The organism is Pseudomonas sp. BNK-30 (genome assembly GCF_047456185.1).
Taxonomy (GTDB): Bacteria; Pseudomonadota; Gammaproteobacteria; order Pseudomonadales; family Pseudomonadaceae; genus Aquipseudomonas; species Aquipseudomonas putida_E.
In genome coordinates this window covers 4818767-5049452 of sequence record NZ_CP179904.1, presented here as the reverse complement: position 1 = coordinate 5049452, position 230686 = coordinate 4818767, and the positions used below count along the sequence as shown (strand labels likewise).

The 230686-nt window shown below is 61.3% G+C and carries 192 protein-coding genes, 3 tRNA genes, 7 rRNA genes, 1 other RNA gene and 2 pseudogenes (2 of these 205 cut by a window edge); 95 read left to right on the top strand and 110 right to left on the bottom strand.

All coding sequences use genetic code 11. From position 1 onward, the window contains the following. Both ACMGGN_RS23380 and ACMGGN_RS23375 read left to right on the top strand, forming a co-directional pair. A protein-coding gene (locus ACMGGN_RS23380; protein ID WP_046788295.1) for an ABC transporter permease crosses the window boundary here: on the top strand, window positions 1–89 show its 3' portion. 601 nt of this gene lie to the left of the window's left edge; only the last 89 of its 690 coding nucleotides appear in the window; its start codon lies off the left edge, out of view; it ends in the stop codon at window positions 87–89. 85 nt (window positions 90–174) lie between these two features. Then, window positions 175–1380: a methyltransferase gene (locus ACMGGN_RS23375; protein ID WP_237860319.1), complete on the top strand. Its 1206-nt coding sequence runs from the start codon at window positions 175–177 to the stop codon at window positions 1378–1380. 284 nt (window positions 1381–1664) lie between these two features. Here the strand turns inward: ACMGGN_RS23375 and ACMGGN_RS23370 are convergent, their stop codons facing one another. Next, window positions 1665–1937 carry a DUF3077 domain-containing protein gene (locus ACMGGN_RS23370; RefSeq protein ID WP_046788293.1) on the bottom strand — a complete coding sequence of 91 codons (273 nt, stop codon included), beginning with the start codon at window positions 1935–1937 and terminating at the stop codon, window positions 1665–1667. Beyond that, on the bottom strand, window positions 1934–2092 hold the full coding sequence (locus ACMGGN_RS23365; RefSeq protein ID WP_414156324.1) for a hypothetical protein: 159 nt from the start codon (window positions 2090–2092) through the stop codon (window positions 1934–1936). The genes ACMGGN_RS23370 and ACMGGN_RS23365 overlap by 4 nt, the downstream gene beginning before the upstream one ends. A gap of 661 nt (window positions 2093–2753) precedes the next feature. Here ACMGGN_RS23365 and ACMGGN_RS23360 point away from each other — a divergent pair. Both ACMGGN_RS23360 and ACMGGN_RS23355 read left to right on the top strand, forming a co-directional pair. Further along, window positions 2754–3008, top strand: coding sequence for a hypothetical protein (locus ACMGGN_RS23360; protein WP_039604502.1), 255 nt, complete (start codon window positions 2754–2756; stop codon window positions 3006–3008). Window positions 3009–3106: 98 nt separating this feature from the next. Continuing rightward, window positions 3107–3182 (top strand) — tRNA-Thr (locus ACMGGN_RS23355). A gap of 79 nt (window positions 3183–3261) precedes the next feature. Here the strand turns inward: ACMGGN_RS23355 and ACMGGN_RS23350 are convergent. The 3 genes from ACMGGN_RS23350 to ACMGGN_RS23340 form a co-directional block, all read right to left on the bottom strand. Next, window positions 3262–3714, bottom strand: coding sequence for a DUF2442 domain-containing protein (locus tag ACMGGN_RS23350; protein WP_237860317.1), 453 nt, complete (start codon window positions 3712–3714; stop codon window positions 3262–3264). Continuing rightward, a complete protein-coding gene (locus ACMGGN_RS23345) occupies window positions 3702–3962 on the bottom strand; it encodes a DUF4160 domain-containing protein (RefSeq protein ID WP_237860315.1) in 261 nt (86 codons plus the stop codon). The genes ACMGGN_RS23350 and ACMGGN_RS23345 overlap by 13 nt, the downstream gene beginning before the upstream one ends. Before the next feature lie 222 nt (window positions 3963–4184). Further along, a complete protein-coding gene (locus ACMGGN_RS23340; protein ID WP_237860312.1) occupies window positions 4185–4472 on the bottom strand; it encodes a helix-turn-helix domain-containing protein in 288 nt (95 codons plus the stop codon). Window positions 4473–4826: 354 nt separating this feature from the next. Between ACMGGN_RS23340 and ACMGGN_RS23335 the strand changes: the two genes are divergently transcribed. Further along, the gene (locus ACMGGN_RS23335) at window positions 4827–6494 is read left to right on the top strand and encodes an FMN-binding glutamate synthase family protein (protein WP_414156323.1); all 1668 of its coding nucleotides are present in this window, start codon (window positions 4827–4829) and stop codon (window positions 6492–6494) included. 138 nt (window positions 6495–6632) lie between these two features. Here ACMGGN_RS23335 and ACMGGN_RS23330 read toward each other — a convergent pair whose 3' ends face one another. The 5 genes from ACMGGN_RS23330 to ACMGGN_RS23310 form a co-directional block, all read right to left on the bottom strand. Then, complete coding sequence (locus tag ACMGGN_RS23330; RefSeq protein ID WP_174141972.1) at window positions 6633–6884, bottom strand: helix-turn-helix domain-containing protein; 252 nt, start codon at window positions 6882–6884, stop codon at window positions 6633–6635. A gap of 390 nt (window positions 6885–7274) precedes the next feature. Continuing rightward, window positions 7275–8594 carry an OprD family porin gene (locus ACMGGN_RS23325; protein WP_174141973.1) on the bottom strand — a complete coding sequence of 440 codons (1320 nt, stop codon included), beginning with the start codon at window positions 8592–8594 and terminating at the stop codon, window positions 7275–7277. Window positions 8595–9023: 429 nt separating this feature from the next. Continuing rightward, complete coding sequence (locus tag ACMGGN_RS23320; protein WP_012316698.1) at window positions 9024–9221, bottom strand: hypothetical protein; 198 nt, start codon at window positions 9219–9221, stop codon at window positions 9024–9026. A gap of 180 nt (window positions 9222–9401) precedes the next feature. Beyond that, on the bottom strand, window positions 9402–10508 hold the full coding sequence (aguA, locus tag ACMGGN_RS23315; protein WP_237860306.1) for an agmatine deiminase: 1107 nt from the start codon (window positions 10506–10508) through the stop codon (window positions 9402–9404). A gap of 153 nt (window positions 10509–10661) precedes the next feature. Then, window positions 10662–13562: an aminotransferase gene (locus ACMGGN_RS23310; RefSeq protein ID WP_237860304.1), complete on the bottom strand. Its 2901-nt coding sequence runs from the start codon at window positions 13560–13562 to the stop codon at window positions 10662–10664. A gap of 191 nt (window positions 13563–13753) precedes the next feature. On the opposite strand from ACMGGN_RS23310, the gene rfbC reads away from it, so the two are divergent. Genes rfbC through ACMGGN_RS23285 form a run of 5 tightly spaced genes read left to right on the top strand, consistent with a single transcriptional unit; the run spans window position 13754 to window position 18864 of the window. Next, window positions 13754–14296 (top strand): dTDP-4-dehydrorhamnose 3,5-epimerase, encoded by a 543-nt coding sequence (gene rfbC, locus ACMGGN_RS23305; RefSeq protein WP_115273116.1) that lies wholly within the window; start codon window positions 13754–13756, stop codon window positions 14294–14296. After that, the gene (gene rfbD, locus ACMGGN_RS23300; RefSeq protein WP_414156322.1) at window positions 14293–15153 is read left to right on the top strand and encodes a dTDP-4-dehydrorhamnose reductase; all 861 of its coding nucleotides are present in this window, start codon (window positions 14293–14295) and stop codon (window positions 15151–15153) included. Before rfbC ends, rfbD begins: the two co-directional genes overlap by 4 nt. Window positions 15154–15191: 38 nt before the next feature. After that, window positions 15192–17006 carry a sensor histidine kinase gene (locus ACMGGN_RS23295; RefSeq protein ID WP_414156321.1) on the top strand — a complete coding sequence of 605 codons (1815 nt, stop codon included), beginning with the start codon at window positions 15192–15194 and terminating at the stop codon, window positions 17004–17006. After that, window positions 17003–18412 (top strand): sigma-54-dependent transcriptional regulator, encoded by a 1410-nt coding sequence (locus tag ACMGGN_RS23290; protein WP_125924685.1) that lies wholly within the window; start codon window positions 17003–17005, stop codon window positions 18410–18412. Before ACMGGN_RS23295 ends, ACMGGN_RS23290 begins: the two co-directional genes overlap by 4 nt. Then, window positions 18409–18864, top strand: coding sequence for a YiiD C-terminal domain-containing protein (locus ACMGGN_RS23285; RefSeq protein ID WP_039604210.1), 456 nt, complete (start codon window positions 18409–18411; stop codon window positions 18862–18864). Before ACMGGN_RS23290 ends, ACMGGN_RS23285 begins: the two co-directional genes overlap by 4 nt. Here the strand turns inward: ACMGGN_RS23285 and cysQ are convergent. Beyond that, window positions 18853–19680 carry a 3'(2'),5'-bisphosphate nucleotidase CysQ gene (cysQ, locus tag ACMGGN_RS23280; RefSeq protein WP_119687932.1) on the bottom strand — a complete coding sequence of 276 codons (828 nt, stop codon included), beginning with the start codon at window positions 19678–19680 and terminating at the stop codon, window positions 18853–18855. The two genes, ACMGGN_RS23285 and cysQ, sit on opposite strands and share 12 nt — an antisense overlap. Further along, a complete protein-coding gene (gene nudE / locus ACMGGN_RS23275) occupies window positions 19677–20243 on the bottom strand; it encodes an ADP compounds hydrolase NudE (protein ID WP_046788238.1) in 567 nt (188 codons plus the stop codon). The genes cysQ and nudE overlap by 4 nt, the downstream gene beginning before the upstream one ends. 64 nt (window positions 20244–20307) lie before the next feature. Here nudE and yrfG point away from each other — a divergent pair, with 64 nt between their 5' ends. After that, complete coding sequence (gene yrfG, locus ACMGGN_RS23270; RefSeq protein ID WP_046788237.1) at window positions 20308–20970, top strand: GMP/IMP nucleotidase; 663 nt, start codon at window positions 20308–20310, stop codon at window positions 20968–20970. 114 nt (window positions 20971–21084) lie between these two features. On the opposite strand, the gene lysM is transcribed toward yrfG, so the two are convergent. Next, window positions 21085–21525, bottom strand: coding sequence for a peptidoglycan-binding protein LysM (gene lysM / locus ACMGGN_RS23265; protein ID WP_046788236.1), 441 nt, complete (start codon window positions 21523–21525; stop codon window positions 21085–21087). 192 nt (window positions 21526–21717) lie between these two features. On the opposite strand from lysM, the gene fdhD reads away from it, so the two are divergent. The 3 genes from fdhD (at window position 21718) to ACMGGN_RS23250 (ending at window position 25593) form a co-directional block, all read left to right on the top strand. Next, window positions 21718–22548: a formate dehydrogenase accessory sulfurtransferase FdhD gene (fdhD, locus tag ACMGGN_RS23260; protein ID WP_115273120.1), complete on the top strand. Its 831-nt coding sequence runs from the start codon at window positions 21718–21720 to the stop codon at window positions 22546–22548. Between the two features lie 5 nt (window positions 22549–22553). After that, window positions 22554–24899 carry an FdhF/YdeP family oxidoreductase gene (locus ACMGGN_RS23255; protein WP_414156320.1) on the top strand — a complete coding sequence of 782 codons (2346 nt, stop codon included), beginning with the start codon at window positions 22554–22556 and terminating at the stop codon, window positions 24897–24899. Between the two features lie 214 nt (window positions 24900–25113). Next, on the top strand, window positions 25114–25593 hold the full coding sequence (locus ACMGGN_RS23250) for a glycine zipper domain-containing protein (protein WP_012316712.1): 480 nt from the start codon (window positions 25114–25116) through the stop codon (window positions 25591–25593). A gap of 54 nt (window positions 25594–25647) precedes the next feature. On the opposite strand, the gene ACMGGN_RS23245 is transcribed toward ACMGGN_RS23250, so the two are convergent. Next, the gene (locus ACMGGN_RS23245) at window positions 25648–26088 is read right to left on the bottom strand and encodes an acyl-CoA thioesterase (protein ID WP_039604534.1); all 441 of its coding nucleotides are present in this window, start codon (window positions 26086–26088) and stop codon (window positions 25648–25650) included. Window positions 26089–26189: 101 nt separating this feature from the next. Between ACMGGN_RS23245 and ACMGGN_RS23240 the strand changes: the two genes are divergently transcribed. Both ACMGGN_RS23240 and ACMGGN_RS23235 read left to right on the top strand, forming a co-directional pair. Next, on the top strand, window positions 26190–26654 hold the full coding sequence (locus ACMGGN_RS23240) for a hypothetical protein (RefSeq protein ID WP_223255173.1): 465 nt from the start codon (window positions 26190–26192) through the stop codon (window positions 26652–26654). After that, window positions 26654–26926, top strand: coding sequence for a type II toxin-antitoxin system mRNA interferase toxin, RelE/StbE family (locus tag ACMGGN_RS23235; protein ID WP_012316715.1), 273 nt, complete (start codon window positions 26654–26656; stop codon window positions 26924–26926). Before ACMGGN_RS23240 ends, ACMGGN_RS23235 begins: the two co-directional genes overlap by 1 nt. 51 nt (window positions 26927–26977) lie before the next feature. On the opposite strand, the gene ACMGGN_RS23230 is transcribed toward ACMGGN_RS23235, so the two are convergent. Together ACMGGN_RS23230 and hslO are read right to left on the bottom strand one after the other, a co-directional pair. Next, the gene (locus ACMGGN_RS23230) at window positions 26978–28519 is read right to left on the bottom strand and encodes a phosphoenolpyruvate carboxykinase (protein WP_012316716.1); all 1542 of its coding nucleotides are present in this window, start codon (window positions 28517–28519) and stop codon (window positions 26978–26980) included. Window positions 28520–28698: 179 nt separating this feature from the next. Continuing rightward, window positions 28699–29598, bottom strand: coding sequence for an Hsp33 family molecular chaperone HslO (gene hslO / locus ACMGGN_RS23225; RefSeq protein WP_012316717.1), 900 nt, complete (start codon window positions 29596–29598; stop codon window positions 28699–28701). 119 nt (window positions 29599–29717) lie between these two features. Here hslO and ACMGGN_RS23220 point away from each other — a divergent pair, with 119 nt between their 5' ends. Then, window positions 29718–30512, top strand: a complete 795-nt coding sequence (locus ACMGGN_RS23220) for a phosphatase PAP2 family protein (protein ID WP_119687937.1) — start codon at window positions 29718–29720, stop codon at window positions 30510–30512. Between the two features lie 26 nt (window positions 30513–30538). Here the strand turns inward: ACMGGN_RS23220 and ACMGGN_RS23215 are convergent, their stop codons facing one another. Continuing rightward, window positions 30539–30940, bottom strand: a complete 402-nt coding sequence (locus ACMGGN_RS23215; protein WP_012316719.1) for an RNA-binding S4 domain-containing protein — start codon at window positions 30938–30940, stop codon at window positions 30539–30541. A 109-nt stretch (window positions 30941–31049) separates the two neighbouring features. Here ACMGGN_RS23215 and ACMGGN_RS23210 point away from each other — a divergent pair, with 109 nt between their 5' ends. Together ACMGGN_RS23210 and rimK are read left to right on the top strand one after the other, a co-directional pair. Then, complete coding sequence (locus tag ACMGGN_RS23210) at window positions 31050–31532, top strand: ATP-dependent zinc protease (RefSeq protein WP_039603122.1); 483 nt, start codon at window positions 31050–31052, stop codon at window positions 31530–31532. Next, a complete protein-coding gene (rimK, locus tag ACMGGN_RS23205) occupies window positions 31529–32434 on the top strand; it encodes a 30S ribosomal protein S6--L-glutamate ligase (RefSeq protein WP_012316721.1) in 906 nt (301 codons plus the stop codon). Before ACMGGN_RS23210 ends, rimK begins: the two co-directional genes overlap by 4 nt. Before the next feature lie 118 nt (window positions 32435–32552). On the opposite strand, the gene ACMGGN_RS23200 is transcribed toward rimK, so the two are convergent. Both ACMGGN_RS23200 and ompR read right to left on the bottom strand, forming a co-directional pair. Next, entirely contained in the window at window positions 32553–33866 is a 1314-nt protein-coding gene (locus ACMGGN_RS23200) for an ATP-binding protein (protein ID WP_046788225.1), read from the bottom strand. Window positions 33867–33879: 13 nt separating this feature from the next. After that, complete coding sequence (gene ompR / locus ACMGGN_RS23195) at window positions 33880–34620, bottom strand: two-component system response regulator OmpR (RefSeq protein WP_046788224.1); 741 nt, start codon at window positions 34618–34620, stop codon at window positions 33880–33882. A 227-nt stretch (window positions 34621–34847) separates the two neighbouring features. On the opposite strand from ompR, the gene ACMGGN_RS23190 reads away from it, so the two are divergent. From ACMGGN_RS23190 to ACMGGN_RS23175, 4 genes are all read left to right on the top strand, one after another. Continuing rightward, window positions 34848–37172 carry a Tex family protein gene (locus ACMGGN_RS23190; RefSeq protein WP_119687938.1) on the top strand — a complete coding sequence of 775 codons (2325 nt, stop codon included), beginning with the start codon at window positions 34848–34850 and terminating at the stop codon, window positions 37170–37172. Continuing rightward, a complete protein-coding gene (locus ACMGGN_RS23185; protein WP_012316725.1) occupies window positions 37172–37555 on the top strand; it encodes a PaaI family thioesterase in 384 nt (127 codons plus the stop codon). Before ACMGGN_RS23190 ends, ACMGGN_RS23185 begins: the two co-directional genes overlap by 1 nt. A 154-nt stretch (window positions 37556–37709) precedes the next feature. After that, entirely contained in the window at window positions 37710–39287 is a 1578-nt protein-coding gene (gene gshA / locus ACMGGN_RS23180; protein ID WP_414156319.1) for a glutamate--cysteine ligase, read from the top strand. Further along, complete coding sequence (locus ACMGGN_RS23175; RefSeq protein ID WP_046788222.1) at window positions 39287–39913, top strand: TetR/AcrR family transcriptional regulator; 627 nt, start codon at window positions 39287–39289, stop codon at window positions 39911–39913. Before gshA ends, ACMGGN_RS23175 begins: the two co-directional genes overlap by 1 nt. Window positions 39914–40035: 122 nt before the next feature. Here ACMGGN_RS23175 and ACMGGN_RS23170 read toward each other — a convergent pair whose 3' ends face one another. The 7 genes from ACMGGN_RS23170 to ACMGGN_RS23140 all read right to left on the bottom strand — a co-directional run bounded on the left by ACMGGN_RS23170 (window position 40036) and on the right by ACMGGN_RS23140 (window position 46619). After that, window positions 40036–40251 (bottom strand): TOBE domain-containing protein, encoded by a 216-nt coding sequence (locus tag ACMGGN_RS23170; protein WP_008095172.1) that lies wholly within the window; start codon window positions 40249–40251, stop codon window positions 40036–40038. Between the two features lie 44 nt (window positions 40252–40295). After that, the gene (gene ssuB / locus ACMGGN_RS23165; protein WP_125924691.1) at window positions 40296–41108 is read right to left on the bottom strand and encodes an aliphatic sulfonates ABC transporter ATP-binding protein; all 813 of its coding nucleotides are present in this window, start codon (window positions 41106–41108) and stop codon (window positions 40296–40298) included. Beyond that, window positions 41105–41902: an aliphatic sulfonate ABC transporter permease SsuC gene (ssuC, locus tag ACMGGN_RS23160; RefSeq protein WP_012316729.1), complete on the bottom strand. Its 798-nt coding sequence runs from the start codon at window positions 41900–41902 to the stop codon at window positions 41105–41107. The genes ssuB and ssuC overlap by 4 nt, the downstream gene beginning before the upstream one ends. Window positions 41903–41912: 10 nt before the next feature. After that, window positions 41913–43061 carry an FMNH2-dependent alkanesulfonate monooxygenase gene (ssuD, locus tag ACMGGN_RS23155; protein ID WP_046788219.1) on the bottom strand — a complete coding sequence of 383 codons (1149 nt, stop codon included), beginning with the start codon at window positions 43059–43061 and terminating at the stop codon, window positions 41913–41915. A 60-nt stretch (window positions 43062–43121) separates the two neighbouring features. Then, on the bottom strand, window positions 43122–44087 hold the full coding sequence (locus tag ACMGGN_RS23150; RefSeq protein ID WP_237860288.1) for a sulfonate ABC transporter substrate-binding protein: 966 nt from the start codon (window positions 44085–44087) through the stop codon (window positions 43122–43124). 395 nt (window positions 44088–44482) lie between these two features. Beyond that, the gene (locus tag ACMGGN_RS23145) at window positions 44483–45121 is read right to left on the bottom strand and encodes a peroxiredoxin (RefSeq protein ID WP_012316733.1); all 639 of its coding nucleotides are present in this window, start codon (window positions 45119–45121) and stop codon (window positions 44483–44485) included. Between the two features lie 166 nt (window positions 45122–45287). After that, on the bottom strand, window positions 45288–46619 hold the full coding sequence (locus tag ACMGGN_RS23140) for an OprD family outer membrane porin (RefSeq protein WP_012316734.1): 1332 nt from the start codon (window positions 46617–46619) through the stop codon (window positions 45288–45290). Between the two features lie 500 nt (window positions 46620–47119). Between ACMGGN_RS23140 and tauA the strand changes: the two genes are divergently transcribed. From tauA to tauD, 4 genes are read left to right on the top strand one after another with little or no spacing between them, the layout of a single operon-like run. Continuing rightward, window positions 47120–48091 carry a taurine ABC transporter substrate-binding protein gene (gene tauA, locus ACMGGN_RS23135; protein WP_119687945.1) on the top strand — a complete coding sequence of 324 codons (972 nt, stop codon included), beginning with the start codon at window positions 47120–47122 and terminating at the stop codon, window positions 48089–48091. A 13-nt stretch (window positions 48092–48104) separates the two neighbouring features. After that, on the top strand, window positions 48105–48893 hold the full coding sequence (tauB, locus tag ACMGGN_RS23130; RefSeq protein ID WP_251962612.1) for a taurine ABC transporter ATP-binding subunit: 789 nt from the start codon (window positions 48105–48107) through the stop codon (window positions 48891–48893). Further along, a complete protein-coding gene (gene tauC, locus ACMGGN_RS23125) occupies window positions 48890–49729 on the top strand; it encodes a taurine ABC transporter permease TauC (RefSeq protein ID WP_125924696.1) in 840 nt (279 codons plus the stop codon). The genes tauB and tauC overlap by 4 nt, the downstream gene beginning before the upstream one ends. Before the next feature lie 52 nt (window positions 49730–49781). Further along, a complete protein-coding gene (tauD, locus tag ACMGGN_RS23120; RefSeq protein ID WP_251962611.1) occupies window positions 49782–50615 on the top strand; it encodes a taurine dioxygenase in 834 nt (277 codons plus the stop codon). A 107-nt stretch (window positions 50616–50722) separates the two neighbouring features. Here tauD and betT read toward each other — a convergent pair whose 3' ends face one another. Continuing rightward, the gene (gene betT, locus ACMGGN_RS23115; protein WP_217433396.1) at window positions 50723–52684 is read right to left on the bottom strand and encodes a choline BCCT transporter BetT; all 1962 of its coding nucleotides are present in this window, start codon (window positions 52682–52684) and stop codon (window positions 50723–50725) included. A gap of 245 nt (window positions 52685–52929) precedes the next feature. Beyond that, on the bottom strand, window positions 52930–53862 hold the full coding sequence (epsC, locus tag ACMGGN_RS23110; protein ID WP_046788213.1) for a serine O-acetyltransferase EpsC: 933 nt from the start codon (window positions 53860–53862) through the stop codon (window positions 52930–52932). Between the two features lie 269 nt (window positions 53863–54131). On the opposite strand from epsC, the gene tcyJ reads away from it, so the two are divergent. From tcyJ to tcyN, 3 genes are read left to right on the top strand one after another with little or no spacing between them, the layout of a single operon-like run. After that, the gene (tcyJ, locus tag ACMGGN_RS23105; RefSeq protein ID WP_115273135.1) at window positions 54132–54926 is read left to right on the top strand and encodes a cystine ABC transporter substrate-binding protein; all 795 of its coding nucleotides are present in this window, start codon (window positions 54132–54134) and stop codon (window positions 54924–54926) included. Then, window positions 54923–55591, top strand: coding sequence for a cystine ABC transporter permease (gene tcyL / locus ACMGGN_RS23100; RefSeq protein WP_039603142.1), 669 nt, complete (start codon window positions 54923–54925; stop codon window positions 55589–55591). Before tcyJ ends, tcyL begins: the two co-directional genes overlap by 4 nt. A 2-nt stretch (window positions 55592–55593) precedes the next feature. After that, the gene (tcyN, locus tag ACMGGN_RS23095) at window positions 55594–56352 is read left to right on the top strand and encodes an L-cystine ABC transporter ATP-binding protein TcyN (protein WP_046788212.1); all 759 of its coding nucleotides are present in this window, start codon (window positions 55594–55596) and stop codon (window positions 56350–56352) included. A 62-nt stretch (window positions 56353–56414) separates the two neighbouring features. Here tcyN and dibA read toward each other — a convergent pair whose 3' ends face one another. Beyond that, window positions 56415–58310, bottom strand: a complete 1896-nt coding sequence (gene dibA, locus ACMGGN_RS23090) for a phosphodiesterase DibA (RefSeq protein WP_115273136.1) — start codon at window positions 58308–58310, stop codon at window positions 56415–56417. A 147-nt stretch (window positions 58311–58457) separates the two neighbouring features. On the opposite strand from dibA, the gene desA reads away from it, so the two are divergent. Beyond that, window positions 58458–59642, top strand: a complete 1185-nt coding sequence (gene desA / locus ACMGGN_RS23085) for a delta-9 fatty acid desaturase DesA (RefSeq protein ID WP_046788210.1) — start codon at window positions 58458–58460, stop codon at window positions 59640–59642. A 141-nt stretch (window positions 59643–59783) separates the two neighbouring features. After that, window positions 59784–60770, top strand: coding sequence for a GGDEF domain-containing protein (locus tag ACMGGN_RS23080; RefSeq protein WP_046788209.1), 987 nt, complete (start codon window positions 59784–59786; stop codon window positions 60768–60770). A 33-nt stretch (window positions 60771–60803) separates the two neighbouring features. On the opposite strand, the gene ACMGGN_RS23075 is transcribed toward ACMGGN_RS23080, so the two are convergent. The 3 genes from ACMGGN_RS23075 to gabD all read right to left on the bottom strand — a co-directional run bounded on the left by ACMGGN_RS23075 (window position 60804) and on the right by gabD (window position 65102). After that, the gene (locus ACMGGN_RS23075) at window positions 60804–62066 is read right to left on the bottom strand and encodes a response regulator (protein WP_119687948.1); all 1263 of its coding nucleotides are present in this window, start codon (window positions 62064–62066) and stop codon (window positions 60804–60806) included. A gap of 137 nt (window positions 62067–62203) precedes the next feature. Next, a complete protein-coding gene (gene gabT / locus ACMGGN_RS23070; protein WP_012316754.1) occupies window positions 62204–63481 on the bottom strand; it encodes a 4-aminobutyrate--2-oxoglutarate transaminase in 1278 nt (425 codons plus the stop codon). Window positions 63482–63659: 178 nt separating this feature from the next. Further along, the gene (gene gabD, locus ACMGGN_RS23065) at window positions 63660–65102 is read right to left on the bottom strand and encodes an NADP-dependent succinate-semialdehyde dehydrogenase (RefSeq protein WP_046788207.1); all 1443 of its coding nucleotides are present in this window, start codon (window positions 65100–65102) and stop codon (window positions 63660–63662) included. A 341-nt stretch (window positions 65103–65443) separates the two neighbouring features. Between gabD and ACMGGN_RS23060 the strand changes: the two genes are divergently transcribed. Continuing rightward, the gene (locus ACMGGN_RS23060) at window positions 65444–67129 is read left to right on the top strand and encodes a GspE/PulE family protein (protein WP_196997188.1); all 1686 of its coding nucleotides are present in this window, start codon (window positions 65444–65446) and stop codon (window positions 67127–67129) included. Between the two features lie 89 nt (window positions 67130–67218). Beyond that, window positions 67219–67533, top strand: coding sequence for a DUF2388 domain-containing protein (locus tag ACMGGN_RS23055; RefSeq protein ID WP_046788205.1), 315 nt, complete (start codon window positions 67219–67221; stop codon window positions 67531–67533). Window positions 67534–67568: 35 nt separating this feature from the next. On the opposite strand, the gene gcvP is transcribed toward ACMGGN_RS23055, so the two are convergent. From gcvP to ACMGGN_RS23005, 10 genes are all read right to left on the bottom strand, one after another. Next, window positions 67569–70442: an aminomethyl-transferring glycine dehydrogenase gene (gene gcvP / locus ACMGGN_RS23050; RefSeq protein WP_414156318.1), complete on the bottom strand. Its 2874-nt coding sequence runs from the start codon at window positions 70440–70442 to the stop codon at window positions 67569–67571. A 131-nt stretch (window positions 70443–70573) separates the two neighbouring features. Beyond that, entirely contained in the window at window positions 70574–70957 is a 384-nt protein-coding gene (gene gcvH, locus ACMGGN_RS23045; RefSeq protein ID WP_046788203.1) for a glycine cleavage system protein GcvH, read from the bottom strand. Window positions 70958–71004: 47 nt separating this feature from the next. Beyond that, window positions 71005–72087: a glycine cleavage system aminomethyltransferase GcvT gene (gcvT, locus tag ACMGGN_RS23040; protein WP_046788202.1), complete on the bottom strand. Its 1083-nt coding sequence runs from the start codon at window positions 72085–72087 to the stop codon at window positions 71005–71007. 123 nt (window positions 72088–72210) lie between these two features. Next, window positions 72211–73833, bottom strand: coding sequence for an ABC transporter permease (locus ACMGGN_RS23035; protein ID WP_281868399.1), 1623 nt, complete (start codon window positions 73831–73833; stop codon window positions 72211–72213). A 90-nt stretch (window positions 73834–73923) separates the two neighbouring features. After that, window positions 73924–74925: an extracellular solute-binding protein gene (locus tag ACMGGN_RS23030; protein WP_119687952.1), complete on the bottom strand. Its 1002-nt coding sequence runs from the start codon at window positions 74923–74925 to the stop codon at window positions 73924–73926. Between the two features lie 155 nt (window positions 74926–75080). Then, window positions 75081–76298 (bottom strand): 2-octaprenyl-3-methyl-6-methoxy-1,4-benzoquinol hydroxylase, encoded by a 1218-nt coding sequence (locus ACMGGN_RS23025; protein WP_174142001.1) that lies wholly within the window; start codon window positions 76296–76298, stop codon window positions 75081–75083. Window positions 76299–76307: 9 nt separating this feature from the next. Beyond that, window positions 76308–76790 (bottom strand): DUF4442 domain-containing protein, encoded by a 483-nt coding sequence (locus ACMGGN_RS23020; RefSeq protein ID WP_046788199.1) that lies wholly within the window; start codon window positions 76788–76790, stop codon window positions 76308–76310. Further along, the gene (gene ubiH / locus ACMGGN_RS23015) at window positions 76787–77986 is read right to left on the bottom strand and encodes a 2-octaprenyl-6-methoxyphenyl hydroxylase (protein WP_115273144.1); all 1200 of its coding nucleotides are present in this window, start codon (window positions 77984–77986) and stop codon (window positions 76787–76789) included. The genes ACMGGN_RS23020 and ubiH overlap by 4 nt, the downstream gene beginning before the upstream one ends. After that, window positions 77983–79317 carry a Xaa-Pro aminopeptidase gene (gene pepP, locus ACMGGN_RS23010; RefSeq protein WP_115273145.1) on the bottom strand — a complete coding sequence of 445 codons (1335 nt, stop codon included), beginning with the start codon at window positions 79315–79317 and terminating at the stop codon, window positions 77983–77985. Before pepP ends, ubiH begins: the two co-directional genes overlap by 4 nt. Window positions 79318–79339: 22 nt before the next feature. Further along, window positions 79340–79894, bottom strand: a complete 555-nt coding sequence (locus ACMGGN_RS23005; protein WP_012316781.1) for a YecA family protein — start codon at window positions 79892–79894, stop codon at window positions 79340–79342. Between the two features lie 182 nt (window positions 79895–80076). On the opposite strand from ACMGGN_RS23005, the gene ACMGGN_RS23000 reads away from it, so the two are divergent. From ACMGGN_RS23000 to ACMGGN_RS22985, 4 genes are all read left to right on the top strand, one after another. Continuing rightward, the gene (locus tag ACMGGN_RS23000) at window positions 80077–80259 is read left to right on the top strand and encodes a TIGR02449 family protein (RefSeq protein ID WP_039603542.1); all 183 of its coding nucleotides are present in this window, start codon (window positions 80077–80079) and stop codon (window positions 80257–80259) included. Continuing rightward, complete coding sequence (locus tag ACMGGN_RS22995; protein ID WP_012316783.1) at window positions 80256–80576, top strand: cell division protein ZapA; 321 nt, start codon at window positions 80256–80258, stop codon at window positions 80574–80576. Before ACMGGN_RS23000 ends, ACMGGN_RS22995 begins: the two co-directional genes overlap by 4 nt. Window positions 80577–80593: 17 nt before the next feature. Then, window positions 80594–80773, top strand: a non-coding RNA gene (gene ssrS / locus ACMGGN_RS22990) — 6S RNA. A gap of 71 nt (window positions 80774–80844) precedes the next feature. Then, window positions 80845–81453, top strand: coding sequence for a 5-formyltetrahydrofolate cyclo-ligase (locus tag ACMGGN_RS22985; RefSeq protein ID WP_046788196.1), 609 nt, complete (start codon window positions 80845–80847; stop codon window positions 81451–81453). A 19-nt stretch (window positions 81454–81472) separates the two neighbouring features. Here the strand turns inward: ACMGGN_RS22985 and ACMGGN_RS22980 are convergent, their stop codons facing one another. Further along, a complete protein-coding gene (locus ACMGGN_RS22980; protein ID WP_168216575.1) occupies window positions 81473–81622 on the bottom strand; it encodes a hypothetical protein in 150 nt (49 codons plus the stop codon). Window positions 81623–81800: 178 nt separating this feature from the next. Between ACMGGN_RS22980 and ACMGGN_RS22975 the strand changes: the two genes are divergently transcribed. Beyond that, window positions 81801–82253, top strand: coding sequence for an EVE domain-containing protein (locus ACMGGN_RS22975; protein ID WP_174141992.1), 453 nt, complete (start codon window positions 81801–81803; stop codon window positions 82251–82253). Window positions 82254–82286: 33 nt separating this feature from the next. On the opposite strand, the gene ACMGGN_RS22970 is transcribed toward ACMGGN_RS22975, so the two are convergent. After that, on the bottom strand, window positions 82287–82691 hold the full coding sequence (locus tag ACMGGN_RS22970) for a flagellar basal body-associated protein FliL (protein ID WP_125924702.1): 405 nt from the start codon (window positions 82689–82691) through the stop codon (window positions 82287–82289). Between the two features lie 156 nt (window positions 82692–82847). On the opposite strand from ACMGGN_RS22970, the gene ACMGGN_RS22965 reads away from it, so the two are divergent. Next, the gene (locus ACMGGN_RS22965) at window positions 82848–83825 is read left to right on the top strand and encodes an NADPH:quinone oxidoreductase family protein (protein ID WP_414156317.1); all 978 of its coding nucleotides are present in this window, start codon (window positions 82848–82850) and stop codon (window positions 83823–83825) included. 70 nt (window positions 83826–83895) lie between these two features. On the opposite strand, the gene ACMGGN_RS22960 is transcribed toward ACMGGN_RS22965, so the two are convergent. The 5 genes from ACMGGN_RS22960 to trxA form a co-directional block, all read right to left on the bottom strand. Beyond that, window positions 83896–84546 carry a gamma-glutamylcyclotransferase gene (locus ACMGGN_RS22960; RefSeq protein ID WP_046788192.1) on the bottom strand — a complete coding sequence of 217 codons (651 nt, stop codon included), beginning with the start codon at window positions 84544–84546 and terminating at the stop codon, window positions 83896–83898. A gap of 245 nt (window positions 84547–84791) precedes the next feature. Next, window positions 84792–85760, bottom strand: coding sequence for a CDP-6-deoxy-delta-3,4-glucoseen reductase (locus ACMGGN_RS22955; protein ID WP_046788191.1), 969 nt, complete (start codon window positions 85758–85760; stop codon window positions 84792–84794). After that, window positions 85760–87226, bottom strand: coding sequence for a 4-hydroxy-3-polyprenylbenzoate decarboxylase (gene ubiD, locus ACMGGN_RS22950; protein ID WP_046788190.1), 1467 nt, complete (start codon window positions 87224–87226; stop codon window positions 85760–85762). Before ubiD ends, ACMGGN_RS22955 begins: the two co-directional genes overlap by 1 nt. 200 nt (window positions 87227–87426) lie before the next feature. Then, entirely contained in the window at window positions 87427–88686 is a 1260-nt protein-coding gene (rho, locus tag ACMGGN_RS22945) for a transcription termination factor Rho (RefSeq protein WP_003253661.1), read from the bottom strand. A gap of 228 nt (window positions 88687–88914) precedes the next feature. Continuing rightward, a complete protein-coding gene (gene trxA / locus ACMGGN_RS22940) occupies window positions 88915–89244 on the bottom strand; it encodes a thioredoxin TrxA (protein ID WP_012316792.1) in 330 nt (109 codons plus the stop codon). A 243-nt stretch (window positions 89245–89487) separates the two neighbouring features. On the opposite strand from trxA, the gene ppx reads away from it, so the two are divergent. After that, window positions 89488–90990 (top strand): exopolyphosphatase, encoded by a 1503-nt coding sequence (gene ppx / locus ACMGGN_RS22935; RefSeq protein WP_039604131.1) that lies wholly within the window; start codon window positions 89488–89490, stop codon window positions 90988–90990. On the opposite strand, the gene ppk1 is transcribed toward ppx, so the two are convergent. Beyond that, window positions 90977–93157, bottom strand: coding sequence for a polyphosphate kinase 1 (gene ppk1 / locus ACMGGN_RS22930; protein WP_376778896.1), 2181 nt, complete (start codon window positions 93155–93157; stop codon window positions 90977–90979). The genes ppx and ppk1 overlap by 14 nt on opposite strands. 275 nt (window positions 93158–93432) lie before the next feature. On the opposite strand from ppk1, the gene ACMGGN_RS22925 reads away from it, so the two are divergent. Beyond that, window positions 93433–94077 (top strand): DedA family protein, encoded by a 645-nt coding sequence (locus ACMGGN_RS22925; protein WP_080952215.1) that lies wholly within the window; start codon window positions 93433–93435, stop codon window positions 94075–94077. A gap of 501 nt (window positions 94078–94578) precedes the next feature. Here ACMGGN_RS22925 and ACMGGN_RS22920 read toward each other — a convergent pair. After that, a pseudogene (locus tag ACMGGN_RS22920) lies at window positions 94579–95205 on the bottom strand (sterol desaturase family protein); the annotation flags it as partial. A 113-nt stretch (window positions 95206–95318) separates the two neighbouring features. Between ACMGGN_RS22920 and elbB the strand changes: the two are divergent. After that, complete coding sequence (gene elbB, locus ACMGGN_RS22915) at window positions 95319–95984, top strand: isoprenoid biosynthesis glyoxalase ElbB (RefSeq protein WP_115273149.1); 666 nt, start codon at window positions 95319–95321, stop codon at window positions 95982–95984. Here the strand turns inward: elbB and ACMGGN_RS22910 are convergent, their stop codons facing one another. The 3 genes from ACMGGN_RS22910 to ACMGGN_RS22900 form a co-directional block, all read right to left on the bottom strand. Beyond that, a complete protein-coding gene (locus tag ACMGGN_RS22910) occupies window positions 95985–96437 on the bottom strand; it encodes a YaiI/YqxD family protein (RefSeq protein WP_012316798.1) in 453 nt (150 codons plus the stop codon). 190 nt (window positions 96438–96627) lie between these two features. Next, window positions 96628–96876, bottom strand: a complete 249-nt coding sequence (locus ACMGGN_RS22905; RefSeq protein WP_115273150.1) for a DUF3077 domain-containing protein — start codon at window positions 96874–96876, stop codon at window positions 96628–96630. Continuing rightward, window positions 96873–97136, bottom strand: coding sequence for a hypothetical protein (locus ACMGGN_RS22900; RefSeq protein WP_012316800.1), 264 nt, complete (start codon window positions 97134–97136; stop codon window positions 96873–96875). Before ACMGGN_RS22900 ends, ACMGGN_RS22905 begins: the two co-directional genes overlap by 4 nt. A 517-nt stretch (window positions 97137–97653) precedes the next feature. On the opposite strand from ACMGGN_RS22900, the gene ACMGGN_RS22895 reads away from it, so the two are divergent. Beyond that, complete coding sequence (locus ACMGGN_RS22895) at window positions 97654–98109, top strand: REP-associated tyrosine transposase (protein WP_115273151.1); 456 nt, start codon at window positions 97654–97656, stop codon at window positions 98107–98109. A 6-nt stretch (window positions 98110–98115) separates the two neighbouring features. Here ACMGGN_RS22895 and ACMGGN_RS22890 read toward each other — a convergent pair. The 8 genes and pseudogenes from ACMGGN_RS22890 to ACMGGN_RS22855 form a co-directional block, all read right to left on the bottom strand. Continuing rightward, window positions 98116–98301, bottom strand: a pseudogene (locus tag ACMGGN_RS22890) (hypothetical protein); the annotation flags it as partial. A 276-nt stretch (window positions 98302–98577) separates the two neighbouring features. Then, entirely contained in the window at window positions 98578–99558 is a 981-nt protein-coding gene (locus ACMGGN_RS22885; protein ID WP_115273152.1) for an RHS repeat-associated core domain-containing protein, read from the bottom strand. A gap of 100 nt (window positions 99559–99658) precedes the next feature. Beyond that, entirely contained in the window at window positions 99659–101080 is a 1422-nt protein-coding gene (locus ACMGGN_RS22880) for an efflux transporter outer membrane subunit (protein ID WP_115273153.1), read from the bottom strand. Then, window positions 101077–101952, bottom strand: coding sequence for an HlyD family secretion protein (locus tag ACMGGN_RS22875; protein ID WP_012316803.1), 876 nt, complete (start codon window positions 101950–101952; stop codon window positions 101077–101079). Before ACMGGN_RS22875 ends, ACMGGN_RS22880 begins: the two co-directional genes overlap by 4 nt. Further along, the gene (locus ACMGGN_RS22870) at window positions 101949–102161 is read right to left on the bottom strand and encodes a DUF1656 domain-containing protein (protein ID WP_008096887.1); all 213 of its coding nucleotides are present in this window, start codon (window positions 102159–102161) and stop codon (window positions 101949–101951) included. Before ACMGGN_RS22870 ends, ACMGGN_RS22875 begins: the two co-directional genes overlap by 4 nt. Next, window positions 102158–104245, bottom strand: a complete 2088-nt coding sequence (locus tag ACMGGN_RS22865; RefSeq protein ID WP_414156316.1) for an FUSC family protein — start codon at window positions 104243–104245, stop codon at window positions 102158–102160. Before ACMGGN_RS22865 ends, ACMGGN_RS22870 begins: the two co-directional genes overlap by 4 nt. Then, window positions 104242–104694, bottom strand: a complete 453-nt coding sequence (locus tag ACMGGN_RS22860; RefSeq protein WP_046788346.1) for a MarR family winged helix-turn-helix transcriptional regulator — start codon at window positions 104692–104694, stop codon at window positions 104242–104244. The genes ACMGGN_RS22865 and ACMGGN_RS22860 overlap by 4 nt, the downstream gene beginning before the upstream one ends. A gap of 102 nt (window positions 104695–104796) precedes the next feature. Further along, window positions 104797–105594 carry a tetratricopeptide repeat protein gene (locus ACMGGN_RS22855; protein ID WP_046788345.1) on the bottom strand — a complete coding sequence of 266 codons (798 nt, stop codon included), beginning with the start codon at window positions 105592–105594 and terminating at the stop codon, window positions 104797–104799. Between the two features lie 206 nt (window positions 105595–105800). Here ACMGGN_RS22855 and ACMGGN_RS22850 point away from each other — a divergent pair, with 206 nt between their 5' ends. After that, window positions 105801–106358, top strand: a complete 558-nt coding sequence (locus tag ACMGGN_RS22850) for a WYL domain-containing protein (RefSeq protein ID WP_115273154.1) — start codon at window positions 105801–105803, stop codon at window positions 106356–106358. An 11-nt stretch (window positions 106359–106369) separates the two neighbouring features. On the opposite strand, the gene ACMGGN_RS22845 is transcribed toward ACMGGN_RS22850, so the two are convergent. The 6 genes from ACMGGN_RS22845 to ACMGGN_RS22820 all read right to left on the bottom strand — a co-directional run bounded on the left by ACMGGN_RS22845 (window position 106370) and on the right by ACMGGN_RS22820 (window position 129870). Further along, entirely contained in the window at window positions 106370–107233 is an 864-nt protein-coding gene (locus ACMGGN_RS22845) for an ABC transporter permease (protein ID WP_414156315.1), read from the bottom strand. 14 nt (window positions 107234–107247) lie between these two features. After that, window positions 107248–108111 (bottom strand): ABC transporter ATP-binding protein, encoded by an 864-nt coding sequence (locus ACMGGN_RS22840; RefSeq protein ID WP_115273156.1) that lies wholly within the window; start codon window positions 108109–108111, stop codon window positions 107248–107250. Between the two features lie 6 nt (window positions 108112–108117). Then, window positions 108118–109137 carry an ABC transporter substrate-binding protein gene (locus ACMGGN_RS22835; protein ID WP_414156314.1) on the bottom strand — a complete coding sequence of 340 codons (1020 nt, stop codon included), beginning with the start codon at window positions 109135–109137 and terminating at the stop codon, window positions 108118–108120. A 17-nt stretch (window positions 109138–109154) separates the two neighbouring features. Then, window positions 109155–110054 (bottom strand): TauD/TfdA dioxygenase family protein, encoded by a 900-nt coding sequence (locus tag ACMGGN_RS22830; RefSeq protein WP_174141998.1) that lies wholly within the window; start codon window positions 110052–110054, stop codon window positions 109155–109157. A 217-nt stretch (window positions 110055–110271) separates the two neighbouring features. Next, window positions 110272–110613 (bottom strand): hypothetical protein, encoded by a 342-nt coding sequence (locus tag ACMGGN_RS22825; RefSeq protein WP_039603601.1) that lies wholly within the window; start codon window positions 110611–110613, stop codon window positions 110272–110274. Between the two features lie 156 nt (window positions 110614–110769). Beyond that, complete coding sequence (locus ACMGGN_RS22820; protein WP_414156313.1) at window positions 110770–129870, bottom strand: immunoglobulin-like domain-containing protein; 19101 nt, start codon at window positions 129868–129870, stop codon at window positions 110770–110772. Window positions 129871–130220: 350 nt separating this feature from the next. On the opposite strand from ACMGGN_RS22820, the gene ACMGGN_RS22815 reads away from it, so the two are divergent. The 3 genes from ACMGGN_RS22815 to ACMGGN_RS22805 are packed head-to-tail and all read left to right on the top strand — an operon-like array spanning window position 130221 to window position 135125. Beyond that, window positions 130221–131558: a TolC family outer membrane protein gene (locus ACMGGN_RS22815; protein ID WP_119687964.1), complete on the top strand. Its 1338-nt coding sequence runs from the start codon at window positions 130221–130223 to the stop codon at window positions 131556–131558. A gap of 44 nt (window positions 131559–131602) precedes the next feature. Next, window positions 131603–133759, top strand: a complete 2157-nt coding sequence (locus ACMGGN_RS22810; protein WP_115273161.1) for a type I secretion system permease/ATPase — start codon at window positions 131603–131605, stop codon at window positions 133757–133759. 7 nt (window positions 133760–133766) lie between these two features. Then, window positions 133767–135125, top strand: a complete 1359-nt coding sequence (locus ACMGGN_RS22805; RefSeq protein WP_414156851.1) for an HlyD family type I secretion periplasmic adaptor subunit — start codon at window positions 133767–133769, stop codon at window positions 135123–135125. A gap of 58 nt (window positions 135126–135183) precedes the next feature. Here the strand turns inward: ACMGGN_RS22805 and lapD are convergent, their stop codons facing one another. Next, complete coding sequence (lapD, locus tag ACMGGN_RS22800) at window positions 135184–137130, bottom strand: cyclic di-GMP receptor LapD (protein WP_414156312.1); 1947 nt, start codon at window positions 137128–137130, stop codon at window positions 135184–135186. 10 nt (window positions 137131–137140) lie between these two features. After that, the gene (lapG, locus tag ACMGGN_RS22795; protein ID WP_376778894.1) at window positions 137141–137887 is read right to left on the bottom strand and encodes a cysteine protease LapG; all 747 of its coding nucleotides are present in this window, start codon (window positions 137885–137887) and stop codon (window positions 137141–137143) included. A 219-nt stretch (window positions 137888–138106) separates the two neighbouring features. Between lapG and ACMGGN_RS22790 the strand changes: the two genes are divergently transcribed. After that, a complete protein-coding gene (locus ACMGGN_RS22790; protein WP_119687966.1) occupies window positions 138107–138805 on the top strand; it encodes a GntR family transcriptional regulator in 699 nt (232 codons plus the stop codon). A 54-nt stretch (window positions 138806–138859) separates the two neighbouring features. Here ACMGGN_RS22790 and rrf (ACMGGN_RS22785) read toward each other — a convergent pair. The 11 genes from rrf (ACMGGN_RS22785) to ACMGGN_RS22735 form a co-directional block, all read right to left on the bottom strand. Then, a 5S ribosomal RNA gene (gene rrf / locus ACMGGN_RS22785) occupies window positions 138860–138975 on the bottom strand. Between the two features lie 109 nt (window positions 138976–139084). Then, window positions 139085–139200, bottom strand: a 5S ribosomal RNA gene (rrf, locus tag ACMGGN_RS22780). A gap of 131 nt (window positions 139201–139331) precedes the next feature. Then, window positions 139332–142223, bottom strand: a 23S ribosomal RNA gene (locus tag ACMGGN_RS22775). A 236-nt stretch (window positions 142224–142459) separates the two neighbouring features. After that, window positions 142460–142535, bottom strand: a tRNA-Ala gene (locus ACMGGN_RS22770). A 24-nt stretch (window positions 142536–142559) separates the two neighbouring features. After that, window positions 142560–142636: transfer RNA gene (locus ACMGGN_RS22765), tRNA-Ile, on the bottom strand. Window positions 142637–142722: 86 nt separating this feature from the next. Further along, window positions 142723–144259: ribosomal RNA gene (locus ACMGGN_RS22760) — 16S ribosomal RNA — on the bottom strand. Between the two features lie 447 nt (window positions 144260–144706). Continuing rightward, window positions 144707–144822 (bottom strand): 5S ribosomal RNA (rrf, locus tag ACMGGN_RS22755). 131 nt (window positions 144823–144953) lie between these two features. Next, a 23S ribosomal RNA gene (locus ACMGGN_RS22750) occupies window positions 144954–147845 on the bottom strand. A gap of 318 nt (window positions 147846–148163) precedes the next feature. Next, window positions 148164–149700, bottom strand: a 16S ribosomal RNA gene (locus tag ACMGGN_RS22745). The 16S, 23S and 5S rRNA genes sit together here with 2 tRNA genes alongside, the layout of an rRNA operon. Before the next feature lie 568 nt (window positions 149701–150268). Next, entirely contained in the window at window positions 150269–151489 is a 1221-nt protein-coding gene (locus tag ACMGGN_RS22740) for a CaiB/BaiF CoA transferase family protein (RefSeq protein WP_174142402.1), read from the bottom strand. A gap of 14 nt (window positions 151490–151503) precedes the next feature. After that, a complete protein-coding gene (locus ACMGGN_RS22735) occupies window positions 151504–152685 on the bottom strand; it encodes an acyl-CoA dehydrogenase (RefSeq protein WP_012316821.1) in 1182 nt (393 codons plus the stop codon). Between the two features lie 162 nt (window positions 152686–152847). Here ACMGGN_RS22735 and ACMGGN_RS22730 point away from each other — a divergent pair, with 162 nt between their 5' ends. The 10 genes from ACMGGN_RS22730 (at window position 152848) to ACMGGN_RS22685 (ending at window position 162645) form a co-directional block, all read left to right on the top strand. Next, window positions 152848–153756: a LysR substrate-binding domain-containing protein gene (locus ACMGGN_RS22730; RefSeq protein ID WP_046786714.1), complete on the top strand. Its 909-nt coding sequence runs from the start codon at window positions 152848–152850 to the stop codon at window positions 153754–153756. 410 nt (window positions 153757–154166) lie between these two features. Beyond that, a complete protein-coding gene (locus ACMGGN_RS22725; protein WP_039604735.1) occupies window positions 154167–155288 on the top strand; it encodes a Re/Si-specific NAD(P)(+) transhydrogenase subunit alpha in 1122 nt (373 codons plus the stop codon). 11 nt (window positions 155289–155299) lie between these two features. After that, window positions 155300–155614 (top strand): NAD(P) transhydrogenase subunit alpha, encoded by a 315-nt coding sequence (locus ACMGGN_RS22720; RefSeq protein WP_012316824.1) that lies wholly within the window; start codon window positions 155300–155302, stop codon window positions 155612–155614. 2 nt (window positions 155615–155616) lie between these two features. Then, window positions 155617–157053, top strand: coding sequence for an NAD(P)(+) transhydrogenase (Re/Si-specific) subunit beta (locus ACMGGN_RS22715; protein ID WP_042111833.1), 1437 nt, complete (start codon window positions 155617–155619; stop codon window positions 157051–157053). A 188-nt stretch (window positions 157054–157241) separates the two neighbouring features. Next, window positions 157242–158735 (top strand): acetyl-CoA hydrolase/transferase family protein, encoded by a 1494-nt coding sequence (locus ACMGGN_RS22710; protein WP_039604671.1) that lies wholly within the window; start codon window positions 157242–157244, stop codon window positions 158733–158735. 375 nt (window positions 158736–159110) lie between these two features. Continuing rightward, the gene (locus ACMGGN_RS22705) at window positions 159111–159326 is read left to right on the top strand and encodes a DUF1127 domain-containing protein (protein WP_012316827.1); all 216 of its coding nucleotides are present in this window, start codon (window positions 159111–159113) and stop codon (window positions 159324–159326) included. Between the two features lie 314 nt (window positions 159327–159640). Beyond that, on the top strand, window positions 159641–159958 hold the full coding sequence (locus ACMGGN_RS22700) for a DUF2388 domain-containing protein (protein ID WP_046786715.1): 318 nt from the start codon (window positions 159641–159643) through the stop codon (window positions 159956–159958). A gap of 82 nt (window positions 159959–160040) precedes the next feature. Next, window positions 160041–160385 (top strand): DUF2388 domain-containing protein, encoded by a 345-nt coding sequence (locus ACMGGN_RS22695; RefSeq protein WP_012316829.1) that lies wholly within the window; start codon window positions 160041–160043, stop codon window positions 160383–160385. Continuing rightward, entirely contained in the window at window positions 160370–160690 is a 321-nt protein-coding gene (locus ACMGGN_RS22690) for a DUF2388 domain-containing protein (protein WP_012316830.1), read from the top strand. Before ACMGGN_RS22695 ends, ACMGGN_RS22690 begins: the two co-directional genes overlap by 16 nt. Next, window positions 160687–162645, top strand: a complete 1959-nt coding sequence (locus ACMGGN_RS22685) for a DUF4105 domain-containing protein (protein ID WP_414156311.1) — start codon at window positions 160687–160689, stop codon at window positions 162643–162645. Before ACMGGN_RS22690 ends, ACMGGN_RS22685 begins: the two co-directional genes overlap by 4 nt. Before the next feature lie 60 nt (window positions 162646–162705). Here the strand turns inward: ACMGGN_RS22685 and ACMGGN_RS22680 are convergent, their stop codons facing one another. Continuing rightward, on the bottom strand, window positions 162706–163107 hold the full coding sequence (locus ACMGGN_RS22680) for a GFA family protein (RefSeq protein WP_046786718.1): 402 nt from the start codon (window positions 163105–163107) through the stop codon (window positions 162706–162708). Between the two features lie 266 nt (window positions 163108–163373). Here ACMGGN_RS22680 and ACMGGN_RS22675 point away from each other — a divergent pair, with 266 nt between their 5' ends. The 9 genes from ACMGGN_RS22675 to ACMGGN_RS22635 all read left to right on the top strand — a co-directional run bounded on the left by ACMGGN_RS22675 (window position 163374) and on the right by ACMGGN_RS22635 (window position 173572). Beyond that, the gene (locus tag ACMGGN_RS22675; RefSeq protein WP_012316833.1) at window positions 163374–164681 is read left to right on the top strand and encodes a CitMHS family transporter; all 1308 of its coding nucleotides are present in this window, start codon (window positions 163374–163376) and stop codon (window positions 164679–164681) included. Between the two features lie 73 nt (window positions 164682–164754). Beyond that, complete coding sequence (locus ACMGGN_RS22670; RefSeq protein ID WP_012316834.1) at window positions 164755–165525, top strand: TerC family protein; 771 nt, start codon at window positions 164755–164757, stop codon at window positions 165523–165525. A gap of 228 nt (window positions 165526–165753) precedes the next feature. Continuing rightward, on the top strand, window positions 165754–167412 hold the full coding sequence (locus ACMGGN_RS22665) for a Na/Pi cotransporter family protein (RefSeq protein WP_251962178.1): 1659 nt from the start codon (window positions 165754–165756) through the stop codon (window positions 167410–167412). Window positions 167413–167442: 30 nt separating this feature from the next. Next, the gene (locus ACMGGN_RS22660; RefSeq protein WP_115273167.1) at window positions 167443–168849 is read left to right on the top strand and encodes a M16 family metallopeptidase; all 1407 of its coding nucleotides are present in this window, start codon (window positions 167443–167445) and stop codon (window positions 168847–168849) included. Between the two features lie 90 nt (window positions 168850–168939). Then, window positions 168940–169962 carry a DUF5924 family protein gene (locus tag ACMGGN_RS22655; protein ID WP_046786722.1) on the top strand — a complete coding sequence of 341 codons (1023 nt, stop codon included), beginning with the start codon at window positions 168940–168942 and terminating at the stop codon, window positions 169960–169962. Between the two features lie 126 nt (window positions 169963–170088). Further along, complete coding sequence (locus tag ACMGGN_RS22650) at window positions 170089–171222, top strand: ABC transporter permease (RefSeq protein ID WP_046786723.1); 1134 nt, start codon at window positions 170089–170091, stop codon at window positions 171220–171222. After that, window positions 171219–172010, top strand: coding sequence for an ABC transporter ATP-binding protein (locus ACMGGN_RS22645; RefSeq protein WP_115273168.1), 792 nt, complete (start codon window positions 171219–171221; stop codon window positions 172008–172010). Before ACMGGN_RS22650 ends, ACMGGN_RS22645 begins: the two co-directional genes overlap by 4 nt. Window positions 172011–172013: 3 nt before the next feature. Further along, window positions 172014–172952 carry an MlaD family protein gene (locus tag ACMGGN_RS22640; RefSeq protein WP_046786725.1) on the top strand — a complete coding sequence of 313 codons (939 nt, stop codon included), beginning with the start codon at window positions 172014–172016 and terminating at the stop codon, window positions 172950–172952. After that, window positions 172949–173572 (top strand): ABC-type transport auxiliary lipoprotein family protein, encoded by a 624-nt coding sequence (locus ACMGGN_RS22635; protein ID WP_119687971.1) that lies wholly within the window; start codon window positions 172949–172951, stop codon window positions 173570–173572. The genes ACMGGN_RS22640 and ACMGGN_RS22635 overlap by 4 nt, the downstream gene beginning before the upstream one ends. Here ACMGGN_RS22635 and ACMGGN_RS22630 read toward each other — a convergent pair. The 6 genes from ACMGGN_RS22630 to ACMGGN_RS22605 form a co-directional block, all read right to left on the bottom strand. Next, window positions 173554–174783, bottom strand: a complete 1230-nt coding sequence (locus ACMGGN_RS22630; RefSeq protein WP_012316842.1) for a nucleoside recognition domain-containing protein — start codon at window positions 174781–174783, stop codon at window positions 173554–173556. The two genes, ACMGGN_RS22635 and ACMGGN_RS22630, sit on opposite strands and share 19 nt — an antisense overlap. A 152-nt stretch (window positions 174784–174935) precedes the next feature. Then, window positions 174936–176264, bottom strand: coding sequence for a glutamate/aspartate:proton symporter GltP (gene gltP / locus ACMGGN_RS22625; RefSeq protein WP_046786728.1), 1329 nt, complete (start codon window positions 176262–176264; stop codon window positions 174936–174938). Window positions 176265–176998: 734 nt separating this feature from the next. Continuing rightward, window positions 176999–177469 (bottom strand): inhibitor of vertebrate lysozyme family protein, encoded by a 471-nt coding sequence (locus ACMGGN_RS22620; protein WP_046786729.1) that lies wholly within the window; start codon window positions 177467–177469, stop codon window positions 176999–177001. A 2-nt stretch (window positions 177470–177471) separates the two neighbouring features. Beyond that, window positions 177472–177633 carry a DUF1328 domain-containing protein gene (locus ACMGGN_RS22615; RefSeq protein ID WP_003252966.1) on the bottom strand — a complete coding sequence of 54 codons (162 nt, stop codon included), beginning with the start codon at window positions 177631–177633 and terminating at the stop codon, window positions 177472–177474. Window positions 177634–177689: 56 nt separating this feature from the next. Further along, complete coding sequence (locus ACMGGN_RS22610; RefSeq protein ID WP_046786730.1) at window positions 177690–177974, bottom strand: hypothetical protein; 285 nt, start codon at window positions 177972–177974, stop codon at window positions 177690–177692. A 177-nt stretch (window positions 177975–178151) separates the two neighbouring features. Beyond that, on the bottom strand, window positions 178152–178973 hold the full coding sequence (locus ACMGGN_RS22605; RefSeq protein WP_125924268.1) for a BON domain-containing protein: 822 nt from the start codon (window positions 178971–178973) through the stop codon (window positions 178152–178154). A 210-nt stretch (window positions 178974–179183) separates the two neighbouring features. Here ACMGGN_RS22605 and algB point away from each other — a divergent pair, with 210 nt between their 5' ends. Continuing rightward, window positions 179184–180530 carry a sigma-54-dependent response regulator transcription factor AlgB gene (algB, locus tag ACMGGN_RS22600; RefSeq protein ID WP_046786732.1) on the top strand — a complete coding sequence of 449 codons (1347 nt, stop codon included), beginning with the start codon at window positions 179184–179186 and terminating at the stop codon, window positions 180528–180530. Continuing rightward, complete coding sequence (locus ACMGGN_RS22595; protein ID WP_237860943.1) at window positions 180527–182305, top strand: KinB sensor domain-containing domain; 1779 nt, start codon at window positions 180527–180529, stop codon at window positions 182303–182305. The genes algB and ACMGGN_RS22595 overlap by 4 nt, the downstream gene beginning before the upstream one ends. A 56-nt stretch (window positions 182306–182361) precedes the next feature. Here the strand turns inward: ACMGGN_RS22595 and ACMGGN_RS22590 are convergent, their stop codons facing one another. The 7 genes from ACMGGN_RS22590 to ACMGGN_RS22560 form a co-directional block, all read right to left on the bottom strand. Further along, window positions 182362–183981 carry an EAL domain-containing protein gene (locus ACMGGN_RS22590; RefSeq protein WP_115273173.1) on the bottom strand — a complete coding sequence of 540 codons (1620 nt, stop codon included), beginning with the start codon at window positions 183979–183981 and terminating at the stop codon, window positions 182362–182364. Between the two features lie 87 nt (window positions 183982–184068). Next, the gene (locus tag ACMGGN_RS22585; RefSeq protein WP_218176286.1) at window positions 184069–184845 is read right to left on the bottom strand and encodes an N-acetylmuramoyl-L-alanine amidase; all 777 of its coding nucleotides are present in this window, start codon (window positions 184843–184845) and stop codon (window positions 184069–184071) included. A gap of 64 nt (window positions 184846–184909) precedes the next feature. Continuing rightward, complete coding sequence (locus tag ACMGGN_RS22580) at window positions 184910–186889, bottom strand: GGDEF domain-containing protein (RefSeq protein WP_174142394.1); 1980 nt, start codon at window positions 186887–186889, stop codon at window positions 184910–184912. A gap of 97 nt (window positions 186890–186986) precedes the next feature. Then, window positions 186987–187841, bottom strand: coding sequence for an endonuclease/exonuclease/phosphatase family protein (locus ACMGGN_RS22575; protein ID WP_046786736.1), 855 nt, complete (start codon window positions 187839–187841; stop codon window positions 186987–186989). A gap of 11 nt (window positions 187842–187852) precedes the next feature. Further along, complete coding sequence (gene dsbA / locus ACMGGN_RS22570) at window positions 187853–188488, bottom strand: thiol:disulfide interchange protein DsbA (RefSeq protein ID WP_039602079.1); 636 nt, start codon at window positions 188486–188488, stop codon at window positions 187853–187855. A 169-nt stretch (window positions 188489–188657) separates the two neighbouring features. Further along, window positions 188658–189275, bottom strand: a complete 618-nt coding sequence (locus tag ACMGGN_RS22565) for a c-type cytochrome (protein WP_115273175.1) — start codon at window positions 189273–189275, stop codon at window positions 188658–188660. A 31-nt stretch (window positions 189276–189306) separates the two neighbouring features. Further along, the gene (locus ACMGGN_RS22560) at window positions 189307–189609 is read right to left on the bottom strand and encodes a c-type cytochrome (RefSeq protein ID WP_046786739.1); all 303 of its coding nucleotides are present in this window, start codon (window positions 189607–189609) and stop codon (window positions 189307–189309) included. 193 nt (window positions 189610–189802) lie between these two features. On the opposite strand from ACMGGN_RS22560, the gene yihA reads away from it, so the two are divergent. Then, the gene (gene yihA / locus ACMGGN_RS22555) at window positions 189803–190435 is read left to right on the top strand and encodes a ribosome biogenesis GTP-binding protein YihA/YsxC (RefSeq protein ID WP_012316856.1); all 633 of its coding nucleotides are present in this window, start codon (window positions 189803–189805) and stop codon (window positions 190433–190435) included. Window positions 190436–190804: 369 nt separating this feature from the next. Here yihA and polA read toward each other — a convergent pair whose 3' ends face one another. Beyond that, entirely contained in the window at window positions 190805–193552 is a 2748-nt protein-coding gene (polA, locus tag ACMGGN_RS22550; protein WP_414156310.1) for a DNA polymerase I, read from the bottom strand. A 74-nt stretch (window positions 193553–193626) separates the two neighbouring features. Here polA and ACMGGN_RS22545 point away from each other — a divergent pair, with 74 nt between their 5' ends. Then, a complete protein-coding gene (locus ACMGGN_RS22545; protein ID WP_012316858.1) occupies window positions 193627–193914 on the top strand; it encodes a DUF2782 domain-containing protein in 288 nt (95 codons plus the stop codon). A 69-nt stretch (window positions 193915–193983) separates the two neighbouring features. Next, a complete protein-coding gene (locus ACMGGN_RS22540; RefSeq protein ID WP_012316859.1) occupies window positions 193984–194934 on the top strand; it encodes a homoserine kinase in 951 nt (316 codons plus the stop codon). 151 nt (window positions 194935–195085) lie between these two features. On the opposite strand, the gene ACMGGN_RS22535 is transcribed toward ACMGGN_RS22540, so the two are convergent. Further along, window positions 195086–196042 (bottom strand): zinc ABC transporter substrate-binding protein, encoded by a 957-nt coding sequence (locus ACMGGN_RS22535; protein WP_414156309.1) that lies wholly within the window; start codon window positions 196040–196042, stop codon window positions 195086–195088. An 18-nt stretch (window positions 196043–196060) separates the two neighbouring features. Here ACMGGN_RS22535 and zur point away from each other — a divergent pair, with 18 nt between their 5' ends. The 4 genes from zur (at window position 196061) to ACMGGN_RS22515 (ending at window position 198926) form a co-directional block, all read left to right on the top strand. Next, window positions 196061–196546 carry a zinc uptake transcriptional repressor Zur gene (zur, locus tag ACMGGN_RS22530; RefSeq protein ID WP_046786742.1) on the top strand — a complete coding sequence of 162 codons (486 nt, stop codon included), beginning with the start codon at window positions 196061–196063 and terminating at the stop codon, window positions 196544–196546. Further along, window positions 196543–197316, top strand: coding sequence for a zinc ABC transporter ATP-binding protein ZnuC (gene znuC / locus ACMGGN_RS22525; protein ID WP_046786743.1), 774 nt, complete (start codon window positions 196543–196545; stop codon window positions 197314–197316). Before zur ends, znuC begins: the two co-directional genes overlap by 4 nt. Further along, window positions 197309–198091 carry a zinc ABC transporter permease subunit ZnuB gene (gene znuB, locus ACMGGN_RS22520; RefSeq protein WP_046786744.1) on the top strand — a complete coding sequence of 261 codons (783 nt, stop codon included), beginning with the start codon at window positions 197309–197311 and terminating at the stop codon, window positions 198089–198091. The genes znuC and znuB overlap by 8 nt, the downstream gene beginning before the upstream one ends. Before the next feature lie 127 nt (window positions 198092–198218). Beyond that, the gene (locus tag ACMGGN_RS22515) at window positions 198219–198926 is read left to right on the top strand and encodes a PA5502 family lipoprotein (protein ID WP_177010204.1); all 708 of its coding nucleotides are present in this window, start codon (window positions 198219–198221) and stop codon (window positions 198924–198926) included. Between the two features lie 52 nt (window positions 198927–198978). Here ACMGGN_RS22515 and katE read toward each other — a convergent pair whose 3' ends face one another. Then, a complete protein-coding gene (gene katE, locus ACMGGN_RS22510; protein WP_281869717.1) occupies window positions 198979–201123 on the bottom strand; it encodes a catalase HPII in 2145 nt (714 codons plus the stop codon). 226 nt (window positions 201124–201349) lie between these two features. Here katE and ACMGGN_RS22505 point away from each other — a divergent pair, with 226 nt between their 5' ends. The 3 genes from ACMGGN_RS22505 (at window position 201350) to ACMGGN_RS22495 (ending at window position 203863) form a co-directional block, all read left to right on the top strand. Next, window positions 201350–202357 (top strand): methionine ABC transporter ATP-binding protein, encoded by a 1008-nt coding sequence (locus ACMGGN_RS22505; RefSeq protein WP_046786747.1) that lies wholly within the window; start codon window positions 201350–201352, stop codon window positions 202355–202357. Beyond that, the gene (locus tag ACMGGN_RS22500) at window positions 202357–203028 is read left to right on the top strand and encodes a methionine ABC transporter permease (protein WP_039603885.1); all 672 of its coding nucleotides are present in this window, start codon (window positions 202357–202359) and stop codon (window positions 203026–203028) included. The genes ACMGGN_RS22505 and ACMGGN_RS22500 overlap by 1 nt, the downstream gene beginning before the upstream one ends. 64 nt (window positions 203029–203092) lie before the next feature. After that, entirely contained in the window at window positions 203093–203863 is a 771-nt protein-coding gene (locus ACMGGN_RS22495; RefSeq protein ID WP_012316868.1) for a MetQ/NlpA family ABC transporter substrate-binding protein, read from the top strand. 95 nt (window positions 203864–203958) lie between these two features. Here ACMGGN_RS22495 and ACMGGN_RS22490 read toward each other — a convergent pair whose 3' ends face one another. Beyond that, complete coding sequence (locus tag ACMGGN_RS22490; RefSeq protein ID WP_115273179.1) at window positions 203959–205485, bottom strand: PLP-dependent aminotransferase family protein; 1527 nt, start codon at window positions 205483–205485, stop codon at window positions 203959–203961. A gap of 89 nt (window positions 205486–205574) precedes the next feature. Here ACMGGN_RS22490 and ACMGGN_RS22485 point away from each other — a divergent pair, with 89 nt between their 5' ends. Genes ACMGGN_RS22485 through ACMGGN_RS22475 form a run of 3 tightly spaced genes read left to right on the top strand, consistent with a single transcriptional unit; the run spans window position 205575 to window position 207352 of the window. Then, window positions 205575–206204 carry an FMN-binding negative transcriptional regulator gene (locus tag ACMGGN_RS22485; protein ID WP_414156308.1) on the top strand — a complete coding sequence of 210 codons (630 nt, stop codon included), beginning with the start codon at window positions 205575–205577 and terminating at the stop codon, window positions 206202–206204. Between the two features lie 12 nt (window positions 206205–206216). Then, entirely contained in the window at window positions 206217–206663 is a 447-nt protein-coding gene (locus tag ACMGGN_RS22480) for a GNAT family N-acetyltransferase (protein ID WP_281869714.1), read from the top strand. 14 nt (window positions 206664–206677) lie between these two features. Continuing rightward, window positions 206678–207352, top strand: coding sequence for a GNAT family N-acetyltransferase (locus tag ACMGGN_RS22475; protein WP_174142389.1), 675 nt, complete (start codon window positions 206678–206680; stop codon window positions 207350–207352). Between the two features lie 3 nt (window positions 207353–207355). Here the strand turns inward: ACMGGN_RS22475 and ACMGGN_RS22470 are convergent, their stop codons facing one another. Next, on the bottom strand, window positions 207356–208255 hold the full coding sequence (locus ACMGGN_RS22470; protein WP_046786752.1) for a homocysteine S-methyltransferase family protein: 900 nt from the start codon (window positions 208253–208255) through the stop codon (window positions 207356–207358). A 106-nt stretch (window positions 208256–208361) separates the two neighbouring features. Between ACMGGN_RS22470 and ACMGGN_RS22465 the strand changes: the two genes are divergently transcribed. Beyond that, window positions 208362–209183, top strand: a complete 822-nt coding sequence (locus ACMGGN_RS22465) for an ABC transporter substrate-binding protein (RefSeq protein WP_039604255.1) — start codon at window positions 208362–208364, stop codon at window positions 209181–209183. Beyond that, complete coding sequence (locus tag ACMGGN_RS22460; RefSeq protein WP_237859656.1) at window positions 209180–210001, top strand: amino acid ABC transporter permease; 822 nt, start codon at window positions 209180–209182, stop codon at window positions 209999–210001. Before ACMGGN_RS22465 ends, ACMGGN_RS22460 begins: the two co-directional genes overlap by 4 nt. 124 nt (window positions 210002–210125) lie before the next feature. Here the strand turns inward: ACMGGN_RS22460 and oadA are convergent, their stop codons facing one another. After that, complete coding sequence (gene oadA, locus ACMGGN_RS22455; RefSeq protein WP_046786754.1) at window positions 210126–211934, bottom strand: sodium-extruding oxaloacetate decarboxylase subunit alpha; 1809 nt, start codon at window positions 211932–211934, stop codon at window positions 210126–210128. 98 nt (window positions 211935–212032) lie between these two features. Beyond that, entirely contained in the window at window positions 212033–213448 is a 1416-nt protein-coding gene (locus ACMGGN_RS22450) for an acetyl-CoA carboxylase biotin carboxylase subunit (RefSeq protein ID WP_046786755.1), read from the bottom strand. A gap of 205 nt (window positions 213449–213653) precedes the next feature. On the opposite strand from ACMGGN_RS22450, the gene ACMGGN_RS22445 reads away from it, so the two are divergent. Next, on the top strand, window positions 213654–214601 hold the full coding sequence (locus ACMGGN_RS22445; protein ID WP_187306338.1) for a LysR family transcriptional regulator: 948 nt from the start codon (window positions 213654–213656) through the stop codon (window positions 214599–214601). Here ACMGGN_RS22445 and ACMGGN_RS22440 read toward each other — a convergent pair. Together ACMGGN_RS22440 and hexR are read right to left on the bottom strand one after the other, a co-directional pair. Continuing rightward, a complete protein-coding gene (locus tag ACMGGN_RS22440) occupies window positions 214543–214761 on the bottom strand; it encodes a PA3496 family putative envelope integrity protein (RefSeq protein ID WP_080952139.1) in 219 nt (72 codons plus the stop codon). The genes ACMGGN_RS22445 and ACMGGN_RS22440 overlap by 59 nt on opposite strands. A gap of 113 nt (window positions 214762–214874) precedes the next feature. Continuing rightward, complete coding sequence (hexR, locus tag ACMGGN_RS22435) at window positions 214875–215741, bottom strand: transcriptional regulator HexR (RefSeq protein ID WP_012316879.1); 867 nt, start codon at window positions 215739–215741, stop codon at window positions 214875–214877. Window positions 215742–215844: 103 nt separating this feature from the next. On the opposite strand from hexR, the gene zwf reads away from it, so the two are divergent. The 4 genes from zwf to ACMGGN_RS22415 all read left to right on the top strand — a co-directional run bounded on the left by zwf (window position 215845) and on the right by ACMGGN_RS22415 (window position 221071). After that, window positions 215845–217287: a glucose-6-phosphate dehydrogenase gene (zwf, locus tag ACMGGN_RS22430; protein WP_046786757.1), complete on the top strand. Its 1443-nt coding sequence runs from the start codon at window positions 215845–215847 to the stop codon at window positions 217285–217287. A 97-nt stretch (window positions 217288–217384) separates the two neighbouring features. After that, entirely contained in the window at window positions 217385–219574 is a 2190-nt protein-coding gene (gene uvrD, locus ACMGGN_RS22425) for a DNA helicase II (RefSeq protein WP_115273184.1), read from the top strand. Between the two features lie 120 nt (window positions 219575–219694). Then, window positions 219695–220549, top strand: a complete 855-nt coding sequence (locus ACMGGN_RS22420; protein WP_012316883.1) for a Tim44 domain-containing protein — start codon at window positions 219695–219697, stop codon at window positions 220547–220549. Between the two features lie 114 nt (window positions 220550–220663). Next, window positions 220664–221071 carry an SMI1/KNR4 family protein gene (locus tag ACMGGN_RS22415; protein WP_046786759.1) on the top strand — a complete coding sequence of 136 codons (408 nt, stop codon included), beginning with the start codon at window positions 220664–220666 and terminating at the stop codon, window positions 221069–221071. A gap of 96 nt (window positions 221072–221167) precedes the next feature. On the opposite strand, the gene ACMGGN_RS22410 is transcribed toward ACMGGN_RS22415, so the two are convergent. Beyond that, on the bottom strand, window positions 221168–222928 hold the full coding sequence (locus ACMGGN_RS22410) for a cation:proton antiporter (protein ID WP_046786760.1): 1761 nt from the start codon (window positions 222926–222928) through the stop codon (window positions 221168–221170). Window positions 222929–223249: 321 nt separating this feature from the next. On the opposite strand from ACMGGN_RS22410, the gene ACMGGN_RS22405 reads away from it, so the two are divergent. Continuing rightward, the gene (locus ACMGGN_RS22405; RefSeq protein WP_012316886.1) at window positions 223250–223735 is read left to right on the top strand and encodes an acyl-CoA thioesterase; all 486 of its coding nucleotides are present in this window, start codon (window positions 223250–223252) and stop codon (window positions 223733–223735) included. On the opposite strand, the gene pdxY is transcribed toward ACMGGN_RS22405, so the two are convergent. Beyond that, the gene (gene pdxY / locus ACMGGN_RS22400; protein WP_414156307.1) at window positions 223732–224604 is read right to left on the bottom strand and encodes a pyridoxal kinase PdxY; all 873 of its coding nucleotides are present in this window, start codon (window positions 224602–224604) and stop codon (window positions 223732–223734) included. The two genes, ACMGGN_RS22405 and pdxY, sit on opposite strands and share 4 nt — an antisense overlap. A gap of 120 nt (window positions 224605–224724) precedes the next feature. Between pdxY and ACMGGN_RS22395 the strand changes: the two genes are divergently transcribed. Then, window positions 224725–225117 (top strand): DUF3301 domain-containing protein, encoded by a 393-nt coding sequence (locus tag ACMGGN_RS22395; RefSeq protein WP_012316888.1) that lies wholly within the window; start codon window positions 224725–224727, stop codon window positions 225115–225117. Here the strand turns inward: ACMGGN_RS22395 and ACMGGN_RS22390 are convergent, their stop codons facing one another. From ACMGGN_RS22390 to zigA, 3 genes are read right to left on the bottom strand one after another with little or no spacing between them, the layout of a single operon-like run. Continuing rightward, window positions 225118–226089: a CobW family GTP-binding protein gene (locus tag ACMGGN_RS22390; protein ID WP_414156306.1), complete on the bottom strand. Its 972-nt coding sequence runs from the start codon at window positions 226087–226089 to the stop codon at window positions 225118–225120. It abuts the gene before it with no gap. A gap of 39 nt (window positions 226090–226128) precedes the next feature. Further along, window positions 226129–226755, bottom strand: a complete 627-nt coding sequence (locus tag ACMGGN_RS22385) for a DUF1826 domain-containing protein (RefSeq protein ID WP_115273187.1) — start codon at window positions 226753–226755, stop codon at window positions 226129–226131. Continuing rightward, on the bottom strand, window positions 226752–227960 hold the full coding sequence (gene zigA, locus ACMGGN_RS22380; RefSeq protein WP_174142385.1) for a zinc metallochaperone GTPase ZigA: 1209 nt from the start codon (window positions 227958–227960) through the stop codon (window positions 226752–226754). Before zigA ends, ACMGGN_RS22385 begins: the two co-directional genes overlap by 4 nt. A 111-nt stretch (window positions 227961–228071) precedes the next feature. Between zigA and ACMGGN_RS22375 the strand changes: the two genes are divergently transcribed. Further along, window positions 228072–228452, top strand: coding sequence for a hypothetical protein (locus tag ACMGGN_RS22375; protein ID WP_039602354.1), 381 nt, complete (start codon window positions 228072–228074; stop codon window positions 228450–228452). Between the two features lie 24 nt (window positions 228453–228476). Then, entirely contained in the window at window positions 228477–229364 is an 888-nt protein-coding gene (gene folE2 / locus ACMGGN_RS22370) for a GTP cyclohydrolase FolE2 (protein WP_237859661.1), read from the top strand. Between the two features lie 5 nt (window positions 229365–229369). Here folE2 and ACMGGN_RS22365 read toward each other — a convergent pair whose 3' ends face one another. Then, window positions 229370–229897, bottom strand: coding sequence for a DUF3617 domain-containing protein (locus tag ACMGGN_RS22365; protein WP_237859663.1), 528 nt, complete (start codon window positions 229895–229897; stop codon window positions 229370–229372). A 129-nt stretch (window positions 229898–230026) separates the two neighbouring features. On the opposite strand from ACMGGN_RS22365, the gene cls reads away from it, so the two are divergent. Continuing rightward, on the top strand, window positions 230027–230686 hold the beginning of the coding sequence (gene cls / locus ACMGGN_RS22360) for a cardiolipin synthase (protein WP_046786766.1). The gene runs 780 nt beyond the window's last position; 660 of the gene's 1440 nt are visible here — the first part of the coding sequence; the start codon lies at window positions 230027–230029; its stop codon lies beyond the right edge, outside the window.

The window sequence follows — 230686 nt, the reverse complement described above, 5'->3', positions numbered from 1 at the left end:
TGTTCTACCTGGTGATCTCGTTCGTACTGGTGCAAGGCTTCAAGCTGCTGGAGCGCTGGTTGCGGGTGGATGCCTGCCAAGGGCGTTAAAACCCCACGGGCTGCTCTGCAACCCACCGCCGTCAAGCCGGCTTGATGGCGGTGGGGCCCTTCACCTCAACCAGTGCCAAGCCCCATGCCCCCTTTCCTCCACAGCCACCAACTACGCGAACGCTTCCTGGCCCTCGACCAGTTCCTGACCGAGCACCAGCAGCTGTGGAAACCCAGGCCCTTCACCACCCTGCGCCTGGACTGGGAAGCCGAACACCCCGCACTGTCCGCCCACCTGCGCCAATGCAGCCTGAGCGATGCCGAAGCCGACCTTGACCCGCAGGGCGTGCCCGCACCTTTTCCACACCTTGCCCGGCAAGCCCAACAGCTCAGCGCCCTGGGCGAGCTGCCCGACACCGGCCTGCCCCCCGCCGCACACCGCCTGGACGTCAACGTCCCGGGCCGTAAGTGGCAGCAGATCGAGGCCTTCAGCCGCCGCCTGAACTTTCGCACGCAGACCCACCACTGGCTGGACTGGTGCTCAGGCAAAGGCTACCTCGGCCGCCGCCTGCTGCAGCCCGGCCAGCAGCTGACCTGCCTGGAGTACGACGCCCAACTGGTCAGCGCCGGCCAAGCCCTGAGTGACCACCACCAGTTGCCGGCAACCCACGTGCACCAGGATGTCATGGCAGCGGACAGCCGCCGCCACCTGGGCGGCGACAAGAGCGTGGTGGCCCTGCATGCCTGCGGCGACCTGCATGTGCACTTGCTGCGTGTGGCCAGTGAGCAAGGCTGCCGCCATCTCGCCGTGGCGCCCTGCTGCTACAACCGCATCCAGGGCGAGCAGTACCAGCCGTTATCCACAGCTGCGCAGCGCTCGGCGCTGCAGCTGTCACTTTTGGACCTGGGCCTGCCACTGAGCGAAACCGTGACCGCCGGCGCCCGGGTTCGCCACCAGCGCGACTGCTCCATGGCCAGGCGCCTGGGCTTCGACCTGCTGCAGCGCCGCCAACGCCAGCGTGATGAATACCTGCCCACACCGTCGCTGCCAGTTGCCTGGCTGGCCAAACCTTTCGAGCAGTACTGCCGCGATCTGGCCGAGCTGCGCGAGCTGGAACTGACCATCAACCCCGACTGGGATGCCTTGGAAGCAGAGGGCTGGCAGCGCCTTGCCCAGGTGCGCAACCTGGAACGGGTACGCAACCTGTTCAGAAGGCCACTGGAAATGTGGCTGGTGCTCGACCGCGCACTGTTTCTTGAAGAGCAAGGCTACGCCGTACGCCTGGGCACCTTTTGCGATTATCCACTCACCCCACGCAACCTGCTGCTGCTTGCCGAGCGCGACCGTTAGCCACAGCACAACCTGTGGATAAGTCTGTGAACAAGCTTGTGATGAATGGTTGGATCCAAGCGTTATTTCAAACGTTCGCCTTATTCCCGCTGCAGCTGCAACCCCAGTAAAAACAGGCCTTTGCGCAAAGACCAGCGGTGCGCCGTATCGGCACGCCTTTCGCGCACGGCGCTGATGCCTCTTGTGCATAAACAAAAATTCGATTAGGCAAACAGCGCTGGATTGGTGCAGCCGCTGCCTGATTGTGGGCGCCGGCTGCCCGGCCCCCACAGGTGCGTTCCAACTCAGTGCAGCTTGTTCTTCGCCATCTCGATATCGTTCATCAGTGCCTTGGCCAGCGCACTGAGGTAATCGGCGGCCCCCAGTAGCTTGTGGTCATCCTCCATGTCGCCTTCGCGCACCAGGTGTTTGATGTAGCCCAGCAATATCGAAACCTGCTCATAGGCGTCGTCCACAGGAATGCCGGGTTGTACGCGCAAGAGATCCACGGGCGGGTTGCCGACTTCGAGAAACGTCTCGATACCGGCTGTGGTGAGAGGCTTGGTTTCAAGGCTCATGTGAACGACTCCCCATCCTGCGCATCGTCCAAACGCCGCTTCGCATGCTGGATCAGCACATAGGCCGAATAAGCCGCATGGTTGGCGTTTGCCAGCAGGTTCAGGCCGGGCTCGCCTGCGTGGTCACGGCAGTGGTCGTCGAGGGTTTCGACCACGACACGCAGGAGCTGGCCGGCGTGGGCGATGGCGTCGGGTGGGGAGATATCGCTGTGGATGGTGAAGTAGGGGTGGAGATGAGAGGGCGAGGTGGGTCTGGAACGATTTTCTTCATGGCAGCAGCTCCGTTGAGTTGGAAACCGCCACGCGGATCTTTCTCACAGATCTAGGTGGCAGTCATACGCGGGGTGAGAAAACCGAGGGAGCTACAAAGCTCGGCCAGACCGAAGTCTGCCCGCGTACGACCGCCATAACAGGCTAGCCAAGTAGCTCCACAACGGGTTTCTCACACCCGGTCACCAGGGTATTGGCGACCCAGGAACGGTATCCCTGGGGCACTTCCCCGCCAACAGTGAAGCTTCGGCAAGCTGCGTAGGATAATTCCCAAGTGCTCCGGTACTGAAGCATTTGGTTTCAGATTCAGAAATACCTTACAGCTGCGCTCCGAGCGAAAGAGCACCACCGCAACTTTGGGAGCGGGTTTACCGCGAAGAGGCCTGCGCAGTCATCACAATGCGAAGCAGATCCACCGCGAGCCCGGCCCACGGTGTATGATCCGCCCCCCAAATCATTAAAAAGCTACGTCGCGCGCTGCCCCGCCAGCCACGCGACCGTCTGGCGTTGCGCCAGAACCGACATGGACTAACGGACCTAGACATCGTGCCCCACGCCAAATCCCTTGCCCTGCTGACCCTCTCCCTGGCCCTGACTGCCTGCTCCAACGGCAGCGGCACCACGCCACAGCACACCAGCAACCTGGACTGGAACACCCCCGGCATGCAGCTGGGCGGCGACAACGGCCTGCCCCTTCGCGTAGAAAGCCCCTGCCGCAAGCGTGGTTGCGATAACGACAAGTTGTTCTTCAACCCCGCCAAGACCGAACCAAACGTCAACACCATCCACCGCGGCTGGTAGGAAATTTCTCCTTTTAAGCCGGTGACTTAGGTCATTTTCAAACAATCGCAAGGAAGTGGTTTACAGGCGCCAACCGATCGTTATAATGACGCCCCATTGCCGGTATAGCTCAGATGGTAGAGCAACTGACTTGTAATCAGTAGGTCCCGGGTTCGATTCCTGGTGCCGGCACCATTCGCAGTATCAAAAAAGGCTCACCGTAAGGTGGGCCTTTTTTGTTTTCGCAGTCCAGAACGGGTCTGCCCCGACAAGCTCAGGCAACCTTCTGCCCCAACGTTTCCCAGCCTAAACAAGCCAACGCCAATGTACGCGGCACAGCTTCTCGACCACTGCTATATCGGCTGATGCTACGTGCGCTAACGCCCAGTGCTTCGGCAGCTTGGTCGAGCGTCATCCGATGCCGCAGGCGCCAGCGGATGAAAATCCGCGTGTTGTCATCCGGCGCTGTCTGGGCAAGGGCGTCCAGCAACAAGGTGTCTGCACCGATTTGAATATCCAGTGCAGGCCATTCCACTGACCAGCCCCCGTCACCCAATACAGCACCTTGGAACGCCTCACGCTTGGCAAGAGGTGCCAAGCCTGGATACGCGGCAAGCTCGTCACTCATATCCAAGTCGAATCGCTGACCATTAGTAAAAGTCAGCTCCAGCCGTGCGCCGGGCCGTGCCTGAACAGCCCGCAGGCGGGGACGCTTCATCGATGCCATTTCATCCACTCCTTCAACAGATCGGCCTGATTGGCCGCGACCCACGCTAGGGCCTCTTGCACCACTTTGGCCGGTGCCTTGCCCTGTGTAACGACAACGGATTCAAGGCTGATCACCACGTCTACACCACCACCGGTCAGGTGCACATGCGGCGGTAAGTGGTCCCGCTCTCTTAGCTCGATGCGGTACTTGTCACAAAATCGGTTTAGTAGAGGTGATCTGAAGATATCGCCAAATTGGCGATGCATAAAGTGATGTCTATTCTGTGAAGGTCACGCCGCTCCCTGCGGTGGGTCACTTCCCAAGCTAAACCAGCCTTCTGCCCTGACGTCCCCCAAAAAGTCGCGATGGCTAGATGCCCTGCGAAGCTAGAGGCCAAGCGTGACGTGGCTTTCAGCCTAGTTATGTATTGTTGGAGCGCGGTACTAACTGGAATTGGCGGAGAAGGCTTGAACCTGCCCCCGAAGACGTCAGCTCAATGCTGCAAGTACATGCTCAGGGTCTTTGTGTATTGCACGAAGCAGAGCACGAGCGGGGCCTTCTGGCTCGCGGCGGCCTTGTTCCCAATTCCGTAGGGTCCCTACAGCAACATTGATGCGTTTGGCGAAGGCAGCCTGGGAGAGACCCGTTGCTTGGCGGATTTTTTTGACCTGAACAGCATCAACGTGGAATTCGCGCGAAGGCTGGCGCTCACCGCGATCGATCTCATCCATCTGTGTCATGCTTTCCACCAGACGATCGAAGAGATTATTTTCCAATACTTCCACCCTTTGTTGATTACGCGAAGCTTCGCTTTCTGTTCATCAGTCAAGGTATCCATGATGCCCTTGCGACAGATCAGAATCATTCGTATCTGGTGTGTCGAGGATGGATGGTAATAAGTCACTCGTACGCGACCATTGGCATCCCAGATCGCATAGCCGGCCCCGTCCACGTCCGTTGCCCAGCACTCACCCCGTCACTCTCAACCCACAGTCCATTTAATTCCAGAAATCGTGCACAAAGCCACACCACAGCCCGTCATCAGGTAACAGTGTTTTACCAATTGCCATGGTTTTCCGCGCGCCCAGTTTCCCTATCCTTGCCCCGGTCATCCTGCCTGCGATGGACCCATGAAACACTCTCTACCCAGCCGTTACGCCTGCCTGGCCATCTGCCTGATTTTCACCTGCGCCAGCCTTCCCCTGCTTGCCACGCTCACTTGGCTCTGGCCGCTGACGGTGATCACCGCCCTGCTCAGCCTGGTTGGCCTGAACGACCTGCGCCAGAGCCATCACGCAGTACGGCGCAACTACCCGATCCTGGGCAACATCCGCTACCTGATCGAAACCATCCGCCCGGAGATCCGCCAGTACCTGATAGAAGGCGACGACGACAAGCTGCCCTTCTCCCGTTCGCAACGGTCGCTGGTCTACGCCCGGGCCAAGAACGAAAGCGCCGAGAAAGCCTTCGGCACACTCAACGATGCCTATAAACCCGGCTTCGAATTCATCAGCCATTCGATGGTGCCGGTGGCAACCCCGGACCCTGCCTCGTTCCGTATCGCCATTGGCGGGCCGCAGTGCCGGGTGCCCTACTCGGCGTCGATCTTCAACATTTCGGCCATGAGCTTCGGCGCACTCAGCGCCAACGCCATCGCGGCGCTGAACCGCGGCGCGCGCATGGGCCGCTTTGCCCATGACACCGGTGAAGGCAGCATCAGCCCTTACCACCGTGAGCATGGCGGCGATCTGATTTGGGAAATCGGCAGTGGTTACTTCGGCTGCCGTACCGAGCAAGGCCGCTTCGACCCGCAGCGCTTCGCCGCCCAGGCCTGTGACCCGCAGGTGAAGATGATCGAGATCAAGCTCAGCCAGGGCGCCAAGCCCGGCCACGGCGGCATCCTGCCAGGGCACAAGGTCAGCGCTGAAATCGCCGCCACCCGTGGCGTGCGTGTGGGCGAGGACTGCATCTCACCGGCGGCGCACAGTGCCTTTCGCACGCCGCTGGAGCTGCTGCACTTCGTCGCTCAACTGCGTGAGCTGTCCGGTGGCAAACCCGTGGGCTTCAAGTTCTGCCTGGGCCACCCGTGGGAATTCATGGGCATCGCCAAGGCCATGCTGGCCACCGGCATCACGCCGGACTTCATCGTCGTCGACGGCAAGGAAGGCGGCACCGGCGCGGCGCCGCGCGAGTTCAGCGACAACATGGGCGTGCCCATGCGCGAAGGGCTGATGTTCGTGCACAACACCTTGGTAGGCCTGAACCTGCGCTCGAGCATCCGCATTGGTGCGGCGGGCAAGATCGTCAGCGCCTTCGATATCGCCAGCGTGCTTGCCATCGGCGCCGACTGGGTCAACTCGGCGCGCGGTTTCATGTTCGCCATCGGTTGCATCCAGTCGCAGAGCTGCCATACCAACAAGTGCCCGACCGGTGTGGCCACCCAGGACCCGTTGCGCCAGCGTGCGCTGGTGGTGCCGGACAAGGCCGAGCGGGTCGCCAGCTTCCACCGCAACACCCTCCATGCCCTGGCCGAGATGCTGGCGGCCGCCGGCCTGGAGCACCCCTCGGAGCTCAAGCCCAAGCACCTGGCACGGCGCATCAGCACCAGCGAGATAAGCCTATTTTCGGATTTGCATCAGTTCCTCAAGCCCGGCGAATTGCTCAGCGGCTCGATCGAGAGCGAGTTCTATGCGCGGATGTGGCGGATGGCGCGCAGCGACAGCTTTGCACCGGAGACGGGGGAAACAGCGGTGGCGCCAGCAACACCGGTACGCCGAAAAGAAACAACCGCGGCATAGGCCGTCTGCAGTTACGGTCAAACATTTGAGTCCAATTATTCCGTAGGGCGGGCTTTAAATAGCGGAAAAGGTAGTCGCCATTACTGAACAGAATCGTGCCGCTATCACCCTGGGGAGTGGCAACCTTCAAGAAAGCACTCATTCAAACATCCCCTGAATCTGGTCCAGCGTGGGCATCACGGCGGGTACCACCTGAAGCTCACAATCCAATGCACCGAGCGCCTTGGCGTAGGCTGCTATGGCTACCGAAAGACTGCCCTTTTCCATGGCTATGATTTTTTGCCGGGGAAGGCCTGCACGATGCGCGAGCTGCATTTGGGTAAGCCCCAGGTTCATCCGGCGAGCACGCATTTGGGTCGCCAGGCGCTCGGTGATCAAAACGTGGTCCATGTCCTGTATCCGTAACAAAAAGTGCTTTATGTAACGTATACGAGACCAGAGAGGAAACCAAAGACCCTGATGCCTGAAGGGATAAGCGGTGTTAATGCACCTCCAAGGCAGCGCTGAAGATGCAAGCCTCAGAACGTCGTACTCAGCGTCACCGACAGGTTCCTCGGGCCAGGCAGGTGCAACCGGATAAGTATGTTCGGGTAAAGCGAGCAGGCACTGTAGGCGACGGCGTACATAGCATAAGCCTTGGTAAGCCATAGGGGCGGAGTGGGCTTGAAGGATCGGGGGGCGCGCTGCGCCCCTTTCGCGACACGAGGCCGCTCCTACACGCAGAGCGTAGCGCGGCCATTGTCACGACAGGGCTGCAGGGCAGCCCCGGCGGGGTCAGTATCAGAAGATGCTGATCGGGTACTCGACGAATACGCGGACTTCGTTGCCGTCGTCGTTGTAGCCGTTTTGCTGTACAGCGTTGTTGGTGCGAAGGAACGAGCTGCGCAGCTTGATCGACAGGTCCTTGGCCGGGCCGTCCTGGACGACGTAGCGGATCTGGTTGAAGATCTCGCGCTCTTTGCCTTCGCCGAAACCTTGCGGGTTAGCGTTGTTGCGGGTGTTGATGTTGTCACCCACCACGTAGGCCAACTTGTAGGTCAGGCCCGGGATGCCGTAGGCACCGAAGTCCAAGCCGTAGCCCAGCTGCCAGGAACGCTCGTCTTCGGCGTTGAAGTCGGACCAGTAGGAGTTGGCCAGGTAGATGGTCGAACCACCGTCACCCACGCCACCTTCGTTCTGGTACCAGCCGTAGTTGTAGCCGGTGCTGCCGGTGCTGCGCTGGTGCGCAAGGGTGAACGAGTGTGCACCGTAGGCGTAGGTCGCGGCCAGGCTCCAGATGGTGTTGGAGTCGCCGTTCAGGCCGGCAGCCTGGACGTACTGCTTGTCGATGTCCGACTTGTAGCCGTTGAAGTCCAGGGTCAGGGACTGGTCGTCGGCGATCGGGAAGACGTAGTTCAGGCCCAGGTAGTGCTTCTTCATCACGTCTTCGTTGTCTGCGGTGTACAGCGAAGCGGTGAAGTTGTCGGTGAACTTGTAGCTGCCGCCGAAGACGTTGATCGACTTCAGGCCGCCACCGTCACGACGCTCGGCGCTCTTGCGCGCTTCCTGGGTGAAGCGGCCGGCGTTCAGCTCAAGGCCCTGGATTTCCTTGGAGGTGATCAGGGTACCGGTGAAGCTTTCTGGCAGCAGTCGGCCATCATCGTACTGCAGCACTGGCAGGGACGGCATCTGGTCACCGTACTTGAGCACGGTGTTGGAGATGCGGAACTTCACAGCCGCGCCGGCACGGGCCAGGTCATGCGGGCCGCTGGCGTTGCCGTCGGCGTTCTTGGTGTTTCCTGGCTTGAAGAAGTCAACGCCAGCGCCACCATTGTGGCCCTTGCCGCCGTCCAGGCGTACGGCATACAGGCCGAACGCGTCAACGCCCACGCCCACGGTGCCTTGGGTGAAGCCAGAGGAGAAGTTGGCGATTGCCGCCTGGCCCCATTCGATCTGGTCATCGGTACCGTGTTTCTTGTCACGGTTGATGTAAGCGTTACGCAGAAGAACGTTTGCGTGGCTGTCTTCGATGAAGCCCTTGCTCTCGGCCTGCTCGTTGGCCTGGGCCTGGGTCGCGGCGATCATCGCCAAAGCGACCAGGCTGATCCTGGTTTTCAACATCTTGTTTTCCTTATTTCGTAATCAAAAACGCTCTGCAATATGACGCCAGGAACCAACGCCCCTTCGTAGGTTCGACGCTATGCGGATCCGAACTGAAAGGCCCGCCAATGGTCGTGTGGCGGGCCTTGTGCAGCAGCATGGCCAGGTCATGGCCAGCAGGCGTTGGCCGAATCCTAGCCGCGTGCGATTACAAATGTCAAAAACTCGTGAAATGCAGGTCGATATAACCAAAATAATGCGATCGAACAGGGCATTTCCTTGCATGTTCGCGCTATCAGCGGGCAATTTATCTTGGGCCAGGTAAGTCGCTTTGTCGCGTAGGGCAATTCTGGGATTAAGTGTTACAGGGCCGGCCTTGGCCCCCAGAAATGAAAACGCCACCGCAAGTGCGGTGGCGTTTCTCAAGGGTGGTGCGGGCTCCTGCCCTGTTCAGTGCCACACGCCCAGCAGCGCTTCCAGCTCCGCATCGCTGATCAGGCCCTGCGGGTAGCGGCCATCCAGCAAACGTCGTGGGTCGGTCGTCCTGACCCGATTGCTTCCATGGTGTTTCAACCAATGTGCCAAGGTTTTCAGCGCTTGGTGATTTACTGCCGATGGGCGCAAAGCCGTCTCACTTGCTGTGTTCATGTCTACACGTACTCCTTACCCCGTGAGCGGCTAATCTACGTCTTGATTGTTACAGAACGGAGTGACCGTACTGCTGAGTTAACTCCCTGAAAACAATACAAAACATATGCCATTTCGACATGCCGGACGTCGCGGCCCAAAAAAACCCGTCAGGCGACGGGCTTTTTCTGCAGCGTTGCTTCAGCGCTTGACCGGCGCCGGTTGCTGCTGAGTCAGGCAGTGGATGTTGCCACCCCCCAGCAGCAGCTCACGCCCGGGGATCATCACCACTTCGTGGTCCGGGAAGACCTTGGCCAGAATGGCTCTGGCCTGGGCATCTGCCGGGTCATTGAAGCTTGGCGCGATGATGCCGCCGTTGACGATCAGGAAGTTCACGTAGGACCCGGCCAGGCGTACAGACGGGTCTCGCTCCTGGCTACCGACCACCTGATCGACGCCGGCGCACTCTTCTTCAGTGGCGAACAGCGGGCCAGGAATGGGCATCTTGTGCACCACAAACTCGCGGCCTTTGGCATCACGGCTGTTTTTCAGCACGTCATAGGCGGCATGGCAGCGCGCATAGTTGGGGTCGTTGGAATCATCGGTCCAGGCCAGTAACACTTCGCTTGGGCTGACGTAACAGCAGAAGTTGTCGACGTGGCCGTCGGTTTCGTCGTTGTACAGGCCATCGGGCAGCCAGACGATGGTCTCCACCGCCAGGTGCTCACGCAGGATCTCTTCGATCTGCGCACGGTTCAGGTGCGGGTTGCGGTTGCGGTTGAGCAGGCACTCTTCGGTAGTGATCAGGGTGCCCTCACCGTCCACATGGATCGAGCCGCCCTCAAGCACGAAGCCTTCGGTCTGGTAGCGCTGGCAACGCTCCATCTCCAGCACCTTGGCTGCCAGCTCCTCGTCGCGGTTCCACGGCGCGTACAGGCCGCCGTCGAAGCCGCCCCAGGCGTTGAAGCCCCAATCCACACCGCGCACTTCGCCCGAATCGTTGATGACGAAGGTCGGGCCGGTATCACGTACCCAGGCGTCGTCGTTGCTGATTTCCACCACACGGATGTTGGGCAGGTCGAGCTGACGACGGGCGTTTTCGTACTGGCCGGCAGAAACAGCCACGGTAACCGGCTCGAAGCGGGCGATGGCCTTGGCCAGGGTGACGTGGGCAGCCTGGGCGGGCTTGCCTCCCAGGCGCCAGTTGTCCGAACGCTCAGGCCAGACCATCCACACCTGGCTTTGCGGCGCCCATTCGGCGGGCATGTGGAAACCGTCGGCGCGGGGGGTGGAGTTGAGGGTTTTCATGGGTAACCTCTGCAAAGGCCCTAGGCCGATGGTCAATTTGGATGCCGATTTTATAACCGATATATATCGGCATTAAAAGGATGAAAACGCTGAGCGGCTGATAAAAATGCCGCTCAGGCCGATAACAATCGACATGAGCGGCATCGCTGATGCTTACAACCCTTCGGACAGGATGCGGTCCACACTGTTCACAAAGTAGTCCACGCTGGCGCGCGTGGTGCACATCGGCGGCTTGATCTTGAGGATGTTCAGGTAGTCGCCGGTCGGCTGCATGAAGATCCCCAAGTCACGCAGGCGGTCGCACAGCACCATGGTTTCCTCGGTGGCCGGCTCCAGCGTCTGGCGGTCACGCACCAGCTCCAGGCCCAGGTAGAACCCCGAACCATGCGTGGCACCGGCAAGCGGATGTTTATCGACCAACGCTTGCAGGCGCGCTTTGAAATACCGCCCGGTTTCGCGGGTGTTCTGCCACAACCCCTCCTCGTCCATCACGTCCAGCACCGCCATGCCGATACGGCAACTCACCGGGCTGCCGCCAGCCGAAGAGAAGAAGTAGCCCTGCGCCTCCAGCGCCTCGGCAATCTCGCGCCGGGTAATCACCGCCCCCAGTGGCTGGCCGTTGCCCATACCCTTGGCCATGGTGATGATGTCGGGCACCACCCCCTGCTCCTCGAAGCCCCAGAAGTACTCACCCAGGCGGCCATAGCCCACCTGTACTTCATCGGCGATGCACACACCGCCGCGGGCACGGACCTTGGCATACGCCTCTTTCAGGTAACCCGCAGGCAGCGAGATGCCACCGGCGTTGCCATAAACCGGTTCGCAGATCATGCCGGCCAGCTGACGGCCACGGGCATCGAGGTCGGCGAGCTTGGCATCGACGTCGCGTAGATAGTCACCGGCACTGTCTGCGCCACGGTAGCGGCCACGGAAGGTGTTCGGCGCCTCGACCGGGTGCACCCAGTCGGGTCGGGTTTCCAGGGCTTGCGGGTTGTCGGCAATGGAGGTGGAAATGGCATCGGTCGCCACCGACCAGCCATGGTAGGCCTCCAGCACGCTGAGCAGGTCGCGCCCGCCGCTGTAGGCCCAGGCCAGGCGAATGGCCAGGTCGTTGGCCTCGGTACCACTGTTGACCAAGAACACTCGGTCAAAGCCCGCCGGCGCCAACTTGAGCAGGCGTTCAGAAAACTCGGCAATGGCCGCGTAATGGAACCGCGAGTTGGTATTGAGCAACGACCATTGCCGTGCCGACTCGGCCACCATGCGGGGGTGACCATGGCCGAGTACCGCGACGTTGTTGAGCATGTCGAGGTAGGAGCGGCCTTGCATGTCGATCAGGTAGTTGCGCCAGCCGCGTTCGATGTGCGGTGGCTGTGCATAGTAGTGCTTCTGCGAGCGGGCAAAGCTGGCGTCGCGGCGGGCCAGCAATGCCTGGGGGTCGGCCAGCGGCTCGGCATCGCAGTCGAAACCCAGCAAAGCTGCAGGCGAGGGGCACAGCGCCAGCCAGGCGGCAGCCTGGGAAGGTGCAGCGAACAGCGGAGGCTGGATGCTGGCGTCCAGGCACAGCTGCACACTGAGAAAACCACAGCTGCTGCCCAGCGCCTGCCCCTTGGCCACGGCCTGCCCGTCTGCGGGGGTATCTTCCAGGCCACTGAGCCACAAGGCCCACTGTGCCGTGCGCAAGCAGCCACGGCCATCGCCGTGGCGCTGCCAGGTCCCGGCTTGCGGGGCCTGTACCGCACTGCCGTTGGGCACATGCAATTCGACGCCCAGGGCGCAGGTGGCCGGCTCGTCAGGGCGGTCGATATGGGTTTGCGACAGGCGATACTGGCCATGCAGGCTGCAAGCAGGCGCGGGCTGCGCCGTCAGCTGACGCTGATCGAAGCCGGGCTGCTCCCAGTTACCGGCCTGGCAGTGGGGGCTGAGCACGCCCAGGTCGACGCGCGTTACCGCCTCACGGGCAAGGTCCGGCAGCAACAGGGCGCAATCGGCGAGGTCCGGTCGGCTCGGTTCGATGCCGGCGGCCTGCAGAATGGCCGCTTCCATCAGGGCAAAAGGCACGGCGGTAGCGGTATCGAAGATCTCCCACTCATGGGCGATGTTGTCACGGATGTACTGGTTGCCCGGGTCCACGGCCAGTTGTTGCTCACTGCTGAGCACCAGCACCGCAGCGCGGTTGAGCACAAGCGGCCACAGGGCGCGCAACTCGGTTTCGCTCAGCGGGTTGAGGGCCTGGTAAGCGCGCACGGCCGGCAGGATGCGCAGCGGGTCGCCTTCGGCATGGTGCAGCAAGGCCGCGCAGGTCACCGACAAGTCGGCGATGCGCCAGGTACGCACCAGGTCACCGAAATCGATGATGCCCTGCAGTTGCCACTGGCGCTGCTCATCGCGGGCCCAGACGGCATTGTCATCGGTGATGTCCAGGTGCACGGCCTGGCTCGGCAAGGCGTCCACCAGCGGTGCCAGGTGTGCGGCGGCCAGGCCAGTGGCCTGCTCCAGGCGGGCGCGCTGCCCGGCATCCTGCAGCACTGGCAACAAATGCTCGATCAGCGCCTGGGCGTGTTGCGGGTCCCATTGCAGGGTGCGCACCAGGCCTGGGTGGTCGAAATCGGCCAAGGCTTTGTCGACCCGGGCGCACAGCGCGCCCAGTTCGGCCATCAGGCGAGGCTGCATGTGCTTGAGGCGGGTCAGCGGCTGCCCTTCTATATAATCGAGCAGGCGGGCGCGCAGCGGTTGGCCATCGATGTCCAGTGCCAACAACGACTGGCCGTCGAGTGCCGGGCGTACGGCAGGTACCGGCAACCCTTGCCCGCGCAGGTAAGCCAGCGCCGCATGCTGCGCCTCCAGTTCCATCTGGGCATAATTGCCGTGGCAAACCTTGAGCACAAACCGCTCCTGCCCCGTATCCAGACGCAAGTTCAGGTCTTGCTGGCTGCCCAGCGTAGTCAGGCTGCCGGCCAGGTCGTAATGCGCCTGAAGCAAGGCATGCGCCTGGGCTTCGCTGAGCGAAGGGCTTGGCAGGCTGGAACGCTGGATCAGGGTGCTGAGGGGCATGAAGATGGAACCTCTTTTACTTTTCGCTTATCTCGCCACTGCCAAGGCCGATACACAAGTGGCAATGATGAAATGATGATCGTGCGTCCACGCTCGGTCATGATGGCAATCCGGGCTGCAAAGCGCCAAGGCGGCTACATTGAACGAGGCCGGTACGGTCCACCCCTGAGTACACTGGTCAGAAAATTGCCATGAACATAATCGCAACAGACATACCCGACGTACTGATCATCGAGCCCAAGCTCTTCGGTGACAGCCGCGGCTTTTTCTTCGAAAGCTTCAATGCCCGCGAGTTTGCGCGGCTGACAGGCTTTGACGCCCATTTCGTCCAGGACAACCACTCCCGCTCACAGCGCGGCGTGCTCCGCGGGCTGCACTACCAGATCGATAACCCTCAGGGGAAACTGGTGCGGGTTGTGCAGGGCGAAGTGCTGGATGTGGCCGTGGACATTCGCCGCAGCTCACCGACATTCGGCCGCTGGGTAGCCACCCGCCTGTGCGCCGAAGACCACCGCCAGTTCTGGATCCCGCCAGGGTTCGCCCATGGTTTCCTGGTGTTGAGCGAATCGGCTGACTTCCTGTACAAGACCACCGACTACTACAACCCCGCCGCCGAGCGCTGCATCCGCTGGGATGATCCACAGCTGGCCATCGACTGGGGCGTGGAAGCGCCGCAGCTGTCGGCCAAGGACCAGGCCGGCGCGCTGCTGGCTGACGCGGACCTGTTCCCATGAGGGTGCTCGTGTGTGGCCACAATGGCCAGGTCGCCCAAGCGCTGAAAACACAGTTGGCCGGCCTGGGCGAGATACACCTGCTGGGCCGCGACCAACTGGACCTGGCACAGCCCGAGGCCTTGCGTGAACCGCTGCGCCAGCTTGCCCCCGGGCTGATCATCAATGCTGCCGCCTACACCGCAGTGGACCAGGCCGAAACCGAGCCGGACACCGCCTTTGCGATCAATGCCCAAGCCCCTGGCGTGCTTGCCGAAGAAGCGCTGCGCCTTGGCGCACCGCTGATTCACTACTCCACCGACTACGTGTTCGACGGGGAAAAGGCCACGCCATACAACGAGCAGGACGTACCCAACCCGCTCGGTGTCTACGGGCGCAGCAAGCTTGCCGGTGAGCAGGCCATCGCTGCCGTGGGCGGCACACACCTGATTCTGCGTACCAGCTGGGTGTACTCGCTGCACGGGCGCAACTTCCTGCTGACCATGCAACGCCTGCTGCAGGAAAAACCGCAACTGCGGGTGGTCGACGACCAGATCGGCGCGCCAACCTGGGCCACGACCATCGCCCTCAGCACCCGCGTGCTGATCGAGCGCTGGCAGGCTGGCCGGGCCGGTGCCTGGGGCACCTATCACCTGGCCGCCCAAGGCCAGACCTCGTGGTTCGGCTTTGCCCAGGCCATCGGCGAGCAGCTCAAGGCCCGCGGCCTGCCCTGCGCCGAGCTGCTGCCGATCCCCTCCAGCGAATACCCCACGCCCGCGCGCCGGCCGGCCAACTCGCGCCTGGACTGCTCACGCCTGGCCCGCGAGTGGGGCGTAACGCTACCGCACTGGCAGCAGGCGCTGATCGACTGCCTCAAGTAGCGCATAATTGCGCCAGACCCTTCTGGCGCATTTACGCGATGATTGCAAAACCCACGCACCCACGCCGTCCCCGCTGGCGCAGCCTGGCCCTGTTGGCCCTGTGCCTGGCCCCTTTGCTGTGGCCGCTGCATCACCTTGCCGAACGCTATTATCAGGACGAACTGGCGTCGCAGAATCGCCAGACCCTGGACCTGTATGTCGCCAACCTGCTCGGCACCCTGCACCGCTACGAAACCCTGCCGCAGATTCTTGGCGAATTGCCGGCGCTGCGCGGCGTACTGGCCGACCCGTTCAAGCTCGAAGCGGTGACCAACGCCAACCGCCTGCTCAAAGACATCGCCCACCAGACCGGTGCCGAGGTGATGTACCTGATGGACGTCAGCGGCAATACCCTGGCCGCCTCCAACTGGGACAAGCGCGACAGCTTCGTGGGCCGCAATTTCGCCTTCCGCCCGTACTTCAACGAGGCCATGGCCGGGCAACTTGGGCGCTTCTTCGGCCAAGGCACCACGTCGGCCAAGCGCGGCTACTTTTTTGCCGCTGCCGTGCATGACCGTGAACGCATCGTCGGGGTATTGGTGGTCAAGGTCGACCTGGACCACACCGAGACCCTCTGGGGCAATACGCCCGAGCAATTGCTGCTGACCGACCACAACGGTGTGGTGATCCTCACCTCGCGGCCCGACTGGCGCTTTCGCGCCACGCGCGAGCTGACCGAGGCCGAGCGCCAGGCGATCATCGCCATCCAGCCCTACCCGACCCAGGCGCCACAGCCGCTGGTACTCAACCAGAACGCTTGGCTGGCCCAGACGCGTGACATCAAGGAGACCGGCTGGCAGGTCAGCATCCTCGCACCTCGCATGCTGGTCGACCGTTCGGTGCAAACCGTCATGGCCATTGGTGGCGGCGCACTGCTGGTGCTGATGCTGCTGGCCGGCCTGGTGATGCAACGCCGCCGGCACTATATCGACCGCATCGACTTCGAAGCCCGGGGCCGCCAGGAGCTGGAAAATCGTGTGGCCCAGCGCACGGCCGACCTGGAAGGCCTCAACAACCGCCTGAAAAGCGCGGTACTGGAGCGCGAGAATGCCCAGCAGGAGCTGGTGCGCGCCCAGGACGAGCTGGTGCAGGCGGGCAAGCTGTCGGTGCTCGGCACCATGTCGGCGAGCATCAGCCACGAACTCAACCAGCCCTTGGCAGCCATCCGCAGTTACGCGGAAAACGCCGAGATCCTGCTCGATCACCAGCGCACTGAAGATGCCCGCGGCAACCTCAAGCTGATCGGCGAACTGACCGGGCGCATGGCCTCGATCATCGCTCACCTGCGGGCCTTCGCCCGGCGGGACCGCCACGCACCGGAAAGCGTGGCCCTGCAGCCGGCGCTGGACGACGCCCTGGCGCTTCTGGCCAAACGCCGCCGAGCGATGGCCGTTGAGCTGATCCGTGACCTGCCCGATGCCACCCTGTGGGTACAGGCCGGGGAGACACGCCTGCGCCAGGTGCTCGGCAACCTGCTGGCCAACGCCCTCGATGCCCTGACTGAAAAAGCCAACCCGCGCCGCCTGTGGCTGAGTGCCGAAAAGCGCGATGACTACGTCTACCTGTTCATCCGCGACAATGGCCCGGGCTTCAGCCGGCAGGCCCTCGAGCACGCCAAGGAGCCGTTCTTCACCACCAAGACCCGCACCCAGGGCCTGGGCTTGGGCCTGGCCATCTGCGAAAGCCTGATGCGTGCCCTGGGCGGTGAACTGCTGCTGGCCAACCACCCGGAAGGCGGCGCCCTGCTCACCCTGCGAATGCGTGTGGCAGCGCCCGGCGCCAACCTGCAACCATCGGAGGACCCCTCGGCATGACCCCCGAGATACAGATCGACAGTCAGGCCCAGGTGCTGCTGGTCGACGACGACCCACACCTGCGCCAGGCCTTGAGCCAAACCCTCGACCTGGCGGGGCTGAAGGTGGTTGCCCTGGCCGACGCCCAAGGCCTGGCCGAGCGCCTGGAGCCCGACTGGCCTGGCGTGGTCGTCAGCGACATCCGCATGCCCGGCATCGATGGCTTGCAACTGCTCGAACAATTGCACGGGCGGGACAACGAACTGCCAGTGCTGCTGATCACCGGCCACGGCGATGTGCCCCTGGCGGTGCAGGCCATGCGCGCTGGCGCCTACGACTTCCTTGAAAAACCCTTTGCCAGTGAAGCCCTGCTCGACAGCGTGCGCCGCGCCCTGGCCCTGCGCCGGCTGGTGCTCGATAACCGCAGCCTGCGCCTGGCCTTGAGCGACCGCCAGCAACTGGCCACCCGCCTGGTCGGCCATTCGCCCGCCATGCAGCGCCTGCGCGAACAGATCGGCGCCCTGGCCGGCACCCGCGCCGACGTGCTCATCCTTGGCGAAACCGGCGCTGGCAAGGAGGTGGTGGCCCGCGCCCTGCACGACCTGTCCAGCCGCCGCGATGGGCCATTCGTGGCCATCAATGCCGGCGCCCTGGCCGAGTCGGTGGTCGAAAGCGAGCTGTTCGGCCATGAGCCCGGCGCTTTCACCGGCGCGCAGAAGCGCCGCATCGGCAAGTTCGAGTTCGCCAATGGCGGCACGCTGTTCCTCGACGAAATCGAAAGCATGAGCCTGGACGTGCAGGTGAAGTTGCTGCGCCTGCTGCAGGAACGGGTGGTCGAGCGCCTGGGCGGCAACCAGCTCATCCCGCTGGACATCCGCATCATTGCCGCAACCAAGGAGGACCTGCGCCAGTCTGCCGACCAGGGCCGCTTCCGTGCCGACCTTTACTACCGCTTGAACGTGGCACCGCTGCGCATCCCGCCGCTGCGCGAGCGAGGGGATGACATCCTGGTGCTGTTCCAGCATTTCGCCGATACCGCCAGCCAACGCCACGGCTTGCCACCGCAAACCCTGCAGCCTGCGCACCGGGCCATGCTGCTGCGCCATGCCTGGCCAGGCAATGTGCGCGAACTGCAAAACGCCGCCGAGCGTTTCGCCCTTGGCCTGGAGCTGGCGCTCGATAACCAGGCGCCCGCTGCCGCAGCACCCACAGCCCCGCTTCAGCTGGGCAACCTCAGCGAACAGGTCGAGCAGTTCGAGCGTTCGTTGATTGCCGCCGAACTGGGCCAGCCGCACAGCTCCATGCGCAGCCTGGCCGAGGCACTCGGTATCCCGCGCAAAACCTTGCATGACAAGCTGCGCAAGCACGGCCTCAGTTTTGACGGTGGCCACAGCGGGCCTGACGACCACGAGGACAACCGCCCATGAACAGCGACAGCCAGTACCTGCAGGGCGTCCTGCACAGCGACATTCCCCTGACCCGTGAAATGGGCCTGCAGGTCATCGATTGGCAAGGGCAGAGCCTGCGCCTGCAGCTGCCGCTGGCCGCCAACGTCAACCACAAAAGCACCATGTTCGGCGGCAGCCTGTACTGCGCCGCCGTGCTGGTGGGCTGGGGCTGGTTGCACCTGCGCCTGCGCGAGCTGGGCATCGACGACGGGCATATCGTCATTCAGGAAGGGCAGATCAGCTACCCGCTGCCGGTCACCGGCACGGCAGTGGCGCGCTGCGCCGCACCGGACGAAAAAACCTGGGAGCGCTTCGTTGCGATGTATCAGCGCCGTGGCCGTGCGCGGCTGACGCTGGACACCACGGTTTGCAATGCTGGCAGCGACGAGCCCGCCGTGAGGTTCAGCGGGCAGTATGTGTTACATCGCTGAGGCGAGCTGGATCAGCGCCTGACGCCAGCTGGCAGCCGCGGGAAGGGCCAGGAAGAAGGGGTTGAGCAGGGATTCGCGTGGCGGGTAGCGGAACGGCTGGCCATCCACGCCGATCACTTCGCCGCCTGCCCCTTCCAGCACACCTTGCGCCGCAGCGGTGTCCCACTGCGAGGTCGGCGCCAGGCGCGGGTAGCAGTCGGCGCTGCCTTCGGCCAGCAGGCAGAACTTGAGCGAGCTGCCGATATTGGCCAGCTCCAGCTCACCGACAGCAGCGCCAAGGCCAGACAGCAACGCTTCCTGCTGTGGGCTGGAATGGCGACGGCTGGCCACCACGGTGAAACGACCATCGGCAGGTGGCGCGTTACGGACCTGGACCGGCTGGGGCTCGCCGCCTGCCTCTGCCCGCCAGGCACCCAGGCCTTGGCCACCGAAATAACAGCGCCCGCTGGTGGGCATCGAAACCACGCCAAACACCACTTCGCCGTTTTCGATCAGCGCGATATTGACGGTGAACTCTTCGCTGCCCGCGATGAACTCCTTGGTACCGTCCAAAGGGTCGACCAGCCACCAGCGCTGCCAGCCCTGGCGCTCGGCCAACGGAATATTGCAGTCTTCCTCAGACAGCACAGGGATCTGCGGCGCCAGCGCCTGCAGGCCGTCGGCGATAACCCGGTGTGCGGCCAAGTCGGCGGCGGTCACCGGCGAATCATCCGCCTTGTTGGTCACCGCCACGTCGGCGCGCCAGAACGGCAGGATCGCCTGCCCTGCCAGGGCGGCCAGTTTCACCACTTCATGCATCAGTTGCTGGTCGTTCATACGTCGAGCAGCCCCCGTTGAATCAGCAGGTCACGCGCCAGGTACAACGCCGCCAGCGCCCGCCCCTCGCTGAACTGCGGGTGCATGGCCAGCGCCGAGAGTTCGCGAAGGTTGACCTTGTCGACCCGCATCGGCTCCGGCTCGTCGCCCTCCAGCCGCTCTTCGTAAAGGTCGGTGGCCAGCACCACCTGGATCTTCTGGCTCATGTAGCCGGGGGACAGCGACAGCTCGGTCAGGTGTTCCAGCTGACGCGCGCCAAAGCCGGCTTCTTCCTTGAGTTCCCGGTCAGCCGCTGCCAACACATCCTCGCCCGGTTCGATCAGGCCTTTGGGCAGGGACAGTTCGTATTCATCTGTGCCTCCGCAATACTCCTCCACCAACACCGCGTGTTCGGCATCGAGCATGGCCACGATCATGACGGCGCCGTATCCATTGCCGCGCCCGACCAGGCGCTCGTAGGTACGCTCGTTGCCGTTGCTGAAACGCAACTGCACGGCCTCGACGCGGAACAAGCGGCTGCTGGCGACGATCTCGCGGCTGAGAACGGTGGGTTTCTGGCGCATGGGGCGGCTCCTTGGCGTGAACGGGTTACTATACCGTGGCTTGCCGACTGAACGAGAGTTTCCCATGCCTGTTCTTCCCTGGTCTGCCATCGATACTGTCCTGCTGGACATGGACGGCACGCTGCTCGATTTGCACTACGACAACCGCTTCTGGCTGGAGCACCTGCCCCAGCGCTACGCCCAGGTGCACGGCGTAAGCCGGGCGATGGCCGAAATGGAGCTGCAGCCGCTGTTCGAACGCAATGCCGGCACGCTCAACTGGTACTGCCTGGACTTCTGGAGCCGCGAGCTGAACTTGCCGATCCGCGAACTCAAGCGCGAGATCGCCGACCTGATCGCCCTGCGCCCAGACGCCGATACCTTCCTGGCAGCGATCCGCCAGGCCGGCAAGCGCGTGGTCATGATCACCAATGCGCACCGCGATTCGCTGTCGTTGAAGCTGGAGCGGGTGGAACTGGCGCCGTATTTCGAGCGGCTGATCAGTTCGCATGATTACGGCTACCCGAAAGAAAGCCCGCAGTTCTGGGATGCGTTGCAGGCCGATATCGGGTTCGAGCCTGGGCGCAGCCTGTTCATCGACGACACCTTGGCCATTCTGCGCAGTGCCCAGCGGTTTGGCGTGGGGCATTTGCTGGCCGTGCGCCAGCCCGATAGCCAGGCGGCGCCGCGCGATACCCAGGAGTTTGCGGCAGTCGAGGATTACCGGGAGTTGCTGGTAGGTCTTTAAGGCCAGATCGCCGGCAAGCCGGCTCCCACTGGGTTTGCGCTGAACTTGAGAGCAGCGGAGTACCTGTGGGAGCCGGCTTGCCGGCGATTGGCCGGAGCAAACGATAGAGATCTGTCAGTCCGGAATCCGCAGCACCTGCCCCGGATAGATCTTGTCCGGGTGCTTGAGCATCGGCTTGTTGGCTTCGAAGATCTTGTTGTACTGGCCGGCGTTGCCATACACGACCACGGCAATGGCTGACAGCGTGTCACCCTTTTTCACGGTTACGAACCGCGCAGCCTGAACGACCGGCCCAGTTACAGTGATCTGATCATCAACGCTGGCCACACCACTTATGTTGCCGGCCGCGAGGATGATTTTCTCCTTCTCCTCCTGGCTGGCCACCTCGCCCTTGAGGGTGATCTTGTCACCCTCTACCGTAGCGGTGATGTTCGGGTTGCCCAGGCCGACGCTCTCCACGTGTTTCTTCAACTGCTCCTCGGCATTGGCATTGCCTGGGGTCAGCAGGTCGATCAACTTCTCGCCGGCTTCCTTCACGAAACTGAAAAGGCTCATTGCGTTCTCCATGTTGACGATAACCTCGGAAACACGAGTCTAGGCCAGGATTTCCTCCCCCGCCCCACTGCGACCAATCGACGCGGTCTATCAAGGCATAGACCCTAGCGATTAGACGTGACCGGCCCGCAGGCCTAGGCTGGTGCTATCAAAAAGCCGCCGGTAGTCAGCGCCGATGAACAACCAGCCCCGATGAACAGCAAACCTCCGGTCTGCGCGGCCTCGACGCCTCTGGCCTTGCCTGCCGCCAGCAACACCTACGATTACGTCCAGCTCGACGACGCTGCGCGTGCCAGCACGCCGCTGGCCGAAGAAGTCGCCCTGGCCATCGTCTACAACGGCCTCAACCAGGCCGTGATGCTGGTCAGCCCCACCGACCTTGAAGACTTTGCGGTCGGCTTCAGCGTTGGCAGCGGCATTGTCGATGGCACCGCAGACATCTACGACCTGAAGCTTTCCGGCAGCGGCTCGGCGTTGTACGCCGACCTGGAGATTTCCAGCCGCGCATTCTGGAACCTGAAAAACCAGCGCCGCCAACTGGCCGGCACCAGCGGTTGCGGCCTGTGTGGCGTCGAAGCCCTGGAGCAGGCGCTGCCGGAGCTGGCCGAGCTGCCTGGCGCGCCATTGCCACCGGCGCAGTGGCTGGTGGGCCTGCGTGAGCGCATCGATGCCTTCCAGCCGCTGGGCCAGCACTGTGGCGCCGTGCATGCGGCATTGTTCATGAACGCCCAGGGCGAACTGCTGCTCGGCCGCGAAGACATTGGCCGCCACAACGCCCTGGACAAGCTGATCGGCGCCCTGCTGCGCCAGGGCATCGCCACCGAAGGTGGCCTGGCGATCGTCACCAGCCGCTGCAGCCTGGAACTGATCCAGAAAGTCCTGCGGGCCGGCATCCAGACGCTGGTCAGCCTCTCGGCTCCTACCGGCCTTGCCCTGCAATGGGCGCGCAAGCACAACCTCAACCTCATTCATCTGCCCAAACACAGTGCACCGCGGGTCTATAGCCCAGCGGCGGAGTCGTAATAGCCGTGACCTCGTACCAGCCTCTTCCAGACAACGCCCCAGCCTCCCCACCACGCTACAAGCCCTACTACGGCCCCGCCGGTGGCTGGGGCGCCTTGCGCAGCGTGGCCAAGGCCTGGGTTGGCAGCGACAATGCGCTGAAGAACCTTCGCGCCCTGCTCAAGACCAACCAGAATGGCGGTTTCGACTGCCCCGGTTGCGCCTGGGGCGACTCGCCCGAAAGCGGCATGGTCAAGTTTTGCGAGAACGGCGCCAAGGCGGTCAACTGGGAAGCCACCAAGCGCCGAGTCGATGCGGCCTTCTTCGCCCGCTACAGCGTCAGCGCGCTGCTTGAGCAGAGTGACTACTGGCTGGAATACCAAGGTCGCCTGACCGAACCGATGGTCTACGACCCGGCCAGCGACCGCTATCAGCCGATCGCCTGGGATGCAGCCTTTGCCCTGATCGCCCGAGAGCTGAACAACCTGGCAAGCCCCGATCAGGCCGAGTTCTATACCTCCGGGCGGGCCAGCAACGAAGCGGCGTTCCTGTACCAGCTGTTCGTGCGTGCATACGGCACCAACAACTTCCCCGACTGCTCGAACATGTGCCACGAGGCCAGTGGCGTAGCCTTGGGGCAAAGCATCGGTGTGGGCAAGGGCACTGTCACCTTCGATGATTTCGAACACGCCGATGCGATCTTCGTCTGGGGCCAGAACCCCGGCACCAACCACCCGCGCATGCTCGACCCGCTGCGCGATGCCGTGAAGCGTGGCGCCCAGGTGGTGTGTATCAACCCGCTCAAGGAGCGTGGCCTGGAGCGCTTCCAGCACCCGCAGAACCCGCTGGAAATGCTGACCAACAGCGACCGGCCGACCAACACGGCGTTCTTCCGCCCGGCCCTGGGCGGCGACATGGCGCTGCTGCGTGGCATGGCCAAGTTCCTGCTGCAGTGGGAGCGTGAGGCGCAGGCCAAAGGCGAGCCGGCGGTATTCGATCACGTATTCATCGCCGAGCATGGTCACGGTGTCGATCAGTACCTGGCGGCAGTGGACGCCACCTCGTGGGCGCACATTCAGGAGCAGTCGGGCCTTGAGCTCGCAGACATCGAGCTGGCTGCACGCATGTACTGCCGCGGCAAACGGGTGATCATGTGCTGGGCGATGGGCATCACCCAACACCGCCACTCGGTGCCCACCATCCAGGAAATCGTCAACCTGCAGATGCTGCGCGGCAACATCGGTGTGCCTGGCGCAGGGCTGTGCCCGGTACGCGGCCACAGCAACGTGCAGGGCGACCGCACAATGGGTATCAATGAACGCCCGCCGGTGGCGCTGCTCGATGCCATCGAAAAACGCTTCAATTTCCCGGTACCGCGGCACAATGGCCACAATACCGTCGAAGCGATCCACGCCATGCTTGACGGCCGCGCCAAGGTGTTCATCGGGCTGGGTGGCAACTTCGCCCAGGCCACCCCGGATACCGAGCGTACCGCCCAGGCCCTGCGCAACTGCGCGCTGACCGTGCACATCAGCACCAAGCTCAACCGCAGCCACCTGATCCACGGCAAACAGGCGCTGATCCTGCCGTGCCTGGGCCGCACCGATATCGACCTGCAGGCCGACGGGCCACAGGCGGTCACCGTTGAAGACTCTTTCAGCATGGTCCATGCCTCCAACGGCCAGCTCAAGCCGCTATCGACCCACATGCGCTCGGAGCCGGCAGTGGTTGCCGGCATCGCCGCTGCCACACTTGGCAAAAACCCGGTCGACTGGCACTGGCTTGTGGCCGACTACAACCGTATCCGGGACTTGATCGGCGACACCATTGCAGGCTTTGCCGACTTCAACCAGCGCCTGAGCCACCCAGGCGGCTTCTACCTGGGCAACAGTGCAGCCAGCCGCCAGTGGAAGACCACCAACGGCCGCGCCAACTTCAAGGCCAACCTACTGCCGGACACCCTGCTCGACGAGCGGGTACGCGCCAGCGGCCAGGTACCGGACCTGATCATGCAGTCCATGCGCTCGCACGATCAGTACAACACCACCATCTATGGCCTGGACGACCGCTACCGTGGCGTGCGCGGCCAGCGTGACGTGCTGTTCGTCAACGAGGCCGACATCATCCGCCTGGGCTTCCAGCCGGGGCAGAAGGTCGACATCGTCTCGTTGTGGGGCGATTCGCATGTGCGCCGTGTACAGGGCTTCACCCTGCTGGCTTTCGATATCCCGGCTGGGCAGGCGGCGGCGTACTACCCGGAAGTGAATCCGCTGATCCCGTTGGAAAGCATCGGTGAGGGCAGCCATACACCGACCTCCAAGTTCGTCGCCATCAAGTTGGAGCGGGCGCGCGACGACGGGCGAATCGTGTAATCGAACCGTACGGGTAAAAACGAAAAAAGCCCTGTTCCACAGGGGTTCAGGGCTTTGTCACAATTACCTCAGACACACGAAAATCGATAAAGTTTCATCGATAAAACAGTAACTTAGAGAATTGTGTACAACTCGTGCTACTCGTCGGATTTTCGTTGCCAGCGGCCTCAAGGAACTGCAAATTCGCCCTCGTCATCCTTATGAGGCTCTCTTGATGAAGAAGTACTCCTCGATTCTGTTGTTGTCTTTCAGCTTGCTCAGCGGCGTTGCCATGGCCGGTGGCAATACCGAGGCCGGCATTGGCGGCGCATTGGGTGGGGTACTCGGCTCCGTAGTGGGCAACTCCATCGGTGGTAGCACTGGCGGCGCCATTGGTGCCGGCCTGGGCGGTGCGGCCGGCGGTGCCCTGGGTGCCGACAAGCGCCAGCGTGGTGAGGCCGCTATCGGCGGCGCACTGGGCGCTGCAGGCGGTAACGTGGTCGGTCGCTCGGTCGGCGGTACCACCGGCAGCTACATTGGTGCAGCCGCAGGCGGCGGCGCCGGTGGCGCGCTCGGTAACTACCTGGGCAACAAGGCCGATGATGACGACCGTCACGACGATCGCCGCTACCGTCGCGGCTACGACGACCGCCGTCATTACGACCGTGGCCGCCACTACGGCCACCGCAAGCACAAGCGCCACTGGCGCGACTGATACCTGAGACCATCCTCAGGCAGCAAGAGCCCCGCCCTCACCCGCGGGGCTTTTTCATGCCTGCGAACCGAGCTGCAGGCCCGACAAAATGACTTGCAGCGCCTCCGGCAGCGGTACCGGCCGGCCGCTGGCGCGCTCGATGAACACCTGCACCACGGTCCCTGCCGCACAAGCATCGGCCTCTCCCGGGCGATACAGCGCCAGCCGGTACTCCACCGTGCTGCCTGCAAGGCGAGTGACGCCCAAACCCACCTCTAGCACGTCCGGAAAGCCCGGCAGCGCGAAAAAGTCTGCTGCCGAACTGACCACGAACGCCGCCAGCTCACCTTCACGCAGGTCGAATTCAGCTTGCTCGACCAGAAAGGCCTGGATGGCGGTTTCGAAGAAACCATGCACCGTGGCACCGGCAATGTGGCCGTTATGGTCGTTGTCCTGGGGGCGGGTGAGGATGGGGTGGAAGTGGGAGAACGCGCTGCGCTGGGGGGATTCGGTCATGAGATATCCACAATTGGTTACACCGTGAGGAAGCTTCCCACACCAAGACAGGAAGGACTATAGTCGCAATCAACTATAGATTGCATACCATGGTGTATCTGATGAAACTGAGAAAGACACCGATGCCAACTCATCAATTAGATCATGCCAACTTGAGCCGACTGGTGGAATCGGGCCGAATCAACGCTACGCACATCGTCGGCCAACCGGGTGGCTGGGCCATCCAGGTCGATATCAATCAGCAAGAGCACCTGCTGATTGCCCAACGTAGCGGCAACGTAAGGCTTTTCAAAAAGTTTGAAACCTTGGTCATCTACCTGCGTGAGATGGGCATCGACCATTTCGAGGTGGACACCTCAGCCTTTGATCCTGGCCTGATGAGCACTTACCAACGTCCTGATCGCGCTCAAGCGTTGAAGCGGGCTCATGAAGCAGCCGCTTATGAGGCGTGGTTCGCAGAGCAAGTCGAAGCAAGCCTGAACGATTCGTCGCCCGCGATGGAGGATGAAGAAGCAGAGCTGCTGTTCGCGGCTCGCCGCAGCGAACTCAAAGCCAGAGTCCGCTGATGCGCCTGGCTTGGCGTGAGATGGCCCGCAATGATCGCTTTCGCATTATGGACCATATAGCCCAGGACAATCCCGCTGCCGCCATTTCACTAGACGAAAAATTTGCCGAAAAAGCCAGGCTCGCTGCGCAGACTCCTTCCATGTACAAACCCGGGCGCTATCCGGGGACCCGGGAAATCATCATCCACCCCAACTACGTGATGGTCTATCGGATTACAAGGGAAGCCGTGGAAATCATCCGCATCCTGCATGCAAGGCAGCAATGGCCCTGAAACACAAAAGCCGCCCTTGGGGGCGGCTTTCTCGTTGCAACCGGCGACAGCTTACAGCTGTGGGCCAGCAGCCTTGATTGCGTCGGACACTTCGAACTTCTTGAAGTTTTCAGTGAACAGCTTGGCCAGGCCTTTTGCAGCTTCGTCGTAGGCAGCTTTGTCAGCCCAGGTGTTGCGCGGGTTGAGCAGCTCGGTCTCGACGCCCGGAACGGCCTTCGGCACGTCCAGGTTGATGATGTCCAGGTGCTCGGTCTCGGTACCGACCAGAGCGCCGCTCTGGATGGCAGCAATCACGCCACGGGTGGTCGGGATGCTGAAGCGCTTGCCGACGCCATAGCCACCACCGGTCCAGCCAGTGTTGACCAGGTAGACCTTGGAGCCGAAGGCGTTGATACGCTTGATCAGCAGCTCGGCGTATTCGCCAGCCGGGCGCGGGAAGAACGGTGCGCCGAAGCAGGTGGAGAAGGTCGACTTGATGCCGCCGCCCGAACCCATTTCGGTGGAACCGACCAGCGCGGTGTAGCCGGACAGGAAGTGGTAGGCCGCCTGCTCGTTGTTCAGGATCGAAACCGGAGGCAGAACACCGGTCAGGTCGCAGGTCAGGAAGATGACTGCGTTAGGCTCGCCACCCAGGTTGGCTTCGGCGCGCTTGGCGACGTGCTCCAGCGGGTAGGCGGCGCGGCTGTTCTGGGTCAGGCTGACATCGGCATAGTCGGCGTGCTTGTTGCCGTCCAGGACGACGTTTTCCAGCACGGCGCCATGCTTGATGGCTTTCCAGATGACCGGCTCGTTCTTCTCGGACAGGTCGATGCACTTGGCGTAGCAGCCGCCTTCCATGTTGAAGACAACGCCTTCGCCCCAACCGTGCTCGTCGTCACCGATCAGGTAACGGCTTTCGTCAGCCGACAGGGTGGTCTTGCCGGTGCCGGACAGGCCGAAGAACAGGGTTACGTCGCCTTCTTCACCGATGTTGGCAGCACAGTGCATTGGCAGCACGTCGGCAGCCGGCAGCAGGAAGTTCTGCACCGAGAACATGGCTTTCTTCATTTCGCCGGCATAACGCATGCCCGCGATCAGCACTTTCTTGGCGGCGAAGTTGATGATGACGCAACCGTCGGAGTTGGTGCCGTCACGCTCAGGCACGCACTCGAAGTTGGCAACGTTGAGGACCTGCCACTGGTCGCGGCCAGCCGGGTTGAACTGCTCAGGGTTGATGAACAGGCAACGGCCGAACAGGTTCTGCCAGGCGGTCTGGGTGGTCATCTTCACCGGCAGGTAGTGCTCGGCGGCAGCCCCTACGTGAACGTAGGAAACGAAGTGATCCTGGGCGTTGTTGAACGCCTCGACGCGGTCCCACAGGGCATCGAACTTGTCGGCCGGGAACTTGCGATTGATCGGGCCCCAGGCGATAGCGTCCTGGGTGGAAGGTTCTTCGACGATGAAACGGTCAGCCGGCGAACGGCCAGTACGGTGCCCGGTCTCGACGACCAATGCGCCGGTATCGGCTAGCACGCCTTCACCGCGTTGCAGCGCTTCTTTTACCAGCTCATCGACGCTCAGGTCGGTGTACACGGTGTTGTTGGCTTGCGTCATGAGATACCCCATCCGGCCCGAGGCCGAGTGCTCCAAACGTTTTGTAGTTGTCTGTAAAAAACTACTACAGCGAAAAAAGTGGCCGGATTATGCCAGAAACGCCCAAAAAAAGTAGGCCCCTCCTGTCGTAACTGCCCTTTTGCGCAATTCGACAGGAGATTTCCCTGAAATTAAACGTTTCAGTGGCGAGTTTCTGACGCCGTGTCAGTGCCACCACCGGCAAACAGTTGTGCCACATCGCTGGCATCGAAGAAATAACGCTCGTTGCAGAACTGGCAATCGATCTCGACCTTGCCCCCGCACTCCTCAACCAGCTGCTTGGCATCCTGCTCGCCAAGACTGACCAGCGCATTGCCGGAACGTTCGCGCGAGCAGCTGCATTTGAAGCGCAGCGGCTGGATATCGAACAGGCGTACCGCGTCTTCATGATAGAGGCGGTGCAGCAAGGTTTCGTTGGCCTCGGCCCACTCCTGCGGCTTGAGGGTGTTGGCCAGGGCAATCACATGCTGCCAGCTGTCCTCGCGCTCTTCTTCGTCACGCTGGCGATCCACCGGCAACTGCTGCAGCAACAGGCCGCGAGCCTTGCCGCCTTCGGCGTTGAGCCAGAAGCGCGTGTTGAGCTGCTGAGACTGCACGAAGTAATTGGTGAAGCACTCGGACAGGTTTTTGCCGTCGAGCTCGACAGTACCCTGGTAGCGCTGGCCTTTGACCGGGTCGATGGTCAGGGTCAGATGGCCGTCGGGCATCAGCTGAGCCAGGGTCGCGTCGGCTGCTATCTGGTCCGCTTCGTAACGCGCCATGCCGCGGATGTCGCGCTCGCCCGAGCACTCCACCATCAGCAGGGGGATGGGGCCAGCAGAACGCGCCTGCAGGATCAGCAAGCCGTCGAACTTCAGCGCGCCCACCAACAGCGAGGTAGCGGCCATCAGCTCACCGAGCAATGTGGCAACGGGCTGTGGGTATGCATGACGAGCCAACACCGCGGCGTAGCTGTCATCGAGTGCCACCCACTCGCCGCGAATATCGCGGTCGTCGAAGATGAAACGTTGGGTGAAATCGGTATCCGGCAAATCGCTCATAGGTTTTGGCTATCTAGAAATGATGACAAAATGGTTACACGGGATGTCGAACACTCGCGAGTTCCCGTGACAGAGCGCTCACAAGGCGCTCCGATTCCTGATTGCAATAGAGGTATTTTATGGACAATCGACCACTGTTAAAAGCAAGGTGGTCTTGGGGCCCCTTGGCAGCCTGCACTTTGCTGCCCATCGCTCTACTGTGTTTCTGGTTATGGCCCTTTGGCCAGATCCTGTGCCTGACTTTCGACGAATGGCTGTTCCACAGCCTCAATGCACCGCTGGCCGACAACACCACCTGGCGCTATATCTGGACCATCGGCAGCCTGCGCCCCTTCGACATCGTCGTTGGCCTGGTCCTTCTGGCCGTGCTGATTCGGGGCGACTGGGTGTTCAAGGCCAGCCAGGTGCGTGAAGCCTTCTTCGGCTTTTTGGTTACGCTGATCCTCTTAGTGGTGATTCGCGCGCTGTTTTCCAAGTGGGTAGATGCAATGGGCTGGCAGCATGACAGCCCATCAATGGTATTCACCAACGTTGTGCACCTGAGCGACTACTACCCGAACCTTGAGAAGGCATGGGAGCTGAAAGACCGTTCCAGCAACAGTTTCCCGGGCGACCACGCCTCGGTATTGCTGATCTGGGCCTTGTTCATGAGCCTGTTCAGCCGGCGCCTGGTCCAGCACCTCGTGATCTGGGGCCTGGCGTTGCTGTTCATGCTGCCGCGCCTGGTTGCAGGCGCGCATTGGGGGCAGGATGACTACATCGGTGGCTTGCTGATGGCGGTGCTGGCGTTGGGCTGGAGCTGCCATACGCCGCTGGCGGCCAAAGGTAGCGCGTTGCTGGTGCGGTGGACGGCGCCTTTGTTTGCCCTCGCTGGCAGGCTACCGCTGGTCGGGCGCCTGGCGGTGGTCCGCTAGACGGCTGGGGCGGCTGCCCAGCCCATTCAATCAAAATTGCCGTGCAGCTGGTGAATCTGCCGCCGCTGCTTCTTGTTCGGCCGGCCGTCGGTGGTCACGCCCATCGCCCCGGCCTTGCGCAGCTCGGCTGCCTGCTCGCGGCGGCGCACACTCTCCTCGGTTTCTGCATACAGGGCCTGCGCTTCAGGCGCGCCCCGGCGTACCACCGACAGCGCCTTGACCACCACGGTACGCTCGTCGAAACCGGTACGCAGCACGAACTCGTCACCCACTCGCGGCTCCTTGCCGGGCTTGCAGCGCTCGCCCCGGCAATGCACCTTGCCACTTTCGATGGCGGCCTTGGCCAGCGCCCGGGTCTTGTAGAACCGCGCCGCCCACAACCATTTGTCCAGGCGTACCTTGTCGTCTTCTTCCGCTTTGTGTGCCATCCCGTTGCCTCGAATTCTGTCTTTCATCGAACTGTACTACCGTAACTGACGGATGCAAAAAGTCCCCGCCGTGCTTACAGTTCACCACCTCATTCGCAGGGTGTGCTTCGTGAAGACATTTGACCATCTGACTGTAATCGGCCTGCGCGAGTGGGTCGCCTTGCCCGACCTCGGTGTGGCGGGCCTGCGCGCCAAGATCGATACCGGTGCCAGCACCTCCAGCCTGCATGCCACAGAGGTGGAGCCCTTCGAGCGCGACGGCCAGCCATGGGTGCGCTTTACGGCCCACCTGGGTTCGATAGTGCAATTGCGCCACCGCCGCTGCGAAGCCCCGCTGGTCACCATGAAAACCATCAAGAGCTCCAACGGCCATGCCCAGACCCGTTATGTGATCCGCACCTCGTTGGCGTTGGGCGATGGCGTCTGGGAGGTAGAGTTCACCCTGGCCTGCCGCAAGAACATGCGCTATCGCCTGCTGCTCGGCTCCAAGGCACTCATTCACGGCCAGTTGGTGGTCAACCCCGGGCTCAAGTACGTGCAAGACAAACCGGCCTACCCGGCCACCCTATCTCCTGTCACAGGTGCTGCATGAAGATCGCTGTGCTGTCGCGCAATCCGCGTCTGTATTCCACCCGCCGGCTGGTCGAAGCCGGCACTCAGCGTGGCCACGAAATGGTGGTGATCGATACCCTGCGGGCCTACATGAACATAGCCAGCCACAAGCCGCAGATCCATTACCGCGGCAAGCCGCTGGAGGGTTTCGATGCAGTGATCCCGCGCATCGGCGCCTCAGTGACGTTCTACGGCTGCGCAGTGCTGCGCCAGTTCGAGATGATGGGCGTTTACCCGCTCAACGAGTCGGTGGCCATCGCCCGCTCGCGTGACAAGCTGCGTTCATTGCAGTTGTTGTCCCGGCGCGGCATCGGCCTGCCCATTACCGGGTTCGCCCACTCGCCGGACGACATCCCCGACCTGATCCAGATGGTCAATGGCGCCCCGCTGGTCATCAAGGTGCTGGAAGGCACACAAGGGATCGGCGTGGTGTTGTGCGAGACAACCCAAGCGGCCGAGTCGGTGATCGAAGCGTTCATGGGTCTGAAGCAGAACATCATGGTTCAGGAATACATCAAGGAGGCCGGCGGTGCCGATATCCGCTGCTTCGTGGTGGGCGACAAGGTGATTGCTTCGATGAAGCGCCAGGCCAAGCCAGGCGAGTTTCGCTCCAACCTGCATCGCGGCGGTGTGGCCAGCCTGATCAAGATCACGCCTGAAGAGCGGATAACCGCCATTCGTGCGGCCAAGGTGATGGGCCTGAGCGTGGCAGGGGTGGATATTCTGCGCTCCAACCACGGGCCGCTGGTGATGGAGGTGAACTCCTCACCGGGCCTGGAAGGTATCGAGGTGACAACCGGCAAGAACGTGGCCGGGATGATCATCGAGCATCTGGAGAAAAATGGCGGGCCGAATCAGACCCGGACCAAGGGCAAAGGCTGAGGTTTTGGGGCTGCCGTGCAGCCCCATCGCCGGCAAGCCGGCTCCCACTGCTTTGCGGCTCAGTGATGTACCTGTGGGCCGGCTTGCCGGCGATAGGGCCATCACTGACAGCGAAGGCTCAAACCGCGTTACGCGGTAGCAAAAGCCCCAACGGCAACCTCACCCGCGCCTCGATCCCGCCCCCGGACCGGTTGCGCAACTCGACATTGCCGCCATGCTGGGCGGCGATCCGCTTGACGATCGCCAGCCCCAACCCGGTGCCCTTGCCACCCCGCGCACGGTCCCCACGAATGAACGGGTTAAAGATGGTTTCCAGCTCCGACTCATCGATCCCTGCCCCCCGGTCCAGCACGCTCAGCACCACATAAGGCGCGCTCTCGTCGCCCGACACATAGGCGGCCACCTCGACCCCCTTGCCCGCGTGATGCAGCGCATTACCGATCAGGTTGCCCAGCATGCGCTTGAGGGAAACCCTGCGCAGCGGGAATGGCGGAATAGGCTCCAGGCACAAGCGCACACGCTCTTGCGGCTGGTTGTAGGGCGCCACCACTTCGCGCACCAGGTCGGCCAGGTCGACCTCCTCCAGCGGCTCGTCGCGGCCATCGCGAATGAAGGCCAGGAACTGGTCAAGAATCGCGTCCATGTCCTCGATGTCGCGGACCATGTCGTCGCTCAGTTCGTTGTCGCTGTTCAGCAAGGACAGCGACAGACGCAGGCGCGTCAGTGGCGTGCGCAAATCGTGGGACACCCCCGCCAGCATCAGCTCGCGCTCACGCCCGGCCTGCTCGACATCCTCGGCCATCTGGTTGAACGCGCGATACACCTCGGTCATTTCGCTCGGCGTATCACTGATCGGCAGACGTACACTGCGGCCCTGGCCCAACTGACGGGCAGCGAACACCAGGCGCTTGAGCGGCTGGTTGAGCTGGCGCACGAAGATCCACGCCGAAGCGGTGGACAACAGGCCGATGGCCAGGAACCAGCCAAGTACGTTCCAGATCTTCTGACCACGCAACGGGTGCGGATAAAGCGGCACTTTCAGCCAGCCCGGGCCGAGGCTCGGCGCGTTGACCCACAACGCAGGCGGTGCGTGGATGCGCAAGCGCACTTCGGTGTCTTCGCCCAGCTCGGCCTGCATCTGCCGTTGATAGATTTCGCTGTAGGGCCAGTGCTGCTCGCCCTCCGGCACGCCGGAGCCGGTCACCCGGATCAGGCCTGCGGCTTCGGCAATCTTGTCGCGGTTTTCTTCATCGGCCGCCCAATAGGCGCGCAGCGTCAGCGCCACACCATGGCTGTACTGCCGATCGACCAGCACATCCTCGTTCATCAGCAGGTAGACCAGGGTCAGCGCCTTGGAGAACAGGACAACGATCAGCACCAGCCACAGGGTGCGGGCGAAGAAGCTTTGCGGGAACCAGACCGGAGTTTTCATCGAAGGCCAGGCTTCATTTGCCAGCGTTTCCGTCCGGTACGAAGACGTAACCTACGCCCCACACAGTCTGGATATACCGCGGTTTGGAAGGGTCCGGTTCGATCATGCGGCGCAGGCGCGAAATCTGTACGTCGATAGAGCGCTCCAGGGCATCCCACTCACGGCCACGGGCCAGGTTCATCAGCTTGTCGCGGGTCAACGGCTCACGGGCGTGCATGACCAGGGCCTTGAGCACGGCGAATTCACCGGTGGTGAGCATGTGCACTTCTTCACCACGCTTGAGTTCACGGGTGGCCAGCGACAGCTCGTAATCGCCGAAAGTGACCGACTCGTCCTCGCTGCCCGGGGCGCCCGGTACCGTCGGTGCCTGACGGCGCAGCACGGCCTTGACCCGCGCCATCAGCTCGTCCGGGTTGAACGGCTTGCCCAGGTAATCGTCAGCGCCCAGCTCAAGCCCCTTGATGCGGCTGAGTTCGTCACCCTTGGCGGTGAGCATGATGATCGGGATCTGGTTGTTCGACTGGCGCAGGCGCTTGCACGCGGACAAGCCATCCTCGCCCGGCAGCATCAGGTCGAGCACCACCAGGTTGAATACCTCGCGCTGCAGCAGGCGGTCCATCTGTTCGGTGTTGGGCACCGCGCGGGCACGGTAGCCCTTGCTGGTGAAGAAACGTTCCAGCAGGCTGCTGAGCCCCGGATCGTCGTCGACGATGAGAATCTTGTCACCTTCAGCGTTGTTTGCGGTGCCGGTCATGAATAACTCCTCTGAGATCGCCGCGCATTATGGCGTAGCCATTGCCACGCGTGCCGTGAGCATTGTTAGCAGATTTTTCCCCCGGCGCCACTTCCCGGCCTCCGCAACTGGCCTGGCGCCATCACCGCAAGCCGTCTGCGATGGGTATAATGCGCGGCTTTCTCCAGTGCCGCCGGGCGGAACAAGCGCCTCGCAGCCCCCGTATTCACAATTGTCAGGTGGTTTACATGGACAGCATCAACAGCCGTATCGCCGAGGAACTGGGCGTACGCCCTCAGCAGGTCGAGGCGGCCGTGGGCCTGTTGGACGAAGGCTCTACCGTGCCCTTCATCGCCCGTTACCGCAAGGAAGTGACTGGTAGCCTGGACGACACCCAGTTGCGCCACCTGGAAGAGCGCCTGCGCTACCTGCGCGAGCTGGACGAGCGCCGTGCGAGCATCCTGTCCAGCATCGAGGAACAGGGCAAGCTGACCCCTGAGCTGGCCCGCGAGATCAAGCTGGCCGACACCAAGACCCGCCTCGAAGACCTTTACCTGCCGTACAAGCAAAAGCGCCGCACCAAGGGCCAGATCGCCCTGGAAGCCGGCCTGGGCGAGCTGGCCGACGGCCTGTTCAACGACCCGCAACTGGCGCCGGAAAGCGAAGCCGCGCGCTTCGTCGATGCCGACAAAGGTGTCGCCGACGTCAAGGCCGCCCTCGAGGGCGCCAAGTACATCCTCATGGAGCGTTTCGCCGAAGACGCTGCCCTGCTCGACAAGCTGCGCAACTTCCTCAAGCAGGAAGCGGTGCTCAGCGCCCGTGTGGTGGCTGGCAAGGAAGAGGAAGGCGCCAAGTTCCGCGATTATTTCGCCCATGACGAACTGCTGCGCACTTGCCCGTCGCACCGCGCACTGGCCATTTTCCGCGGCCGCAACGAAGGCGTGCTGAGCGCGTCGCTGAAGGTTGGCGAAGAGCTGCCGGGCACCCTGCACCCGTGCGAAATGATGATTGGCAGCCACTTCGGCGTGGAAAACCGCAACCGGCCGGCTGACAAGTGGCTGGGCGAGGTAGTGCGCTGGACCTGGAAGGTCAAGCTGTACACCCACCTGGAAACCGACCTGTTCGGTGAGTTGCGCGACAATGCCGAAAGCGAGGCGATCAACGTCTTCGCCCATAACCTGCACGACCTGCTGCTGGCCGCCCCGGCCGGCCCGCGCGCTACCCTGGGCTTCGACCCGGGCCTGCGTACCGGCTGCAAGGTCGCGGTGGTCGATGCCACCGGCAAGCTGCTGGACACCGCCACGGTCTATCCGCACGCACCGCGCAACGACTGGGACCGCACGATATCGGTACTGGCCGCACTGTGCGCCAAACACTCGGTGGAGCTGATCGCCATTGGCAACGGCACCGCCAGCCGCGAGAGCGACAAGCTGATCGCCGAGCTGGTTAAAAAATACCCGGCGCTGAAGATCACCAAGATCATGGTCTCCGAAGCCGGTGCGTCGGTGTACTCGGCATCGGAGCTGGCTGCCCGTGAATTTCCTGACCTGGACGTGTCGATCCGTGGCGCCGTGTCGATTGCCCGCCGCCTGCAGGACCCGCTGGCCGAACTGGTGAAGATCGACCCCAAATCCATCGGTGTCGGCCAGTACCAGCACGATGTGTCCCAGGTGAAGCTGGCCCGCGGCCTGGACGCTGTGGTCGAGGACTGTGTGAACGCCGTGGGCGTGGACGTCAACACCGCTTCGGTCGCGCTGCTGACCCGCATCTCCGGCCTCAACGCCACCCTGGCGCAGAACATCGTCGCGCACCGCGACGCCAATGGCCCGTTCGCCACCCGTGCCGCACTCAAGAAGGTCAGCCGTCTGGGTGAGAAAACCTTCGAGCAGGCCGCAGGCTTCCTGCGCGTAATGAACGGCGACAACCCGCTGGATGCCTCCGCCGTGCACCCCGAGGCCTACCCGCTGGTGAAACGCATCGCCGCCGACACCGGCCGTGACATCCGCTCGCTCATCGGCGACAGCGGCTTCCTCAAGCGCCTGGACCCCAAGCAGTTCACCGACGAAACCTTCGGCCTGCCCACCGTCACCGACATCCTCCAGGAACTGGACAAACCCGGCCGTGACCCGCGCCCCGAGTTCAAGACCGCCACCTTCCAGGACGGCGTCGAAGACCTCAAGGACCTGGAGCCCGGCATGATTCTCGAAGGCGTGGTCACCAACGTCACCAACTTCGGCGCGTTCGTCGACATCGGCGTGCACCAGGACGGCCTGGTGCACATCTCGGCGCTGTCCGAGAAGTTCGTCAAGGACCCGCGCGAAGCGGTCAAGGCCGGCGACGTGGTCAAGGTCAAGGTCATGGAAGTGGACATCCCGCGCAAGCGTGTCGGCCTGTCCATGCGCATGAGCGATACCCCGGGCGAAAAAGTCGAAGGCAACCGTGGTGGCAACCGTGGCAATGGCGGCAACCGCCCGCAGCAGGCACCACGCCAGCGCGAAACCGCTAGCGCCGCCCCGGCGAACAACGCCATGGCTGCGCTCTTTGCCAACGCCAAGCAGTTGAAAAAGAAGTGATGGAGATCCCCAAAGAGCTCGTTGAAAGCGCCTACAGCCAGCTACTGGGCTGCCGCCTGCAACGCCTGGACACGGGCGTTGCAGAGGTGGCACTGGCGCTTGAGCCGCACCTGCGCAACCGCGGCCAGAAGCTGCACGGCGGGGCCATCTTCAGCCTGGTGGACATCGCCATGGGCCTGGCCTGCTCGGCCAGCCATGGTTTCGACCAGCAAAGCGTGACCATCGAATGCAAGATCAACTACATGCGTGCGGTCGGTGACGGCGAGGTCCTGTGCACGGCGCGGGTGCTGCACGCCGGGCGCCGTACCCTGGTGGTCGACGCCGACGTAGTCCAAGGCGACAAACTGGTCGCCAAAGCGCAGGGAACCTTCGCGGTTCTCTAGCTCACCAAACGGTATCTGCGGTATTTTGCGGCAGTGCGCTGGCACTGCCGTAACCGCGTAAACCAGGCGACAACGCCAGTTCCTTTCCTCCTACCCTTGTAGACCGTCAACTCTACCCCCATATTGGGGCGACTGATGCGTGAAGGAAACCATCTTGAGCGACCTCCTCAACCGCCGCCTGAGCCTGCTCGGCGCCAATCTCCCCCTGCTCAAGCAGTGCCTGCACGGTATTGAGCGCGAATGCCTGCGCGTCACCGACGAAGGTCGCCTGGCTCAGACCCCGCATCCGGAAAACCTGGGTTCGGCGCTGACCAACGAGCAGATCACCACCGATTATTCCGAGTCGCTGCTGGAGTTCATCACCCCGGCCCTGCCCGACCCGGCCCAAGTGCTGGAAAGCCTCGAGCAAACCCACCGCTTCGTCTACAGCAAGCTTGGCGACGAATTGCTGTGGAGCCCGTCGATGCCGTGCACACTGCCGGCCGAGGAGGACATCCCGATCGCCGAGTACGGGACCTCGAACATCGGCAAGCTCAAGCACGTCTACCGCAAGGGCCTGGCCCTGCGCTACGGCCGCACCATGCAGTGCATCGCCGGCATCCACTACAACTTCTCGTTGCCTGAAGCGCTGTGGCCGCTGCTGCGCGCCGCCGAAGGCAACGACCTGAACGACCGCGACTACCAGTCGGCGGCGTACATTGCGCTGATCCGCAATTTCCGCCGTTACAGCTGGCTGCTGATGTACCTGTTCGGTGCCTCGCCAGCCCTGGACAAAGGCTTCCTGCGTGGCCGCCCGCACCAGCTCGAAGAGCTGGACGCCGAAACCCTGTACCTGCCCTACGCTACCAGCTTGCGCATGAGCGACCTGGGCTACCAGAGCAACGCCCAGGCCGGCCTCACCCCCTGCTACAACAACCTAGCCAGCTATACCGACAGCCTGCGCAAGGCGGTGGGCACGCCCTACCCGCCCTACGTCGAGATCGGCACGCACGTCGACGGCGAATGGGTGCAGTTGAACACCAACGTCCTGCAGATCGAGAACGAGTACTACTCGAACATCCGCCCCAAGCGTGTCACCTACACCGGCGAGCGGCCGATCCAGGCCCTGACCTCACGCGGCGTGCAGTATGTCGAAGTGCGCTGCCTGGACATCAACCCGTTCCTGCCGGTAGGCATCGACCTGACCGAGGCGCGCTTCCTCGATGCGTTTCTGTTGTTCTGTGCCCTGGAAGACAGCCCGCTGCTGGACAATGGCGAATGCGGCCAGTGCACCGACAACTTCCTGAGTGTGGTCAAGGAAGGCCGTCGCCCAGGCCTTGAGCTGCGCCGTGAGGGCCAACCGATCGAGCTGAAAGCCTGGGCCAGCGACTTGCTTGGGCGCATCGGCCAGCTGGCTGAGCTGCTCGATCACGCTCAAGGCGGCGACGAACATGCCAAAGCCCTGGCCGCACAGCAGGCCAAAGTCGACGACGCTTCGCTGACGCCATCGGCCCAGGTGCTCGCGCGCATGAGCGAGCATGAGGAAAGCTTCATCCAGTTCTCGCTGCGCCAGAGCCGCCTGCACGCGCAAACGTTCCGTGAGCAACCGCTGCCCACAGAGCGCCAGCAAGCCTACGAGACCCTCGCCCGCAATTCGCTGGCCGAGCAGTCACGCCTCGAGCAGCAGGAAGTCGGTGACTTCGACCAGTTCGTCGGCGCCTACCAGGCCAGCATCCTGGCGATCAGCAACTGATGACCCGCAGCACCACCCCGCGCAAGCCGCGCGCCAGCAGCCAGGCCAGGATCGAGGCGATCCTGGCGGCGGCGCGCGAGCTGTTAGCCGAGCAAGGGGTGGCAGCATTGTCGATCTACAGCGTGGCCGAACGGGCGCAGATTCCACCCTCGTCGGTGTATCACTTCTTTGCCAGCGTGCCGGCACTGCTCGAAGCGCTGACGGCCGATGTGCACCGGGCATTTCGCGAGGCGTTGAGCGCACCGATAGACAGCAGTGCGCTCGGCACCTGGCATGAGCTTTCACGGTTGATCGAACAGCGCATGCTCGACATCTACAACGAGGATGCTGCAGCGCGTCAGTTGATCCTGGCCCAGCATGGCCTGAGCGAAGTGGTGCAGGCGGACCGGCAGCACGACATGGAGCTGGGTGAGTTGATGCACAAACTGTTCGACCAGCATTTCCGGTTGCCGGTAATGCCAGCGGACGTGGATGTGTTTGCACTGGCCATGGAGTTGAGCGACCGGGTGTATGCGCGCTCGGTACAGTTGCACGAGGCGATCACCCCGCGCATGGCCGAGGAAGGCAAGCGGGTGTTCGAGGCGTACCTGGGCTTGTACCTGCCGCCGTTTCTTGCCAAACGCTGATCTTGCTGGGGCCGCCCTGCGGCCCTTTCGCGACACAAGGCCGCTCCTACAGGAAATCGCGTTCCCCTATAGGAGCGGCCTTGTGTCGCGAAAGGGCTGCAAAGCAGCCCCAAATGCCCACATCACAGCTTGGCGATGGACACTTCAGTCGATTTCACAAAAGCGATCACTTCACTGCCCACCTGCAGTTCCAGCTCCTTCACAGAGCGGGTGGTGATCACCGAGGTGACGATGCCGGAAGCGGTCTGCACATCGATTTCCGACAATACCGGGCCTTCGAGGATTTCTTTCACGGTGCCTTTGAACTGGTTGCGGACGTTGATGGCTTTGATAGTCATGATGTGCTTCCTTCTCTATGGCTTCAGTCTGGTAAGTGAGTCATTCAGTGCGCCCAACGCAGTTGCGTGGGCAAAGGGGCTACAGGGTCCGGCTCGGGCGCAGTGCCCGGGGCCGACAGAACACGGTTGAGCACTTCGCTTTCCAGCGCGGCCAGACGGTGCGAACCACGCACCCTTGGCCGTGCCAGATCGACATTGAGGTCCAGGCCGACTGCCCCGTCCTCGATAAGGATCACCCGGTCGGCCACGGCAACGGCTTCGTTGACGTCATGGGTGACCAGCAGCACGGTGAAGCCGTGCTGACGCCACAGGCGTTCGATCAGTTGCTGCATCTCGATACGGGTCAGGGCATCCAGCGCACCCAGCGGCTCGTCCAGCAGCAGCAGGCGTGGCTGATGAATCAGCGCCCGGGCCAACGCCACGCGCTGCTTCTGACCACCCGAGAGCGCTGCCGGCCATTCATTGGCGCGGTCAGCCAGGCCAACCGCCTCCAGTGCTTCCAGCGCACGGGGGCGCCAGTGGCCGGACAGGCCCAGGCCGACGTTGTCGATCACCTTTTTCCAAGGCAGCAGGCGAGCGTCCTGGAACATCAGGCGGGTATCTTCGCGGGCCTCGGCCAGCGGTGCGGCACCGGCCAGAAGCTCACCGGCGCCGGGCTGGTCGAGCCCGGCCAGCAGGCGCAGCAAGGTGCTCTTGCCACAGCCGCTGCGCCCGACGATGGCAACGAACTGGCCGGCCGGAATGTGCAGGTCGATACCACGCAACACTTCACGCTGGCCAAAGGTCTTGCGCAGGCCATTGGCGGCCAGCGGGATACCCCGCAACAAGCGCGGCGGTTGTTCCTTGAGAATGGTCATGCGCCCTCCTTCCTGGCGACTTGGTAGGCCGGGTGCCAGCGCAACCAGACACGTTCCAGGCCGCGGGCGGCGAGGTCGGCGAGCTTGCCGAGCACGGCATACAGGACGATGGCCAGGACCACCACGTCGGTCTGCAGGAATTCACGGGCATTCATTGCCAGGTAACCGATACCGGCGTTGGCCGAAATGGTTTCGGCAACGATAAGGGTCAGCCACATGAAGCCGAGGGCAAAGCGCACACCGACCAGGATCGAGGGCAACGCGCCCGGCAGGATCACCTGGCGGAACAGGCCGAAGCCGGACAGGCCATAGCTGCGGGCCATTTCCACCAGCGCCGGGTCGACGTTGCGGATACCGTGGTAGGTGTTCAGGTAGATCGGGAACAGCGTGCCCAGCGCGACCAGGAAGATCTTTGCCGACTCGTCGATACCGAACCACAGGATCACCAGCGGGATCAGCGCCAGATGCGGCACGTTGCGGATCATCTGCACCGAGCTGTCGAGCAGGCGTTCGCCCCAGTTCGACAGGCCGGTGATGAAGCCCAGCACCAGCCCTATGCTGCCACCGATCAGAAAGCCCAGGCCGGCACGCCAGCCGCTGATGGCCAGGTGCGTCCAGATTTCACCGCTGCGTACCAGCTCGACACCGGCGCTGACTACGGCGCTTGGTGCAGGCAGGATGCGCGTCGACAACCAGCCAGCACTGACCGCCAGCTGCCAGACAGCCAACAGCAGTACCGGCAGCGCCCACGGCGCCAGGCGCTGGGTCAGGGTGGAGGACGTTGCACGACTCATGGCTGCGCCCTCAGCTCTGCGACACGGACTTGGGCAGGATGTCGTTGGCCACCATCTCGCCGAACGGGCTCACGTAGCCACCTGTCTGCGGTTGCTCCGGGCGCTGCACGTCCAGGTGCGGGAACAGCAGCTCGGCAACGCGGTAGGACTCTTCCAGGTGTGGATAACCTGAGAGGATGAAGGTATCTATCCCCAGTTCGGCGTACTCCTTGACCCGTGCCGCGACAGTCGGGCCATCACCGACCAACGCGGTACCGGCGCCACCGCGTACCAGGCCGACACCGGCCCACAGGTTGGGGCTGACTTCGAGGTTGTCACGGTTGCCGCCATGCAATGCGGCCATGCGCTGCTGACCCACCGAGTCGAAGCGCGCCAGCGAAGCCTGGGCACGGGCGATGGTGTCGTCGTCCAGGTGCGAAATCAGGCGGTCTGCCGCGGCCCAGGCTTCGTCGTTGGTTTCCCGCACGATCACATGCAGACGGATACCAAAGCGTACTTCGCGGCCCTGCGCGGCAGCCTTCTCCCGCACCTGAGCGATTTTCTCGGCAACAGCGGCTGGCGGCTCGCCCCAGGTCAGGTACAGCTCGACCTGCTCGGCAGCAAGATCCTGGGCGGCTTCGGACGAGCCACCGAAATACAGAGGCGGGCGTGGTTGCTGAATGGGCGGATAGAGCAGCTTGGCGCCCTTCACCTGGATGTGCTTGCCTTGGTAGTCGACGTTCTCGCCCTCCAGCACCTTGCGCCAGATACGCGTGAACTCGACCGAGGCTTCGTAGCGCTCCTGGTGGTTCAGGTGCAGGCCATCACCGGCCAGCTCGTCGGGGTCGCCACCGGTGACCAGGTTGAACAGCGCCCGGCCGTTGGACAGGCGGTCCAGGGTTGCCGCCTGGCGCGCCGCGACCGTCGGCGAAATGATGCCTGGACGCAGGGCAACCAGGAATTTCAAATGCTGGGTCACCGGGATCAGCGATGCTGCCACCAACCAGGAATCCTCGCAGGAACGCCCGGTAGGGATCAGCACACCACCAAAGCCGAGACGGTCGGCGGCCTGGGCAATCTGTTGCAGGTAACCGTGATCGACCGCACGGGCACCCTCGGATGTGCCCAGGTACTTGCCGTCACCGTGGGTGGGGAGGAACCAGAAAATGTTAAGGCTCATTGGAGTTGTCTCCTTAAAGATGGCGAGGGCCACAGCGGCGCCCCGGCACAGGCGAATCAATCAAGGCGCGCTGGCGACCTTGGTCGGGGGCGTCCAGATCACGTCCTTGATGCTCAGCGGCTTGGGAATCAGCTTCAGCGCCTGGAAGGTGTCGGCGATTTTCTGTTGTGCGGCCACCACCTCGGGGGTCAGCGGCGCGGCACCGTAGCCTTGGCGCTTGACCGAAGTCAGGGTGATGTCGGCGGGCAGCCCGAGCAGCGCAGCGACCTGGTCGGTCACCTCCTGCGGGTTGGCCTGTGACCATTTGCCCACGGCGCGTACTTCTTCGATGAGGGCGTTGATCACAGCCGGATGCTGGGTCGCGTAGTTGCGGGTAGCCAGGTAGAACTGGTGGTTGTCGACCAGGTCTTTGCCGTCACGCAGGGTGCGTGCCTGCAGCTGCTGTTCGGCGGCGGCCTGGTACGGGTCCCAGATCACCCAGGCATCGACGCTGCCACGCTCGAACGCGGCGCGGGCATCGGCCGGCGGCAGGTAGACGGGCTGTATATCGCTGTACTTGAGGCCGGCCTCTTCCAGGGCGCGGACCAGCAGGTAGTGCACGTTCGAACCTTTGTTGAGCGCAACTTTCTTGCCTTTGAGTTCCTTCACCGACTGGATCGGCGAACCCTTCGGTACAAGGATCGCTTCACTGTGCGGCGCAGGCGGTTCGTAGGCCACATAGAGCAGATCGGCACCGGCGGCCTGAGCGAATACCGGCGGCGTTTCACCAGTTACGCCAAAGTCGATGGAGCCGACATTCAAGCCTTCGAGAAGCTGCGGGCCACCTGGGAATTCGGTCCATTGCACCTGGATGCCCTGATCGGCCAGGCGCTTTTCCAGCGTGCCCTTGGCTTTGAGCAGCACCAGGGTGCCGTATTTCTGATAGCCGATACGCAGGCTTTCAGCCTGGGCTTGGGTAATGACGCCGAAGGACACAGCCGCCGCAAACAGGGCGACCAGACCACGACGCAAGAAGACTGTGCGCATGGCGCTCTCCTGTGCGAGTAGGTTCGGGTTGCACCTGCTTGCCTCGTTGACGGGCGAGTAAGGTGGATGACGCGATAAAGCCGTTGTGCCGGTTCAGATGCTCCAGCGCTGGAAGTGTTGCACCTGAGGGCTGACATTAGCAGCCTTGGTATATTCCTAGAAATCATATTTTTTTATTTGTTTATTCCATAAAGTACTTTGGTGATTCTTTGATATTGGGGCCGCTTTGCGGCCCTTTCGCGACACAAGGCCGCTCCTACGAGGAGCCGCGCCTTGTGTCGCGATGGGCTGCGCAGCAGCCCCACGCCTGAAGCGGTTTGTGCAGGCATAAAAAAGGGCCGTCGAAACGGCCCGAATATCCCTGCTATGGCTAAGAGCAATGCAACGAGAATGCTTCAGCGATTGGGTTGCGGGGTCAGCCGCAGATAGGGTTTTACAGCCCGGTAGCCTTTCGGGAAGCGCTGCTTGATCTCGTCCTCATCCTTCAGCGAAGGCACGATCACCACTTCGTCGCCATCCTGCCAGTTACCTGGGGTGGCCACCTTGTGGTTGTCGGTGAGCTGCAGCGAGTCGATCACCCGCAGTATTTCGTTGAAGTTGCGCCCGGTACTGGCTGGATAGGTAATGGTCAGGCGCACCTTCTTGTTCGGGTCGATGACGAACAGCGAGCGCACGGTCAGGGTGTCGCTGGCGTTCGGGTGGATCAGGTCGTACAGGTCGGAAACCTTGCGGTCGGCGTCGGCGATGATCGGGAAGTTGACCACGGTGTTCTGGGTCTCGTTGATGTCCTCGATCCACTTGTGGTGCGAGTCGACCGGGTCTACGGACAGGGCGATGGCCTTGACCCCACGTTTGGCGAAGTCGTCCTTGAGCTTGGCGGTCAGGCCCAGCTCGGTGGTGCACACCGGGGTGAAGTCGGCCGGGTGAGAGAACAGCACACCCCAGCTGTTACCGAGCCACTCGTGGAAGCGGATCGTACCTTCGCTGGAATCTTGTTCGAAGTCGGGGGCGATGTCGCCGAGTTTGAGGCTCATGGGGTGTGGCTCCTGGGCTATGGGCTGGCCTTGTGAGGTTCAATGTGCCTGCATTTCGATAAAAACAAAAAGAATAAATAACGATTTATTTATAACCATAAGGAATACAAAATGACGAGCACAAAAAAGCCTCGCGCTAGGCGAGGCTCTTTTTCACAACTACGTTTTACATGAAGTTGTAAGTGTAGTTCACGATGAAGCGGGTCTGGTCCTTATCGACAGGAGCCTCGCCTTCGCCGCGGTAAATACCGTGACGCAGGCTTGCACCCAGACCTTTCAAGGTGCCTTCTTGAATCACGTAGTCGACACGAGCGTCGCGTTCCCATTCGTGGTAAGTACCGCTACCAGATTGGTTACGGATATCGGTACCACGCAGGTAGGAGACCGACGCCTTCAGGCCAGGGACGCCAACACGGGCGAAATCATAGCTGTACTGGCCGAACGTAGTGTTGGTACCAGCGCGGGCGAACTGGTTGATCATGCTGTCGGTGAACAGGTAGAAGCTGGCACCACCAGCGCCTTCCAGGTTGCCATTACCATCCTCGACGTTACCTTGGTTCAGCCAGACGAAGCCACCGTCATCGCTGACCTGCTGATGGCCAACCATCAACGCATGGCCACCCAGGGTGTAGGTGAACATGGCCGACCAGGTCTTGTTGTCGATCTCGCCAGCATTTTTAGCGTAACCGCCGTTGTTGTTGAAGAAGTACTCACCACCATCGCCGTTCTTCCCGTCGCTGCTGCTGTCGAAGTAGCGAAGGTCAGTCTTGAACGAGGAATCGTCCGAAAGTTTAAAGACGTGGGTTGCACCCAGGAAGTGCTGTTTGTAGAAGTCCTTCAGGTTCGAGTAGTAGTACTGCAGGGTCAGATCTGGAGTGAGCTTGTAGTCCAGACCGCCGTAGTAGAACTTGTTGCTGTCAACCGCAGAGCCGGCAACAGACAAGCCCGTGCGGTTGCTCGAAGCACGACCCATGGCGTGAGTCAGCTGACCTGCGTTGATGGTCAGGTTGTCGATTTCCTTCGACTGAATGGTACCGCCTTCAAAAGTTTGCGGCAGCAGACGGCCATCGTTGGCAACCAGGATTGGCAGATTCGGCGCCAGCGCGCTACCGAAATGGGCCTCGGTCTTCGAGAAGCGAGCCTTGGCATTACCGCCAATACGAGCCCAATCGTGGACTGCAGAACCATCGGAATCGCTTGGGAAGAAGCTGTTGTTGGCATCTGGACGGCTGCCACGGCCACCATCAAGGTGAATACCCCACAGCGCTTGTACATCAACACCAAAGCCTACGACACCCTGGGTGAAACCAGACAGGTAGTCGAGCTTGAAACCCTGACCACTTTCTTCCTGGTCGGTACCGCCATCACGGTTGTCATCGTTGAAATACATGGTGCGCGAGCTCAAAGACAATTTGCTGTCTTCAACGAAACCGGCAGCGCCTGCTTGTTGGGCGAGAACCCCCAGTGCCACGGCCAGAGCCAGGCTGGACTTGTACATGTTTTGCTCCTCTACGTTCTAATTTTTGTGTATCTCTGGCGGCGGGATCTGATGCCCTGCTCACCGTGGACTGGCGATTTAGTCCCAAAGAGTGACCAGCAAGTCAATCGTTACTGAACATTTCACGACTTTGGTCTAAGACGCCACCTGCGCTACAGGATAATGACAATCCTATAAATCCAAAATGACCGTTTTATGAATTTGTAAGATTTTTAAGGCATATGGTTGAAACCTTTACTGCCAAAAGCTGTATCGGCAGACGCTTGTAATAGCTTTAGGTTATTTGCAAACGTTTGCTCATATCCTTATTTCCAATCGCCCTGTTAAGCGGAAAAAGACCGACCATTTCACTTGGTCTTCGCCCAGAAGCCTGATCAAGCCCTTCAGCTTAAAGCGAATGGCTCCTATGCTAATTCCAAAAAGTTATTTATTTTCTATTTCTTAGATCATCTAGCCTTCTTGCCATTCAGCACACCGATTGCCTGACAAGAGGTTCGACCATGATCCCGCACACGCCACTGCGCTTGCTCGCCGCCCTGACCCTCGCCGGAACCAGCTGGTTCGCCCAGGCCGCCGACCTGACCGTCGCCTACCAGACCACCGTCGACCCGGCCAAGGTGGCCCAGGTCGATGGCGACTACGAAAAAGCCAGCAAGGCCAGCATCGACTGGCGCAAGTTCGATAACGGCGCTGATGTGATCACTGCAGTGGCCAGCGGCGACGTGCAGATCGGCTACCTGGGCTCAAGCCCGCTGGCCGCTGCCGCCACCCGCAAGCTGCCGGTGGAAACCTTCCTGATCGCCACCCAGATCGGCGCCGGCGAAGCGCTGGTGGCCCGCGACAGCATCAAGACCCCACAAGACCTGATCGGCAAGAAAGTCGCCGTGCCCTTTGTTTCCACCGGCCACTACAGCCTGCTGGCCGCACTGAAGAGCTGGAACATCGACCCGTCCAAGGTGCAGATCCTCAACCTCGCCCCACCGGCGATCATCGCTGCCTGGAAGCGCGGCGACATCGACGCCACTTACGTCTGGGACCCGGCCCTGGGCGTGGCCAAGGAAAACGGCAAGGTGCTGATCACCTCCGGGGAACTGGCCGAGAAAGGCGCACCGACCTTCGATGCCTGGATCGTGCGCAAGGACTTCGCCGACAAGCACCCCGAGGTGGTCAAAGCCTTCGCCAAGGTCACCCTCGACGCCTACGCCGACTACCGCAAAGACCCGCAGGCCTGGCTTGCCAACAAGGACAACGTGGCCAAGCTGGTGAAGCTGTCCGGTGCCAAGGCCAGTGATATTCCTGCTCTGTTGCAAGGCAACGTCTACCCGCTGGCCGCCGACCAGGCCAACGCCCTGGGCGCACCGACCACTCAAGCGCTGACCGACACCGCCACCTTCCTCAAGCAGCAAGGCAAGGTCGACGCCGTGTTGCCGGACTATTCGGCCTACGTCAGCGCCAAGTTCTTGCCCAATTGATCCGGAGCCCGTCATGGCCTTGCTAGAACTGGAGCGCATCAGCGCACAGTACCCCGGCGCCAGCACCCCTGTGCTGGCCGACATCAACCTCAGCCTGGGCCCAGGCCAGCTGCTGGTAGCACTGGGCCCCTCCGGCAGCGGCAAGACATCGCTGCTCAACCTGATCGCGGGCTTTGTCGCCCCCAGCGGCGGGCGCATCACCCTTGACGGCGTGCCGGTGCAAGGCCCCGGCGCCGAACGCGGCGTGGTGTTTCAGGACGATGCTCTGCTGCCGTGGCAGAACGTGCTGGGCAACGTCGCCTTCGGTTTGGAGCTGGCTGGTGTAGCCCGCGGCAAGCGAGAGGCCAAGGCACGGGAAATGCTGGCACTGGTCGATCTGGATGGCTTTGGCGAGCGGCGCATCTGGCAACTGTCCGGTGGCCAGAAGCAGCGTGTGGGCCTGGCCCGCGCGCTGGCGGCCGACCCAAGGGTACTGCTGATGGACGAGCCGTTCGGCGCCCTCGATGCGTTCACCCGCGAGCAGATGCAGGAACTGTTGCTGCAGGTCTGGCAGCGCACCGCCAAACCGGTGTTCCTGATCACTCACGACATTGAAGAAGCCGTATTCCTTGCAACCGAACTGGTGCTGTTGGCCCCAGACCCAGGCCGCGTGGTCGAGCGCCTGCAGCTGGACTTCGGCCAACGTTATGCCGCTGGCGAATCGGCCCGGGCCATCAAGTCTGACCCACGCTTCATTGAAACCCGCGAGCATGTGCTGGCGCGGGTTTTCTCTCAACGCCAAAGCCTGCAGGAGCACGCATGAGCAGCCTTGATCTGCCGGTCGCCAGCAAGCGCGACAGCCAAGCCCGGCCCGTTGATAAAGCGCGCCGCCAGCTTTCCACCCGCTGGATCAGCACGCTAACCCTGGCCAGCCTGCTGCTGGTCTGGTGGCTGGTGACCGCCGCCGGCTGGATCGAGCCACTGTTCCTGCCAGCGCCCGGCGACATCCTGGCCAAAGCCTGGAGCTTGCTCACCCAAGGCTACATGGACGCCAGCCTGTGGCAACACCTGGGCGCGAGCCTGGGCCGCATCGGCCTGGCGCTGGTTGCCGCGACCCTGACCGCCATCCCGGCTGGTATCGCCATCGGCTACAACCGTGTGGCCCGCGGCATCCTCGACCCACTGATCGAGTTCTACCGCCCCATACCGCCACTGGCCTACCTGCCACTGATCGTCATCTGGTGCGGTATCGGCGAGTTGTCCAAGGTACTGCTGATCTACCTGGCAATCTTCGCCCCGATCGCCATCGCTACGGCCACCGGCGTGCGCACCGTCGACCCGGCCAGATTGCGCGCTGCGCAATCGCTGGGGGCGACCAAGGTGCAACTGATCCGCCATGTGATCGTGCCCAGCGCCCTGCCCGACATACTCACCGGCATCCGTATCGGCCTGGGTGTGGGCTGGTCGACCCTTGTAGCCGCCGAGCTGATCGCTGCCACCAGCGGCCTGGGCTTCATGGTGCAGTCGGCGGCGCAGTTTCTGGTGACCGACGTGGTGGTGCTGGGCATCCTGCTGATCGCCCTGATCGCCTTCGCCCTGGAGATGGGCCTGCGCGCCCTGCAGCGCAAGCTGGTGCCCTGGCATGGGCAAAGCCACTGACCGATTGCGGACTGACCACGCCGGCTACCCGGCGCCTGGAGTGAGAAAAGACATGAGCCTGACCGTTACCCCCCTCAGCCCGGCCCTCGGCGCCCAGATCAGCGGCGTGGACATCGGCCGCGAGATTAACGTCGAGCAGCGCGACGCCATCGAGCAGGCACTGCTCCAACACCAGGTGTTGTTCTTCCGGGACCAGCCGATCACACCCGAGCAGCAAGCGCGCTTTGCCGCGCGCTTCGGCGACCTGCACATCCACCCGATCTACCCCAACGTACCGCAAACCCCGCAGGTGCTGATACTCGACACTGCGGTCACCGACGTACGCGATAATGCCGTGTGGCACACCGACGTAACCTTCCTGCCGACCCCGGCACTGGGTGCGGTGCTCAGTGCCAAGCAGTTGCCGGCCTATGGCGGCGATACCTTGTGGGCCAGCGGCATTGCCGCCTTCCAAGCCCTGTCGGCCCCGCTGCGCGAGATGCTTGATGGCCTGACTGCAACGCACGATTTCACCAAGTCGTTCCCGCTCGAGCGCTTTGGCACTACGCCTGAGGACCTGGCGCGCTGGGAAGCGACCCGGCGCAACAACCCGCCGCTGTCACACCCGGTTGTTCGTACGCACCCGGTGAGCGGCCGCAAGGCGTTGTTCGTCAATGAAGGGTTCACCACGCGGATCAATGAGCTGAGCGAGTTGGAGAGCGAGGCGCTGCTCAAGCTGCTGTTCGCCCATGCGACGCGGCCGGAGTTCAGCATCCGCTGGCGTTGGCAGGAGAACGACGTGGCGTTCTGGGACAACCGCGTCACTCAGCATTTTGCGGTGGATGATTACCGGCCGAACCGGCGGGTGATGCATCGGGCGACCATCCTGGGGGATGCGCCGTTCTGAAAGAACCTTGGGAGGCCTTTGGCCTCCTTTCGCGACACAAAGCCGCTCCTACAGGCCTGTAGGAGCGGCCTTGTGTCGCGAAAGGGCCGCAAAGCGGCCCCAGCGATCTACCTGACCAGATGCAAGAACTGCATATGCCGCTCGTACTGGTCGAGGATGTCGTTGATGATCTGCTCCTTGCTGTAGCCCACCAGGTCGTAGTTCTGGCTGCCCTCGCTAAGGTGCACCTCCGCCCGGTAATAACGGCGGTTCTTCAAATCCTGCGTCCCCAACCCACCCAGCGCGAACGACGGTGTGAAATACCCGCGCATCTGCACCTGATAGATGAACGGCTGCTCTTCACCATGGCCGACCTTCAGGCTGACGTTGTCGTGGCTAGGGTCATCCTGGGTCACCAGTACCAGGCCTTTCTGCTCGAACACCTCGCGCACATCGGCAATCGCCGGGCGCACCACGTCGTCCATGAAGCGGTACACCTCATCGCGTGACGGGAAGTGCACCGCCTGGCTCAGGCGCTGGCGCCAACCACCACGGCCACGGCGGGACTGCGCGAACGGTGCCAGCGAATGCAACTGGGCGATCTGGCGCTGCGACTCAAGGTAGAACGCCTTATGCAGGCCCCACATCATGCACAGCAGGATCAACGAGAACGGCAGCGAGGTCAGCACCACCGCCGATTTGAGCGAATCGATGCTGCCGGCGAACAGCAGGCTGCTGGTGATCAGCGCGGTCATCGCGCCCCAGAAGATCCGCAACCAGTTCGGGCCGTCTTCATCAGCACCGCCATCCTTGGCGGACAAGGTCGACAGCACCACCGTGCCCGAGTCCGCCGATGTGACGAAGAACACGAAGCTGATGAACACCGTCACCGCGATGACGGTCTTGCTCCACGGGTAGGTCTCCAGCAGCAGGTACAGGCTCATCGACGGGTTATCGATGGCCGACTGGCCGAGCGCGGTCATGCCGTGGTTCAGCACCTGGTCCAGCGCGCTGTTGCCGAAGATCGACATCCACGCCAGGGTGAAGCCCAGCGGGATCAGCAGCACACCGAAGACGAATTCACGGATGGTGCGGCCACGCGAGATACGGGCGATGAACAGCCCCACGAAAGGCGCCCAGGCAATCCACCAGGCCCAGTAGAACACCGTCCAGCCGCCCAGCCAGTCGCGGTTTTCGCCGTAGGCGTAAACGTCGAAGCTCTTGCGTGGCAGGGCGCCGAGGTAATCGCCAAGGTTCTGGATCAGGGTATTGAACAGGTGCTGGGTGGGCCCGGCGAACAGCACGAACAGCAGCAGGGCACAGGCCAGGAACAGGTTGATGTCGCTCATCACCCGCACACCTTTCTCCACCCCCGCGACCGCTACGGCCACCGCAGCGCCCATCATCAGGACGATGAGCGCGATCTGCACCCATTGGCTATGGCTGATGCCGAACAGGTAGTCGAGGCCGGCATTGAGGTGCAGCACCCCGAAGCCCATGTCGGCGCCCAGGCCGAACACCGTGGCGATGATGCCGAAACCGTCTACCGCGTAACCGATCGGCCCGTTGATACGCTTGCCGATCAGCGGGTACAGCGCCGAACGCAAAGCCAGCGGCAGGTTGTGGCGGTAGGCGAAGTAGGCCAGCGCCATGCCGACGAAGGCAAACACGCCCCAGCCATGCAGGCCCCAGTGCAGGAACAGTATCTGCATCGCCTGGCGCCCGGCCTCCGCCGTGCCCGCCTCACCCTGGGGGGGCTGGAGCATGTGGGTCAGGGGTTCGGAAACGCAGAAGAAGAACAGCGTGATGCTGATACCGGCGGCGAACAACATGCCGGCCCACGACAGGTAGCTGAACTCGGGTTCGTCGTGGTCGGCACCGAGCTTGATCTTGCCGTAGCCGGACAAGGCGGTGACCACCACGAAGACCAGGTACAGGGTCATGGCCAGCATGTAGTACCAGCCGACCGTGTTGGCCGCCCAGTTCTGCGCTGCCAAGAGCCAGTCGCCCGCTGCTTGCGGTTGGGCGATGACCACCAGGCCGAAGATGAGGATGAAGCTTGCCGCAAAATAGAACACCGGAGGGTTCATGCGGATCTGGCTGTTGGAAGGGGTCGGTGCACTCATGGGGCATGCACCTCGTCGATTGACGTGAGGTTCGGAATGAACGGGTTCAGCAAAGGAATCCTCCTGTTGAACACCGGCAGCGGACCAGCGTTTTTTCGTTGAACAAGCGTTCAAGTTAAACATGGATCGGGATTCGATGCGACCCGGGCTGCTGATCGGCACATTCCTGCACCGGCGATAGGGCCGGTACAGGCAGTGAAGCATTCAGGTCAATTCTTGCCCTGGCAATCCAACTGTAGATTGGCCTGGGTAATGTTGCTTTCGGCCGGCACACTCCGGGTCAGCCACACATTGCCGCCAATGGTCGAACCTTTACCAATGGTGATCCTTCCCAGGATGGTCGCCCCCGCATAGATCACAACATCGTCCTCGACGATCGGGTGGCGGGCCAGGCCTTTGTGCAACGTACCCGACTCATCGCTCGGGAAGCGCTTGGCGCCAAGGGTCACCGCCTGGTAGATGCGCACACGCTCACCGATGATCGCAGTCTCGCCGATCACCACACCGGTACCGTGGTCGATGAAGAAGCTCGGGCCGATCTGCGCGCCCGGGTGGATATCGATACCCGTGGCCGAATGCGCCAGCTCCGAACAGATGCGCGCCAACAATGGCAAACCGGCCTGGTACAAATGGTGGGCCAGTCGGTGATGGATGATGGCGAGTATGCCCGGATAGCACAGCAGCACTTCGTCGACGCTGCGCGCTGCCGGGTCACCGTGGTAGGCGGCGAGCACATCGGTGTCGAGCAGCACGCGCAGGCCTGGCAGGGCGGCGGCAAAATCCTGGATCAGGCGCAGTGCCTGGGCATCGACGGCGGCCAGGTCGGCATTGCTCTGGCGCGCGGCATAGCGCAGTTCCAGACGTGCCTGGGCCAGCAACGCGGTCAGCGCGGCGTCGAGGGTGTGGCCAACGTAGAAGTCCTCGCTCTCTTCGCGCAGGTCGACCGGGCCCAAACGCATCGGGAACAGCGCACCGCACAACTGCTCGAGGACCTGGCGAATGGCCTCGCGCGAGGGCAATTCGCGCCCGCCCTGCTCGCCAATGCTGCGGCCATTGCGGCTGCGCCACTGCTCACGGGCGCTGCGCAGGCCGCTGACAATATTGTGCAACTGCCAATGCGCGGATGAAGGTTGTTCGCTCACGGTGATCTCCTGCCAGGGCCAATCAGATAGTTTGCAATCCACTTTACGGCAAATCAGCCCCTTGGAAAAAACAACGCTTTATTCCATCCTGCGCTAAGTCGGGCATAAGCCGCGATGACGGACCCGGCATCGTCGCCTACCCTCAAAGCAGCCAAAACCCGGCACAGATCAAAAAGGAAATAACAAAATAAGTTTTTATTATTTCCTGGCCTATGAAGCCAACCCTATAGTCGCCACCCACCACTTCCACAACAAGCGCGGGGCCTGACATGTCGAAATTCGCCAAACCGCTTCTCAATGCCAGCCTGGCCATCCTGCTGGGCACCGGTCTGTTCAGCCAGGCATTCGCCGGCGAGCAACTGAAAACCATCCAGGAAAAAGGCGTGATCAACGTCGGCCTCGAGGGCACCTACCCGCCGTTCAGCTTCCAGGATGAAAACGGCAAGCTCGCCGGCTTCGAGGTCGAGTTTTCAGAACTGCTGGCCAAGGAGCTGGGCGTCAAGGCCAAGATCCAGCCAACTAAATGGGATGGCATCCTTGCAGCGCTGGAATCCAAGCGCCTGGACGTGGTGGTCAACCAAGTGACCATCTCCGAGGAGCGCAAGAAGAAGTACGACTTCTCCGAGCCCTACACCGTCTCCGGCATCCAGGCGCTGATCCTGAAGAAGAAAGCCGAGCAGTTGAACATCAAGACCGCGCAGGACCTGGCCGGCAAGAAGGTCGGCGTGGGCCTGGGCACCAATTACGAACAGTGGGTGAAGCAGGACGTTCCGAACGCTGAAGTGCGCACCTACGAAGATGACCCAAGCAAGTTCGCCGACCTGCGCAACGGCCGTATCGACGCCATCCTGATCGACCGCCTGGCCGCCCTGGAATACGCGCAAAAAGCCAAGGACACCGAGCTTGCCGGCGACGCCTTCTCGCGCCTGGAAAGCGGCGTGGCCCTGCGCAAGGGTGAGCCGGAGCTGCTGGCGGCCATCAACAAGGCCATCGACAAGCTCAAGGCCGATGGCACCCTGGCCAAGCTGTCCGAGAAATACTTCGGTGCCGATGTCACCAAATGATCGCTGAAAGCCTGCAACTCGTTGTCGATTCCGCGCCCTTCCTGCTCAAGGGCGCGGGTTATACAGTGCTGCTGAGTGTCGGCGGCATGTTCTTCGGCCTGGTACTGGGTTTTGCCCTGGCACTGATGCGCCTGTCGAAGATCCTGCCGCTGGACTGGCTGGCACGCATCTATGTGTCGTTCTTCCGGGGCACGCCGCTGCTGGTGCAGCTGTTCGTGATCTACTTCGGCATGCCGCAGATCGGCATCGAACTCGACCCGATCCCGGCCTCGCTGATTGGCCTGTCGCTGAACATGGCAGCGTACATCTGCGAAATCCTGCGTGCGGCGATCTCCTCGATCGACCGTGGCCAGTGGGAAGCAGCCGCCAGCATCGGCATGACCCGCACCCAGGCCATGCGCCGGGCGATCCTGCCGCAAGCACTGCGCACGGCATTGCCACCGCTGGGTAACAGCTTCATCTCGCTGGTCAAGGACACCGCCTTGGCGGCGACCATCCAGGTGCCCGAGCTGTTCCGCCAGGCGCAGCTGATCACTGCGCGCACTTTCGAAGTATTCACCATGTACCTGGCCGTTGCGGTGGTCTACTGGGTCCTCTGCAGCATCCTCGCGCACTTCCAGAACCGCATGGAAGCGCGGGTCAACCAGCACGACCAGGAGCACTGAAGATGATCGTAGTAGAAGGCCTGACCAAGCAGTTCAAAGGCCAGACCGTGCTCAACGGCATCGACCTGACCGTGCAACCGGGCGAAGTGGTGGCCATCATCGGCCCCAGCGGCTCGGGCAAGACCACCTTCCTGCGGTGCCTCAACCTGCTGGAAACGCCAGACGCCGGGCGCATTCAGATCGGTGCCATCAGCATCGATGCCAACCGCCCGCTTGGCAATCAGCAAAGTGCCATTCGCCGCTTGCGCCAGCAGGCCGGCTTCGTGTTCCAGAGCTTCAACCTGTTCCCTCATCGCACAGCGCTGGAAAACGTCATCGAAGGGCCGGTGATCGTCAAGAAGACGCCCCGCGCCCAAGCCATCGAGCTGGGCCGCAAGCTGCTGGCCAAGGTCGGGCTGGCAGGCAAGGAAGACGCCTACCCCAAACGCCTTTCGGGCGGACAGCAACAGCGCGTTGCCATCGCCCGGGCGCTGGCCATGGAACCTGAGGTGATTCTGTTCGATGAACCCACCTCGGCGCTCGACCCTGAGCTGGTCGGCGAGGTGCTGGCGACCATCCGCGGCCTGGCGGAAGAAAAGCGCACCATGATCATCGTCACCCATGAGATGAGCTTTGCGCGTGATGTGGCTAACCGGGTGATCTTCTTCGACAAGGGGGTGATCGTAGAGCAGGGCGAGGCCAAGGCGCTGTTTGCCAATCCCAAGGAAGAGCGGACGCGGCAGTTCTTGCGCAAGTTTCTCGGGACTGCGGCTTCCGAATAATCGGCATTCGTTTCACTGGCCCATCGCCGGCAAACCGGCGATGGGGCGCGAAGCGGCCCTACTCAGTTCCAACGCAAACCCTCAGCCGGCACGGGCCGCCCGAACCAGTAGCCCTGCCCCAGCTGGCACTGCTGCTCCAGCAGGAACCTGGCCTGCTCCGGCTGCTCGATGCCTTCGGCGTGCACCTGCATGCCCATGCTCCGGGCCAGGGCGATGATCACCCGCACGATCGCGACGTCGTCGTCATCCATCGGCAAGCCGGCGACGAAGCCCTGGTCGATCTTCAGCTTCTGCACCGGCAGGCGCTTTAGCCGCAGCAACGACGAGTAGCCGGTGCCAAAGTCATCGATTGCCAGGTTCAAGCCCAGCTCACGCAGCCGGTGCAACTGCTCCAGCGCGACTTCGGGGTCTTCCATGACTGCACTCTCGGTCACCTCCACCTCCAGCAGCGACGGATCCAGACCGGTTTCGTGCAACACCCCGGCCACTTGCCGGTACAGCTCACGCTGGCCGAACAACCGGCTGGAGATGTTGACCGCAACGAACTCGAGCAGGCGCCCGTCAGCCTGCCAACTGACCATCTGCCGGCACGCCTCGCGCAGCACCCAGGCATCGATGTCGGCAATCAGCCCGGTACGCTCGGCGATAGGGATGAATTCGCTTGGCGGCACCAAGCCACGTTGCGGGTGCTGCCAACGCACCAGTGCCTCCACCCCGACCATCTTCGAGGTGAACAGGTCGAACACCGGCTGGTAGAACACCCGCAGTTCGTCTTGCGCCAGCGCACGGCGCAGCTCGCCTGCCGTTTCCACCCGGTGCTGGGCGTGTGCTGTCAGCTCTTCGGTGTACAGCGCGTAACAGGCGCGGCCATTGTGCTTGGCCTTGAACAGCGCCGAGTCGGCGTTGCGCAGTAGCTGTTCGGCGCTCAACGCATCGCTGGGGAACAGGCTGATGCCAACGCTGACGCTGATGAACAGCCGATGCCCGTCGAACTCGAACGGTTCACGCATGCGTTCGATGAGCGCCTGTGCCAGTTTGCCGGCCTGGCCGACCTGCTGGCAGTTCTCTGCCAGCACACCAAACTCGTCACCGCCCAGGCGCGCCAAGGTCACGCCATTGCCCACCACCTCGGCCAGACGCTCGCCTACCAGCTTGAGCAGCTGATCACCGATGGTGTGGCCCAAGCCGTCGTTGATGCTCTGAAAGTGGTCAAGGTCAAGCAGCAACAAAGCACATCCACGCTTGTTGGCCTGTGCCGAAGCCAGTGCCTGCTCGGCCCGGTCGTTGAACAGCAGACGGTTGGGCAAGCCGGTAAGGGGGTCGTGATGGGCCAGGTAGGCCAGTTCCTGCTCGGTATGCTTGATCGCGCTGATGTCGCTGAAAACCGCGACATAATGGGTCATCTCACCGCCATCATCGTGTATGGCGCGGATTGTCTGCCATTGCGGGTAGATTTCACCGCTCTTGCGCCGGTTCCATATCTCCCCGCTCCACTCGCCCTTCTCTGCCAGGGTGGCATAAATCTGCTGATAGAACGGCACGCCGTGCCGGCCCGACTTGAACTTGCTCGGGCGCTGGCCGAGCACTTCGTCCTGCTGGTAACCCGTGATCCGCATGAAGGCACGGTTGACGTGCACGATCAGCCCCTGGCGGTCAGTGACCAGCACGCCCTCCAGGGTACTGTCGAACACGGCTGCGGCCATACGCAGGCGGGCGCGGTCTTCGCTGCGAAGACGTGCGCCGACACCGATGAAATTGAGCAGACGGGCACGGGTAAAGAAAATCAGCCCCGCGCTGGCCAGCACCCATAGAACAACATTGATCTGCCGCCCCACGGCCAAGGCCAGAGGGTCTTCAGACATGCTGCGCAAAACCACCTCTGACAGCACCAGCCAGAGGATCGAGAGCACCAGATACAGCGCGGCCATGCGCAAGGCGTCGCGAACGGAAACAGACATGTCGGCAACAAAAGTCCATGAAAAATGATGGGGCATTATAGAGGCAGAAACATGCCGTGACGTCCTATCTGCAAGGGTGACTGGTTTTATTTCCCTGCCAAGGGATAATCAGAGCCTTCCCCTGTGTCTTCGAGGGTTTTGACACCTATGTGGTATTACGGTCTGCTCGACTTGTCGGCCTGGCAACTGGTTGGCGTTACCCTGCTGATGACTCACGTGACCATCATCAGCGTCACCATTTATCTGCACCGCTACTCCGCCCACCGTGCCCTGGAGCTCAATGGCGCGCTCAAGCACTTTTTCCGCTTCTGGCTGTGGCTGACCACGGCGCAGAACACCCGCGAGTGGACAGCAGTGCACCGCAAGCACCACGCCAAGTGCGAAACCCCGGACGACCCGCACAGCCCAGTGCACAAAGGCCTGGGCACGGTGCTGCGCAAAGGCGCCGAACTCTACAGGGAAGAAGCACTCAACCCCGAAACCCTGCGCATCTACGGCAAAAACTGCCCGGATGACTGGATCGAGCGCAATCTCTACTCACGCTACAAACATGGCGGTATCGCCCTGATGGCGGTGCTCGACCTGCTGCTGTTCGGCACTATCGGCATTACCATCTGGGCGGTGCAGATGATGTGGATTCCGTTCTGGGCAGCGGGTGTGGTCAACGGCTTGGGCCATGCGGTGGGCTACCGCAACTTCGAGTGCCGCGACGCTGCTACCAACCTGGTGCCATGGGGCATCGTCATCGGTGGCGAAGAACTGCACAACAACCACCACACCTACCCCAATTCGGCCAAGCTGTCGGTCAAGCGCTGGGAGTTCGATGCCGGCTGGGCCTGGATACGCCTGTTGTGCCTGCTGCGCCTGGCCAAAGTACAGCGGGTGGCGCCTATCGCGCATCGCGTCGAAGGCAAGGCCAACCTGGACATGGACACCACCATGGCCATCCTCAACAACCGTTTCCAGATCATGGCCCAATACCGCAAGCTGGTGATCGGCCCGTTGGTCAAACAGGAACTGGCCAAGGTCGACGCCTCGGTACGCCATCGCTTCCGCCGGGCCAAACGCCTGCTGTCGCGGGAACCCAGCCTGCTCGAAGAGCGTCACCATGTGCGCATCGAGTCCCTGCTTGAGCAGAGCCAGGCACTCAAGACCATCTATGAGAAACGCTTGGCCTTGCAGCAGATCTGGGCCCGTACCAGCGCCAATGGTCACGACATGCTGGCCGCCATGAAAGACTGGGTGCACGAGGCGGAAGCCAGTGGCATTCACGCCCTGCACGACTTCGCAGCGCAGTTGAAAACCTACTCCCTGCGCCCGAACGGCGCCTGAGCACCGTTGATCGGCACGCCCCGCAACGGGGCGTGCACGCTGGAACTTCCCCCCTGAAAAACCACTCAAAGCCGGCACATCGCCCGCGTGGCGGGCCGGTCTTTGGCCGCACGCTTACCCGTCGAGAGCCGCTCCGTGCACATGGCCAAGAACATCCATTCAACGCTGCCCGGCAATTCAGCTCCCGAGGCAGCCCAAATACTGCTGGCCTTGCTGCATGCCCAAGGCGAAGTGGCTCGCCTGAGCGAACGTGAACAGCTCTACAGCTCGTTGCTCGACAGCGTCAACGCGGTGCTCTGGGCGTTCGACTGGGAAACACGCCAGGTGCTCTACGTCAGCCCCGCCTACGAACGCATCTTCGGCCGCCCCACGAGCCTGGTGTTGGCGGACTTCAACGAATGGCGCGACAGCATCTACCCCGATGACCTGGAATACGCCGAGCGCAGCCTGGCCCAGGTGCTGATCAAAGGCGCGGTTGAAGACCGCGAGTACCGCATTCTCAATGCAAACGGCCAGGTACGCTGGCTCAGTGACAAGTGCTACATCAACCAGCAGCAGGAAGGTGACCGGGTGATAATCGTCGGCATTGCCGAAGACATCACCGACAAGAAGCAGCTTGAGGGCGAGCTGCATCGCCTGGCCACCACGGACGTGCTGACCCAGAGCAGCAACCGCCGGCACTTTTTCGAATGTGCAGGCCAAGCCTTCGACAGCGCACGCGAAGACGGCACGCCACTGGCGTTCCTGCTACTGGACATCGATGACTTCAAGCAGATCAACGACAGCTACGGCCATCAGGAAGGCGACCAGGTATTGCAACGCATTGCCGACAGCGGCAAGGCAGTGCTGCGCCGCGGCGACCTGTTCGGGCGTATTGGTGGCGAGGAGTTTGCCGCAGTGTTCCCCGGCTGCAATGCGCAGGTCGCCGAGCAGATTGCCGAGCGCCTGCAGCGCGAGATTCAGCGGCTGAGTTTCAGCCATGGCGAGCAGGTGTATGGAGTGACGGTAAGCCAGGGGCTGACCGGGCTAACGGATGAGGATGACTCACTGGACAGCCTCTTCGCTCGGGCCGATGCAGCGATGTACCGGGCCAAACGGCAGGGCAAGAATCAGATCGTGCGGGGCTGAGCAAGTGGCTGCGCACGGCGGCCCCAAAAAAACTCAGGTCGGCACCTTTTCTTCGGGGACAGGCGGCTCTTCATCTTGCGGTTTTACCTCAGGGTTCTGCACCTTGCGCAACCGGCTCAACTGTGCCAACCCAACCTTGAGCAAGCGCGCGGTCTTGTTGTCGGCCACCTTCTCCAACCCCTGACCCGCCGGCAGCCTTGCCAGTTGCCCTGCCAGGTTCATGGCCAGGATCTCCCGCGAATACACCCCACCGCCCAACTGATAGATTGCTGCGATCAGCTCACGCAGGCCCAGCGGCAAGCGCCAGCGGGTTCGCAGCGCCGAGCCGAATGCTGCACCGAAGTCGCGCAGTGACGCCTGCACCAAGCCATCATGCAGGTCACCACCTGCCAGCCGCCACTCCTGCAGGCAGCGCAGCACCGCAAGGTCACCCAGGCAGTGCAACAGCCCGGCGCAGTAACAAAGCTCTTCATCGAGCTCAAGCATGCGCGCCAGCGAACGAGCGTATTCGGCGGTATGCAGCGACAGGTTCCAGAAATGCGCCGCCTGCTGCGCCAGCAGCGGGTCGCTAAGGCGGGCGCTGCGCTTGAGGGCAAGGCCCAGAATCAGGTTCATGCTCTGCGTGCTGCCAAGCTTGTTCAGCGCCTGCAGCAGGGTCTGCACCGGAGCGTCGCGGTGCAGCGCAGCACTGTTGGCCGCAGCGATCAGTACGGCAGTAACCTGCGGGTCGTTGCGCACTTCCGCTTCGAGCACCTTGAGGTCCAGCCCCTGCGGGTTCAGCGCGCGCTTGATCGCCACCTGCACGTCGGCAAACAGCGGCCCGCCATCGGCGGTGGCGCGGCGCTGCTCAAGGAAGGCCGGCAGGCTCGCCCCTGGCTGCAACGGTGGCACCGGGCAGGCGATCTGCTCACCCACTTCAAGCAGCAGCTCTTCCAGACGCTTGCGCAGGTTGCCCATGTTCAGTGGCTTGCTCAGGTAAGCCGTGGGGTGCAGCGGCAGCGCCTCACGCACGCTGGCACTGTCACTGCGGTTGCTCATGAGAATGAACGGCAACCCCGGCCCCTTGGCGCGCACCTTGCGCAACAGGTCCAGGCCATCGACACCTGCCAGCTCACGGGCAGCGATGATCAGATCAGGCTTGCTGGCCAATGCCGTGAGCGCCTGTGAGCCATCGGCGCACACCTGCAGCCGGGCATCACAGCGCACGCTGAGCAGCATCTCACGCAGCATGTCGCGCACCCAGGGATCGCCTTCGGCAATCAGTACGCAAGGTGGGGTGGGGTCTGCAGCGTTCATGGCCAACTCCTGAATATCCCTGACACGCAATCCGTTGCAGCTTCCAAAGCAAGTCCTGCCACAACCATAGCGCCAAGGGCCTTTAATAGGCACAAAAAAAACCCGCCTAAGCGGGTTTTTTCATGAAGCGTGTCACATCAGGCCAGTTCAGCGAAGCACTCTTCGATGATGGCCAGGCCCTTGTCGAGCAGCTCATCTTCGGCGGTCAGCGGAACCAGGATACGCAGAACGTTGCCGTAGGTACCGCAAGACAGCAGGATCAGACCCTTGTCACGGGCTTTGGCAACCACTTGGGCGACCGCAGCGGCGTTCGGGGTGTGGGTGCCTTTTTCGAAGACTTCCACAGCGATCATCGAGCCCAGACCACGGACGTCGCCAATGATCGGGTGCTTTTCCTGGATCTTGCGCAGGCCAGCGGTCAGGTGCTCACCTACTGCCTTGCTGCGGTCCAGCAGCTTCTCTTCTTCGAACACCTGGATGACGGCCAGAGCCGCAGCACAGGCGATCGGCGAACCGGCGTAAGTACCGCCCAGGCCGCCCGGAGCGATGGCGTCCATGATCTCGGCCTTGCCGCAAACACCGGCCAGCGGGAAGCCGCCAGCAATGGATTTGGCGAAGGTGGTCAGGTCCGGCGCGACGCCCATCTGTTCCATGGCGAAGAAGGTGCCGGTACGGCCCGCACCAGTCTGAACTTCGTCGGCGATCAGCAGAATGCCGTGCTGGTCGCACAGGGCGCGCAGGCGCTTCATCAGCTCTTTAGGCGCTGGCAGGAAGCCGCCTTCGCCCTGTACCGGCTCGAGGATGATCGCGGCGATGTCGCGCGGCTCGGCGTCGTTCTTGAAGATGCGCTCGACCGAAGCGATGGCGTCGTCAACGCTGACACCGTGCAGTTCGCTCGGGAACAGGGCGCGGAAGATACCGCCAGGCATCAGGCCCATGCCTGCGGAGTACGGCACAACCTTGCCGGTCAGGCCCAAGGTCATCATGGTGCGGCCGTGGTAGCCGCCGGTGAAGGCGATCACGCCAGCACGGCCAGTGGCGGCACGGGCGATTTTCACGGCGTTCTCAACGGCTTCGGAGCCGGTGGAAACCAGCAGGGTCTTCTTGTCGAAGTCACCTGGGACCAGCTTGTTGATCTTCTCGCACAGCTCTACGTAAGGCTCGTAAGCCAGTACCTGGAAGCAGGTGTGGCTGACTTTGGTCAGCTGCTCTTGAACAGCGGCAACCACTTTCGGGTGCAGGTGGCCGGTGTTCAGAACTGCGATGCCGCCGGCGAAGTCGATCAGTTCGCGGCCTTCAACGTCGATCACGGTCGAGTTCTTCGCGCTTTCGACGAAGATCGGGTGAATCTGGCCTACGCCACGTGGGACGGCGGCTACACGACGTTGCATCAAGGATTCGTTGGTCTTGCTCATAATGCCCTCATTTGCGCCGATCAGCGGCGCTTTTATTCGGGGGTGGCTGGGAGTGTTCGCGAACAGTATTCGTTGATCGACTGCCGTGAACGCCCTGGCCACCAGGTGCTGCGATGTCAAAAAAGCCAGCGAGACGTCGCTCTCGCGCCCCGCTGGCAGAGGTAAAGCCTTCAGCGCATCAGACGCTGATGCACAGGTACTTGATTTCGAGGTAGTCCTCGATGCCGTACTTGGAACCTTCACGGCCCAGGCCCGAAGCCTTGATGCCGCCAAACGGCGCGACTTCGTTGGAGATCAGGCCGGTGTTGATACCCACCATGCCGTATTCCAGCGCCTCGGCAACACGGAACACACGGCTCATGTCGCGGGCATAGAAGTACGAGGCCAGGCCGAACTCGGTGTCGTTGGACATGGCGATGACTTCAGCCTCGTCCTTGAAGCGGAACAGCGGCGCCAGCGGGCCGAAGGTCTCTTCCTTGGCGACGGCAGCGGTCTTCGGCACGTCGACCAGGATGGTCGGCTCGAAGAAGTTGCCTTCGATCAGCTTGCCACCGGACAGCACCTTGGCGCCTTTGGAGACGGCGTCCTCGATGTGTTCCTGAACCTTGGCGACGGCCTTGCCGTCGATCAGCGGGCCAGTGGTGGTGCCGTCTTCCAGGCCGTTACCGATCTTCAGTTTGGCCACAGCAGCTTTGAGCTTCTCGGCGAAGGCATCGTAGACGCCGTCCTGCACATAGATACGGTTGGCGCAAACGCAGGTCTGGCCGTTGTTGCGGTACTTGGAGATGATCGCGCCTTCTACCGCCTTGTCCAGGTCGGCATCGTCGAACACGATGAACGGGGCGTTGCCACCCAGCTCCAGGGAAACCTTCTTGATGTCCTTGGCACATTCTTCCATCAACTGGCGACCGATTTCGGTCGAGCCGGTGAAGGACAGTTTGCGCACCAGGGAGTTGCCGGTCAGCTCGCCGCCAACTTCGCCAGCGCTGCCGGTCACCACGCTCAGCACGCCAGCCGGGATGCCGGCACGGGTAGCCAGCTCGACCAAGGCCAGGGCAGAGTACGGGGTTTGCGAAGCAGGCTTGAGCACCATGGTGCAGCCAGCGGCCAAGGCCGGGCCGGCTTTACGGGTGATCATCGCCGCCGGGAAGTTCCACGGGGTGATGGCCGCGGTAACGCCGATCGGCTGCTTGATGACGATCAGGCGCTTGTCAGGCTGGTGGCCCGGGATGGTATCACCGTAGACGCGCTTGGCTTCTTCGGCGAACCACTCGATGAACGAGGCTGCGTAGGCGATTTCGCCCTTGGCTTCGGCCAGTGGCTTGCCTTGTTCAGTGGTCATCAGGCGAGCCAGGTCGTCCTGGTTCTCGATCATCAGTTCGAACCAGCGACGCAGCTTGTTCGAGCGCTCTTTGGCGGTCAGTGCACGCCAGGCCGGCAGGGCCTTGTCGGCAGCTTCGATGGCGCGGCGGGTTTCCGCAGAGCCCATCTTCGGCACGGTACCGATGACTTCACCTGTGGCCGGGTTGGTCACATTGATGGTCTGGCCGCTGTCCGCATCCAGCCATTCACCGTTGATGAAGGCTTGCTGGCGGAACAACTGAGCGTCTTTGAGCTGCATGTCGGCTTCCCGAATTGTTGATTGTTGAAAAGCGCCCAAGGCAGGGCATCGAGCGTTTGAAATCTCAAACGAATGCTAAGCGGCTGCTGGGGTATAGGACAATAGGCTGTTCGAAAAAAAGAACGAATGGTTGCACAGCCTATCCGAAAGCTGCCGGCAGGAACCCCTACAGGGTAGACGACTGCGCGCAGGCAAATGTGAGGGGGAGGACCAACCGACACCCCTCACCGTGAAACAGACTACTACCAGCCCGGCAAGATCCCGAAACCTTTCGCTTACGCTCGAACCAGCCCCACTGGCTAGCCTTCATGAGGAACTCATCACTTGGCACGGACGCCGCCATGCACAACCCCGACGATCGATCCCTCGACCTCCAGCGCGTGCTGGACACGCTGCAAGCCGACCAGCGCCTGAGCGCCAACGACGCCAGGCAGGTACTCGAACACGCCACCTCACAGCCACCTCGCCATCCGCTCGAAACCATAGCGGCCCTGGGCCTCGAAGACCGCCAGCACCCCGGCCAGCGCCTGCATCTGGACTGCCTGTGCCAATGGCTCGCCAGAAAAGTCGGCCAGCCTTACCAGCGCATCGACCCACTGCAACTCGACCTGTCGCAGGTCAACGGGCTGATATCGCCAGCATTCGCCCATCGCCACGGCATACTCATCCTGGCCAGCGACAGCCTGGGCATCACCGTGGCCAGTGCGCAGCCTTACCAGTGTGACTGGCAAACCGATCTGGCCCGCAGCCTGGGCAGGCCGATCCGCCGTGTGCTCGCCAGCCCCCTGCAGTTGCGCCAGGTGGGCCAGTCGCTGTTTCGCCTCGCCCACTCGGTGCAAGGTGCCCAGCATCAGCAGTCAGCAAGCCTCGGTGAGCTCGAGCAATTGCTGGAGCAGGACAAGCGCCAGGGCAACGCCACGGCAGACGACGCGCATATCGTGCACATCGTCGACTGGCTGCTGCAGTACGCTGTCGAACAGCGCGCCAGTGACATCCATCTTGAGCCACGCCGCGAGCAGGGCCGGTTGCGCTATCGCATAGACGGCCTCCTGCATACGGTCTACGCCTTCCCGGCCAGCGTGACCCTGGCCGTCGTCAGCCGCCTGAAGCACTTGGGCCGCATGGATGTCGCGGAAAAACGCCGGCCGCAGGATGGCCGTGTGAAGAGCAGCCTGCCAGGTGGCCACGAGGTGGAATTGCGCCTGTCTACGCTGCCCACCCCCTTTGGCGAAAAGCTGGTACTGCGCTTGTTCGACCCACAACAGCTACAGGAAGACTTCGACCGCCTGGGCCTGGAAGGTGAACAACTGCAGCAGTGGCAGGCCCTGCTGCAGCGCCGTCATGGCATTCTTTTGGTCACCGGCCCTACCGGTTCAGGCAAGACCAGCACGCTGTACGCGAGCCTGAAGTGGCTGGCCACGCCCGAGGTCAACCTGTGCACCATCGAAGACCCGATCGAACGCCTGGAGCCGGCTTTCAATCAATTACAGGTGCAGCCGGCACTGGACCTCAGCTTCGCCAACGGCGTACGCGCGCTGCTGCGCCAAGATCCTGACATCATCATGATCGGCGAGATCCGCGATCGCGAGACGGCGCTGGTAGCCGTGCAAGCTGCCCTTACCGGGCACCTGGTGCTCTCGACCCTGCACACCAACGACAGCTGTGGCGCCATCACCCGCCTGCTGGAACTGGGCGTGCCCGATTACCTGATCAAGGCCTCCCTGAGCGGGGTGATGGCGCAGCGCCTGGTGCGCTTGCTGTGCCGTGACTGTCAGGGCTGCGCATCATCGGCCAGCGGCCAGCCTTGCCTGCTGTGCCGGGGCACCGGCTTTCATGGCCGAACGGGCGTGTTCGAGCTGCTGGTCCCAAGTGAAAGCCTGCGCGCCCGGATAGGCGCAGGGGCGGACCTTGCCAGCTTGCAGCGACAGGCATTGAGCGAAGGGTTGCTGGACCTGAAACGCTGCGGGGAGGCAAAGGTGGCCAGTGGGCTGACCTGCCAAGAGGAAGTGCTGCGGGTCTGCGCATAAGCAAAAAACCCTTGTTTTCTGGGAACTTACACCCCTCAGACTCAATCAAATCGGGCTCCATCAGCCCTCACCCTTCGAGGTGTTTCATCATGCGTCTCCCAACCGCCATCGCAGCCGCTGCCCTGCTTTCGCTGCCCATTGGCTCCGCCATGGCCGATACCTTCTGGCGCAACGTGATTTCTTCCGGCGCGACTACGGCATCGACTTACCTGACCTCCAGGGACCACAAGCTGGTCGTCGCGGCGCAGGATGACGCCGGCAGCTTCGTTGCCAGTGAAGGTGCTATTCGTGGGCCGTTCCTGGAGGCGGCAATGCGCCAGGTGCGGGCTGAGAACCCAGGCATGCAAGCCAGCGACATGGAACTGGCCAATGCCATCCTGGCCAGGAACGCGGTAGCCGAGTAAGCCCCCTGGGGCTGCTGTGCAGCCCCAACTTCAACTCAGCGATACGCCTCCACCGGTACGCACGCACAGAACAGGTTCCTGTCCCCATACACGTTGTCGACCCGGTTCACCGCCGGCCAGTACTTGTGCTGGCGCACGTGAGCGCTGGGGGCTACAGCCTGCTCAAGGCTGTAAGGCCGGCTCCACGGTGCCAGCACATCGGCCAGGGTATGTGGCGCATGTTTGAGCGGGTTGTCTTCCGCTGGCCAGTTACCCTGCTGCACCTCACCGATCTCCGCACGGATCGCCAGCATGGCCTCGACGAACCGGTCCAGCTCGGCTTTCGACTCGCTCTCTGTCGGTTCGACCATCAAGGTCCCGGGCACCGGGAATGACATGGTCGGGGCATGGAAGCCATAGTCCATCAGGCGCTTGGCCACATCCTCTTCAGTTATCCCGGTAATTGCCTTGAGCGGCCGCAGATCAAGAATGCACTCGTGCGCCACCCGCTGGTTTCGGCCTCTGTACAGCACCGGGAAAGCCCCACCAAGCTGGCTGGCCAGGTAGTTGGCCGACAGGATGGCCACTTCGCTCGCATCGGCCAGTTGCGGCCCCATCATGGCGATATACATCCAGCTGATCGGCAAGATACTCGCGCTGCCCCAAGGCGCGGCGCTGACCGCGCTGTTGTTCGGGTCCAGGCCCGGCACCGGCACCACCGGATGACTGGCGACGAACGGCTTGAGGTGTGCACGGATGCCAATCGGCCCCATCCCGGGGCCGCCGCCACCGTGCGGGATGCAGAAGGTCTTGTGCAGGTTCATGTGCGAGACATCGGCGCCGATGTCAGCCGGCCGCGTGAGACCGACCTGGGCGTTGAGGTTGGCGCCGTCCATGTAGACCTGGCCACCGTGCTGGTGCACCACCTCACATATTTCCCGGATGCCCTCCTCATACACACCATGTGTCGACGGGTAGGTAACCATGAGGCAGGACAGCCGCTCGCCTGCAGCCTTGGCCTTGGCTTTGAGGTCGTCGAGGTCAACGTTGCCGTCGTCATCGCAGTCGACGATCACCACTTCCATGCCAGCCATCTGCGCTGAAGCAGGGTTGGTGCCGTGGGCCGACGAAGGGATCAGGCACAGCGTGCGCTGGGGCTGATGACGGCTGCGGTGGTAACGGGTGATTGCCATCAGCCCGGCGTATTCGCCCTGGGCACCCGAGTTGGGTTGCATGCAGATCGCATCAAAACCGGTAATAGCGCACAGCCAGCGCTCCAGCTCATCGATCATCGCTTTGTAGCCTGCGACCTGAGCATCGGGCGCAAAGGGATGAAGCAGAGCGAATCCGGGCCAGGTGATGGGGATCATTTCGCTGGTGGCGTTGAGCTTCATGGTGCAGGAACCCAGCGGGATCATCGATTGGTTCAGCGCCAGGTCCTTGTTTTCCAGCTGCTTGAGGTAGCGCAGCATCTGCGTTTCGCTGTGATGCAGGTTGAACACCGGGTGGGAGAGGAACGGCGTGCGCCGTTCCAGAGCGGCCGGAATACCCCCTGTCAGAACCTGCTGGTCAAGCGCGGTGACCTCAAGGCCATGATCCACGCCAAGAAAGATGTCGAACAGCCGAAGCACGGTTTCTTCGCTGCACGTTTCGTCCAGGCTCACACCCAGATGGCCGCGGCCCAGAATGCGCAAGTTGATGCACGCCGCTTGCGCACTTTCGATGATGGCCGCCTGGGCACCGCCGACATCCAGGGTAAGTGTGTCGAAGAAATGCGGGTTAAGGCGTTTGATGCCCTTGGCCTCAAGGCCCGCGGCGAGCACGACGGTCAGCCGGTGCACGCGCTGTGCAATGCGCTGCAAGCCTTCAGGGCCGTGGTACACCGCATAGAAGCCGGCGATGTTGGCCAGCAGTACCTGGGCGGTGCAGATGTTGGAGTTGGCTTTTTCGCGGCGGATGTGTTGCTCGCGGGTCTGCAGGGCCATTCGCAGTGCGGTGTTGCCACGGGCATCACGCGACACACCGATGATGCGCCCCGGCATCGCCCGCTTGTAGTCTTCGCGGCAGGCGAAATAGGCCGCATGCGGGCCGCCATAGCCCATCGGCACGCCAAAGCGCTGGGTCGAGCCAAGCACCACGTCTGCGCCAAGCTCGCCCGGCGGCGTGAGTAGCACCAGGCTCAACAGGTCTGCCGCCACGCATGCCAAGGCATGCTGGCCGTGCAACTGGTCAATCAGCGGGCGCAGGTCACGCACTTCCCCATGAGTATCCGGGTACTGCAGCAAAGCGCCGAATACCTGGTGCTGGGCAAGGTTATCCACAGCGTCGACGATCAGTTCGAAACCAAAACCTTCAGCCCGGGTTCGCAACACGGACAGTGTCTGCGGGTGACAGTGTTCATCGGCAAAGAAAGCATTGCTCTTGTTGCGCGCCACGCGTTTGGCCAAGGCCATGGCTTCGGCTGCGGCGGTGGCTTCATCGAGCAGTGAGGCATTGGCCAGGGCCAGGCCGCTCAGGTCGATGACCATTTGCTGAAAGTTGAGCAGCGCTTCCAGCCGGCCTTGGGCGATTTCTGGCTGGTAAGGCGTATAGGCGGTGTACCAGCCGGGGTTCTCCAGCACGTTGCGCAGGATGACGGTTGGCGTGACGGTGCCGTGGTAACCCATGCCGATCAGGCTGGTCCACACCTGGTTCTGCTCGGCATAACCGGCGAGCTTGGCCAAGGCAGCCTGTTCATCCAGGGCGGGGGGCAGGTCGAGGGCGCGGTTGAAGCGGATATCCGGCGGAACGGTCTGTTCGATCAGCTCGCTGCGGCTGCTCAAGCCCAAGGCGCTGAGCATGGCCTGCTGCTCGGAGGCATCTGGCCCCAGGTGACGACGCAGGAATGGGTTGAGCTCTTGCAGTTGATGCAGGGATGGCGACTGGGACATGACGACGCTCTCTTCCTAGACCAGGCCTCGTGGAGACTTATAAGTCTAGGAAGGATTGCCGATACTGCGGGAAAACTTGCTTCGCCAGTACCGGCCTCATCGCCGGCAAGCCGGCGATGAGGCCAGAAGGCTCACTCGCCGATAGCGGCTTTGTAACCGGCAGCGTCCAGCAGCTTGTCCAGTTCGGCCTTGTCGCTTGGCTTGAGCTTGAAGATCCAGGCGCCGTAAGGCTCTTCGTTAAGCAGCTCCGGGCTGTCGGCCAGGTCTTCGTTGACCGCGATCACTTCGCCACCCACCGGGGCATAGATATCCGAAGCGGCCTTGACCGACTCGACCACGCCAGCAGCATCGCCGGCAGCGAATACTTTGCCAACCTCTGCCAGTTCCACGAACACCACATCACCCAGGGCCTCTTGAGCGTGGTCGCTGATGCCCACGGTCACGGTACCGTCGGCCTCCAGGCGCGCCCACTCGTGGCTTTCGGCAAAACGCAGATCGGCGGGGATATTGCTCATGTCTTGTATTCCTCGATTGGGTCAGCGGTCGGCCCGCCGTTGATTGTTCAGATCAGAATCTTGCCGTGACGCACGAAGGTCGGTTTGACCACCCGCACCGGGTACCACTTGCCGCGAATTTCGACCTCGGCACGATCGCCGGTGGCCATGGGCACGCGCGCCAGGGCAATGGATTTGCTCAGCGTAGGAGAGAAACTACCACTGGTGATCTCCCCTTCGCCAATGCCGGCAACGCGAACCACCTGATGGGCGCGCAAAACACCGCGTTCCTCCAGCACCAGGCCGACCAGCTTGTCCTGCACGCCGCGCTCGATTTCCGCCAGCAGGCCAGCGCGGCCGATGAAATCACGCTCGGCCGGCTCCCAGGCGATGCTCCAGCCCAGGTTGGAGGTAAGCGGGGTGTGGTCTTCGTCGATATCCTGGCCGTACAGGTTCATGCCGGCCTCCAGGCGCAAGGTGTCGCGGGCGCCAAGGCCACTGGGGGCGATGCCAGCGCCGACCAGGTCGTTGAAAAAGGCCACGGCCTCATGGCCCGGCAGGATGATTTCCAACCCGTCCTCACCGGTGTAACCGGTGCGGGCAATGAACCAGTCGCCCTCGCCAAGCCCTTCGAACGGGCGCAGCTCACGGATAAGCGCAGCGCGCGAAGCGCTGAGCAAGGCTGCGACTTTCTCGCGGGCCTGGGGGCCCTGGATGGCGAGAATGGCCAGGTCGGGGCGCACCTTGAAACCGACCGAGAAGCCGGTACTGTGGGCCTCCAGCCACGCCAGTACATTGGCGCGGGTAGCGGCATTGGTGATCAGCCGGTAGCCATTTTCCGTGCGGTAGACGATCAGGTCATCGATAATTGCGCCCTGTTCGTTGAGCAACGGGCTGTACAGCGCCTTGCCGACACCCCCAAGGCGGGCAACGTCGTTGGCCAGCAAGCGCTGCAGCCAGACGGTGGCATCGGTGCCATCGATGTCGATCACGGTCATGTGGGAAACATCGAACACCCCACAGTCACTGCGCACCTGATGGTGCTCTTCAACTTGCGAGCCGTAGTGCAGCGGCATGTCCCAGCCACCGAAATCGACTGTCTTGGCGCCTAGCGCCAGGTGCAAGTCGTACAAAAGCGTGCGCTGTCCCATGGGTTTCTCCTTCCGGGCGTGGCGAAGCGGCGGCGGTCGATGACGTTTGGTTGTCAGCTCTTCTTGTAGGACCCGTCGCGCGAATGCCGCGCATTGTAGCCGCAAGGGCGCGGGCTGGCACCCTCAGTGACTGTGACCGGGGCGCCTGGCTGAACGACGAATCAGGCCGATGACCGGCAGCAGGCCAACCAGCACCAAGGTCAAGGCGGGCAGTGAGGCACGCGCCCACTCGCCTTCACTGGTCATCTCGAACACCCGTACGGCGAGGGTATCCCAGCCGAAGGGCCGCATCAGCAAGGTCGCGGGCATTTCCTTGAGCACATCGACGAAGACCAGCAGTGCGGCGCTGAGGGCACCAGGGACCAGCAGCGGCATATACACTTTGAAAAACAATCTCGCCCCTCCGACACCCAGGCTCCGTGAAACCTCGGGCAACGACGGGCGGATGCGCTCCAGGCTGCCTTCCAGTGGCCCATAGGCCACGGCGATGAAACGTACCAGATAGGCCACCAGCAATGCCGCGAGGCTGCCCAGCAGCAATGGCTTGCCTGCCCCACCCAGCCAGCTCGACAGAGGGATCACCAGGTGGTTGTCCAGGTAGCTGAAGGCCAGCATGATCGACACCGCCAGCACCGAGCCGGGCAAGGCGTAGCCTAGGTTGGCCAGGCCAACCCCGGCACGGATGCCGCCGGTCGGCGCCTGACGCCGGGCAAATGCCAGCAGCAGTGCGACGCTCACCGTGATCAAGGCTGCCAGGGCGCCCAGGTACAAGGTGTGCAGCACCAGGCCAACATAGCGCTCGTCCAGGTCATGCCGCCCCCGCTGCCAGAACCATACCAGCAACTGCAGCAGCGGGATGACGAAGGCACAGGCAAATACCAGCAGGCACCAGCCACTGGCCAGCAGTGCCTTCAGACCGCGCAGGTGATAGAGGGCCTGACCCCGCGGGCGTTCGTTTGAGCTGCGCGAGGCGCCACGGGCGCGGCGTTCTCCGTACAGCACCAGCATTACCGCCAGCAATAGCAGGCTGGCCAGCTGAGCCGCGCTGGCCAGGCTGAAGAAGCCGTACCAGGTCTTGTAAATGGCGGTGGTGAACGTGTCGAAATTGAACACAGCCACCGCACCGAAATCTGCCAAGGTCTCCATAAGGGCCAGCGCTATGCCTGCGCCGATGGCCGGCCGCGCCATGGGCAGGGCAACCCGCCAGAAAGCTTGCAGCGGCGAAAGGCCCAACACCCGCGCCGCTTCCATCAGCCCCTTGCCCTGGGCCAGGAATGCCGTGCGCGCGAGCAGGTAGACATAGGGGTAGAACACCAGCACCAGCACCACAATCACCCCGCCGGTGGAGCGCACCCGCGGCAGGCGCATGGGCCCGAACACTTCACGCAAGGCGCTTTGCACCGGGCCGGCGAAATCCAGCAGGCCGACGAAGACGAACGCCAGGACATAGGCGGGGATGGCAAACGGCAGCATCAGTGCCCAGTCCAGCCAGCGCCTGCCGGGGAACTCGCAAAGGCTGGTGAGCCAGGCCAGGCTCACGCCGAGCACGGTGACGCCTACGCCTACACCCGCCACCAAGGTGAATGTGTTGCCGAGCAGGCGGCTCATCTGGGTGTCGAGCAAGTGCGACCAGATCTGCACGTCGATCGACTGCCAGGACAGCAGCAGGACGCTCAAGGGCAAGAGCACGAGGGCGGCGGTCAGGATGACCGGGAGGTACCAGCGGCGTTGGGGAGCGTGGGGCAAGGCAACTGTCTCTGTGGCAGATGGCAACCGCTGAGCGGGCTTGCCACGCGAAGGGGCCCTTGTGGGCCCCTGCAGGATAAAGCCTGGGGCTTAGTTCCAGCCAGCCCGATCCATCAAGCGAATGGCCTCGGCCTGGCGTTTGCCTGCCACCTCGACCGGGATGCTGTCAGCCTTGAAGCTGCCCCATGCCGCGACCTCGTCCGATGGCTTGACCTTCGGGTTGGCCGGGAACTCCTGGTTGATGTCGGCGAACAGCTTCTGCGCCTGCTCACCGGTCATCCACTCCACCAGCTTCTTGGCCGCCTCCGGATGCGGTGCGTGCTTGGTCAGGCCGATGCCGGACAGGTTGACGTGCACGCCTCGGTCGCCCTGGTTAGGCCAGAAGATCTTCACCGGCAAGTTCGGGTTCTGCTTGTGCAGGCGGCCGAAGTAGTAAGTGTTCACCACCCCCACATCGCACTGGCCGGCCTCGATGGCCTGGATTACCGAGTTGTCATCGGAGAACACGTCGGTAGACAGGTTGTTGACCCAGCCTTTGACGATCTGTTCGGTCTTGGCCTCGCCATGGTTCTCGATCAGCGTGGCGGTCAGCGACTGGTTGTAGACCTTCTTTGCCGTGCGCAGGCACAGACGCCCTTCCCACTGCTTGTCGGCCAGTGCCTCGTAGGTGCTCAGCTCTGCGGGTTTGACCCGCTCGGTGGAGTAGATGATGGTCCGCGCGCGCAGGCTCAGGCCAGTCCAGTCATGGGACGAGGCGCGGTATTGAGCGGGGATGTTCTGGTCGATGATGGCCGACTTGATAGGCTGCAGGATGCCCATCTGCTCGGCCTGCCACAGGTTACCGGCATCCACGGTCAGCAGCAGGTCGGCCACCCCGTTCTCGCCCTCGGCCTTGATGCGCTGCATCAGCGGGGCTTCCTTGTCGGTGATGAACTTGATCTTGACGCCGGTCTCGGCGGTGTAGGCGTCGAACACCGGCTTGATCAGCTCGTCGATGCGCGAGGAGTACACCACTACTTCGTCCGCCGCCTGGGCGGTGCCACCGAACAGCGTCAGGGCCAGGGCGGCCAGTAGGGGCTTGCGTGGCAACATGGGATGCACTCCTCGAATCGTATGAGAGGCGCAAATGGTAGTGAATCCCATTTTCCGGCTCACCTACCCAGCCGTTACCAGATGTTGCAAGAGCACGCGAACGCCTGCAGGAGCGGCCTCGTGTCGCGAAAGGGCCGCAAAGCGGCCCAACAATCTCAAGGTCTGGCCAGCTCCGGCAAGTCCCCGGAAAGCCCCAACGCCTGGCGCACGAACAGCGCCTTGGCCTCCGGCATCTGCTGCACCAGCTTCAGACCGCTGTTACGCAACCAGCGCAACGGCAGCGGGTTGGCCTGGAACAGCCGCTCGAAGCCCTCCATCGCCGCCATCAATGCCAGGTTGTGTGGCATGCGTCGGCGCTCATAACGGCTGAGCACTTTCACATCCGCCAGCCGTTCACCCCGCTCGCAGGCGTTCACCAACACCTCAGCCAGCACCGCTGCATCGAGAAAGCCCAGGTTCACGCCCTGCCCCGCCAACGGATGAATGGTGTGCGCGGCATCGCCGATCAATGCCAGCCCCTCGTCCACGTACCGCTTGGCGTGGCGCTGGCGCAACGGCACGCAAACCCGAGGGTCGGCGTGCAGCACTTGGCCCAGGCGCCCCTCGAATCCACGCTCCAGGGCCTTGAGGAAAGCTTGATCATCCAGCGCCATGAGCTGCTCGGCCTGCTCGGGCGTGGTCGACCACACGATCGAGCACCAGCCCTGCTGGCCGTCTCGCGACAAGGGCAGGAAGGCCAGCGGCCCTTCGTCGGTGAAGCGCTGCCAGGCGGTAGCCTGGTGTGCAGCACTGCAGCGCACGCTGGTGACGATAGCGTGGTGCAGGTAATCCCACTCACGGGTCTGGCAGCCGGCCAGGCGCCGCACCGCCGAATTGGCACCGTCGGCAGCCACCACCAGCGGTGCCCGCAGGCGGCGGCCATCGGCCAGGGTCAGCAGCCACTCATCGCCAGAGCGGCGCATCTGCTCCAGGCGGGCGTTGGGCAGCAGGCCGATATCGCTGTCATGCAGGCGCTCCAGCAGGCCATCCTGCACTACCCGGTTTTCGACGATATGGCCAAGCACCTGCGCGTGCACGCTGGCGGCGGAAAAGTGAATCTGCCCAGTGCCGCTGCCGTCCCAGACATGCATGTCCGAGTAGGGCGAAACACGCCGTTTGGCGATTTCTTCCCAGGCGCCCAAACGCTCGAGGATGCGCTGGCTGGCCGCCGAGAGGGCGCTGACCCGCGCCTCGAACGGCGCATCGCCGTCAAACGGCTTCACCGTCAGCGAACCACCGTCGAGCAGGAGTATCTCCAGGCCACTGTGGCGCAACGCCAAGGCCAAGGCGCTGCCGACCATACCGGCACCGACAATCAACAGATCTGCGCGCATTTCCATGCCTTACGCCTGCCTCGCTTGCGGCTTGAGCCGCACGTATAGGGTTTTATCGACCCGCGCCACCAGCTCGCCGGCACCGTCGCGGACATCGACCTGCAAACGTGGCAGGTATTTCTTGCCGCTGGCGGTCTGCTGGCGGATCTCGTCCAGCAGTGCGTCTTCGATGTGGAAATCGGCATACACCGGGCCTTTGCCCGGTGCGATGAAGTCAATGCTGGCTGCCTTGTCCCAGACGATGTACTCACGGCCCAGCAGTTCGATCAGCAATAGCATGTAGAACGGGTCGACCATCGAATACAGGCTACCGCCAAACTGGGTACCGACGTAGTTGCGGTTCCAGCGGTTCAGCTTCATGCGCACCCTGACACTGCGCATGTCCGGGCTGATGTGCTGAATGCGAATGCCAGCGCCCAGGTACGGTGGGTAAAGGTTCAGCAGCCAGCGCAACATGCGCGCCCGGCGCGCCAGCTTGCGCGGGTTGCTCATGCCTGCCCCCGCGGATCAGGGCGGGTGCCCAGGCCCATGGCCTGGCGGGCGAACCAGCTTTTGGCCGGCGGCAGCAAGTCGAGCCCAAGCAAGCCGATGTTGCGCCCGGCGGCCAGCAACGGCTGATTACTGCCGAACAGGCGGGTAACCTGGTCGGAGAAACCGATGGTCATGGCCTGGTCGAGTTGCTGGCGTTGATGGTACGCCTGCAGGGTCGCCAGATCGCCTGGCTGCTGCGGGCCGGCCAGCAGCGCATCGGCCAGCGACTGCACATCGCGCAGCGACAGGTTGAAACCCTGCCCGGCAATGGGGTGCAGGCTGTGCGCGGCATTGCCCAGTACCACCAGATGCGGGCGCACCTGCTCTTGGGCTTCGACCAGTGCCAGCGGGTACAGATGCCGTGCGCCGACCTGGCGCAGGGCGCCGAGGCGATAGCCGAATACATCCTGCAGCTCGCGCAGGAAGCTGCGTTCGTCGATCTCGGCCAAGCGCTTGGCGTCCATACCCTGACGGGTCCAGACCAACGCACAGCGGTTCTCGGGCAGCGGCAGCAATGCCATGGGGCCTTGCTCGGTAAAGCGCTCGAAGGCTTGCCCGCGATGGGACTCGCCCGGGGTAATGTTGGCGATCAGGGCGCTCTGCTCGTAGGGCGTGCGGCGCACATGGATGCCCAGTTGCTCGCGCAACCCGGAGCGGCCACCGTCGGCCAGCACTGCCAGGTCGCACTCAAGGGCGGTGTCATCGTCCAGCTGCAAGCGATAACCACCGGCGACGGCCTGCATCGCCTTCACTTCGGCCGGGCAGCGCCAGCTCACCACCTCGCTGTCCAGCCCTTGCCAAAGGCACTGACCAAGCCAGGCGTTCTCGACCACGTAGCCCAACGCTGGCACGCCCTCCTCCAGCGCATCGAGGCGGGTGGAGCCAAAGCGCCCACGGTCCGAGACCTGGATCTGCCGGATCGGCTCGGCACGAGGGCTGATGCCCTGCCACACGCCCAGGTGCTGGTAGATCTGCCGGGTACCGAACGAAAGCGCTGAGGAGCGCGCATCATAGCTGGGCTGGAAGCTGTCGCCCGGGGCGAATGGCTCGATCAGCAGGATCTTCCAGCCACGCGCCTTGGCCCCAGCCTGCAGGGCCAGCGCAAGGCTGGCACCGACCAGGCCGCCACCAATGATCGCCAGGTTGACTCGGTTCATGCAGCGTCCTTACGGGCCGCCTGCATCAGCGCCTCGATCTCGGCGACCGTCCTGGGCACGCCCGAAGTCAGAATTTCACAGCCTTGCCTGGTCACCACCACGTCGTCCTCGATCCTTACGCCGATGCCGCGCCATTTCTTCGCGACCTGCTGATTGTCGGCGGCAATGTAGATACCCGGTTCGACGGTCAGCGCCATGCCAGGCTCCAGCACCCGCCACTGGCCGCCGACCTTGTATTCGCCCACATCGTGCACGTCCATGCCCAGCCAGTGCCCGGCACGGTGCATGTAGAAGGCCCGATACGCTTCACTTTCGATCAGCGCCTGCACCTTGCCCTTGAGCAGGCCCAGCTCCACCAGGCCCTCGGTGATCACCCGCACGGTCGCTTCATGGGCGTGGTTCCAGTGCTTGCCTGGGGCAATCTCGGCGAAAGCGGCGGCCTGGGCCTTGAGCACCAGTTCATAGACGGCCTTTTGCTCAGGCGAAAACCGCCCGCTGACCGGGAAGGTGCGGGTGATGTCGCTGGCATAGCAATCGATTTCGCAACCGGCGTCGATCAGCACCAGGTCACCGTCCTTGAGCGCGGCATTGTTCTCCTGATAGTGCAGGATACAGCCATTGCGGCCGGCAGCGACGATCGACCCGTAGGCTGGCATTCTTGCCCCGCCTTTACGGAACTCGTAGTCCAGCTCGGCTTCCAGGCTGTACTCGTGCAGCCCTGCCCGGCAGGCCTGCATGGCCCGCACATGGGCACGCGCGGAAATTTCTGCAGCGGCGCGCATCACTTTCACTTCCGCCGCCGATTTATACAGACGCATGTCGTGCAGCAGATGATCCAGGGCAACGAACTCGTTCGGTGGCTGGGCGCCAAGGCGCGCCTTGGAGCGGATCACGTTGATCCAGTCCATCAGCCGACGGTCGAACTCGGGGTTGCTGCCCATGGCGCTGTAGACCCGTTCGCGACCTTCGATGAGGCCCGGCAGGATCTCGTCGATGTCGGTGATCGGGAAGGCATCGTCCGCGCCAAAGTCGCGGATGGCACCTTCCTGGCCGGCACGCAGGCCGTCCCACAGCTCGCGCTCAGGGTTACGCTCGCGGCAGAACAGCACGTACTCGCCATGCTCGCGCCCCGGGATCAGCGCGATCACCGCCTCCGGCTCCGGGAAGCCGCTCAGGTACTGGAAATCGCTGTCCTGGCGGTAGACGTGCTCGACATCGCGGTTGCGAATGGCGACTGCGGCAGCCGGCAGGATGGCAATGCTGTTGGGGACCATCTGCGCCATCAGCGCCTTGCGCCGACGGGCATATTCGGCCTTGGGTATGTGGCTCATGGGCAGGACTACCCCCGGTTGATCAGTGCAGCGAAGGTTTTGGCGCAGGCGCGGCCGGCGCGGCCAGCTCTGTGTACAGCAGCAGCGGCGCAACGCGCAGATACTCCATGACTTCCATGTAATCGCTTTCGCCGTCCTCGGATTCTTCCAGTGCTTCCTGGACCTGGGAAATGGCCACCAGGTCCTGGAGCACTTCCTTGGCATCGGTGGACAGGTCCTTGCCGCCAGCGTTGAGCCCGAAGCCGGCGATGAAGCCCTGGCACCACTGGCCCAGCGCCGTGGCACGCTCGGTCAGCGGGGTTTCGTCGCTTGGCAGCAGCAGAACGATCGCAATGTCCTCGCCGGTCAGCTCGGCCTTGACCATCTCTTGCAGGCCGATCAATGCAGCGCGCACATTGTCTTCAGGTTCGTTTTCCAGCACCCCGGCAGCGTCGGCCAGCCAGGCATCGGCCTCGAAGCCGGCACCGGCGCAACTGCGGCCGATCAGCAGGCCGTGCAGCTCGGCGGGGGAAACAGGGTGGCCGTTGCTCGAGAGCAGTGCGGCGAATGCGGTGTAGGGCGATTGGGTATTAGGCATGGGCGGCTAGGCGCCAGACGGCGCATTTGACTAGAATGAAGGCCTTGTATCCTAGCACCGGCAGGCGCGCCAAGACCATCGGCACTGGCCGTCACCGCTCAGGGAGAGGCATGATCGACGGGTGATTCAATGACGGAGCGAATCGAGTGCAACCCACGCAAGAGAACGACCTGCAAGCATTGATGAGCCGGTTCGAGTCGCTGATCGAGCGCGTCGAGCAACTTAAACGGCAAAATGCACTCCTAGTAGCTCAGGAAAAATCCTGGCGCGAAGAGCGCGCCCACCTCATCGAAAAGAACGAGATCGCCAAGCGCAAGGTCGAGTCGATGATCTTACGCCTCAAGGCCCTGGAGCATGACTCATGAGTTCAAGCAATAGCGTCACCGTGCAGATCCTGGACAAGGAATACTCGATCATCTGCCCGCCGGAAGAACGCAACAACCTGGTCAGCGCCGCACGCTACCTGGACGGCAAGATGCGCGAGATCCGCAGCAGCGGCAAGGTGATCGGTGCTGATCGGATCGCGGTCATGGCCGCATTGAACATCACCCACGAGATGCTCCACCGCCAGGAAGACCGCACCGACGCCCCCGCTGGCAGCGCCACCCGCGAACAGGTCCGCGACCTGCTCGATCGCGTCGACAAGGCTTTGTCCGACGACACGGATACCAAAATCGGCTGAGGTTGGTATACTGGCGCCACTCCCTGGGGGATGCGCCAGTCGGTTATGTCCCTGAGCCGATACGCACAACCACGGGGGTTGCACGCTGGGGCCGGTGTGCATGTCCGCCCGACGGAAAGCCTTAACGCCCCCTGCAATCTCCACCTTGAACTTTCGGGTTCAAGGGCTACACCGATAGCGGTCTTATCGGGGAGCCTGATTTCGACTGCCCGCCCACCCCGGCGGGCAGTTCTCGCTTTTAGCTTCGACACCTGGGAACGCCCGTGCCATGACCGACACCGCGCCGCTAACCCGCCCCCAGCTTCGTCGCCTGCTTCGCAATGCCCGCCGCGCACTCACGCCAGCCCAGCAACGCCAAGCCTCCCTTGGGCTGTATCGGCAGCTGGCGCAAAACCCGCTGTTCCGCCGCGCACGGCACATTGCCCTGTACCTGCCCAACGACGGTGAAATCGACCCGCAGTTGCTACTGCGCGAGGCGCAACGCCGTGGCAAACGTACCTACCTGCCGGTACTGCACGCATGGCCGCGTACGCGCATGGTGTTCCAGCGGTTCGAGCAAGGGGAAAAGCTCAAGCGCAACCGTTTCCGTATTCCAGAGCCACTGACTGACCGCAAGCGCCAGCGCCCGATCTGGTCGCTGGACCTGATTCTGCTGCCACTGGTGGGCTTCGATGAAGCCGGCGGGCGGCTAGGCATGGGCGGTGGTTTCTATGATCGCAGCCTGGCCTACCAGGCGCGACGCAAAACATGGAAAAAACCCCTGCTGCTGGGGCTGGCCCATGAATGCCAGAAGGTCGAACGACTGGCGCAGGCCAGTTGGGATGTACCACTGCAGGGCACGGTCTCGGACCGTGACTGGTACCTGGCGCCTAAATAACAGGCGCCAGCGGGGAAGATCAGCGCTGCTGCTGACCGGCTTCGACCGGTGCCTGGTACGCGGTATCGAGCTTGCGCTCCCAGATACCCTGAGCATAACCGGTGGTAACCACACCCAGACCAAAGATGAAGACCAGGACCCAGAGCAGGTCCGGTTTGCGTTGATTCATCGAAGAATGCCCCCCTAGGCATACGTTCTGGCTCGGCGACCTTCTTGGTGCCGCCGGAGCATATAGCGTTAAAATCGGCGCATTTTCCGACAACCTGCGTCGACACGCAAACGTTGACGCCAACCGGCTGTCGGTTTCGTGCAACAGGTTATTTCAAACCTTTTCAGGAGCAGTATCCATGGCCTACTGGCTGATGAAATCCGAGCCCGATGAGCTTTCGATCGAAGGCCTGGGCCGCCTGGGTGAGGCCCGCTGGGATGGCGTGCGCAACTATCAGGCGCGCAATTTTCTGCGCGCCATGAACGTAGGCGATGAGTTTTTCTTCTACCACTCCAGTTGCCCTCAACCGGGCATTGCCGGGATCGCCCGGATCACTGCAGCGGCCTACCCGGACCCAACTGCGCTGGACCCTCAGAGCCATTACTACGACGCCAAAGCCACTGCCGAGAAGAACCCCTGGAGCGCGGTAGATGTGGCGCACGTGAATACGTTCAGGCAGGTGCTGGGGCTGGGCTTGCTCAAGCAACAAAGCGCGTTGGAGGAGTTGCCACTGGTGCACAAAGGCACTCGGCTGTCGGTGATGCCGGTGACCGAAGAGCAGTGGGTGGCGATCATTGCGCTGAGCAAATGACCGGCCCCGCGAAGAGGCCAGCCTGTATCTTGATCACTGCACGATCAGGTTATTGAACAGCAGATCTTCGACAATCGGCTTGCCTTCTTCTGCTTCCATCACCTGCTGCACCTGCTTGAGCGCCTCTTGGCGCAGTTTTTCCTTGGCGTCGACGTTGCTCAAGTTATCCACACCTTGTTGGGTGAACAGCGCCACCAGCTGGTTGCGAATCAGCGGCTCGTGGTGCTTGACCGCCTTGGCTGCCTCATCGCCAGTCACACGCAGGGCCACATCAGCTTTGAATACGCGCAACCTGGGGCCACCGTCGAGGGCGTAGTTGCCTACAAAGGGCGGGCTCAGGCTGATATAGGAGACCTTGGGGGCTCCTTCCTTGGCTTCTTCGGCCAGGGCCGCCGCTGGCAGCATCAGGGCCAGCAACATCAAGATCCACGCTTTCACGAATTCACTCCTCAAAACAATTGGCGCCAGCTTACCCAGCATGCGGCCCAAACCCAAGCCCGGGCTTATGCAGCCCCATCAGGGCGGGCCATGCTCGTTGACCCGGCAGGCCGCCCTCCTACACTTATCGGCCACTACCCGCAAAGGAATAGCCCGATGAAAGCTGTGTTGTGTAAAACCTTGGGGCCGGCACGCAACCTGGTTCTGGAAGAGGTGGCCAGCCCGGTACCGAAGAAAAACGAGATTCTGCTCGAGGTGCATGCGGCTGGGGTCAACTTCCCAGATACCCTGATCATCGAAGGCAAATACCAGTTCCAGCCACCGCTACCGTTCTCTCCCGGTGGCGAGGCGGCGGGTGTCGTTGCCGCTGTCGGCGAGCGCGCCGGTGCCTTCCAGGTCGGGGACCGGGTGATGGCCCTCACCGGATGGGGGGCGTTCGCCGAACAGGTGGCCGTGCCGTTCTACAACGTGCTGCCCATCCCCGAAAGCATGGACTTCACCACCGCTGCTGCCTTTGGCATGACCTATGGCACCTCGATGCATGCGCTAAAGCAGCGCGCCCAGTTGCAGCCGGGCGAAACCTTGCTGGTGCTGGGTGCGTCCGGTGGTGTCGGCCTGGCGGCCGTGGAGATCGGCAAAGCCATGGGCGCCAAGGTGATCGCAGCCGCCAGCAGCGCAGAGAAACTGGCCGTGGCCAAGGCTGCAGGGGCGGACGAGTTGATCGACTACAGCCAGGCCAGCCTCAAGGAGGAAATCAAGCGCCTGACCGGCGGCCAAGGGGTAGATGTGATCTACGACCCGGTCGGCGGTGAACTGTTCGACCAGGCCGTGCGCGGGCTGGCGTGGAACGGGCGGCTGCTGGTGGTCGGCTTTGCCAGCGGGACGATTCCACAGATGGCGGCGAACCTGGTACTGCTCAAGGGCGCAGCGGTGCTGGGGGTATTCTGGGGGGCTTTTGCCCAGCGTCAGCCGCAGGACAATGCGGCCAACTTCAACCAGCTGTTTGCCTGGCATGCCGAGGGCAAACTGAAGCCGCTGGTATCGAAGACTTACCCACTGGCCGAGGCGGGCGCGGCGATCGAGCAGTTGGGCCAAAGGAAAGCGGTGGGTAAGCTGGTGCTGCTGGCCAGCTAATCATTGAAAGATACGCTGCCGCTGCAGAGCTCTTCGCCGATAAACGCGCGAAGAGCCCTGCACAGCCCAATCAGACCTCCCGCAGGTTGTGGCAGCGCCGGAACCGCGCTTCGAGGTTGCGGTCGGGCATCTGGTGGCTGCGCAATGCGTTCAACGTCTGCTCGACATACTCACGCGTGGTGCCGTAGCGCCCTTTGGCACTGGCAAGAATCTGGCTGAGCAGCGTATCAGGCAGATTGCCGGCGTAGCACGGCAGGTGCCGCTCAAGTACAAAGCCCAAGGCCTGCACCTTGCTGCCATCACCCAGCCGGCAGCTGAGCCAGTGCGGCCGGTACGCCGGGTACGGCATCTCTCTTTGCCACAAGGCCATCAGCGAGTCGTCGAGGTTGCTTTCATCGAGGCGGTAGGCAAAACCGCTGCACGAACCGCCGCGGTCGAGGCCGAATACCAGGCCTGGCGTTTCCGGCGTACCACGATGCTCGTGCGACCACAGGTAAAGGCCACGGTGATAGCCATGCACGCGTGCACGCTGGCGCTCTACCGAACTGCACTCCGGGCGCCATATCAACGAACCATAGGCGAACAACCAGACCGGGCCACCGTCATGGCGCGACATGGTCGTATGCATCGAGTTGATCAATTGCTCGCGGGTCAGTTGCTGGCCGAAGTCGAGTGCCGGAGGATAAGCGCTTTTCCAGGATAAACTTTCAAGTGCCGACATAAGCTGCCGCCATTATTCCCTGTGAACTACTGATATAGCGAAAGGCCCTGCAGGGCGGGGCTTGCGCCAGCGCCTTGGGAACCTGCAACCACCTTAGGGTAGAACCGCGCCAACACTCAAGCCCTGAAGCCCAAGTTTCACGCGAACTTCCGACGGTTGGAGAGCATGGTTCCAAGTATAGTGAAAGTTATTAGTCAAGGCGGTAAGAATTACCGCCTTATACCCACTACCTGAAACTTCGGTTATTAACCACGCGGTGCGTAGGCAAACACATCCGCACGCATGCGGTGCGCATCCATACCGGCCTCGACCAGGGCATCGAGCGTGGCATAAACCATGTTTGGTGAACCACTGGCATAAACATGGACCGTATTGAGGTCTTGCACGTCCTCGCACACGGCCTCGTGCAACATGCCGCAGCGGCCTTCCCAGCCACACAGGTCGCTCACCACCTTGTGCAGGAACAGGTTGGGCAGACGCTCCCATTCGTCCCAGTGCTCGATGGCGTAGAAGTCTTCAGGGCGTCGCACGCCCCAGTAGAGGTGCACCGGGTGCTTGAAGCCCTGGGCGCGGCAATGCTCGACCAGGCTGTGCATCTGCCCCATGCCGGTTCCCGCAGCGATGAGCACCAGTGGTCCATCGGGCAGTTCGGCCAGGTGGGTGTCACCGAATGGCATTTCGATGCGGGCGATAGGGTCACGCTGCAGTTGCGCCAAAAGCTGACGGGCGCTGTCTTCGCGGACCAGCACGTGAAGCTCAAGGTCGCGCCCACTGTGGGGGGCAGACGCCAGGGAGAAGGCCGCCGGCTTGCCGCCCTCGCGCTCGATCATCAGATACTGCCCGGCGTGATAGCGCAGTGGCTTGCCAGCCGGCGCGCGCAAGCGCACGCGCCAGACATCGCCCCCCACCTCTACGCATTCAATGACGCTGCATGCCAGCTTGCGCACTGGCAGCTCGCCCAGGGCCAGCACACCATCCCAGAGCAGCACGCAGTCCTCCAGCGGTTCGGCGATGCACGTGAACAGCTCACCATGGTCGCGCACCTCACCGTTCTGGCGAACGCGACCTTCGACCAACAATGCGGCGCACACATGGCAATTGCCATTGCGACAGCTGTTCGGGCAGTCATAGCCCAGCCGCCGCGCTCCATCCAGGATCCGTTCCCCGGGTTCGAGCGCCAGCACCGCCCCGGACGGCTGCAACGTTACCTGCATCAATCTATTCCCAACTGGTCCCACAACTCATCGATGCGGCGGGTGACGGCCTCGTCCTTGACGATGACCCGGCCCCATTCGCGTGTAGTCTCGCCCGGCCACTTGTGGGTGGCATCCAGGCCCATCTTCGACCCCAGGCCCGATACCGGCGACGCAAAGTCCAGGTAATCGATCGGCGTGTTGTCGATCATCACCGTATCACGCTTGGGGTCCATGCGCGTGGTGATGGCCCAGATCACGTCATTCCAGTCACGGGCGTTGATGTCGTCGTCGGTTACGATAACGAACTTGGTGTACATGAACTGTCTCAGGAACGACCACACACCCAGCATCACGCGCTTGGCGTGGCCCGGGTACTGCTTCTTCATCGTCACCACCGCCATCCGGTACGAGCACCCTTCCGGCGGCAGGTAGAAGTCGACGATCTCCGGGAACTGCTTTTGCAGGATCGGCACGAACACTTCATTGAGCGCCACGCCGAGGATGGCCGGCTCATCTGGCGGCCGGCCGGTATAGGTGCTGTGGTAGATCGGTTTTTGCCGGTGGGTGATGCGCTCGACGGTGAACACCGGGAAGCTGTCCACTTCGTTGTAGTAGCCGGTGTGGTCACCATAGGGGCCTTCCGGAGCCATCTCCCCCGGGTGGATCACACCTTCAAGGATGATCTCGGCGGTAGCCGGCACCTGCAGGTTGCTGCCTCGGCATTTGACCAACTCGGTGCGGTTGCCACGCAAAAGGCCGGCGAAGGCATATTCGGACAGGGTATCGGGCACCGGCGTGACGGCGCCGAGGATGGTTGCCGGGTCGGCACCCAGGGCAACGGCGACAGGGAACGGTTGGCCGGGGTTCTTCTCACACCATTCGCGATAATCCAGGGCACCGCCGCGGTGGCTCAACCAGCGCATGATGACTTTGTTGCGGCCGATGACCTGCTGGCGATAAATGCCCAGGTTCTGGCGGTCCTTGTTCGGGCCGCGGGTCACGGTAAGGCCCCAGGTGATCAGCGGCGCCACGTCGCCCGGCCAGCAGTGCTGGATCGGCAGCTGGCCAAGGTCGACATCATCACCCTCGACCACCACCTCCTGGCAAACGGCATCCTTGACCACCTTCGGCGCCATGGACACGACCTTCTTGAAGATCGGCAGTTTCGACCAGGCATCCTTGAGGCCTTTCGGCGGCTCCGGCTCCTTGAGGAAGGCCAGCAGCTTGCCGATCTCGCGCAGCTCCTCGACCGACTCGGCGCCCATGCCCATGGCCACCCGCTGCGGGGTGCCGAACAGGTTGCCGAGCACCGGAATGTCGAAGCCCGTGGGCTTTTCGAACAACAACGCCGGGCCCTTTGCACGCAGGGTGCGGTCACACACCTCGGTCATTTCCAGGACGGGGGAGATCGGGACCTGGATGCGCTTGAGTTCACCGCGCTGTTCCAGGCCACGAATGAAGTCGCGCAAGTCGCGATACTGCATGCATGAGCCTCGTGTTGGCCGTATCGGTCGGGGTGCAGAGTGTAGCGCCGTTCAGCGCTCAATGGCCAAAAATGACTTGGGGCCGCTCCGCGCCCCATCGCCGGCAAGACGGCTCCCACAAGGATCGCAGAGGACCTGTAAGAGCCGGCTTGCCGGCGATGGGCTGCGAAGCAGCCCCAATCACTGCCAGCCTGAAACGCTTACTTGCGCTTCATCGACAGGAAGAACTCGTCGTTGGTCTTGGTCTGCTTGAGCTTGTCGACCAAAAACTCGATGGCGGCGATCTCGTCCATCGGGTGCAGCAGCTTGCGCAGGATCCACATGCGCTGCAGTTCGTCATCAGCAGTCAGCAGCTCTTCACGGCGGGTGCCCGAGCGGTTGATGTTGATGGCCGGGAACACACGCTTCTCGGCGATGCGACGGTCCAGGGGCAGTTCCATGTTGCCGGTACCCTTGAACTCTTCGTAGATCACTTCGTCCATCTTCGAGCCGGTTTCTACCAGCGCGGTGGCGATGATGGTCAGCGAACCGCCTTCCTCGATGTTACGCGCAGCGCCGAAGAAACGCTTCGGCTTCTCCAGGGCGTGGGCATCGACACCACCGGTCAGCACCTTGCCGGAGCTCGGGATCACGGTGTTGTAGGCACGCGCCAGACGGGTGATGGAGTCCAGCAGGATGACCACATCCTTCTTGTGCTCGACCAGGCGCTTGGCCTTCTCGATGACCATTTCGGCAACCTGCACGTGGCGGGTTGGCGGCTCATCGAAGGTGGAGGCAACCACTTCACCGCGCACGGTGCGCTGCATTTCGGTCACTTCTTCCGGGCGCTCGTCGATCAGCAGAACGATCAGGTGGCACTCGGGGTTGTTACGGGTGATGTTGGCCGCGATGTTCTGCAGCATGATCGTTTTACCCGCTTTCGGCGGGGCGACGATCAGGCCACGCTGGCCCTTGCCGATCGGCGCGCACAGGTCGATGACGCGGCCGGTCAGGTCTTCGGTGGAACCGTTGCCGGCTTCCATCTTCAGGCGCTTGTTCGGGAACAGCGGCGTCAGGTTTTCGAAGAGGATCTTGTTCTTCGCGTTTTCCGGGCGATCGAAGTTGATCGTGTCGACCTTGAGCAGCGCGAAGTAACGCTCCCCTTCCTTCGGCGGGCGGATCTTGCCGACGATGGTATCGCCGGTACGCAGGTTGAAGCGGCGGATCTGGCTGGGCGAGACGTAGATGTCGTCAGGGCCGGCCAGATAGGACGCATCAGCCGAACGCAGGAAACCGAAACCATCCTGGAGAATCTCCAGCACGCCGTCACCTGAGATCTCTTCGCCGCTTTTCGCGTGCTTTTTCAGCAGGGCGAAAATCACGTCCTGTTTGCGCGAACGGGCCATGTTTTCGATGCCCATCTGTTCGGCCATTTCCAGCAGATCGGTAATCGGCTTTTGCTTGAGTTCAGTCAGGTTCATAAGGGGAATGACGTAATCATGTATGAAGGGAGGATTAAGCTTCTGGCTTAATGAAGCCGCGCCGCTAGAAGGCGATAGGATCGCGCACAGATTCTAATTAGGAGTGCGTCGGCGACGGCGTGCAGGGGGCACTGGAGAAACAGTGCGAGGCCGAATGTAACACTTGCTTTTTTCGACGTCTAGTGGGTTGGAAAAGAAAAGCCCCGGAATTTCCGGGGCTTTTTCACATCACAGGTGGGCGTCGAGGAACGCGGCCAGCTGGGATTTGGACAAGGCGCCGACCTTGGTGGCCTCGACGTTGCCGTTCTTGAACAGCATCAGCGTCGGGATGCCACGCACGCCGTGCTTGGCCGGGGTTTCCTGGTTGTCGTCGATGTTCAGCTTGGCGACGGTCAGTTTACCCTCGTAGGTGGTGGCGATGTCGTCCAGCACCGGAGCGATCATCTTGCATGGGCCGCACCATTCAGCCCAGTAGTCGACCAGCACCGGGCCTTGGGCTTGCAGGACTTCGGCCTCAAAGGTGGCGTCGGTGACGTGTTTGATAAGATCGCTGCTCATGGATATCTCCAGGGTCGTAAGCAAAAAACGTGGCCCATCATAGCCGCACCCACGCGCTACAGGAAGTCGCGGACGATTGAGTGTCACTATAGTTGTGCAAGACGCCACGAATCGAAACTGTCACAGAAGTGTCATAGCATCGACTGGCACATTGCCTTGCATCAAGCCCTGGCGAGTCGCGCGTTGGCGACAGCCTGCTAACGTGGCACGATTGCCGGGTTACCGACCGAGACTACTCAGATCATGCCGCATACCTTAGCGAAGAACCTGTCCCTGATTGCCGCCATCGACCTGGGCTCCAACAGTTTCCACATGGTCGTGGCCAAGGCTCACCATACCGAGATCCGCATCCTGGAGCGGCTCGGGGAAAAGGTTCAGCTCGCCGCTGGCATCGACGAAGCACGCATGCTCAGCGAAGAAGCCATGGTCCGGGGCCTGGAATGCCTGAAGCGCTTTGCCCAGCTGATCAACGGCATGCCTGCGGGGGCCGTGCGTATCGTTGGCACCAACGCCTTGCGCGAGGCGCGCAACCGTAACGAATTCATCCAGCGTGCCGAAGCGATCCTCGGCCACCCCGTGGAAGTGATCTCCGGCCGCGAAGAAGCGCGCCTGATCTACCTGGGCGTGTCCCATACCCTGGCCGATACCCCCGGCAAACGCCTGGTCGCCGACATCGGCGGCGGCAGCACCGAGTTCATCATCGGCCAGCGCTTTGAGCCGCTGCTGCGTGAAAGCCTGCAGATGGGCTGCGTCAGCTTCACCCAGCGCTATTTCCGCGATGGCAAGATCACCCCGGCCCGCTACGCCCAGGCCTACACCGCCGCACGCCTGGAGCTGATGAGCATCGAGAACGCCCTGCACCGCCTGACCTGGGATGAAGCGATTGGCTCCTCCGGGACCATCCGCGCCATCGGCGCCGCCATCAAGGCCGCTGGCCTGGGCAATGGCGAGGTCAACGCCGAGGGGCTGGCGTGGGTCAAACGCAAGCTGTTCAAACTGGGCGAGGCCGACAAGATCGACTTCGACGGGGTCAAACCCGACCGCCGCGCCATCTTCCCGGCCGGCATGGCGATTCTCGAGGCGATTTTCGACGCGCTGGAACTGCAACGCATGGACCATTGCGATGGCGCGCTGCGTGAAGGTGTGCTGTTCGACCTGCTTGGCCGCCACCACCACGAGGACGTGCGCGAACGCACGTTGAACTCGCTGATGGAGCGCTACCACGTCGACCAGGGCCAGGCTGCGCGCGTCGAGCGCAAAGCGCTGCACGCCTTTGACCAAGTGGCCAAGGCATGGGGCCTTGAAGAGGGTAACTGGCGCGATCTACTGGGCTGGGCAGCCAAAATTCACGAAATTGGCCTGGACATTGCCCATTACCACTACCACAAGCATGGTGCCTACCTGATCGAGCACTCCGACCTGTCGGGCTTCTCGCGTGAAGACCAGCAGATGATGGCGCTGCTGGTACGTGGCCACCGCCGCAACATCCCCAAGGACAAGTTCGCCGAACTGGGCGATGAAGGCGTGAAACTGCTGCGCCTGTGCGTACTGCTGCGCTTCGCCATTCTGTTCCACCACATCCGTGGCACCCAACAGATGCCCAAGGTGCAACTGCAGGCCGCAGACAATAGCCTCGACGTGGCCTTCCCGGCCGGCTGGCTGGAGCAGAACCAGCTGACCCAGGCCGACTTCGCCAACGAGGCGGAGTGGCTGGCCCGGGTCAACTTCGTCCTCAGCGTACGTTAAGTACCGGGTTGCTCAGGCGCTCCAGCAGGGTCGCCTGGGCACTGCGCGGGTTCTGGTTGCCGGTCGGGCTGCTGCGCACATAGCGCCCGTCGGGCTGCAGCGTCCAGGCATGGGTGTTGTCGGTCAGGTAGCCTTCCAGCTCCTTCTTCACCCGCAGCAACAGCTTCTTGCCCTCCACCGGGAAGCAGGTCTCGACACGCTTGTCGAGGTTGCGCTCCATCCAGTCGGCGCTGGACAGGTAGATCTGCTCTTCGCCGCCGTTGAGGAAGTAGAACACCCGGGTATGCTCCAGGAAGCGGCCGATGATCGAGCGCACCTGGATATTGTGCGAAACCCCCGGGATGCCTGGGCGCAAGCAGCACATGCCACGCACCACCAGGTCGATCTTCACGCCCGACTGGCTGGCCTTGTACAGGGCCTTGATGACCTTGGCATCGGTCAGCGAGTTGAACTTGGCGATGATGTGCGCGGGCTTGCCTTCCAGGGCGAACTGGGTTTCCCGGGCAATCATGTCGAGCATGCCCTTTTTCAGGGTGAACGGCGCGTGCAGCAGTTTTTTCATGCGCAAAGTCTTGCCCATGCCGATCAACTGGCTGAACAGCTTGCCGACGTCCTCGGTGAGGGCATCGTCGGAGGTCAGCAGGCTGTAGTCGGTGTACAGGCGAGCATTACCGGCGTGGTAGTTACCGGTGCCCAGGTGGGCGTAGCGGACGATCTCGCCCTGCTCGCGGCGCAGGATCAGCATCATCTTGGCATGGGTCTTGAACCCAACCACGCCATAGATCACCACGGCGCCGGCAGCCTGCAGGCGGCTGGCCATCTGCAGGTTGGACTCTTCGTCAAAGCGCGCGCGCAACTCGATCACCGCGGTGACTTCCTTGCCGTTTCGTGCGGCATCCACCAGCGCGTCGACAATTTCCGAGTTGGCGCCGGAGCGGTACAGCGTCTGACGAACGGCAAGCACGTGCGGGTCCTTGGCGGCCTGGCGCAGCAGGTCGACCACAGGGGTGAAGGACTCGAACGGGTGCATCAGCAGGATGTCCTGCTTGCTGATGACACTGAAGATGTTGTCGGCATTGACCAGCAGCTTGGGGATCGCCGGGGTGAACGGCGTGTACTGCAGCTCCGGGTGGCTGTCCAGGCCGGTGATGCTGAACAGGCGGGTCAGGTTGACCGGGCCGTTGACCTGGTACAGCTCGCTCTCGCTCAGGCTGAACTGCTTGAGCAGGTAGTCGGACAGGTGCTTGGGGCAGGTGTCGGCCACTTCCAGGCGCACGGCATCACCGTATCGGCGCGAGAACAGCTCACCGCGCAGGGCGCGCGCCAGGTCGTCGACTTCTTCCGAATCCAGCGCCAGGTCGGCGTTACGGGTCAGGCGGAACTGATAGCACCCCTTGACCTTCATGCCCTGGAACAGGTCGTCGGCATGGGCGTGGATCATCGAGGACAGGAACACGTAGTTGTCCCCAGGGCCACCGACCTCTTCCGGCACACGGATGACCCGCGGCAGCAGGCGCGGAGCCGGGATGATCGCCAGGCCCGAATCACGACCGAAGGCATCGACGCCTTCGAGTTCTACGATGAAGTTAAGGCTCTTGTTCACCAGCAACGGGAACGGGTGCGTCGGGTCCAGACCGATCGGGGTGATGATCGGTGCAATCTCGTCACGGAAGTAGCGGCGCACCCAGGTCTTTAGCTTGGGCGTCCAGTACCGGCGGCGGATGAAGCGGATCGCGTGCTTTTCCAGTTCCGGCAGCAACACATCATTGAGGATCGCGTACTGGCGATCAACTTCGGTGTGCACCAGCTCGCTGATGCGCGCCAGCGCCTGATGCGGCTGCAGGCCGTCGGCACCGGCCTGTTCACGAGCAAAGTTGATCTGCTTCTTCAAGCCCGCCACGCGGATCTCGAAGAACTCATCGAGGTTGCTGGAGAAGATCAGCAGGAATTTCAGGCGCTCGAGCAGCGGGTAGGACTCATCCAGCGCCTGCTCCAGCACGCGGATGTTGAACTGCAGCTGCGACAGCTCGCGATGAATGTACAGGCTGCTGTCGTCCAGGCTCGGGATGGCGATGGCCGGCGCGGGGGCAGCATGCACGGGCGCGGGGGGTGCGGCCTCTACTGCAGGCTCCGGGGCCTCTGGCAGATCCGGCGGGGTCTGCACCATCTCTTCGGGGACCGCCTGGGCGTCCTTGATCGCGACAGGGGTTAGCACTTCATTATTCATCTGGCGTTCCTGGAGGACGTTAACGCCCTATCATCAATTGAGCGGGACGATAAGCGGCCATTATGACGTCTGTGTTACATCTATAGGCAAGCCCGCGACTTGTGGCTGAAGCCATTGTCCTTGTACGAATTGTTCACGTCGAGACACATCTGGACACTTTCACGAACGCGCGTGAAGGGGTAGGCTGCGCGTTCATTTCGCCAGCACCTCAGAAAATGCTTCAACAATTCCTGCAGGATTTCGGCTATTTTGCCCTTTTTCTAGGCACCTTCTTTGAAGGCGAGACCATCCTGGTGCTTGCAGGATTCCTTGCGTTCCGCGGGTACATGGACATCAGCCTGGTGGTGATCGTGGCGTTCTTCGGCAGCTATGCCGGCGACCAGCTGTGGTACTTCATGGGCCGCCGCCACGGGCGCAAGATCCTGGCGCGCAAGCCGCGCTGGCAGGCCATGGGCGACCGGGCGCTGGAACATATCCGCCGCCACCCCGACATCTGGGTACTGAGCTTCCGCTTCGTCTATGGCCTGCGCACGGTCATGCCCGTGGCTATCGGCCTGTCCGGCTACCCACCCCGCCGTTATCTGCTGCTCAACGGCATCGGCGCAGCCGTCTGGGCCTTGGCCCTGGGCGCAGCCGCGTACCACTTCGGCGCCATTCTTGAAGGCATGCTGGGCAACGTGAAGAAGTACGAGCTATGGGTGCTCGGTGGCCTGCTGCTGCTCGGCGCCCTGCTGTGGCTGCGGCGGCGTTTTCGCACCTTGCGCGCCGAGCGCAAGGCCGCGGCACAGGCCCAGGCCGCCGAGGCTGAGCAGGCTGTAAAGCGCGAGCAGGGCCCAGACCAAGGGCGTAACAACCCCTAAGCCCAGAGCGCCAGCCAGATACAGCGCAGGCACATTCAACAACAGGCGCGCCAGCTCCAGGCGCCCTGCCCACGGCCGGTTTTCCAGGGCCGCGCCCAGGGCGAACAAACCCAGCGCCATCACCGACCAGCCAAGCACCAGGGCCGCCGTCGGCACCTGCTCTGCAACGCCCATCAGGTAGCTGCCCAATGCCACGTAAACGGCGAACTGCAGCACCACATAAACCTGCTGCGCCCGCCCCAGGGCAACCTCGAACTTACGGAACAGCGCCAGGTTCTGCTTGGCCTGTGGATAACGCGCGGCCACATCCGCCGGCCGCCAGCCAGTGGGCATGAACCAGATACGCAGTTTGTCCCACAGGCTATCGGTGCGCCGGGCATCGTCCCAGAGCTGGGCATAGAACTGCAGGTTGGCCCACAACGGGTTCCAGCTGGCCAACGGCGTGGTCACGCCAAACACCACCGGCTCGGCCGGGTCTTCTTCCTTGAAGGTGCCAAACAGACGGTCCCAAAGAATGAACACACCGCCGTAGTTGCGATCCAAGTAAACAGTATTTTGCGCATGGTGGACGCGATGGTTGGACGGTGTGATCAGTATCCATTCGAGCCAGCCCAACTTGGGAATGTGCCGGGTGTGCACCCAGAACTGGTACAGCAGGTTGAGCGACGCCACGGTAATGAATACCCATGGCGGCACGCCGACCAGCGCCAGCGGCAGGTAGAAGATCCACGAAAAGAGGAAGCCGCTACTGGTCTGGCGCAACGCGGTGGTGAGGTTGTACTCCTCGCTCTGGTGATGCACCGAATGGGCTGCCCACAGCACATTGCGCTCATGCCCCAAGCGGTGCAGCCAGTAATAGCAGAAGTCGTACAGCACGAACGCCAGCAACCAGACCCAGACGGCGTGGCCCGGCAGGTGCAGCAGCGCCAGATGCTCCCACGCCAGTGCATAGGTCACCAGCCCTGCCCCCTTGGTCAGCAGCCCGGTACTGGTGGACAGCACGCCGGTGCTCAGGCTGTTGATCGAATCGGCCACGGTGAAATTGCGCTGGCCGCGCACACGGTCGGCGACCAATTCAACCGCGATCAGCACGAAAAAGAACGGTACGGCCAGCAGAATCAAGTCCATGGACAGCTGCCTCGAAGGGTATCCACACAGATTAGGATGCACCCATGGCAACCCCTATGGCCACATCTGCCAAACTAGAGGACATTTAGCGCCTCGACACTGGAGTAATGAGCATGACGAAAAAAGTAGCGGTGATTCTTTCCGGCTGTGGCGTCTACGATGGCGCCGAAATCCATGAAAGCGTGATCACCCTGCTGCGCCTCGACCAGCGCGGCGCACAGGTGCAGTGCTTCGCGCCGAACATCGCGCAGATGCACGTGATCAACCACCTCACCGGTGAGCAGATGCCTGAGTCGCGCAATGTGCTGGTGGAATCGGCGCGCATCGCCCGCGGCGAGGTCAAGGACATCAGCGAGGCCAGGGCCGAGGACTTCGATGCGCTGATCGTGCCGGGTGGTTTCGGGGCGGCGAAGAACCTGTCCGACTTTGCCGTCGAAGGTAGCGATTGCACGGTCAACCCGCAGGTACTGGCCTTGGCCGAGGCCTTTGCCGAAGCTTGCAAGCCGGTTGGCCTGATGTGCATTTCACCGGCACTGGCGGCCAAGATCTACGGCCCTGGCGTGGTTTGCACCATCGGGAACGATGCCGATACTGCTGCTGCGGTGACCAAGATGGGTGGCACCCATGAAGAGTGCGATGTGCATGACATTGTCGAGGACACCCAGCGCAAGCTGGTGACCACGCCGGCGTACATGGTGGCCAAGTCGATCAGCGAGGCGGCTGGCGGCATTTACAAGCTGGTGGATCGCGTGCTGGAAATGACCCACGAGGCTGACTGATCAGCCCTTGGCCAAGCGGGCCAGAATACGGTCCAGCGCATTGGCGAACGCCTGCTTTTCGCGTTCGCCATAAGGCCCCTGCCCTCCGCCGGCCTGGCCCTGCTCGCGCAACTCGGTAAACAGGTTGCGCACTGCCAGCCGGTCGCCCATGTTGCGCTCGTCGAATTCACGGCCGCGTGGGTCCAGCGCCGCTACCCCCTTCTTGATCAGGCGGTCGGCCAGCGGCACGTCGCTGCAGATGACCAGCTCACCTGGCACGGCGTGCTCGACCAGGTAATCATCGGCGGCATCCATGCCGCTGGGTACCACGATCAGCCGCACAACGGCGAAGGCCGGTTTGGCCACGGCCTGCCCGGCCACCATGACCACCTCGAGCTTGCGCTTGAGGGCGAATTTGACGATCAGGTCCTTGGCTGCCTTGGGGCAGGCGTCGGCGTCGATCCATATGCGCATTGCATTTTTCCTCTTGAAGCAGGAAGGGCTTTGCCCGATGCCGTTCAGTTGAGCGATTTGGGGCCGCTTTGCGGCCCCGAAACGGCCATGTTACTCGTCCCGGCGAAAGAAACACGCAATGGCACATCTATTTCAATGACCCTGTGCAGTTGCAGAAGCAGCAATCGCAACAAATGGAGCCTGCGCAGCCTCAGTGAGCCTCGTTCATCCCCCGCTCCAGATCATCGATCAATGCCTTGGCCATCTCGCTGAGAATCCGCGCCGCGCTGCCAGCGATGCGGTCGTTTTCCATTTCTGCTTCGGTGGTGAGGTGGCGGATGCAGCCGAGCAGTACGGAAAGCTGCGAGAACGCATGATCGAACGGAACATCAGGCCTGAGGCTGAACAGGTCGAAGGTTTCTACGCCTGCCGTTGATGCTTGGTTGAGGCCCTCGCTCATTGTGATGCTCCTTGCGCACCGGCGTGCTCGTTCAGCGCATTGATCATCCGGCACAGCAGGCGGATGTTCATGCCCATGGCGTCACGCACAGGGCCTTGCGGGCTGTCGAGCAGCACGCTGGAGGTCTGTTTGATGGTCAGGGTCAAAGCGCAGATGAGTGCGTTGCACTCTTGGGTGTTGGGCGGTTCCGGGAGCGAGATGGCGGGAGGGTCGAGCAGAAGCAGGGCGGATGGAGGTGGGTCTGGGACGAGCTTTTTCATGGCGGATCTCCGTATGTTGGGCTGACCTGCCTTCCTCCTCGTCTCACGGATTTGGGTGGCAGTCGTGCACGGGGTGAGACCCGGGACATACGGTAACCCCGGCCAGACCGAAGCCTGCCCGCGCACGACCGCCATGGAGCGGCGCTACCGAATGTGAACCGGGTGTCTCACGCCCGATCGCCTTGCGAGGCGACCCGAGGACATTATTCCCGGAGCGCTTGCCAGCCAAGACGGCACCTTCCGATAGGCGTCGTAGGATAAGTCGCCAGAGTGAAAGAACAGAAGCATTTGGTTTCAGGTTCAGAAATGTCTTACGGCTTGCGACTGCTGCGAGGGCTTCGCCCTCGATCGCCGGCAAGCCGGCTCCCACAAGTACAGTGCAGACCTCAAGAACTGCGCGTTCCCTGTGGGCTTGCCGGCGATTGGCCACCCCGCGGAAACAGCAGGTACCAATTGCGTCCAACCTGATAAAACCGTCGCTACTAGCCTCACAGGCAAACCATAGGAGGCAGGGAACATGGATCGTCCCCATTCAAATCAGCTAAGGCTTGGCCGGTTCTCAGAAAGGCATCGGTTGTACCTTCTCACCAGCACCACATTGCACAGGGCCCCTGTACTGGGTGGGTTTCACTCGGCCCGCTTGTTGGTCAGCCAGCTACGCCAGGCCGAGGCAGAAGGTGCGGCGCGGTCTTTAGCCTGGGTGGTAATGCCTGATCATTTCCACTGGTTGATCGAGCTGGGGCCGGTGAGCCTGAAAACGTTGATGCGCCGGGTGAAGTCGCACAGCACCTGTGCCATCAACCGCCATCTCGGGCGATATGGGAGGCTTTGGCAGAAGGGGTTTCATGACCGGGCGTTGCGGCGAGAAGAAGACGTGCAGGCTGTGGCGCGGTACATCGTCTTGAACCCTAAGCGCGCAGGTCTGGTTGAGCGGGTGGGGGATTATCCGCATTGGGACGCGATCTGGGTTTGACTGCCATGGCCACATCGCCTGCCCCGTGTCACCGTGGCAGATCGAGCAGTTGTGTGCATACAACGAAGCACCACGGGCGGGGTCCGGGGTAATCACCGGCGCCTGACGGACTTCGTAGGCCACGGCCAGGCGCGCGCCCAACTGGCCGTCACGCACGGTCGGCGGATAGTCGGCACCGATATAGTCGAGCAAACCCTAAAAATCATAATTTTCCTTGTAGCGTGAGAAACATTTGCCTGATGATGCCGAAGTGAGGATTTCCGCAATGAAGGCTGTCGGCTACTCACGTTTAAACCGAGTGTCTCACGCCCGATCGCCTTGCAAGGTGACCTGAGCACAGTATTCCGGGAACACTTTCCAGCCAAAACGACACCTTCCGACAGACGCCGTAGGATAATTCGACTGAAGCATTTGGTTTTATATTCGGAAATTTCTTACGACTGCAGGGTTGGCAATATGCCGCGTACGCTACGCATGCCCTCCCACCTGGCGAATAATCACGGTTTTACCCTCCACCTCAAAGTGAACACGGGTACCGCCATTGAGGCGGAACTGATAAATCCCTAAATCTTTCCTATAAAGTTTGTAGTCTACATCACCTAAAGGCAATACAGCTTCCCAAGGCGGCAGCCCCTTATTGTGAATCGAATTTTGAAATTCATCGAATTTCTGCTGCTCAACTTTAGTCAGTACTTTCAAATTTTTTCTCACGTCCGCCTTGTTTAGTTTCCAGCCTTGGTTTTCTTCTGAGAATGCGTTTGAAAATACAGAGCTTGGTGAGCTGTACCGTTCACCCAATGGAGGGCTCCCTCCTGACAAGGGGGAGGGGGAGGATAATAATGACGAGCTGGAGGCAGTCGAAATAGATCGGTTCATCGCAGGCTTCCTCGAAGCGCGGGTCTTCTGCGAATTGGGAGACACAATCAATGAGTGAGGCCTTTTCATGTGTGCCGGCAATACTCCCTTAGTAGGCATATGCCCGGTCGGGTCACTGAAATTGACAGGATCACCGGAGACATACGCATAGCCATTCAACCCACCCTCGCCAAATGGGCTCAAGCTGTCAGTACTTTGAAAGCGCATCAGCACAGGGTTGTACAGACGATAGCCCAAACCTAGAAAATAGTGCCCTGTCACAGCGTCCCGTGTTTCTCCATTGAAACCGGGCAACCCTGGGAGATCGGCGCTTTCCTGCTTGGAGCCGTAAGGTGGGTAGGCAAAACTTTGTGCTTCGCCGCTTACCGAAGCCATGAGCACAGAGTCTTTGGCGTCCATCGTAAGCACTACGGTTTGCAGTGCGTTGTCGTCACAACGCAACTGCGCTAACAGTAAGCCCCTCGCCCGCAACACCGTTCGCGTTGACTGGCCCTCCACCTGTGTCACAAGCCGGTCTTGCGCGTAAAAAAACTGGGTACAGGACAGTTCTCGGCCCTGCGTGTTCTGGCTCATGGTGGTTTGACCTCGTATCGGGCCCAGACCATGCTGATGCAGTTCGTGGCAGCTCGCTACTGGCAAAAGTGACAGGTATCGCCACGACCCTGTTCCGCCCTCACTGCTTCACCGCAGCGCCCTTCCACCCACCGCCCAACGCCAGGAACACACCGATCTGCCCCATCGCCACCTGGCTATTGGCCGCCGCCAGCTGCGCGCGCATGTCCGTGTAGGTCCGTGTCGCCTGCAAGTCCGCCAGGAATGACTCACGCCCCGCCTGGTAATAGCGGTGCGTCTGGTCCGCCGCTTCTTTTGCCGACTTCTCCGCCTCGGCCAGCGCATCACGCCGGTCGAGCAAGGCGCTGTACTGGGCCAGGCGGGTCTGGGTTTCGCGAATGGCGTTGAGCACCACGCCGTCGAAATGCGCCAGCGCCGCCTGGGTCGAAGCCTCAGCCATGCGAATGCGGGCACGGGTGCCGTTGGTGGGGATGTTCCAGCTGATCTGCGGGCCGAAGCCCCAGCGGTTGGTCGCAGGCTCACCCAGGTTCTCGAGAATACCGATGGTACCAACCTGGGCGCCGATGCTGATGTCGGGATACAGGGCGCCCGTGGCCACGCCGATATTCGCTGTAGATGCCGCCAGCTGGCGTTCGGCCTGGCGCACGTCGGGGCGGCGCTTGAGCAGCGCGGCGCCATCACCGACCGGCAACAGCTGGTTCAGGTGTGGCAGCTCGGCACACTCGGCAGTGCCGGCAGGCAGTTGCTCCACAGGCTTGGCCAGCAGCGCGGCCAAGGTATACAGGCCGGTTTCACGCTCGGCCTTGAAGCGCGGCAACTCTGCGCGCAGCGATTTGAACTGGGTCTGCGAGCGAGTGACCTGGGTTTCGTCACCCCGGCCAGCATCACGCAGGCGCTGGTTGAGCTGCACGCTCTGCTGCTGCAAGCCGAGCGACTCGCGGGCGATGTGGTATTCCTCGTTGGCCGAACACACCTGGGTGTAGGCCTTGACCACATCGGCCACCAACGTGATGCGGGCGGTATCGGCAGCGGCCTGCACAGCGTCGGCATTGGCTTTGGCCGCTTCGGTGCCACGCTTGAAGGTACCCCAGAGGTCAAACTGGTAGGAAGCGCTGATGATCGCATCACCGATGTTGGCCACTGGCACCTTCTCGGTCAGCAAAAATGCCTCGCCAGACTCCTGCAACCGCTGGGCTCCGGCTTTGATGCCACCGTTGAATCCACCCTGGGACTGGGCTACCTCGACCTGCGCACGGGCCTTGGCAATGTTGGCCGCAGCCACGCGCAGTTCGGTGTTGGCACTCAACGCCTGGCGCACCAGCTCATTGAGGCGTTGATCCTGATACAGCTGCCACCAGTCCTCGGGTACCGGCGCCGACACGACGCTGGCAGCATCCTGGCGCAGCGGCCCACTGAGGTCGCTGCGCTGCACTGCCGCGTCCTTGGGCACTTCATAGTCCGGGCCTACCATCATGCAGGCCCCAAGAGACAGGCACAAGCCAGCCAGGATCAGCTGTTTCATGGGCGCGGGCCCTCGATGATCGACACCGTGGCGGTACGCCCGGCGATCATGCGGAAGTCTTGCGGCACTTCATCGAAGGCGATGCGCACCGGGATCCGCTGGGCCAGGCGCACCCAGCTGAACGCCGGGTTGACGTTGGGCAGCAGGTTGCTGCCGCTGCTGCGATCGCGGTCCTCGATACCGGCGGCAAAGCTCTGCACGTGGCCACGCAGGCGAGTGTTGTCGCCCATTACGCGGATGTCCACGGCATCGCCAATGTGGATGCCGCCCAATTTGGTCTCTTCGAAATAGCCATCGACGTGATACGAAGCACTGTCGACGACCGAAAGCACGGGGCGGCCGGCCGTGACGAATTCGTGGTTTCGCGGCGCGCGGTCGTTGAGGTAACCGTCCACCGGGCTGCGCACCACCGAACGGTCCAGGTTGAGCTGGGCGGTGTCGACCGCCACTTGGGCCTCGCTCACCGCCGAACGGGCACGGGCCTCGCGGGACTGGCTTTCTTCCAGTTGCTCGGCCGCCACCAGGTTGCCCAGCTTGCGGTTGCGCTGCGCTTCGCGAGAGGCCTGGGCCAGGGTTTCCTGGCGTTCGCCAAGGGTCGCCTTGGCCTGGCGCAGCGCCAGGGTGAAGCGGTCCTGGTCGATGGTGAACAGCACGTCGCCGCGCTTGACGGTCTGGTTGTCACGCACTTCGACTTTCTGGATCAACCCGGAAACATCCGGGGCGATCTGGATCACGTCGGCGCGGATGTGGCCGTCGCGGGTCCAGGGGGCGAACATGTAGTACACCACCATCTGCCACACGAGCACGGCGGCGAAGGTCACTACCAGCAAGGTCAGGACCACACGGCCCAGGGTCAGCAAAGGTTTTTTCATGGCAGCATCAGGCTTCGGCAAAAATGGTCCACCGCGCCAAGCAGCACGGCATACAAAGCAACGTTGAACAATGCCCGGTGCCAGACCAGGCGGTAGAAGTGCAGGCGCACCAGCACCGCGTGCACCCCGAGAAACAGCAGGTAGGTGCAGACCATCATCACCAGCAGCGTGGGCAGGAACACCCCGCTGATATCCAGTTCACCGATCACAGGGGCGCTCCGTCGAGCCCGGGGGGCAGTTGCGGTTGTTCGGCAGGCTCGAGCATCACCTCGACACCCGGCAGCAATGCCAGGCGCAGGCCGCTCAGGGCATGCAGCAGGTGCGTGCGGGCATCGCCACGTTCGTACAGTTCATCCAGGTTCAGCGCCAGGCGTGCCCGCTCCATGTTGCGCAGCAGCGGTGCAGGGGCATGCAGGCGCTGACCGGCACGCAGGCACGCAGCGTAGTGGCCGCCCACTTCCTCGATCACCGTTTGCAGGCGCTCGCGGGCCTGGGTGCCTGCACGCGGCAGGTAGGCCAGCAGGTCGAGCAGGTTCAGGCCCACGCGCAGGTCGCGCAGGGCTGCGCCACTGTCCTGGCCGGTCTGCGACAGGCGCGGCAGGTGCTGCATCAGGCGGTCGAGCATCTGCACGCCGAGCTGGCGACGTTCGGCCAGGGTCGCCGGGGCAGTCATCTCGACGATGTCCCGCCAGGCGAAGCGAGTCATGCGTTTGGCGGCCAGTTCCACACCGAACGGGCGCATCACCAGGGTCCAGATGAATGCGAACAGAAGCCCTGCAGGGCCTGCCAGGTTGGAGTTGAGGAAGGTGAAGAAATCGGCGTCGTAGGCGCCCTGGATACTGATGAAGGTCGAGGTGTTGACGATGGTCAGCAAGGTGCCCAGGTAGAAGCGTGGCTGCACGGTCAGGGTGCCGACGCAGATGAACGGCACCGCGAAGGCCAGCACCAGCATCGGGAAATCGTGCAGGTTGGGCAGCACCAGGAACAGGTACAGGCTGGAGAAGATGACCGACATCAACGTCCAGAAGAAGAACCGGTAGATCTGCGGTGCCGGGTCGTCCATGGCGGCGAAGAAGCTGCACGACACGGCGGCGAGGATCACCGCGCTGGCGCCGTCGTTCCAGCCCAGGCCGATCCACAGGCCGCAGGCGACGATGATTGCCAGCACGGTGGAAACCACCGAATAAAGCATCAAGCCACGGTCGAAGAACGGTGTCAGGCGGCCCAGGCGCCAGTGGCGGTAGACCGCGCGCCAGGGCTTGGCGTCATCCGTGCGCAAGGCGTGCTGCAAGGTACAGCAGTCCTGCCACAGGTCGGCCCATTCGGTCAGCCGGTAAAGCGCATTGGACAGCAACAGTTCGGCGCGCTGGTCGAGGACGGCGGCGCCGGGCTGCAGGCGGTCGATCTGTTCGTGCAGGGCAGTCCAGCGTGCTACCGAGGCGCTTTGTGCTGTGCCCTCGAGCCATTCGCGGGCGGCGGCGAGCACTGGTTGCAGCTGGGCGAACTGCGCCGGGGCGCGGCCTTCGAGCGCCACCAGGGCGTCGTCAAGGGCGTCGATCACCGGCAGCAGATGGATCATGCGCCCGCGCAGCTCGCGGGCGTTCTTCAAGGTATGCGGGCCTGCACCCTCGTGGCCGAGCTGGCCAATCATCAACTCCAGCGAGTTGAAGGTGGCAACCATGGCACCACGCATGCCACCCACTTTGTCCGCAGCAACATCACGGGCGAGGTAGGTATCGCTGTAGCGGGTCGCTTCGCTGAACCAGCTCCCGGTCGCGCCAACCACCACGGGCGCCAGGCGTCGTGGCCAGAAAATCGCGCCGACCACGGCTGCGCAGACAATCCCCAGGCAGATTTCCTGGGCACGTGAAGAAGCAACGTCGAACACTGCCAGCGGGTTGTCGACCACCGCCAGGGCGATCATTGGCAGCGTATAGCCGGCCAGCATCAGCACGTAGTTGTTCGCAGTGCGCAGGTTCAGCGAGAGGTACAGCAATGTGCCAGTCCACAGGGCGATCGCGACGGTCAGCAACAACGGCGACTGCACCAGCGGCGGCACCAGGAAGATTGCCCCGCCAGCGCCGAGCAGCGTGCCAAGGGCCCGATACAGGGCCTTGGAGCTGGTAGGCCCAACGAATGGGCTGGAAACGATGTAGACGGTTGCCATCGCCCAGTAGGGGCGCGGCAGCTGCATGAGCAGTGCGATGTACAGCGCGATCATCGACGCGGCAAAGGTACGCACACCATAGAACCAGTCGCGGGCCGGCGGTACCGAACTGAAGAAACCGTTCATGCCACCCCGCCAGTGCTTCCAAGGCCTGCTGCCTCGAAGGCGCGGAGCACGCGCAAGGCGGCATGCAGGTCGGCCTCATCGATGCCCTGCAGCACTTCGTGGCGTACGCGCACCAGTTCGGCTTCGATGGCTTCGGCCAAGGCACGGCCCTCGGCTGTCAGGCTCAGGGCCTTGGCGCGGCGGTCCAGCGGATCCTCGCTGCGGCATACCAGGCCAGCCTTGCACAGCTGGTCAAGCAGGCGCACAAGCGACGGGCTTTCCAGGCCAGCGGCCTGAGCCACGGCTACCTGGTGCACGCCATCGCCCAGGCGCACGATCATCAGCAAGGGTGCGGCGCAGGCTTCGGAAATGCCGTAGCTGGTCAGGGCCGTATGGCAAATGCGCCGCCAATGGCGGGCGGCAACGACCATGCCGGTGCTGACTTGCAGGCGCAGTGAGTCAAGCGTCATGTAAAGAACCAAGGATATTCATAGTTTGCTAACTATCAATATACGCCTGGCCCTCCCCCTGTCGTCAACCGGGGGCGACGGGGGGAATACATGAATTGTTGTTCATTGAGGCTGAACCTGGTCCTCCAACTTCATCGCCAGCGCCAACGTGCTGCCCATCTGCACTGCCCGATCCCGCCAATCCAGATAGCGCGCCGCATCGCAACGGCTGAAATGCACTGCCAGCTCCTCGGCCGCCTGCATGACCCCGGTCGCTGCCGCCAGCTCCAGCCAGTACAGCCCGGCCTTGATATCAGCGTCCACACTCAGGCCATGCAACAAACGGTAGCCCACCTCGAAGCGGCAACGCACCTCGCCCCGTTCGGCCCCACGAAGAAACCACTGGTAAGCCTGAGCCAGATCGACCTGCCAGCCCAGTTGCGCATCGCAGACTTCTTCCTCGTACAAATCGCCGAGTGCGGCGGCTGCATCGAGCATGCCCCGGTCAAAGGCATGGCGATAGCACTCTGCGGCCTGGACGTAGGAAACCTCCACACCCTTGCCGAAGTAGTGCTGCTGCCCCAGGTTGAACCAGGCTGCGGCATTGCCCTGCATGGCCGCCATGCGCAGCAGGTGCCCGGCCAGCACGGTGTCGGCACGCCAGTACTTGCCATTGAGCCAGACCCAGCCCAGGTCATTGAGCGCCGCCACATGGCCGGCCAGCGCTTGATGGCGCAGGTCGGCATACACCGCTTGCAGGTCCGCCGCTTCGTCCAGGCGGTTGACCAGCAGCGCCCGCTGGCTGGGCAACCCCACCCCGGCGAACAGCCGCTGCCGCCTGCCAGCGGGGGTCGGCGCGGGAATGACCTGCTCAGGCAGAAGACGGGCGAGCAGCGAGTGGATATTGCTGACAGCTGACATGTTCATCCTCATTGAACGACCCACAGGCCTTACTGCGGCTGTGATGAGGCGTGATTCTGCGCGACGTCACGTCAAAACCTGTCGCGAACGATTCGGCGCCAGGCAACCAATTGGCGGTTCCTTGATCTGAACGGATCGTGGCTAATTGCCATGACCCACTAATGCCGCCATCCTGATGCGGCAAGCCTAGACAAGGACGTTACCTTTTGCCGTTCGCCACCACCCGCGCCACCCTCAGCCGTCAGTGGGCGCTGCTGCGCCAGCTACCCAGCCGTTCCCCGGGCATTACCAGCGCAGAACTGGTGTGGCGCCTGCGCGATGTGGGTTTCACCGTCAGCAAACGCACGGTGGAACGCGACCTCAATGAGCTGTCGTTGATCTTCCCGCTGGAGCGCAACGACAAGAGCATTCCGTTCGGCTGGCACTGGTCGGCGAATGCCTTGGGTGAGCTGCGTGGGAATTTCGACCTGCAGGGCTACTTGCGCGGTGAGGCGCTCCAGCCGGCGCAAGGTGGTGGGCTGGCGCTGCAAGCCTGGGTCAACGACAGGGTGGCACGACAGTTACGTGATCAGCCGTTGAGTGCAGACATGCAGCTGACTGCCCTGGAGCACGGGCATCGGCTGCAGGCCACGATGGAAGATGGCTGGGCGTTACGCTGGTGGGTGTTGAGCCAGGGGGACGGGGTGAAGGTGGAGCAGCCGGATGAACTGCGCAGTGAGATTGCCAAGACCCTGAGCAATGCGGCTGCGCAGTACCAAAATTAGGCCGCTACAGATCAGCGCTGCATCCCCCAGCGCCGCACGGTCACCCGTTCCAGGGTATTGAACACCAACCCCTCGACCAGCAGCCCGATCAGGATCACCACCGCCAACCCGGCAAAAACCTTGTCGGTATACAGCTCGTTGCGGTTCTGGAAGATGTACCAACCCAGCCCGCCCTTGCCGCTGCTCGCGCCGAACACCAGCTCGGCGGCGATCAGCGTGCGCCAGGCAAATGCCCAGCCGATCTTCAGCCCCGACAGGATCGACGGCAGTGCCGCGGGCACCAGGATGTGCAGCACCAGCCGCAGCCCTTTGAGGCCATAGTTGCGCCCAGCCATGCGCAAGGTTTCAGAAACGCCAAGAAAACCCGCGTAGGTATTCAGCGCCAGCGCCCAAAGCACCGAGTGCACCAGCACGAAGATCAGGCTGTTGTCGCCCAGCCCGAACCACAGCAGAGCCAGCGGCAGCAGGGCAATCGCGGGCAGCGGGTTGAACATTGAGGTCAACGTACCCAACAAGTCGCGGCCCAGCTGGGTGGAAACCGCAAGGCTGGTCAGGCCGAAAGCCAGCACGATGCCCAGCGCGTACCCCTTGAGCAGGATCACCAACGACACGCCGACCTTGGCCGGCAGCTCGCCGCTGCGCAGGCCGTCCCACAGCGCCGCGGCAGTCTGCAAAAAACTCGGTAGCAGCAGGTCATTCCCCTGGTAGCGGGCAATGGCCTCCCACAATGCTGCGATCGCCACAAGGATCACCGCCTTGCGTAACCAGCCTTGCTGCCACAGGCGCTGGGCCAGCGACAGGTTGCGTTCCAGAGGCACACTGAGCAGCGGCTCCAGCTGCACCTCGTATTCCTGACGTACAGGTGTAGTGGTCATGGCTCAAGCTCCTGTCAGTAGGCAATGCGGATGTCGTTGAAGCCCAGGTATTCGGCCTGCTCAGGGGCATCGGCCTCGTCGAACAACAGCCGATGGATGCGCCGGGCGCTGGCCTGGAAGTCACTGGCGCCGAGGCTGCCAAGGTCGTACTGATGGCTGTGCACCTCGGCCCGTACCCGCCCCGGATGGGGTGACAGCAACAGGATGCGGTTACCCACCACCAGCGCCTCCTCGATGGAATGGGTGACGAACAACAAGGTGAAGCGCACCTCCTCCCACAGCAACAGCAACTCTTCCTGCATCTTGCGCCGGGTAAGCGCATCGAGTGCGGCGAACGGCTCATCCATCAACAGGATCTTCGGTTGCGTGGCCAGTGCACGAGCAATTGCCACGCGCGCTTTCATGCCGCCCGACAGGGTATGCGGATAAGCGTCGGCAAAAGCCGCCAGGCCAACCTTGTCCAGGTAATGCAACGCTCGGTCTTCGGCCTCGGCGCGCTTGAGCTGGCCAGAAACGAGCAGCGGGAACATGACGTTCTGCTTCACCGTCTTCCACGGCGGCAGCTGGTCGAACTCCTGGAACACCACGATGCGATCGGGGCCAGGGCCGGTGACCGGCTGGCCCTGCAGCAGGATCTGCCCTTGCTGTGGGCTGATGAACCCGGCTACGGCCTTGAGCAGCGTGGACTTGCCACACCCCGAGGGGCCCAGCAAGACAAAACGGTCGGCACGGTCGACTTCGAAGCTGACCTGATGGGTGGCCCGCACCACGCGCTGCGCGGTACGGTATTCGAGGCTCAGGTTATCCACCTTGAGCAACGGCGGTGTAGCCACACGGCTAAGGTTGCTGGCCGTGTGGCCTGGCAATGGGGCGGTCATGGTCGGTCAGCTCCCCTGCAGTGGGCGTTCATCCTGGAAGAAGTAATCCTTCCACGACTCAGGCTTGTGCTTGATGGCGCCTACCCGGTAGAGGAATTCGGCCAGCTTGTAGGTGTTCTTCGGCGTTACGGTGAACTCGTACTGGGGGTTGTCGATCAGCTTGATCAGCACATCGCGGTCAATCTTGGCCTTGGTGACGCGGATATAGGTATCGGCAGCCGCCGCCTTGTCCTTCTGGGCAAAGTCCGCAGCCTCGGCCAGGGCATCGACGAACGCCTTGTAGGTCTTGGGGTTGTCGTTGCGGAATTTCTCGGTGGCAAACAGCACGGTCGGCGAGTTGGGGCCGAGCAGGTCATAGCTGTTGAGCACCACGTGCACGTCTTTGTTGGCCAGTGCCTGGTCCTGGAACGGCGGGTTGGAGAAGTGCCCGTTGAGCTCGGTGCCGCCAGCCAGCAACGCAGCGGTGGCATCTGGGTGCGGTACGGCAAGGGTGTACTTGTCGAGGCGGTTGTATTCCTTCTCGCCCCACTGCTGGGCAGCGGCGTACTGCAGGAAGCGCGATTGCACCGAGACGCCCACGGCCGGCAGGGCAATGCGGTCCTTGCCGGAAATGTCGGCGATGGTCTTCACGTTCGGGTTGCTGCTGACCAGGTAGTACGGAAAGTTGCCCAGCGAGGCCACCGCCTTGACGTTCTGCCGGCCTTTGGTGCGGTCCCACACAGTCAGCAACGGCCCAACGCCGGCACCGGCGATGTCCACCGCGCCGGACAACAGCGCGTCGTTGATCGCAGCACCCCCGGATAGCTGGGCCCAGTCGACGGCGATGTCGATCCCCTGCTCCTTGCCGTGCTTTTCAATCAGTTGCTGATCACGCACCACATTGAGCAGCAGATAGACAATGCCGAACTGCTCGGCAATGCGGATCTTGCCTTCGGCATGGGCCACCGTGGGGGCCGCAAGGCTGCCCACGACCAGGCTTGCGCCCAGGCTGATACTTGCCGCCAGGCGGCTGATGGATTTGCGCATGATGGTTTCCTCAGTCGTCAGAACGGGGCATCGCCCTGGATGGTGGTGCGGAAAAGTTTGCGTCGCAGGTGCGCCGGGCAGCCTGTGGCGAGGTGGGTCAGCGAGCGGTTGTCCCAGAACACCAGATCGTGTGCCTGCCATTGGTGGCGGTAGATGTTCTGTTCGAGCACGCTCAGGGCATAAAGCTGCTGCAGCACGTCGCGGCTTTCATCATCCGGCAGGCCGACGATGCGGGTAGTGAACCCTTCGCTGACGAACAGTGCCTTGCGGCCGTTTTCCGGGTGGGTTCGTACCACCGGATGGATCACTTCCTGCACCTGTGCAAGCTGCTCGGCGCTGAGGGTCGGGCGCCAGTTGCCTTCGAACTTGGTCTCGGCGTAACGGGCGGTGTAGGAGTGCGCGGCACTGCGGCCCTCGACCTGCTTGCGCAGCGCTTGGGGTACCGCGTCCCAGGCCTTGTGCATGTCGGCGAACAGGGTGTCGCCACCTTCACTGGGCAACTCCTGGGCGTGCAGCATGGAACCCAGGCTTGGGAGTTCCTTGTATGACAGGTCCGAATGCCAGAACTTGCCGGCATCGCCCAGGCCGATGTTGTGGCCGTTCTCGATGATGTTGGAGACGATCAGGATCTCGGGGTGGCCTGTGAGCAGAAACTGCTTTAGCACATGGATTTGCAGTTGGCCGAAGCGGCGGCTGAAGGCGATCTGCTGTTCAGGGCTGATGCGCTGGTCGCGCAGCACCAGTACATGGTGCTCGAGGTGGGCGCGATGAATAAGGCTGAAGTCCTCGGCGTTGACCGGTTTTGCCAGGTCCAGGCCGATGATCTCGGCGCCAACGGCACCCGCGAACGGGCGGATTTCAAAGGTTTGCGGCTGAGCGCTGTGGTTGGACGACAAGGCGTTCGAGGCGGCGGACATTTTTCACTCCCACGCAGTGCGCGACTTCGATGACGCGCAACGATCAGAAACGCACGGGGTTTAGCCGTGTGGGTTCAAGTCGTGCGGCGCATCGATTGGTCGACGGGTACGCAGTGGAGTGACTATAAGGTAATAAGCAAAATATTTTAAATACCGTTAATGAATAACGATATGAGGGTGGCAGCTGTCTGCCGGGTAAGCAGGCAAGTACAGCGGATTAAATCAACCCGCCCTCCTCCTCGTCCTCGATCAGATTGTTCAAGCTGCCGAGCGCCTTGCGCGCAGTCGAGCGACTGAGCAGCTTGGCCTGGGCGCCAGGCGGCAGGTCGGTGATGCTGAACACGCCTTTGGCAGTCAGCACCTCGATCAAGTCTTCAAGCACCCGGATCATGTCCAAGTCGCTCTGCTTCAGCTGCTTCAGGCTGTTTTCGACGACATCGTCAGCAAACCACTCCTGTATCTCGGCATGATCTGCCGGGAGGATCTCCGTATGTTCGGCATAGGGTGCAGCTTCTACCCGCAGCAACTGGCCCTCGGCGTCGCGTTGCACGTAGAACATGGCGTCGTCCCTCGTCACGATGGTTCCTTGTTGGTAGTCAGCAGCATAGGCAAAGTTCATCGGGCATGACAGCCCGGCGCAGAAGTATGCGCTGCACGAAGATGCCAGAAAAGACCGCTCTGCGCGGTGGCCCGGGTGGCCACCGCGCAGACGGGATCAGGAGTTATCGATCTTGATGGTGGGGTCTGCACCGCTGATCAACGAGTTGACCGTGGTATTGGACCAGTTGACCCCTTCCAGTTTGATAGACACATCGGCATTGGCCAGGCCACCCGCTGCGTTGAGCTTGCCTTCGGTGCTGACCTGCAAGGTCGAGGAACCATCGACGGTGGTGATCTTCAGGAAGTTGTCGATAGTGCTGGCCTTCTCACCCTGCAGCAGGTCGCGCAGATCGAGACGGTCACCCTCGCTGACTTTGAAGTCCTTGATCACGTCACTGCCAATGTCACCGGACTTCCACACGAAGGTGTCGGCACCGCTGCCACCGATCAGCATGTCGTTGCCTTGGCCGCCGATCAGGGTGTCGTTGCCAGTGCCGCCCAGCAGCATGTCATTACCTTTGCCGCCATCGAGGGTGTCATTACCCCCTTGGCCGAAGAGGATGTCATTGCCTGCGCCCCCCATCAGGGTGTCGGCGCCATCATTGCTGCCCGCAACATCGAACTCGGTGTAATGCTCGTTGATGTACTTGTGCATTGCCCGCGCATCGACATCACCCGCATCGACACCGAGTTTGTTGGCCACATAACCCTGGACTGCCTCTACACCAGTGCCGGCGACCGTAGAGAAGGTCAGCAAGTCGCCAAAGATAATGTCGTTGCCGTCACCACCGTTGACCGTGTCGTTGCCCGGCTGGGTAACTTCGGTGTGGCCGAGGATGGCGTCTGCCAGTTTGCTTGGGTCGATGTTGGCCTGTGGCTTGCCATCGGAGTCATAGGGCTTCAGGTCGTCCTTGTTCACGCCACTGTTCAGGCCTATTGCCTCCACATCGGACAAGCCAGAAAGGATCTTGAAGCTGTCAGTCGAGTTGTTGGTGGTTGCCCGGTCTGTCGAGTTGCCCGTGCCGTCTCGGGTCGACAGCTCGTATCCACCGTTACCCTCGGCATGGATAGTGGCTGTGCTCTGCGTGGACCATTTGTAGTAGTAGCCCGTGTTCCAACTCCAGTCCAACTCGCGAACCTGCATGGTCAACTTGCCGCTGCTGTCGATCGAGAGACGATTGCTGGTATCCAACTGATAGTTGGTAACGGTATCGCCCATCTTGTAGTTGATCGACGACAGGAACGTGTCGAGCTTGACGTTGGTGTTGCCCAGGTTCGGGTTGGTCTGTTCACTCGTCTGGTAATAGGTCGGCTCACCGTCAGTGATGAAGAATGTCTGGTTACTACCGGTGCTACCTGCAGCCTTGAGGTTCGCAAACCAGTTGGCGGTTGTTTTGAAGGCATCCTCATAGTTGGTGCCGCCATTGGAGTTCAACGTACCCAGCGCACTCAGCAGGGTCTTGAGGCCCGCATCGTTGAGGGTCACCGATACGCTGCTCTTGACCTGGCTTGCAAAGTCGACCAACAGAATGTTCACCGTCCCGGACTGTGAGCCCTTGACGCTTGCAGCCAAGGTCTTGAATACCGACTCCAACGATTTCTTCGCAGCATCGACGCCCGAAGAGCCCATGCTGCCCGAGGTGTCGACGATGAAGGCGATGTTGTAGTCCTGGCCCGGTACCACGTGCAGGCCGCTGACATCCGCGACCACGATGTCATTGCCATCGGTGCTGGCGACGTTATCGCTATCGGATGACAGGTTGCTGGTGGTGTACGACTGCGGGTAGACCGTGACCTTGATGCTGCCTTCGCTGGTCGCGGTGCTGCCGCCAACGCTCTCGGTGGACGTCGAGGTGACTTTCACGTCGAATTGGCCGGAGTAGTAGGCCGGTGGCTTGATGGTCAAAGTGCCCAGATTCCAACCCGTGACATCAACCGCATTGGTGCCAACGGTGAACGTATGGCCGGCATTGTCGGCAACCACCGAGCCTGCCGGGATGCCGCTGAGCTTGACGCTCAGGCTCTCGGAGCCGTCTGTGTCCGTCAGGGCGGTACTGATGCTTACCAGCTTGACCGGCGCGCCGTTCTCGCCGCCTTCGTTGAGCTTGTAGCCGTCGTAGTAACCCACGCCGTTACTGCCATGCAGGTCGGATACCGTAACCCCGGCGTTGGCCAGCGCGGCGAGGTTGGGGTACATCGGGATGTTGGCGCTGCTAAGGTCAGTGACCGCACCGTTGCCCACCTTGATGTTGACGTCGAGGCTACCTGGCCCAGCCTGGTTGGCGTTGTAGACCTCCAGGGTGTAATAGCCGCTGGTGGTTGGGGTGTAGCTGCCGGAAATGCTGCCGCTGGCCGAGCCCCAGGTACCACCGGCGACGTTCTTGCCGCCGATGACGATCTGCAGGCTGTCGTCGGCGGTGCCGCTGAAGGTGTAGGTCTTGCCGGCCTCCAGATAGATCAGGCCTGAGGTCTTCGAGCCCGACCCCGGGGTGACGGTGGCCGTGGTGTCGACAGTGGTCACCTGCTCGCTCTTGCCGGCGTTGCCGGAGTTGGCGAAGACGTTCTTCAGCGCGTCGCCCGTGATGCCATTGCCGTTGGTGCCCAGGCCAGTGAGGCTGGTCCAGGTTTCCTTGGTCAGGCCCAGCGAGTTGACGTTGTTGTTGCCAATGCTCAGGTCCGGCTTGTCGGCCATCGGTGTGATATCGACCTTCAGCGTGGCTTCGCTGCCCGTGCCCTTGCCATCGGTAGGCGCGTACTTGATCTGCGCGTAGTCCACCTGCTTGTTGCCCACACCAGTACCACCGTAGCCGTCGACACCCGACTGGTTAGCCACAGGAACGAACTTGAGCTTGCCGGCGGCGATGTCGGCCTGGCTGATGGTCTGGCCTGCCTTCACATCGACCCAGCTGGTGCCGTTGTACAGCTTCAAGGTACCGGCCCCTGGCAGCTGGGTGATGGTCACCCCCAGGCTGGCGAGTGAGGAATCGACATCGCTGATGTTGAAGTCGCTCCAACCCAGCACCAGGTCGGTGTCCTCGGTTCCGGTGACCGCTCCGCCAGTGGTGGTGGGCACGTCGTTGACCGCCACGACATTGACCGTGGTGGTCGCCGTGTTCGAGGTGTTCACACCGTCGGTCACCGTGACAGTGATGATCCGAGGGGCGGTGCTCGGGTCTTCACCGGTGTTGATGAAGGTGATGTTCTTGATCGCCTGGATGTAGTCAGCCAGCGAAGCGGTTCCGCTCAGGGTCAGGACCACCTTGCCGTCGGTGCTGTTGGCATTGATCGAGATGCCATTGACGCTGTTGCCCAGGTTCAGGGCATCGCCTGGCTGGCGATTGGTCAGGGTCACCGTCGCGCCAGTCAGCATCGAGCTGTCGAAGTCGGTGATCGACACGTCGATATCGCCGATCGAAACACCGCTGCCTGGCTGGTTCTCGGTGAACGTGGTCTGGTAGTCGGCGCCGGTCTTGCCGCTCGAATCGTTGGCGTCTAGGTCCAGAGCAGGCGCCGGCTCGAAGATCTGGGTGGTGACGCTACCAGCGCTACCGCTGACCGCCAGGTTTTCGAAGTTGCCGCCGGTGGCCGAGTCGATCTTGACGGTGAACTGCTCGGTACCTTCGGTGACGTTGTCCTTGATTGTCGGGATGGTGAAGGTGGCTGAGTTGCTACCGGCTTTGATCGTTACGATGGCCACACCGGTGTAGTCGGTACCATCGGCGGCAGGGCCGGTATACGAAAGCTTCACCGTCACATCGGTTTGCGCATTGTTGCTGAGGTTCAGCGTGTAAGTTGCGTTGCCGCCTTCGGCAACAGCGGTTGTACCACTGATGCTCAGGGTGGTGGTCTGGAGGGTGTCGGTCACGGCCGTTACCGCTGCCGTGTTACTGACGACGAGGTTCTCGAAGTTGCCACCGGAAGTGCCGGTAATGTTCGCCGACACGTCACCTGCATCGATGTACACATCCTCACCGGGCGCAGCGACAATTACCGAACCTGACGTTTTGCCTGCTGCAATGTTGATGGTCTGGCCATTGCTCAGGGTGACCGTCATCGCGGTGCCTGCCGGGGTGCTCAACGTGGCGGTGTATGTGATCTGGCCACCTTCGGCGACCGTCGGCGTGGCGCTGAGGGTCAGGCTGGTATTGTCGATGGTGTCGGTGACCTTGGTCACCGCGAAAGCGCCGTCGACTGCCAGCAATTCGAAGTCGCCGCCGGTGCTTCCGTCGATCTTGACCTGTACCGAGCCGGCATCGATGTAGGGATCATCGCCGGGCGCGTTGAGGGTGATGCTGCCTTCGGTCTGACCTTTGGCAATGGAGATGGTCTCGCCATTGCTCAATTTGATGGTCATGTCAGAACCGGCCTTGTTGGACAAGGTTGCGGTATAGGTGATCTTGCCGCCTTCGGCGACCGTTGGCGTCGCGCTCAGGACAAGGCTCGTCGTGTCCTTGGTACCCGCCACATCCGTTACCGTCGTTGACGGGGTACCAGCGGTGACCAACTTCTCGTAATTGCCGCCGTCGACCTTGGTGATGGTGTTGGTCAGCGCGGTGTTGGTGTTGTACACGTTGTTCGGCGCGGTGAAGTTGACCGAGCCGGACGACTCGCCGACGCCGATGGTGATGCTCTGGCCGTTGGCCAGGGTGACGACCAGTGGCGAACCGGTGACTGGAGCGCTAACGGAGGCGGTGTAAGTGACCACCCCACCTTCAACTACCGAGGCATTCGCAGTCAGGGTCACGGTCGACGTGTCGAGGGTGTCGCTGACGTTGGTCACGGCCTCAGCCGGGTTGACTGCGAGGTTCTCGAAGTCACCACCGGTGGTACCAGTGACGGTCGCTTTGACCTGGCCGGCGTCTTTGTAGACGTCATCCGCCGGGGCCGGAACAGAGACCGTGCCGGAGGTCTGGCCTGCCGCGATATTGATAGTTGCGCCGTTGCTCAGGGTCACGGTCATCGCCGTGCCGGCGGGATTGCTCAAGGTCGCGGTGTAGACGATCTGGCCGCCCTCAGCGACGTCGCCAGTCGCGCTCAGCACCAGGTTGGTGGTCGCCTGGGTAGCTGGGCTATCGGTGACCGTGGTGGTTGGAGTGCCGGCGGTATCCAGCTTCTCGTAGTTACCGCCGTCGACCTTAGTGATGCTGTTGGTCACCGGGGTATTGGTGTTGTAGACGTTGTTCGGCGCGGTGAAGTCGACCGAGCCGGACGATTCGCCAACACCGATGGTGATGCTTTGACCGTTGGCCAAGGTGACGACCAGCGGCGAACCCGTGACCGGGGCGCTAACCGAGGCGGTGTAGGTCACCACGCCACCTTCGACTACTGAAGCATTCGCAGTCAGGGTCACGGTCGACGTGTCGAGGGTGTCGCTGACGTTGGTCACGGCTTCAGCCGGGTTAACAGCCAGCTGTTCGAAGTCACCACCGGTGGTGCCGGTGATGGTGGCTTTGACCTGACCGGCATCCTTGTAGACGTCATCCGCCGGGGCCGGAACAGAGACCGTGCCGGTGGTCTGGCCTGCCGCGATATTGATGGTCGCGCCGTTGCTCAGGGTTACGGTCATCGCCGTGCCGGCTGGATTGCTCAGCGTGGCGGTATAGACGATCTGACCGCCTTCAGCCACATCGCCAGTGGCGCTCAGCACCAGGTTGGTGGTCGCCTGAGTAGCCGGGCTGTCGGTAACCGTGGTGGTCGGAGTGCCGGCGGTGTCGAGCTGTTCGTAGTTACCGCCTTCGACCTTGGTGATGCTGTTGGTCAACGCGGTATTGGTGTTGTAGACGTTGTTTGGCGCAACGAAGTCGACTGAACCGGACGACTCGCCGACGCCGATGGTGATGCTTTGGCCGTTGGCCAGGGTCACGACCAGTGGGTTGCCGGTGACAGGGGCCGATACCGAGGCGGTGTAGGTGACTACGCCACCTTCGATTACTGAAGCATTGGCGGTCAGGGTCACCGTGCTGGTATCGAGGGTATCGCTGACATTGGTCACGGCTTCAGCCGGATTCACCGCGAGGTTCTCGAAATCACCACCGGTTGTGCCGGTGATGGTGGCTTTGACCTGGCCAGCGTCCTTGTAGACGTCATCGGCCGGGGCTGCAACAGCGACCGTACCGGAGGTCTGACCTGCTGCGATATTGATGGCCGCGCCATTGCTCAGGGTCACGGTCATCGCCGTGCCGGCTGGATTGCTCAAGGTCGCGGTGTAAACGATCTGACCGCCTTCGGCCACGTCCCCAGTCGCGCTCAGCACCAGGTTGGTGGTCGCTTGAGTAGCCGGGCTGTCGGTGACAGTCGTGGTCGGAGTACCGGCGGTGTCGAGCTGTTCGTAATTGCCGCCGTCGACCTTGGTGATGCTGTTGGTCAGTGCGGTATTGGTGTTGTAGACGTTGTTCGGCGCAACGAAGTCGACCGAGCCGGACGACTCGCCGACGCCGATGGTGATGCTCTGGCCGTTGGCCAGGGTGACGACCAGTGGGCTGCCGGTGACTGGGGCCGATACCGAGGCGGTGTAGGTGACTACGCCACCTTCGACTACCGAAGCATTCGCAGTCAGGGTCACGGTCGACGTATCGAGGGTATCGCTGACGTTGGTCACGGCTTCGGTCGGAGTAACAGCCAACTGCTCAAAGTCACCACCGGTGGTACCGGTGATGGTGGCTTTGACCTGACCCGCATCTTTGTAGACGTCATCGGCCGGGGCTGCAACAGAGACCGTGCCGGAGGTCTGACCGGCCGCGATGTTGATGGTCGCGCCGTTGCTCAGGGTCACGGTCATCGCCGTGCCAGCTGGGTTGCTCAAAGTCGCGGTGTAAACGATCTGGCCACCTTCCGCCACATCGCCGGTCGCGCTCAGCACCAGGCTGGTAGTGGCCTGGGTAGACGGGCTGTCGGTAACCGTGGTGGTCGGAGTGCCGGCGGTGTCGAGCTGTTCGTAATTACCGCCGTCGACCTTGGTGATGCTGTTGGTCAGTGCGGTATTGGTGTTGTAGACGTTGTTTGGCGCAACGAAGTCGACCGAGCCGGACGACTCGCCTACACCGATGGTGATGCTTTGGCCGTTGGCCAGGGTGACGACCAGTGGGCTGCCGGTGACTGGGGCCGATACCGAGGCGGTGTAGGTGACTACGCCACCTTCGACTACCGAAGCATTTGCGGTCAGGGTCACCGTGCTAGCGTCGATCGTGTCGCTAACGTTAGTCACTGCTTCGGTCGGGCTGACCGCCAGCTGCTCGAAGTCACCACCGGTGGTACCAGTGATGGTGGCTTTGACCTGGCCGGCGTCTTTGTAGACATCATCAGCCGGGGCTGCAACAGAGACCGTACCGGACGTCTGACCGGCCGCGATGTTGATGGTCGCGCCGTTGCTCAGGGTCACGGTCATCGCCGTGCCAGCTGGGTTGCTCAAAGTCGCGGTGTAAACGATCTGGCCACCTTCCGCCACATCGCCGGTCGCGCTCAGCACCAGGCTGGTAGTGGCCTGGGTAGACGGGCTGTCGGTAACCGTGGTGGTCGGAGTGCCGGCGGTGTCGAGCTGTTCGTAATTACCGCCGTCGACCTTGGTGATGCTGTTGGTCAGTGCGGTATTGGTGTTGTAGACGTTGTTTGGCGCAACGAAGTCGACCGAGCCGGACGACTCGCCTACACCGATGGTGATGCTTTGGCCGTTGGCCAGGGTGACGACCAGTGGGCTGCCGGTGACTGGGGCCGATACCGAGGCGGTGTAGGTGACTACGCCACCTTCGACTACCGAAGCATTTGCGGTCAGGGTCACCGTGCTAGCGTCGATCGTGTCGCTAACGTTAGTCACTGCTTCGGTCGGGCTGACCGCCAGCTGCTCGAAGTCACCACCGGTGGTACCAGTGATGGTGGCTTTGACCTGGCCGGCATCTTTGTAGACATCATCAGCCGAGGCTGGAACAGAGACCGTACCGGACGTCTGACCGGCCGCAATGTTGATGACCGCGCCATTGCTCAAGGTCACGGTCATCGCCGTGCCGGCGGGGTTGCTCAAGGTCGCGGTGTAAACGATCTGGCCACCTTCCGCCACATCGCCGGTCGCGCTCAGCACCAGGCTGGTAGTGGCCTGGGTAGACGGGCTGTCGGTAACCGTGGTGGTCGGAGTGCCGGCGGTGTCGAGCTGTTCGTAATTACCGCCTTCGACCTTGGTGATGCTGTTGGTCAGTGCGGTATTGGTGTTGTAGACGTTATTCGGCGCAACGAAGTCGACCGAACCGGACGACTCGCCCACTCCGATGGTGATGCTCTGGCCGTTGGCCAGGGTTACGACCAGTGGGCTGCCGGTGACAGGGGCCGATACCGAGGCGGTGTAGGTGACTACGCCACCTTCGATTACTGAAGCATTGGCGGTCAGGGTCACCGTGCTGGTATCGAGGGTATCGCTGACATTGGTCACGGCTTCAGCCGGATTCACCGCGAGGTTCTCGAAATCACCACCGGTTGTGCCGGTGATGGTGGCTTTGACCTGGCCAGCGTCCTTGTAGACGTCATCGGCCGGGGCTGCAACAGCGACCGTACCGGAGGTCTGACCTGCTGCGATATTGATGGCCGCGCCATTGCTCAGGGTCACGGTCATCGCCGTGCCGGCTGGATTGCTCAAGGTCGCGGTGTAAACGATCTGACCGCCTTCGGCCACGTCCCCAGTCGCGCTCAGCACCAGGTTGGTGGTCGCCTGAGTAGCGGGACTGTCGGTAACCGTGGTGGTAGGAGTGCCGGCAGTGTCGAGCTGTTCGTAATTACCGCCTTCGACCTTGGTGATGCTGTTGGTCAGTGCAGTATTGGTGTTGTAGACGTTGTTCGGCGCAACGAAGTCAACCGAGCCGGACGATTCGCCCACTCCGATGGTGATGCTCTGGCCGTTGGCCAGGGTGACGACCAGTGGCGAACCAGTAACAGGAGCCGAGACCGAGGCGGTATAGGTAACCACGCCACCTTCGATCACCGAGGCATTTGCAGTCAGTGTCACGGTCGACGTGTCGAGGGTGTCGCTGACGTTAGTCACGGCCTCAGCCGGGTTGACTGCGAGGTTCTCGAAGTCACCACCGGTTGTGCCGGTGATGGTGGCTTTGACCTGGCCGGCGTCTTTGTAGACGTCATCAGCCGGGGCAGCAACGGTCACTTGGCCAGTGGTCTGGCCTGCCGCGATGTTGATGGTCGCGCCGTTGCTCAAGGTCACGGTCATCGCCGTGCCGGCTGGATTGCTCAGGGTCGCGGTATAAACGATCTGACCGCCTTCAGCGACATCGCCAGTTGCGCTCAGCACCAGGTTGGTAGTGGCCTGAGTAGCAGGACTATCGGTGACCGTCGTGGTCGGAGTGCCGGCGGTATCGAGTTGTTCGTAGTTACCGCCCTCGACCTTGGTAATACTGTTGGTCAGTGCAGTATTGGTGTTGTAGACGTTGTTTGGCGCAACGAAGTCGACTGAACCGGACGACTCGCCGACGCCGATGGTGATGCTTTGGCCGTTGGCCAGGGTGACGACCAGCGGCGAACCAGTAACAGGAGCCGACACGGAGGCGGTGTACGTAACCACGCCACCTTCGACTACCGAAGCATTGGCGGTCAGGGTCACCGTGCTGGTATCGAGGGTATCGCTGACATTGGTCACGGCTTCAGCCGGATTCACCGCGAGGTTCTCGAAATCACCACCGGTTGTGCCAGTGATGGTGGCTTTGACCTGACCAGCGTCCTTGTAGACGTCATCAGCCGGGGCAGCAACGGTCACTTGGCCAGTGGTCTGGCCTGCCGCGATGTTGATGGTCGCGCCGTTGCTCAAGGCCACGGTCATCGCCGTGCCGGCTGGATTGCTCAAGGTCGCGGTGTAAACGATCTGACCGCCTTCAGCGACATCGCCAGTTGCGCTCAGCACCAGGTTGGTAGTGGCCTGAGTAGCCGGGCTGTCGGTAACCGTGGTGGTCGGAGTGCCGGCAGTGTCGAGCTGTTCGTAATTACCGCCTTCGACCTTGGTGATGCTGTTGGTCAGTGCAGTATTGGTGTTGTAGACGTTGTTTGGCGCAACGAAGTCGACCGAGCCGGACGACTCACCGACGCCGATGGTGATGCTCTGACCGTTGGCCAGGGTCACGACCAGTGGGCTGCCGGTAACTGGGGCCGATACCGAGGCGGTGTACACCACGGTGCCGCCCTCGACCACGCCTGGAGTGGCGGTCAACGTGACGGTCGACGTATCGAGGGTATCGCTGACGTTGGTCACGGCTTCAGCCGGATTGACCGCCAACTGCTCGAAGTCGCCACCGGTGGTGCCGGTGATGGTGGCTTTGACCTGGCCGGCGTCCTTGTAAACGTCGTCGGCCGGCGCAGCGACGGTCACTTGGCCAGTGGTCTGGCCTGCCGCGATGTTGATGGTCGCGCCATTGCTCAGCGTGACGGTCATCGCCGTCCCCGCTGGGTTGCTCAGCGTCGCGGTGTAAACGATCTGGCCGCCTTCAGCGACATCGCCAGTCGCGCTCAGCACCAGGTTGGTGGTCGCCTGAGTAGCCGGGCTGTCGGTAACCGTGGTGGTCGGAGCGCCGGCGGTGTCGAGCTGTTCGTAATTACCGCCTTCGACCTTGGTAATACTGTTGGTCAGCGGTGCATTGGTGTTGTAGACGTTGTTCGGCGCGCTGAAGTTGACCGAACCGGACGACTCGCCAACGCCGATGGTGATGCTCTGGCCGTTGGCCAGGGTGACGACCAGTGGGCTGCCGGTAACTGGGGCCGATACCGAGGCGGTGTACACCACGGTGCCGCCCTCGACCACGCCTGGAGTGGCGGTCAACGTGACGGTCGACGTATCGAGGGTATCGCTGACGTTGGTCACGGCTTCAGCCGGATTGACCGCCAACTGCTCGAAGTCGCCACCGGTGGTGCCGGTGATGGTGGCTTTGACCTGGCCAGCGTCCTTGTAGACGTCATCGGCCGGGGCTGGAACAGAGACCGTGCCGGAGCTTTGGCCTGCTGCGATATTGATGACCGCGCCATTGCTCAGCGTGACGGTCATCGCCGTGCCCGCAGGGTTGCTCAGCGTCGCGGTGTAAACGATCTGGCCGCCCTCAGCGACATCGCCGGTCGCGCTCAACACCAGGTTGGTGGTCGCCTGGGTAGCCGGACTGTCGGTGACCGTGGTGGCCGGAGTGCCGGCAGTATCGAGCTGTTCGTAGTTACCGCCCTCGACCTTGGTGATGCTGTTGGTCAGTGCAGTATTGGTGTTGTAGACGTTGTTTGGCGCAACGAAGTCGACCGAGCCGGACGACTCACCGACGCCGATGGTGATGCTCTGGCCGTTGGCCAGGGTCACGACCAGTGGGCTGCCGGTAACTGGGGCCGATACCGAGGCGGTGTACACCACGATGCCGCCCTCGACCACGCCTGGAGTGGCGGTCAACGTGACGGTCGACGTATCGAGGGTATCGCTGACGTTGGTCACGGCTTCAGCCGGATTGACCGCCAACTGCTCGAAGTCGCCACCGGTGGTGCCGGTGATGGTGGCTTTGACCTGGCCAGCGTCCTTGTAGACGTCATCGGCCGGGGCTGGAACAGAGACCGTGCCGGAGCTTTGGCCTGCTGCGATATTGATGACCGCGCCATTGCTCAGCGTGACGGTCATCGCCGTGCCCGCAGGGTTGCTCAGCGTCGCGGTGTAAACGATCTGGCCGCCCTCAGCGACATCGCCGGTCGCGCTCAACACCAGGTTGGTGGTCGCCTGGGTAGCCGGACTGTCGGTGACCGTGGTGGCCGGAGTGCCGGCAGTATCGAGCTGTTCGTAGTTACCGCCCTCGACCTTGGTGATGCTGTTGGTCAGTGCAGTATTGGTGTTGTAGACGTTGTTTGGCGCAACGAAGTCGACCGAGCCGGACGACTCACCGACGCCGATGGTGATGCTCTGACCGTTGGCCAGGGTCACGACCAGTGGGCTGCCGGTAACTGGGGCCGATACCGAGGCGGTGTACACCACAGTACCGCCCTCGACCACGCTTGGTGTGGCGGTCAACGTGACGGTCGACGTGTCGAGGGTGTCGCTGACGTTGGTCACGGCTTCAGCCGGATTAACAGCCAACTGCTCGAAGTCGCCACCGGTGGTGCCGGTGATGGTGGCTTTGACCTGGCCGGCGTCCTTGTAAACGTCGTCGGCCGGCGCAGCGACGGTCACTTGGCCAGTGGTCTGGCCTGCCGCGATGTTGATGGTCGCGCCATTGCTCAGCGTGACGGTCATCGCCGTCCCCGCTGGGTTGCTCAGCGTCGCGGTGTAAACGATCTGGCCGCCTTCAGCGACATCGCCAGTCGCGCTCAGCACCAGGTTGGTGGTCGCCTGAGTAGCCGGGCTGTCGGTAACCGTGGTGGTCGGAGCGCCGGCGGTGTCGAGCTGTTCGTAATTACCGCCTTCGACCTTGGTGATGCTGTTGGTCAGTGCGGTATTGGTGTTGTAGACGTTATTCGGCGCAACGAAGTCGACTGAGCCGGACGATTCGCCGACGCCGATGATGATGCTCTGACCGTTGGCCAGGGTGACGACCAACGGGCTGCCGGTGACTGGGGCACTGACCGACGCGGTGTACACCACGGTACCGCCCTCGACCACGCTTGGGGTGGCGGTCAACGTGACGGTCGACGTGTCGAGGGTGTCGCTGACGTTGGTCACGACTTCAGCCGGGTTGACTGCGAGGTTCTCGAAGTCACCACCGGTGGTGTCGGTGATGGTGGCTTTGACCTGGCCAGCGTCCTTGTAGACGTCATCGGCCGGGGCTGCAACAGCGACCGTACCGGAGGTCTGACCTGCTGCGATATTGATGACCGCGCCATTGCTCAGGGTCACGGTCATCGCCGTGCCGGCTGGATTGCTCAAGGTCGCGGTGTAAACGATCTGGCCGCCTTCAGCGACATCGCCGGTCGCGCTCAGCACCAGGTTGGTGGTCGCCTGGGTAGCCGGGCTGTCTGTGACAGTCGTGGTCGGAGTGCCGGCGGTGTCGAGCTGTTCGTAATTGCCGCCGTCGACCTTGGTGATGCTGTTGGTCAGTGCGGTATTGGTGTTGTAGACGTTGTTCGGCGCAACGAAGTCGACCGAGCCGGACGACTCGCCGACGCCGATGGTGATGCTCTGGCCGTTGGCCAGGGTTACGACCAGTGGGCTGCCGGTGACAGGGGCGCTAACGGAAGCAGTGTAGGTGACCACACCGCCCTCCACGACTGAGGCATTTGCAGTCAGGGTCACGGTCGACGCGTCGAGGGTATCGCTGACGTTGGTCACGGCTTCAGCCGGACTAACCGCGAGCTGCTCGAAATCACCACCGGTGGTACCGGTGATAGTGGCTTTGACCTGGCCGGCGTCTTTGTAGACATCATCGGCCGGAGCTGGAACAGAGACAGCGCCGGAGCTCTGGCCCGCTGCGATATTGATGACCGCACCATTGCTCAGGGTGACGGTCATCGCCGTACCGGCGGGGTTGCTCAAGGTCGCGGTGTAAACGATCTGGCCGCCCTCAGCGACATCGCCAGTCGCGCTCAGCGCCAGGTTGGTGGTCGCCTGGGTAGCCGGGCTGTCGGTGACTGTAGTAGTCGGAGTGCCCGCCGTATCGAGCTGTTCGTAGTTACCGCCCTCAACCTTAGTGATGCTGTTGGTCAGCGCGGTATTGGTGTTGTAGACGTTGTTCGGCGCGGTGAAGTTGACCGAACCGGACGACTCGCCAACGCCGATGGTGATGCTCTGGCCGTTGGCCAGGGTCACGACCAGCGGCGAACCGGTGACCGGAGCCGACAGCGAAGCGGTGTAGGTGACCACGCCACCTTCGATTACCGAAGCATTCGCAGTCAGGGTGACAGTCGAGATATCGACGGTATCGCTGACGTTGGTCACGGCCTCAGCCGGGTTGACTGCGAGGTTCTCGAAGTCACCACCGGTTGTGCCGGTGATGGTGGCTTTGACCTGGCCAGCGTCCTTGTAGACGTCATCGGCCGGGGCTGCAACAGCGACCGTACCGGAGGTCTGACCTGCTGCGATATTGATGACCGCGCCATTGCTCAGGGTCACGGTCATCGCCGTGCCGGCTGGATTGCTCAGCGTGGCGGTATAGACGATCTGACCGCCTTCAGCCACATCGCCAGTGGCGCTCAGCACCAGGTTGGTGGTCGCCTGAGTAGCCGGGCTGTCGGTAACCGTGGTGGTCGGAGTGCCGGCGGTGTCGAGCTGTTCGTAGTTACCGCCTTCGACCTTGGTGATGCTGTTGGTCAACGCGGTATTGGTGTTGTAGACGTTGTTTGGCGCAACGAAGTCGACTGAACCGGACGACTCGCCGACGCCGATGGTGATGCTTTGGCCGTTGGCCAGGGTCACGACCAGTGGGTTGCCGGTGACAGGGGCCGATACCGAGGCGGTGTAGGTGACTACGCCACCTTCGATTACTGAAGCATTGGCGGTCAGGGTCACCGTGCTGGTATCGAGGGTATCGCTGACATTGGTCACGGCTTCAGCCGGATTCACCGCGAGGTTCTCGAAATCACCACCGGTGGTACCGGTGATAGTGGCTTTGACCTGGTCGGCGTCTTTGTAGACATCATCAGCCGGAGCTGGAACAGAGACCGTACCGGACGTCTGACCTGCTGCGATATTGATGACCGCGCCATTGCTCAGGGTCACGGTCATCGCCGTGCCGGCTGGATTGCTCAGGGTCGCGGTATAAACGATCTGACCGCCTTCAGCCACATCGTCAGTTGCGCTCAGCACCAGGTTGGTAGTGGCCTGGGTAGCGGGATTGTCGGTAACCGTGGTGGTCGGAGTACCAGCGGTGTCGAGCTGTTCGTAATTACCGCCCTCGACCTTAGTGATGCTGTTGGTGAGTGCGGTATTGGTGTTGTACACGTTGTTCGGCGCAACGAAGTCGACCGAGCCGGACGACTCGCCGACGCCGATGGTGATGCTTTGGCCGTTGGCCAGGGTTACGACCAGTGGCGAACCAGTAACAGGAGCCGAGACCGAGGCGGTATAGGTAACCACGCCACCTTCGATCACCGAAGCATTCGCAGTCAGGGTCACGGTCGACGTATCGAGGGTATCGCTGACGTTGGTCACGGCTTCGGTCGGAGTAACAGCCAACTGCTCGAAGTCACCACCGGTGGTACCGGTGATGGTGGCTTTGACTTGACCCGCATCTTTGTAGACGTCATCGGCCGGCGCAGCGACGTTCACTTGGCCGGTGGTCTGGCCTGCCGCGATGTTGATGGTCGCGCCGTTGCTCAGGGTGACGGTCATCGCCGTTCCCGCAGGGTTGCTCAGCGTCGCGGTGTAAACGATCTGGCCGCCCTCAGCGACATCGCCGGTCGCGCTCAGCACCAGGTTGGTGGTCGCCTGGGTAGCCGGGCTGTCGGTGACAGTCGTGGTCGGAGTGCCGGCGGTGTCGAGCTGTTCGTAATTGCCGCCGTCGACCTTGGTGATGCTGTTGGTCAGCGCGGCGTTGGTGCTGTAGACGTTGTTCGGCGCGGTGAAGTTGACCGAGCCGGACGATTCGCCGACGCCGATGGTGATGCTTTGACCGTTGGCCAGGGTGACCACCAGTGGGCTGCCGGTGACCGGAGCGCTAACCGACGCCGTGTAGGTGACCACCCCGCCTTCGACCACGCTTGGTGTGGCGGTCAGGGTCACCGTGCTGGTATCGAGCGTGTCGCTGACGTTAGTCACGGCCTCCGCCGGATTGACCGCAAGATTTTCGAAGTCACCACCGGTGGTACCAGTGATGGTGGCTTTGACCTGACCGGCGTCTTTGTAGACGTCATCGGCCGGTGCAGCGACGGTCACTTGGCCAGTGGTCTGGCCGGCAGCGATATTGATGGTCGCGCCATTGCTCAGCGTCACGGTCATCGCCGTACCCGCTGGGTTGCTCAAGGTCGCGGTGTAGACAATCTGACCGCCCTCAGCGACATCACCCGTGGCGCTCAGCACCAGGTTGGTAGTCGCCTGGGTAGCGGGACTGTCGGTAACCGTCGTAGTTGGAGTACCCGCGGTATCCAGCTTCTCGTAATTACCGCCGTCGACCTTGGTGATGCTGTTGGTCACCGGGGTATTGGTGTTGTAGACGTTGTTTGGTGCGGTGAAGTTGACCGAGCCGGACGACTCGCCGACGCCGATTGTGATGCTCTGACCGTTGGCCAGGGTGACCACGAGTGGGCTGCCAGTGACCGGAGCGCTAACCGACGCCGTGTAGGTGACCACGCCACCTTCAACCACTGAAGCATTCGCCGTCAGGGTCACGGTAGACGTATCGAGGGTGTCGCTGACGTTGGTCACGGCTTCAGCCGGGTTAACAGCCAGCTGTTCGAAGTCACCACCGGTGGTGCCGGTGATGGTGGCTTTGACCTGACCGGCATCCTTGTAGACGTCATCCGCCGGGGCCGGAACAGAGACCGTGCCGGTGGTCTGGCCTGCCGCGATATTGATGGTCGCGCCGTTGCTCAGGGTTACGGTCATCGCCGTGCCGGCTGGATTGCTCAGCGTGGCGGTATAGACGATCTGACCGCCTTCAGCCACATCGCCAGTGGCGCTCAGCACCAGGTTGGTGGTCGCCTGAGTAGCCGGGCTGTCGGTAACCGTGGTGGTCGGAGTGCCGGCGGTGTCGAGCTGTTCGTAGTTACCGCCTTCGACCTTGGTGATGCTGTTGGTCAACGCGGTATTGGTGTTGTAGACGTTGTTTGGCGCAACGAAGTCGACTGAACCGGACGACTCGCCGACGCCGATGGTGATGCTTTGGCCGTTGGCCAGGGTCACGACCAGTGGGTTGCCGGTGACAGGGGCCGATACCGAGGCGGTGTAGGTGACTACGCCACCTTCGATTACTGAAGCATTGGCGGTCAGGGTCACCGTGCTGGTATCGAGGGTATCGCTGACATTGGTCACGGCTTCAGCCGGATTCACCGCGAGGTTCTCGAAATCACCACCGGTTGTGCCGGTGATGGTGGCTTTGACCTGGCCAGCGTCCTTGTAGACGTCATCGGCCGGGGCTGCAACAGCGACCGTACCGGAGGTCTGACCTGCTGCGATATTGATGGCCGCGCCATTGCTCAGGGTCACGGTCATCGCCGTGCCGGCTGGATTGCTCAAGGTCGCGGTGTAAACGATCTGACCGCCTTCGGCCACGTCCCCAGTCGCGCTCAGCACCAGGTTGGTGGTCGCTTGAGTAGCCGGGCTGTCGGTGACAGTCGTGGTCGGAGTACCGGCGGTGTCGAGCTGTTCGTAATTGCCGCCGTCGACCTTGGTGATGCTGTTGGTCAGTGCGGTATTGGTGTTGTAGACGTTGTTCGGCGCAACGAAGTCGACCGAGCCGGACGACTCGCCGACGCCGATGGTGATGCTCTGGCCGTTGGCCAGGGTGACGACCAGTGGGCTGCCGGTGACTGGGGCCGATACCGAGGCGGTGTAGGTGACTACGCCACCTTCGACTACCGAAGCATTCGCAGTCAGGGTCACGGTCGACGTATCGAGGGTATCGCTGACGTTGGTCACGGCTTCGGTCGGAGTAACAGCCAACTGCTCAAAGTCACCACCGGTGGTACCGGTGATGGTGGCTTTGACCTGACCCGCATCTTTGTAGACGTCATCGGCCGGGGCTGCAACAGAGACCGTGCCGGAGGTCTGACCGGCCGCGATGTTGATGGTCGCGCCGTTGCTCAGGGTCACGGTCATCGCCGTGCCAGCTGGGTTGCTAAGCGTTGCGGTGTAAACGATCTGACCGCCTTCAGCCACATCGCTAGTTGCGCTCAGCACCAGGTTGGTGGTGGCCTGAGTAGCGGGACTGTCGGTGACCGTGGTGGTCGGAGTGCCGGCGGTGTCGAGCTGTTCGTAGTTACCGCCCTCGACCTTGGTAATGCTGTTGGTCAGCGGTGCATTGGTGTTGTAGACGTTGTTCGGCGCAACAAAGTTGACCGAGCCGGACGACTCGCCGACACCGATGGTGATGCTCTGACCATTGGCCAGGGTCACGACCAGCGGCGAACCAGTAACAGGCGCCGACACCGAGGCGGTGTACACCACAGTACCGCCCTCGACCACGCTTGGGGTGGCAGTCAAGGTGACCGTCGACGTGTCAATGCTGTCGCTGATAGTAGTTACAGCGCTCTGGGGGTTGATCGACAGCTGCTCAAAATTGCCCCCGGTGGCGCCGGTGATGGTGGCGGTGACTGTCGAGCCATTGTTGTAAACATCATTGGCCGGCGTCTGGAAGGCCACACTGCCCGTGGTATTGCCCGCGCCAACGGTAATAGTCTGGCCGTTCGACAGTGTCACGGTCACCGGGCTCTGGGCGGGGTTGCTCAGGGTTACGGTGTAAGTGATGACGCCACCTTCGGTCACGCTTGGCGAAGCGGTAAGGGTCGCAGTGGTGTTGTCTACTGTATCGGTAACCAGAGTCACCGCAGGCGTCTGCGGCAAGGCCACGGTGATACCAGTACCGCCACTGGCCCCCGTCACGGTGGTGGAGATCTGGCTGCCATCGACGTATGGGGTATCGTTAGGCGGAATCGTGACATTGACGGTGCCGCTGGTCTGGCCAGCCTGAATGACGATTACTGCCCCATTCGACAGTGTTACGGTCAGGTTGGACGTAGGTGCCTGGCCGACCGTCGCGGTATAGACGATAACGCCACCCGCTTCGGAGATGGAAGGGGTGGCGCTGAGGGTCAGCCCGGTGGCGACCGGTGTCGGAGTATCGGCTGTAGTGTTGTTGGCATCGGTATCAAGCCCGCCGACCTCCTCGCCATTGAGTCCGGCGGCGAAGCTCAGAGGGTCAGTCGGGAAGCCGATGGTCGGGTCCACCGAGCCTGCTGTTTCTTCCAACAGGACAAAACTGTGGCCACCGCCAACCGTGCCACCACCTGCCGCTGCAGGCCCTGCTGCCGGCGCTTCCAGTTCGGTGGTAGGGTCCACGCCCGCGGCGATCGCTTGCTGCAGCTCTTCCACCGACGGCGCGGCCTGCGCGGTAGCCTGACCCAAGTCGGTACTGCTGTCGGGTGCATCAGCGCTCCATTGGGTATCACGCCCCAAATCGAGCAAGCGACCATCGGCCAGTTCGAGGGTGACGGCGCCGCCCGGGCCGGTGAGAACTTCTTCACCGGCCAACAGGCGATCACCTTCAATGAGTACACGCCGGATGCCTTCTGGGGATACTGCGATGACTTGGCCAACAATACTTTTGACGATGGCTACAACGCTGCTCATTGGACTCTCCGGGTTACCCGATGTGATCTACTTCCATGCTCCGAGCAGCGTTCACGAGCCACTGCAGACGGAAGTGTGTCGATACTGTTTCCGGCATGCTTGACGTCAAATTATCGTCTATAACTGCCAGCTATTAACTTTATGCCAAACTATTGACCTTATGGTCGCCATCCTAAACAATCGGCAATGTAATGTCACATTGATATTTGAACGGTTGCTATCCCTTCCTTTAGTACTAATACCAGTGCCCCGTCGGAAGCTGCTCATCGGTCAAATCAGGTTGTCATTTTCCAGACCTGAACCGCTTCGGCCGTGATTCAGGACAACAGCGCCCTCGGGGATCAGTAAAAATGCGTGCGTCACTGTTTACCGCTCTTCCATTCGCCTTTGCCGCCACTTTCCTGCAAGCACAAACCTTGCCCGAAGCCATGCAGAAAGCCCTTGAGGTGCACCCGGAGATCCAGGCGGGTGTCAACGCCCGAGTGGCGGCCGATTACCAGCTGCGTGCGGCCAAGGGCGGCTATTTGCCGCGGGTAGATGTGACCGCTGGTTATGGACGAGAGGGGACTGACAGCCCGAGCACCGGCAACCGCTGGGAAACCCTCAATCGCGGTGAGTCAGCAATCCGTCTTCGCCAAATGGTTTTTGACGGTTTTGCCACTTCTAACGAAGTAGGCCGTCAACAAGCCACCGTTAATGCCCGCGCCTACTCGCTGATGGACACCTCGGAGCGCACCGCGCTTGACGTGGCCCAGGTTTACCTGGACGTGCTGTCGCGCCGCGAAATGGTTCGCCTTGCCGAGGAAAACCTGCGCAACCACGAACGTATCCTCGACCAGATCAAACTGCGTACCAGCCGTGGTGTTGGCCGCCTGGCTGACCTTGATCAGGCCGAAGCCCGTCTGGCTCAAGCGCGCAATAATTTGATAACCGAGCAGACCAACCTCGCCGATGCCAACACCAACTTCCTAAGCGTGGTAGGCCAGATGCCGGATGAACTGAGCGCCCCGGCGCCTTTCATCGACCTGCTGCCGGCAACTCTGGATGAGGCGCGCGCGCAGATGGTAGAGAGCAGCCCAGTACTGCGCTCGGCAGAGTCGGACATCGCCGCGGCTGAGAAACAGTACGACGCAGCGAAGTCGAGCTTCTATCCGCGGTTCGATGCAGAACTCGGAAGAACGGCCGATAACAACATCGACGGCACTGTCGGCCACAACAATGAGTGGCAGGCCATGCTGCGCATGAACTTCAACCTGTACGCCGGCGGCAGCAACAAGGCTGACCTGGAGTCCAAGTCATACTTGGCCAACCAGGCGCTGGATATTCGCAATAACGCCCTGCGCCAGCTCAACGAAGAACTGGGCCTGGCATGGAATGCGCAAGAGAACGCCAACGCCCAGTTGCCTATCGCCCAGCAATACGTCGATCACAGCAACCGGGTACGCAGCGCTTACCAGCAGCAGTTCAGCCTCGGCGAACGCACACTGCTCGACTTGCTCGACAGTGAAAATGAAACCTTCACTGCTCAGCGTCGTCTGGTTGAGGTGAAGAACATACAATTGTTTACTCAATACCGAATCAAGGCGACCATTGGCCAACTGCTCAAGAGCCAGGGTGTCGTAGCACCGATGGCCACCGTTGTGCAGAATGATGTGAAACCGCGAGTGAACCTGCCAGGCATGAACTGAGGCGCACCCGCACCATCTACCCGCAAGGATGAAGAGAGCGCCGCGTGGAATCCGAAGTCAGTCGAGTGCAACTCAGCCACGATCCACGCAGCCAGCACGATGACCCGTTGCTGGATAGTCTGCTGACCCTGTGTGTTCTGCACCAGAAGCCCGCAAGCAGGGCCATGCTGACTACCGGCCTGCCCTTGCCGGCCCAGCGCCTGACCCCTGATCTGCTGCCTCGTGCGGCTGCCCGTGCCGGGCTGCAAGGGCGCGTACTTCAGCGCAAGCTGGAGCAGATCCCGAGCATCGCCATGCCGGCCATGCTGCTGCTCAATGAGGGCCGCAGTGCAGTGCTGGTGGGCTGGGAAAACGAAGACACCGCCCGCCTGCTGCTCAGTGAAAGCGACGGCGGTGAGGTGCTGGTGAGCCGCGAGGCGCTGCAGGGCGACTACAGCGGCAAAGTGTTCTTCGCCCAGCCGCAGCACAAGTTCGATGTGAACCACGGCAACCTCATCCCGCGCGCCCGCTCCTGGTTCCGCGACACGTTGATGCGCAGCAAATGGCTGTACATCGACGCCATTGCTGCCAGCTTGGTGATCAACCTGATTGCACTGGCTGCGCCTTTGTTCGTGATGAATGTGTACGACCGCGTGGTTCCCAACCAGGCCACGTCGACGTTATGGGTGCTGGCGGCAGGCATCGGCTTCGCCTACATATTCGACCTCATTCTCAAAGGCCTGCGCGGCCTCTGCCTGGACCTTGCGGGCAAGAAGACCGACCTGATCATTTCAGCCACGCTGTTCGAGCGGATCGTCGGCATGTCGATGAAGTATCGCCCTGCCCGGGTCGGCAGCTTTGCCCAGAACATTCACGAATTCCAGGGCCTGCGCGACTTCCTCGCTTCGCTAACGCTGACCACCCTGATCGATCTGCCGTTCACCCTGCTGATCCTGCTTGTCATCGCCATCATCGGCGGGCATCTGGTATGGATCCCGGTCCTTGCGTTCCCGCTGGCTTTGGGCATCGGCTATGCGCTGCAGAAGCCGTTGATGGCGACCATGGAGCGCACCATGGCGCTGGCATCGGAGCGCCAGTCCAGCCTGATCGAAACGCTGGCCGGCCTGGACGCAGTCAAGGTCAACAACGCCGAGAGCGAACGCCAGTACATGTGGGAGCAGACCCTTGGCACCCTCAGCCGCCTCGAGCTGCGCGTCAAAGTGCTGTCGAGCCTGGCCATGAACATCACCTTGCTCATCCAGCAGTTGGCGGGGGTGGCGATGATCTGCGTTGGCGTTTACCTGATCATCGACGGCAACCTGAGCATGGGCGGCCTGGTCGCCTGCTACATGCTCAGCGGTCGAGCGCTAGGCCCGTTGAGCTCGCTCAACGGTTTGCTGGCCCGCTACCAGCAGGCCAAGGTGACCATGGTGGCCACCGACCAGATGATGGAGCTACCGCAGGAGCGCAATTTCGAAGAACGTCCTCTGAGCCGTCAGGTGCTGCAGGGCGCGGTCGAATTCCGGGGTGTAGATTTCACCTATCCCAATCAGCAGAACCTGGCGCTCAAAGGCATCAACCTGAATATCCGCCCGGGCGAGAAGGTCGGCATCATCGGCCGCAGCGGCTCGGGCAAAAGCTCGCTGGCCAAGCTCATCGTCGGCCTGTACGAGGCTGACAATGGCTCCTTGCTGGTCGATGGCGTGGATATCCGCCAGATCGACGTCAGTGAGTTGCGCCATAACATCGGCTATGTCCCGCAAGACATTCAGTTGCTGGCAGGCACTTTGCGCGACAATCTTGTCAGCGGTGCCCGCTACATTGAAGACGAATTGATCCTGCAAGCCGCCGAGCTGGCCGGCGTGCATGAATTCGCTCGCCTGCATCCCGACGGTTACGAACTGCAGGTCGGCGAACGCGGCCAGAACCTTTCCGGAGGGCAGCGGCAGAACGTCGCCCTGGCTCGGGCGCTGCTGCTCAACCCGCAGATCCTGCTGTTGGACGAACCCACCAGTGCCATGGACAACACGGGGGAAGAACGCCTCAAACAGCGCCTGGCTGCGGTCATCGAGGGCAAGACCGTTTTGCTGGTGACCCACCGGGCGTCCTTGCTGTCGCTGGTGGACCGGTTGATCGTCATCGATCGAGGACAGATTGTTGCGGATGGCCCGAAAGCCGCCGTCATGGATGCGCTTAAAAAGGGGCAGATCAGTGTTGCATAAGCTGGATATGGGGCGTTTCAAGGACAGCCTGCGCCGTTACTTCAAGGGCTCGGAGTCCCTTGCCGGGCAACCGCTGCCGGAGGTCAACAAAGCGCTGATCGAAGACGCGCCACGCATCGTGCGCCTGACTATCTGGGGCATCATCGCGTTCTTCCTGGTCATGATCATCTGGGCCAGCGTGGCCCCCATCGATGAAGTTACCCGCGGTGAAGGCAAGGCCATTCCATCCTCCAAAGTGCAGAAAATTCAGAACCTGGAAGGCGGCATCGTCGCGCAGATCTATGCCAAGGAAGGGCAGATCGTCGAAGTCGGTGAGCCATTGCTGCGGCTGGACGAAACGCGCTTCGCATCCAACGTTGGTGAAACCGAAGCCGATCGTCTGGCGATGGCGCTGCGAGTGCAGCGCCTGAGCGCCGAAGTGGACGACAAGCCGCTGCTGATCGACGAAGAGCTGCGCAAGGCCGCACCGAGCCAGGCCGCCAGCGAGCAGTCGCTCTATCAGAGCCGGCGCCAGCAACTGCATGATGAGATCAGCGGCTTGGAACAGCAACTTGTGCAAAAACAGCAGGAACTGCGCGAGTTCACCTCCAAGCGGTCACAGTACGCCAACAGCCTGCAGTTGCTGCGTCAGGAAATCGCCATGTCCGAGCCACTGGTGGCCCAAGGCGCTATTTCCCAGGTGGAAGTGCTACGCTTGCGCCGCGCAGAAGTAGAGAACCGAGGGCAGATGGACTCCACCGCACTGGCCATCCCCCGCGCCGAAGCGGCTATCAAGGAAGTGCAGAGCAAGATTGAAGAAACCCGCGGCAAGTTCCGCAGCGAGGCGCTGACCCAGCTCAACGAGGCACGTACCGAGTTGAACAAGGCCACCGCCACGGGCAGGGCGCTGGATGACCGGGTCAACCGCACAATGGTCAGCTCGCCGGTACGTGGCATCGTCAAGCAGTTGCTGGTCAACACTGTCGGCGGCGTGATCCAGCCGGGCAGTGATATCGTAGAGATCGTGCCGCTGGATGATAGCCTTGTAGTCGAGGCGAAGATCCTGCCCAAGGACATCGCATTCCTGCACCCGGGCCAGGAAGCGACGGTCAAGTTCACGGCCTACGACTACACCATATACGGCGGTTTGAAGGCCACGCTGGAGCAGATCGGTGCCGACACCATCACCGATGAAGACAAGAAGACCACGTACTACCTGATCAAGCTGCGCACGGAAAAAAGCCACTTGGGCACTGACGAGAAACCGTTGCTGATCATCCCAGGAATGGTAGCAACGGTGGATATCATGACGGGCAAGAAGACCATCATGAGCTACCTGCTAAAACCCATCATGAAGGCCCGTGCTGAAGCCCTGCGCGAACGCTGACTGTCACAGGTGCAACCACCCTGAGGAAGGGCGCTGCACCTGCTCTGTCAGGCCGAAGTCAGCGCCAAGGGGCAGGCTCGCCCACCAACTGCCCCTGAATACCTTGAACCTCCATTTCCAGTAGCACCTGTCGCTCTCCTTCGGTCTCGACCCGCTCGGCAATCAACGGCAGATCAATACTGTGCGCTGCCCGCTGAATTGCTTCGATGAACAAACGCTTGTGTTGCTCTTGGTCAATATTGCGGATGTAGCTCCCGTCGATCTTCAGGTACGCCAGGCCCAAGTGCGCCAGGTTACCGATCATGCTGAAGCGGCCACCAAAACGCTGCAGCGCCAGCCCGAAACCAAGCCCGTGCAAGCGTCGAGTCAACTGCTCGAGCGCGGCTTGCGCAGGCAATTGCTCTTCGCCGATTTCCAAGACCAAGCGTGGCCCCAGTGCGGTGTATTGCCCAAGCAAATCGTATACCCGCTGCAGAGCGTTGGGGTCGGCCAGGGTCGCAGCCGACAGGTTGAGCGCAAGCACCTGATCATGGCTACGCAAGTGCGCCAGCACTTTTTCGAGCACCAGCACATCCAGCCGCGGCATCCAGCCAAAGCGCTCGAGCCACGGCAGAAAGCGGCCGGCCGGCACTGCCTCGCCTTCATCATCGTGCAGCCGTGAAATGACTTTGTAGTGCAGCAAGCGCTGCTTGTCCTTGCAATCCACAACCGGTTGGAAGAACAGTTCGAACTGACCTTTGACGAAGGCTTGCTCAAGCCGCGTGTGCCAGGCGTGATGGCTATCGCCGGCAACAGCCGCGGCACCCTGCTCAAGGCAAACCCAGCCGGGTGTCGGCTGATTTTCAGCGCGGGCCAGGGCCTCATCGGCAAGTTTCAATAGCGCTTGCGGCGCGTCGCCGGGGCTGAACGGCGCAAGGCCGATACAGGCTACCGGGTCGACATCGGTGGCGCCGGTCTCGTGCAGACTCTGCAGCGTAGCCTCCAAGGCCTGGGCGAGCTGCACCGCCTCTTCGTGCACCATACCTGGGGCGAGCACGGCGAACTCACCGCCACGGCTGCGGGAAATCAGGTCTTTGGTCTCCGGGAACTTGGCACAGGTACGCTGCAGCTGTACACCGACCGCCTGCAACAGCTGGTCGGTGCGTTGGCCGCCCAAGCGGGCGTTAAGCCCTGTGAGGTCCTGAACACGCAGCAACAGTAGGTAACCCGCCCTCGCTTCTTCAAGGTTGCTGACTCGGGTATTGAGCTGCATTTCAAAGTAACGGCGGTTGGACAACCCGGTCAGGTTGTCCTGATACGATTCGGTACGTAGCCGCTCGCTGCGCTCGGCCTGCTCGTTGAACAGGGCCTTGAGCTTCTCCACCATCTGGTTCATGGCTTGTACCACACGACGCAACTCGGGCGTGCGCGGCAGCTCAGGCAGGCTGAGGAACTCGCGGCGGGCGATGGCGTGGGACTGCTCGACCATGTAGTCCAGCGGCCGCAATTGACGACGTAACAGCAAGGCTCCGAGTACCGCGCTCGCTGCACCGCAGAGCAGCAGCCAGCCCAGGCTGCCCAAGGCGCTCTGCCAGAGTTTGGAGATGGCGAACATCGGGTGGCTAATGACTTCGACACGCGCAGCTTGTTGCCAACCTCGGCTGACGAGGGCATCACCGCCGGCAGCTTCGAGGCCTATCAGGTGGATGAACCAGGCAGGAACACCACCAGGATCTGGCTGCGCGTGACGCTCCACCAGCACCGCATTCGAGGCCAGGTCGACGACCTTGATGCTCGAATAATAGCCACTGTCAAAGATTGAACTGACCATGAGCTCTACCATGGCCGGGTCATCGATGTTTGGCGTCAACGAGAGCGCCAGCGCCGTGGCAGCGTCCTGGGCATGTGAGCGCAGCTGGTTGACGTACTGGCTGCGTGAACTCTCCAGGCTGACCATGAAACTGCCGCTGAACGCGACCACCAGGAACAGGCAAATGGCCAACAGCAATTGTTTGAACAGTGACATCTGTGCTCCTTCAGTAAACCGGTTCGGCCGGGAACCCTTCGGCCTGCATTTTCTTTAACAGGTCCTGCCAGCGTGACAAACGCTTGGTGTCACCGACTTTCTTGTTACCCGCAGCACCGGTCAACCAGAGGCCTTCACCATTGAAGGCGTAGACCGGCAAGAGGTCAGTACGCTGGCTGGCCGGCTTGATCGCGTCCATCAGGCTATCGAGTACCAGCGGCTGGGCTTGTGGGCTTGAATAATAGGTCAGCACCATGTGCGCGCGATTCTGGCGCAAGGCCTTGACGTAGGTGATGCGCAGCTTTTCACTTGGGATACCCATGCGGCGCAGGCTGAAATACTTGGCGATGGCGTAGTCCTCGCAATCGCCGGCGCCCTTGATCAAGGCCTGGATGGGCGTGGCCCAATAGTCGACTTCACGCCACAAGTCGATGTCTTCGACATAGCGTAATTGCTGGTTGAAAAACAGGTTGGCTGCCTGCAAGCGTTGTAGCTCTGAGCCTTGGTTTTGCGTGGCCATCATGGCTTGCCAGGCATCGATGCGGCCCTTGCCGGCACCCAGTGGGCCATACAGGGTCTGTGACTTGCGACTGATCTGGGAAAAATCCCAATCCGCATGCAAACCGCCCAGCAGCAAGCTGCCCAGCAAAATGGCAAGGCCGACACATCGCGCGGCGGTTTTGATTACCCAAGGTATCGCCACTGCGAAGACCTGTTTAGACCAGTCGAAAGCAGCGATGGTGAGGTCTGTCAGCATAAAAAACAATGGCATCCTGCAATCATGCCGCCGGTGGTCGGGGAGCCAAGACTTTCCAGTTAATGCTTTGTATGTGCCGCTTCCTTTGCCAGTCGTCTTCATCCACCATATCTCTAGGCCGTGTTTCGCCCGCCCCATTGCGGGGAGCTGGTTTGACAAGCCCCCTTGCCTGTTACTAGTGTCATTGGATCCAACTTTAGTCGTCGAGGCAGACTTCGCGTGGCCGAGAAAATCAAACTGAGCAATGTGCTGGCGAGCGAACAGCTACCGGCGAACCTGGCCCGTGGCGTGATCGAAGAACGCTTGCGCAGCGCCATACTCGATGGCCGCCTGCCGCCCGGTACCGCCGTGCGCCAACAAGAGCTGGCGACCTTGTATGGCGTCAGCCGCATGCCTGTGCGTGAGGCGCTGCGCCAGCTGGAAGCGCAATCGCTGCTCAAGGTGGAGATGCACAAGGGCGCAGTTGTGGCGCCCTTGATTGGTGAAGATGCGGTCGACACTTATGCGTTGCGGGTTTTGCTCGAATCCGAGGCCCTGCGCCAATCCATTCCCCTGCTCGATGCCGAAGATATCGCCCGGGCACGTGGTTACATCCGGCAATTGGAAGACGAGACGCGCCACGCCGAAATCGGCCGCCTCAATCGGCTGTTCCACATGGCCCTGTACGGCAAGGCTCAGAACCAGAAGCTACTGCGCCTGATCGAGGACGAGCTCAACGAGGAAGAGCGCTTCCTGCGCTTTCATCTATCGTCGATGGGCTTGGGCAAGCTGACCCAGGACGATCACAACGCACTGGCGGATGCAGCCAGTGACAAGCTGGTCGACGAGGCAGTGAGGGTGCTGGAGCAGCATCTGAACAATGGTGCGCGGGTTATCAGGAATTACCTGGACAAGCAAGCAGCCCAGCCAATGCCATAACCCGGAAAAGACAAAGCCCCTGTCTGCAGTGCAGACAGGGGCTTTGGATTTGAATCTTGACGATGACCTACTCTCACATGGGGAAACCCCACACTACCATCGGCGATGCATCGTTTCACTGCTGAGTTCGGGATGGGATCAGGTGGTTCCAATGCTCTATGGTCGTCAAGAAATTCTGTGTGCCGGCCCGTCCTATGGACGTACCCGCGAATCTCTGTAGTTCCTACTTAAAGACAAAACCCCTACCTGCTTACGCAGATAGGGGTTTTGCGAAATGAATCTTGACGATGACCTACTCTCACATGGGGAAACCCCACACTACCATCGGCGATGCATCGTTTCACTACTGAGTTCGGGATGGGATCAGGTGGTTCCAATGCTCTATGGTCGTCAAGAAATTCTGTAGCCAGAATGTCCAGATGGACAGCCCAGCGAATTCGGATATGCGATAGTTGTGATGTTGCGAACTTTCGGTTCTTTCGTCTTCACCACCACAATCTGCAGAAGCAAATTGCTTGGGTGTTATATGGTCAAGCCTCACGGGCAATTAGTATTGGTTAGCTCAACGCCTCACAGCGCTTACACACCCAACCTATCAACGTCGTAGTCTTCGACGGCCCTTTAGGGGATTCAAGATCCCAGTGAGATCTCATCTTGAGGCAAGTTTCCCGCTTAGATGCTTTCAGCGGTTATCTCTTCCGAACATAGCTACCCGGCAATGCCACTGGCGTGACAACCGGAACACCAGAGGTTCGTCCACTCCGGTCCTCTCGTACTAGGAGCAGCCCCTCTCAAATCTCAAACGTCCACGGCAGATAGGGACCGAACTGTCTCACGACGTTCTAAACCCAGCTCGCGTACCACTTTAAATGGCGAACAGCCATACCCTTGGGACCGGCTTCAGCCCCAGGATGTGATGAGCCGACATCGAGGTGCCAAACACCGCCGTCGATATGAACTCTTGGGCGGTATCAGCCTGTTATCCCCGGAGTACCTTTTATCCGTTGAGCGATGGCCCTTCCATACAGAACCACCGGATCACTAAGACCTACTTTCGTACCTGCTCGACGTGTTTGTCTCGCAGTCAAGCGCGCTTTTGCCTTTATACTCTACGACCGATTTCCGACCGGTCTGAGCGCACCTTCGTACTCCTCCGTTACTCTTTGGGAGGAGACCGCCCCAGTCAAACTACCCACCATACACTGTCCTCGATCCGGATAACGGACCTGAGTTAGAACCTCAAAGTTGCCAGGGTGGTATTTCAAGGATGGCTCCATGAGAACTGGCGTCCCCACTTCAAAGCCTCCCACCTATCCTACACAAGCAAATTCAAAGTCCAGTGCAAAGCTATAGTAAAGGTTCACGGGGTCTTTCCGTCTAGCCGCGGATACACTGCATCTTCACAGCGATTTCAATTTCACTGAGTCTCGGGTGGAGACAGCGCCGCCATCGTTACGCCATTCGTGCAGGTCGGAACTTACCCGACAAGGAATTTCGCTACCTTAGGACCGTTATAGTTACGGCCGCCGTTTACCGGGGCTTCGATCAAGAGCTTCGCTTGCGCTAACCCCATCAATTAACCTTCCGGCACCGGGCAGGCGTCACACCCTATACGTCCACTTTCGTGTTTGCAGAGTGCTGTGTTTTTAATAAACAGTCGCAGCGGCCTGGTATCTTCGACCGGCATGAGCTTACGGAGCAAGTCCTTCACCCTCACCGGCGCACCTTCTCCCGAAGTTACGGTGCCATTTTGCCTAGTTCCTTCACCCGAGTTCTCTCAAGCGCCTTGGTATTCTCTACCTAACCACCTGTGTCGGTTTGGGGTACGGTTCCCAGTTATCTGAAGCTTAGGAGCTTTTCTTGGAAGCATGGCATCAACCACTTCGTCGCCTAAAGGCAACTCGTCATCAGCTCTCGGCTTTGAGATCCCGGATTTGCCTAAGATCTCAGCCTACCACCTTAAACTTGGACAACCAACGCCAAGCTGGCCTAGCCTTCTCCGTCCCTCCATCGCAATAACTGGAAGTACAGGAATATTAACCTGTTTTCCATCGACTACGCTTTTCAGCCTCGCCTTAGGGACCGACTAACCCTGCGTCGATTAACGTTGCGCAGGAAACCTTGGTCTTTCGGCGTGCGAGTTTTTCACTCGCATTGTCGTTACTCATGTCAGCATTCGCACTTCTGATACCTCCAGCAAGCTTCTCAACTCACCTTCACAGGCTTACAGAACGCTCCTCTACCGCATCACCAAAGGTGATACCCGTAGCTTCGGTGCATGGTTTGAGCCCCGTTACATCTTCCGCGCAGGCCGACTCGACTAGTGAGCTATTACGCTTTCTTTAAAGGGTGGCTGCTTCTAAGCCAACCTCCTAGCTGTCTAAGCCTTCCCACATCGTTTCCCACTTAACCATGACTTTGGGACCTTAGCTGACGGTCTGGGTTGTTTCCCTTTTCACGACGGACGTTAGCACCCGCCGTGTGTCTCCCATGCTCGGCACTTGTAGGTATTCGGAGTTTGCATCGGTTTGGTAAGTCGGGATGACCCCCTAGCCGAAACAGTGCTCTACCCCCTACAGTGATACATGAGGCGCTACCTAAATAGCTTTCGAGGAGAACCAGCTATCTCCGAGCTTGATTAGCCTTTCACTCCGATCCACAGGTCATCCGCTAACTTTTCAACGGTAGTCGGTTCGGTCCTCCAGTCAGTGTTACCTAACCTTCAACCTGCCCATGGATAGATCGCCCGGTTTCGGGTCTATACCCAGCGACTAAACGCCCTATTAAGACTCGCTTTCGCTACGCCTCCCCTATTCGGTTAAGCTCGCCACTGAATATAAGTCGCTGACCCATTATACAAAAGGTACGCAGTCACCTAACAAAGTAGGCTCCCACTGCTTGTACGCATACGGTTTCAGGATCTATTTCACTCCCCTCTCCGGGGTTCTTTTCGCCTTTCCCTCACGGTACTGGTTCACTATCGGTCAGTCAGTAGTATTTAGCCTTGGAGGATGGTCCCCCCATGTTCAGACAAAGTTTCTCGTGCTCCGTCCTACTCGATTTCATTGATAAGAGATTTTCGTGTACGGGGCTATCACCCACTATGGCCGCACTTTCCAGAGCGTTCCACTAATCTCAAACCAACTTAAGGGCTGGTCCCCGTTCGCTCGCCACTACTAAGGGAATCTCGGTTGATTTCTTTTCCTCAGGGTACTTAGATGTTTCAGTTCCCCTGGTTCGCCTCTTGCACCTATGTATTCAGTACAAGATACTCAGCTTATGCTGAGTGGGTTCCCCCATTCAGAGATCTCTGGATCACAGTCTGTTTGCCGACTCCCCAAAGCTTATCGCAGGCTACCACGTCTTTCATCGCCTCTGACTGCCAAGGCATCCACCGTATGCGCTTCTTCACTTGACCATATAACCCCAAGCAATCTGGTTATACTGTGAAGACGACATTCGCCGAAAATTCGCATGTTGCTCTTTCGAGCAGAACTCACAAATTTTACCTTAGCCTGATCCACCAGCAGTGAAACTGGTGTTCAGTCTATTTCTATCACATATCCGAATTTTTAAAGAACGATCTGACAAAAGTCAGAAATCAACATTCGAGGCGAATGCTCATTTCTGAGTTTGATCAAGGTAAAGCAGAAGTGGTGGAGCCAAGCGGGATCGAACCGCTGACCTCCTGCGTGCAAGGCAGGCGCTCTCCCAGCTGAGCTATGGCCCCGTATTCTACGGCTGAACCATGTAATGGTAGGTCTGGGCAGATTTGAACTGCCGACCTCACCCTTATCAGGGGTGCGCTCTAACCAACTGAGCTACAGACCTATAACAGGGTCGCGTTACAGCATCGTCTTTATACAAAGAATCAAGCAATTCGTGTGGGAGCTCATCAGCAGGCTGATGTCGTCGATTAAGGAGGTGATCCAGCCGCAGGTTCCCCTACGGCTACCTTGTTACGACTTCACCCCAGTCATGAATCACACCGTGGTAACCGTCCTCCCGAAGGTTAGACTAGCTACTTCTGGTGCAACCCACTCCCATGGTGTGACGGGCGGTGTGTACAAGGCCCGGGAACGTATTCACCGCGACATTCTGATTCGCGATTACTAGCGATTCCGACTTCACGCAGTCGAGTTGCAGACTGCGATCCGGACTACGATCGGTTTTGTGAGATTAGCTCCACCTCGCGGCTTGGCAACCCTCTGTACCGACCATTGTAGCACGTGTGTAGCCCAGGCCGTAAGGGCCATGATGACTTGACGTCATCCCCACCTTCCTCCGGTTTGTCACCGGCAGTCTCCTTAGAGTGCCCACCATAACGTGCTGGTAACTAAGGACAAGGGTTGCGCTCGTTACGGGACTTAACCCAACATCTCACGACACGAGCTGACGACAGCCATGCAGCACCTGTGTCAGAGTTCCCGAAGGCACCAATCCATCTCTGGAAAGTTCTCTGCATGTCAAGGCCTGGTAAGGTTCTTCGCGTTGCTTCGAATTAAACCACATGCTCCACCGCTTGTGCGGGCCCCCGTCAATTCATTTGAGTTTTAACCTTGCGGCCGTACTCCCCAGGCGGTCAACTTAATGCGTTAGCTGCGCCACTAAAATCTCAAGGATTCCAACGGCTAGTTGACATCGTTTACGGCGTGGACTACCAGGGTATCTAATCCTGTTTGCTCCCCACGCTTTCGCACCTCAGTGTCAGTATCAGTCCAGGTGGTCGCCTTCGCCACTGGTGTTCCTTCCTATATCTACGCATTTCACCGCTACACAGGAAATTCCACCACCCTCTACCGTACTCTAGCTTGCCAGTTTTGGATGCAGTTCCCAGGTTGAGCCCGGGGCTTTCACATCCAACTTAACAAACCACCTACGCGCGCTTTACGCCCAGTAATTCCGATTAACGCTTGCACCCTCTGTATTACCGCGGCTGCTGGCACAGAGTTAGCCGGTGCTTATTCTGTCGGTAACGTCAAAACACTAACGTATTAGGTTAATGCCCTTCCTCCCAACTTAAAGTGCTTTACAATCCGAAGACCTTCTTCACACACGCGGCATGGCTGGATCAGGCTTTCGCCCATTGTCCAATATTCCCCACTGCTGCCTCCCGTAGGAGTCTGGACCGTGTCTCAGTTCCAGTGTGACTGATCATCCTCTCAGACCAGTTACGGATCGTCGCCTTGGTGAGCCATTACCCCACCAACTAGCTAATCCGACCTAGGCTCATCTGATAGCGCAAGGCCCGAAGGTCCCCTGCTTTCTCCCGTAGGACGTATGCGGTATTAGCGTTCCTTTCGAAACGTTGTCCCCCACTACCAGGCAGATTCCTAGGCATTACTCACCCGTCCGCCGCTGAATCAAGGAGCAAGCTCCCGTCATCCGCTCGACTTGCATGTGTTAGGCCTGCCGCCAGCGTTCAATCTGAGCCATGATCAAACTCTTCAGTTCAATACTGCTTGGGTTTTTAAGAAACCCTAAACTTGGCTCAGCAATCTCAAATGACTATGTGATTTCTCGCATGGCCACTTGTGATGCTGATAATCTTTCTGACTATCAGTCCGTACTCACAAGCACCCACACGAATTGCTTGATTCGATTTGTTAAAGAGCGTTTGGTTAAGAGCTTTTCGTCTCAACCGAGGCGCGCATTCTACGCTTTCCTCAGAGCCTGTCAAGCGTTTATTTTGAAGTTTTTTGCGAGAAACTCGTTTAACTTCAGACACTTAACTCGCTTCGATCTCTCGTCGCGGGAGGTGAATAATACAGCATTCAAAAACGCTGTCAACCACCTTTTTACCACCACCGGTTGGCTTTCAGCCCACCAGGAGAAGCGATAGCTTCTACTTAAAGACAAAACCCCTACCTGCTTGCGCAGATAGGGGTTTTGCGAAATGAATCTTGACGATGACCTACTCTCACATGGGGAAACCCCACACTACCATCGGCGATGCATCGTTTCACTACTGAGTTCGGGATGGGATCAGGTGGTTCCAATGCTCTATGGTCGTCAAGAAATTCTGTAGCCAGAATGTCCAGATGGACAGCCCAGCGAATTCGGATATGCGATAGTTGTGATGTTGCGAACTTTCGGTTCTTTCGTCTTCACCACCACAATCTGCAGAAGCAAATTGCTTGGGTGTTATATGGTCAAGCCTCACGGGCAATTAGTATTGGTTAGCTCAACGCCTCACAGCGCTTACACACCCAACCTATCAACGTCGTAGTCTTCGACGGCCCTTTAGGGGATTCAAGATCCCAGTGAGATCTCATCTTGAGGCAAGTTTCCCGCTTAGATGCTTTCAGCGGTTATCTCTTCCGAACATAGCTACCCGGCAATGCCACTGGCGTGACAACCGGAACACCAGAGGTTCGTCCACTCCGGTCCTCTCGTACTAGGAGCAGCCCCTCTCAAATCTCAAACGTCCACGGCAGATAGGGACCGAACTGTCTCACGACGTTCTAAACCCAGCTCGCGTACCACTTTAAATGGCGAACAGCCATACCCTTGGGACCGGCTTCAGCCCCAGGATGTGATGAGCCGACATCGAGGTGCCAAACACCGCCGTCGATATGAACTCTTGGGCGGTATCAGCCTGTTATCCCCGGAGTACCTTTTATCCGTTGAGCGATGGCCCTTCCATACAGAACCACCGGATCACTAAGACCTACTTTCGTACCTGCTCGACGTGTTTGTCTCGCAGTCAAGCGCGCTTTTGCCTTTATACTCTACGACCGATTTCCGACCGGTCTGAGCGCACCTTCGTACTCCTCCGTTACTCTTTGGGAGGAGACCGCCCCAGTCAAACTACCCACCATACACTGTCCTCGATCCGGATAACGGACCTGAGTTAGAACCTCAAAGTTGCCAGGGTGGTATTTCAAGGATGGCTCCATGAGAACTGGCGTCCCCACTTCAAAGCCTCCCACCTATCCTACACAAGCAAATTCAAAGTCCAGTGCAAAGCTATAGTAAAGGTTCACGGGGTCTTTCCGTCTAGCCGCGGATACACTGCATCTTCACAGCGATTTCAATTTCACTGAGTCTCGGGTGGAGACAGCGCCGCCATCGTTACGCCATTCGTGCAGGTCGGAACTTACCCGACAAGGAATTTCGCTACCTTAGGACCGTTATAGTTACGGCCGCCGTTTACCGGGGCTTCGATCAAGAGCTTCGCTTGCGCTAACCCCATCAATTAACCTTCCGGCACCGGGCAGGCGTCACACCCTATACGTCCACTTTCGTGTTTGCAGAGTGCTGTGTTTTTAATAAACAGTCGCAGCGGCCTGGTATCTTCGACCGGCATGAGCTTACGGAGCAAGTCCTTCACCCTCACCGGCGCACCTTCTCCCGAAGTTACGGTGCCATTTTGCCTAGTTCCTTCACCCGAGTTCTCTCAAGCGCCTTGGTATTCTCTACCTAACCACCTGTGTCGGTTTGGGGTACGGTTCCCAGTTATCTGAAGCTTAGGAGCTTTTCTTGGAAGCATGGCATCAACCACTTCGTCGCCTAAAGGCAACTCGTCATCAGCTCTCGGCTTTGAGATCCCGGATTTGCCTAAGATCTCAGCCTACCACCTTAAACTTGGACAACCAACGCCAAGCTGGCCTAGCCTTCTCCGTCCCTCCATCGCAATAACTGGAAGTACAGGAATATTAACCTGTTTTCCATCGACTACGCTTTTCAGCCTCGCCTTAGGGACCGACTAACCCTGCGTCGATTAACGTTGCGCAGGAAACCTTGGTCTTTCGGCGTGCGAGTTTTTCACTCGCATTGTCGTTACTCATGTCAGCATTCGCACTTCTGATACCTCCAGCAAGCTTCTCAACTCACCTTCACAGGCTTACAGAACGCTCCTCTACCGCATCACCAAAGGTGATACCCGTAGCTTCGGTGCATGGTTTGAGCCCCGTTACATCTTCCGCGCAGGCCGACTCGACTAGTGAGCTATTACGCTTTCTTTAAAGGGTGGCTGCTTCTAAGCCAACCTCCTAGCTGTCTAAGCCTTCCCACATCGTTTCCCACTTAACCATGACTTTGGGACCTTAGCTGACGGTCTGGGTTGTTTCCCTTTTCACGACGGACGTTAGCACCCGCCGTGTGTCTCCCATGCTCGGCACTTGTAGGTATTCGGAGTTTGCATCGGTTTGGTAAGTCGGGATGACCCCCTAGCCGAAACAGTGCTCTACCCCCTACAGTGATACATGAGGCGCTACCTAAATAGCTTTCGAGGAGAACCAGCTATCTCCGAGCTTGATTAGCCTTTCACTCCGATCCACAGGTCATCCGCTAACTTTTCAACGGTAGTCGGTTCGGTCCTCCAGTCAGTGTTACCTAACCTTCAACCTGCCCATGGATAGATCGCCCGGTTTCGGGTCTATACCCAGCGACTAAACGCCCTATTAAGACTCGCTTTCGCTACGCCTCCCCTATTCGGTTAAGCTCGCCACTGAATATAAGTCGCTGACCCATTATACAAAAGGTACGCAGTCACCTAACAAAGTAGGCTCCCACTGCTTGTACGCATACGGTTTCAGGATCTATTTCACTCCCCTCTCCGGGGTTCTTTTCGCCTTTCCCTCACGGTACTGGTTCACTATCGGTCAGTCAGTAGTATTTAGCCTTGGAGGATGGTCCCCCCATGTTCAGACAAAGTTTCTCGTGCTCCGTCCTACTCGATTTCATTGATAAGAGATTTTCGTGTACGGGGCTATCACCCACTATGGCCGCACTTTCCAGAGCGTTCCACTAATCTCAAACCAACTTAAGGGCTGGTCCCCGTTCGCTCGCCACTACTAAGGGAATCTCGGTTGATTTCTTTTCCTCAGGGTACTTAGATGTTTCAGTTCCCCTGGTTCGCCTCTTGCACCTATGTATTCAGTACAAGATACTCAGCTTATGCTGAGTGGGTTCCCCCATTCAGAGATCTCTGGATCACAGTCTGTTTGCCGACTCCCCAAAGCTTATCGCAGGCTACCACGTCTTTCATCGCCTCTGACTGCCAAGGCATCCACCGTATGCGCTTCTTCACTTGACCATATAACCCCAAGCAATCTGGTTATACTGTGAAGACGACATTCGCCGAAAATTCGCATGTTGCTCTTTCGAGCAGAACTCACAAATTTTACCTTAGCCTGATCCACCAGCAGTGAAACTGGTGTTCAGTCTATTTCTATCACATATCCGAATTTTTAAAGAACGATCTGACAAAAGTCAGAAATCAACATTCAAGCCGAATGTTCATTTCTGAGTTCTGATCAGGAACAGCGCTGGACCTATATTTAGGTCCTGATCGCCTTTTACAAAGAATCAAGCAATTCGTGTGGGAGCTCATCAGCAGGCTGATGTCGTCGATTAAGGAGGTGATCCAGCCGCAGGTTCCCCTACGGCTACCTTGTTACGACTTCACCCCAGTCATGAATCACACCGTGGTAACCGTCCTCCCGAAGGTTAGACTAGCTACTTCTGGTGCAACCCACTCCCATGGTGTGACGGGCGGTGTGTACAAGGCCCGGGAACGTATTCACCGCGACATTCTGATTCGCGATTACTAGCGATTCCGACTTCACGCAGTCGAGTTGCAGACTGCGATCCGGACTACGATCGGTTTTGTGAGATTAGCTCCACCTCGCGGCTTGGCAACCCTCTGTACCGACCATTGTAGCACGTGTGTAGCCCAGGCCGTAAGGGCCATGATGACTTGACGTCATCCCCACCTTCCTCCGGTTTGTCACCGGCAGTCTCCTTAGAGTGCCCACCATGACGTGCTGGTAACTAAGGACAAGGGTTGCGCTCGTTACGGGACTTAACCCAACATCTCACGACACGAGCTGACGACAGCCATGCAGCACCTGTGTCAGAGTTCCCGAAGGCACCAATCCATCTCTGGAAAGTTCTCTGCATGTCAAGGCCTGGTAAGGTTCTTCGCGTTGCTTCGAATTAAACCACATGCTCCACCGCTTGTGCGGGCCCCCGTCAATTCATTTGAGTTTTAACCTTGCGGCCGTACTCCCCAGGCGGTCAACTTAATGCGTTAGCTGCGCCACTAAAATCTCAAGGATTCCAACGGCTAGTTGACATCGTTTACGGCGTGGACTACCAGGGTATCTAATCCTGTTTGCTCCCCACGCTTTCGCACCTCAGTGTCAGTATCAGTCCAGGTGGTCGCCTTCGCCACTGGTGTTCCTTCCTATATCTACGCATTTCACCGCTACACAGGAAATTCCACCACCCTCTACCGTACTCTAGCTTGCCAGTTTTGGATGCAGTTCCCAGGTTGAGCCCGGGGCTTTCACATCCAACTTAACAAACCACCTACGCGCGCTTTACGCCCAGTAATTCCGATTAACGCTTGCACCCTCTGTATTACCGCGGCTGCTGGCACAGAGTTAGCCGGTGCTTATTCTGTCGGTAACGTCAAAACACTAACGTATTAGGTTAATGCCCTTCCTCCCAACTTAAAGTGCTTTACAATCCGAAGACCTTCTTCACACACGCGGCATGGCTGGATCAGGCTTTCGCCCATTGTCCAATATTCCCCACTGCTGCCTCCCGTAGGAGTCTGGACCGTGTCTCAGTTCCAGTGTGACTGATCATCCTCTCAGACCAGTTACGGATCGTCGCCTTGGTGAGCCATTACCCCACCAACTAGCTAATCCGACCTAGGCTCATCTGATAGCGCAAGGCCCGAAGGTCCCCTGCTTTCTCCCGTAGGACGTATGCGGTATTAGCGTTCCTTTCGAAACGTTGTCCCCCACTACCAGGCAGATTCCTAGGCATTACTCACCCGTCCGCCGCTGAATCAAGGAGCAAGCTCCCGTCATCCGCTCGACTTGCATGTGTTAGGCCTGCCGCCAGCGTTCAATCTGAGCCATGATCAAACTCTTCAGTTCAATACTGCTTGGGTTTTTAAGAAACCCTAAACTTGGCTCAGCAATCTCAAATGACTATGTGATTTCTCGCATGGTCACTTGTGATGCTGATAATCTTTCTGACTATCAGTCCATACTCACAAGCACCCACACGAATTGCTTGATTCGATTTGTTAAAGAGCGTTTGGTTAAGAGCTTTTCGCCTCAACCGAGGCGCGCATTCTACGCTTTCCTCAGAGCCTGTCAAGCGTTTATTTTGAAGTTTTTTGCGAGAAACTCGTTCAACTTCAAACACTTGGCTCGCTGCGATCTCTCGTAGCGGGAGGCGAATCATACAGCGTTTAGAAGCGCTGTCAACCACCATTTCAACCGCTATCGATCAGGCGATCGAAGCACCACCAGTACTACCTGGATTAAGCAACTCTTTGAATTTCAAGGAGTTTCTCGTTCCGACTACGCTGGAAGTGGGGCGCATTATAAGGGGATTCGAACGCCCGTCAAGGCTTAATTCCAATAAACCTTACTATCGCTAAAAAGCAAAGCGGGGAGGCCTGTCGGCCTCCCCGCTTTTCATCACCTATATATAGCCTCAGAGCACACCGGCGCTGCGCAAGCGCCCAAGCGCATCGCCATCCAACCCCAACACATCACCTAGAACTGCCTCCGTGTGCTCACCTAGCAGCGGCGGCGCACGACGATACTCAACGGGCGTTTCCGATAACCTGATAGGGCTGGCCACCTGCGGCACACTCCCAGCCAAGGCATGGGGCATGCTCACAGCCAGGCCGCGCGCAAGCACTTGCGGGTCCTGGAACATCTGCGCCAGATCATTGATCGGCCCACAGGGCACGCCTGCAGCTTCCAACTGGCTCACCCACTCAGCCGTTGTCTTGAACACCGTGGCCTGGCGAATCAACGGAATCAGCTCCGCCCGATTGGCCACCCGCAGCTTGTTGGTTGCGAAGCGTGGGTCATCAGCCCATTGAGGCTGACCAGCCACCTCGGCGAACTTGCGGAACTGGCCATCGTTGCCGACGGTAAGAATGAAGTCGCCATCTGCGGTCGGGAAATCCTGATAAGGCACAATATTAGGATGTGCATTGCCCAGCCGTCGCGGCGGGTTGCCGGTAGTGAGGTAGTTCATCGCCTGATTGGCCAGGCAGGCTACCTGCACATCCAGCAAGGCCATATCGATGTGCTGCCCGACACCGGCCTGGTCGCGATGGGCGAGGGCCGCCAGTATGGCCACGGTCGAATACAGCCCAGTCAGAATATCGGTAAGCGCTACCCCCACCTTCACAGGTCCGGCACCCTCATCACCGTCGGGGCGCCCGGTCAGGCTCATCAGCCCGCCCAGCCCCTGGATCATGAAGTCATAGCCGGCGCGCTTAGCGTAGGGCCCGGTCTGACCGAAGCCAGTGATCGAGCAATAGATAAGCCGGGGATTCACCAACTTCAGGCTCGCGTAATCCAGCCCATAGGCAGCCAGCCCGCCAACCTTGAAGTTTTCAATGACGATGTCCGACTTCGCAGCCAGCTCACGCACCAGGCGCTGCCCCTCTGGCTGAGTAAAGTCGATGGTCACCGAACGCTTGTTACGGTTGGCCGACAAATAGTAAGCCGCCTCACTGGTGTTCTCGCCTTGTACATCCTTGAGGAAGGGCGGCCCCCAGGCGCGAGTATCGTCGCCGCTGCCTGGGCGCTCGACCTTGATCACGTCGGCGCCCAGGTCAGCCAGAATCTGACCAGACCAAGGCCCAGCCAGCACACGGGAGAGGTCCAGCACCCGCAGATGAGATAGCGCGCCCATACCCTGGCTCCTTATCAATAGAAGGCCTGGATGCCGGTTTGCGCGCGCCCCAGAATCAGCGCGTGTACGTCATGGGTGCCCTCATAGGTATTGACCACCTCAAGATTGACCAGATGACGCGCCACGCCGAACTCGTCGGAGATACCGTTACCACCCAACATGTCACGGGCCATACGCGCAATGTCCAGCGACTTGCCGCACGAGTTGCGCTTCATGATCGAGGTGATCTCCACCGCAGCGGTGCCCTCGTCTTTCATACGCCCCAAACGCAGGCAGCCTTGCAGGGCCAGGGTAATTTCGGTCTGCATGTCGGCCAGCTTTTTCTGGATAAGCTGATTGGCAGCCAGCGGGCGACCGAACTGCTGACGGTCCAGGGTGTACTGGCGAGCGGTGTGCCAGCAGGCTTCAGCAGCCCCCAAAGCACCCCACGAAATACCATAACGGGCAGAGTTCAGGCAGGTGAACGGACCTTTGAGGCCACGCACATCCGGGAAGATGTTTTCCTCAGGCACGAACACATTGTCCATCACGATTTCGCCGGTGATCGACGCGCGCAGCCCGACCTTGCCATGGATCGCCGGTGCACTGAGGCCCTGCCAACCCTTTTCAAGAACAAAGCCGCGGATATCGCCAGCGTCATCCTTGGCCCAGACCACGAACACATCGGCGATCGGGCTGTTGGTGATCCACATCTTGCTGCCGCTCAGGCGATAGCCGCCGTCCACCTTTCTGGCACGGGTGATCATCGAGCCCGGGTCGGAGCCATGGTTAGGCTCGGTCAGGCCGAAGCAACCGATCCACTCACCGCTGGCAAGCTTGGGCAGGTACTTCTGTTTCTGCGCTTCGGTACCGAACTCGTTGATCGGCACCATCACCAGTGAAGACTGCACACTCATCATCGAGCGATAGCCAGAGTCGATACGCTCCACTTCCCGGGCAATCAGCCCGTAGCACACGTAGTTGAGCCCACTCCCGCCATATTGCTCGGGAATGGTTGCGCCCAGCAGGCCGACTTCACCCATTTCGCGAAAAATAGCGGGGTCGGTCTGCTCATGACGGAAAGCCTCCAGCACCCGCGGGGCCAGCTTGTCCTGGGCGAACTGATAGGCGCTGTCACGAACCATGCGCTCTTCTTCAGTGAGCTGCTGGTCCAGCAGCAGCGGGTCGATCCAGTTGAAGCTTGCTTTACCGGCCATGAGTGAAATCCTCGAAATAGGGGAGCAGATTCTTGTGCCTTTGATCCTAGGCCTGATCTACAACGAGGACAAACGAGGATTGCGCACGTATTAGTGATAATTTATCACTCCGAAACACACAAAAACCCCATCTTGCAAACCCTATAAGTGAGGTTGCTGTACATGCGTCGCAAGATCCCCAGTACCACCGCATTGGTCTGCTTCGAAGCGGCAGCGCGCCACGAGAGCTTTACCAAGGCCGCTCAGGAACTTGCCCTGACCCAAGGCGCCGTCTGTCGCCAGATCGGCGGCCTCGAGGGGTTTCTCAACGTGGAACTGTTCCGGCGCTCGCGGCGCGGCGTCAAGCTGACAGAGGCGGGACTGTCGTATAGCCGCCAGGTTGCCGCACAGCTGGATGCTGTAGAGCGTGACACCTTGTCGGTAATGCGCCAGCAAGGTGCCAACGTGATCGAACTGGCCGTAGTACCGACTTTCGGCACCCAATGGCTGCTGCCGCGGCTCAAGGACTTCCAGCAACGGCACCCGGATGTTACTGTCAACCTCACCAACCGCACACGGCCGTTCCTGTTTGCCGACACCACGTTCGATGCCGCTATCTATTTTGGCGATGCCGACTGGTCAGGCACGCACTCCCACCGCCTGATGGGCGAAAACCCGGTACCCGTGTGCAGCCCAGCCTTGCTGGACGGGCAAGGCATGCTCGACGCGACGCGAATCGCCCACCTGCCGCTGCTGCAGCAGACCACGCGGCCCTATGCCTGGCGACAGTGGTTCAATGGTCTGGGCATGAACGTTTCCGGGGACATGACAGGCCCGCGCTATGAACTGTTCTCAATGCTGGCCCAAGCTGCCACCCACGAGATGGGCATCGCGCTGATACCACCGTTCCTGATCCAGCGGGAACTGGAGGAAGGCAGACTGGTGGTCGCTAACAGATACGCCCTGTCCAGCGACAAGGCCTATTATCTGATGATTCCCGAGCGCAAGGCCGAATCGGCGTCGCTGCGGGCATTCCGTGATTGGCTACTGGGGCAGGCACAGCATTACATCGCCCCTTCCCTACCCTTGTAGTCAATTATTTTGAACACCTACAGATGTATGTTTTTGTCGCATATAAGCAAACTGTTCAGGTGAATCGAAAAACCCCGACAAAACCGCTAAACACGCGGCTTTCAGAGGGTTTTACGACCTTCGCGAATCCATCTGCGAAATCAGCGCAAAAAATTTCAAAAAATCCCCTAATCTGCCAATAGCCCATGTTTGACGGGCTGCGCCCTATCCGTTGCGACATACGGTCACAGGGTGACTTGTAGTTTTAACTTCGTTTCGCTCCAGAACCGGTTGAAGGCCCCTGGGTTCGTCTGCAAAATGCTCCGCCCGCCCTGGATTCGGCGGACTGGCGCTCAACAGCCAAACCCGCGCACCACCCGAAGTGCGCTGGCTTCTATAAAGACAAAAAGGTCACCGCAGGAGAAATAGTCGTGCACATTGGTGTTCCTCTCGAGACGCAGACCGGTGAGACAAGGGTCGCTGCGACCCCGGAAACCATCAAGAAACTGATTGGCCAGGGCCATCAGGTCACCGTCCAACGGGGGGCAGGGCTCAATGCCAGCATTCCGGACAGTGCCTATGAGGCCGTGGGCGCTTCCCTGGGAAGTGCAGCCGATGCCTACGGCGCCCAACTGGTCCTCAAGGTGGTCGGTCCCAACGACCAGGAGCTGGCCCTGATCAACAGCGGCAGCCTTCTGGTGGGCATGCTCAACCCATTCAACAACGAGCTGATCGGCAAGATGGCAGAGCGCGGTATCACTGCCTTCGCCCTGGAGGCCGCGCCGCGTACATCCCGGGCCCAGAGCCTGGACGTGCTGTCGTCCCAGGCCAACATCGCCGGTTACAAGGCCGTGTTGCTGGCTGCCCATCATTACCCGCGCTTCATGCCCATGCTGATGACCGCCGCCGGTACTGTGAAAGCCGCGCGCGTGCTGATCCTGGGTGCTGGCGTTGCCGGCCTGCAGGCCATCGCCACCGCCAAGCGCCTGGGCGCAGTCATCGAGGCGTCCGACGTACGCCCGGCTGTCAAGGAGCAGATCGAGTCGCTGGGCGCCAAGTTCATCGACGTGCCCTACGAGACCGATGAGGAGCGCGAGTGCGCAGAAGGCGTCGGCGGCTATGCCCGGCCGATGCCGGCCAGCTGGATGCAGCGCCAGGCCCAGGCCGTGCATGAGCGAGCCAAACAGGCCGACATCGTCATCACTACGGCGCTCATCCCCGGCCGCAAGGCACCGACCCTGCTCAGCGCCGAAACCGTGGCGCAGATGAAACCAGGCTCGGTGGTCATCGATCTGGCCGCTGCCCAAGGCGGTAATTGCCCGCTGACCGTGGCCGACCAGGTCGTGATGGAAAACGGCGTGACCATCGTCGGCCCGACCAACCTGCCGGCCCAGGTGGCAGCAGATGCCTCGGCACTGTATGCACGCAACCTGCTGGATTTCATGAAGCTGCTGTTCGACAAGGACGGCGCGCTGGTCATCAACCTCGAAGACGACATCGTCGCCGCGTGCCTGATGTGCCGCGACGGCCAGGTCGTGCGCAAGAACGGCTAAGGAGCACGACAATGGAAGACATGCTGATTTCCCATGGCATCTACAACCTGATCATCTTCGTGCTGGCCATCTATATCGGCTACCACGTGGTCTGGAACGTGACCCCGGCACTGCACACACCCCTGATGGCGGTCACCAACGCCATCTCGGCCATCGTCATCGTCGGCGCCATGCTGGCTGCCGCGCTGACCGTGACCCCGGCCGGCAAGCTGATGGGCACCCTGGCGGTGGCCCTGGCTGCGGTCAACGTGTTCGGTGGCTTCCTGGTCACCCGTCGCATGCTTGAGATGTTCAAGAAGAAAACCAAGAACGAGGCGCAGAAGTAAGCATGAGCATGAATCTGGTAACGCTCCTCTACCTCGTCGCCTCGGTCTGCTTCATTCAGGCGCTCAAGGGCCTGTCGCACCCGACCACGTCGCGGCGCGGCAACCTGTTCGGCATGATCGGCATGGGGATCGCGATCCTCACCACGGTTGGCCTCATCTATAAGCTTGGGGCAGAGCTGGCAACTGCCGGGATTGGCTACGTCATCGTCGGCCTGCTGGTCGGCGGTACCGCGGGCTCGATCATGGCCAAGCGCGTAGAAATGACCAAAATGCCGGAGCTGGTCGCCTTCATGCACAGCATGATCGGCCTGGCGGCGGTATTCATTGCCATCGCGGCAGTACTCGAGCCGCAATCGATGGGCATTGTCGCCAGCATCAGCGACCCGATCCCCACCGGTAACCGCCTGGAGCTGTTCCTTGGCGCTGCCATCGGTGCAATCACTTTCTCCGGTTCCGTGATCGCGTTCGGCAAGCTGTCGGGCAAGTACAAGTTCCGCCTGTTCCAAGGCGCACCGGTACAGTTCGCCGGCCAGCACAAGCTGAACCTGATTCTGGGCCTGACCACGATTGCCCTGGGCCTGCTGTTCACCTTCACCGGCCACTACAGCGCCTTCACCTTGATGCTGGTCCTGGCCTTCATCATGGGTGTACTGATCATTATCCCGATCGGCGGTGCAGACATGCCGGTGGTGGTGTCGATGCTCAATAGCTATTCGGGTTGGGCGGCGGCCGGTATCGGCTTCTCGCTGAACAACTCGATGCTGATCATCGCCGGCTCCCTGGTGGGCTCCAGCGGTGCGATCCTCTCGTACATCATGTGCAAAGCGATGAATCGCTCGTTCTTCAACGTCATCCTCGGCGGCTTCGGCGGGGATACCGATACCGGCGCGGCGCAAGGCTCGAAAGAGCAGCGCCCGGTGAAGTCTGGCTCGGCCGACGACGCGACCTTCCTGCTGAGCAACGCCGACACGGTGATCATCGTGCCCGGCTACGGCCTGGCGGTAGCACGTGCCCAGCACGCGCTCAAGGAACTGACCGAGAAGCTGACCCACAACGGGGTGACCGTGAAGTACGCGATCCACCCAGTGGCAGGGCGCATGCCTGGGCACATGAACGTACTGCTGGCCGAGGCCGAAGTGCCCTACGACCAAGTGTTCGAGATGGAAGACATCAACGCTGAGTTCGGTCAGGCCGACGTAGTGTTGGTGCTGGGCGCCAACGACGTGGTCAACCCGGCGGCTAAGAACGATCCAAAGTCGCCGATCGCGGGCATGCCGATCCTGGAGGCTTACAAAGCCAAGACCATCATCGTCAACAAACGCTCCATGGCCAGCGGCTACGCCGGCCTGGACAACGAACTGTTCTACCTGGACAAGACCATGATGGTGTTCGGTGACGCGAAGAAGGTCATCGAGGATATGGTCAAAGCCGTCGAGTAACCCCGCTTCCACCACCCAGTGGACTATAAAGAAGCCCCGGCGAGATCCCTCCCGGGGCTTTTTCATTTTGCTGATCCAGATCAATGGCTCTATTGCGTGGCTCCTCATACGACCATGGTCGCGGGACGGCGCCGGGGTAAATCTCTAGACTGCGCTGCAGTAGCTTCAGTAGCCCGAGATAACAATCCATGTACCGTGATCGTATCCGCTTGTCCTCCCTGCACAGCAAGGTAATGAGTGCGGCTGACGCCGCTGGCCTGATCGAGGACGGCATGACCGTCGGCATGAGCGGGTTCACCCGCGCCGGCGAAGCCAAGGCCGTACCGCATGCCTTGGCCGAACGCGCCAAGCTGTCGCCTCTGAAAATCAGCCTGATGACCGGCGCCAGCCTGGGCAATGACCTGGACAAGCAACTGACCGAGGCTGGCGTGCTGGCGCGCCGCATGCCGTTCCAGGTCGACAGCACCCTGCGCAAAGCCATCAACGACGGTCAGGTGATGTTCATCGACCAGCACCTGTCGGAAACCGTCGAGCAACTGCGCAACCAGCAGCTCAAACTGCCGGACATCGCGGTAATCGAAGCGGTGGCCATTACTGAACAGGGCCACATCGTGCCGACCACTTCGGTGGGCAACTCGGCGAGCTTCGCGATCTTCGCCAAGCAGGTGATTGTCGAGATCAACCTGTCGCACAACGCCAACCTCGAAGGCCTGCACGACATCTATATCCCGACCTATCGCCCGACCCGCACGCCCATCCCGCTGGTGAAAGTGGATGACCGCATCGGCAGCACCGCGATCCCGATCGACCCCGCCAAGATCGTCGGCATCGTCATCAGCGACCAGCCAGATTCGCCCTCCACCGTGCTACCGCCGGACGATGAAACCCAGGCCATCGCCGACCACCTGATCAACTTCCTCAAGAACGAAGTGGATGCAGGCCGCATGACCAACAGGCTCGGCCCGCTGCAAGCCGGCATCGGCAGCATCGCCAACGCGGTGATGTGTGGCCTGATCGAGTCGCCGTTCGAGGACCTGACCATGTACTCCGAAGTACTTCAGGACTCGACCTTCGACCTGATCGACGCTGGCAAGCTGAGTTTTGCCTCGGGCAGCTCCATCACCCTGTCGGGCCGTCGCAATGCCGACGTATTCGGCAACCTGGAGCGCTACAAGGACAAGCTGGTACTGCGCCCGCAGGAGATCTCCAACCACCCTGAAGTCGTGCGCCGCCTGGGCATCATCGGCATCAACACGGCGCTGGAGTTCGACATCTACGGCAACGTCAACTCCACGCACGTCTGTGGCACCCGGATGATGAACGGTATCGGTGGCTCCGGCGATTTCGCCCGTAATGCCCACCTGGCCGTATTCGTCACCAAGTCGATCGCCAAAGGCGGCGCGATCTCCAGCGTGGTGCCTATGGTGAGCCATGTCGACCACACCGAGCACGACGTGGACATCCTGGTGACCGAACAGGGGCTTGCCGACCTGCGGGGCCTCGCGCCACGGGAACGGGCACGGGCGATCATCGATAACTGTGTCCACCCGGATTACCGTGCAGCGCTGAACGACTATTTCGATCGCGCTTGCCTGCGTGGCGGCCACACTCCGCATATCCTGCGTGAGGCGCTGAGCTGGCACGAAAATCTGGAAGAAAGTGGGCGCATGCTCGCCAGCTGATCTGTAGCAGCGGCCTGCCTTTGCCAACGGCCGCCACGCACTCCTGACGCCACAGCAACACCTCGAGGGCTGCCCTGCAGCCCTTTCTCGGCACAAGCCCGATTCAGCAAGCACTGAATACGATAAAACTGTACTACTGTACCGTTAATTCGCCACGCTCCCGCCTGCTCAAAGCCATATAAAACCTGAAAAAGCACCATAACGGTGCGGACCAGTACAGTTGCGCCTGTTTCGAGTGCAACAGTAGGGTTACACAGTTAACTGAACCATCGTAATGCAGTAGAACTGTATCTACTGTTATGGACAGCAGAGGAGGATCATTGGCACCAGTTAAACCACTCCCTAGTCCCGCCATAAGCGGAAGGATGAAACATCATGGAACGTACCCTCAGTTCCGGTCTCGTTTTCGAAAACAACGCCCAGCAAACCAACGCTTCGCTGCCGCTGCGCGCGCTCTCTACCCTGCTGCTGTGGCAGCGCCGCATGGCCAGCCGCCGTCAGCTGGCGCGTCTCGATGCCCGCCTGCTGGCCGATGCCGGTATCAGCGAGTCGCAGCGTTACGAAGAGCTGAGCAAGCCGTTCTGGCGCTAAGCACCGGCTCGCCGGCTTCAGCTGGCACCGTGAATCCCAAACCCGTTGCAGGAGACTGCAGCGGGTTTTTTTATGGGTAATTCCCGGCCACCCTTGCAGCAGAGCCTGCCATCACTGAAACAGTACAATTTTCAAAATATAAAAATAGACCATAACAGTTACCTTGTGCGCCGTTCATTAACATCCATAAATTCCGGCGCGTGATACGCTTGACTGGGCAGTCTGGTAAAACCAGATGTTCAAAGCCACCGTGACGAACCGTGTGAGCGTCCAATAAGCAGATCCACCCGAATCTTCCCCAGGAGTGCACGACCATGACCCGTAATTACCTGATTGGCGCAGCCCTGCTGCTCGGCCTGGCCGGCACTGCCCACGCCACCAGCTTCATTGTCACTACTGATGCAGTCGTTGGCGCGGTTGCCGCCTCCACCGACGCTACCTCCGATGTGTCCTCGTCTTTCCGTGATGACAAGATCGTTCAGGCCGCTCGCGATGATGCGGCCAGCTACGTGGGCAGCCAGGGCGCCATTCGCGGCGCCAAGCTCGAGAGCGCTTTGCTGCACATCCGCTCGAGCATGCCAGCCCTGCAGGCCAGCGATGCGCAATTGGCCCAGGCCATCCTGGCGATCTGACCCGCTACAGCCCACAAGCGCTGGCCCTGGCCGGTACTTGTGGGCTAGCCTTCGCCGTTCCGTTCCTGTCGTAAGAAAGCCAATGCGTTATCTGTTGCCGCTGCTGTTTTCCGTAGTCGCCATGGGCAGTGCCCATGCCATGGACACCACCACGCAAGGCCTGGTCATCACAGGCTACGTCACCAGCCAAGTCACGACTGCCCCATTCGACCGCAAGCTGGTCAGGCAGGCTCGCGACGATGCCGCAGCCTTCGTCGCCAGCGACGGCCTGATTCACGGAGCACGCCTGGAAGCAGCACTCAAGTCGCTGCGCCATGACGGCGCCCGTCAATCTGTCGGCGACCTTGAACTGGCAGAGGCAATTCTCGTCCAATCACTAAATCTGACTCCCTGCATTTCCGGAGATGCTCCATGCGTAAACCGCTGATCGCCGCTACCCTCGGCATGTTGCTGCTGGCCGACCTGGCCCAGGCACAAACTCTGGTGGCCACCAGCAACATCATCGTGCGGGCCTTTGGCCGCTCGATCGACTTCACCTCTGACACCACCACCTCGATCCGCGACTCCAAGGTCGTGCGTGAAGCCCATGACGATGCCGCCAGCTTCGTCGCCAGCAACGGTGATATTCGTGGTGCTCAGCTTGAGGCCGCCTTCAACACCCTGCGCGAACGCGTGCCTGAAGCGCGCGGCGCCAGCGACCAGGTGCTGGCCGAAGCCATCCTGGCGCTGTGAACCGCGTACGTGCCTGGTTGCTCGGCTGCGCCCTGACGCTGCTGGGCACGCCCGCCCTGGCCGGCCTGCAGCTCGAGCTGCAGGCAGCCGGCCTGGCCCCACAGCAGGCTCAAGCCACCCAAGCCCTGCTTGATGAGGCTTTGGCCAAGCTCCCTCCCCGCTTCAAGCAACAGCTCGACCGGCGCATTGAGGTCAGCTGGAGCGACAACATGCCAGCCGATGCCTACGGGCAGGCATCCTTGGTCTCGACACTGCAGCTCAACCGGCGCCTGCTGCCCGGCCTGACTGACGGCAGTGCTGCACAGGAGCGCACCAACCGTCCGCATGGCACGGTGCGTGAGGAGTTGCTGGCTACAGTCCTGCACGAACTTACCCACATATACGACCGAGCCCGGCTCTGGCCCAGTGCTGAACGTTCGCTGATCGCCCGCTGCAAGCGCCAGCAAGGCACCGTTGGCAAGGTCGGTCTTCCCGAGCAATGCCGCGGCCAGGCCGAGCGCCGCTTTACCCTGAGCGATGACCCGCGCCTGCTCGACCTGGCCGGCTGGCAGCAATACGTCGGCCGCCGCGGTGAGCGCGAACAGCACAATGGCCAGTTCCTGCGCAGCCCCGACAGCTATGAGCTGAGCAGCCCCAAGGAATACATCGCGGTCAACATGGAGTACTTCCTCCTGGACCCAAGCTACGGCTGCCGTCGGCCAGCACTCAATCAGTACCTGGCTGATCATTTCGGCTGGGCGCCCGAGCAGGCAACGTGCGCCAAGGGCTTGCCATTCCTCAACGCCGGCAGCGACTTCGCCCGCCAGCCGTTGGGCGAAATCGACCCGGAACGGGTCTACGAAGTGGACTTTCTGCTGGCCGAGGCCAACCAGAACCTGGTGAGCCGTTGGGGCCACAGCATGCTGCGCCTGGTGATCTGCAAACCCGGCCGGCCTCGCGGGCCAGACTGCCGACTGGACCTCGAGCAGCACCTGGTGCTCTCCTACCGTGCCTTCGTCAATGACGTTCAACTGTCCAGCTGGGATGGTCTGGTTGGCGCCTATCCGTCGAGGCTGTTCGTGCTACCGCTGGCCCAAGTGATCGACGAATACACCAAGACCGAACTGCGCAGCCTGGCGTCGGTGCCGTTGAAGCTCAACCGCGACGAAATTGAAAATCTGGTACGCCAGGCCGCCGAGATGCACTGGAGCTATGACGGCAACTACTGGTTCCTGTCCAACAACTGTGCGGTGGAGTCACTGAAGCTTCTGCGCAGCGGCACCGCCAACCCGCGCCTGAACGACCTCGACAGCATCATGCCCAACGGTTTGCTTGCAGTATTGAAGGGCCGGGGGCTGGCCGATACCAGCGTGCTCGACGACCCGCGCGAAGCCTTGCGCCTGGGCTACCGTTTCGACTCGTATCGCGACCGCTATCAAGCGATGTTCGATGTGCTGAAGCAACAGCTGCCAGTCAAGCAGGACAAGGTCGAGGACTGGCTGGCCCAGGACGCCGAACAGCGCCGCGGCTGGTTCTTGCAAGCCGACCTGCGCACCAGCGCCGCCTTGCTTCTGCTGGAACAGGCCAGCCTGCGCCGCCAACTGCTGCTGGCTCAGGATGAAGTGAAGCAGCGCTATCTGAATGCGGCCGCGCTGAAAGATGGCAGTATCAACAAGGCCGACCAGACCCTGAAGCAGATGCTCGCCAACAGTGGCTTCCTCAGCCGCCCGGCCGAACTGCTGGATACAAAGGGATACGGGCTGCCGCAGCCGGATGAGCGCAAGCATCTGGAAAAAGTCAGTAGTGAACGGCAGGCCCAGTTGCTGCGCTTGAGCACTGACCTGGACAGAGAAGTCAGGGCGCTGCTGGAGCCTTCGCGGGCCAAGGAAATTGCTGCGGTCGAGGCCAATGTGAAGCTGATTGGTGAGCACCTGCGGGCGCTGCACAAGGCAGCAGGCGGCCTGCAACTGCCTTGATTGCCCTCCTGGCCCTGTCGCCGGCAAACCGGCGACAGGGCGGGCAATGCCATCCAGAGGCTAGCGTTTTTCCTCTTCCTCTTCAGGCAAACCTTCATCCACATGCAGCCAGGGCAACCGGCTCCCGGTCCAAATGTGCCGCGTGGCCCGCACCCGTTCCGGGTGGTCCAGCGTCGCTACCGTCACATCGATGCTGCCCGGGCTATGCGACGTCACCAACGCCACATGTGCACCACAATCACCGCAGAAGTAGCGCTTGCAACTGGCCGGAGCCACATAGCACTGCGGCCTGCCCGCCACCCATTGGAAACCGGAGCGAGGCACGGTGAGCCAGGTCACCAGCAGGCCGCCGCTGACCCGCCTGCAGATCGAGCAATGGCAATGGGCGATATCCGTCAACTCACCCTTCAAGCAATAGCGCAAGGCGCCGCAATGGCAGCCACCTTCAGTTACATCAGACATCTCCTACCTCCCGTCGCCCTTTTCCTGGCGAAAGCTGGCTGAAAGCTTGCCCCCATAGGATAGCCACCACTACCGGCACAAGACCGGTCAGCCAGGGCACCCGGAATCTTCCGCGCCCGGCCCAATCAACAACAACAATGGTGATTCTGATGTATTCCTGTGCCCGCCCTTTCGCAGTCCCCCCCCGCTTGCTCCCCGCGCAGCGCTCAACGCGCTGATTCGCCCGATCGACTTTCCTTTCGCCGCGCCACGCCTGGAGTATTGCCATGCTGACCTTCCTCGGCTTTGCCATGGTCATCACCTTCATGTACCTGATCATGACCAAGCGCCTGTCGGCCTTGATCGCGCTGATCCTGGTACCGATCCTGTTCGCCCTGTTCGGTGGTTTTTCCGCCAAGATCGGCCCGATGATGCTCGAAGGCATCAGCAAGCTCGCGCCCACCGGCGTCATGCTGATGTTCGCCATCCTTTACTTCGCCCTGATGATCGACTCCGGCCTGTTCGACCCGGCGGTGCGCAAGATCCTCAAGCTGGTCAAGGGCGACCCGCTGAAAGTCTCGGTCGGCACCGCCGTGCTGGCCCTGGTGGTCTCGCTGGACGGTGACGGCGCCACCACCTACATGATCTGCTGCGCCGCCATGCTGCCCCTGTACAGCCGCCTGGGCATGAGCCCGCGGATCATGGCCGGCCTGATCATACTCGCCGGTGGGGTAATGAACATGACCCCATGGGGCGGCCCTACTGCCCGCGCAGCCAGTGCCCTGCACGTAGACCCTTCGGACATTTTCGTACCGATGATCCCGGCCATGGTCTTTGGCGTGCTGGCGATCCTGGCCATCGCCTACATGTACGGCAAGCGTGAGCGTGCCCGCCTGGGTGAACTGCACCTGCCTACCGACGACATCGATCACAGCGAAATCACCGTGTCGCAGTTCCCCGACGCACGCCGGCCGAAGCTTCTGTGGTTCAACGGTGCGCTCACCGCTGCGCTGATGGCTGCACTGATCGCAGGCCTGCTACCACTGCCGGTGCTGTTCATGATCGCCTTCAGCATCGCCATGATCGTCAACTACCCTTGCCTTCAGCAGCAGAAGGACCGTATTGCCGCCCACGCTGGCAGCGTACTCGCCGTGACCGGGCTGATCTTCGCCGCCGGTATCTTCACCGGCATCCTGTCGGGCACCGGCATGGTCGAGGCCATGTCCAAAAGCTTGCTGGCGGTCATTCCCGAAGCGCTGGGCCCTTACCTGGCGGTGATCACCGCGATCGTGAGCATGCCGTTCACCTTCTTCATGTCCAATGACGCCTTCTATTACGGCGTGCTGCCGGTGCTGGCCGAAGCGGCCAGCCACTACGGCATCAGCCCGGTGGAAATGGCCCGCGCTTCGATCGTCGGCCAGCCGGTACACCTGCTGAGCCCGCTGGTACCCTCGACCTACCTGCTGGTGGCGCTGGCAGGCATCGAATTCGGTGATCATCAGCGCTTCACCCTCAAGTGGGCAGTACTGGTGTGCATGTGCATAATGCTCGCCGCACTGCTGATGGGCATTTTTCCGCTGTTCAGCAGTCTGTAAATAAACGCCTGTCACCGCAACGCGAAGTGCCCTGTGCAGGGGCGCTTCGCCACTATCGTTCGAAGGAATACACATGGAATGGCTGACCAGCCCGGAAATCTGGGTTGCCTTTTTCACCCTCACTGCGCTTGAGATCGTTCTCGGTATCGACAACATCATCATGATCTCGATTCTGGTCAGCCGCATGCCCAAGCACATGCAGGCGCGCACCCGAATCTTCGGCCTGGCCCTGGCCATGGTCACCCGCATTTTGCTGTTGCTGTCGATCACCTGGGTCATGCGCCTGACTGCCGACCTGTTCGTGGTATTCGGCCAGGGCATCTCGGGCCGCGACCTGATTCTGTTCTTTGGCGGCCTGTTCCTGCTGTGGAAAAGCTCGCAGGAGATCTACCACGGCCTGGAAGGCGAGGACGAAAGCGGTGACGAGCCCAAGGGCAAGGGCGGCACGTTCCTCTTCACCATCATTCAGATCGCCATCATCGACATCGTGTTCTCCCTGGACTCGGTGATCACTGCTGTAGGCATGGTTTCGCATGTGCCGGTGATGGTCGCAGCAATCATCGTTGCAGTACTGGTGATGATGTTGTGCGCCGGTGCCATCAGCAACTTCATCGACAAGCACCCTTCGCTGAAGATGCTTGCGCTTTCGTTCCTGATCGTCGTAGGTACCGTGCTGATCGCCGAATCTTTCGATGTGCACGTGCCCAAGGGCTACGTCTACTTCGCCATGGCGTTCTCCCTGGGGGTGGAGGCCATCAACATCCGCATGCGCACCGCCATGGCGCGCAAGCGCGGCAAGGAGCAAGACGCAGTTAAATTGCGCAAGGACATTCCGGGTCAGTAAGCACCGCGAACGCAGTATTCGAGGGCCCTCATCAGGGCCCTTTTTCATGCCTTGGGTTTCGTGACAGACAGGTTTCAAATACTGGCCGAGCATGCCAAGCTGGCGACAGGCCCGCAAAACAACTAAAGCTTGAGTAAGCACTGGATAAAAACACCCACCCCCGGGCCAGGCTTACCGCTTCACCCATTGGCTCCGCCTTTGGAGCCCGGATAAGAGGGGGGCTACACCATGCTGACCCTGCTCAACCTGCTTTCCGCCGTCGCGTTGCTGGTATGGGGCACGCACATCGTCCGTACCGGCATCCTGAGAGTGTTCGGCTCCAACCTGCGCCGGGTCCTGAGCCAGAACATGAACCGGCGGCCATTGGCATTCATCGCCGGTATCCTGGTCACGGCCGTAGTGCAGAGCAGCAACGCGACCGCCATGCTGGTGACGTCATTCGTGGGTCAGGGCTTGATGGCCATGACCCCGGCCTTGGCAATCATGCTCGGTGCAGATGTCGGCACTGCACTGATGGCCAGGGTGCTTACCCTGGACCTTTCATGGCTCTCGCCGTTGCTGATACTCCTGGGTGTGATCTTTTTTCTGTCGCGCAAGCAAACGCGCGCGGGCCAGCTGGGCCGGGTAGGCATCGGCCTGGGTCTGATCATTCTGGCGCTGGAACTGATCGTTCAGGCGGCCACCCCCATCACCCAGGCTCAGGGTGTGAAAGTACTGTTCGCCTCATTGACCGGAGACATCCTGCTCGATGCTTTGGCTGGCGCAGTGTTCGCCATGGTTTCGTACTCCAGCCTGGCAGCAGTGCTGCTGACCGCCACCCTGGCCGGCGCTGAACTGATCAGCCTGCCAGTGGCCATCGGCCTGGTGGTCGGCGCCAACATCGGCAGCGGGCTGCTGGCCTTTCTCAGCACCAGCATGCAGAACGCCGCGGGCCGGCGAGTGGCCTTGGGCAGCCTGTTGTACAAGCTGATCGGCCTGGTGCTGATCATTCCGGTGCTCAATCCACTGGTGGCGTGGATGGACTCGCTGAGCTTCAGCCCACAGGAGCTGGTGATCGGCTTCCACCTGCTCTACAACACGCTGCGTTGCCTGGTCCTGCTGCCCACCGTCAAGCCCATGGGGCGCCTGTGCAACTGCTTGTTGCCGGAGCGCGAGAACGGTAACGGCCAAGTGCGCCCACGCCACCTGGACGCCTCGGCACTCACCACACCCAGCCTGGCCTTGGCCAATGCTGCCCGCGAAACGTTACGCCTGGGCGATATCGTCGACAGCCTGCTCGAGGCCATGCTCAACGCCCTGCGCGGCACCCAGACCGCCCTCCCACAGCAGGTCCGTGCCCTGGGCGAAGATGCCGAAGCGCTGTACAGCGCCATCAAACTGTACCTGGCCCAAATGCCCCGGGAAGACCTCAGCGATCAGGACAACAGGCGCTGGGCCGAAATCATCGAACTGGCGATCAACCTCAAGCTGGCCTGTGACCTGGTCGAACGCATGCTGCGCAAGGTCCAACAGCAGAAGACCAGCCAACGCCGGGAGTTTTCCCAGGTCGGCCTGCAAGAGCTGGCCGGCCTGCAAGAGCAATTGCTGACCAACCTGCGCCTGGGCCTTTCGGTATTTCTCAGCGCCGACCCAGAGAGCGCACGCTTGCTGTTGCGGGAAAAACGCCGCTTCCGTGCCCAGGAAAGACGCCTGGCCCATGCCCATGTCAGCCGCCTGCAACGCAAGGTAGTGCAAAGTATCGAGACCAGTTCGCTACACTTGGAGCTGATCGCTGACATGAAGCGGTTGAACTCTTTGTTCTGCAGCAGTGCCTATGTGGTACTGGGTGGCTCGGACACCGGCGGGCTAATGCTCGACAGTGTGCCGGACGAAGCCCGCCTACCCTGATCTCGCCTACCTGGAGACCCAAGCTCGCCCATGCGTTGCCTGACCTTCGTTTGCCTGCTGATCTGTAGCCTGCACTCCTTCGCCCTCGATCGTTCGCGGGTCGAGGGCTACCTGCTGCCCAACGGTCTGCAGGTTATTCTTAAATCCGGCTATGAACGCGATCATGTGGCGATCCGCCTGGTGGTGGGTGTGGGCCTGGACGACTTCGACTGCGAGCAGAAAGAGCTGCCGCACCTGCTCGAGCACTTGCTGTTCAGCGGCATCGACGAGACCGGTGAGGGCGGCCTGGAAGAGCGCCTGCAGGCTTTGGGTGGCGAATGGAATGCCTTCACCAGCAGCGCCGACACCACCTTCGTCATCGAGGCCCCGGCGCGCAACCAGCGCAAAGTGCTCGACCTGCTGCTGGCGGTACTGCGCGACACCCGCATCGACGCCAAGGCGTTGGCCACGGCCAAGCGCATCATCGAACGTGAAGACGGCGGCCACTACGGCCACCTGCAACGTTGGCTCGACCGCCAGGACATCGGTCATCCGGCCAGCGATCAGTTGGCAACCGAACTGGGCCTCAAATGCCCGGAACGCTCCAACCTCGATGGCATGACGCTGGAGCAGGTGCAGGCCCTGCGTGATCGCTGGTACGCCGCCAACAACATGACCTTGATCATGGTTGGCGGCCTCGATCGGCTGCTGCCGGCCTACCTGGAGCGCACCTACGGCGAGCTGCCCGCCACCGAGCCGCAGGAGCGGCGCAACCTGGAAAGCATCAGCCAGCAGGCCGAACAGCGACGCGACCTGACCCGTGGTTTTCTGGGCGACAGCGTCAAACTGCACTGGTTGTTCATCGAGCCGGTACTGGACAACGACCACCAGTCGACCCTCGACCTGCTCTCACGCTATCTGGACTGGGCCCTGTACGACCAGTTGCGCCTGCGTAACGGCCTGTCCTATGGGCCTTCGGCACAACGCGAAAGCTTTGGTGACAGCGGCCTGCTCAGCCTGAACGCTGACCTTGAGCGCGATGACGTCGACGAGGCGGTCAAGGTGATGCAGAAACTGTTCGACCACTTGCGCGAGGACGGCCTTGATCCGGATACATTCGCCCGTATCAAGGAGGCCGCCGTCGCCAAGGAAAGCTGGAGCACCCAGGGCAACAGCGCGCTGGCCGATTATTACTGGGGGGCACTCAACGCCTACAGCAACGGGCGCTTTGCCGACCCGGCCCGGCAGCTGCGACAGGTCAGCCTGGAGCAGGCCAACGAGGCGCTGAAGGCATTGCTCAAGGATGAGGGTTATCTGCGCATCGAGAAGCCGTTGCTTGGGTATGACGAGCTGTATGGGCTGATTGCGCTGCTACTGGGGGTGATCCTGGCTGCCGGGCTGCTACGTCGCCGGCGTACTTCACCCCAACCACCGAGCGGTGCTACACGGCAGCGGTGATTCGGCGGTATCCTTTCGCCAGTACCGGCCTCTTCGCGGGTTTACCCGCGACGGCGCGGCACAGTCACCCTATCACTCTGTTGTATACCCATGCCCCCTATTCCCCATATCGTCCAGCGCGTCATCGAACTGCTCAAACGCTACCCCGGCATCATCGCGCTCGGCGGTTTCCTCTCCGGTATCGGCAGCTTCATTCTGGTCGACCGCCAGGCCAGCCTGGCCAGCTGGGTCGCCATTCTCATGCTGGTGAGCTGGATCTGGCTGATGCTGGAGAACACCCTGACAGGCCTGTTCGCCCGTACCTTCAAACGGGAAATTCCTCAGCCGCTGCTGCGCTACGCGACGCAGATGATCCACCAGGAAAGCCTGTTCTTCGTACTGCCGTTCTTTTTCATCACCACCACCTGGAACAGTGGCCAACTGGTATTCACCGGCCTGCTCGGTGCCGCCGGGCTGGTCTCGATCATCGACCCGCTGTACTACAAGTGGCTGGCACCGCGGCGCTGGCTGTTCATGGCGCTGCACACCCTCACCCTGTTCGCCGCGCTGTTGACGGCCCTGCCGATCATCCTGCACCTGACCACCGCGCAAAGCTTCAAGCTGGCACTGGTTGCAGCCATGGTGCTGTCGTTCCCGAGCCTGGCCAGCAGTTTCCCGATCAACACCTGGCGGCGCGGCGTGGCGCTGGTACTGGTGACCCTGGCGGTCGGCGGGGGCGGTTGGTTACTGCGCTCGTGGGTCCCACCGGCCACCCTGTGGATGACCGAAGTGGCGGTCAGCACTGAGGTATTGAACCGCCAGCCCGGCGAATCGCTGGATGAAGTTGCCGCCAGCCGCATTCGCAGCAGCGGCCTGTATGCCTACACCGCCATCAACGCACCGCGCGGCCTCAACGAGCGCATCTACCATGTGTGGCAGAAGGACGGCAAGGAAGTGGACCGTATCGCCCTGGATATCCATGGCGGGCGCAAGGAAGGCTACCGTGCGTGGACCCACAAGCAGAACTTCCCGCCAAACCCCGCAGGTAAATGGCAGGTGCGCGTGCTGACCGAAGATGGCCAAGTGATCGGTGTACTGCGCTTCAAGGTGGTAGACGACGCGCCGGCGAAGTAAGCGCTCCTGTGGGGGGCCGGCTTGCCGGCGATTGGGCCGCAACGCGGCCCCAACAGCACTCAGCACATTTCAACAAACCCCGCCATGCCTGCTGCGCTATGATCAGCCTCTACGCCTGTCAGATGCATGGAGCCTATGACCACCCCCAGCGCCACTCTGGACACCAGCAGCCAACCGGCCTGCCTGCGCATTGCCGGTGACTGGACCCTGGCCCACTACGCCAGCCTCAAGCGCGACAGCGAACACCTGCGCACCCAATACGGCGCGGACGCCGTAGCCGATCTCAGCCAACTGGGCCAGCTCGATACCGCCGGTGCCTCGCTACTGGCTGAGCTGCTGGGCTCTGAGCGCCTGTCGCACTGCACTCAACAGCTGCCCGCTGCCAGCCGCGCCCTGCTCAAGAACGTCTACTGCTCGGTTCAGGACTACTGCATCCCGGTAAAGGAACCCGAGCGCCCTGTGCTGCTCCTGCTGCTGGAGCGCATCGGCCGCGCGGTCAATACGTTGTGGCAAGACACCCTGCAGTTGCTCGGCTTCATCGGCCTGATCCTGGAAACCCTGCTGCGCCGGGCCTTGCAACCGCATCGCTGGCGGCTCACCCCGGTTGTCTCGCATATCGAGCAGACAGGTCTGGACGCCGCGCCTATCGTCGCGTTGCTGACGTTTCTGGTGGGCGCGGTGGTCGCCTTCCTCGGGGCGACCGTGCTGGCCGATTTCGGCGCAACCGTATTCACCGTCGACCTGGTGGCGTTCTCGTTCCTGCGCGAATTCGCCGTGTTGCTGACTGCCATCCTGATGGCCGGCCGCACAGCCAGTGCCTTTACTGCCCAGATCGGCTCGATGAAGGCCAACGAGGAGATCGACGCCATCCGTACCCTGGGCCTGAACCCGATCGAACTGCTGGTCGTACCCCGGGTGCTGGCACTGCTGATCTCGCTGCCGCTGCTGACCTTCGTCGCGATGATCTGCGGCATCGTCGGCGGTGCTGTGGTGTGCGCGCTTTCACTGGATATTTCGCCGGCCATGTTTCTCTCGCTGCTGCAAAGCGATATTGGCGTGCAGCACTTTCTCGTCGGCCTGGCCAAGGCACCTTTCTTCGCTTTCCTGATCGCGGCCATTGGCTGCCTGGAAGGCTTCAAGGTCAGCGGCAGCGCTGAGTCGGTAGGCGCCCATACCACCTCCAGCGTGGTTCAGTCGATCTTCGTGGTCATCGTGCTCGACGCAGTGGCTGCGCTGTTCTGCATGGAGATGGGCTGGTGAGTACCCCGGAAGCAGTGATCCAGGCGCGGGGCATCTGCAACCGCTTCGGCAGCCAGAGCGTGCACGAAAACCTCGATCTGGACCTTTACCGCGGTGAAATCCTGGCCGTGGTTGGCGGTTCGGGCAGCGGCAAGTCGGTGCTGTTACGCAGCATCATAGGGCTACGGCTGCCGAATGAAGGCCAGATCAAAGTGTTTGGCCAGAACCTGGCCGGCCTGCATGAAGAGCAACGCTCATTGGTCGAACGGCGCTTTGGCGTGTTGTTCCAGAAGGGTGCGCTGTTCTCCTCGCTGACCGTCACCGAGAACGTCGCATTGCCACTGATCGAGCATGCAGGCCTGTCGCGCGCCGATGCAGAACACCTGGCCGGGGTGAAGCTGGCCTTGGCCGGCCTGCCGATTTCGGCCGCAGACAAATACCCCTCTTCACTGTCTGGCGGCATGATCAAGCGCGCCGCACTTGCCCGCGCACTGGCCCTGGACCCGGACATCCTGTTCCTTGACGAACCCACTGCCGGCCTCGACCCGATCGGCGCCGCCGCCTTCGACCAACTGATCCTCACCCTGCGCGACGCCCTGGGCCTGAGCGTGTTCCTCATCACCCACGATCTGGACACGCTCTACACCATCACTGACCGCATCGCGGTACTGTCGCAGAAGAAGGTGCTGGTGGCAGGCCCGCTGGCCCAAGTCGAACAGACCGACGACCCGTGGATTCACGATTACTTTCACGGCCCACGCGGACGGGCGGCTGAACAGGCCGCCAACCGTGCCGGGCAGGAGCGCTGAACGATGGAAACCCGAGCTCATCACGTCCTCATCGGCCTGGTCACCGTGCTGGTGGTGGCCGGTGCCATGCTGTTTGGCCTGTGGCTGACCAAGTCCAGCGTCGACGACGCCTTCAAGGACTACGAAGTGATCTTCAACGAAGCCGTCTCCGGGCTGTCCCGCGGCAGCCCCGTGCAATACAACGGCATCAAGGTCGGTGACGTGACCAGCCTGCGCCTGGACCCCAAGGACCCGCGCCGGGTGCTGGCCCGGGTTCGCCTGAGCGGCGATACCCCGGTCAAGGAAGACACCCAGGCGAAACTGACCCTCGCCGGCGTCACCGGCAACTCGTTCATCCAGCTCAGCGGCGGCACTCCGAAAAGCCCAGAGCTCAAGGGCAAAGACGGCAAGTTACCCGTGATAATCGCCTCGCCCTCCCCCATCTCGCAGCTACTCAATGACAGCAGCGACCTGGTCACCAACATCAACCTGCTGCTGCACAATGCGAACCAGATGTTCTCGGAAAACAATATCGACCGCCTGAGCAACACCCTGGCCAATCTGGAACAGACCACCAGTGCGTTCGCCAACCACAAAGGCGGCATTTCCCAGGCCATAGAACAGCTGGCCCAGGTCGGCAAACAGGCCAACGCCACGCTGGCCGAAACCCAAGCGCTGATGCGCAATGCCAACAGCCTGCTCGGCACCCAGGGCAAACAGGCCATCGGCAGCGCCGAGCAGGCCATGCAATCGCTGGCCGCCAGCACTGCGACCATCAACAGCCTGCTCAATGATAACCGCCAGTCCATCGACGACGGCGCGCAAGGCCTCAACCAGCTGACACCGGCCATCCGCGAACTGCGTGAAACCCTCAACTCACTCAAGGGCATTTCCCGACGCCTGGAAGCCGACCCGAGCGGCTACCTGCTTGGCCGCGACAACAACAAGGAGTTCCAGCCATGAAGCTGTCGCTGCGCCTGCTGGCCCTGACGGCCGCGCTGAGCCTGTCTGCCGCCTGCTCGATCCTGCCCCAGAGCGAGCCTGTGGATATCTACCGGCTGCCGGTCAACCAGGCCAGCCACAGCGCGACCCCGGTGCCATGGTCGTTACGCTTGAACAAGCCGCTGGCAAGCGAAGTGCTGGCCGGGCCACGCATCGCTGTGATCCCCAAGGGCGATGTGGTCAGCAGCTACAAAGGCGCCCGCTGGAGCGACCCGGTGCCGTTGCTGTTACGCAACCGCCTGCTCGATGGCTTCCAGCGCGACGGGCGTGTACAGCGTCTGAGCGCCGACGACAGCAACCTGCAGGCCGACTATGAACTGGCCGGTGAACTGCAGGCATTTCAGAGCGAGTACCGGCCAACCGGTACGGTGGAGGTGGTGATCCGCTATGACGCGCGTCTGGTTCACGGGCGCAGCCAGCGAATCCTTGCCAGCAAGCGTTTCGAGGTGCGTCAGCTGCTGGCAGATACGCAGGTTTCGGCCGTGGTGGCCGGCTTCGGCATGGCCAACGATCAACTCGCCGCGCAGGTGGTGAACTGGACCGTCGCGCAAAGCGCTCAGGCTCAGGCAAAGAACCAATAGCAGACCAGGATGGCCGCAATGACACCGGACAGTTCGGCCAGCAAGGCGCAACCTACGGCATGGCGCACGCGCTGGATGCCGACAGCACCGAAATACACCGCCAGCACGTAGAACGTGGTTTCGGTGCTGCCCTGAACGGTAGCGGCTACCAGTGCCGGGAAGCTGTCCACGCCGTGGGTCTGCATGGTCTCGATCAGCATCGCCCGCGCCGCACTGCCGGAGAACGGCTTGACCAATGCGGTCGGCAGGCCCTCGACGAAGCGAGTGTCCATACCCATCCAACTCACCGCGTGACGAATGCCATCCAAGGCCAGCTCAAGGGCCCCGGAGGCGCGCAGCACACCAACGGCTACCAGCATGGCCACCAGGTAGGGCAGCAGGCTCTTGGCCACGTCGAACCCTTCCTTGGCGCCTTCGACAAAGGCCTCATACACCTTCACCCGCTTCAGCGCACCGATCACCAGGAACAGCATGATCACACCAAACAGCGTGAGGTTGCCCAGGACAGACGACAGGCTGGCCAGCGCAGCAGCCGACAGGGTACCGAGGAAGGCCATGAAGCCGCCCAGCAACAGAGCACCCGGGATCATGTAGGCCAGCACCACCGGGTCCCACAGGCGCAAGCGCTGCATCACCGCCACCGACAGCAGACCGACCAGGGTCGAAACGCTGGTCGCCAGCAGGATCGGCAGGAACACCAGGGTCGGGTCAGTAGCGCCTTGCTGGGCGCGGTACATAAAGATGGTGACCGGCAGCAGGGTCAGCGATGAGGCATTGAGCACCAGAAACAGGATTTGCGCGTTGCTCGCGGTGGTGCTGCTGGGGTTGAGCTCCTGCAGGGCGCGCATGGCTTTCAGGCCGATCGGCGTAGCGGCGTTGTCCAGGCCCAGGCCGTTGGCAGCAAAGTTCATGGTGATCAGGCCCAGTGCCGGGTGGCCGGGTGGCACTTGCGGCATCAGCCGGGCGAACAGCGGGCCGAGCACTTTGGCCAGCCATTCCACGATACCGGCCTTTTCCGCAATCTTGAGAAACCCCAGCCAGAGGGTAAGGGTGCCGAACAGCAGGATCATGACTTCGACCGACAGCTTGGCCATGGCGAAGATGCTCTCGACCATCGCGGCGAAAATGCCGGCGTTGCCGCCCACCAGCCATTGGGCCAGGGCCGATACGGCCGCCACCAGGAAAAAGCCAAGCCAAAGGCCGTTGAGCATCCGTGTGTTCCCCCTGAAAAGTGCCTGAATGATAACGCACCAACGGCTGCTTTAGCCTGCGCTGGCCACATCGCCGGTTCGCCGGCGATGTGGCCCTTACAGACAGCAAAAAGCCCCGAATGAATCGGGGCTCAATGTTCAACGCGTCAGGTTCAGCGCTTGGCGGTCTCGCCAACCAGCGCCGCTTCCTTCTTGTCCGCAATCAGCGAGGCGTAGTATTGCTCGCCCTTGGCGGCGTCGTACATGCCTTCCCAACGAGCGATCACCAGGGCAGCCAAGGCATTGCCGACCACGTTCAGAGCGGTACGCGCCATGTCCATGATGCGGTCGACACCTGCGATGAAGGCCAGGCCTTCCAGCGGGATGCCTACGCTGCCCAAGGTTGCCAGCAGGACCACGAACGATACGCCCGGCACACCGGCAATACCCTTGGAGGTCACCATCAGGGTCAGCACCAGCAGCAATTGCTGGCTCCAGGACAGGTCAATGCCGTACAGCTGGGCGATGAAGATCGCCGCGATGCTCTGGTACAGGGTCGAGCCGTCGAGGTTGAACGAGTAACCGGTCGGTACCACGAACGAGCAGATCGACTTCGGCGCACCGTACTTTTCCATCTTCTCGATGACACGCGGCAGCACGGTTTCGGAGCTGGACGTGGAGTAGGCCAGGATCAGCTCATCTTTCATGATGCGCATGATCTTGATTACCGAGAAGCCAAAGATGCGTGCGACAAGGCCCAGCACCATGAAGGCGAAGAAGGCGATGGCGAAGTACACCAGCAGCACCAGCTTGGCCAGCGGCAGCAGCGAGCTGAAGCCGAAGTTGGCGACCGTCACGGCGATCAGGGCGAATACGCCGATCGGGGCGTAGTTCATGATCATGTGGGTGACCTTGAACATGGTCTCCGACACGCCCTGGAAGGTACGCACCAGCGGCTCGCGCAGGTCTGCCTGCAGGCTCGACAAGCCCAGGCCGAACAGCACCGAGAAGAAGATGATCGGCAGCATCTCGCCACGCATCAGCGCCGCGAAGATGTTCGACGGGATCAGGTTCAGCAGGGTCTCGATGAACGCATGCTCATGCTGCACCTCGGCGGCGGTCGCCTGGTACTTGGAGATGTCGACGGTGCCCAGGGTGCTCATGTCGATGCCGGCGCCCGGGTGGAACAGGTTTGCCAGCACCAGGCCGACAACGATGGCGATGGTTGTCACCACCTCGAAGTAGATGATGGTCTTCAGGCCGATGCTGCCCAGTTTCTTCGCGTCGCCAACCCCGGCGATGCCCACGATCAGCGACGAAATCACGATCGGGACGACGATCATCTTGATCAGGCGAATGAAGATGTCACCGGCGGGCTGGAGAACGTTGCTGATCCACCATGCCTTTTCTGCACTGAAATGATTCAGTAGCGCGCCGATTGCAACGCCCAGGACCAGACCGATGACGATCTGCCAGGCGAGGCTCAATTTTGCCTTCTTCATGTCTTTACCCTTTGTTCTAGTGATCACGGGCACCGACCGGAAAAGCACGTAACAGAGCCGTTGGCAACGTCACGGGCATCGTACAGCTTCCGTCCGGAGGCCTCATGTAAGGACACCGCAAGCGAGCGACAGGGCGCTCGGGCCAGCGAAAAGGCGGCAACTATTGCGATGGGCAAGGACGAAATCTAATGCCGGAAGCGCATACCCCATGCCGATTCGACATACAGCAATGCGTCAAAATGAGGCATTCGCAAGTCATTGATTTATAACGTTCGGAAACCCGAACACGACCAAACCGCCAGATCTCGGCTGATTTGGCAGTACGCAAAAGAGGACATTGATGGCCTGTTCGACAATCCGAATGGCCGAAATGACACCTGACAACGGCAGCGTTGAGCGAAAAAAAATTGATGTGCGGTCAAGACAAAATGTGTCTCAGCAGGAAAAAGCTGAAAGGGAGATGTTGAAATGAAGATGGCATCTCGGAAGTCAGGCCAGCTCTATGTGGGAAAACTCACTGCTGACCTGAACCTCCGATTTTGCCTTGCCTGACCCGGCCCATTGCTGGAGGCACTCCCTGTACCCCTAGGCCACTCCGATCCTGCAACAATCAGAACAGCCCGGCCCCTTGGTCATGTGCGGCCCCTCCTCGGGGCAGCGCATCATAGAAGCGAGAACTATAGAAAGGTTCCACTTCTATTACGTGACAGTGCGCGACCAATCGTCCCTGACACTCAGTACCAGTTCGGGTCACGCTTGAGCTGCTCCTTCAGCATCGCCTGCATGCCTTCATCCGGCTCACCCAGCCAACGATACTGCGCATGGCGGGTTGGGGCCTTGTCACTCGGCAGGCCCTCGGGTACCTCCACCAGCATCCCGTAGGCATCGTCCTTGTCCCAGCTGAACGCTACGATCAGGCGTTTGTAGGTGCAGTTGTCCTTGGATTCACACAGCGGTCCGACCAGATATTTGTCACCATCCTCGGTCACCGCGGACATCTGCTGCTGTGCACTGCCCGTCAGGTTGATCACCCAGTCGGGCAGGCGTTCCTCGCCTTTGATCGCGTCCTGCCAGGTCTCCCGGTACTCAGGGTCAGAGCCGAGCAACTTGTCGGCGCTGACCTGGCCATCATTGGCCGCCATCGCCGCTGCGCTACCACCCAACAGCAGAGCGGCAGCTACGGCGTTGCAAAGCTTCCTGCTCATCGTCAACCTCGACCACGTCCAAAGAAGAAGGAGGCTACGAACAGGACCAGGAAGACAATGAACAGGATCTTCGCGATACCCGTGGCAGCGCCGGCGATACCACCGAAGCCGAGTACGGCGGCGACAATGGCGATGATGAGGAAAGTGATAGCCCAACTCAGCATGATGCTTCTCCTTTCTTTTTTGAAATCGATCCGGTCGGTGTCGAAACCGCAGCGCCTTAGAACACCCAGCGTTGCTGGGGCACGACTTTTTCGACTGTGGCCGGCGAGGTGTTGGCCGAAGGCAGCTTTTGCGCTGCCCTCACCAATGTGTTGGCACGTGTCGCCTGGATCTGCGCCAGTAGCGCAGTCTGCGCCGCAACCTGCTCAGTGAGTCGCGCGGTCTGCCAGCTGTAGTAAAAAAGGCCTGCGGCCAAAGCCAGCAGCAACGCCATCCCCAGTATCAGGAACTGGCGCAGTGGCAGTGCGGCGATCTGCGAACGGTTGACGGATTGGCGGTTCATGCCGGCTTCTCCTGCTGTAATTTTTCTATTCAAACCTGAACAGGTAACTGCAGCCTGCGTGCCAGCGGCTCTATTTCTAATAAATCCTTATAAATCAAATAGTTACGCAAACACATTATTGGGCCTGAGGACGTATCCTGCACGATGCCCGTCTTGGCGTCGTGCGTATTGCACGATTCATCCTTCAACCTTGGTCGCCACCTTGAGCAGATCGGCATCCACCCCACGTACGCCAATGATTTGCCGCGCGATCTCAACGGCGATGGTTTTCTGCTCGCTGCTGACTACCTCACCCGACAGCCGCACCATGCCGCCCTCACTGGCCACCTTGATGTTCAGGCCATCAAGGTTGCGGCTGAAGCGGAAGCTGTTCTGGATCTTGTCGATCACCCAACTGTCACTTGGCTGCGGCCCGGTAGACACGCCCACCGGCGTTTCGCGAGCCTGGGCCATGGCTGCGGAATCCAGACTGACCAGGTTGTTGACCAGGTACACACCGTCAGTGGTCCGCGCCACCACCCCAGCCAGTTCCTTGGCTTCAGCGCTGTCGACCTTGCCGCGCAGGGTGATCACACCTTCACTGCTCTGTACCTCGATAGGCGCCTTCTGCGTCGTACGGCTCCACAGCAGACGGGCACGAATGACGGCAGCCAGGGTTGCATCCTCAAGACGCTGAGCGTAAGCCCGCAATTCGAGCGGGCGCTCGACCAGCCCGGCGTTGACCTGCAACTGGTTATCGACCTGCTCGATGCCTCGAGTCGCCTGTGCGACGTGTTCGGCCAGCTGGCGCTCAACCTCATTCTCGACCTCACCCGTCAGGCGTGCCCGCTGGCCATCCACCTCGACCTCAATGCGAAACGGGTTGAGCATGCGGTTGAGTGCCAGCGCAGTCTGTAGGGAGCCCTCCAGCCGGGCATCCTGAACCGGGTCGGCAAACGCTGGGGTGCAAATGGATAACAGGCTGGCCGTCAACACAGCCGTTCGAGTGGTAAAAGGCATGACCGCACTCCTTCTGTAGGCTAAATCCACAAATCATCGCAACCAATGTGCCACCTCAATGCTCTAAGGCAATCATTGAGATATCGCGGGTTCACGGCATTCTTTGGCCATTGGCTAGCATGCATAGGACAGAATCCTTCAGAATTGACCATGCAACTTGCCCGATTTTTCCCACACTAAATGAAGATCTTTCCCAAAGGAGCGCTGGAAATGGAATCAGCCCAGGACAACCAAGGCCGTATTCTGCTTGTGGATGACGAGTCCGCGATCCTGCGCACCTTCCGCTACTGCCTCGAAGATGAGGGCTACAGCGTGGCCACCGCCAACAGTGCCGCGCAGGCCGAAGCCTTGCTCCAGCGCCAGGTGTTCGACCTGTGCTTCCTCGACCTGCGTCTGGGTGAAGACAACGGCCTGGATGTGCTGGCACAGATGCGCATCCAAGCACCGTGGATGCGGGTGGTGATCGTCACCGCGCATTCGGCCATCGACACTGCGGTCGATGCGATCCAGGCCGGTGCCGCCGACTACCTGGTCAAACCCTGCAGCCCCGACCAGTTGCGCCTGGCCACAGCCAAACAGCTGGAAGTCCGCCAATTGTCGGCACGCCTGGAGGCGCTCGAAGGTGAAGTGCGCAAGCCCAAAGACGGCCTGGACTCGCATAGCCCGGCAATGATGGCCGTGCTGGAAACCGCACGCCAGGTAGCCACCACCGACGCCAACATCCTCATTCTTGGCGAATCGGGGACCGGCAAGGGCGAACTGGCCCGCGCCATTCACAGCTGGAGCAAGCGTGCACGCAAGGCCTGCGTGACCATCAACTGCCCGTCGCTGAACGCCGAGCTGATGGAGAGCGAATTGTTCGGCCACACCCGCGGCGCATTCACCGGCGCCAGTGAAAGCACGCTGGGCCGGGTCAACCAGGCCGATGGCGGCACGCTGTTCCTCGACGAGATCGGCGATTTTCCCCTGACATTGCAACCCAAGTTACTGCGTTTCATCCAGGATAAAGAGTATGAGCGGGTAGGCGACCCTGTCACCCGACGCGCCGACGTGCGCATCCTCGCGGCGACCAACCTGAACCTGGAAGAAATGGTCCGCGAAAGCCGCTTCCGTGAAGACCTGCTCTACCGCCTGAACGTCATCACCCTGCACCTGCCGCCCCTGCGCGAGCGCAGTGAGGACATCCTTACCCTGGCCGATCGCTTCCTCGCCCGTTTCGTCAAGGAGTACGCGCGCCCTGCCCGCGGCTTCAGCGACGAAGCCCGCGCCGCGCTGCTCAATTACCGTTGGCCTGGCAATATCCGCGAACTGCGCAACGTGGTCGAACGCGCCAGCATCATCTGCCCACAGGACCGCGTGGAGATCATTCACTTGGGTATGGGCGAGCAACCTGCCGGCAGCGCTCCCCGGGTTGGTGCCGCGCTGAGCCTGGATGAACTGGAGCGTGCCCACATCGGCGCCGTGCTGGCAGCCAGTGACACACTGGACCAGGCCGCCAAGACCTTGGGTATCGATGCCTCGACCCTGTACCGCAAGCGTAAGCAGTACAACCTATGAGATGGCCAATGAAGCTGCGTACGCGGCTTTTCCTCAGCATTTCAGCGCTGATCACAGTCGCTCTGCTGGGCCTGATGCTAGGTTTGGTCAGCGTGTTGCAAATGACTGCCGCGCAGCAAGCTTCGGTGAGCAATACCACCCATGTCCTGGAAATAGGCTTGAAGCTTAGGCAGAACCTGGGCGAGCAACTGATGCTCATCCTCGATGCGCAAACTTCGCCTCAGAGCCTGCGAGCGCTGCAAGACAATTTCCAGGACCTGCTTGACCAAGGGCTTGCACAAGGCGGTGAACGTACCGGCTTCAACAAGGCCAGCAGCAACTATCAGGCCTTCCTGAGTGCCTATCGCCAAAGCCCTGCACCGGCAAACAGCATGGGTGCCGACCAGCCACTGGGCGCCGCGTTCAACCAAGTGCGCACCGACCTGATCGATTCGCACAAGCTTGCCATCGATTACATCACTCGCAGCGAACAACTGTCCCGCGACCGCGCTTTACTGGTCAGTGGTGTACTCGGCCTGACGGGCTTGGTGGTGCTGATGCTCGGCTTCTTTACCGCACACAACATCGCCCGCCGCTTCGGGCAACCCATCGAAGCCCTGGCCAAGGCCGCAGATCAACTCGGCCAAGGTAACTTCGATGTCACGTTGCCCGTCAGCCAAGCCATAGAAGTCAACCAGCTGACCCGCCGCTTCGGGCTGATGGCCGAGGCGCTGCGCAAGCACCAGGAGACCAACGTCGATGAACTGCTGGCCGGCCAACAACGCCTGCAGGCTGTGCTCGACAGCATCGACGATGGCCTGCTGATCATCGACCGCCAAGGCAACCTGGAGCATCTCAACCCGGTCGCCCAGCGCCAGCTCGGCTGGAGCAACAACCGCCTGGGCAGCCCCTTGGCAGAGGCACTGCAGCGCCCAGAACTGGAGCAACAGCTGCGCCAGGTGCTGCGCGGCGGTAGCCTGGACCGCCCACCTGAGGACCTGAGTATCGAGGTTGATGAAGAGTCACGCCTGCTGTCCTACAGCCTGACCCCGGTCAGCCACCCGCAAGGACCGATTCTCGGTGCCGTGATGGTGCTGCACGATGTGACCGAGCAGCGCGCTTTCGAGCGTGTGCGTAGCGAGTTCGTACTGCGCGCCTCCCACGAACTGCGTACGCCGGTCACCGGCATGCACATGGCCTTCGGCCTGCTGCGAGAGCGCGTGAAGTTTCCACCTGAGGCGCGTGAGAATGACCTGTTGGAGACCATCGGCGAGGAAATGCAGCGCCTGACCCAACTGATCAACGACCTGTTGAATTTTTCACGCTACCAGAGCGGGCTGCAAAAACTCGAACTCGCCCCCTGTGCCATCGACGAACTGCTCGAACGTGCCCAGGTACGGTTCAGCGAGCAGGCATCAGTCAAGCAGATCGAGCTGATCAAGGCGCTGGAGCCGCCGCTGCCTCGGATCCAGGCCGACATCGCCCAACTGGATCGTGTGCTCGACAACCTGCTGCACAACGCCATTCGGCATACCGGCAGCGGGGGGCGAATTCGCCTGCATGCGCGACGCCACGCGGAGCGCGTCATCATCAGCGTCGAGGACAATGGCGAAGGCATTGCCTACGGACAGCAGGGGCGCATTTTCGAACCCTTTGTACAGGTAGGGCGCAAGAAGGGCGGGGCCGGGCTGGGGCTGGCATTGTGCAAGGAAATCGTGCAATTGCACGGCGGCCGCATGGGCGTCTTCTCCCGGCCCGGGCAGGGAACACAGTTCTACATGGCTCTTCCGGTGTGATTTCTTGACCTGCAGAGGTCGTTGAGGCAACGCCTTGCCGGCCACTGCAAGTACGCTCACGGTTCATCATCTATCCGTGGCCTGCGGACTTGCCGGCCTCGCGTCACCAACTCGACGAACTGCCGGGCATTGAGCGGATGGGCGAAGAGCCAGCCTTGGCCATAATTGACACCCTCGCTGTTGAGCAGCACCGCCTGGGCCTCGCACTCTATGCCTTCGGCTATCACCCGTAGATGAAGGTCATGGGCCATGCGAATGATATGAGGCGCCACGCCACTGCTGGCGGCATCGTGCCCGAGCGCGTCGATGAAGGCCTTGTCGATCTTCAGGCAGTCCACCGGCAAGGTCTGCAGATAAGCCAGGCTGCAGTAGCCAGTACCGAAGTCATCGATCAACACCTGATGCCCCACCGAACGAAGCGCCTGCAGGTTGTCACGGGCCACCACCACATCGATCAGCCCCCGCTCGGTAACCTCGAAGGCAATCTGGCTGGCAGCCACCCTGTGCAGTGCCAGCAACCGTGCAGCCACCCGGCCGATGCGCGGGACCATCACATCACAGGCCGCCAGGTTCACCGAGATGTAAAGGTTGCGGTGCGAACGCAGCAACTGGCCAAGTTGCTCAAGCACCCGTTGCAGGACGAAATCGGTGATCTGGCGAATCTGCCCGGTATTTTCAGCCAGCGGAATGAACAGGTCCGGGCTGGTCAGGGTCCCGTCAGGGCGCCGCCAGCGTACCAGCGCCTCAGCGCCCACACAGCGGCGGCTGTCGAGTTCGATGATCGGCTGATAGAGCACCTGCAGTTCACCGCGGCGCAAAGCGTTCTGCAATTCTGAACTCATGGAACGCCGCTGCAGGATCAGCTGCAGTACCAGCCAACCGATACAACAGGCCGCCAGAACGCTGCCTGGGAACAATAGCCAGAGCATGCCGTTCATCCGCAGTGGCAGGCTGGCTCGTGGGGCGATCAGCACGAGCTGGTAATCGGGCGATTTGGTCAGCATGCGATAGACAAGGCGGTCATGCAGTTCGAACAACGAATTGCCGCTGGGTGGCGGCCAATTGTCAGCTGGCGGCCAGACTTGTGGCGGGCCCAGTACCGGTATCGCTCTGGTGCCATTGTCCAGCACCACCAACAGGCTACCTCCGGGCGGCAGGTCAACCACGTCGGTCAAGTGCCCACGCGACGTAGAAACCAGGAAGTTGCCACGTGCAAGCATCAACGCGGCAAGGTTCTCGTTGGGTTCGGTGGTGGTATTGAGCCAATAGCTGTAAGTCGGGCCCTGGATGTCCGGAGCCCGCGTGGGCACGAAAGCCCGTGCCCCCCCGCGGTTGGAGCAGGCGACATTGACGTCTACGTATGCCGCCTCATAAATGAAACGCGAGCCCAGCCCAACTTGCTGCAACAACGCCAGCATCGCCGGGTTGCAGCCGCGCAAAGGCTGCGCCTGCAGGTCGTCGACACCCTCGCGCAACTGGCCGAAAACCTGCTCGAGGCGGTCGAGAAAACGCTCGCCCTGCGCATTCATCTGCGCACTCTCGCTCTGCTTCATCTGCTGCAGCGCAATACCGATACTGGCAGTCAGCAACACCGCAGCGCTGGCCAACGCTGCCAGAGAGGCCAGCATCCAGGGGCGGTAAAAAAATTGGCGCAACGCGGTAATCAGAGCCGACATGGGCAGCATCCAGTTGATATACAGGGTATAGCAACTGAATGGCGTATTGGCTTGGCCGTTTGGCGGAGCCCAAGGGCGCGCGGAGGATCAGCGCATCCGGTTGAGTACTTGAAGCATGGCAGCCGTCTGCGCATCGGGCATGCCGTCGAAGCGCTGTGGCCGGAAACGCATCTGGAACGCCGCAATGACATGGCGGGTAGCCACATCGAGCTGCCCGGTCTGTTCGATGGCGTAGCCGAAGCGTGCCAGCTCTTGCTGGTACCAACCCATGCTCGGTGGATTGGCGTTGAAATACGCCTGCTGGCGCGCCACGGCATTGGGCTCTGGCCATACCCCAAGCCCCGCATCGGCAAGACGCTTCCATGGGAACAACGGCCCCGGATCCAGTTTGCGCAAGGGTGCGATATCACTGTGGCCAATGATATGGCGAGGGTCGATGTTGTTACGTTTGACGATATCCTTTAGCAGCGCGATCAAAGACTGAATCTGCGCTTCGCTGTACGGATACCAGACTCGCCCATTGGGCGTGGTGTCAAAGCCTGGGTTGACGATCTCGATACCGATTGAGCTTGAGTTCAACCAGGTTCGCCCCTGCCATTGGCTGTCCCCGGCATGCCAGGCACGACGGCTTTCATCGACCAGTTGATAAACCGTGGCTGGGCCATCTCCGATCAGGTAGTGGCTGCTGACCTCGCCATGGGTTAGCAGCGCCAGCGAGCGCTCCAGCGAGGCATTGGTGTAATGCAGCACGACGAACTGGATGCGGTTGTCATGGTTGGCCGAGGGATGGCTGCGGTCGATACGCAGGCCGGTCGAACAACCGGCCAGTACGATCAGCAAAAATGCAGTGAACAACGCTTTCATGGAAGAAGCCAGGGTAATTAGCAGTGACGCATTAGCATAACGTATGCGCACCCGGCTCACCCGCTCAGCTTTGTTCCACCCGATTACGGCCCAAGTCCTTGGCCCGGTACAGCGCTGCATCAGCACGCTTGAGCACCTGATCACCGCGCTCACCCGAGCGGAATGCGCTCAAACCGATGGAGGCGGTGATAACCACCCGTTCGCCCTTGAAATGGAACGGACACGCTTCAATAGCGGCACGCAGCACCTCGGCCACTTGCGCAGCTACGGTGGGTGACGTCTGCGCCAGCAACAGTACGAACTCCTCGCCACCGAAACGGGCGATGAAATCGCGCGGCCGCAAGCGCTTGCGCAACTGGTCAGCGACGATCTTCAGTACCTTGTCACCCGCCAGATGGCCATAGCTGTCATTGATGCGCTTGAAGTGGTCCAGGTCGAGAATCGCCATCGCCAAGTGGCCGCCGTTCTCCTGCCAGGCCTGCATTTCGCGCTCTACCTGCTCGCTCCAGGCCGCGCGATTGGGCAGCCCGGTCAGCGGGTCGATCAATGCCTTCTGCCGCTGTTCCTCCAGGTGTTCGCGGTAGCCGAGGGCCTCCTGCTCCATGTTAGCGACGCGCTCGGCCAAGCCCTGAAGGCGCCCGGCGAGTTCCTGTTCGCGGCGGTCACGCTCATGCTGATGCTCATCCATGGTGCCCAGCAGCCCTTCCAGGCGGTTCTCGAGAATGTGCTTGAGGCTGTCCACATCGGCCGCCCCCTGCACGCTGCTTTGCAGGCCATCGACCTGCTCACGCAGTTGGCTGTCCAGCTCGCGCGCAGCAGAACTGTTGTCGGCATGACCGGCACTGGCTTCATGAAGGTGGCTCTGGAAGCTTTCCAGACGCTCATTGAGCTGCTGCAGGTAAGTCTCGAATTCGTGTTGCCCGCTGTCGGTGATGGCCAGCATGAGCACGGCCAGGTCATCGAGCACCGGGATCAGCTCGTACCAGTTCAGCCCCCGTGCCACGCGCTCGCGCATTTCCAGGGCTTGGGCCTTGTGGCGTTCCGGCAGGCTAAGGTCATCGAGCAGGCCGATCAGGGTTTGCTCGATATGCGCGGCAACCTGACTGTAGGGCGGCTCGACTGCGTCAGGGAGTGAATAGGGTCCGTCTTCGCCGAAGGTTTCTTCCAGGGGCTTGAGCGCTTGTGGCTCATCGACCTGTATTGGCAGCTCGGTTCGAGCGCCCTCGAGGCGCTGCGGTTGCTCAGCGCAGACGGGTGCAACCTCGACCGCCTCCTGTGCGTGCGGCTCAGGCTCGCCTGGAGCGGGCGGTGCGGCAACAGGCGTTTCAGGCACCACAGGCACCACAGGCACCACAGGCACAGGGTCATGAACCTCAGGTGCTACCAACGGCTGCAGCTCGTCGATATCCCGGGGTGGTAGATCCACCAGCACCGGCCCGTCCGGCAATGGCTGCAGTTCAGGCGCAGCGATTACAGAAGGGGCCGCCGGTTCTACAGCGTTTACACCCTGTGGTTCGCTCTCACGGTTGCCGAACAAGCGCTGCAAAAAGCCCGGCCTGGCATCCTCATCCGGCCTGTTCAACGATGACAGCGCCCGCCCCTGCAACCCGCTCAGCTCTCCGAGCAGCGGCGGCAACTCGCGCGACTGGCTGACGCCGCCGTCGAGTTTCTTCGCCAGTTTCTTGAGCGACCGCGATACGTCACCGGACAACGGCAGGCCTTGCAGTTGCGTCACGAGCGCGGTCAGCGCATCGCTGACCTGGTTCATGCGGGTTTCGCGGCGCTGCTCGGAGTCGAGCACGGCCTTTTCAAGACGCGGGATCAACCCTGCAAGGCCGGCATCCATGTTGTCGCTGCGAATGACCTCACGCATTTCCTTCATGCATTGGTCCACCGCCTTGTCGCTGCCTTCTGCGGCCAAGGTACTGCGCACCAGGCCCCGACGCAGCAGGTCAAGCCGCGCTGCCCATCGGCGCTCCAGCTTTTCCTGCTGTTCGATGCTTTTAAGGTATTTTTCTTTCCAGCGCTCGGCTTCTTCGGTCATGCCTGGATCCGCAACGGGTGATGCATCGGTGGGCTATGGTTACACGCTGTCGGCGCACGGCTGGAACTCTTGAGTGCTCCAATGGCCTTTTGCTGATCTAGCTCAGGGCCGGAAGCGTATCCACAGTCAATGCATCAGGCAATCGGATCTCTACGGCGACCGGGAGATGGTCGGAAATAGGCTGGGCCAGCACCTCGACCCGCTCCAGGGTCAGGCTCGGGCTGAGCAGGATGTGGTCCAGGCAACGCTGCGGGCGCCAGCTGGGGAAGGTGGCTTCGACCTGAGGTGCAATCAGGCCCAAATCACGCAATGGAGAATGGTCGAGCAGGTCGTTGGCATGGGTGTTCATGTCGCCCATCAGGACCTGATGGCGGTATCCACCGATCAGTTCCCGGATGTAGGCGAGCTGGCGAGCGCGGGTCCTTGCACCAAGCGCAAGATGCATCATGACCACGATCAGCGCGTCCTCGCCTTCGCCGAAGCGCACCAGGATCGCACCGCGGCCGGAGGGACCGGGCAGAGGATGATCTTCCAGCAGATGCGGCTTGAGGCGGCTGAGCACCCCATTGCTGTGCTGGGCGAAATGCCCAAGGTTGCGGTTGAGCTGTTGGTACCAGTAAGGGAAGCCCCCCAACTGGGCCAGGTGCTCCACCTGATTGACGTAACCAGAACGAAGGCTGCCGCCATCTACTTCCTGCAAGGCCACCAGGTCGAAATCATTGAGCAGGTCGCCGATTTTCTGCAGATTGCCGGCGCGCCCGGTGTGCGGCAGCAGATGCTGCCAGCTGCGGGTCAGGTAATGCCGATAGCGCTCGGTACTGATGCCGACCTGGATATTGAAGCTGAGCAGCCGCAGGCGACCATCTTCCGGCAGGCCATTGGCCTGCAGATGATGCTCGTTGACCTGCGGCTGATGCAGGCCAATACCACGCGCGGCTCTGAAGCGGGGCATGGGTTCGCCGCTTACTTAGCGGCGCGCTCCTTGTCGATCAGTTGGTCAGCGACGTTCAGCACGCCTTCCGGGCCCTGAGCGGTGCCGAGGTCAAAACGGTACTTGCCGTTGACCACCATGCTAGGTACGCCGGTGATTTCGTACTTCTTCGCCAGCTCTTTGGCCTGGTTGACCTGGCCCTTGATGGCGAACGAGTTGAAGGTGGCGAGGAACTTGTCCTTGTCGACGCCCTGGGTGGCGAGGAAGTCAGCCATGTCCTGGGGATCGGTCAGGCGCTTGCGCTGGTTCTGAATGGCATCGAACACTGCGGCGTGAACCTTGTGCTCGACGCCCATGGCTTCGAGGGTCAGGAACATTTGGCCGTGGGCGTCCCATGCACCGCCGAACATCGCCGGCACACGTTTGAAGTTGACGTCCTTCGGCAGTTTTTCAACCCAAGGGTTGATCACCGGCTCGAAGTGATAGCAATGAGGGCAGCCGTACCAGAACAGCTCGACCACTTCGATCTTGCCGGGAACGGACACCGGAACAGGGTTGCTCAGCTCGAGGTACTCCTTGCCGGCCGTGGCAGGCTCCGCAGCCTGAACGGCGGACATACCGAATACGCTGGCGGCGACCAGCGCAGCGCTGAGAATCAGTTTACGCATGCTTTACTCCTGAGCAGTCTTTGGTCGCCTCGACACGACCTGTACTGAGACAGGTCGGGAAGGGCCCGAGTTCTGTAGTGTACCGGCTGCGGACTGAAAAAAGGGCGGTCCGCGCCGCCCTTTCATCTTTAGCGTTGCAGCATTAACCGAATGTTAATGCGCAGATAGCTCAGTGAAGGCCCTGGATATAACTGGCCAACGCTTCGATATCATGGTTGCTCAGCTTGCCGGCTATGGTCCGCATGGTCATGGCATCACCATCATTGGTGCGGTTGCCTTCACGGAAGTCGGTGAGCTGCTTGGTCACGTACTGCGAATGCTGGCCACCCAGGTGTGGAAAGCCGGCCAGCGCGATGCCTGCGCCATTGGGCGAATGGCACCCGGTGCAGGCAGGCATGCCTTTTTCCAGATCGCCGCCATTGAACAGCGCCCGGCCACGCTCGACCAACTTGGGGTCGGCGGCGCCGACGCTGCCTTTCTGGCTGGCGAAGTAGGCGGCGATGTCGGCCAGGTCCTGATCATTGAAGTTGGCCAGCATGCCGGTCATCTCCAGCACGGTACGCTTGCCGGACTTTATGTCATGCAACTGTTTTTCGAGATAGCGCTGGCCCTGGCCGGCCAGTTTCGGAAAATTGGGCGCCAGGCTATTGCCGTCGGGGTTGTGGCAGGCACCACAGATGGCGGTCTTGGCCTGGCCGGCGGCGGCGTCGCCTTTGACAGGTTCTGCAGCATTGGCCGCACCTGCGACACCCATGGTCAACAGCAGACTCACGACTAGTTTGTTCATCAGCTAATCCAACACGGCTAAGGGTGAAATGTTATGTATCGGGACTGCCGCTCATCCAAAGGATGACCAAACGGTAGTCCTCGGCACTGCAGTCCCTGCACAATCCACGCGGCGGCATAGCCTTGAAACCCTGAGTCACATGTGCCATGAGTACCTCCATGCCTTGCGCCAGCCTTGGCTCCCAGGCTGCCCGGTCACCCTTCTTGGGCGCCTGTGGCAACTGCCCGGCGTGACAGGCCGCACACGTGCGGTTGTACAACGCCTCGGGATCCTGTGTAGCCTGTGCGCTGAAAAACGGCAGGAACATACCGACAGCTAGCAGCCATTTCGCCATGCGGAACGACCTGACAGGGTTGGGGGACGCGCTGCGTTCTGATGCGCGAGCTATTGTTCGACACCCCATGCCCGTTCTCCTTCGCTGGGAGAATGAGCACACAAATACTGGGGCATTATATACTTCCGCCATCCAAACGGAAACGACACCGCTTGCCGGCCTAGGCTTTGGCAACACCCACATCGGATATCCCATGCAAGTCAAGAACCCCATCCTCGGCCTCTGCCAGAAAGCCACATTCGCCCTCAGCGCTGCCAAGGTCGAACAATGCCCGGACGACCAGGGTTACGAGGTGGCTTTCGCCGGCCGTTCCAACGCCGGCAAATCCAGCGCCCTCAATACCCTGACTCATGCCAGCCTGGCGCGAACCTCGAAAACTCCAGGGCGCACCCAGCTGTTGAATTTCTTCAGTCTGGACGATGAACGGCGTTTGGTCGACCTGCCAGGTTACGGATATGCAAAAGTGCCGATCCCGCTCAAGCAGCATTGGCAGCGTCACCTTGAGGCCTACCTGGGCAGCCGCGAATGCCTGCGCGGCGTCATCCTGATGATGGATGTGCGCCACCCGATGACCGACTTCGACAAGATGATGCTCGACTGGGCCAGGGCAAGCGGCATGCCGATGCACATCCTGCTGACCAAGGCCGACAAGCTGACCCACGGCGCAGGCAAGAACACCCTGCTCAAGGTGCAGTCGGAAATCCGCAAAGGTTGGGGGGATGGCGTGACCATCCAGCTGTTCTCGGCTCCCAAGCGTCTGGGGCTGGAAGAGGCCTACAAGGTGCTGGCGGGCTGGATGGAGCTGGAAGACAAGCCGGTAGCCTGAAGCGACGTCATCGCCGGCAAGTCGGCTTCCCACCCTGTGGGGGCCGGCTTTTGGCGATAGTGCCGCCATCGTCACCCCCAAATTTCGGGCAAAAAAAACCCCGGACTTCGTATGGGGAGGGGGAAGTTCGGGGTCCAAGTCCGGACCGCTAGGGCGGGGTCCAGATATCTGCCAACACTTAACACAACATAGGAGCATCGAAGGGCTTCACCAGCCATTCAGTTACTCTGAGTTCCGCTTCACTGGTTTAGTTCCAGAGCCCTCAAAACTATTTGCGATAGTTTCATGAAACCGTAGCACTAATGGCATCGAGCCATGCCAGGATCCGCGTCGCTGCAACCCGGATCCTACACAGGTTTCCCTGCTCAATCAGTGAGCTTCGTCCCAATTCGAACCAACGCCGACTTCGACCAGCAGCGGTACATCCAGTTGCGCGGCCTTGCTCATGTGCCCGCGAATTTCATCTTTCACCTGCTCGACCAGGTCTTCGCGCACTTCAAGCACCAATTCGTCGTGTACCTGCAAGATCACACGAGCATCGAGGCCGCTTTCGCTCAGCCAGTTGTCCACGTTGACCATTGCCCGTTTGATGATGTCGGCGGCGGTACCCTGCATCGGTGCGTTGATCGCCGTGCGCTCGGCGCCCTTGCGTAGGGCCGGATTCTTGGCGTTGATGTCCGGCAGGTAAAGCCTGCGGCCGAACAAGGTCTCGACGAAGCCTTGCTCGGCAGCCTGGGCGCGGGTGCGTTCCATGTAGGCCAAGACGCCTGGGTAACGGGCGAAATAGCGGTCGATGTAATCCTGCGACTGCTTGCGGTCTACGCCGATCTGCTTGGCCAGGCCGAAGGCGCTCATACCGTAGATCAGGCCAAAGTTGATGGCTTTGGCGCTACGACGCTGATCGGTGGTGACCGCTTCCAGGGCTACGCCAAAAACTTCCGCAGCTGTGGCACGGTGCACATCCAGGTCATTGCGGAAGGCGTACAGCAGGCCTTCGTCCTTGGCCAGGTGGGCCATGATGCGCAGTTCGATCTGCGAATAGTCCGCCGCCAGCAACTTGTAGCCCGGGCTGGCGATGAACGCCTGGCGGATACGCCGGCCTTCGGCGGTACGGATAGGGATGTTCTGCAGGTTCGGGTCGCTGGACGACAGGCGCCCAGTGGCGGCCACGGCCTGCTGGTAAGACGTATGGATACGCCCGGTTCGCGGGTTGATCTGCCCCGGCAACTTGTCGGTGTACGTGCTCTTGAGCTTGCTCAGGCTGCGGTACTGCATCAGTACCTCCGGCAACGGGTAGCCTTGCACGGCCAACTCGTCCAGGACTGCCTCGGCCGTGGATGGCTGGCCCTTGGCGGTCTTGCTCAGCACCGGCATGCCGAGCTTGTCGTAGAGGATCGAGCCGAGCTGTTTGGGCGAGCCGAGGTTGAATTCCTCACCCGCCAGCTCGAAGGCCCGACGCTCGAGTTCGGCCATTTTCACGCCCAGCTCACCGCTCTGTATCTGTAACAGGGCAGCATCAACCAGCGCGCCCTGACGCTCGATCTTGGCCAGCACCGGCACCAGCGGCATCTCGATATCCATCAGCACCGGCTGCACGCTCGGTGTCTGCGCAAGGCGGGCCTGCAGCGCCTGATGCAGGCGCAGGGTAATGTCGGCATCTTCGGCGGCGTAAGGGCCGGCCTTGTCCAGGTGGATCTGGTTGAAGGTCAGCTGTTTGGCGCCTTTGCCGGCGATGTCTTCGAACGCGATGGTGGCGTGGTCGAGATACTTCTGCGCCAGGCTGTCCATATCATGACGGGTCGCAGTGGAGTTGAGCACATACGATTCAAGCATGGTGTCATAGGCAACGCCCTGCATCTGGATCGCCGGCGAGCCATTGGCAAGGATGTTGATATCGTACTTGGCGTTCTGCCCTACCTTTGCCTTGGCCGGGTCTTGCAGGAGCGGCTTCAATGCCAGCAACACGGCTTCGCGATCCAGTTGCACCGGCGCGCCTTCATAGTCGTGTGCCAACGGTACGTAAGCCGCTTCATGGGGTTCGACAGCGAAGGACAGGCCGACCAGCTGTGCCTTTTGCGCATCGAGGCTGGTGGTCTCGGTATCGAAAGCGAACAGCGGCGCCTGACGCAGCTTTTCCAGCCAGGCATCGAAGCGAGCCTGATCGAGGATGGTTTCGTATTTCGGCTCGACCGTGGCCGCAGGCGCCTGCACAGGCGCAACTTCATCGCCGGCCCTGGCCGCGTCCCGCTGAACGTCGGCGATCCAGCTCTTGAATTCCATCTCGGTATAAAGCGCCAGCAGCGCTTCACGGTCCGGCTCGCCGCACACCAGGGCGTCCACTTCGATATCCAGCGGCACGTCGACTTTGATGGTCGCCAGTTCGTAGGACAAAAACGCCGCGTCACGGTGTTCTTCGAGCTTGGCCGGCAGGGTCTTGGCGCCACGAATCGCCAGTGCCGGCACCTTGTCCAGGTTGGCGTACAGGTCGCTGAGGCCGCCGCCGATACCGGTCAGCAGCCCTACTGCGGTTTTTTCACCGACCCCAGGTACGCCTGGGATGTTGTCGACCTTGTCGCCCATCAGGGCGAGGAAGTCGATGATGTGCTCCGGGCCGACGCCGAACTTCTCATGCACGCCAGCCACATCCAGCACACTGCCCGTCATGGTGTTGACCAGGGTAACGTGGCCGTCCACCAGCTGCGCCATATCCTTGTCACCGGTCGAGATGATCACTGGCCGCCCCTGTGCTGCACTGCTGCGCGCCAGCGTGCCGATCACGTCGTCGGCCTCGACCCCCTCGACGCACAGCAGCGGGTAACCCAAAGCCTTGACGCTGGCATGCAGCGGCTCTACCTGCACCCGCAGGTCGTCCGGCATGCTGGGGCGGTTGGCCTTGTACTCGGCGAACATGGCATCGCGGAAGGTACCGCCCTTGGCATCGAACACCACGGCGAAAAGGCTGTCGGGGTATTGCTTGCGCAGGCTCTTGAGCATGTTCAACACACCCTTGACCGCGCCGGTGGGCATGCCCTTGGAAGTGGTCAGCGGCGGCAGCGCGTGGAAGGCGCGGTAAAGGTAGGAGGAACCGTCCACCAGGACGAGGGGCGCTTGGCTCATGAGCAGAATCAACCTTTTCGGCGGGTCCGGAGCTAGAATAGCCGGATCAATGACGACAAAGGGACAAGGTTATCATGCGTACACTCAATCGCCTGTTACTGCTCAGCCTGTTGGCAACCATGCCAGTCGTCACCCTGGCGGCGGACGACGCCCCCTCGGCAGATCCCGAGGTGACCATTCGCACGGAAGGCGATAAAACCATCCAGGAATACCGGCAGAACGGCTTCCTGTATGCGATCAAGATCACGCCGAAAAACGGCAAGCCTTATTTTCTGGTACGCGCCGATGGCTCTGATGGCAATTTCATTCGTTCCGACCAACCGGACATGCTGATACCGTCCTGGAAGATCTTCGAGTGGTAATCTGACGCGTACCGTTCACATCAACCTGGCACTTCCCGGCGGAAGTGCCCGTATGGGCATTCTTTCATCATGTCAGTCTTCACCCCCGTGACCCGGCCTGAGCTGGAAACCTTTCTGGCGCCGTATCAGCTGGGCCGTCTGCTCGATTTCCAGGGCATTGCCGCCGGCACCGAAAACAGCAACTTCTTCGTCAGCCTCGAACAGGGGGAGTTCGTCCTGACGCTGATCGAGCGCGGCCCCAGCGAGGACATGCCGTTCTTCATCGAACTGCTCGACACGCTGCACGCCGCCGATATGCCGGTGCCTTACGCCATACGTGACCGTGACGGCAATGGCCTGCGCGAGCTGTGCGGCAAGCCGGCACTGCTGCAACCAAGGCTGTCGGGCAAGCACATCAAGGCGCCGAACAACCAGCACTGCGCCCAGGTAGGTGAGCTGCTGGCGCATATCCACCTGGCCACCCGCGAGCACGTCATCGAGCGCAAGACCGATCGCGGCCTGGACTGGATGCTCGCCAGCGGTGCCGAGCTGATGCCGCGCCTCACGGCAGAACAGGTTGCCCTGTTGCAGCCGGCGCTGGACGAAATCATCGCGCACAAGGCGCAGATCCTGGCATTGCCGCGGGCCAACCTGCATGCCGACCTGTTCCGCGACAACGTGATGTTCGAAGGCACCCATCTGACCGGCGTGATCGACTTCTACAATGCCTGCTCGGGGCCGATGCTGTACGACATCGCCATTACCGTGAATGACTGGTGCCTGGATGAAACCGGCGCGATCGATATGCCTCGTGCCCAGGCCCTGCTGGCGGCCTATGCAGCGCTACGGCCGTTCACGGCAGCCGAGGCCGAGCTCTGGCCACAGATGTTGCGGGTCGGGTGCGTGCGCTTCTGGTTGTCGCGTTTGATCGCGGCCGAGTCGTTTGCCGGGATGGATGTGATGATCCATGACCCGAGCGAGTTCGAGGTGCGTCTGGCGCAGCGCCAGCAAGTGGCTTTGCACCTGCCGTTCGCGCTCTGACCGAAGCGCCACCGCTCTCGGTAGGAGCGGCCTTGTGTCGCGAAAGGGCTGCGCAGCAGCCCCAGACATATCTGCGGCAGCGCGATATCCGGGGCCGCTTTGCGGCCCATTCGCGACACAAGGCCGCTCCTACAGCGCCTATGCAAATGGCTTAAAGCTGCTCCAGGCACCCTGCCAGCTCTGCGCCCAGCTTTTCCAGCAAACGCTCGTAGCCCTTGGCATCCACTGGGTCATTCCCGCCCAACGCATCCAGCTCAGCCAAGCGCACCGGCAGCCCGGCCGTCAGCGTCTCAGCCAAGCGCGGTCGCAGCGGCGGCTCACTGAACACACAGGTCTTGCCCACTTCCTGCAGACGCTTGCGCATGGCAGCGACATGCTGCGCCCCCGGCTGCACTTCGGCCGCCACGCTGAACACACCCGCGTGCTTGAGCCCATAAGCAGACTCGAAGTAGTCAAACGCTTCGTGGAACACGAAGTAAGGTTTGTCGGCAATACCCGCCACCCGGGCCTTGATGCGTGCATCCAGGCTATCGAGGCGTGCAGTGAAGGCCTTCAGGTTGCTCTGGTAGCGCGCGGCATTGGCAGGGTCCGCCGACGACAGGTCTGCCGCCATCTTCGCCGCAATCACCCGGGCGTTAACTGACGACAACCATAAATGCGCGTCCAGGCTGCCCGGACGATGATCGTGGTCATGCTCATCGTGGTCTTCTTCATCGTGTGAATGGCTGTCCTCGCCAAAGTGGCGCAACTGCATGCCCGGCAGCGACTGAACAGCCACGACAGGTTTGCTGCGGCTGCCCAACACCCGCGGCAGGAAACCTTCCATGTCGGGGCCGATCCAGTACAGCAGGTCGGCATCGCCGACGCGGCGCACGTCGGACGGGCGCAGGGCATAGTGGTGCGGCGAGGCGCCAGGAGGCAGCAGCACCTCGGGGCTACCAACCCCGTCCTGCACAGCGGCGGCAATCTGCTGCAACGGTTTGATACTGGTCAGCACACGCACGTCGGCTTGCGCCGAGCAGGCGATAAAAGCGACAAAAAGCACAAGCAATCGGGACACAGTGAATACTCGACTCGTCAGAAACAGGTAACATAATAACGTCTCCATCCAGAACCGTCGCTGCTCATGTCCATCACGCCGCTGGCCCACCGTCCCCACGATCACTCTCATTGCGTGCACAGCGCCCTGACCGAGGCCGAGGTGCTGTGCACCCGCCAGGGCCTGCGCCTGACCGCACTGCGCCGGCGTGTGCTGGAGCTGGTATGGCAAAGCCACAAGCCGCTGGGCGCCTACGACATCCTCGCCGTGCTCAGCGAACAGGATGGCCGGCGTGCTGCGCCACCAACCGTTTATCGGGCACTGGATTTCCTGCTGGAAAACGGCCTGGTACACCGCATCGCTTCACTCAACGCCTTCATCGGTTGCAGCCACCCCGAGCACGCGCACCAGGGCCAGTTCCTGATCTGCCGCGAATGCCACGTCGCCATCGAACTGGAGCAGGACAGCATCAGCGATGCGATCATCGCCAGCGCCAAAGGCGTGGGTTTCAGCGTGGAAACGCAGACGGTGGAAATCGTCGGCCTGTGCGGCAATTGCCGGGGCGCCGCATGAGCGATGCACTGATCCGTCTGGAGCAGGTCGGCGTCACGTTCGGCGGCGAGGCCGTGCTCGACAGCATCGACCTGTCGGTGGCACCCGGCCAGATCGTCACCCTGATCGGGCCCAACGGCGCAGGCAAGACTACCTTGGTCCGTGCTGTGCTCGGGCTGCTCAAGCCGCACCGCGGCACAGTGTGGCGCAAGCCGAAACTGCGTATCGGCTACATGCCGCAAAAAATCCAGGTGGACGCCACGCTGCCGTTGTCGGTGCTGCGCTTTCTGCGCCTGGTACCCGGTGTAGACCGGCAGGCAGCGTTGTCGGCACTGCAGGAAGTGGGCGCCGAACAGGTCATCGACAGCCCGATCCAGACCATTTCCGGCGGCGAGATGCAGCGCGTGCTGCTGGCCAGGGCGCTGCTGCGCGAGCCCCAGCTGCTGGTACTGGATGAGCCGGTACAAGGCGTCGACGTGGTCGGCCAGACCGAGCTGTACAACCTCATCACTCGCCTGCGCGACCGCCATGGTTGCGGGGTATTGATGGTCTCGCACGATCTGCACCTGGTGATGAGCGCCACCGACCAGGTGGTCTGCCTCAACCGGCATGTGTGCTGCTCCGGCCACCCCGAGCAGGTCAGCAACGACCCCGCCTTCGTCGAACTGTTCGGCCAGAACGCACCGAGCCTGGCCGTCTACCACCACCACCACGATCACAGCCACGACCTGCATGGCTCGGTGGTCGCCCCTGGCACCCATGTTCACGGAGACCACTGCAAGCATGGCTGATTTTCTTCTTTACGCCCTGCTCGCGGGTCTTTCCCTGGCGCTGGTGGCTGGCCCGCTGGGCTCCTTCGTGGTGTGGCGGCGCATGGCCTATTTCGGCGATACCTTGTCCCACGCAGCGCTGCTGGGCGTGGCCATGGGCTTCGTGCTGGACGTCAGCCCGGCGCTGGCGGTAACCGTGGGGTGCCTGTTGCTGGCGTTGCTGCTGGTAACCCTGCAGCAACGCCAGCCATTGGCGTCCGACACACTGCTCGGCATCCTCGCGCCCAGCACCTTGTCGCTGGGCCTGGTGGTGCTGAGCTTCATGCACGACGTACGCATCGACCTGATGGCCTACCTGTTCGGCGACTTGCTGGCCATCAGTACCACTGACCTGGCCTGGATCCTGGGCGGCAGTGCGCTGGTACTGTTGCTGCTTGCAGTCCTTTGGCGACCGTTGCTGGCGGTTACCGTCCACGAAGAGCTGGCCATGGTTGAAGGCCTGCCGGTCGCTGGCCTGCGCCTGGCGCTGATGCTGCTGATTGCCGTGGTCATCGCCGTCGCCATGAAGATCGTCGGCGTGCTGTTGATCACCTCCCTGCTGATCATTCCTGCCGCTGCGGCACAGCGCCACGCGCGCTCGCCGGAGCAGATGGCAGTGGGGGCCAGCCTGCTGGGCGTCACGGCCGTCTGCGGCGGCCTGGCCATGTCCTGGTTCAAGGACACCCCGGCCGGCCCATCGATCGTGGTCTGCGCGGCAGTGCTATTCTTGCTGAGCCTGGCCCTGCCCAAACGCTGAAACCCGGGGTGCGCCATGGCACACCCTGCAACCTTTTCGCGGGTAAAGGGTCTGTAAGACTTGTTTTCGAGCGTGCGCACCTGGGTGTAGACTTGCTCGCTTTTTGCGCAAATAGAGAGTCGCAGGAATGAAGCCGTTCGCATCCCGTTATCTGCTTGTTGCCGCGTTTTCCCTGTTCCTGGCCGCTTGTTCAAGCGCGCCGGTCGAGCAGCCCGGTGCACCTGCCCAAGCCGATGCCTGGCAGCAGCTGCAGCAAAGTATCAACAGCAATGAACTGGCCACAGCCGAAGATCAGCTTGCCTCGCTGCAGGCTCAATCGCCCGACGATGGCCGCCTGGAACAGTACCAGCGGCAGTTGGCTGAGGCTTACCTCAAACGCAGCCAGATCGTCCTTCAGAAGGGTGACGTCAACGCTGCCGCAACCGCGCTGGCACGTGCCCGCGCACTGATGCCGCAGGCACCTGCCGTGACTGGCGGTGACGCGGTCTCACAGGCACGCAAGGCTGAGCTGGAAAAAGCCGAGGCCGCCCTGAAGGCTGCCGAGGCCAAGCCCAAGGCGCGGGTGATCGACCCGACCGCGCCTAGCACGGTCATTGCACTGAAGACCACGGACATCCGGGCCATGCGCCGGCAGCTCGATGAAATTGCCACTGATGTGGTGAATTATCAGTGCGACGTGGTGTTCCAGGTACCTCGCACCGAAGATGCGCCTTGGTTGAAGAGCTTGCTGGAAAAGCGGGTTCGCAAGATCGACAGCGGCTTCGCACTTGAGCAAAAACACGAGATTCAGCGCAAGTTGCCCGCTCAGGTGGTATTGGTACCGCATCAGCGTTGACACTTCCGGGTGCCCATCGCCGGCAGCCGGCGATGGGTACCAACGCAGCGTCTTACGCAGGGATCGCCTCTGCAGCCGCCTCCCGCTCCCAGACCCGATGCCCTTCCACGGCTTTGACGAAGGCATCCATTGCCTTCTGATCATCCCCAAGCAACAAGCCTTTGTCCTCCTTCAGGCCCAAGCTGCCCAGCAACGCTTTGGCCTCTTTGGCCAACACGATCGCCTTCAAATGCTTGTAACCCTCGAGCAGGAAGTGCTTGGCCACACCACTGCCGCTCAAGGCATCGATTGAAGCCTTGCCTCCCGGCACCACTATCCCGTCGAACATGATCGACGGCATACCCTCGATCGAAGCATCCACCGGCAATTGCTTGCCATCGGCGCTCTTCACCGGCGCCGAGGATGGCCCCAGCAGCATGGGCCGCGCGCTTTGTGCTTCGAGCGCCTTGACCAGCCTGTCGACGCTCGCGGCGTCCACGCCATCGGCGACCACAACGGCAATCTTGCGTCCCTTGATGCCCACATCTCCAGGGTGGTTCATCTGGCTCAAAGCCTTGGACTGCGCAAGCTTGCTACCTTTGACCTGAACCGTGCCCTGCTTGGGCGCCGGCAAGCCGAGGTTGGCCGCCACTGCCGCTGCCAGCTTCAAGTCGATATTGGCCAGGATCTCATTGACCTCACGCGCGCGGATTGCTTCGCGCTCCACCTTGCCCAATTCAAAGCTGTAGGCCTTGATGATGTGCTGCTGCTCGGTCGGGCTCATGCTCTGGAAGAACAGCCGCGCCTGCGAGAAATGATCGCCGAACGACTCGCTGCGCTGGCGGATCTTGTGTGCCTCGATGCGCTCCTGATAGCTCTCGAAGCCACCATCCTGTGCCGCCGGCGGCGTTTCCCGCGGCCAGCCGCCATCGATCGAGTTGGGCTCGTAGGAAGCACGGCCCTTGTCGATGGTCATGCGGTGCATGGCGTCGCGCTGGCTGCTGTGGTTCGGCGCTACCGGCCGGTTGATCGGGATCTCGTGGAAGTTCGGGCCGCCAAGGCGGCTGATCTGTGTGTCGGTATAGGAGAACAGCCGGCCCTGTAGCAGCGGGTCGTTGCTGAAGTCGATGCCCGGCACGATATGGCCAGGGCAGAAAGCGACCTGCTCGGTCTCGGCGAAGAAGTTGTCCGGGTTGCGGTTGAGCACCATCTTGCCGAGCGGCGTCACTGGTACCAGTTCCTCGGGGATCAGTTTGGTCGGGTCGAGCAGGTCGAAATCAAACTTGTGCTCATCGGCCTCTGGGACGATCTGCACGCCCAGTTCCCACTCGGGGTAATCACCCGTCTCGATCGCATCCCACAGATCGCGGCGATGGTAGTCGGTGTCCTTGCCTGCCAGCTTCTGAGCTTCGTCCCACAGTACCGAATGCACACCCTGGCGTGGCTTCCAGTGGAACTTGACGAAGCTGGCCACGCCTTGGGCATTGATCAGGCGGAAAGTATGCACGCCAAAGCCTTCCATCATCCGCAGGCTCCGCGGGATGGCTCGGTCGGACATGGCCCAGATGACCATGTGCGCCGACTCAGGCACCAGCGAGACAAAATCCCAGAACGTGTCGTGGGCTGAACCGCCCGTGGGCATTTCATTGTGCGGTTCAGGTTTGACCGCATGCACGAAGTCGGGAAACTTGATGGCATCCTGAATGAAAAATACCGGCATGTTGTTGCCAACGAGGTCAAAATTACCCTCATCGGTGTAGAACTTAACAGCAAAGCCACGCACGTCGCGCACCGTGTCACCCGACCCGCGCGGGCCTTGCACGGTGGAGAAGCGCACGAAGACCGGGGTTATCTTTTCGGGGTCCTGGAGGAAACCGGCCTTGGTCAGTTCGCTATGGTTGCCGTAGCTCTGGAAGTAGCCGTGGGCACCGGTACCTCGGGCGTGGACGATACGCTCGGGAATGCGCTCGTGGTCGAAGTGGGTGATCTTCTCGCGCATGATGAAGTCTTCAAGCAGCGATGGCCCACGAGCACCAGCCTTCAGGCTGTTCTGGTTGTCGGCTACCTTCACACCCTGGTTGGTACGCAAGGCCTGGCCAGTGGCATCGCTGCGAAACGCCTCCAGGCTCTGCAGCTTGGCGTTGGTGTTGGCGCGGTCGGGGGTCTGCGTGCCGGCGGCCTCACTGTGCTTGGGCGCGTCCGTTTTCTTGCTGGTCATGGTCGGCTCTCCTCATCAGTCTTCAGGCTTGCCCTCTGCGGGCTCGTTCCAGTAGTGACTAGAGGGCTTTGGCGAGCGTTCAATCGGGATTACCAGTTGTCGCGTTATGCCTGATGGATTGGTCCATTACGAAATAAATGCTAAGAACAACTATTGGAAAAGGCTAAAATGCGCCACCCCAGCCAACCGCTGACCCAAATTCCATGCGCCCCACAAGGTTCGCTACGTGATCGAGTTCCAACATGTACACAAGACCTACCGCGTCGCCGGTAGGGAAATCCCCGCTCTGAACCCAACCAGCCTGACCATCGAAGACGGCCAGGTGTTCGGCCTGATCGGCCATTCCGGCGCAGGCAAAAGCACCATGCTGCGCCTGATCAACCGGCTGGAAGAGCCCTCTGGCGGGAAGATCATCGTCGACGGCGAAGACGTTACCGCCTTCAACGCCAACCAGCTGCGCGGCTTCCGCCAGCAAGTCGGGATGATCTTCCAGCACTTCAACCTGCTGGCCTCCAAGACCGTCGCCGACAATGTCGCCCTGCCGCTGACGCTGGCGGGCGGGCTGTCGCGGGCCGAAATCGACAAACGCGTCACCGGGCTGCTGGCCCGCGTGGGCCTGTCGGACCACGCCAAAAAGTACCCGGCGCAGCTCTCTGGCGGCCAGAAGCAGCGCGTCGGCATCGCCCGCGCCCTGTCGACCAACCCGAAGATCCTGCTGTGCGACGAAGCCACCAGCGCCCTGGACCCGCAAACCACCGCATCGGTGCTGCAGTTGCTGGCCGAGATCAACCGTGAGCTGAAGCTGACCATCGTGCTGATCACCCACGAGATGGACGTGATCCGCCGTGTCTGCGACCGCGTCGCGGTGATGGACGCCGGCCATATCGTCGAGCAAGGCTCGGTGGCCGACGTGTTCCTGCACCCGCAGCACCCCACCACCAAGCGCTTTGTCCAGGAAGACGAGCAGGTCGATGAAGGCGAGCAGCGCGACGACTTTGCCCACGTGCCAGGCCGCATCGTGCGCCTGACCTTCCAGGGCGACGCCACCTACGCGCCGCTGCTGGGCACCGTGGCCCGCGAAACCGGGGTGGATTACAGCATCCTCGCCGGGCGTATCGACCGCATCAAGGATGTGCCCTATGGGCAGCTGACCCTGGCCGTCACTGGCGGCGACATGGAAGCGGCGTTCGACCGCTTCACGGCAGCTGACGTACATATGGAGGTACTGCGTTGATGGACGCCCTGAATTTCTTCGCCAACGTCGACTGGGCCGAAATCTGGCTGGCCACCATCGACACCATGATCATGCTGTTCGGCTCGCTGTTCTTCACCGTGCTGCTGGGCCTGCCACTGGGCGTGCTGCTGTTCCTCTGCGGGCCGAAGCAGATGTTCGAACAGCGGGGCGTGTATGCGCTGCTGTCGCTGGTGGTCAACATCCTGCGCTCGTTGCCGTTCATCATCCTGCTGATCGTGATGATCCCGATCACTGTGCTGATCACCGGTACCTCGCTGGGCGTTGCCGGCGCCATTCCGCCGCTGGTGGTGGGTGCCACGCCGTTTTTCGCCCGCCTGGTGGAAACTGCCCTGCGTGAGGTGGACCGCGGCATCATCGAGGCCACCCAGTCGATGGGCGCCACCACCCGCCAGATCATCACCAGTGCGCTGTTGCCGGAGGCCCGCCCGGGCATCTTCGCGGCCATTACCGTCACCGCCATCACCTTGGTCTCGTACACCGCCATGGCCGGCGTTGTCGGCGCTGGCGGCCTGGGCGACCTGGCCATCCGCTTCGGCTACCAGCGTTTCCAGACCGATGTAATGGTGGTCACCGTGGTACTGCTGCTGGTTCTGGTTCAAGTACTGCAGAGCGTGGGCGACAAACTGGTCGTGCATTTTTCCCGTAAGTAACCCCAATGGGGTCGGCCCGGCCGACCCGTTCGGGGGCCGTCGCGGCCCTCACAAGGAGTGATTCATGAAGAAGCTGCTTGCTGTCGCTGCCGCTGTCGCGGCGTTCTCGGCCCACGCCGGTGACCTGACTGTCGCCGCCACCCCGGTGCCGCACGCCGAAATTCTCAACTTCGTCAAACCGCAGCTGGAAAAAGAGGGTGTAAACCTGAAGGTGAAAGAGTTCACCGACTATATCCAGCCGAACGTACAAGTCGCAGAGAAGCGCCTTGATGCCAACTTCTTCCAGCACCAGCCGTACCTGGATGAGTTCAACAAGGCCAAGGGCACCAACCTGGTCAGCGTTGCCGGCGTGCACATCGAGCCGCTGGGCGTCTACTCGGCCAAGATCAAGAAGCTCGACGAACTGCCTTCCGGTGCCACCGTGGTCATCCCCAACGACGCCACCAACGGCGGCCGTGCCTTGCTGCTGCTGGACAAGGCCGGCGTGATCAAGCTCAAGGACAACAGCAATATCCTGTCGACCGTGAAGGACGTTGTCGCGAACCCGAAGAACGTGAAGTTCCGTGAGCTCGAAGCGGCCACCATCCCGCGTGTACTGACCCAGGTCGATGCTGCCCTGATCAACACCAACTACGCGCTGGAAGCCAAACTGAACCCGGAAAAAGACGCGCTGGCCATTGAAGGCAGCGACTCACCGTACGTGAACATCCTTGTTGCCCGCCCGGACAACAAGGACTCGCAAGACATGAAGAAACTGGCGGCTGCGCTGCATTCGCCTGAGGTGAAGCAGTTCATCACCGAGAAGTACAAAGGCGCTGTAGTGCCGGCGTTCTGATCAGAAATCCCCGGGCCGCTTTGCGGCCCCAGGATTTCATCGGCATGCAAAAACCGTCGGCCTGCTTTGCAGGCCTTTGGCGACACCAGGCCCCCCTACCTCCAAGCCTTGCGCAAGCGCATCAACGCCTCAGCAATCTCTCCCTCTGGCACCGCCGCAAACCCAAGCACCAACCCCGCGCGTTTATCCACAGGCACCTCGCTGTCCTCAAGCCAGTAACTGCTGAGCGGATTCACTTCCACTCCCACCGCCTCGGCCTTGGCCACCAGTTCCTGCTCGCGTGTAAAGTTATCCACATCGACTTTCACATGCAGCCCCGCTGCCACATCCGGCATCCCCGCAAGCCCTGGCACGCCCACAGGCCACCCTGCCTTCAGCACATTGCGCCGGCTCAACGCCGCACGGCGCATGCGGCGTATATGCCGCTGAAAGTGCCCCTGGGCCATGAACTCGGCCATCACGCACTGGGTTCCCACCTCGGAATGCCGCACTGCCAGCGCCCTGCCCTGGCTGAAAGCCTGCACCAACCGCGCCGGCAATACCAAATAGCCAAGGCGCAGCGCTGGGAAAGCGATCTTGCCAAAGGTACCGACGTACAGCACCCGCCCTTGCCGGTCCAAAGCCGCCAACGGCGCCAGCGGTGCTCCGTTGTAACGGTACTCGCCGTCATAGTCATCTTCGATGATCCAGCCATCCTGGCGCTCGGCCCAGGCCAGCAACGCCAAGCGCCGGGCCAGGCTCATGGTCACCCCCGTCGGGTACTGGTGCGCCGGGGTGACGTAAACCAAGCGACAGTCGCCAGCGAGGGCAAGCCTGGCGCAGTCGAGGCCCTCTTCATCTACCGGCACACCCCTCACCCGCCCGCCCGCTACTGCAAACGCATGCCCGGCTGCACGATACCCGGGGTTTTCCACAGCCACCTCATCCCCGGGCTGCAACAACAACTGTGCACAAAGACTTATTGCCTCCTGCGCACCACTGGTGATCACAATTTGTCCAGCCGTGCACGACATCCCCCTCGACCGACGTAGATACGCAGCGATCAATTCACGCAGTAACGGCTCGCCCGCCGGGTCGCCATAGCCAAGCTGCGCTGGATCGGGATTTCGCCAGAAGCCCGCATGCAGCTTGGCCCAGACCTCAAAGGGGAACAGATCGAAGGCCGGAACACCTACCCGAAACGCCCGCGGCGGGCCAACTTTTGGGAATGGCAGATGGTTACTTTTCAGACGCTCCAAACGCTCACTGGAACGCCCACATCTGGATAAATCATCAGTGCTTTCTGAGCATTTTGTGGATAACCCTGTTGATAAGCCATGGGATAACCCTGTGGACAGTTGTGTGGATAGTTTCGGCAGATGGCAAACATAGGTGCCATCTCCAACCCGGCTTTCTATGTAGCCTTCGGCATACAGTTGGTCATAGGCACGCACCACGCTGTTGCGCGAGAGCGCGAGCATGCCCGCCAGGTCTCGTGTCGACGGCAGGCGCGTGCCGCTGCTCAAGCGCCCATCCAGCACGCGAGCGCGCAGCGCTTGATAGAGCTGCTGACTCAACCCTCGGCGTTGATCGAGGAGGATCCCGGCGGGATCGAATGGCAATACCAAAGGGCGCTCGCTCATCGCATTGGACCTATCAAAATCATCATCAATGGCTCTTAACCTGAACCAATAGCCTGCCTACGATGAAGCCAATCGACAAGGATCCGCCCATGTACAACAGCAAACCGCACCAGGAACACAACCTTGAGCGCCTGCATCAACAGATGCGGGAAACCCGCCTGGCCCTGCTTGTCACCCACGGCGAGCAAGGTCTGCTGGCCAGTCACATACCCGTGTTGATCGATACCAGCGAAGGTGACTTGGGCACCGTTTACGGGCATCTGGCCCGTGCCAACCATCAGTGGCTGGCCTTGGAGCAAGGTGTAGAAGCCTTGTTGGTTTTCGCCGGCCCTGACGCTTATGTCAGCCCCGGCTACTACCCGAGCAAGCTCGACAACCCCAAGGTTGTGCCCACCTGGAACTACTTGGCGGTGCATGCCTACGGCGTCGCTGAAGTGGTGCAGGGCGGCCCCGACCTGCTGGATATCGTCAGCCGCCTGACCGACCTGCACGAGCAAGGACGCAGCGCCCCATGGAAGGTCGCCGATGCACCCAGCGATTACATCGAAGGCATGCTCCGCGCCATCGTCGGCTTCCGTCTGCCCATCGCACGTCTGCAGGGGGCACGCAAACTCAGCCAGAACCGCTCAACGCAGGACATCGAAGGCGTACGCCAAGGGTTGGCCAGCAGTACCGATCAGCTAAACAATCAACTGGCGGCGCAGATGCGCACGCCCTGAAGGAACAGCCCCATGCCCCACGTCATCCTGCGCCCCGTCAGCGCCAACGACCACGCCGCGTGGCTGCCCCTGTGGCAGGCCTACCTACGCTTTTATCAAACCGAACTGGCCGATGAAGTCAGCGCCGTGACATGGCAACGCATCCTCGACTCGCAGGAGCCAACCCACTCGGCGCTGGCCTGGATCGATGGCAAGGCGGTAGGCATGGTCAACTGGATCTATCATCGAACCAACTGGAGCATTGCCAACGCCTGCTACCTGCAGGACCTGTACGTTGACGGTAAGCAGCGCGGCCTGGGCGTTGGCCGGCAACTGATCGAACTGGTCAGGGCCAGTGCCAAAGCGGCCGGCTGTTGCAAGGTGCACTGGCTGACACATGAAACCAACGCTACCGCCATCGGCTTGTACGAGCAGGTCGCCGAGCGACCCGGCTTCATCCAATTTCGCCAAACGCTGTGAGACGGGAGCAACGCATGAGTCAACCCAATAACTGGCAACCTGCGGCCCTGCCCCAGGCCGAGCCCCTTGAAGGGCGTTTCATCCGCCTGGAGAAGCTTGATCCGGCGCGTCATGCGGACGATCTCTGGGAGGTGCTGCAAGGTCCGCACTGCGATCCAGCACTGTGGGACTACCTGCCCTATGGCCCGTTTGCCGAGCGCGGTCCGTTCGATCAATGGCTTGCAGACAATGCCGCCAGCCGCGATCCGCTGTTTTACAGCGTCATCGACCGCAGCAGCGGCCAGGTACAAGGCATTCTGAGCCTGATGTCGATGGTGCCTGCCCACGGTCGCATCGAGATCGGCCATATTGCCTTCGGCGCAGCCATGCAACGCACCCCCAAGGGCACCGAAGCGGTATACCTGCTGGGCAAGCTCGGTTTTGAACTGGGTAATCGCCGACTGGAATGGAAGTGCAACAACGCCAATGCCCGCTCCAAGCGCGCAGCGGAGCGCTTTGGCTTCATCTACGAGGGTGTGTTCCGCAATCACATGGTGATCAAGGGCCAGAACCGCGACACGGCCTGGTACTCGATTACAGATGAAGAGTGGCCTGCAGTGGCGGCCGCTTTCGAGCGCTGGCTGAGTGCCGACAACCAGCGCCACGAGGGTCAGTCGAAAACGCTGGAAGCCTGCCGGGAGCAGGGCTGAGGCTCAGCTCAGGTTACGCTTGAGCTCCGCGATGTGCTCTGGCCCGATGCCACAGCATCCGCCGAGCAAGCTGGCGCCGCGCTGGCGCCAGTCTTGGGCCCAGCTCAGGTAACCCGGCGGGTCGAGGTCTTCGCGCAGCTCATCCAGGCCATCGTTGGCGGTGGCGTCCTTGGGTTGCGGCGGGAAGGCGTTAGCGTAGGCTCCGATGGCGATATCCACACCCAGGCGCTCGAACACTTCGCGCGCAGCGTCGATGGCAGCACCGATCACTTCCGGCTGGCTGCAGTTGAACAGCATGGCTTTGACGCCCAGCGTTGCTACTGCTTCGGCAGCTGCGGTCACACTTTCACCAGAACGCAGCTGCGGTACGTCGCCGACCTCTTCATCCTGCAAGGTGAACGATACCCACAACGGCTTGCCATCTGCTGGCAACTGGCCGGCAATTGCCTGCACTTCTGCGATCGCACTCTGGGTTTCGGCCAGCCACAGATCGACATACGGTGCCAGCCCCACCACCAGTGGGAGCAATACCTCGGACACGCGCTGTGGCTCGAACAGGTCAGGGCGGTAGGAGCCGAACAGCGGAGGCAATGAGCCAGCGACTCGCACTGGCCGTGGGCTGGCATCCGCCGCAGTACGTGCCAGCTGACCAGCGGTGGCGGCCAAGGCGAAGCCTTCATCAGCGAAGCGGTCTTCACCAATATGGAACGGCACCACTGCATAACTGTTGCTGGTGATCACCCCAGCACCGGCTTCGATATAGGCCGCATGCACCGCCACTACGGCTTCCGGCGCTTCGCTCAGTGCAAGTGCCGACCACTCCGGCTGGCGGAACGGCGCGCCTCGGCGCTGCAGCTCCCGACCCATACCGCCATCAAGAATTTCCAACGTCCGATCGCCCATATAACTTCCGCTTATATTGATATGAATAATATTCACTGGTGGCTTTAAACTTATAACTATTAAATATCGAAATCTGATTTTTTAACAACTTTTTCCAGGTGTCTTCATGCGTTTGCCTTCCTTGATTTGCGCAGGCCTTCTGGCCCTGAGCGCCACCTCTGCAGCCTTTGCCGGTGCCACACTGGACCGCGTCGAGTCGCGCAAGGAAGTCGTCAACGTACTGATGGAGAGCTACCCGCCGTTCTCCTTCCTCAATGAACAGAACCAGCTCGATGGTTTTGACGTCGATGTGGCCAAGGCGGTCGCGGCCAAGCTCGGCGTAAAGCTGCGACTGGAAACACCCTCCTGGGATGTCATTGCTGCGGGCCGCTGGAGTGGTCGCTACGACCTGTGCATCTGTTCGATGACGCCAAGCAAGGCCCGCGCCGAGGTGTTCGACTTCCCGGTGGAGTACTACGCCTCGCCTGCGGTGATCGTGGTCAACGCCAAGGATGAGCGGATTCACACGGCCAAGGACCTCGACGGCCTCAAGGTCGGCCTGACCAGCGCCTCCAGCTATGAGAGCTACCTGAACAAGAACCTGGTTATCGAAGGCGCGGAAGACAAGAAGATCGAGTACCCCTTCGACTTCGTCCAGATTGCCCCCTATGACACCGACAACGTCGCCTTCCAGGACCTCGGCCTGGGTGCAGGCGTGCGCCTGGATGCGATCCTGACCAACTTGGTGACCGCGCAGCCACGCCTGGCCCAGGACAAGCGCTTCAAACTGGCAGGCGCGCCGCTTTACGAAGAGCCCAACTCAGTCGCCATCGAGAAAGGCGATCCAGAGTGGGACGCCAAGCTGCGGCAAGTGTTCGCCGAGCTGAAGGCCGATGGCACGCTGGCCAAGCTGTCGCAGAAGTGGATCGGCGCCGACATCAGTAAATGAGCGCCCATCAACCTGCACCCAAGCCCGTCGCCTCCGCGACGGGTTCACGCCTGTTCGGCTTTCGCACCCGTCTGTACCTGACGTGGCTGGTACTGCTGTTGCTGTTCGTGGGTTTCTTTCTCAGCTTTGATCTGAAATTCTCGATCATCGTCGAGAAGTTCCCCAACCTGGCAGGCTTCAAGCTGGGCCCCAATGGCTTCCTGCAGGGCGCTGCGCTGACCCTGTTCCTGTGCTTGTGCTCTATGGTGGTGTCGGTGCTGTTGGGCTTTGCCGCCGCCTTGGCACGGTTGTCGAAGAGTGCCCTGCTGTTCGGCGTGGCCAGCTTCTACACCTCGTTCTTCCGCGGCACGCCGCTGCTGATCCAGATCCTGTTGATCTACCTCGGCTTGCCCCAAGTAGGCCTGGTGCCAGGTGCAATCGCAGCGGGCATCATCGCCCTGTCGCTAAACTATGGCGCTTACCTGAGCGAAATCTTCCGAGCCGGCATCATTGGCGTTGCCGTGGGCCAGCGCCAGGCAGCGCTCGCCCTGGGCATGCGCCCGGTGGCGATCTTCTGGCACATCACCCTGCCCCAGGCCATGCGCACCATCATCCCGCCGAGCGCCAACCAGTTCATCTCGATGCTCAAGGACTCGTCGCTGATTTCGGTGATGGGTGTCTGGGAAGTGATGTTCCTGGCCCAGTCGTATGGGCGCTCAAGCTATCGCTACCTGGAGATGCTGACGACAGCTGCAGTGATCTACTGGGTGCTGTCGATCCTGCTCGAACTGGCCCAGGCCAGGCTGGAGCGGCATTTTGGCAAGGGCTATCAGCGCTAGGTCCAGCGCAACCGAGGGGGTATTTGAGCTAGCGCCGCCCGCATCGCAAGGGGCCTGACAACCACCCAAAAAAAGGGGAGCATCCGCTCCCCAGAGGTTAACCGCTTGTAGATGAGGGCTTATGTCAGCCCTCGATCTCGATCAGGATCTCACCCGGCGTCACGCGATCGCCCTTGGCCACGTGGATGGCAACGACCTTACCGGCGATGGCCGCCTGCACTTCGGTTTCCATCTTCATCGCTTCGGTGATCAGCACTGCCTGGCCGGCCTTGACTGTGTCGCCTTCCTTGACCAGCACATCGACGATGTTGCCCGGCATGGTAGTGCTGACGTGGCCTGGCGCGCTGGCCTGCTTGCGCTTGCTGCTGCCGCCGCCGACAAACTCGTTGAGGGGCTCGAACACTACTTCTTCCGGCATGCCGTCGATCGACAGGTAGAAGTGGCGCTTGCCTTCGGCCTTGACGCCCACGCCGGTGATGTCGACGCGGTAGGTTTCACCGTGCACATCGATGACGAACTCGGTCGGCACACCTTCACCCCCCGGGGCGGCGACCGCACCGGCTTCCGGGATCGGCAGCAGCGCTTCAGGGGTCAGGGTGCCGGCTTCACGCTCTTCGAGGAACTTACGGCCAATGTCCGGGAACATGGCGAAGGTAAGCACATCTTCCTCGCTGTGCGCCAAGGCGCCGATGTCGGCACGCAGTTTGGCCATTTCCGGCTTGAGAAGATCGGCCGGGCGTACATCGATTACGTCTTCGCTGCCGATCGCCTGGCGGCGCAGTTGCTCGTTGACCACGCCAGGCGCCTTGCCGTAACCGCCTTGCAGGTACAGCTTCACTTCGTTGGTGATGGTCTTGTAGCGTTCGCCGGCCAGTACGTTGAAGAACGCCTGGGTACCGACGATCTGCGAGGTCGGGGTCACCAGAGGTGGGAAGCCAAGGTCTTCTCGCACCCGCGGGATCTCGGCCAGCACTTCGTTCATGCGGTTGAGTGCGCCCTGCTCCTTGAGCTGGTTGGCAAGGTTGGAAATCATCCCGCCTGGCACCTGGTTGACCTGCACGCGGGTGTCCACCGCAGTGAACTCGCTTTCGAACTGGTGGTACTTCTTGCGCACGGCATAGAAGTACAGGCCGATTTCCTGCAGCAGTTCCAGGTCCAGACCGGTGTCGAACTCGCTGCCCTTGAGCGCGGCAACCATCGATTCGGTACCCGGGTGGCTGGTCCCCCAGGCGAAGCTCGAGATGGCGGTGTCGATATGGTCAGCACCGTTTTCCACAGCCTTGAGCTGGCACATGGCGGCCAGGCCGGCGGTGTCATGGGAGTGGATGAACACCGGCAGCGACTGCTCGGCCTTCAGCGCCTTGACCAGCTCGCCGGTGGCATACGGGGTCAAAAGGCCAGCCATGTCCTTGATCGCCACCGAGTCGCAACCCATGGCTTCCATCTGTTTGGCCTGGTTCACGAAGGCTTCGATGGTATGCACCGGGCTGGTGGTGTAAGCGATGGTGCCTTGGGCGTGCTTACCGGCAGCCTTCACCGCCTCGATGGCCACGCGCAGGTTACGCACGTCGTTCATTGCGTCGAAGATGCGGAACACGTCGATACCGTTGACCGCCGCCTTGGCGACGAACGCCTTGACCACGTCATCGCTGTAGTGGCGGTAGCCCAGCAGGTTCTGCCCGCGCAGAAGCATCTGCAGGCGGGTATTGGGCAGCGCATTGCGCAGTTTGCGCAGGCGCTCCCACGGGTCTTCCTTGAGAAAGCGCACGCAAGCATCGAAAGTGGCGCCGCCCCACACTTCCAGCGACCAGTAGCCGACCTTGTCGAGCTTGTCGCAGATCGGCAGCATGTCTTCGGTCCGCATGCGGGTAGCCAGCAGGGACTGGTGGGCGTCACGCAGGATTGTGTCGGTAACAAAGATCTTCTTGGACATTCTTATCTCCTCATGGCGACAAGCTTGAAGCTACGAGCCGCAAGAAAAAGCCGATTCGCTTCAACTTGCAGCGGGTCGCTCACAGCTTGCAGCTGCATTCATAGGCCTGCGTGGGCGGCGATGGCGGCGGCGATGGCCAGGGCCAGCTCTTCGGGTTTGCGCTTGATCGAGTAGTTGGTCAGTTCAGGGTGGCTTTCGACGAAGCTGGTGTTGAACTGGCCGCTACGGAATTCCGGATTGCGCAGGATTTCCTGGTAGTACGCGGCGGTGGTCTTCACCCCTTGCACGCGCATGTCGTCCAGGGCCCGCAGGCCACGGTCCATGGCTTCTTCCCAGGTCAACGCCCACACCACCAGTTTCAGGCACATGGAGTCATAGAACGGTGGGATGGTGTAACCGGTGTAGATCGCTGTATCGGTGCGCACACCCGGGCCGCCAGGGGCGTAGTAACGGGTGATCTTGCCGAAACTGGGCAGGAAGTTGTTCTTCGGGTCTTCGGCGTTGATGCGGAACTGCAACGCGTAGCCGCGGTGCTGAATATCTTCCTGCTTGACCGACAGCGGCAGGCCCGAGGCGATGCGGATCTGCTCGCGGACCACGTCGATACCGGTGATTTCTTCGGTGATGGTGTGCTCGACCTGCACGCGGGTGTTCATTTCCATGAAGTACACCTCGCCATCGGCGAGCAGGAACTCCACAGTACCGGCGTTCTCGTAGTTCACAGCCTTGGCTGCCCGGACCGCCAGGTCACCGATGTAGGCACGCTGTTCGGGGGTGAGCTGGGGGCTTGGGGCAATTTCGATGAGCTTCTGGTTGCGGCGCTGGATCGAGCAGTCACGCTCGAACAGGTGCACCACATTGCCGAAGCTGTCGCCCAGGATCTGCGCCTCGATGTGCTTGGGGTTGACGATGCACTTTTCCAGGAACACTTCCGCTGAACCGAAGGCCTTGGTAGCTTCGGAGATGACGCGGGGGAAGTTCTGCTCCAGCTCTTCACGGCTGTTGCACCGGCGAATGCCCCGGCCGCCACCGCCGGAGGTGGCCTTGAGCATCACTGGGTAACCGATACGCTCGCCTTCGCTCAGGGCTTCGTGGATGTCGGCAACGTTGCCTTCGGTGCCTGGGGTAACGGGCACGCCGGCCTGAATCATGGTGCGGCGCGCTTCGGTCTTGTCGCCCATGCGGCGAATGACGTCGGCGGCCGGGCCGATGAACTTGATACCGCGCTCGGCGCAGATCTCTGCCAGCTCCGCGTTTTCCGACAGGAACCCGTAGCCCGGGTGCAGGGCATCACAGCCGGTTTCCACAGCAAGATTCACCAGCTTGCGCGGGTTCAGGTAACCAGCCAGCGGCTCGGCACCAATGCTGTAGGCCTCGTCAGCGCGCTTGACGTGCAAGGCGTGACGGTCGGCGTCGGAATAGATCGCGACAGAGCGAATGCCCATCTCGGCGCAGGCACGCACGATGCGGACTGCGATTTCACCCCGGTTGGCGATCAGGATTTTTTTTATCACTGGAGTCTTCCCAAAGCCGTAGGAACAGTCGAGCCGGTTCTACCGGTCGGCGCGTGACCAAGCGTCGCTGGCCAGTCGCACATTCACCCTAGCGCTGTAGGTCGATAAACAAAAATCAATATTTGTTAGAGGCTGTATTAGCAAAAGCTTATAGTTAGGTAACAAGGTTTTACCGGAGCTTAGAATAAAAATGCGTAAGTCCTTGATGCGTATGACTTTGCGTCAGTTGCAGGTCTTCAATGAGGTGTGCGATTTGCGCTCATACAGCCGCGCCGCCGAGGAGATGGCGCTGACGCAACCCGCCGTTAGTCTACAAATTCGTCAGCTGGAAGAGCTGGTAGGGCAGCCGCTGTTCGAATACGTCGGCAAGAAGCTTTACCTGACCGAAGCCGCCGAGGCGCTGCAGCGCGCCAGCCGGGACATCTTCGGGCGCCTGGAAAGCCTCGACATGCAGCTTTCCGACATGCAGGGCTCACTGCAAGGGCAACTGAAACTGGCGATCGAATCCAGCGCCAAATACTTCGTCCCACACCTGTTCGCCGCCTTCAAGCAACGTCACCCGGAGGTCAACCTGACCCTTACCGTGGTCAACCGCGCCCAGGCGATTCGGCGCCTTTCCGACAACCGCGACGACCTGATCATCATGTCCATGGTGCCGCAGGACATGGGCCTGGAGTTCCTGCCGTTTCTCAACAACCCGATCATCGCCGTGGCGCCGCCGGACCATGCGTTGTGCAAACTGGAGCAGTTGCGCCTGCAGGACCTGGAGCCTCATACACTGCTGGTCCGTGAACAGGGCTCAGGGACGCGCAAAGCCTGCGAGGAGTACTTCAAGGACAAGCGTGTGCACTTCACCCAGACGCTGGAGGTAGCGTCGGCCGATGCCCAGCGCGAATGCGTCATCGCCGGCCTTGGTGTCGCCCTGCTGACCCGCCATGCAGTGAACATGGAGCTGGCCATGGGCGTGCTCAAGGAATTGCCAGTGGAGGAACTACCGCTGTACCGCAGCTGGTGTGTGGTGCAGGCCAAGGCCAAGCGGCAGTCACCGGTAGCCTTGGCCTTTCTGGCTTTCATTCGCAGCGAACGTGCGCTGATCAGCGCGCTTGTTGAGCGCTTTTCGGGGAAGCTGCCGCTGAAGTCTGCCACACCGTGAGGGCTTGCAGCTCCGGGTAGTCTGCAAGGTCGCGCAGCAGTTGACGTTGGTCGCAGTAGCTTTCGATCGCACGGCGGTACTCCATGCGGCGCTGATCTTTTTCCTGCTGTTTGCGAGCCTTGGCGCTAGGTAGGTAAGAGCCATCGAAATCACGAGCCATGCCTGTCTCCCTGATCGAGTGCGGGGAGTTTCAGACTGGCTCGAGCGCTTTACCGTTTTGCTGAGGATTGGTGACAAATCGATGAAATTTGCAGATTCTTCCGCAATTGCCTATCAGTCATCCATCGCCTTGATCGACTTGGGCGACAACCGCAGGCTGCGCAAGCTGCGCTTCACACTCTTGAGGTGATTGACCAGGCTCGGCCCACGGGCCATGGCCACGCCCATGGCCAGCACATCGATCACTACCAGGTGGGCGATACGCGAGGTCAGCGGGGTGTAGATTTCAGTGTCTTCGTGCACATCGATCGCCAGGTTGACGGTCGAAAGCTCGGCCAGTGGGGTCTGGCTGGGGCACAGGGTGATCAGGTTGGCGCCGCTCTCACGCACCAGGTTGGCGGTGATCAAAAGGTCCTTGGAGCGCCCGGACTGGGAAATGCATACCGCCACGTCGCCTGGCTTGAGGGTGACCGCCGACATGGCCTGCATGTGCGGGTCGGAGTACGCGGCGGCACTGAGCAACAGGCGGAAAAACTTGTGCTGCGCGTCTGCAGCAACCGCGCCGGATGCACCAAAGCCATAGAACTCCACACGTTGCGCCTGCGCCATGGCACTCACCGCCTGTTGCAACGCGTGCGGGTCAAGGTGCTCGCGCACTTCCATCAGGGTGTGCAAGGTAGTGTCGAAAATCTTCAGGCTGTAATCGGCAACCGAGTCGTCCTCATGGATGGCGAACTGCCCGAAGCTGGCGCCGGCAGCCAGGCTCTGCGCCAGCTTGAGCTTGAGGTCCTGAAAACCTGAACAGCCGATCGCCCGGCAGAACCGCACGATGGTCGGCTCGCTGATACCCACGCTGTGTGCAAGGTCCGCCATCGAGCTGTGCATGACGGCAGCCGGGTCCAGCAGCACGTGGTCGGCCACTTTCAGTTCCGATTTGCGCAGCAGGTGGCGCGATTGGGCGATATGTTGCAACAGATTCACGGGCTGGACTCGGTTATGATCGGCTGGCCGGGATGTAGCTTTCTTGTAGTTATACTACATGGACGCCAACCCGCCCAGTTAAACGAACGTGGAGAGTGGTGGTTTGACTATTCCTTGCGACATTCTGGTGTTCGGCGGCACTGGCGATCTGGCCCTGCACAAACTGCTGCCGGCGCTCTATCACCTGTATCGCGAGGCACGCCTGAACATTGCCGTGCGCATCATTGCCCTGGCCCGGCGCAACCTGTCGCGCAATGAGTACCTGAAGCTCGCCGAACGCCATTGCCGAGTGCAGATCGCCCGGAGTGATTTCGACGAAGAAGTGTGGCAACGCTTTTGCGCACGCCTGGACTACTTTCCCATGGACGCCGCGCAAAGTGCCGACTTCGGGCGCCTGGCGCGCTACCTCGGCGAGCCTGGCGGGCTGACCCGCATCTATTACCTGGCCACCGCGCCCAATCTGTTCGTGCCGATTGCCAACCACCTACGGGTGGCGGGCCTGGCCGACCATGAGGCGCGTATCGTGCTGGAAAAGCCGATTGGCCATTCGCTGGAGTCGGCCACCGCCATCAACGAAGCGATCGGCGCGGTGTTCGAGGAATCTCAGGTGTTTCGCATCGACCACTACCTGGGCAAGGAGACCGTGCAGAACCTCATGGCTCTGCGTTTCGCCAATGCGCTGCTTGAACCGGTGTGGCGCAACGGGCAGGTCGATCATGTGCAGATCAGCGTCTGTGAAACCCTCGGTGTAGAAAACCGGGGCGGCTACTACGATCGGTCCGGGGCCACCCGCGACATGCTGCAGAACCACCTGCTGCAGCTGCTGTGCCTGGTAGCCATGGAGCCGCCTGCGCAGTTCGAGGCCGAGGCGGTACGCGACGAGAAGGTCAAGATTCTGCGCGCCCTCAAGCCAATCACCGGCCAGGACGTTCAGGACAAGACCGTGCGCGGTCAGTACGGTGCCGGGCACATCGGCGGCCAGGAAGTGCCCGCCTACTACTTCGAGAAGGACGTGGACAATGACAGCGACACCGAAACCTTCGTCGCCGTCCACGCCCACATCGACAATTGGCGCTGGGCTGGCGTGCCTTTCTATCTGCGCACCGGCAAACGCATGGCACGACGCTCGTCGCAGATCGTCATCCAGTTCAAGCCCGTCCCCCACGAGCTGTTCAACGGTGGCCAGGTCAACCAGCTGTTGATCCGGCTACAGCCCGACGAGCGCATCAGCTTGCGCATGATGACCAAAAGCCCCGGCAAAGGCATGCGCCTGGAGCCGGTGGACCTTGACCTCAACCTGGCGCAGGTGTTCGGCCAGACGCGTCGCTGGGAAGCCTATGAACGCCTGCTGCTGGACGTGCTGGAAGGTGATTCGACGCTGTTCATGCGGCGTGACGAGGTGGAAGCCGCCTGGGCTTGGGTCGACCCGATCATCAAGGGTTGGGAGGAGCATTTTCAGGCCCCCCGCCATTATGCGGCCGGCAGCAATGGCCCCGACCAGGCCAACAGCCTGTTGGCCAGGCACGGCAGGCACTGGCATGGCTGAAGAGGTACGCCACGCAACGATGGGCGGCGGCGCGGCAGGGTGAATATTTATACAGTAGGCGTTTGCCCCGTAACCGGCCTGCCCCTAGAATGGGCGGATGCACACAGATGACCTCTCCCTCCTGCTGAACTCCCTCAACGATGCCCAACGCCAGGCCGTCGCGGCCACGCTCGGGCGTCAGCTGGTGCTTGCTGGCGCCGGTTCCGGTAAAACCCGCGTGCTGGTGCACCGCATCGCCTGGCTGATCCAGGTCGAACAGGCCTCGCCGCACTCGATCCTGTCGGTGACCTTCACCAACAAGGCCGCCGCCGAGATGCGCCAGCGCATCGAGCAATTGCTGGGCATCAACCCGGCCGGCATGTGGGTGGGCACCTTCCACGGCCTGGCGCATCGGTTGTTGCGCGCTCACTGGCAGGAAGCCCGTCTGGTGCAGAACTTCCAGATCCTCGACAGTGATGATCAGCAGCGCCTGGTCAAGCGGGTGATCCGTGAGCTTGGCCTCGATGAGCAGCGCTGGCCCGCGCGCCAGGCCCAGTGGTTCATCAATGGGCAGAAGGACGAAGGCCTGCGCCCACAGCATATCCAGCCCGGTGGCGACCTGTTCCTGGGGACCATGCGCAGCATCTACGTGGCCTACGAGCAGGCCTGCGAACGCGCCGGGGTGATCGACTTCTCCGAGCTCCTGCTGCGGGCCCTGGACCTGTGGCGCGACCACCCGGGCCTGCTCGAACACTACCAGCGGCGCTTCCGTCACCTGCTGGTGGACGAGTTCCAGGACACCAACGCCGTGCAGTACGCCTGGCTGCGCCTGCTGGCTGGCAAGGGCGGCGGCAGCCTGATGGCCGTGGGCGACGACGACCAGTCGATTTACGGCTGGCGCGGCGCCAAGATTGAAAACATTCACCAGTACACGGCTGACTTCCCTGATGCCGAGATGATCCGCCTGGAGCAGAACTACCGCTCCACCGGCGGCATCCTCAAAGCCGCCAACGCGCTGATCGCAAACAACAGCGGGCGCCTGGGCAAAGAGCTGTGGACCGACCTGGGCGAAGGCGAGCCTCTGACCCTTTATGCGGCTTACAACGAGCATGACGAAGCGCGCTACGTGGTCGAGACCATCGAGAGCCTGATCAAGCAAGGCAATTCGCGCAGCGACATCGCCATTCTTTATCGCTCCAATGCCCAGTCGCGCGTGCTGGAAGAAGCGCTGCTGCGCGAGCGCATCCCCTACCGCATCTATGGTGGGCAGCGCTTCTTCGAGCGCGCCGAGATCAAGAACGCCATGGCTTACCTGCGCTTGATGGAAGGCCGTGGCAACGACGCCGCGCTCGAACGGGTGATCAATGTGCCGCCGCGTGGCATCGGTGAAAAAACCGTCGAGGCCATCCGCGAACATGCGCGCCACGGTCAGTTGTCGATGTGGGGCGCCATGTGCCAGTTGCTGGCAGCCAAGGCACTCAAAGGCCGGGCCGCCAGTGCATTGGGCGCTTTCATCGAGCTGATCGAAAGCCTGGCTGGCAAAGTCGCGGACATGCCCCTGCATACCATGACGCAGACGGTCATCGAGCAGTCCGGCCTGATCATCTATCACCAGGAAGAAAAGGGTGAAAAGGGCCAGGCACGGGTAGAAAACCTTGAGGAACTGGTCAGCGCCGCTCGCAACTTCGAAACCACTGACGATGACGCCGACCTTTCGCCGCTGTCGGCCTTCCTCGGCCATGCTTCGCTTGAAGCCGGAGAGGCCCAGGCTGACGAGCACGAAGACAGCATTCAGCTGATGACGTTGCACAGCGCCAAGGGCCTGGAATTCCCCTACGTCTTCCTGGTAGGCATGGAAGAAGGCCTGTTCCCGCACAAGATGAGCCTGGAAGAGCCAGGCCGCCTGGAAGAAGAGCGCCGCCTGGCGTACGTGGGCATTACCCGCGCCATGCGCCAGCTATTCATGACCTATGCCGAAACGCGTCGCCTGTATGGCAGTGAGACCTACAACAAGGTGTCACGATTCGTACGTGAAATTCCGCCTGGCCTGGTTCAGGAAGTGCGTCTTTCGAACAGCGTCAGCCGCCCGTTCGGCGGCGCCAAGAGCACCAGCGCCAGCAGCCTGTTCGCCAATGCCAACATTCCGCAGACCGCTTTCAATCTGGGCCAGCGGGTACAGCATTCGGTATTCGGTGAAGGCGTGATCCTCAACTTCGAGGGTTCCGGCGCACAGGCGCGTGTGCAGGTGAACTTTGCCGAAGGCAGCAAGTGGCTGATGCTTGGCTATGCCAAGCTCGAAGCTATCTGAAGCCTGTGGGGCGCGCTGAAATATTTAGGCAAAAGCTGGAAACATTATGTCGCTGGTCATGTGCACAGGAACCTGTGCAACATGACGCGCGTGCAATCCACAACAGGGGAAATCCCATTTATGCAACGTTTTCTTAGCATCGCACTGGCGCTTTGCGTCGGCCTGACGCTGAGCCTGGACGCCAACGCCAAGCGCTTCGGCGGCGGCAAGAGCTCGGGCTCCGCGCCTATCCACCAGACCCGCCAGGCTACGCCAACCACGCCCGCCGCTGCACCGACCGCTCCTGGCCGTGCACCGGCCGCCGCCAGCGGTGCTTCGCGCTGGCTGGGCCCACTGGCCGGCCTCGCCGCCGGTGGCCTGCTGGCGTCCATGTTCATGGGTGACGGCTTCGAGGGCCTACAGATCATGGACTTCCTGATCGTCGCCCTGATCGCGTTCCTGGTGTTCCGCTTCATCGCCGCACGGCGCCGCCAGCAGCAGCCGCAGATGGCCGCTCCGGGCCACGCACCGTTCCAGCGTGAAGCCCACGGCCAGCCTGCCCAGCCGTCGATCTTCGGTGGTTCGGCTGCACCTGCAGCGCCAGCCGCGCCGGTCATCAACGCCCCGGCCTGGTTCAACGAGCAGAGCTTCCTGGCCGCAGCCCGTAGCCACTTCCAGTCGCTGCAGCAGCACTGGGATGCCAACGAGATGGACAAGATCGCCGAGTTCGTCACCCCGCAGATGCTCGAGTTCCTCAAGCGTGAGCGTGCTGATCTGGGTGATGGTTTCCAGGCTACCTACATCGATAACCTCGATGTGCAACTGGACGGTGTCGACGATCGTGCCGACCGCACCGACGCCACCCTGACCTTCCGTGGCGTGTCGAAGACCTCGCGCTTCGACCAGGGCGAACCTTTCAGCGAAAGCTGGCACATGGTTCGTGCCCCGGGCGAGAACCAGCCTTGGCTGGTCGCCGGTATCCGCCAAAACGGTTAACCGTCGCACGTTGCACAAAAAACCCCGGGCTAGCCCCGGGGTTTTTGCTTTTGCCAGACCGCCCTACTAGGGTATAACGCGCAGCGATGTCATCAAGGTTGGAGGAAATGAACCGTGGAAGAAGTGATCGAACAACTCCGTGAAGCCAATGAACCGGTACCGGTGCCCCTGGAGCTTCCCGACGAGGACCAACTGGTCGAGATCGAGGAACAACTGTTCATCAACATTCCGTTCGTATTCAAAGAATTCCTCTTGACCGTCAGCGACGTGGTGTACGGCTCCCTGGAGCCGGTCACCGTCACCGATCCCCAGTCACATACCTACCTGCCCGACGTGGCCGCCAATGCCTGGGATGCTGGAGTACCGCGTGACCTGATCCCGCTGTGCCAGGACGGCGACAATTTCTACTGCGTCGAGGAAGACGGCACGGTGGTGTTGTGGGATGCCGACGAGGAAGGGGTTGGTGAAGACAGCTGGGAATCGGTCTGGCACTGGGCACGGGACGTCTGGCTGGAAAGCTGATGACTTGCACGGTCGCCAGGCTTTAAGGGCCTGGCGACATCGTTACCGCACCGTCCACTCCCACAATGGTGGAATCCAGCGCAGAGACCCTCCCGCTCAGTGCGTGTTTTCCCGGCTGTTTTCCAGCGTCTCCAGCAGGGCGATCTGCATCCGCGAATGCACGCGGATGAACCAGCGCCACAGCACCGCCACCACTATCGCGGCCACCACGGCGATGATCAGCAGCAATTCGTTGGTCGGCAGGATGCTTGCCGACAACGCCGACAGCAGCAGGAAGATGACCAGCAGTGACAGCAGCGGGATCACTTCGGCCACTACACGGCGAACGCGCTGGGTATGGCGCCCTGCCATTTCCGGTTTGACACCCATCTCCGCCAACAGCATCGACAACGCTTTGAGCTTGCGATAGGCAGCGATAAGGAAGGGCAGCGACAACAACAGCGCCGCGCCCCAGATTATCGCCTTTTGCTGGCTGACATCGCTCACCCATTCACTGAGCCAAGTACCGATACGTACAGCGAAATAGCCGCCGCTGAAGAAAATCGCGATCACCAGCGCCAGGTTGACACCCACCTGCAGCAGGATGCGCCGGATCATCGCGGCCAGCATCGCGCTTTCACCCTGCGGCTGGATACTGCGCAGCCATTCGCCATACAGCGACAGCACGCGCGACAGCCGGCTCGGCATCACCTTGCCCAGCTTCAGCGACAGCGGGTCCGCAGCGCGGATGAGATAGGGCGTGAGCAACGTGGTGATGGCCGAAACAGCCACCGCAACCGGGTAGAGGAAGTCACTGGTAACCTGCAGCGTCATGCCCAAGGCCGCAATGATGAAAGAGAACTCGCCGATCTGTGACAGCCCCATGCCCACGCGCAGCGAGGTACGGCCGTCGTTGCCGGCAATGAATGCACCCATGCCGCAGGACAGCATTTTGCCCAGCACCACCGCTACGGTGATCACCACAATCGGCCAGGCGTAGTCGAGCAGCACGTTCGGGTCGATCATCAAGCCAATGGCGACGAAGAATATGGCGCTGAACAAGTCACGTACCGGCTCGATCAGCCGTTCGATCTTCAGCAACTGGCGGGATTCGGCCATGATCGCACCGATCAGGAAAGCCCCCAGCACCATGCTGTACTCGAGTTTGACCACCAGCAGGCAGAAGCCGAAGCACAGGCCCAGGACGGTGATCAGCAGCATCTCGTTGCTTTCGAATTTCGCCACGTAGGCCAGCAGTCGCGGCACCAGCAAAATGCCGATGACCAGCGCCACGATCATGAACAGTGACAGCTTGCCGACCGTGGAAAAGACCTCACCGGAACTGACCGTACCGCTGACCGCAATCCCCGATAGCAGGGCTATGATGCCGATGCCGAGAATGTCCTCGACGATCAGCACGCCGAAGATCAGCTGAGCAAAACGCTCGTTTTTCATCTTCAGGTCGTTGAGTGCCTTGACGATGATGGTGGTCGAGGAAATCGCCAGGATCGCACCGAGGAACAGCGAGTCCATGGTGCTCCAGCCAAACCAGCGGCCGATCTCGAAACCGATCCAGATCATCAGGACGATTTCCAGAAACGCTGCAATGAACGCCGTGGCCCCCACCTTGAACAGCTTGCGCAGGCTGAACTCAAGGCCCAGGCAGAACATCAGGAAGATCACCCCCAGCTCAGCGAGGGTCTTGATGGTGTCTTCATCGTGAATCAGGCCGAACGGCGGGGTGTGCGGGCCGATGATGAAACCGGCAACGATGTAGCCCAGCACTACTGGCTGCTTGAAGCGATGAAACAGAATGGTCACTACCCCGGCGACCAGCATGATCACTGCCAGATCCTGGATGAAGCTGATGGCATGCATGGCGCGATACTCCTTTTCGTTGCCCGGGCAAACCGCTCCTCTGCCAAGGAAAACCCGAGCGAGCAGCAAGTACATACTGTATTGAATGCAGGAAGGCCCATGTTGCATGGGCGTACTCAGGTTAACATCGCACCCCGCCGCATATTGCCGACGCAATATGTAGAAACAGATCGGCCGAGCAACGGCCCCTGATGGCATGATCGGCGTGACGACGGAGCGTCTGTCAGCGTCCCGTATCAGGAAGGCAAACTTCAAGAGGGGAAACAGAAAGTGTCAGCAGATACCCGCCCCGATTCAGCGCAACCTCACCGTGAGCACACTATGGAACCTGGAAACGCCCAGCTGAGCATGACCGTCCTGATGACCCCGGACATGGCCAACTTTTCTGGCAACGTACATGGCGGCACCTTGCTCAAGTATCTCGATGAAGTGGCGTATGCCTGCGCTAGCCGCTATGCCGGCAGCTATGTGGTAACCCTGTCGGTCGATCAGGTGATTTTCCGCGAGCCGGTGCACGTGGGCGAACTGGTGACGTTCCTGGCCTCGGTCAACTACACCGGCAATACCTCCATGGAGGTGGGCATCAAGGTGGTGACCGAGAACATTCGCGAACGCTCGGTGCGGCATTCCAACAGCTGCTTTTTCACCATGGTCGCGGTCGACGACAACCGCCGCCCGGTCCCGGTCCCTGCGCGTCAGCCGCAGTCCAGTGAAGAAAAGCGCCGTTTCCTGCAGGGCCAGCAACGCCGGCAGATCCGTCAGGAGCTGGAAAAGCGTTACCAGGACCTGAAGACCGACGCCCTTTAAAACGCCAGGGGCTGCGCCTCGAAGCGTACCCGCGGATGAGCGATGCGGTCCTGAGCGCGCACCAACTGCAGTTCGTAGCTGGCGCAGGCCTGGGTTTCCAGCAGCACCTCATGCACAGCTGCCGCGGTGTATTCGAAGGCTTGCACCCAGCTGTCGCCCAACAGCACCCGGGCCAGGAACAGCCCTGAGGTCAAGTCCCCTACCCCGACCGGCTGGCGAGGGAATGCCAGCAGCGGGCGGCGCAAGTGCCAGCTGTGGTCATGGGTGACCAGCAACATTTCAAACATGTCTTCGCAACGCCCCGGGTAGGCCAGGTGCTTGACCAGCACAACCTGCGGGCCACGCTCGAGCAGGCCGCGAGCCATGTCCATGCAATCTTCCAGGCTTTGCGCGCGCCGGCCACAAAAACTGTCCAGCTCCAGCTGGTTGGGGCACAGGATGTCAGCCTGGGCAACCGCATCGTCCAGCAGGAACTCGCTCACCTCCTGGGGCACGATGCAGCCCTTCTCCGCATGCCCCATGACCGGGTCGCACAGGTACAGCGCCTTCGGGTTGACCGCCTTGATCCGCTCTACACCTGCCAATATCGCCCGCCCCTGCTCGGCGCTACCCAGATAGCCCGAGAGCACGGCATCGCAATGCCCCAGTTCGCCAATGTTGGAAATACCTTCCACCAACGCAGGAATTTGCGCTGGAGCAAGCACTTCGCCCGCCCACTGGCCATACTGAGTGTGGTTGGAGAACTGCACGGTATTGAGCGGCCAGACATTGACCCCGATACGCTGCATGGGGAACACCGCGGCGCTGTTGCCGGCGTGGCCGAACACCACGTGGGACTGAATGGCGAGCAGGTGCGGAGTGCGTTTCATGCGGGCGTTTTCCAAAGCTGTTTCAAGGATTGTGCGTCGCGCAGTATGAACTCGATTGCCACCTGTACGACAGACCAGGGACGCAGTTAAGCTGGATCGACCTGTTTGGAGCATACGCAAATGTTGACCCTGGAGAATCTCTTCGTCCTGATGCTGGTGGCCACGGCAGGCGCTTGGTTATGGCACAACCACGGGCTGCGCGAGAAAGCCTTGGAACGGGTCAAACAGCATTGTGCCAAGCTGGATCTGGAGCTGCTCGACGATGCCGTCGCGCTCAAGCGCATCGCATTCCTGCGCGATGCCAACGGCAGAAAGCGCCTGGCCCGCGTGTATGCCTTCGAGTTCACTGTCACCGGCGAACAACGCCACCCGGGCACGGTGACTCAGTTTGGCGCTCATAGCGTGCAGATCGAGCTGGCGCCCTACCCGTTCGAGATCAATACGCCGCCACGGGCCGACAACGTGATCGAGATGAAGCAATGGCGCCAGGAACACAATCGCTGGCACAACTGATCACACCACCCGGCAAGCCTCCAGCGCAGCCTGCAGCGCTTGAAGGGGTTGGGGCTGGTCGAAAATAAGCTCAATGCGCGTGTCCTTGCGCCAGTCACTCGGCTGCCAAGCCGGCAAATTGCCGTCAAGGCCGTTGAAAGACTGCCACCCCTGCGGGCTGTGGATAACACCTTTGGCCCGACGCCATGAGTGAGAGTCAAGCAAGCCACGCAGAGCCTGTGGATCGAATTGCTGGCTTGGGTGCCAGCGCCAGCCGACACTCCAGCCGCCCTCACCTTGCTGTGCATGACAGATTGGCTGACGTGGGTCTATCCACAGGGCGCCTGCGGCCGCTTGGTGATTGTCCACAACCCTTTTATCCACAGCAGCATCGCTCACGGCGGCTGTGGATGAATAAGGAAGTCTGGAAACTGCTAACAGCCCCTGCTCTGTCCAAACGCCCTGTTTCGCTGCAAATTCCTTATTTATCAACAACCTACTATTTTCATCAACAGCCTCGCTCTTATTGAAAACGACCAGCGCCGCGGCTGCCAGGGCCTGCTGTTGCGCATCAGGTAACGGCTCACCTCGCGCTAGCGCTTGAGCATCCACAACCATGACCATCGGCTGCAGCGTCAGCACTCCAACCCAGGGGGCCTGATTCAGTTGAGCCAGTAACTGCAAGGGGTGACCAAGACCCGAAGGTTCAATGAACAGCCGGTCGGGCCGCACCTTGCGCAACAGGCGCCCCAGCCCGACCTGAAACGGAGTGCCATTGACGCAGCACAGGCATCCACCCGCCACTTCGGCAATGGCAACCCCATCTTCATCACGGCTGAGCAGGGCCGCATCCAGGCCGATCTGGCCAAACTCATTGACCAGTACGGCCCAACGCTCGCCGGCCGGGCGCTGAGCCATAAGCTGACGGATGAGGCTGGTCTTGCCTGCACCCAAGGGGCCAGCGATGACGTGGGTAGGAATGTTCTGCAGCATGCGTTTACTTCAGGCCGAAATTCACTCCACTATGCCCCGTCACGCCAACCAGTCAAGGCTGAGCAACAGGCGAGGGTCATGGCCAGCCGGCGAGCGATGGATCAGGCCTGCCCCTTCGTTGCCTACCCATTTTTCGCCCTTCAGCAGCGCAACATCACCCGCTTGCAGTCGTTGGATGTTATCCACAGGTGCCGGTGCGAGCTGCAATCCGGCTCGTTCGATGGCTCCTTCGCACAGCCATTCGCTGCCGCAGCCCACATAAGTCGTGAGCAAGCGCACAGGCACGTTATCCACATGAAAGCGCGGGCACATGGCATTGTGCAGTACCCGCACGCGCAGACCGACCCGACGTGCACCCAACAGGCACGTATAGGCTGAAATCAGCCAGCACACATCTGCGACGAAACTCTCATAGCCCTGCAGATCAGCCGCTTCCCCCAAAAAGCCCGGCAGTAACGGCGGCTCATGCTCATGCACCTTGAGCACCCGCTGGTCCGCCAACGGTTGGCCGAGGCTGACCACCAATCCCGCGAAGTCTTCAACCTGGGCAGGCAAGCGTCGCTGCCAGACTGCCAGGTTCACGCCCTCTTGAAATATGTCGGTGAGTACCCGAGGCGATTCGCCGTGTACTTGGCGGATATCCACAGGCTGAGCCGCTGGCGTCATGCTGCCTCCTCGGTGTGCCAGGGACCGAAGGGATCCGGCAAGCGCAGCCAGCCCGCATGACCCATTTCCATCTCGTCATCGGTCAACAAGCAGGCATCCAGGTCTGTGGATAACTGGGCGAAGTCGATGTTCTGCCCAATGAACACCAGCTCCTGACGGCAGTCACCACTCTCAGCCACCCAGTGTTCAAGAATTTCTGCAGCGCTCTGTTCGTCCTGCGGCCAGTGTTCCTTTGGCACAAAACGCCACCAGCGACCGGCCAGTCCATAGCGCATCATGCCGCCAGCCTGCGACCAGCTGCCAGCCTCCTGAAACTTGCTGGCCAGCCAAAAGAAGCCTTTGGAGCGCAGTAACCGGCCATTGCTCCATTGCTTGTGGATAAAATCAAAGAAGCGTTGTGGGTGCAGCGGCCTGCGAGCTTGCCAGGTAGTAGCGGCAATGCCGTATTCCTCGGTTTCCGGCACATGCTCACCGCGCAGTTCCTGAAGCCATCCAGGTGCCTGTGCAGCCTGCTCGAAATCGAAAAGGCCGGTATCCAGGATCTGTGCCAGCGGCACCTGGCCCATGACCATCGGCAAAATCTGCGCTCGGGCATTGAGGCTGCGCAAAATGGCGATGAGCTCCTCGCGCTCATGCTGGCTGATCAGGTCGATCTTGCTCAGCAGCAGCACATCAGCAAACTCCACCTGTTCGATCAGCAGGTCGCTGATCGATCGCTCATCGTCGTCCCCCAAGGTTTCGCCACGGCTCGCCAGGCTGTCCGCCGCCTGATAATCGCGCAGGAAGTTCAGGCCATCGACCACCGTCACCATGGTGTCCAGCCGTGCCATGTCGCTCAAGCTACGGCCCTGCTCATCGCGGAAAGTGAACGTCTCAGCTACAGGCAGCGGCTCGGAGATGCCTGTGGACTCGATCAGCAGATAATCGAACCGGCCTTCATTCGCCAGCCGTGCGACTTCCTCCAGCAGGTCCTCACGCAGGGTGCAGCAGATACAGCCGTTGCTCATCTCAACCAGCTTTTCTTCAGCCCGATTCAGGCTGACATTACGCTGGACCTCACTGGCATCAATGTTGATTTCGCTCATGTCATTGACGATGACTGCGACACGCAGGTTGTCGCGATTACGCAGGACATGGTTGAGCAAGGTGCTTTTACCGGCACCCAGGAAGCCGGAAAGCACAGTAACGGGAAGACGATTGGGCATGGCGAAACCTCTACAGGCAGACGCATTCGAAACGATGCATTGCACAATGTTATAAAGTAACAATACAATTTCGCCAAGCCGTACTCGTCGGATGAGTAACCGGAGATGGAAATGAACCTGTCACCTGCCGCCCTGTTGCTGCTGCTCGCTGCGCCTACATCCTTGCTTGCGATGCCTCAGCAAAACACGCTGGCGGTATGTACACGCAGCGCGACGCTGTTGGCCTGCAAGGACGCCAATGGCAGTTACTACAGCGTGCGTACGGAGGGCAGCCACTTCTACCTGCGCGGTTTCGACAGTGCGACGCGCCGCTTATGGGCGCAAACCAACAGCCGCTATGGAGCGCTGACATTCTTCACCGGCCTGGCCAGCGATGGTGAAGCCTGGGTTGGCTACAGCCGCCGAGTTGGCTGGACCTCTCTTAACCGCGTTTCCAGCTCCAACGGCCAACGGTTCAATCTGCATTGCAGCCTGGTCGGTGGCTGCCGCTGACATTTCTTTTATCTGGTATTGCCAATGACTAGCCTGACGCTCCCCGATATCGCCGCACAGACACATCAGCATGCTACGCCACTGGCCTGGGTGGGCATGTGCGGGATCGCCCAGCCCGTGCACTTCGACGGGCGTAGCGTAGCGGCCATGGCCGATGCAGGTGTAAGCCTGGAGGATGGCGCCTCGCGCGGTATTCATATGTCCCGGCTGTACCTGTCACTGGAGCGTCTCGAACGTCAATCGCTGACTCCGTTGGCAATCCGCCAAATACTGGCAGATTTTCTGGCTAGTCATGAGGGCCTATCCCATGCCGCCTACCTGCGTTTGACCTTCGATCATTTGTTGAAAAGGCCGGCCCTTGTCAGCCCATTGGCAGGATGGAAAAGCTACTCGATCACCGTGAATGCCAAGGTTGAAAATGGAATGTTCCACGTGGAACTATCGGTTCGCGTGCCTTATTCGTCGACCTGCCCATGCTCTGCGGCACTTGCACGGCAATTGATTCAGCAACAATTCCAGGCAGACTTTTCCGGGCAGGCAATGAACCGAGAGGCGGTCCTGGAGTGGTTGGGCAGCAGCCAGGGCATCGTTGCTACCCCCCACAGCCAACGGAGCCTGGCTGAGGTTCACGTACGGTTGGGCGAAAGCCTGGAAGTACTACCGGTCACGAAGCTGATCGACCAGATTGAGGCAAGCTTGGGCACCGCCGTTCAAACAGCCGTGAAACGCGCAGACGAACAGGCGTTCGCCTTGGCCAACGGACAGAACCTGATGTTCTGCGAAGATGCCGCCCGCCGCCTGCATGAAGCGTTGCGACAGATGGAATGGACCACGGCCTTCAAGCTGCGTGTGGTACATGCAGAAAGCCTGCATGCCCACGACGCAGTAGCCGCCAGCCATTGGCAATGGTGAGCTCTTCAGGTACGCGGCTTTACTGCTCCACAGTCATTTCCCAGCCATACCGCACGGGTATTCATACTGCCCCGTTGTTGGACACCCGAAGCATTGAATGTCCCGTTGACCTGGGTAGTGAACTCCTTATCGCTGAGGAAAGTAGCCTGGCCGGTACCCTGAGCTTTTGGGCAACTGAACTGAAACTTCCAGACATTGCCGGTCCGGTCGGTAATCTTTTGCGTGCAGCCTGACTGAGGGTCCTGCAAGGGAATATCGTTTGTTTTCACCTGCTCCGGCGTCAGGCAGGAACGCACGCCATTACCTGCTACCGCGATGCCCTGCTTGGCCAGCGCCCCTTCCATCATAGCCCTCTGCTCGGGCGGCAGGTTCTTCAGTTGGCCAAGCATGAACTGCATGTCCGGCAACGGCTTACCGTCGACCTGCATGTTGCTGGTGGTGAGCTCCCACAGACCAGGCTGCAACATCTGCGCATGCACCAGTGGGCTGGCCAGGCCAAAAGCAAGGGCCAGCATTGGCAGACGAATCTTCATGGACGAACGCTCCTCAAAATAACCGGCTCATGGCCGGGCAAAGGCTTAGACGGCAAATCCGCTTTCAGGTTGCAAGGCGGCCCTGGAAGTGTTCTGTTATCTGCTGTGTATTTGCCAAGCAGGATGCGTATGGATTACCACAGCCCCTACTTCTTCGGCTATGTGCTCGGGCTCGTTCACTTGCTTGGCATCATCGCCGCGCTGCATGCGGTGTTTACCGTGCGTACTGCCCAAGGGGCCATCGCCTGGGCCATGTCGTTGTTCTTCATTCCCTACTTCACCCTCATCCCCTACCTGGTATTCGGTGCCCGCTCCTTCAATGCCTACATCAAGGCTCGGCGCCAGGCCAACCAGGAAATGCACGTGGCCATGGCCAACCTCAACTGGCGGCCATGGGTGGAGGAAGCCCTCACCGCTCGGGAGTCACAGAGCTACGCCGCCCTGCGTGCCATGCCGAAACTTGGGCGAATGCCATGCCTGGCCAATAACCAAGTGAAGCTGTTGATCGATGGCAAGGCCACCTTCGACGCCATCTTCGCGGCTATCGAACAAGCGCGAGAAGTGGTGCTGGTACAGTTCTTCATCATCCACAACGACACCCTCGGCAAAGCACTGCAGCAACTGTTGCTGCGCAAAGCGGCCGATGGCGTGAAGGTGTTCGTGCTGTATGACAGGGTTGGCAGCCATGCCTTGCCCGCCAGCTATAGCCAGAGCCTCAGAGACGCAGGTGTACAGATCCATGCCTTCGCCACCCGCCGCGGCTGGTTCAATCGCTTCCAGGTGAACTTC

Coding starts and splice junctions, on each gene's coding strand:
- ACMGGN_RS22715 (WP_042111833.1), top strand. CDS start 155,617: ATGAGCATGAATCTGGTAACGCTCCTCTACCTCGTCGCCTCGGTCTGC.
- ACMGGN_RS22825 (WP_039603601.1), bottom strand. CDS start 110,613: ATGTTCTACGTGCAACGCGACGCCGAGGGCCAGTTGCTGCGGGTAGAA.
- ACMGGN_RS22965 (WP_414156317.1), top strand. CDS start 82,848: ATGAAAGCTGTGTTGTGTAAAACCTTGGGGCCGGCACGCAACCTGGTT.
- ACMGGN_RS22805 (WP_414156851.1), top strand. CDS start 133,767: ATGGGGCGTTTCAAGGACAGCCTGCGCCGTTACTTCAAGGGCTCGGAG.
- ACMGGN_RS22670 (WP_012316834.1), top strand. CDS start 164,755: ATGGAATGGCTGACCAGCCCGGAAATCTGGGTTGCCTTTTTCACCCTC.
- ACMGGN_RS22700 (WP_046786715.1), top strand. CDS start 159,641: ATGACCCGTAATTACCTGATTGGCGCAGCCCTGCTGCTCGGCCTGGCC.
- gcvH (WP_046788203.1), bottom strand. CDS start 70,957: ATGAGCAATATCCCCGCCGATCTGCGTTTTGCCGAAAGCCACGAGTGG.
- ACMGGN_RS22615 (WP_003252966.1), bottom strand. CDS start 177,633: ATGCTGAGTTGGGCTATCACTTTCCTCATCATCGCCATTGTCGCCGCC.
- ACMGGN_RS22465 (WP_039604255.1), top strand. CDS start 208,362: ATGCGTTTGCCTTCCTTGATTTGCGCAGGCCTTCTGGCCCTGAGCGCC.
- ACMGGN_RS22960 (WP_046788192.1), bottom strand. CDS start 84,546: ATGTCGGCACTTGAAAGTTTATCCTGGAAAAGCGCTTATCCTCCGGCA.
- oadA (WP_046786754.1), bottom strand. CDS start 211,934: ATGTCCAAGAAGATCTTTGTTACCGACACAATCCTGCGTGACGCCCAC.
- gcvP (WP_414156318.1), bottom strand. CDS start 70,442: ATGTCCCAGTCGCCATCCCTGCATCAACTGCAAGAGCTCAACCCATTC.
- ACMGGN_RS22675 (WP_012316833.1), top strand. CDS start 163,374: ATGCTGACCTTCCTCGGCTTTGCCATGGTCATCACCTTCATGTACCTG.
- znuB (WP_046786744.1), top strand. CDS start 197,309: ATGGCTGATTTTCTTCTTTACGCCCTGCTCGCGGGTCTTTCCCTGGCG.
- rfbD (WP_414156322.1), top strand. CDS start 14,293: ATGAGGGTGCTCGTGTGTGGCCACAATGGCCAGGTCGCCCAAGCGCTG.
- ompR (WP_046788224.1), bottom strand. CDS start 34,620: ATGACCGGCACCGCAAACAACGCTGAAGGTGACAAGATTCTCATCGTC.
- ACMGGN_RS22595 (WP_237860943.1), top strand. CDS start 180,527: ATGAGATGGCCAATGAAGCTGCGTACGCGGCTTTTCCTCAGCATTTCA.
- ACMGGN_RS23320 (WP_012316698.1), bottom strand. CDS start 9,221: ATGAACACAGCAAGTGAGACGGCTTTGCGCCCATCGGCAGTAAATCAC.
- ACMGGN_RS22545 (WP_012316858.1), top strand. CDS start 193,627: ATGCGTACACTCAATCGCCTGTTACTGCTCAGCCTGTTGGCAACCATG.
- ACMGGN_RS22975 (WP_174141992.1), top strand. CDS start 81,801: ATGGCCTACTGGCTGATGAAATCCGAGCCCGATGAGCTTTCGATCGAA.
- ACMGGN_RS22665 (WP_251962178.1), top strand. CDS start 165,754: ATGCTGACCCTGCTCAACCTGCTTTCCGCCGTCGCGTTGCTGGTATGG.
- uvrD (WP_115273184.1), top strand. CDS start 217,385: ATGCACACAGATGACCTCTCCCTCCTGCTGAACTCCCTCAACGATGCC.
- lapD (WP_414156312.1), bottom strand. CDS start 137,130: ATGTCACTGTTCAAACAATTGCTGTTGGCCATTTGCCTGTTCCTGGTG.
- ACMGGN_RS23310 (WP_237860304.1), bottom strand. CDS start 13,562: ATGCCCCTCAGCACCCTGATCCAGCGTTCCAGCCTGCCAAGCCCTTCG.
- ACMGGN_RS22475 (WP_174142389.1), top strand. CDS start 206,678: ATGAGTCAACCCAATAACTGGCAACCTGCGGCCCTGCCCCAGGCCGAG.
- ACMGGN_RS22690 (WP_012316830.1), top strand. CDS start 160,370: ATGCGTAAACCGCTGATCGCCGCTACCCTCGGCATGTTGCTGCTGGCC.
- ACMGGN_RS22385 (WP_115273187.1), bottom strand. CDS start 226,755: ATGACGCCAGCGGCTCAGCCTGTGGATATCCGCCAAGTACACGGCGAA.
- betT (WP_217433396.1), bottom strand. CDS start 52,684: ATGAACCCTCCGGTGTTCTATTTTGCGGCAAGCTTCATCCTCATCTTC.
- ACMGGN_RS22445 (WP_187306338.1), top strand. CDS start 213,654: ATGCGTATGACTTTGCGTCAGTTGCAGGTCTTCAATGAGGTGTGCGAT.
- ACMGGN_RS22365 (WP_237859663.1), bottom strand. CDS start 229,897: ATGAAGATTCGTCTGCCAATGCTGGCCCTTGCTTTTGGCCTGGCCAGC.
- ACMGGN_RS22585 (WP_218176286.1), bottom strand. CDS start 184,845: ATGAAAGCGTTGTTCACTGCATTTTTGCTGATCGTACTGGCCGGTTGT.
- tauD (WP_251962611.1), top strand. CDS start 49,782: ATGAGCCTGACCGTTACCCCCCTCAGCCCGGCCCTCGGCGCCCAGATC.
- ACMGGN_RS22495 (WP_012316868.1), top strand. CDS start 203,093: ATGAAGAAGCTGCTTGCTGTCGCTGCCGCTGTCGCGGCGTTCTCGGCC.
- rimK (WP_012316721.1), top strand. CDS start 31,529: ATGAAGATCGCTGTGCTGTCGCGCAATCCGCGTCTGTATTCCACCCGC.
- ACMGGN_RS23215 (WP_012316719.1), bottom strand. CDS start 30,940: ATGGCACACAAAGCGGAAGAAGACGACAAGGTACGCCTGGACAAATGG.
- ACMGGN_RS22980 (WP_168216575.1), bottom strand. CDS start 81,622: ATGAATCAACGCAAACCGGACCTGCTCTGGGTCCTGGTCTTCATCTTT.
- ACMGGN_RS22900 (WP_012316800.1), bottom strand. CDS start 97,136: ATGAAAAAGCTCGTCCCAGACCCACCTCCATCCGCCCTGCTTCTGCTC.
- nudE (WP_046788238.1), bottom strand. CDS start 20,243: ATGCGCCAGAAACCCACCGTTCTCAGCCGCGAGATCGTCGCCAGCAGC.
- rfbC (WP_115273116.1), top strand. CDS start 13,754: ATGAACATAATCGCAACAGACATACCCGACGTACTGATCATCGAGCCC.
- ACMGGN_RS23140 (WP_012316734.1), bottom strand. CDS start 46,619: ATGTACAAGTCCAGCCTGGCTCTGGCCGTGGCACTGGGGGTTCTCGCC.
- ACMGGN_RS22895 (WP_115273151.1), top strand. CDS start 97,654: ATGGATCGTCCCCATTCAAATCAGCTAAGGCTTGGCCGGTTCTCAGAA.
- yihA (WP_012316856.1), top strand. CDS start 189,803: ATGCAAGTCAAGAACCCCATCCTCGGCCTCTGCCAGAAAGCCACATTC.
- ACMGGN_RS23005 (WP_012316781.1), bottom strand. CDS start 79,894: ATGCCTAATACCCAATCGCCCTACACCGCATTCGCCGCACTGCTCTCG.
- ACMGGN_RS23025 (WP_174142001.1), bottom strand. CDS start 76,298: ATGCGCGCAGATCTGTTGATTGTCGGTGCCGGTATGGTCGGCAGCGCC.
- ACMGGN_RS23250 (WP_012316712.1), top strand. CDS start 25,114: ATGAAGAAGTACTCCTCGATTCTGTTGTTGTCTTTCAGCTTGCTCAGC.
- ACMGGN_RS22575 (WP_046786736.1), bottom strand. CDS start 187,841: ATGCCCCGCTTCAGAGCCGCGCGTGGTATTGGCCTGCATCAGCCGCAG.
- gabT (WP_012316754.1), bottom strand. CDS start 63,481: ATGAGCAAGACCAACGAATCCTTGATGCAACGTCGTGTAGCCGCCGTC.
- cysQ (WP_119687932.1), bottom strand. CDS start 19,680: ATGAACGACCAGCAACTGATGCATGAAGTGGTGAAACTGGCCGCCCTG.
- tauB (WP_251962612.1), top strand. CDS start 48,105: ATGGCCTTGCTAGAACTGGAGCGCATCAGCGCACAGTACCCCGGCGCC.
- ACMGGN_RS23150 (WP_237860288.1), bottom strand. CDS start 44,087: ATGCGCACAGTCTTCTTGCGTCGTGGTCTGGTCGCCCTGTTTGCGGCG.
- rho (WP_003253661.1), bottom strand. CDS start 88,686: ATGAACCTGACTGAACTCAAGCAAAAGCCGATTACCGATCTGCTGGAA.
- ACMGGN_RS22855 (WP_046788345.1), bottom strand. CDS start 105,594: ATGTCAGCTGTCAGCAATATCCACTCGCTGCTCGCCCGTCTTCTGCCT.
- katE (WP_281869717.1), bottom strand. CDS start 201,123: ATGACCAGCAAGAAAACGGACGCGCCCAAGCACAGTGAGGCCGCCGGC.
- ACMGGN_RS23370 (WP_046788293.1), bottom strand. CDS start 1,937: ATGAGCCTTGAAACCAAGCCTCTCACCACAGCCGGTATCGAGACGTTT.
- ACMGGN_RS23200 (WP_046788225.1), bottom strand. CDS start 33,866: ATGAAAACTCCGGTCTGGTTCCCGCAAAGCTTCTTCGCCCGCACCCTG.
- ACMGGN_RS22830 (WP_174141998.1), bottom strand. CDS start 110,054: ATGTCCGCCGCCTCGAACGCCTTGTCGTCCAACCACAGCGCTCAGCCG.
- ACMGGN_RS22845 (WP_414156315.1), bottom strand. CDS start 107,233: ATGACCACTACACCTGTACGTCAGGAATACGAGGTGCAGCTGGAGCCG.
- ACMGGN_RS22995 (WP_012316783.1), top strand. CDS start 80,256: ATGAGTTCAAGCAATAGCGTCACCGTGCAGATCCTGGACAAGGAATAC.
- algB (WP_046786732.1), top strand. CDS start 179,184: ATGGAATCAGCCCAGGACAACCAAGGCCGTATTCTGCTTGTGGATGAC.
- ACMGGN_RS23080 (WP_046788209.1), top strand. CDS start 59,784: ATGGCCAAGAACATCCATTCAACGCTGCCCGGCAATTCAGCTCCCGAG.
- gabD (WP_046788207.1), bottom strand. CDS start 65,102: ATGCAGCTCAAAGACGCTCAGTTGTTCCGCCAGCAAGCCTTCATCAAC.
- ACMGGN_RS22390 (WP_414156306.1), bottom strand. CDS start 226,089: ATGCTGCAGAACATTCCTACCCACGTCATCGCTGGCCCCTTGGGTGCA.
- lysM (WP_046788236.1), bottom strand. CDS start 21,525: ATGAGCCTTTTCAGTTTCGTGAAGGAAGCCGGCGAGAAGTTGATCGAC.
- zigA (WP_174142385.1), bottom strand. CDS start 227,960: ATGCCCAATCGTCTTCCCGTTACTGTGCTTTCCGGCTTCCTGGGTGCC.
- ACMGGN_RS23000 (WP_039603542.1), top strand. CDS start 80,077: ATGAGCCGGTTCGAGTCGCTGATCGAGCGCGTCGAGCAACTTAAACGG.
- ACMGGN_RS23375 (WP_237860319.1), top strand. CDS start 175: ATGCCCCCTTTCCTCCACAGCCACCAACTACGCGAACGCTTCCTGGCC.
- pepP (WP_115273145.1), bottom strand. CDS start 79,317: ATGAGCCACATACCCAAGGCCGAATATGCCCGTCGGCGCAAGGCGCTG.
- ACMGGN_RS22680 (WP_046786718.1), bottom strand. CDS start 163,107: ATGTCTGATGTAACTGAAGGTGGCTGCCATTGCGGCGCCTTGCGCTAT.
- lapG (WP_376778894.1), bottom strand. CDS start 137,887: ATGCTGACAGACCTCACCATCGCTGCTTTCGACTGGTCTAAACAGGTC.
- gltP (WP_046786728.1), bottom strand. CDS start 176,264: ATGAAGAAGGCAAAATTGAGCCTCGCCTGGCAGATCGTCATCGGTCTG.
- ACMGGN_RS22420 (WP_012316883.1), top strand. CDS start 219,695: ATGCAACGTTTTCTTAGCATCGCACTGGCGCTTTGCGTCGGCCTGACG.
- desA (WP_046788210.1), top strand. CDS start 58,458: ATGTGGTATTACGGTCTGCTCGACTTGTCGGCCTGGCAACTGGTTGGC.
- tcyJ (WP_115273135.1), top strand. CDS start 54,132: ATGTCGAAATTCGCCAAACCGCTTCTCAATGCCAGCCTGGCCATCCTG.
- ACMGGN_RS22640 (WP_046786725.1), top strand. CDS start 172,014: ATGGAAACCCGAGCTCATCACGTCCTCATCGGCCTGGTCACCGTGCTG.
- ACMGGN_RS22630 (WP_012316842.1), bottom strand. CDS start 174,783: ATGCTCAACGGCCTTTGGCTTGGCTTTTTCCTGGTGGCGGCCGTATCG.
- ACMGGN_RS23190 (WP_119687938.1), top strand. CDS start 34,848: ATGGACAGCATCAACAGCCGTATCGCCGAGGAACTGGGCGTACGCCCT.
- ACMGGN_RS22865 (WP_414156316.1), bottom strand. CDS start 104,245: ATGAACGGTTTCTTCAGTTCGGTACCGCCGGCCCGCGACTGGTTCTAT.
- ssuB (WP_125924691.1), bottom strand. CDS start 41,108: ATGACCATTCTCAAGGAACAACCGCCGCGCTTGTTGCGGGGTATCCCG.
- ACMGGN_RS22490 (WP_115273179.1), bottom strand. CDS start 205,485: ATGAGCGAGCGCCCTTTGGTATTGCCATTCGATCCCGCCGGGATCCTC.
- ACMGGN_RS22580 (WP_174142394.1), bottom strand. CDS start 186,889: ATGACCGAAGAAGCCGAGCGCTGGAAAGAAAAATACCTTAAAAGCATC.
- ACMGGN_RS22910 (WP_012316798.1), bottom strand. CDS start 96,437: ATGCGCATATGGATCGACGCCGACGCCTGCCCCAAGGCAGCCAAGGAC.
- ACMGGN_RS22655 (WP_046786722.1), top strand. CDS start 168,940: ATGCCCCCTATTCCCCATATCGTCCAGCGCGTCATCGAACTGCTCAAA.
- ACMGGN_RS22620 (WP_046786729.1), bottom strand. CDS start 177,469: ATGAGCAGGAAGCTTTGCAACGCCGTAGCTGCCGCTCTGCTGTTGGGT.
- ACMGGN_RS22470 (WP_046786752.1), bottom strand. CDS start 208,255: ATGGGCGATCGGACGTTGGAAATTCTTGATGGCGGTATGGGTCGGGAG.
- tauC (WP_125924696.1), top strand. CDS start 48,890: ATGAGCAGCCTTGATCTGCCGGTCGCCAGCAAGCGCGACAGCCAAGCC.
- ACMGGN_RS22590 (WP_115273173.1), bottom strand. CDS start 183,981: ATGTCGGCTCTGATTACCGCGTTGCGCCAATTTTTTTACCGCCCCTGG.
- trxA (WP_012316792.1), bottom strand. CDS start 89,244: ATGAGCAGCGATCTTATCAAACACGTCACCGACGCCACCTTTGAGGCC.
- ACMGGN_RS22535 (WP_414156309.1), bottom strand. CDS start 196,042: ATGGAGACGTTATTATGTTACCTGTTTCTGACGAGTCGAGTATTCACT.
- ACMGGN_RS22885 (WP_115273152.1), bottom strand. CDS start 99,558: ATGAGCCAGAACACGCAGGGCCGAGAACTGTCCTGTACCCAGTTTTTT.
- ACMGGN_RS22695 (WP_012316829.1), top strand. CDS start 160,041: ATGCGTTATCTGTTGCCGCTGCTGTTTTCCGTAGTCGCCATGGGCAGT.
- fdhD (WP_115273120.1), top strand. CDS start 21,718: ATGAACAGCAAACCTCCGGTCTGCGCGGCCTCGACGCCTCTGGCCTTG.
- ACMGGN_RS23285 (WP_039604210.1), top strand. CDS start 18,409: ATGAACAGCGACAGCCAGTACCTGCAGGGCGTCCTGCACAGCGACATT.
- ACMGGN_RS22410 (WP_046786760.1), bottom strand. CDS start 222,928: ATGCATGCCATCAGCTTCATCCAGGATCTGGCAGTGATCATGCTGGTC.
- tauA (WP_119687945.1), top strand. CDS start 47,120: ATGATCCCGCACACGCCACTGCGCTTGCTCGCCGCCCTGACCCTCGCC.
- ACMGGN_RS23330 (WP_174141972.1), bottom strand. CDS start 6,884: ATGGACCACGTTTTGATCACCGAGCGCCTGGCGACCCAAATGCGTGCT.
- ACMGGN_RS22860 (WP_046788346.1), bottom strand. CDS start 104,694: ATGACGCTTGACTCACTGCGCCTGCAAGTCAGCACCGGCATGGTCGTT.
- ubiD (WP_046788190.1), bottom strand. CDS start 87,226: ATGCAGTATCGCGACTTGCGCGACTTCATTCGTGGCCTGGAACAGCGC.
- ACMGGN_RS23220 (WP_119687937.1), top strand. CDS start 29,718: ATGGACAATCGACCACTGTTAAAAGCAAGGTGGTCTTGGGGCCCCTTG.
- ACMGGN_RS23240 (WP_223255173.1), top strand. CDS start 26,190: ATGAAACTGAGAAAGACACCGATGCCAACTCATCAATTAGATCATGCC.
- ACMGGN_RS23175 (WP_046788222.1), top strand. CDS start 39,287: ATGACCCGCAGCACCACCCCGCGCAAGCCGCGCGCCAGCAGCCAGGCC.
- folE2 (WP_237859661.1), top strand. CDS start 228,477: ATGACTAGCCTGACGCTCCCCGATATCGCCGCACAGACACATCAGCAT.
- ACMGGN_RS23335 (WP_414156323.1), top strand. CDS start 4,827: ATGAAACACTCTCTACCCAGCCGTTACGCCTGCCTGGCCATCTGCCTG.
- ACMGGN_RS22720 (WP_012316824.1), top strand. CDS start 155,300: ATGGAAGACATGCTGATTTCCCATGGCATCTACAACCTGATCATCTTC.
- ACMGGN_RS23245 (WP_039604534.1), bottom strand. CDS start 26,088: ATGACCGAATCCCCCCAGCGCAGCGCGTTCTCCCACTTCCACCCCATC.
- ACMGGN_RS22560 (WP_046786739.1), bottom strand. CDS start 189,609: ATGGCGAAATGGCTGCTAGCTGTCGGTATGTTCCTGCCGTTTTTCAGC.
- zur (WP_046786742.1), top strand. CDS start 196,061: ATGTCCATCACGCCGCTGGCCCACCGTCCCCACGATCACTCTCATTGC.
- ACMGGN_RS23030 (WP_119687952.1), bottom strand. CDS start 74,925: ATGTTGCCACGCAAGCCCCTACTGGCCGCCCTGGCCCTGACGCTGTTC.
- ACMGGN_RS22835 (WP_414156314.1), bottom strand. CDS start 109,137: ATGCGCAAATCCATCAGCCGCCTGGCGGCAAGTATCAGCCTGGGCGCA.
- dibA (WP_115273136.1), bottom strand. CDS start 58,310: ATGTCTGTTTCCGTTCGCGACGCCTTGCGCATGGCCGCGCTGTATCTG.
- ACMGGN_RS22880 (WP_115273153.1), bottom strand. CDS start 101,080: ATGAAACAGCTGATCCTGGCTGGCTTGTGCCTGTCTCTTGGGGCCTGC.
- ACMGGN_RS22905 (WP_115273150.1), bottom strand. CDS start 96,876: ATGAGCGAGGGCCTCAACCAAGCATCAACGGCAGGCGTAGAAACCTTC.
- gcvT (WP_046788202.1), bottom strand. CDS start 72,087: ATGGGACAGCGCACGCTTTTGTACGACTTGCACCTGGCGCTAGGCGCC.
- ACMGGN_RS22650 (WP_046786723.1), top strand. CDS start 170,089: ATGGAGCCTATGACCACCCCCAGCGCCACTCTGGACACCAGCAGCCAA.
- polA (WP_414156310.1), bottom strand. CDS start 193,552: ATGAGCCAAGCGCCCCTCGTCCTGGTGGACGGTTCCTCCTACCTTTAC.
- tcyL (WP_039603142.1), top strand. CDS start 54,923: ATGATCGCTGAAAGCCTGCAACTCGTTGTCGATTCCGCGCCCTTCCTG.
- ACMGGN_RS22710 (WP_039604671.1), top strand. CDS start 157,242: ATGTACCGTGATCGTATCCGCTTGTCCTCCCTGCACAGCAAGGTAATG.
- ppx (WP_039604131.1), top strand. CDS start 89,488: ATGCCGCATACCTTAGCGAAGAACCTGTCCCTGATTGCCGCCATCGAC.
- ACMGGN_RS22515 (WP_177010204.1), top strand. CDS start 198,219: ATGAAGCCGTTCGCATCCCGTTATCTGCTTGTTGCCGCGTTTTCCCTG.
- ACMGGN_RS22730 (WP_046786714.1), top strand. CDS start 152,848: ATGCGTCGCAAGATCCCCAGTACCACCGCATTGGTCTGCTTCGAAGCG.
- ACMGGN_RS22480 (WP_281869714.1), top strand. CDS start 206,217: ATGCCCCACGTCATCCTGCGCCCCGTCAGCGCCAACGACCACGCCGCG.
- ACMGGN_RS22635 (WP_119687971.1), top strand. CDS start 172,949: ATGAAGCTGTCGCTGCGCCTGCTGGCCCTGACGGCCGCGCTGAGCCTG.
- ACMGGN_RS22955 (WP_046788191.1), bottom strand. CDS start 85,760: ATGCAGGTAACGTTGCAGCCGTCCGGGGCGGTGCTGGCGCTCGAACCC.
- ACMGGN_RS23325 (WP_174141973.1), bottom strand. CDS start 8,594: ATGTTGAAAACCAGGATCAGCCTGGTCGCTTTGGCGATGATCGCCGCG.
- znuC (WP_046786743.1), top strand. CDS start 196,543: ATGAGCGATGCACTGATCCGTCTGGAGCAGGTCGGCGTCACGTTCGGC.
- ACMGGN_RS23170 (WP_008095172.1), bottom strand. CDS start 40,251: ATGACTATCAAAGCCATCAACGTCCGCAACCAGTTCAAAGGCACCGTG.
- tcyN (WP_046788212.1), top strand. CDS start 55,594: ATGATCGTAGTAGAAGGCCTGACCAAGCAGTTCAAAGGCCAGACCGTG.
- ACMGGN_RS23020 (WP_046788199.1), bottom strand. CDS start 76,790: ATGAGCAACCCGCGCAAGCTGGCGCGCCGGGCGCGCATGTTGCGCTGG.
- elbB (WP_115273149.1), top strand. CDS start 95,319: ATGACGAAAAAAGTAGCGGTGATTCTTTCCGGCTGTGGCGTCTACGAT.
- ACMGGN_RS22395 (WP_012316888.1), top strand. CDS start 224,725: ATGTTGACCCTGGAGAATCTCTTCGTCCTGATGCTGGTGGCCACGGCA.
- ACMGGN_RS22460 (WP_237859656.1), top strand. CDS start 209,180: ATGAGCGCCCATCAACCTGCACCCAAGCCCGTCGCCTCCGCGACGGGT.
- ppk1 (WP_376778896.1), bottom strand. CDS start 93,157: ATGGTGCAGACCCCGCCGGATCTGCCAGAGGCCCCGGAGCCTGCAGTA.
- ACMGGN_RS22705 (WP_012316827.1), top strand. CDS start 159,111: ATGGAACGTACCCTCAGTTCCGGTCTCGTTTTCGAAAACAACGCCCAG.
- ACMGGN_RS22740 (WP_174142402.1), bottom strand. CDS start 151,489: ATGGGCGCGCTATCTCATCTGCGGGTGCTGGACCTCTCCCGTGTGCTG.
- ACMGGN_RS22820 (WP_414156313.1), bottom strand. CDS start 129,870: ATGAGCAGCGTTGTAGCCATCGTCAAAAGTATTGTTGGCCAAGTCATC.
- ACMGGN_RS23230 (WP_012316716.1), bottom strand. CDS start 28,519: ATGACGCAAGCCAACAACACCGTGTACACCGACCTGAGCGTCGATGAG.
- ACMGGN_RS22540 (WP_012316859.1), top strand. CDS start 193,984: ATGTCAGTCTTCACCCCCGTGACCCGGCCTGAGCTGGAAACCTTTCTG.
- ACMGGN_RS22605 (WP_125924268.1), bottom strand. CDS start 178,973: ATGCCTTTTACCACTCGAACGGCTGTGTTGACGGCCAGCCTGTTATCC.
- ACMGGN_RS23185 (WP_012316725.1), top strand. CDS start 37,172: ATGGAGATCCCCAAAGAGCTCGTTGAAAGCGCCTACAGCCAGCTACTG.
- yrfG (WP_046788237.1), top strand. CDS start 20,308: ATGCCTGTTCTTCCCTGGTCTGCCATCGATACTGTCCTGCTGGACATG.
- ACMGGN_RS22440 (WP_080952139.1), bottom strand. CDS start 214,761: ATGGCTCGTGATTTCGATGGCTCTTACCTACCTAGCGCCAAGGCTCGC.
- dsbA (WP_039602079.1), bottom strand. CDS start 188,488: ATGCGTAAACTGATTCTCAGCGCTGCGCTGGTCGCCGCCAGCGTATTC.
- ACMGGN_RS22565 (WP_115273175.1), bottom strand. CDS start 189,275: ATGAACAAACTAGTCGTGAGTCTGCTGTTGACCATGGGTGTCGCAGGT.
- pdxY (WP_414156307.1), bottom strand. CDS start 224,604: ATGAAACGCACTCCGCACCTGCTCGCCATTCAGTCCCACGTGGTGTTC.
- ACMGGN_RS22485 (WP_414156308.1), top strand. CDS start 205,575: ATGTACAACAGCAAACCGCACCAGGAACACAACCTTGAGCGCCTGCAT.
- aguA (WP_237860306.1), bottom strand. CDS start 10,508: ATGAAAACCCTCAACTCCACCCCCCGCGCCGACGGTTTCCACATGCCC.
- ACMGGN_RS23350 (WP_237860317.1), bottom strand. CDS start 3,714: ATGGCATCGATGAAGCGTCCCCGCCTGCGGGCTGTTCAGGCACGGCCC.
- ubiH (WP_115273144.1), bottom strand. CDS start 77,986: ATGAACCGAGTCAACCTGGCGATCATTGGTGGCGGCCTGGTCGGTGCC.
- ACMGGN_RS22840 (WP_115273156.1), bottom strand. CDS start 108,111: ATGACCGCCCCATTGCCAGGCCACACGGCCAGCAACCTTAGCCGTGTG.
- ACMGGN_RS22375 (WP_039602354.1), top strand. CDS start 228,072: ATGAACCTGTCACCTGCCGCCCTGTTGCTGCTGCTCGCTGCGCCTACA.
- ACMGGN_RS23235 (WP_012316715.1), top strand. CDS start 26,654: ATGCGCCTGGCTTGGCGTGAGATGGCCCGCAATGATCGCTTTCGCATT.
- ssuD (WP_046788219.1), bottom strand. CDS start 43,061: ATGAGCCTTAACATTTTCTGGTTCCTCCCCACCCACGGTGACGGCAAG.
- ACMGGN_RS22500 (WP_039603885.1), top strand. CDS start 202,357: ATGGACGCCCTGAATTTCTTCGCCAACGTCGACTGGGCCGAAATCTGG.
- ACMGGN_RS23055 (WP_046788205.1), top strand. CDS start 67,219: ATGCGTCTCCCAACCGCCATCGCAGCCGCTGCCCTGCTTTCGCTGCCC.
- ACMGGN_RS23290 (WP_125924685.1), top strand. CDS start 17,003: ATGACCCCCGAGATACAGATCGACAGTCAGGCCCAGGTGCTGCTGGTC.
- ACMGGN_RS22815 (WP_119687964.1), top strand. CDS start 130,221: ATGCGTGCGTCACTGTTTACCGCTCTTCCATTCGCCTTTGCCGCCACT.
- ssuC (WP_012316729.1), bottom strand. CDS start 41,902: ATGAGTCGTGCAACGTCCTCCACCCTGACCCAGCGCCTGGCGCCGTGG.
- ACMGGN_RS22875 (WP_012316803.1), bottom strand. CDS start 101,952: ATGAAAAAACCTTTGCTGACCCTGGGCCGTGTGGTCCTGACCTTGCTG.
- hslO (WP_012316717.1), bottom strand. CDS start 29,598: ATGAGCGATTTGCCGGATACCGATTTCACCCAACGTTTCATCTTCGAC.
- ACMGGN_RS22660 (WP_115273167.1), top strand. CDS start 167,443: ATGCGTTGCCTGACCTTCGTTTGCCTGCTGATCTGTAGCCTGCACTCC.
- ACMGGN_RS22610 (WP_046786730.1), bottom strand. CDS start 177,974: ATGAACCGCCAATCCGTCAACCGTTCGCAGATCGCCGCACTGCCACTG.
- ACMGGN_RS22985 (WP_046788196.1), top strand. CDS start 80,845: ATGACCGACACCGCGCCGCTAACCCGCCCCCAGCTTCGTCGCCTGCTT.
- ACMGGN_RS23060 (WP_196997188.1), top strand. CDS start 65,444: ATGCACAACCCCGACGATCGATCCCTCGACCTCCAGCGCGTGCTGGAC.
- ACMGGN_RS23295 (WP_414156321.1), top strand. CDS start 15,192: ATGATTGCAAAACCCACGCACCCACGCCGTCCCCGCTGGCGCAGCCTG.
- ACMGGN_RS22405 (WP_012316886.1), top strand. CDS start 223,250: ATGGAACCTGGAAACGCCCAGCTGAGCATGACCGTCCTGATGACCCCG.
- ACMGGN_RS22735 (WP_012316821.1), bottom strand. CDS start 152,685: ATGGCCGGTAAAGCAAGCTTCAACTGGATCGACCCGCTGCTGCTGGAC.
- ACMGGN_RS22925 (WP_080952215.1), top strand. CDS start 93,433: ATGCTTCAACAATTCCTGCAGGATTTCGGCTATTTTGCCCTTTTTCTA.
- ACMGGN_RS23345 (WP_237860315.1), bottom strand. CDS start 3,962: ATGCATCGCCAATTTGGCGATATCTTCAGATCACCTCTACTAAACCGA.
- ACMGGN_RS23075 (WP_119687948.1), bottom strand. CDS start 62,066: ATGAACGCTGCAGACCCCACCCCACCTTGCGTACTGATTGCCGAAGGC.
- ACMGGN_RS23145 (WP_012316733.1), bottom strand. CDS start 45,121: ATGAGCCTCAAACTCGGCGACATCGCCCCCGACTTCGAACAAGATTCC.